The organism is Pseudoalteromonas sp. NCIMB 1079 (assembly GCF_040567695.1).
Classification (GTDB): Bacteria; Pseudomonadota; Gammaproteobacteria; order Enterobacterales; family Alteromonadaceae; genus Pseudoalteromonas; species Pseudoalteromonas distincta.
The window spans coordinates 2,595,214-2,825,899 of record NZ_JBEWZA010000001.1 but is presented as its reverse complement, the minus strand read 5'-3'; the positions used below and the strand labels follow the sequence as shown (position 1 = coordinate 2,825,899).

The window sequence follows — 230,686 nt, the reverse complement described above, 5'->3', positions numbered from 1 at the left end:
ACGTGCCACATAGCCAACTTTTAGAGCCGATTAATAACTTTTTAGTGTGTACCACCCCAGAGCAATGGGTGGAGCAAGCAATTAAAAAAGAAAACTTATCAGTCATTTTAATAGATCACTTAATTTGTGAATTAAAAGCAGCTCAAAGTGCGATGTTTTTAATACGTAAATACGCGGTAGATAAAGAGGGTAGTGATGCATTACTCGAGTGGCTAAAGCCATTTGAAACGCTTATTTACAAGCGAGAAGGGAATTGGCGCGATCTGGCTGCTAAAAATAAGCTCACTAAATCAATAATTCCTAAATCGAGTTCTCCATACGGGCAAGGTCTAATCGATAAAATGGTTTTGCTGATAAAAGAAGAGCTGCATCACTTTTATCAAGTGCTCGAAATTATGGACGAGTACGGTGTAGAGTACCAAAGCATTACACCATGTCGTTACGCAAAAGGCATGCTCCGTCATGTTAAAACGTTCGAGCCCGATGCATTAGTCGATAAGCTAATAGTAGGCGCTTATATTGAGGCGCGTTCGTGTGAGCGTTTTGCAAAGCTTGCACCGCATGTTGACAAACGTTTAGGTGATTTTTATATTTCGTTGTTACGTTCAGAAGCGCGTCATTACCAAGATTATTTAACTTTAGCGCAAGAAATTGCTGATTTTGATATTACCGAACGCGTAAACTTTTTTGGTGAAAAAGAAAAAGAGCTAATTTCTACAACCGATACTGATTTTAAATTTCACAGCGGTGTTCCAATAGCGCAAAGCTAATTTTCTTTTAAGAAATTAATATACTCTGCTATTTTCTGATTGCTGAAATTGTGTTTTTTCATGATTTCAGCAATGCTTCCGTTTTCAATTATTATATCAATCCCTCTATTAAATTTTTGTAAGTACTCTTTTGCTCTGTAATTTGATTTAGAGACAACTAAATATAGTTTATGAGAAGCAAGATCTGGCAATAAGTACTCAATTTTATTCTTATCTAAATCAACTTCGTTATTGTGCTCAAGCCAATACTTCCCTACTTCTTTAGTGCCTGCGACCAAATCAATACGACCTTGTTGTAGCAAGTATAAACTTGTAGGAAGGCTTTTAGTGGATGTTATTGCCAGCTCAGTATTTCTAGTAAACTCTTGGCTTACAAAGGCATTATCTTCTGTACCAATACTATAAGGTGTTAATGATTGGACTGTACCATCGAAATTAATAGCACTCTCTTTGCGTTTAAAAATTCCTGAATGAGCAACTGCAAGTGGGCGAGAGTAGTAAAAAACTTCATTTCTTTTTAATGAATAAAAAGCGCCTAAAATAGCTGTTTTTCTCTTTTTTTCTAATAGCTTTAGGGCGCGGTCCCATGTCGTAAACTCGGCTTCGCTATTAATGCCTTGAGTTTTAAGGGCTGATTGAGTGATTTCATATAACAAACCGTTATCAGGAAGCTTTTCGCTAAAATAGGGAGGGTAGTTTTCAGTAACAATTTGCCATGTTTGCTCGCTAAATACTTTGGTAGGAATGGCAATTACTACGATGAAAATTAACAGCTTAATCATTAAACCTCTCACTATTATTCAAATATATAGTTAAATAATAGTCAGGATTTTAAACTATGCGAAAGGCGTGCTAATTAATTCTTGTGATTGAGGGGTAACGACTAAATAAGAGCCTTGGGTATACCAGTCACCTAGCACTGTACGAGTAAGCGTTTGTTCATTAACTTTATAGGTATGAACATTAGGGCGGTGAGTATGACCATGAATCATATTAGTAACGTTATGTTTGGCAAAGGTGGCAAGCACGGCTTCATCTACAACGTCTAAAATTTCGATAGGTTTATCAGCTTGGCTCAACTTACTTTTTTCACGGGCATTACGCGCTATTTTTTTACGATACCAAAGTGGCATTGCAAGCATTAATTTTGGCCACCACCAACCACGGCTTTTTTTACGAAATTTTTGATACTCAGTATCTTGAGTACACATTTCGTCGCCATGTAAAATAACGGTAGGCGTACCATATAAATCAATGACTGTTTGTTCATCGAGTAAAGTCATTGCGGCCATGTCTGCATATTGCTTGCGCATGATGAAATCACGGTTGCCATGTATAAAATAAACAGGTGTCCCACCATCATTAACGGCGCTTAAATGCTTTGCTACATCGGCACTCAGCGCTGTAATGTAGTCATCTCCAACCCATACTTCAAAAAAATCACCCAAAATATAAAGTGCATCTACATCTTTATTTAGTATATGCGTATTTAAAAAGTCAAAAAATGCAGCGCTAATGTCGGGGCGGTTTTCGCTTAGGTGTAAATCTGCAATAAAGTAAGTTTGGCGAGTCATAGGTCAGTCTTTTCGATATAAATAAAGCGGGCGTATACACATTGCGTAAATGCCCGCTGATACTCCACATTACGTGGGTAAACTTACTATTAGCTAACAGTAACGCTTTCGATGATCACATCTTCAAGAGGCACGTCTTGGTGAAAACCAGTACTACCTGTTGCTACGCCTTTTATTTTATTTACTACGTCCATGCCTTCTACTACTTCAGCAAAAACACAGTAACCCCAGCCCTGCGATGTTTCGCTACTGTGGTTTAAAAAGTCGTTGTTGTTCACGTTAATGAAAAACTGTGCAGTTGCTGAATGAGGATCAGGCGTACGCGCCATTGCTAAAGTACCTATCTTGTTAGATAGGCCATTATTAGCTTCATTTTTAATTGGGTCGTTAACTTCTTTTTGTTCCATACCTGGTACAAAACCACCGCCTTGAACCATAAAACCATCGATTACACGATGAAAGATAGTGCCGTTGAAAAAATCAGCATTTGCATACTCTAAAAAGTTTTTAACAGTGTTTGGAGCTTCTTGCTCAAACATTTTAATGGTGATGTCACCAAAATTGGTGTGTAGAACAACCATGTGTTTTCCTATATCTGGTTTAAATATTGGCGCTATTTTATCGTAGTTGGCTAAGATTAACAAAGTAGATGTTTGGTTTGTTATAAAGCGCTAGAGCAGGGGCTTTTCAAGTGGTAACATAACTGTTCAAGTAAATAGTCAAGGACTCAAAGTAAATGGTAAATATATACAACACACTCACGCGACAAAAAGAGCAATTTAAACCTATGGTCGAAGGCAAAATCGACATGTATGTGTGTGGTATCACCATTTATGATTACTGCCATATTGGACACGCTCGTACTTTTGTTGGTTTTGACGTTATTGTGCGCTATTTACGTCATATTGGTTACGATTTAAAATATGTACGTAACATTACAGATATCGACGATAAAATAATTAAACGCGCAAATGAAAATGGTGAGTCAATAAACGATTTAACTGTGCGCATGACTAAAGCGATGCATGAAGATTTTGATAGCCTAAATATGCTACGCCCAGATATTGAACCAACAGTTACAAGCCATATGGATGAAATTATCGTTATGGTTAAGCGCTTGATTGAAAAGGGCCATGCCTATGTTGCAGCTGATGGCGATGTATTGTTTGATGTATCAACGTTTGAGCAATACGGTGCACTTTCTCAGCAAGATTTAACTATGCTGCAATCGGGCTCTCGCGTTGAAGTAGCGCAAGATAAAGACGATCCACTTGATTTTGTGTTATGGAAAAAAGCCAAAGCAGGTGAGCCATCATGGTCATCACCGTGGGGTGAAGGGCGTCCTGGTTGGCATATTGAATGTTCGGCAATGAGCTCAAAACACTTAGGTGAGCATTTTGATATTCACGGTGGCGGGTCTGATTTACAGTTTCCACATCATGAAAACGAAATTGCCCAGTCGTGCTGTGCAAACAACGGCAAGTATGTAAATACATGGATACATACTGGCATGGTGCAAGTAAATAAAGAAAAAATGTCTAAGTCGTTAGATAACTTTTTTACTGTGCGTGAAGTTTTAAAAGCATACGATGCCGAATCTGTTCGTTACTTTTTAATTTCAGGGCATTACCGCAGCCAATTAAATTACTCACAAGAAAATTTAGACCAAGCGCGTTCATCACTTGAACGCATTTATACAGCGCTTCGTGATGTCGTACCGGTAGAGTGCGACTTAGAAGGCGATGAGTTTGTTGCTAAGTTTAGAAAAGCAATGAATGACGACTTTAATACACCAGAAGCACTACCGGTGTTGTTCGAACTTGCTAAAGAATTAAACCGCGTAAAAGAAAGTGACGCAGGTCAAGCTGGCAAGTTAGCGTTTATACTGCGTAGCCTTGGTGAAGTGTTAGGCGTTGCTCAACAAGCACCGGAAGCCTTTTTACAAGGTGGGCAAGATGACGACGAAGTTGCGACAATTGAAGCATTAATTGTAAAACGTAACGAAGCACGTGCTAGTAAGGACTGGGCTGCTGCTGATGAAGCACGTGATGCGCTTAATGCGTTAGGTGTAATACTTGAAGATTCAGCCGGTAAAACAACGTGGCGTAAAGCGTAAGCGTTTAAAGTAATTCACGTTCAACTAAAAAAGGGTTGCCAAATGGCAACCCTTTTTTGATTTTTTAACAGCTTAGCTGTGATACTTTTCACACGCTTCAAGTGTGTTTTCAATTAAGCTCGCGACCGTCATCGGGCCAACGCCACCTGGTACAGGTGTAATAAAATGCGCTTTTTGTTCAGCCACACTGTATTGAACATCACCAACTAATTTACCCGTGTCTAAACGGTTAATGCCTACATCGATGACTATAGCGCCTTCTTTTATCCAATCTCCAGGTATAAATTCAGGTTTACCTACAGCCACAACTAATAAGTCAGCGCGGCGAACATGCGTTTCTAAGTCTTGAGTAAACTTATGGCATACAGTGGTAGTACAACCTGCTAATAAAAGCTCTAACGACATTGGACGACCAACGATATTTGACGCGCCAACGACAACTGCATGCATCCCTTTATAACGTACACCCGTTGAATCAAGTAATGTAATAATACCTTTAGGCGTACATGGACGAAGGGCAGGCATACGCTGTGCTAATCGACCAATGTTATATGGATGAAATCCATCAACATCTTTATGTGGAGTAATGCGTTCTAAAATCTTTTCAGCATCAAGACCTTTTGGCAGTGGTAACTGCACTAAAATTCCATCAACTTCGGCATCATTATTTAGCTCGTCAATTAAATCTAAAAGAGTTTGCTCTTGCGTGTCTGCTGGTAAATCAAATGATTTGGAGATAAAACCTACTTCTTCACAGGCTTTACGTTTTGAACCAACATAAACTTGGCTTGCTGGATCAAGTCCAACAAGTACTACTGCAAGTCCTGGTGCACGTAAACCATTTGCTACACGTTCACTTACGCGTTCTGCTACAGCGCTACGTACTTGTTTTGCGATTGCCTTACCATCAATGATGTTTGCCGTCATGGGTGACCTTTAATTGGGGTTAATTAACTAGATACCGATACTCTAAAAACGAATGCATAATAAAATAGGGGTAAAAATGCTAATAAAGAAAACATACTCTTTATTTAACTCGTTTTATAATGTGCCTACTATTTTCGCAGAAAAGCATAGCAGCGCCAAGTTGCTTTTAATGTATATAACATTTGAGTTATTAAATAGTTTAAATTTCAGCCTACTATTGTAATATTTAACCATTGTGCACTAAAAATGAGCACTTGATTGGTTTTATTAAAAAAACGTTTGACCTAACCCCGTCAAATCACTATTATGCACCCCGTTGTCAACGAGGTCACTCGCTAACAATAATAAGTTTCGGCGATTAGCGCAGTTTGGTAGCGCACTTGGTTTGGGTCCAAGGGGTCGCAGGTTCAAATCCTGCATCGCCGACCATTTTTTTATAATTTTTTATAATCGAATAGCTTATTGGTAAACTATGAAGTTTTCGATGCGCCCATAGCTCAGCTGGATAGAGCAACGCCCTTCTAAGGCGTCGGTCGAAGGTTCGAATCCTTCTGGGTGCACCATTTGAAAACATGTAAATATAGCGGTGATTGTAGCTCAGTTGGTAGAGCCCCGGATTGTGATTCCGGTTGTCGTGGGTTCGAGCCCCATCAGTCACCCCATTTACAACGAATATCGGCGATTAGCGCAGTTTGGTAGCGCACTTGGTTTGGGTCCAAGGGGTCGCAGGTTCAAATCCTGCATCGCCGACCATTTTCTTAAAATGGTCTTAAACTCTCAGTTTAAGTGTTCAGTATGAAAAAAGAAGTTAACTCTTCAATGTCGGCGATTAGCGCAGTTTGGTAGCGCACTTGGTTTGGGTCCAAGGGGTCGCAGGTTCAAATCCTGCATCGCCGACCATTTTCTTATCTAATAAGAACAATAAGTAAATTCCTCTAATTTATAAATCTAAATCTGTTAGCCTATAATTCTATTAAATAATTTCTATTTTATTTTATTTAGTCCGTAGTTAGCCTGTTTTTTATTCAGTTAGTCTTTATAGTCCCTTATCTAGTCCAAATAATTGCCCCCTATACTCGACTATCATAAATATTAGGTTATAATGCCGCGTCTATTGTTTAACATAGTGCCCGAAGGGCAAAGCAGCAATGGTGTCTCATGGTAGCGACGGATGCTTTTAAGTGTGAAAAACCGCTTAAACTTTATCAAGACTCATGCAGAACACTTTGTTTGTAAAGGAAGGCGAACAGTCGCCAAAATTGAATATTGAGGTAAATCATGCAAGTTTCTGTTGAGACGACCCAAGGCCTTGAGCGCCGTATAACTATCACCGTTCCTTCAGAGAACGTTGAGACCGAAGTAAAAAAACGCCTACAACAACTGTCAAAAACACAGCGTATAGATGGTTTCCGTGCTGGTAAAGTTCCAGTATCTGTAATTAACAAGCGTTTTGGCCCTGCAGTTCGTCAAGAAGTTGCTGGCGAAGTAATGCAACGTAATTACATTGAAGCAATCGTTTCTGAAAAAATCAACCCAGCTGGCGCGCCTACATTCGCTCCTAAATCACTTGAAGCAGGTAAAGATTTAGAATTCTCAGCAACGTTTGAAGTTTACCCTGAAGTTGAAGTTCAAGGTTTAGATAAAATTACTGTTGAAAAACCAGCAGTAACAGTAACTGACGAAGATTTAGCTAACATGCTAGAAACACTTCGTAAGCAACACGCAGCGTGGGCTGATGTTGATGCAGCTGCTGGCGAAAACGACCGTGTAACAGTTGATTTCGTAGGTACTATCGACGGTGAAGTATTTGAAGGCGGCAAAGCTGAAGACTTCCCATTAGAACTTGGCCAAGGTCGTATGATCCCAGGTTTTGAAGATAACATCGTAGGTAAAAAAGCAGGCGAAGAAGTAGTTGCTGATGTAACTTTCCCTGATGATTACCACGCTGAAAACTTAAAAGGTAAAGCGGCTCAATTCACTATCACAGTGAAAAAAGTTGAAGCGCAAGAATTACCAGAATTAAGCGAAGAGTTTGCAACTAAATTCGGTGTTACCGAAGGCGGAGTAGACGCGCTTAAAGAAGAAGTTAAAAAGAACATGACACGTGAGCTAGACCAAGCGGTTAAAGCAAGCGTTAAAGACCAAGCAATCAAAGGTCTTTTAGCTAACAACGAAATCGAAGTGCCTAAAGCACTTGTTGATCAAGAAGTTGATGCTCTGCGTCAGCAAGCAGCTCAACGTTTTGGCGGCGACGCTCAAAACATGCCAGAGCTTCCAGCTGAATTGTTCCACGAGCAAGCTGTAACACGTGTAAAAACTGGCCTTTTATTAGGTGAAGTGATTAAAGCTAACGACATCAAAGTTGATGATGCTAAAGTTGAAGCATTAATCGCAACAGTAGCTTCTGCATACGAAGATCCAACTGAAGTAGTAGAATACTACAAAGGTAATGATCAACTTATGCAGCAAATGCGTAATGTAGCAATGGAAGAGCAAGCTGTTGAAGCTATTTTAGCTAAAGCAGTTGTTACTGATGTTGAAAAAGCATTTGATGACATCATGAATCCACAGCAAGGTGCTTAATAAGTCATTGACTTAAGCTCTCGCTAACGATTAAATGGCTCGTGTTACACTGTTTATACAGCGTGCCCGGGCCATTTTAGTTTTTGGCTCTAAATTTGCGAAAAACGATAACTATGCTTCCTTATAATAAGGATAAGTATAAGCGCATAAGGAATTAAATAAGTATGAATACTGGTATTACAGATCCCCTAAATGCATTGGTCCCAATGGTTGTTGAACAAACACCAAAAGGCGAGCGCTCGTATGATATTTATTCGAGATTATTAAAAGAGCGTATTATCTTTTTAACAGGTCAAGTTGAAGACAACATGGCAAATCTGATCTTAGCGCAAATGCTATTTTTAGAATCAGAGAACCCTGATAAAGATATCTTTTTATATATCAACTCACCAGGTGGTTCAGTAACTGCGGGTATGGCTATTTACGACACAATGAACTTCATCAAACCAGATGTAAGTACAATATGTGTAGGTCAAGCTGCAAGCATGGGTGCTTTTTTGCTTACTGCTGGTGCTAAAGGTAAGCGTTTTTGCCTACCAAACTCACGTGTGATGATTCACCAACCATTAGGTGGTTTCCAAGGTCAAGCATCTGACTTTGAAATACACGCTAAAGAAATTCTGTCTATTAAAGATAAGCTTAACCGCTTAATGGCTGAGCATACAGGCCAACCATTGGATATTATCTCTAAAGACACAGATCGTGATAACTTCATGAGTGCTTCGCAAGCTGTAGATTACGGTTTGGTAGACTCTGTGTTTACAAATCGCGACAAAAAGTAAGCGCTTGGTAAGCAGGACTACCTGTTTGCCACTTTGAGTTACTATGCGAAAACCAATAAATTTTGGTATAGTTAAAGCGTATTGAAATAGCCGCCAATAGTTTTGGTGGCCAACGTAATAAAATGAGGTAGCTGAATGTCTGACACTCCTACAGACGGCGACAAAAGTAATAAATTGTTATACTGCTCTTTTTGTGGCAAAAGCCAACATGAAGTGCGTAAATTAATTGCAGGCCCTTCAGTATACGTTTGTGATGAATGTGTAGAGTTGTGTAACGATATTATCAGGGAAGAGATCAAAGACATTGCTCCTAAGCATGATACGTCTGACAAACTACCTGTACCAAAAGAAATTCGTAAACACTTAGACGATTATGTTATTGGTCAAGACCATGCTAAAAAAGTATTGTCTGTTGCCGTTTATAACCATTATAAACGCCTACGTAACCAATCGACTAAGCAAGACATTGAATTAAGTAAAAGTAATATTTTGCTTATCGGCCCAACAGGTAGTGGTAAAACATTACTTGCAGAAACATTAGCGCGCCTACTTGACGTGCCGTTTACTATGGCCGATGCCACTACATTAACCGAAGCAGGTTATGTAGGTGAAGATGTTGAAAACATCATTCAAAAGCTTTTACAAAAGTGCGATTACGATGTTGAAAAAGCACAGCGCGGTATTGTCTACATCGATGAAATTGACAAGATTTCTCGTAAATCAGATAATCCTTCAATTACGCGTGACGTATCAGGCGAGGGCGTTCAACAGGCGCTACTTAAACTGATTGAAGGCACCATAGCTTCGGTTCCACCACAAGGTGGCCGTAAGCACCCACAGCAAGAGTTTTTACAAGTAGATACGTCTAAAATCTTGTTTATTTGTGGTGGCGCATTCTCAGGTCTTGATAAAGTGATTGAGCAACGTAGCCATAAAAATACCGGTATTGGTTTTGGTGTTGATGTTAAAGAGTCTGCAGCGAGCCGTTCTTTAAGTGATACATTTAAAGACGTAGAGCCAGAGGATTTAGTTAAGTACGGCTTGATCCCTGAGTTTATCGGCCGTTTACCGGTAGTTGCTACATTAACTGAACTTGATGAAGCTGCACTAATACAAATTTTAAGTGAGCCTAAAAACGCCATTACTAAACAGTTTTCAGTATTGTTTGGTATGGAAGATGTTGAGCTTGAGTTTCGCGATGATGCCTTAGCTGCAATTGCCCACAAAGCAATGGAGCGTAAAACAGGTGCTCGTGGTTTGCGTTCAATCGTTGAAGGTGTATTACTTGATACTATGTATGAGCTACCTTCTATGGATAATGTAAGCAAAGTGGTTATAGATGAAACCGTAATTAAAGGTGAATCAGACCCAATTTTGATTTATGAAAATAATAATCAAGATAAAGCAGCATCTGAGTAGTTTTTAAGCTATTTGATTTAAAAAGGAGCCTAAGGCTCCTTTTTTTATAATTAATTTAATTGAGTACGGGAAAATCGTTGAACTTTAATTAGGTTATCCCCATATACTTGAGTAATCTTTAAAATAAATGAAGTGCAAAGAGAAATATAATGACGCTTGAGAGAACCGATCGAGTCGAAATCCCAGTATTAGCACTGCGCGATGTAGTGGTATATCCGCACATGGTGATCCCGCTTTTTGTAGGCCGTGAAAAATCAATAAAATGCCTTGAAGCGGCAATGGATAAAGACAAACAAATTTTCTTGGTTGCCCAAAAAGATGCAACCGTAGATGAGCCTGAGCAAGATGATATTTATCGTGTTGGTACTATTGCCACTGTACTTCAGTTATTAAAGTTACCAGACGGTACAGTAAAAGTTTTAGTAGAAGGTACGCAGCGCGCAAAAATTGAAGAATTTATTGATAGCGAAGAATTTTTTGTAGCTAATGCGCAGTTTATTGAATCAGAATCAATAGATGAGCATGAGCAAGATGTGTTTATTCGCAGCGCAATTAGCCAATTTGAAGGCTATGTAAAACTCAATAAAAAAATCCCACCAGAAGTACTTACTTCGGTTTCGGGGATTGACGATCCGGCGCGCCTTGCCGATACCATGGCAGCTCATATGCCATTAAAAGTGCCTGAAAAACAAAAAGTATTAGAAACCTCAAGTGTTACCGAACGCTTAGAATACTTAATGGCGCTAATGGAAGGCGAAATAGATTTACTGCAAGTTGAGAAAAAAATACGTAGCCGCGTTAAAAAGCAGATGGAAAAATCACAGCGCGAGTATTACCTCAATGAGCAAATGAAAGCTATTCAAAAAGAGCTCGGTGAACTTGATGATGTGCCAGATGAGTTTGAAGCGCTGAAAAAGCGTATTGAAGAGTCGGGCATGCCAACCGAAGCAAAAGAAAAAGCGACGGCTGAGTTAAGTAAGCTTAAAATGATGTCGCCAATGTCTGCAGAAGCAACTGTAGTGCGTTCATACATAGATACATTAATTAATGTGCCATGGAAAAAACGCTCTAAAGTGAAAAAAGACTTAGCAGGCGCACAAAAAATTCTTGATAGCGATCACCACGGCTTAGATAAAGTAAAAGAACGCATTATTGAGTACCTCGCAGTACAACAGCGTACTAATAAGCTCAAGGGGCCAATTTTATGTTTAGTTGGACCACCAGGTGTTGGTAAAACATCACTTGGTCAATCTATTGCACGTTCTACTGGTCGTAAGTATGTTCGTATGGCACTTGGCGGCGTACGTGATGAAGCCGAGATTCGCGGTCATCGTCGTACATACATTGGTTCAATGCCAGGTAAGCTAATTCAAAACATGACAAAAGTGGGCGTTAAAAACCCATTATTCTTATTAGATGAAATCGATAAGATGTCATCAGATATGCGCGGCGACCCAGCATCAGCATTGTTAGAGGTGCTTGATCCGGAACAAAACAGTCATTTTGCCGATCACTATCTTGAAGTCGATTACGATTTATCTGACGTTATGTTTGTAGCAACATCAAACAGCTTTAACATTCCTGGTCCATTATTGGACCGTATGGAAGTTATTCGCTTGTCGGGTTACACCGAAGATGAAAAGCTAAACATTGCAAAAGAGCACTTAATTACTAAACAAGTAAAACGTAACGGCTTAAAAGAGTCTGAAATAGTTATCGAAGACAGCGCAATTATTGGCATTATTCGTTATTACACACGTGAAGCGGGTGTACGTAACTTAGAGCGCGAAATTTCGAAACTATGTCGTAAAGCAGTTAAAAATATCTTGCTTGAAAAAGACACTAAGATAGTGACCATCAATCAAGATAACCTAGAAGACTTTTTAGGTGTGCAGCGCTTTGACTATGGCAAAGCTGAAGATGGCGACCGTATTGGTCAAGTTACAGGCTTAGCATGGACAGAAGTTGGCGGTGATTTGCTAACAATTGAATGTGCGGCAGTGCCAGGTAAAGGCAAGTTAAGTTACACCGGTTCTCTTGGCGATGTAATGCAAGAGTCGATTCAAGCGGCAATGACGGTTGTGCGTAATCGAGCAGATACTTTCCGTATTAACAGCGACTTTTACGAAAAACGTGATATTCACGTACACGTTCCTGAAGGCGCAACACCAAAAGATGGTCCTAGTGCGGGCGCAGCAATGGTAACGGGTCTTGTATCTAGCTTAACGGGTAATCCTGTGCGAGCAGATGTTGCTATGACTGGTGAAATTACGCTACGCGGTGAAGTACTTCCTATTGGTGGTTTAAAAGAGAAGTTATTAGCGGCGCATCGTGGTGGAATTAAAACAGTGATCATTCCAAAAATTAACGAACGTGACTTAAAAGAGATACCAGACAACGTGCTGGCAGGTCTTGATATTCACCCAGTTACTTGGATTGACGAGGTGTTAAAGCTTGCTTTAGTGCATCCTGTTGAGAGTTTTTCGGTCGAAACACCTAAAAACCAAGAAAAAACATAAAAAAAGTGCTTTTTAGGGCTTTTCAAATCTAAACGGTATGATAAGTTAAGCACTGGTTTTCAAGCCTAGCCCTTACTGGGCCTAGGCTTAAGAAAAATATAATCATGTGGGCATTAAAAGTTTGCTCTAAAATTTTCAAAAAAGTGATGTTAGTTTAAAAAACCATCGCTCTTGATAATAACAATGAAAGAGGATGATATTGTGAATAAATCTCAATTAATCGATCAAATCGCAGCTGATGCTGACATTTCTAAAGCGGCTGCAGGTCGTGCACTAGATTCATTCATCGAATCTGTATCTGGCGCGCTAAAAGATGGCGACTCAGTTGCACTTGTAGGTTTTGGTACTTTCTCAGTACGTGAACGTGCTGCACGTTCAGGCCGTAACCCGCAAACTGGTGAAACTATCCAAATTGCTGCTGCAACTATTCCAGCTTTCAAAGCCGGTAAAGCGCTTAAAGACGCAGTAAACTAATCACTGTTTTAAACACATTAGTTATGGCGAGTGTAAAGTTACTGATTCACCACAACAGATGAGTTAAGTAACTTTTCCGCCAGTTACTTCAAGTGAAAAAGCGTATCTGGTAAGATACGCTTTTTTTACATGTGACAAGGTAAAATACCTTGATCAAAAAGAGATAAACAAATGCTTGAGAAAATCAGAGAAGGTTCGCAAGGACCTGTAGCCAAAATAATTTTAGGCGCGGTGATTTTATCTTTTGCCTTAGCAGGGATCGGTAGTTACTTAGGTCAAACCACAGAACAACCCGTTGCTGAAGTAAATGGAATTAAAATTAGTCAAACCGATTTTAACCGTGCTTACCAAAATGAACGTAGCCGTTTAGAGCAACAATTTGGTGAATACTTTACACAAATTGCAGCTGATCCAAATTACATGGCACAAATTCGTCAAGGTGTAGTTGACCGCTTAGTACAACAAGAATTGCAATCACAGCTAGCGGCTGATTTAGGCCTTCGCGTAAGCGACGAAAGTGTACGTAAAACAATTTTAGAATTACCATATTTTCAAATTGGTGAAAAATTTAATAACGACCGTTACCTACAAGTAATTCGTCAAATGAATTTTCAACCAGATGCTTTTCGTGAATATTTACGTAAAGATATGACACGAAGCCAGGTAGTATCTGCTGTTGCAGGTACAGACTTTGCCCTAGAGAGCGAGCTGAAAAGCGCAATTGCTCTTCAGCAGCAAACTCGTAGTATTGATTACGTAGTTGTAAACAAAGAGGCACTTGCCGCGAATGTTGAAGTATCAGATCAAGAAGTATCTGATTACTACGACTTAAACGCATCTCAATTTTTATCTCCAGAGCTTATCTCAGTAAGTTACATTGAGCTTAAAGCAGCAGATATCAATGTTGAATCGGTAACCGAGGATGACGTTAAAGCGTATTATGAGCAAAACAAAGCACAATACGTTGAGCCAGAAAAGCGTCGCGTATCACATATCTTAATTGATAACAGTGAAGACGATGATGCAGCAAAAGAAAAAGCCAATGCTCTTCATGCACAGCTAGAGCAAGGTGCAGACTTTGCTGAGTTAGCACAATCATCGTCTGACGATATCGTTAGTGGCGAAATGGGCGGCGATCTTGAGTGGATTGAGCGTGACGTAATGGACCCTGCATTTGAAGACGCGGCTTTCGCGCTTGAAAATAAAGGTGATATTTCTGACGTTGTTACTTCTGAGTTTGGTTATCACATAATTAAACTTACTGATATTCAACCACAACAAGTTAAAGCGTATGACGATGTTAAAGCTGACTTACGTGCTGAATTAGAACAAGCTGAAAAAATAGATGCATTTTACGAAAAGCAAACTGAAATGGGTGCACTTGCATTTGAAATTTCAGACCGCTTAGATGATGCTGCAGAAGTTGCTGAAGTGGAAGTTAAATCTACACCTCTTTTAGCACTTACTGCTCTACCAGAGCCGTTAAACAGCCCTGCAGTTGTTACAGCATTAACATCAATTGATTTACTTGAAGATAAAGTAAATTCTGAAGTTATTGAGCTTGGTGATGAGCATGCAATCATTGTTCGTATTAACGAGCACAAAGCTGCTGCTACTAAGCCGCTGGATGAAGTAAGCGAGGAAATTAAAGCGCGTTTAGTTAATGAAAAATCATCTGAGCTTGCTAAAGAAAAGGCACGTAGCTTATTTGCAGAAGTACAAGCAGGTAAGAGCTTAAACGATGTTGCTAACGAGCAAAGCTTAACACTTCGCCAAGAAGCGCAGTTAACACGTCAAAGCTACACTGTTTCACCTGCTATTGTGACTCAAGCTTTTAAAATGGCTCACCCAGCGGATTCTGCGGTAGTCGATCTCGTTAATTTAAATAATGGTGATGCAGCAATTGTTGCGCTTAAGTCGGTAACAGATGCACAAGTTGCAGCTAATATTGACCCTCAAGCAAAACAAAGCATTACTATGGCGCAAGCAAATAAAAACTACATGGTATTTATTGAAGCGCTTAAAGCCAATGCTGAGCTTAACTTACCAACGGCTACACAAACTGTTGAGTAATTAATTTTAGCTCATAAAGAAAGGCGCTTTTAAAGCTGTCTCTTGATCACAAGTCTGACTCAAGAGATTTTGCTAAATCGTAGCCTTCCAGGATGGCTTGTAACTTAAGCCATCCTTTCCATAACACTTTCACAGATGCACGCCCTGTGCGCTTGGTATCTTTCCAGCCTCCTAACTTTGCCAGTTCCTGATACGCCCATGACATATTTGGAGCAGTTTCAGGCAATGGTGTTTTTATTCTCTTTAACCACAATAACTTCCATGCTTTGGGAGATAACAGTTGTTCACAACTTGGAGAATCAGGCTGCTCATTGGTGAACTTTAGTTGCAATATTCGCGTCGCAATAAAGCCATTAATCGTCACCAATCTTTCCATGTTATCTTGGCTTTGAAGGCGTAAACTTTCGATATCCGTACCATCACTTTTCCAGACTTTATGGTATTCCTCTACAAGCCAACGGTGCTCATAGTAGGTGATGATAGCTAAGGCGTCTTCTTTGCTGGTGACTGGTTCACTGGTTAATAGGTGCCAGCTTAAGCCGTTCTTAGCGTTTCCTCGCTCTGTACAGCCGACATAGTAAACTGGGAGGGAGTGTCCTTTCTTATTGTAAGGCGCTTTGAGTGTCACTGGCGCATAGGTGATATCCAGTGTTGCGCTTCGGGCTTTTCTTCCTCCTTTTTGTGCAATGTGGATGTGTTTGGTGCCTGCACTCATCAGCTCGCTTGCAAACGCATAGAGCTTATCCTCACCTTCTTCAATATGACGACTTTGCATCGAGCGTACGACGAATCGTTGCTGCTCGGTCAGTTTATACTGCAAGTATTCGTAGATGTCCGCTTCGCGGTCACACACCGATATCACGTTCGCCATTTGTCCTTGCAGCCGCTCTGCCATCGCTCGTGACGCTGACTCCCACTTGTAACTTTCTTTTTCTTCGTAAGAAGTCGTCGCGTGTTTTTCTCTTTTTCCAATCGTGTTGATATCACGACTCCAGCGAGACTGTTCAATTAATCCCACAACTTGCTTTGTGTCTGGCGCAAACAGTAATACGCTATGAGCTAACAAGCCTCGTTGTTTTGCTCCTCGTCCGACATGACCCAAATCATCTCGAATGGAGGAATGCTTATAAATTAGTGTGGTCGTGTCTTCTAATGCGAGCAATAAGTTATGACTTTTTGCTTGTTCAACCGTGGCTTTAAAGCCTGACTCTGCTATAGCCGTTGCGTCAATATTCTCGTTGCGAATAAAGCGGTAGGCACCTTCCATATCGGCGGGGGATTGAGTGATGTTCACAAGTGGTTTTCCTGGTTCATTTGCAAGCGTTGATGCTAACTTTACCAGACGCGCTGTTCTTCTTGGATCACCTAAGTCCGATTTACCGAATTGTTGTTTTGCCCAATGAGTATGTTCGTTAATCATAATGTGCCCTCAAACAAGATTTGAAGATCTGATCATGACATTGAGATTTAGTTCAAAAAAATCCCCGCTAATTTCTTAGCAGGGATTTGTGTATAAGAGACAGCTTTTAAAGCGCCTTTTTTATTGTCTTTTAATTACCTCTGGCAATAAACTCAATCCGATTGCCGCTAGGCTCTCTTATCATCATATGTTGGGTTGGGCCGTTACCTAAGTTTTCGGGTGCAAACTCTATAATAATATTATTTTGCATTTTTAAGTGTTCATGTAGCTCGCTTAACTTTTTGAAACTTTCAACACTGAGTGCTAAATGGTGTAAGCCCACATTTTCTGCTCGATTAAACTCCACACGTTTTGCATCGTTTTTCACGCGCCATAATGTAATGGTTATTTTATTGTTTGATAAAAATTAAGCAGGATAGGCTGGGTCATTTCCTAGCGTTTTAAAGCCAAGTACATCAGTAAAAAATGCTTCGGATGCATCTAAGTTTGATACGGTTAAACCTAAATGATCAACCCCACCAACCCAATTTGTATCAGCAATAGCTGAGACTGATAGTAGGAGTAATGGGGAAAGGCTAAGTAGTAACTTTTGTTTAAGCATGAGATCTCTTGTTAATTAAATACAATTAACAAGAAGACCTAGTTAAATACGGTTACCTTACAATAAAGTTAGGTATTTATAATCTGCTTTAGCAGCTTAATAAACGCTGCGTTACTTTTGATTGAGGGTTTTGAAAAACATCTTCAGTAGGACCGTATTCAACCACTTCGCCTTTATCAAGTACAACTACAAAATCACTAATGTGACGTACTAAACTTAAATGATGAGTGATCATCACATACGTAAGGCCTGTATCGCGCTGCAGCTTAAGTAACAAGTTTACTATTTGCGCCCGTATAGAGGGATCTAAAGACGAAACAGCTTCATCAAGTACAATCACCTTAGGATCTAAAATTAATGCACGAGAAAACGCTACACGCTGTAACTGCCCCACGCTAAACATATGCGGGTAGTAGTGTTTATGATCGATTAACAAACCCACCTTAGAAAGCGTTGCATCAATCTTTTCAGTGCGTTCACTAGCATCAAGCTCAGTATTATATTGCAAGCAATCATCAAGCATTTCGCCAATGGTTAAGCCCGGGTTGAGCGATGCAGCTGAATCTTGAAAAATCATACGAATATGGCGACATTGATTATCGCGTACGCCATTATCTTCGATAATATTATTCTCGAGCAAAATTTGCCCGCTATCAGCGCTATCAGCTCCTGAAAGTAGTTTTGCCAACGTACTTTTACCTGCGCCTGTTTCGCCAATTATGGCAATGCTTTCACCTTTACCTACGCAAAATGAAATGTTTTTAAGGACTTCAAACTTTTTACGTGAAAAAAGCCCAGCTCGTACATTAAAGGTTTTACAAAGCGCTTGTACTTTTAACAGTGGCTGCATTACTTCATGTCCTTAATTAACGGAAAGTGACACGCATAACTATGCCCATGATGCTTAGTCAGGGCTGGCGTAACAACACAGGCTTTTTGTGCTTGTGGGCAACGCGGCCCAAGGCGACAGCCAATAGGCAAATGTTGCAAAGTAGGGATAGTCCCTTTGAGCGCATAAAAAGGTTCTTTATGTGCTAAGCCTTGCTCGTAGTCTGGCAAGCTTTTTAGTAATGCTTGCGTGTATGGATGGCGAGGCTGTTTGAATATTTCATGGGTTGGGCCTGCTTCAACCATTTGCCCGCAATATAAAACATGAATGCCATGCGACCAATGTGCAATCTCTTCAAGTTCATGAGAGATCATTAAAATAGACATATTTTTAAGTTGGTTTAAGCTTTTTAGTAATCTAAATACTTGTGCGCGAGTTGTGCTCTCAAGCGCTGTAGTTGGCTCATCTGCTATCAATAGCTTTGGAGTGCGGGCAATGGCCATTGCAATCATTACTTTTTGACATACGCCTTCTGAGAGCTCATGAGGGTAACTACTTAGTACTGCTTCGTGGTTTTTAATGCCCACTTTATGAATAAGCGCTTTTACTCTGTCTTTTCTCTCGCGGTTGCGCTTTAAAAAGAAACCTTTAGTTGCGACCTCTGGGAGTGTTTCGGCAATTTGGTCAAATATTTTAGCGGTTGGGTCAAGGCAGCGACTTGGATCTTGATAGATCATCGCTATATCTTGGCTTACTATTTTACGGCGTTTCTCTGGGCTTAAACGCATTAAGTCTACGCCGCGCCAATGAATGCGATCTGCTGTTATATCCCAGCGCTCGTTTAATACACCAATAATCGCTTTTGCTATTAGGCTTTTACCAGAGCCAGACTCGCCTACAAGCGCATGTACTTCGCCTTCTTTTAAGCTAAAGCTCACTCTGTCTACGGCTCTAATTACAGTTTCAGAGGTACGTAGTTCAATTGTTAAGTTACGAACATCGAGTAATTGCATTTAATCAGCCTTACGTGCTTTTAGCACTTGTCGCAGGCCATCGCCTACTAAATTAGTAGATAACACGGCTAAAAATAACAGTACACCAGGTAGTGCTACAGTCCACGGCGCTAAATAAATAAGGCCCAGATTTTCGGCTAATATTGCGCCCCATTCGGTCGTTGGTGGTTGAGCCCCTAATTTTAAAAATCCCAGTGCTGAAATATCTAATATCGCGGTAGAAAGCGCCATCGTGAATATAACCACAATATGCTCATAAATATTAGGGAAAATACCGCGCGATATTATATGCCAATTAGATGCGCCATCGAGTCTAAACGCAGTAATGTAATCTTTACTTAATTCATCAACAATTAGGTTGCGCACCGAGTGAATAAACTGCGGTAGTAACGCTAAAATAATTGCCCATACGGTATTCATTAAACCAGGACCGAGTATGGCGATTATTATTATGGCTAATAACAAAGAAGGAATAGAAAGTGTTATATCAAGCAAATGATTTAAAAAGCTTGAACGCAACCCTTTACTAATCCCTGCAAAAGTCCCCACTAATACACCAAACAGGGTCGTGATTAGGGCAGCTACAACAGAAAGTCCAAATGTATATGTTGCACCATTCATTAAGCGCGAAAGTACATCACGGCCTAAATCATCGGTGCCTAAAATAAAGCGTACATCGCCCATTTCTCGCCATGAGGGCGGTATGAGTAGTGCATCACTATGCTGTTGGTTTACGCCATAGGGCGCTAAAAAAGGAGCTGTGGCGGCCAATAATGCAAACGCCATAAATATCCATAAACCAACCAAAGCTGGGTGATTGTTTTTAAATTTGCGCCAAAATCGCGCAAGTGGCGATTTATTCGACTCTTCAGAAAATAAATTAAACTTTGCCATGGGCCTGATTCCGCGAGAGTGGATCGAATAAAGTGTAAGTAAGCTCAGCAGTAATAGAGGCTAAAATAACAAATAAAGACACCGCCATTAATCCACCTTGAATAGCTGGAAAGTCACGCTGATAAATACTATCGATTAACCATCGGCCAATACCCGGCCAAGAAAAAATAACTTCAGTAATCATCGCAAGTGTTATCAAGGTGCTAAATTGCAAACCAATTTGCTTAATTACTGGTAGTAGTGCATTACGCAGTGCATGGTGCATGATAAGTTGACGGCGGTTTAGGCCTTTTGCCCTAGCTGTTTTAATAAAGTTTTGATCCATTACTTTAAGCATAGACTCGCGTGTAAAGCGCACTAATACCGTGGTTGGATACATGGCCAGTACAATAGTAGGAAGTGTTAAATGGCGCAGTGCATCAACAAAGGCCATCCCTTTATATGGAAATCCAGCGAGAGCAATATCAATTAATATAAACCCTGTACTGGCGGGTATTTCGTAAAGGAGGCCCATTCTGCCCGACATTGGAAACCAGCCAAGTTTTAATGAAAAAACCATTATTAACAACAATGCGAGCCAAAACACAGGCATTGAATAACCTACCATAGTGACAGAGTTTATAAGTTTGTCGGGCCAGCGTTTATGATAGCCAGAGCCTAAAATGCCAGTAGGTACACCAATAACAACCGATACAATTAATGCATATACGCTTAGCTCTAAAGTAGCCGGTAGTAAGTCAATAATATGGCTAAACACGCTGTTACCAGAGGCAAATGAAAGCCCCCAATCGCCTTGAAATATTCTCCCTAAAAAGGCAATGTATTGCATAAAGTAATTGCTGTTGTATAAATATTTATCCTCAAGCTCACTATGCTGTGCAAAGTTACCACTTGGTATGCCACTTAAATTACTTAGCGGATCACCGGGAAATAAATACGCCAGTGAAAACGTAAATACGCTGAGCATTAGTATCATAAAAAAGAACAAACCAAGGCGACGTAAAATATAATCTAAGATCATTATTTTTTCCTCGCATTAGCAAGCGAAATAGCACCAAACGGGCCAAGTGTTATGCCTTCCACATCAGCGCTACTTGCTTGAAAGCGCAGGCCATGAGCAATAGGTAATAACGGCAACTCTTTAATAATTAAGCTTTGTGCATCTTCGTAGTATTTTTTACGTTTGTTTAAATCAGTGGTGTCTAGTGCTTTAGTAAGCAATAAATCAAATTGGGGATTACACCAGTTTGCAGGGTTTTTACCACTAAAAGTAGCGGTGCAACTCAGCAGCGGGCTAAAAAAGTTATCAGGGTCGGGTGTATCTGCGGCCCAACCAAGTAATACACTGTCGTGCCTATGCTCGCCAATACGTTGAATAAACGTATTCCACTCATATTCTACAATACTGACGTTAACGCCTACTTTGCGTAAATCACTTTGCATAAGCTCAGCCATTTTACGTGCGTTGGGGTTATAAATACGACTCACAGGCATAGCCCATATCGTCATATCAAAGCCATTAGGCAACCCTGCTTCAATAAGTAATTTTTTAGCAAGTTCTGGATCAAACGTAGGTATATCTTCTTGTGGCTCAAATGCCCAAGAGGTTGGCGGCAAAATAGATTGTGCGCGAGTACCGTTACCGTAATAAACCGCCTGCATTATTTTATCTACATCTATTGCGTGCGCAAGCGCTTGGCGTACGCGTAAGTCGTCAAACGGGGCACGCTCTGTATTAAATGCCCAATAACCTATGTTTAAGTTTGTTTCTTTTTCGACGTTTATATCATCGCGTTGCGCTAAAATGCTCAATTGTGCACTACTTGGATGAGCCGTTACATCGCACTCTTTAGTCAGCATTTTTGCTATGCGCGTAGTGCCGTTAGGGGTTATATCGTAAACCAATTGCTCAAGTGCAACGTCATGCTTCCAATAAAGTGGGTTACGGTAAAAGCGCACAAGATGATCTCGGCGGTATTCTTTATAAATATATGGGCCGGTGCCAATAGGGTACTGATCAAATAAGTTCTTTTGATTATTATTCTTAAGTTTCATGGCGTATTCTTCTGAAAGCACCACGGCAAAGTCGGTAGCCATATTAGCTAAAAAACTACTTTCAGGATTAAACAATTCAAAACGGACTTGGTAGTCAGACACGCGCACAATTTTGCGAATAAGTTGATCAATTCCTACACTTTGAAAATACGGGTAATCGGCATCGCCCACAAAGTGATATGGATTATATACATCGAATAATCGGCTAAAGGTGAATATAACGTCGTCGGCGTTAAAATCCCGCGATGGGGTAAAATAAGAAGTTGTATGAAACTTTACATCTTTACGCAGGGTAAAGGTAACCGATTTACCATCTTTGCTAATTTTCCAATCGGTCGCCAGCTCACTTTGAAACTCTGCCGTAACAGGGTCAATACTAATTAAGCGGTCGTATAATTGGTTAGCAATTATATCAATAGTTGAACCGGTGGTCGTGACTTGCGGATTAAACGACACAGGGTTAGCTTCAGCGCAATAAACTAAGCCTTGGTTTTTTTCTTCTATGATTTCTTCTTTGCTATCAAGGCAACCAACTAAAGTGGTGGTAAGCAAAACAAGTAATAATTTATGCACCCGCATAACCTCTGACTATTGTTGATCCAACAAGTTGTATTTTTTTAGATAACCACGTAATTGATGATACGTTAAACCAAGTACTTCTGCAGTTTTCTTTTGATTAAATTGGCTATGTTCGAGTGCTTTATTAATCATGTTTATTTCAAAGTCGTTTGAACGCTCTTTTAAGCTGCACGGAAATTGAATATCAACGGCTGAATCATTGCTTGTTTGAGTAATCGGCGGCGCAACAACAATAGGCTCTGCATTAACCGTTTGAGCCGCTACAGGTGCTTTAATACGCGCTTTTGGTCTAAATGGGCTATCGAATGGGTCTAAAATAATCTGGTGAACGGGAATATGTTCACTACCGTGGCGATACAAACTGCGTTCAACCACATTTTTAAGTTCACGAATATTACCAGGCCAGTCATAACTAAGCAGTGTTTCTGTTGCGCTTCGGGTAAAACCGCTAAACAGTTCCCACTCTAAATCGCGCGCCATGTTCATCGCAAACTGCTCAGCAAGAAGCATAATATCGTCTTGGCGTTCGCGCAGTGGTGGCAGGGTAATTACATCAAAGGCAAGGCGATCGAGTAAATCACTTCTAAATTCACCTTGCTCGGCCAAATAAGGAAGATCTTCGTTTGTCGCACACACTAAACGTGTATCTACTTTTACAGTTTGTTTGCCGCCAACACGTTCAAACTCACCGTATTCTATAACGCGCAGTAGTTTTTCTTGTACCATAGCTGAGGTATTAGCTAATTCATCTAAAAACAGTGTGCCGCTGTTAGCGCGTTCAAAACGACCTTCGTGGCGTTTGCTTGCCCCCGTAAAAGCACCGCTTTCGTGGCCAAACAATTCACTTTCGAGTAGGTTTTCGTTAAGCGCTGCACAGTTGAGTTTTACGTAGTTTTGATCCCAGCGTTTTGATAAAAAGTGTAAGCGTGCTGCTATTAGCTCTTTACCTGTGCCGCGTTCACCAATAATAAGTACCGGTTTATCTAAATTAGCCAGTTGCGATACCTGATCTAATACAGACAGAAAGCTATCTGATTGGCCGAGTAAATTATCCTGTTGGCGATATTGGCTCATATTTCCTAACTCTTGGTCATTTTTACTAACAGTTAGTGTATTTCATAAGTAGGGATAACTAAAGAAATTTGTATATTTAGTTTAACGTAATGAAAATAAAGTGTATTTTAACTTTTAAAAAGTTGGCAAGCATATTGATACTAGTTATAGCAGACTAACTAAGTTTTAATTACAGAGGTAAATGTTATGGGAATTTTTTCACGTTTTGCAGATATTGTTAATTCTAATATCAACGCCATTTTAGATAAAGCAGAAGACCCAGAAAAAATGGTTCGTCTGATTATTCAAGAAATGGAAGACACGCTTGTTGAAGTACGTTCTACATCAGCTAAAACATTGGCTGGGAAAAAAGAAATTGTACGCCGCTTAGATACGCTTAAAGCACAGGTAAGCGATTGGCAAGATAAAGCCGAACTGGCTTTAAGTAAAGACCGAGATGATTTAGCGCGTTCAGCCCTACTTGAAAAGCAAAAGTCGGCAGATGCCGTTGCTTCAGTCGCGAGTGAACTTGAACATGTAGAGTCTCATATTGAGAAATTACAGCAAGAAGTAACGACACTACAAGAAAAGCTAGCTGATGCGAAATCTCGTCAAAAAGCAATTATACTTCGCCAACGTTCGGCTGAGTCGCGCCTTGAAGTGAAAAAGACACTTGATAGCTCAAAAGTAGAAGAAGCACTTAACCGCTTTGAACGTTACGAAACCAAAATTGATGGGCTAGAATCTCAAATTGAGTCTTACGATTTAGGCAAAAAGACGTTAGCGGACGAAATTGCTAACTTACAAAAAAATGAAAAGATAGATGATGAGCTAGCCGAACTTAAAAAGAAGCTAGCTGATAAATAATTACATATAAAAATATATGGGGCCCATGTGCCCCAGCTTAAAAACATCAAAACGGATTGTCAGGAGAGGATTATGTTTGATTCAAACGTAATAATTGTACCATTTGTTATATTTATGATTTTTGTTGCTCCGCTGTGGCTAATTTTGCACTACCGTAGCAAAAAACAAGTAAGCCAAGGTTTAAGTGAACACGAGCATCGCCAATTACTTGAGCTTGCACAAAAGGCAGAAAAAATGGCGGATCGATTAGAAACACTTGAAGCATTGCTTGATCAAGAGTCACCACAATGGAGACGCAAAGTATGAGTGCCAAACGCGAATTATTAAGAGACCCACAACGCGGTAAAATAGCTGGTGTATGTGCGGGATTAAGTGACTACTTTAATATGGAGTTATGGTTAGTTCGCATTATATTTGTTAGTGCGGTACTGCTAACGGGTGGCCCATTATTTGTGGTAGCGTATATTGCAGCCTGGTTCATTTTAGATAAAAAAGAGCCTGCAACAGCGCAAACTAATAGCTCAACTAAAACTGACGATCCGCTAGAAGTAAAATTTAAAGTATGGCAAAAGGGCGAGCCGCCGCGCCGCGCATTGCAAGATTTAAAAGAGCGTTTAACGCGTGTAAATACTCGCCTTCAAGATATGGAGCGCCATGTAACTTCAAGCGAGTTTACGGTGAGCCGTGAAATTAACAAACTTTAAAGGATTTAATAGCACCTTATTTGCAGCGTGATAAATTACGGCAAATTAGGTGCAAGACACTTTATGAGCCAATCATTTGCAAAAAAGACCTTTAAAAGCATTAAAGGCAAAGCACAAAAAGCCCTTCATCGCAGTTTAGACCAACACGTAAAGCTTGCTGTAACTGGCCTAAGTGGTAGTGGTAAAACAGCCTTTATTACCGCGCTTGTTAAACACTTAACAACCCAAGCAGACGATAAAAACTTGCCTTTTTTTGATGTAATGCGCGAGCACCGCCATGTGGCCACTAAAGTTGTGCCGCAAGAGGCGTTAAAAGTCCCTACGTTTAATTATACCCGCGCGCTAAATTCATTATTACCAAGCGATGGGGTGCCTACATGGCCTGCATCTACCGAGCGTATTAATACGCTGCGCTTGGCAATAAAGTATCAAAGTAATGCAGGGCTGCGCGGCCACTTTTCGCCGCAATCAACGCTTTATTTAGATATTATTGACTACCCGGGTGAATGGCTCCTTGATTTACCTATGCTTGAGCAAAGCTATGCTCAATGGTGCGAGCAGCAATATCCGTTATTAACTCAGCCTTCGCGCGTAAACACATCAACTGATTTTTTAATGGCCGTTGAGCAACTTGACTTAAACGCTCCCGTTGATGAAAACGCACTTGCTCATATTGCTCAGCTTTATCAAAGCATGTTGGTAGGGCTTAAAAAAGACACCAAACTCGCCATGTTACAACCTGGGCGCATGCTAATGCCTGGCGACTTACAAGGCGCGCCATTGTTATTGTTTTTTCCGGTATCGGGTAAAATAAACAGTGACGATGTCGTTGCGGGTTCTAATTTAGCGCATTTAATTAAGCGTTTTAACGCCTATATAAAAGAAGTTGTAAAACCATTTTATAATGAGCATTTTAGACACTTCGATCGCCAAATCGTACTTGTAGATGTACTTAGTGCTTTAAACGAAGGGCACGAAACACTTCAAGAGCAAAGCAGTGTAATAAACCAATTACTCGCACACTTTAACTATGGTGAGTCAGGCTTTTTTAAACGTTTATTTAAGCCCAACATAGACAAAATATTATTTGCAGCTAATAAATCAGATCATATAAGTGCAAAACACCATAAAGATTTAGCACTACTGCTTGATTCGCTCGTGCATGAGCAAAGTAATCATTTAAAGTTTGATGGTGTAAAAATAGAAACCATGGCTATGTCGTCAATTACAGCAACGCAACCGCGCCAAATTACCGACAAAGGCCAAACGCTTGATTGCATTTACGGTAAACCATTACACGAGCCTGATTGGCTTACGTATTTACCGCCGCAACCTCCCTCGCGGATGCTTAATAAAAATGAGTGGCCAGCACAGGGATTTGAGTTTTTATCGTTCTCCCCAATGCCGAGCCCCGATAAACAACTAAAACATATTCGATTAGATCATGTCATGCAGTACCTGCTAGGAGACAAATTAACATGAGTGAGTCAAACCAACCATTTCAAGCAGGGCGTCGCATAGATACGCAAAGCATTGAGAAAAACGAACCCGTTTTAGCATCTGCAAAAATTATTCAGCACGGGCAAAGTGATTACGAAGAACTTGAAGATGAAGCACTAGAGCCAGAAATAGATCTGGAGCCTGTTTATAAAAAGTCAAAGTGGCAAACGCTCAAAGGTGTTTTTGCCATTAGTTTTATAGTACTGGTGCTTTTAGAGTTTGCATATTCGTTATTATTTGCTTTCGAGCAGTCAATTATTTTAGGCAGTGTTTATTTAACAGCAGTTGTAAGTGGCGTGCTGCTAATAGGGCGCTTATTGTGGCGAGAGTACCGAATGTTGCGCAGTTTAAAGCGTAACCAACTGCACCGAGTTGAAGCCGACAGGCTTTTAAACAGCGAGCAAGTAGGCGGTGCATTACCTTGGCTCGAAAAACTCAATAAACATCAGGAGCTTGATAACTTTGAAACCTTTAAAAATCAAGTAGCGATGCATCACAGCGACAAAGAAATAATGACGCTGTACGCCAACAGTTTATTAATAACCCAAGACACCAAAGCTAAAAAGCTTATAAATCGTTTTGCGACTGAATCAGCTCTACTAGTTGCCCTAAGCCCACTTGCGCTGGTGGATATGATGGCTGTGCTTTGGCGCGGTACTAAATTAATAGAACAAATTGGTAAAATTTACGGCATTGGTTTTGGTTACGCGAGCCGCATAAAGTTATACCGTATGCTGATAAAACAAGTAATGTTTGTTGGCAGTGCAGAGCTTGTATCTGACCTTGCTGCAACTGCACTAAGTGCTGAGCTTTTAGGTAAGCTTTCGGGGCGGGCAGCGCAAGGGGTCAGTGCTGGTATTTTTACAGCGCGTATTGGTTACAAAGCAATGGAGCTTAGTCGCCCATTACCACGGCTTGAAAACAAACGCAGCTTACTAAAAGGCACTGTGCAAAGCATCGCAGGTAAAATTATGAGCCGTAAAAAGGCTGATTCAACGTAGTAAAGGTAGTGGCAATATTTGTGTACAAACGTGCGCTGCACGGTTTTTACACAAATAGCCATCTGAGCATCCGGCATGCTTGCTGTTTGTAAGCGCATACGTTTTGATTGTTGAATCGCAAAAACATAATAATCAAAAAATGAGCCTACAATGAGCAAGCATCATATAAACACCCAGTGTATTCACGGACCACAAAAAGCAAACGACCCGCACGGCGCACTCACTTCTCCTTTGTATCAAACCTCTACCTTTCATTTTGAAAATGCCGCACAAGGTGCTGCGCGTTTTGCAGGCGACGAACCTGGCTATATTTATACGCGCTTAGGAAATCCCACAACTACAGAGCTTGAGCAAAAAGTTGCTCAACTAGAGAGCTGTGAAGCAGCTGCTGCTACCGCAACAGGTATGGGGGCTGTATCTGCCTCAGTACTGAGCTTTTTATCGCAGGGAGATCATCTTGTTGCCTCAAGTGCTTTATATGGTTGTACCTTTGCGTTTTTCTCGCATATGTTGCCGCGCTGGGGAATCGAAGTCACTTTTGTTGATATGACCAACGAGGACGAACTACGCGCTGCCATCAAACCTAATTCAAAAATGATATTTGTAGAAACGCCAATCAACCCCACTATGGCGGTTATTGATTTGGCACTGATTGGCGCAGTTGCTAAAGAACACAATTTAATTAGTGTGGTCGACAACACCTTTTTAACGCCGCTACTGCAATCGCCTAAAAAATACGGCATCGACATTATAATGCACAGTGCGACCAAGTACTTAAACGGCCACGGAGACGTAGTAGCGGGTATTGTATGTGGATCGCTTGAGCACATAACACACATTAAAATGACCGTATTAAAAGATATTGGTGCAACCATAAGCCCACACGATGCATGGCTAATTAATCGAGGCCTAAAAACACTCGCTATTAGAATAGAACGCCATTGTCAAAGCGCACAAACAATAGCGCAATATCTAGAAGCTCACCCACAAGTAAGCACCGTATATTACCCGGGGCTTAAATCGCACCCAGGTTATAAGTTTATTGGTAATCAAATGAAAGCCGCTGGTGGTGTTATTGCGTTTGAAATAAAAGGCACGCTACAAGATGGCGCTCAATTTATTGATAGTATGAAACTTTGTACACTTGCAGTAAGCCTCGGCGACGCTGAAACACTAATTCAGCATCCTGCATCTATGACTCACTCGCCTTATACGCCAGAGGAGCGAGCTGCCGCTGGAATAAGTGATGGGCTGATCAGACTCTCGGTTGGGCTTGAAGATGTTAACGACATTATTAGTGATTTAGACCAAGCCTTTACTAAAATTGGTTAGATGTATTTAATTGTGTACACATAAAAATAACCTGCAGGCCTTTATTTAAGGGGCTGTATTTTTAATGTGCCACAACTGTAATTTTAACTTTACGGTCCAGGTGATCGCGCTAAATACTGATGTTAGCCTATCTATTAAACTTTTCTTCACTTTTGCATAGTATGGGGTCATTCGATATTCATTAGGTTTGAGTATCACACTGACACCGATTTAGGGCTCACACCCAAGAAGGTACTTATGGCTAAAGCAAGTAAATACACATCCAAAACACCAGACGAAAATGGTGTTATACATTGGAGTGATGAAGAAAATAAAATTTGGTCTGAGCTTGTAGCGCGCCAACTTGCATGCATTGAAGGCAAAGCCTGCAACGAGTACATGCAAGGGTTAAAAAAGATTAACCTGCCGCACGACCGTATTCCGCAGTTAAGCGAACTAAACGAAGTGTTGCTGGCCACTACCGGTTGGCAAGTTGCGCCAGTACCTGCGCTTATCGACTTTGATGAGTTTTTTAGATTACTGGCAAACAAGCAGTTTCCGGTAGCTACATTTATTCGTAGCCGCGAAGAATTTGATTACCTACAAGAGCCTGATATTTTTCATGAAATATTTGGCCATTGCGCCATGCTAACTAATCCTGACTTTGCCGAGTTTACACACAAGTACGGGCAATTAGGTTACGCAGCGCAGAAAAAGGACCGCGTATACCTTGCGCGTATATACTGGTTTACGGTTGAATTTGGTTTAATGCAAACCGAAGATGGCCTGCGTATTTACGGCGGCGGCATTTTATCAAGCCCAGGGGAGACTCAGTACGTATACTCAAATACGCCAGAAATCAGCCCAATGAATGTGCTTGATGTACTGCGTACGCCGTACCGTATTGATATTATGCAACCACAGTACTACACCATAAATTCGATTCATGATCTGTTTGATATATCACAAATGGATATTATGACTTTGGTTGAGCGAGCTAAAGAGCTTGGTTTGCACGACCCAAAATTTCCACCAAAAGAAAAATTAGCCAGTTAAATATTAATGCTAAAAAAGCTAAAAGTAAGGATTTAGAATGTCTTCATTAAGTGCACAAAAATGCGAAGCCTGTCATGTAGATGCGCCAAAAGTATCTGACGAAGAGTTAGCACAATTAATTACTAAAATCCCAGACTGGGTACCAGAAGTACGCGACGGCATTATGCAGCTTGAGCGTGTTTATAAATTTAAAAACTTCAAACAGGCTATCGCGTTTACTAACAAAGTAGGCGACATGGCAGAAGACGAAGGCCATCACCCAGGTCTACTAACCGAGTGGGGCAAAGTAACCGTCACATGGTGGAGCCATTCAATTAAAGGCCTACACAAAAACGACTTTATTTGCGCAGCTAAAACAGACGACGTATTTAACGCGCTGTAAACCATACTAATTGAGCAAACCAACAAAAGCACTTACTTTATAAGTGCTTTTTTGGTTTTGGGAGGTTATTAGCGTAGGTTGGGTAGAGTGAAACGAAACCCAACGAATCTTTAATGAACTTATTTACCTCGGTGCTTTTTTTACCACCAATACTTTCTTTCGACCTAGATTAAAAAATTCCTTTTTTCTTTATACGTTTGTATTTTTAGTGATATTTTAGAGCTAATAACTAGCTTCAGAGTAAAAGTTAATGGAAAAGGCGATCAAGGATGACAAGATTTCTGACTTTAGAGATCTAGTAAATTCCAATTCAAGTTTTGTTTATAACACTTATCATAATAAAAATGGCAAAAACCAATGGAATCTAATTTGTTCTTGTATGGATTGGATCACTGTATCTATTAGGTATTTACAACATACCCCAGGGTTTGAGGAAAATATTGATGTGCGTGTAATGCAGATGTTTTCTTTAATTTCTGCAATAGATCTCGTTTCAGAAGCAATAACCCAACTACACCGAGTGTTTATAAACCCGAGGACTCTGCCTTTCTTCGGCGAAAAGGAGTGTTTTACAAATCGTTTATTTGATGAGGACGACAACAGCTACTTCAAATCAATAAGAGCGTCATTTGGTGCTCACCCTGTAAATTTGAATCATTCAGACTGTAAAAGGTTTGCTAGTTGGCCTTATGATGACCACATGGATAATGATGAGCTTACTGTTAACTTATACAGCAATAAAGTGGGTGAGAGTGATTTAGTTATGGTTCTTAACTCTAACGAGCTGTTTTGCTTTCTTCTTAAGAGGTATGACTATCTAGATGTTTTATCTCAAGCAATAACAAAATTATTTAACGATTTTAAGCTGAATTTAACTAGGCAACCTATAGAAACTAAAGCATCCTATTTAGAGCAGTTATATATTTTAAAAAATGAGTCTGAGATAAGATTAAACAATGATTATTATAATGATGTTATTGATAATTTAATTATGGTTTACGAAGCCGAGCCTTTAGAGCCAGATCTTGAAATTAAGGCTGCTAATTACAGAAGGTCGTTAGAGTTATTAATTGATGAACTAAAAATAAACCTCCAATTGATGAATATTATAGATTTAGATAATGACGGACTTCTTGAGCCTAAATCAGATTTAAGTCGAAAGCTAAGTTATGAGTTAGGGAAGTTTTACAGTTGGCTGCATGAGAGTCGCTATGATCCTTTAGCTAATTATTACCTAAAAAGATTTAATGAAGAAACAGACTACATATATGACTTTAAGATAGAAGATCCAGTTAATACGTTATTCATTAAGGCAAAAATAATGCTGCTTGATTGAGAGTTTATTGCCATAAACAAAAAAGCTCTAAACCCAAAGGGCTTAGAGCTTTTCTATGTACAATTAAAGTTTAGCAAAAACACTTTAATTCAACGTATCGTTGGGTTTCGTTTCACTCAACTAACCTACGTGTTACTCATCAATTGAGCGTAGTAGGTCGTTTATGCCTACTTTTTCACGTGTTTGCTTATCTACTTTTTTCACGATAATTGCAGCGTATAGACTGTGGGTGCCATCTTTTGACGGTAGTGCGCCAGGTACAACTACTGCGCCTGCTGGTACGCGGCCGTAGTGAATTTCGCCAGTTTCGCGGTCATAAATACGGGTGCTTTGGCTGATGTAAACGCCCATTGAAATTACCGCGCCTTCTTCAACAATTACGCCTTCAACAATTTCAGAACGTGCGCCAATAAAGCAGTTGTCTTCAATGATAGTTGGGTTAGCTTGTAGAGGCTCTAAAACGCCGCCTATGCCTACGCCACCTGATAAATGTACGTTCTTACCAATTTGTGCACATGAGCCTACAGTCGCCCATGTATCAACCATGGTGCCGTCGTCAACATATGCGCCAATGTTTACGTACGATGGCATAAGTACGACGTTTTTACCTACAAAGCTGCCTTTACGCGCTACTGCGTTTGGTACTACGCGCATACCACCTTGCTGAAATTGCTCTGGCGTGTAGTCGCTAAATTTAAGTGGTACTTTGTCGTAAAATTGGTTTACGCCGTCGTTCATTGGTTGGTTGTCGCGAATACGAAACGACAGTAATACTGCTTTTTTAAGCCACTGGTGTACAACCCATTCACCTGATATTTTTTCGGCAACGCGTGCTGCGCCGCTATCAAGTAAATCAAGTGCGTCGATAATGGCTTGCTTTACGTCGCTAGATACTGTGCTTGGGCTAATGCTATCACGGTTGTCCCATGCGTTTTCGATCATCGTTTTTAAATCTGACATGTGTGTCCTCTATTCTGTTTCGGCGTTGAATTTTTTACGTAATGCCTGATGAATTTTTGCTTGCTCTTCATCAGTCAGCGCTTGGTATTCGTTATTAGATACAACAAAGAAATCCTCGGCACGTTCACCTACCGTTGTAATACGGGCAGCGTGAATGTGTAGTAAATGCGCTTGGAAAACTTCGGCTATTTTGGTTAGTAAACCTTGTATATCGACGGCTTGAATTTCTATTAAGCTACGGTCTTTGCGTGCATGTGGGCGCAACACAATTTTAGGTTTAATATTAAAATCTTTAAAGCGTTGAGAGCGGCTCTTTTTAAAGCGAATTTTTTTGCGTGGATCGCTAAGTGCTTGCTCAAGCCCGCGTTTAATTGATTGCGCTCGACCGCTCGCTATAGGGTCGCCACTTACTTCAAGTATTACAAAGCTAAACAGGACGTAACCGTCTTTTGTGGTCAGTACTTGCGCGTGTTGTATTTGTGCTTTTTTAGAGCCAATTACACTCACTAATCTCGCAAATAGCGCACCAGAGTAGGGGCTGTATACAAATACTTGTGTACCCCCATGCATTGCTTTGTTAGATACAATTACACTGGGTTGGCTTAAATCGGTGCTGCTTAATAAATGCTCACTTTGCCACGATATTTGTTGTTCGCTAAAGGCGGTAAAGTAGTTGGCTTTAAAGCGACTCCAAATTAAATCAATTTTATTCTCAGGGTAACCTAAGTTGAGTAGACGTTGTTTAGCTTGGTGCTTTTTATCGCGAATTTGGTCGCGTTGATCCATTGGGTTTTCAAGCCCTAGGCGTAATGCGCGCTGCGTGTGCAAGTACAATTCACGCAGTAGGGTGTTTTTCCAATCGTTCCATAAGTTGTCGTTGGTTGCACGTATGTCGGCAACGGTTAAACAATATAAATAGTCGAGTTGGCGCTCTGTTTTAATACGTGTTGCAAAGTCTTTTATTACAGCAGGGTCGTTAATATCTTTACGCTGCGCGGTAACCGACATAAGTAAATGGTTACTTACAAGCCATGCTACTAATTTCGAATCAGAGGATGAAAAACCATGTAATTTAGCAAAGGCTATAGCATCAACAGCGCCAAGTTCTGAGTGATCTCCCCCTCGGCCTTTAGCAATGTCGTGAAATATACCGGCTAAATAAAGTAGCTCTGGTTTGTCCATTCGAGTGACTATTTCACTACAAATAGGAAACTCGCTAATGCCTGTTTTATCAAAGTATTCGTAAATATTTTTGATTAATTTGTGAGTATGCTCATCTACGGTGTAGGCGTGAAACAAATCGAACTGCATTTGTCCAAATATATTACGCCACTGCGGTAAGTAGGCGGCAAGCATGCCGTGCTTGTGCATAAGCGTAAATGCGCGGCCCATACCATTAGGGTGTTTAACTAAGCGTAAAAAGGCTTCACGACAGGCTGCATAATCTTGTAAATCCCCCAATAAACGACGGCGTACTTGGCGAATTGTACGAATAGTGCTTGGGTAAATATGCGTTATTGTAGGGTTGTCTGCTATGTGCTCAAACAATACAAAAAGTTGGTCACGTCTAAAAAATACAGATGGATCTTTTACGCGTATTTGATGACCCACTTGCTCAAAGTTTCTGTCGAGTACTATCACCGTTTTTTCACTACTTTCGGGCATGATACTTTGCTCAAAGTATGAAAGTAGCATTTGGTTAAGTTCACGAACGCGGCTCATTATTCTAAATAAGCGCTTCATCATACGCTCAACAGAGGCTTTACCGTCGCTACCAAAACCTAAAATTTCGGCGGCTTGTGGTTGATGATCAAACAATAAGCGGTTTTCAGCCCGACCTGCGGCTAGATGCAGTGCAAAGCGAATATTCCATAGGTTCTCAAGGCACTCTGAAAGCTCTTGAAACTCTTCATGGGTTAAGTAGCCGTGACTTATTAACTCTTGCAGAGTTTCGGTTCTAAAGTGCTTTTTTGCAACCCAAATAATGGTTTGCAAGTCGCGCAGGCCACCGGGGTTTTCTTTAATGTTTGGCTCAAGATTATACGCGGTGCCGTGGCACTTTTTGTGACGTAAGTTTTGTTCTTGAACTTTGGCAGTAAAAAACTCACCGGAGCGCCATACGGGTGTTTCTAGAATATGCGTTTTGAGTTTTTCAAACTCAATATGATTACCAAAAATAAGGCGGCTTTCAAGTAAGCTGGTGGCAAAAGTAACGTCTTCACGTTTTTGATCAATGGCTTGTTCTATAGTGCGCACGCTGTGACCAATCTCTAAGTTGAGATCCCATAGCATGGTGACAAACTGGCCTATTTTTTCGCATATTTCTTCGCTTGGCGGTTTAGTTACAAGCAATAAAAAGTCGATGTCGGAGTAGGGATGTAGCTCCCCTCGTCCGTATCCGCCTACTGCTATTAATGCTAAATCAGGTTCGCACGCTAAGTCGTAAACATGAAAAAGCTTAATTAGTAGGCGGTCAATAAACTCAGCCCGGGCATTAATTAAATTCCCAACCGGTTGTTTAGAAAATTCGTTATGTAACCATTTATAAAAATAGCTAGAACAATCGCGATAATCACTAAGTTGCTCAGCATCGCTGAGCAACTTTTTTACTTTGTTGGGTAATGCCACGTGGGCTGGCTCCTAATTTCTTATTTATTATTAGTGTTCTATGATCCTGTCGATAGTATCATCTGATCGTAGCGTTAAAATTTCAACACCATTTTCAGTCACTAATAAAGTATGTTCCCACTGTGCAGACAAGCTGCGGTCGCGAGTTACTACAGTCCAATCATCTTTAAGTAGCTTACATTGGCGTTTACCCGCATTAACCATTGGTTCAATTGTTAAGCACATGCCCGCTTTTAGAGTTTCGCCAGTACCCGCTTTACCGTAGTGCATTACTTGTGGTTCTTCGTGAAATCCTGCGCCAATACCGTGGCCGCAATATTCACGAACAATAGAGTAATTAAAACTTTCGGCATATTTTTGAATAGCAGAGCCAATATCACCTAAGCGCACACCTGGTTTTACCATTTTAATAGCAAGGTATAAGCTTTCTTGTGTTACTTCTGAAAGACGCTTAGCTTGGATGTTTGGTGTTCCAACCTGGAACATTTTAGAAGTATCGCCGTGGTAGCCATCTTTAATGACTGTTACGTCAATATTTACGCTGTCGCCTTCTTTTAATGCTTTGTCATTTGGAATTCCGTGACAAATAACATGATTAACTGACGTACAAACTGATTTTGGAAAGCCATGATAATTTAACGGAGCAGGGATTGCTTGTTGCACATTAACAATATAATCATGACAAAGTGTATTTAGCTCATCGGTGGTAACACCCGGCACTACATGAGGTCCGATCATTTCAAGTACATCGGCCGCTAAGCGCCCAGCTACGCGCATTTTCTCTATTTCTTCAGGGGTCTTGATAATAGCGCTCATTGAGGCTCCAAAGTTGAGTTTCTAACATTTATCGCCGAACAAATTTTGCACGCGACGTTGAGTATTTAATTTTAATATGGTATAAAGCGCGCCGTCTTTTTACAAATAAATTCTTAAATGATTTTTTGTATTTAAGGCAAACACAATTTTATTTTAACACACACACGTATCGTCACATACACTTGGGTGCATTTGAAGTTTAATTACTTCGGTGTTGGTGCTATGGGATATGTGGAGGCCTAACCCTAAACAACTATAGAGGATCTATAAAATGGCAAACGTTTCAATGCGCGATATGCTTCAAGCTGGTGTTCACTTTGGTCACCAAGCACGTTACTGGAACCCTAAGATGAAGCCTTTCATCTTCGGCACACGTAACCGTGTACATATCATCAACCTTGAGCAAACTGTACCAATGTTCAACGACGCACTTAAGTTTTTATCAAGTGCTGCAGCAAACAAAGGTAAAGTTCTTTTCGTTGGTACTAAGCGCGCAGCAAGCGACGCAGTTAAAGCAGCTGCTTTAGAAAGCGATCAGTTCTTCGTAAATCACCGTTGGTTAGGTGGTATGTTGACTAACTGGAAAACTGTACGTCAATCAATCAAGCGTCTTAAAGACCTTGAAGCACAAAGCCAAGACGGTACTTTCGAGAAATTAACTAAGAAAGAAACGTTAATGCTTAACCGCGAAATGGAAAAGCTTGAAAAGAGCCTTGGTGGTATCAAAAACATGGGCGGTCTTCCAGACGCACTTTTCGTTATCGATGCTGACCACGAGCACATTGCTATCCGTGAAGCAAACAACCTAGGTATCCCTGTTGTTGCAATCGTTGATACTAACTCTAACCCAGACGGCGTTGATTACATCGTTCCTGGTAACGATGATGCTATCCGTGCTGTAAGCCTTTACACTAGCGCTGTTGCAGCTGCTATCACTGAAGGTCGCGAGAATAACATCGTTGCTCAAGCTGAGAAAGACGATTTCGTTGAAGCTGAGTAATTAGCTATCATCAAGTCTTCATCTTTTTAAGGTGAAGACTTGTTATTCTTGTAGAGCGGGTAACCCGCTTATCTAAACCAGATTTCAGATTTGAGGATTTACTAATGGCTGTAACTACTGCCCTAGTTAAAGAATTACGCGAGCGCACAGGCGCTGGCATGATGGATTGTAAAAAAGCGTTAACTGAGACTGATGGCGACATCGAGTTAGCGATTGAAAACATGCGTAAAAGTGGCGCTGCTAAAGCTGCTAAAAAAGCAGGTAACATTGCTGCTGAAGGTACTATCATCATCAAGCAAAACGCTGGTGTTGCAGTACTAGTAGAAGTTAACTGTCAAACAGATTTCGTTGCAAAAGACGTAAGCTTTTTAGCATTTGCTGATAAAGTTGCTGAAGCTGCAATTGCTGACACTCTTACTATCGAAGACTTACAAGCTAAGTTTGAAGAAGACCGTGTTGAGCTAGTAACTAAAATTGGCGAAAACATCAACGTACGTCGTCTGCAGTACATCGCTGGTGAAAACCTAGTTGAGTACCGTCATGGCGACCGTATCGGTGTTGTTGTTGCAGGTGTTGCTGATGAAGAAACACTTAAGCACGTTGCAATGCACGTTGCTGCTTCACGTCCAGAGTACTTAACTCCTTCAGACGTACCAGCTGACGTTGTAGAAAAAGAAAAGCAAGTACAAATCGAAATCGCGATGAATGAAGGCAAGCCTGCTGAAATCGCTGAGAAGATGGTTGTTGGTCGCATGAAAAAATTCACTGGTGAGGTTTCTCTTACTGGTCAAGCTTTCATCATGGAACCTAAAAAATCTGTTGGCGATATTCTTAAAGAGAAAAACGCAACAGTTACTGGCTTTGTACGTGTAGAAGTTGGTGAAGGTATCGAGAAGAAAGAAGAAGATTTTGCTGCTGAAGTTGCTGCTCAAATTGCAGCTGCTAAAGGTCAGTAAGATTAACTATTTGTGATGCAAAAGGAAATTAGATGCAATTAAAGTACTATTTGGTTTTGCTTCACAGCTAGAAATTCTTTAAAATAACCGCGCTTTTATGTTTAACATAAGCGCGGTTATTTTTTATCCATAATTCAATAAAAGTTGGCCCCTATACTATGACTATCAATCGCAAACCTATTTTTAGACGTGTTCTTCTCAAATTAAGTGGTGAAGCTTTAATGGGAGACGAAGGCTTCGGCATCGACCCTAAAGTTTTAGACCGTATGGCACAAGAAATTAAAGAGCTAGTAGAGCTTGACGTAGAAGTGGGTTTAGTTATTGGTGGAGGTAACTTTTTACGCGGTGGTTCACTTGCAGAAGCTGGTATGAACCGCGTAGTAGGCGACCACATGGGTATGCTTGCAACGGTTATGAATGGCCTTGCAATGCGTGATGCGCTACACCGTGCATTTGTAAACTGTCGTTTAATGTCGGCTATTCCGCTAAATGGTGTATGTGACGCTTATAACTGGGCTGAAGCAATTAGTTTATTGAAAACTGGCCGCGTTGTTATTTTTGCAGCGGGCACCGGTAACCCATTTTTTACTACCGATTCTGCAGCGTGTTTACGCGGTATCGAAATTGAAGCGGATACAGTAATTAAAGCGACTAAAGTGGATGGCGTGTACAGTGATGATCCTGTTAAAAACCCAGAAGCGACGCTTTACAGCCACTTAAGCTACAATGAAATCATTGAAAAAGAATTAAAAGTTATGGATTTAGCGGCATTTACTCTAGCCCGCGATCACAATATGCCATTGAGCGTATTTAATATGAATAAATCAGGCGCGCTAAAACGCGTAATTATGGGTGAAGAAGAAGGAACACTTATTTCTTCACAAGCCTCAGATGAAATAATCAAATAATTAGGATTAAACCGTGATTAACGATATTCAAAAAGACGCGCAAGCGCGCATGCAAAAAAGTGTAACTGCACTAGGTAGCCAATTATCTAAAATTCGTACTGGCCGTGCACATCCTGCAATCCTAGATGGCATTATGGTGTCGTACTACGGTGCACCAACGCCTTTAAACCAAGTTGCTAACGTAACAATTGAAGATTCTCGTACACTTGCTATTGGTGTATTTGATAAGTCTTTAGCGCAAGCTGTTGAAAAAGCAATTATGGCGTCTGACTTAGGTTTAAACCCTATGTCGGCAGGTACTGTTATTCGTGTACCACTTCCTCCACTTACAGAAGAGCGTCGTAAAGACCTAATCAAAATTGTACGTGGCGAAGTTGAAGGCGGTCGTGTTGCTATTCGTAACATTCGTCGTGATGCTAATGGTGATGTAAAAGGTTTATTAAAAGATAAAGAAATATCTGAAGATGAAGCGCGTCAATCAGATGATGCGATTCAAAAACTTACAGATAAGTTTATCAAAGAAATGGATACTCTATTAGCTGCTAAAGAAGCAGAGTTAATGGAAATCTAAGTAGGGCCTGTTTATCTTTTAAGGTAGAGTTTGCAGTAGTGTGTTTGGTTTTAAGGCAAGGCAGAGCCTACGTAGTGAGGTTATTCCCCATTATTAGGCGATAGCAATGCATAAAATCTAATAACGCGCTGCCCAAAGGGTTCTGCCTAGATTGAATAAATTACAATCCTGAAAGGTCGACAGGACCTATTAAAATTATTAGTTTTGAAACGCCGTCTAGGGTATACTAGGCGGCGTTTTTTTATGGAATACTCGATATTTATGGTTCTAGATGCTGACACAATTTCACAGCAATGTTTACCTAAACATGTTGCTATCATCATGGATGGGAACGGACGTTGGGCACAAGCTAGAAATAGACCTCGTGTGTATGGGCATAAAAAAGGAGTAGACGCAGTTCGTCAATCTGTTCAGTTTTGTACTAAATTAGGGATACAATCGTTAACCTTATTTGCTTTTAGTAGTGAAAACTGGCGCCGCCCTGAAGACGAAGTAAACACTTTAATGGAGCTTTTCTTATTTGTTTTAACAAAGGAAGTTAAAAAGCTTCATAAAAACAATGTAAAACTGACCATTATTGGAGATTTATCACGATTTTCTGAAGGATTACGTAGCAAGGTAGACGCTGCGCATAAGCTGACTGAAAATAATGCCGGATTGCGCTTAAATGTTGCAGCTAATTACGGTGGTCGTTGGGATATGGCTAACGCGGCTAAACAACTTGCTTTGCAAGTTGCGCAAGGCACACTCAACGCAGAAGATATTACAGAAGAGCGCTTAGCACAGCATATGAGCATGGCAGATCAGGCTGAACCTGATTTACTTATTCGCACTGGTGGCGATGTTCGTATTAGTAATTTTTTACTATGGCAAGTTGCTTATGCAGAACTTTACTTTACCGAGACACTTTGGCCTGATTTTAATGAAGCAGCATTTGCTGAGGCTATAGCGTGTTACGTTGCCAGAGAGCGACGTTTTGGTTGTACGGGCGAACAAATAAAACAATTACTCGCTCAAACCTAAATAGAATAAGGGTCACATTTTGTTAAAACAACGAATTTTAACCTCACTTGTGCTTGCACCATCGGCATTAGCTTTGGTTTTTTATACACCGCTTACGTTATTTAGTTACTTTGCCGGTGCAATAGTATTATTAGGCGCATGGGAATGGTCTGCGTTTATGGGTTTATGCGATAAGCTCAAACGTGGTGCTTTTGTTGTATTGATTGCAGCCTTACTTGGCCTGCTTAATTTACATTGGCCTATTGAATCACTATGGGAAAATGGCAAGCTAGTAGGTGATGCAAATTACGTATTTACGCTTTCGTTTGCTTGGTGGATTGTTGCTAGTTATTTAATTTGGCGCTATCCAGAAATCGCTAAAGCGTGGAATGAAGGTTTAGTAATGCGCGGCATTGCAGGTTTATTAACACTTGTGCCGTTATGGCTTGCACTAAATACGCTGCGCAGTGCGCAATATGCTGAATCAACACATTTTGGCTCGGTACTGATTTTAGTCGTATTGGGTATTGTGTGGAGTGCAGACGTTGGTGCTTATTTTTCAGGTAAGAGCTTTGGTAAGCATAAACTTATGCCAAAAGTGAGCCCTAATAAAACAATTGAAGGGTTAGCAGGCGGTGTAGTCGCTTCTATCATTTTTGTTTTAGCATTTTGTCACTTTACCGATGTTGATTTAGGTGTTTGGCCTATCTACGCGATAATGACTGCATTTATTGCATTGTTCTCTGCGGTAGGTGATTTACTGGAAAGCATGTTTAAACGTGAAGCCGGTTTAAAAGATAGCGGCCGTTGTTTACCTGGGCACGGCGGTATTTTAGATCGCATTGACAGCTTAACGGCTGCAGCTCCAATGTTTGTAATGTGCTATGCGTGGACTCTTAGTTTATGAGCCAAAAGCAATTGCTGGTTATTTTAGGCGCAACAGGTTCAATTGGTTTAAGTACACTAGATGTTGTATCGCGCAATAAAGAGTTATTTGATGTTTTTGTTTTAGCTGCAGGGCAAAACGCAAAAAAAATGGCTGAGCTGTGTATTGAACACGAACCACTTTATGCGATTATGGCTACCCAGCAAGCCGCTGAGCAGCTATCTGCTTATTTAGCTAATACACAATGCCAAACGCTTGTTATGCACGACGAGCAAGCAATGTGCGACTTATGTGCTCACTCAGATGTTGATGTCGTGATGTCGGCAATTGTAGGTGCAGCTGGTTTACTGCCAACATTAAGTGCAGTAGAAGCAGGTAAAAAAGTACTCCTTGCTAATAAAGAATCGTTAGTTATGTCAGGTCAGTTGTTTATTGATAAAGTTAAACAACATAAAGCGACCTTGCTGCCAATTGATAGCGAACATAATGCTATTTTTCAATGTCTACCTTCTTCGTTACAAAATGCCAAAGGCGATCAAAATTTACAGCAACATGGCGTAAGTAAAATTTTGCTAACCGGTTCTGGTGGCCCGTTTTTAACGCGCGATATAAACACACTAAAAGATGTAACTGTAAGTGAAGCCGTGGCGCATCCTAACTGGTCGATGGGTCAAAAAATATCAGTAGACTCGGCCACTATGATGAATAAAGGCTTAGAGTTTATTGAAGCTAAGTGGTTATTCAATTGCGACACCAGTGATATAGACGTAGTGATTCATCCACAAAGTATTATTCACTCAATGGTGCAATATCATGACGGTTCTATTTTAGCGCAAATGGGTAACCCTGATATGCGCACGCCAATTGCCCATGCACTTGCATACCCGGAGCGAATTAATGCAGGCGTTAAACCGTTAAACTTCTCTGATATATGTGATTTCTCATTCACCAAGCCTGACTTTTCTCGCTATCCAAATTTACAATTAGCGATTGATGCGTGTAGTGCAGGGCAGGGCGCGACTACAACGGTTAATGCTGCAAATGAGATAGCAGTAAGTGCATTCTTAAACGGTAAAATTGGTTTTACTGATATATACAAAATAAATGCACAAACGCTTGAAGCTGCAACGTATACCAATGTACAAAGCTTAGATGAAATTTTAGAGTGCGATAAATTAGCGCGTATTAGCGCTTCAGAATTTATAACAAAAGTGGCGCATTAATATGTTTGATTTTTTTTGGAATCTTGGCTCATTTATTTTAGCGCTTGGTATTTTAGTGGCCATACATGAATATGGCCATTTTTGGGTTGCACGAAAAATGGGCGTTAAAGTGCTGCGTTTTTCAATTGGCTTTGGTAAGCCATTGTTAAAATGGCACGATAAATATAATACCGAATATGTGATTGCGGCTATTCCATTAGGCGGTTATGTAAAAATGCTTGATGAGCGTGTTGATGACGTGCCGGCAAACCAACGTCACTTGTCGTTTAACGCTAAATCTGTACATGCACGTATTGCCATAGTTGCAGCGGGTCCAATGGCCAACTTTTTGTTTGCCATTTTTGCTCTTGCTGTAATGTATATGGTGGGTGTGCAGTCGGTAAAGCCTGTGGTAGGTAGCATTACCGAGGGTAGCCGGGCAGAGCAAGCGGGCATTATGCCTTCTCAACATATTATAAAAATTGGTGATGATGATATAACGACATGGCAAGATGCCACGTTTGCACTTATGTCTAATTTAGGTGAAGAAAGCGTTGAAGTGATAGTGCGCGATAAAAACCTTCAACCACGTGTTAAAACGCTTAATTTAGAGGGGTGGAAACTAGATCAGCAAGACGTGCCACCACTAAGCTCGTTAGGTATTGTACCGTTTAGACCTCAAGCCACTTTAACAATTGCCGCGGTGACTAAAGATTCAGCTGCAGAACACGCTAATTTACAAGTTAATGACAAAATTTTGGCTGTAAATGGTGAAACAATAAGCAATTGGCAGCAATTAGTTAATCTTATTACGCAATCAGCTAACAAATCTTTACAATTTAGTGTAAAAAGACAAGATACTATAAAAGCCATTACAGTAACCCCTAAAGGGCGCATTGATAATAACGGTATTGAGCAAGGCTTTTTAGGCGTTGCTCCTGTTGTACAGCAATGGCCTGATGGTTATGTAGAGACTAGACATTACGGCCCGCTCGATAGTATCGTGCGAGGCACAAAAGAAACGTGGCGCTTAATTACACTCAGTTTTGATATGATTGGTAATTTAATTACAGGCCAGGTTTCGGTTAAGAATTTAAGTGGCCCCGTGGGCATTGCAGTAGGCGCTGGAACTAGCGTAAGCTATGGGTTAGTGGCCTTTTTAAGCTTTTTAGCCTTAATAAGCGTTAACTTGGGTGTATTTAATTTATTACCCTTACCAGTGCTTGATGGTGGACACTTAATGTATTACATAATTGAACTTTTTCGTAAAAAGCCGGTCTCTGAAAAGACACAAGAGTTTGGTTTTAAAGTGGGCGCCTTGTTGCTCATTTTTCTAACATGTTTCGCTTTGTTCAATGATGTATCGCGTTTGTAGTTTTACAGCGTGGCAAATTACTAATTAGAACACGATTGTAAAGCACCACTTTAGTAGGGTGTTATGCGGTAATACAGTTGTAAAGGATAAAGATAATAAAATGGCTATAAAAAAACATTTGGCAGTAACAAGTTTATTGGGTGCAAGTTTTGCAGCCCTAGGCCAAAACTCCTTTATTGTTGAAGACCTGAAAGTTGAAGGTTTACAGCGTGTAGCACTTGGTGCAGCGCTAACACATATTCCTATTAACGTAGGCGATAATGTTGATGACTATACGATTTCAAAAACAATAAAGTCACTTTATCGTTCTGGGCACTTTGATAACATAAAAGCCCTTCGTGATGGCAACAACGTTATTTTTAAAGTAACGGAACGTCCTACCATCAGCTTCATTGAGTTTGAAGGCAATAAAGACATTAAAGACGAGCAGCTTAATGAGTCTCTTGATCAGCAAGATATTCGCCAAGGTGAACCACTTGATAAAACCGTTATCGATAGTATCGAAAAAGGTTTAGTTGAGTTTTTCCACAGTATTGGTAAATACAACGCTAAAGTAGATATCAGTATTACTAAGTTGCCACGTAACCGCGTTAAACTTAAGTTAGAGTTTGATGAAGGTGATGCTGCTTCTATCCGCCAAATTAACTTAGTGGGTAATGAACTTTTTTCTAATGAAGAGCTTCTTAAGCTTGCTGAATCTCAGCAAGATTTACCTTGGTGGCAGTTTATGGGTAGCGACCGTTACCAAAAGCAAACCATTGAAGGCGATTTAGAAAAAATTCGTAGTTATTATTTAGACCGTGGTTACCTACGTTTTAATATCGACTCAACGCAAGTTTCAGTGAGCCCTGAACGTGAATCAGTTTACGTTACAGCTAACTTAACTGAAGGCGTAAAATATAAAGTTAAAGGTTTTGACTTTATTGGTGACTTGCTTGGCCGTGAAGACTTAATTAAAAGTGTTATCCCACTTAGAGCGGGTGAGCTTTATAACGGTTCTGTAGTTACTTCATCTGAAGAGTTTATTAAAAGCTACTTAGCACGTTTTGGTTACGCTAATGCTGAAGTGCGTACAATTCCAGAAATTGACGACGAAAAGCAAGAAGTACAATTAACACTATCGGTTAATCCAGGTAAGCGTGTATACGTTCGTCGTATTATTGTTGGCGGTAACCAAAATACGGCAGATGAAGTACTTCGTCGTGAAATGACACAACTTGAAGGCGCATGGTTATCTAATCAAAACCTTGAGCGTTCAAAACTGCAAATTCAACGTTTGCCTTATATGGAAACTGTTGATTTTAACGTAGTGCCTGTACCGGGTGTGGATGACCAAGTAGATGTAGACTTTACTGTAAAAGAGCAATCTGCAGGTAGCTTTAATGCTGGTCTTGCTTATGGTTCTTACTTAGGTCTGCAGTTTAATATTGGTGTAACAGAATCTAACTTTTTAGGTACAGGTAACCAAATTGGTTTAAACCTTAATACGTCTACAGGTTCTGAAAGCTTAAGCTTATCGTACACAGACCCATACTTTACGCCAGATGGTGTATCGCAAGGCAGTAGCATCTTTTACAGAAACTACGATGCAAGTAAATTTAGCCTTGTTGAATATAAATCGAAAAGTTATGGTTTAGGCACAAATATTGGTTTTCCAATTGATGCTGTAAATCGTGTTAACTTTGGCGCCCGTTGGATTAAAGAAGAGCTTTCGGATATTGCAGAGTACGAGCAAACGCGTGTACTTCGTGAAACATTCTTAGATCCAGATAACCCAGATGCAGGCTTTGACTTTACTAAGTATGAGCTGAGTGTTGGTTGGTCGCGTATCACCGTTAACCGTGGTTTATTCCCAACAGCGGGTTCGCGTCAAACTCTAAACTTAACAGCAACAACGCCTAACTCAGATCTTCAGTACTTTAAACTGAATTACGATTCGCGTTTTTACTGGCCTATATCAAATGACCACCGTTGGGTATTCTCGACGCGTGCAGCACTTGGTTATGGTAATGGTTATGGTTCTACAAACGGGTATGAGCAAACACTTCCATTCCAAGAGTACTTCCGTATAACGGAAATGGAACTACGTGGCTTTGACCGTAATACAATATTACCACGTGCTGTATCGCGTATACCGCAGTCTATTCCAGGTACGCCAGGTGCAGACGGTACTACAACCGGTAGCATTGGTGGCGCATCAGAATTTGATATTCTAGTGCCACAAGGCCGTATTGGTGGTAATGCTAAAGCAGTGGCAGGTATGGAGCTAATTGTTCCTACGCCATTCTTAGATGAAGAAAATACCAGCTCTGTACGTACGAGCTTCTTTGTTGATGCTGCTAACGTATGGGATACAGAGTTTAATGTAGACCGTTTCCAAAACCTAGCACCAGATGAGCGTGCTAAATTAGATGACTATTCAGACCCTATGCGCTTTAGGGTGTCAACCGGTCTTTCATTACAATGGATCTCTCCAATGGGTCCAATGCTGATCAGTTTTGCGTATCCATTGCAAAAAGAAGAAGATGACGATACGAAAACCATCAGCTTTAACATTAGTAACACTTTTTAAAGGAGTTTTTTATGACTAAATTATTTAAATCAACAGCTGTAGCAGTTTTAGCAACTTTAATGATGGGTACTTCTGCGAGTGCACTTGCACATAAAGTAGGTATTGTTGACATGCAAGAAATCTACAAGCAAATTCCTCAAATGGCTAAAATTGAACAGTCTTTACAAACTGAGTTTGCTGAGCGCCGTCAAGAGCTTGAAAAGCTACAAGGCGATATTCGTTTTGAAGCTGAAAAATTTAAACGTGAAAGTACAACTATGAGCCAAGCTCAAAAAGATACATTACGTGAAAAAATTCAGGGCATGCAAAAAAATCTTGCTGAACAAGGGCGTCCTTTAGAGCAAGAAATTAAAGCACGTCAAAACCAAGAGCTTGCTAAAGTTCAAGGTGTAATCATCAAAACAATTGAAGAGATTGCTAAAGATGGTGACTTCGACGAAGTTAAAGTAAAAGACACAACAATTTACTTTAACCCTAAAGAAGTGACTGATCTTTCATCTAAAGTTGTAGCCGCTGTTAGTAAGAAATAATCACTCTATGCAAAATTATACGCTTTCGCAAATTGCGGAACTTCTAGGCGCCGAACTTCAGGGTGATGGCGCTTTAGAAATAAAAAAAATAGCGACACTTGCAAATGCCCATTCTGGGCATATTGCATTTTTAGCGAACTCAAAATATCGCACGCAACTTGAGACCACTCAAGCTAGCGCTGTAATAGTAAGCCAAGCCGATGCAGAGTACTTTAGTGGTAGCAAAGTTATTGTTGCTAATCCGTATGTAAGTTACGCAAAATTAGCGCAATTTATGGATACGACGCCACGATCAGCATCTACAGGTATTCATCCAAGTGCAACTGTTCATTCAACAGCTATTGTTAGTGACAGCGCCGCAATTGGTGCTAACGCAGTCATTGAAGCTAATGCAGTGATTGGTGACAACGCGCAAATTGGTCCGAACAGTTTTATCGGCGAATGTGTTAAAATAGGCTCTGGCACTAAGCTTTGGCCTAGTGTGACTATTTATCACGATGTTGAAATTGGTTCAGATTGTTTGTTTCAAGCAAATAGTGTTGTAGGTAGTGATGGGTTTGGTTATGCGAACGAACGCGGGCAGTGGGTAAAAATACCTCAGCTTGGCTCTGTGATCATAGGTAATAAAGTTGAAATAGGTGCAAGTACCACAATCGATCGTGGCGCACTGGACAATACCATCATTCATAGCAATGTTATTATCGATAATCAGTGTCAAATAGCGCACAACGTTGAAGTTAATTCAGGCACCGCAATCGCGGGCTGCACCGTACTTGCAGGAAGCGTTACCATTGGTAAAAACTGTCAAATTGGTGGCATGGTTGCAATTAATGGTCACATGTCTGTATGTGATGGTGTTATAATTACCGGCATGAGTATGGTGACAAAATCAATCACCGAACCAGGTATTTACTCATCTGGTATGCCCCATACAACAAACAAAGAATGGCGTAAATCAATAGCTCACTTGCGTAACCTTTCAGACATGAAATCTCGTCTTAAAGCGCTGGAAGCATTGGCTAAGTCATAACGTTGAACACTAATAAGGATGCTATTTTGGCAAACGAATTAAATAGCCTTGATATTCAAGAAATTTTAAGTTTATTACCGCACCGTTACCCGATGCTATTAATTGATCGTGTTATTGATTTTACACCTGGCAAGTCTTTACATGCTATTAAAAATGTTTCTATAAATGAACCAATTTTTACTGGGCACTTTCCAAATCAGCCAATTTTTCCTGGTGTGCTAATATTAGAATCAATGGCGCAAGCAACGGGTTTATTAGGTTTTAAAACAGTAGAAAATCGTAGCGAAAACGAATTGTATTTGTTTGCTGCTGTTGATAACGCACGTTTTAAACAACCTGTAATTCCTGGTGATACAATGCATCTTCATGTTGAGTTTTTAAAAGAACGTCGCAACATTTGGAAGTTTGCTGCAGAAGCTAGAGTCGACGGCAAAGTTGTATGTAGTGCCGAAATTATGTGTGCGAGAAGAGAGTTTTAATAGTGATCCATTCTACAGCAATAATCGAACCTGGCGCTAAACTAGGCAACAATGTCTCAGTTGGTCCGTATAGTTATATTGGCAATGATGTTGTTATCGGTGATAACTGTATTATTGAGTCTCATGTTGTTGTTAAAGGGCCATCAACTATTGGCTCTGGCAATCATATTTTTCAGTTTGCGTCTGTGGGCGAAGCCTGCCAAGACAAAAAATACAACAACGAGCCAACCACATTAATCATGGGTGATAACAATGTTATCCGTGAATGTGCCACTATTCACCGTGGTACAATTCAAGACCAAGGCGTTACTAAAATTGGTAGTAATAACTTATTTATGGCTTATACACACGTTGCACATGATGCAGTAATTGGCGATAACGTAATTTTTGCTAACAATGCAAGTGTGGCCGGCCATGTACATGTAGGCGACTGGGTTATCTTAGGTGGTAATTCGGGAGTTCATCAGTTTTGTAAAATTGGTGCACATGCCTTTATTGGTATGTATTCAGGTGTTAACAAAGATGTACCACCTTTTGTTACTACCATTGGTATGCCAGCAGGTCCTGCCGCTATCAATAAAGAAGGCATGAAACGTCGTGGTTTCGAAAGTGATGAAATTATGGCTGTACGCCGTGCATACAAAGCATTTTATCGTAAAAGCTTCGGTGCAGACGAAGCGATTGAATCGCTTAGTGAAGATGCTGCAAAGTACCCTGCTGTGAAATTGATGGTCGACTTTGTTAAAGGTTCTGAGCGCGGTATTGTAAGATAACGGCTTCTTAATTAAAAAAACCACCTTAGAGAAATCGAAGGTGGTTTTTTATTATTAAAGTTTACTGTCGCGTTAGTTCAAACATTTGATTTTCAGATCCAGCGCTGCAAGTCCATTGCAATAGATTTGCTCCGTCATTTGCTTTATTTCCCTCAATATCAAAACAAAGTTCACTATTACGATTTATTATCCGCCATTTTCCTGTACCTGCGGCTTGGAATCTAAATTGTTGATTATAACTACCGGTATATGTGTACAGAGCAATGTTTGCACCATTAACCGTTGAGTTAGCGGCTACATCAAGGCCCTTCGATGGAGCATTAACTGGTGAAATTCTATGCCAAATACCATCGACCGTTGATATATTGAATTTTTGACAATCGTTATTTAACCATGACCATTGCGATATGTTAGCACCATTGCTATTTGCACAATTAGCTACATCAAGTGATTTAGCACTGTGCTTAGGTGTAACCCTGTATACGCCATTAACTAGGGTATTAGTGACTGAACTACCTGAGTCGTTATAGCCATTGTAAACCTCAAATTCAGCAACTCTCGGTGTTGAGTTTGAAGAGTTAATAACAAAACTGACTTTTGACAAATTTACACTCGAAAAGGTGATTACATTAGGTACAGCCCCGCCATTAGCGAGCGTTGTGCCTGTATCGTAATTAACCAGCGACCATGAAGTAATATTTCCTTGAGCACCTGACGCTTCAATAATCTTTACAGCATTAATTGTCGTATTTAAGTTTTTAATATTTATTGTGCCAGTAGATGAATTTGGCGACCAGTAAGTGGATGTATCTCCATCTTTAACATTACCATAACTTGTACCGCTGGCTTTAGAGCTGCCATCTACACCTGCAGCCAAAGCAAGATTTTCCCCTGAAGGAGTCGGCTCAGGTGGATTTGTTGGTTCAGTAGGCTCAGTTGGATCTGTGGGCTCAGTCGTACCACATTCACCATTGGACTCTTTTAAGCCCTTATTTGCACCTGCGGTTGCTGCAATAATTGCAGGAACACACTGAGTATTATCCAGTTGATAGTTATAAGGTATGCTAATAGAAGTAGTTGATGAAGGATTTGGGCCTGCTGGGTGAAGCTTACTTTCATCTTCAGACCAATCAATATTGTCCCAGATATTACCGCTTACTTGCCAATATCCCATATCGTTAGTGTAAAAAGTACCTAGTGGGTCTTTAGAGTCTTGAAAGTAGTTATTTTCTGCACGTATTTTACCACCTATGCGTGGATTCATCCCAGATGACTGTATGCCACTATAGTAGTTATTATAAGCATGGGCTGTTGCATGTCTGAGTAAGGGGGTTCGTGAATTTATATTTTGATAGTAGTTATGATGGAATGTTACAGGGCCATTAGCATCATCGCTGTCGCTCGAGCCAACCAAACCACCTCGACCTGAATTACGCAAAATGCTATAAGATAAAGTTACGTATTTTGTATTATTTTTCATATCAAAAAGTGCATCATAGCCACTGCTTTCACCACCACTTGCTTCAAGTGTTACATGGTCAACCCATACATTTCGAACATTAGATTCCATACCAATTGCATCACCTCCGTTTGAGATTGGTGAGCCTGATTTTTTTACATTTCGTACATGAACATTTTGAATAATAATGTTTGACGAAGAACGAATATGGATACCGAGTTGGTCAAATAAAGCACCACTGCCAACACCAATAATAGAAACGTTACTAATTTCTTTTAGTTCAATTAAGTCAGGACCAGTGTTACAGCTATCACCAGATACCTTGCTTGTATTACCATGATTAATTGTGCCTTCAACTTGAATGATAATTGGTGTATCACTCGATGCACGATTACATAAAGCTTGGTGTATTTGGGTTCCTGTTGTTGCATATACTACATCACCACCGGCACCACCTGTTGTATTACCGTTTGTTGAAGCATATCCAGATGCATTTGCAGCTAGGGCACTGCCGCCATAAATTGCGGCTAATATTGCAGTTGTGTGTAAAGAGTATTTTAAAATATTAGTTTTTTTCATTTTAACTCCAATTAAAATGGTTTTCAGTGTAAAAACTTTTGTATTTAAGACTGCAGTGATCATTAACAAGTTTTATTCTTGAACTACAAATGCCACCGGTGGCATATTCACTTTAAATAATAATAATAACAATAAGTAAAAAGGATTAGATGAATCGATCTTTTTTGTAATAATTAATTAACAATAAAATAACGTATAAATATCATGCATTTAAGAAAGTGTGTATATTTGTAATCACAGTATTTTTTTGTAATCGATTAAGAAATACTTCATTTTGGGCCTGTTTATCTTTCGAGGCTGAACTTACAGCAGTAAGCTTGGTGTTTAGACAAGACAGGGCCTATGTAGTATGGTTATTCTCCATAAATAGGCGATAACGTAGAATAAATGGTAAACATGCGCTGCTCGTACGGTTTTGCCCAGGGGCAATTTAATTTGTTAAATTGCTCAAAAATTTATGCAGGTTGGTTTAAGCAGTACTGTTTAACTGAAAAAACTAAAAATGGAATTGTTACTTAATCTGAACCCTGGTTAAGAAGTTTACTAACGTATTGAGTTATGGTGATATTTAAATTTATTATCCAGAGTTCAGGTTACTTAGTGAAATTGCCTTTTATTTTCTGATGTTAAAATAGTGCAGATGTAGGGATTTATTCAACCTGAACCCTGGTTAAAGGATTTATTATCCAAAGTTCAGGTGACTTTAACTAAAACCGAGTAGTGAGCGCAACATAGTTGGGATAAGTGCCAATGAGCTCTTTATGAGAGCCTTGTGCGACTACTTTACCGCCTTCCAACCATACAACATTATCCATTTGAGCAAGTAGAGCGGGATCGTGCGTAATTGTGAGCACGCTCGCGTTATTCATAACATGCATTATTGCTTGCATTACCCCTTGCTTAGACTGATTATCAAGACCTTCTGTTGGTTCATCAAGAACTAAAATAGCCGGACTTTTAAGTAATGCTTGTGCAATAGCTATACGTCTAGACTGACCTTGCGACACATTACGCCCGCCAGTGCCTAATCGTGTTTTTAAACCTTCTTTTAGTTCATTAAACCATGGGCTTAATTGCGCTAATGAGAGCGCTTCAATCATTTGCTCTTTAGTTGCATTTGGCGCGGCATAACGTAAGTTTTCACTTAATGTTCCATCAAAAATATGGTGCTGCTGAGCTAATATATTTATCACACTTGCGCGTATATCATTATTTAACGAATGTAAGTCAACAACGCTATTTTGATTGTTTAGCGTTATGCTGCCTTGTTGCAAAGGCCATAAACCAGTAAGTAAATTTACAAGCGTCGTTTTACCGCTGCCGCTTCTACCTACAATTGCTACCTTTTGCTGAGGCATTAGTTCAAAACTGATATTAGTTAGCGCTGTTTGTTCACCATATTGGTAGCTAATATTGTTAAGTACTAACGTGTGATTTTGCGCGCTAAAGTTTTCATCAATGTCTACATGTTTACTTTCAATTTGCGAACTAGCTGCTTTATCTTCAAGTGTAAACAATCGCTCTGCTGCTTTTAAAACACTTGGAAGCTCTATAAACGCGTTGGGTAGTAGTAATACGCTTTCAAAGCTTGCCAGTACAAACAAACTTAACATAGCAAGTTCTACATTTACCATACTGCTTGCGTAAACCAGTGGGACAATGGTTACTATGCTAGCAAGCATGGCTAATTGAACAACCAACAAGCTTAATCCATCTGAGTTTGCCAGTGCTTTGTGGCGAATAAATAATTGCTGATTGTACTGCTCGCTTAATTCGTCGCACTTATTAAGTTGCTGCGAACGGGCTTGATAAATACTAAGCTCTCTAAGGCCTGTAAGTGTATCTGAAAGCTCAGAGCGAAGTTGTGCACTCAGTTGTGTTTCTTTATGGCTGTTTTTAGTGAGCTTTGCGCTGAGTAGGGCAGGTATAACCACACCAATAAGTATAATGCCAGTAAAGCAAATAAGGGCGACGTTGCCATTATAGGCCGACATAAACAGCATGATGATTGGCACACTTAAAAGAGCGACCAGCATAGGAAGTAAAACGTTTAAATAAAATTTATCGAGTGCGTCTACATCGTTTTGTAATCGGTTAACTAAATCAGCGCTGCGGCTCATTGCTAAATCAACATTGTTAAGCTTACTTAACGTTGCAAAGACATTGGTACGTATTTCACTTAGTAATAAAAACGTGGCGTTATGAGTAACTAGGCGTTCGCCATAGCGCGATGCTGTTCGCACAATTGCTAAAAAACGAATCGTGCCGGCAGGAGTAAAATAATTCATTTGTACGCCCGCAATACCAGCAGCGGCCATTGATGCTAAAAACCAGCCAGATATAGCCAACAGGCCCACATTAGCTAATACCGTAATCGTTGCTAAAAATGTACCCAATAGCATAGCTTTGTAATGAGGAGCACAAAGCTTTAATAAGCGAATAAAATTACGCATGCGCCACCCCTTGTTCAGCCGTTTTTAGTAAGTCAGCAAATGCACCATTTTGCGCTGCAAGTGTTTCAAAGTGACCTTGCTCAGCTATTTTTCCATCGTGCATCACAATGATATTGTTGGCATGTTTAACGGTAATTAATCTATGGGCAATAACTAACACTAAGTTGTTTTTAGCATATTCATTAATAGCATCTTGAATAAGCAGCTCTGTTTGGCTATCAAGGTGCGCAGTGGGCTCATCAAGCACTAAGACTGGTGCTTGTTTTATAAATGCGCGAGCCAGTGCAATACGTTGTTTTTGACCGCCAGAAAGCCCTTCGCCTTGCTCACCTATCAGCGTGTTAAAACCATCGGGTAGGGTATTAATAAATTCAAGCACACCAGCTTGTTTTGCCGCGTGTTCAAGCTCTTGCTGTGTGGCAGTGGGTTTGGCCAATTTAATGTTGGCAGCAATGGTGTCGTAAAATAGCGTCGCTTGTTGTGGTATCCATGCAATATTATTTTGCAAGTAAGTAATATCGGTTGTACTTAAACTCTGATCATTAATAGATAGGTTGTTAATCACCTCAGGGTGAAACCCTAATAGACAATCAAACAACGTACTTTTACCTGAGCCACTACTGCCCACAACTGCAATTAAGCCTTTATTTGGCAATGTTAAATTTATATTTTTAATCCCTTCGTTACTACCAGGGTATATAAAATTAAGGTCGGTAATACTTATTGAATTAATTGTATTTAAAGTTAAATTGTTTTCAGGTGCGCTTGTAGTTACTGACGCATTTTCGTCACTTGGCAGTGGGGCATTTAAAATCGCAACCATATCGGCCGCCGCACTAATACCTTGTAAACGTGCATGGTAATGGCTACCTAGCTGGCGCAGTGGTAAATAAAATTCAGGCGCTAAAAGTAGCACCACAAAGCCAGTAGCAAAATCAAGAGTGCCAAAAAACAGTCTAAAACCAATAATTACTGCGACTAATGCCACGCTAATGGTGGCTAAAAACTCAAGTGCAAATGATGATAAAAACGCGATTTTTAAAACATCGAGTGTAGCGTGTCTAAAATCATCTGAAATTTTAGCTATTTGTTTAAGCTCGGTACGTGTTGCATTAAATAGCTTGAGTTGAGTTAAACCTTGTACGCGGTCAAAAAAGTAATTGCCCAGTACAGCAAGTTGCTTCCAGCGTTTTTGGTTTAAAGCTTCGGCTTTTGAGCCTACTAAAATCATGAAAAAAGGAATGAGCGGGGCGGTTAATAAAAATATCAGCCCAGCTTTATAATCTGTCGGAAAAATAACAACTAATATTGCCAGCGGAATAAGCGCGCTGTAAGCAGCACCAGGTAGGTATTTAGCATAATAGTCGTGGAGTGCTTCTACGCCATTATGTAGGGTATTTAATGTAGCGCCTTGGCCGTGTTGTTCTATATAGCTTGGCCCAAGTAAGCTGAGCTTATTTAGAAGTGTTTGGCGCATAGCCGATTTTATTTTAAGTGCAGCATATGCACTCAAGCGTTCGCTTAACGCTAAAAACACCGCGCGCAATAAAATAATGCCTGCTAAGGGCCATAATAAATGAGTAACTTGGGCTAAATTATTACCTTCAAACATAACGTTGTGAATAGTTTGCGCAAGTAAATAAGCACCTGCAATCATCAGTAATGCGTTAAAGGTACCCAGTGCTATGCTTAACTTTAACCACACTGCAGCGGGTTTACTTTGACGCTTTAAAAAAGCGCGCAGTGATTGCTGCTGCGCGCGATCTGGTCGGGGGTTAGTCGTCATCTTTTGTGTTGTTAGCATCGTTTAATAAATCGTGCATGGCTTGTTCATCATCAGCAATGCTGTTTTTATTTTGATGAAATTCGTACCACATTACATTTATTACACCTAAGGTACAGGCCAAAAGTACACCTAAAATCCAAGCGAAATACCACATAGTTTAGTCTCCTTAGTAGCTACCGTGAGTGTTGTTTTCAATTTCTTCAACCGTTACTCTGCGCCACATTTTTACATAACACCAAGTGGTGTAAGTTAAAATAAGTGGAACAAAAATACACACTGCAACAAACATTACATTGAGCGTTTTATGGCTCGATACCGCATCCCAAATTGTTAAGCTAATATTTGGATTGTTGCTTGATGGCATAATAAATGGGAACAGTGAAACACCGGCCGTCATAATCACGCCAATTAACATTAAGCTTGTTGAAATAAGTCCAAGTGCTGGTTTGTTCGATTTAGAAAACAATAGCGCACTTAGTGCCATTACAAACGCTAAAATAGGAAAGGTCATAGTCCATGGGCGTTCACTGTAATTGCTAAGCCACGCGCCTTGGGCTGTTGTTACTACTTTAGCTAATGGATCTGCATGACTTTGTGTATCAGGCATAGATACAATTTGGTAACCCGTTAAATTAGCAACCCAAAAACCAGCGCCTGCAAACAGTATAATAAACACAATCAGTGAATAACGACCATATTGCCCTGAGCGTTCTGCTACTGCATCAGCTGTACGAAGCTGTAACCACATACCAGCATGAGCAATTAGCATAGTGATACTCACTAAACCAGCAAGCAAACCAAACGGGTTAAGTAAACCAAAAAATGAACCTTGGTAGCTAACACGCATTAAGTTATCAATATTAAATGGTACGCCTAAAAATAAGTTACCAAAAGCTACACCAAAAACTAATGCTGGAATTGCGCTGCCTGCAAGCAGACCCCAATCCCAGTTATTACGCCAGCGTTTTGAGTCTACTTTACTGCGGTAATCAAACCCTAGTGGTCTAAAAAACAAAGCAAATAGTACTAGCATCATGGCAAAGTAAAAGCCCGAAAATGCAGCTGCATAAACCATAGGCCACGCCGCAAATAACGCGCCGCCTGCCGTTATAAACCATACTTGGTTACCATCCCAATGTGGGCCAATTGTGTTTATTACTGTGCGGCGCTCTGAATCTGTTTTACCAACTAGGCGAAGCAACATAGCAACGCCCATATCCATACCATCGGTAATAGCAAAACCAATAAGCAGCACACCAATGATCAACCACCAAAGCATTTTTAATGTTTCATAATCAAAAATCATGATTGCTCTCCTTCAGTTTTATCCGCTTTGTTTGGTAATTCAAAATGATACTTACCAGTATGTAGCGAGCTTGGCCCTTGCTTAACAAAGCGGATCATCAGCCAGCCTTCCACAATGGCTAAACCAGTATAGAAAACAATAAACCCAGTTAAGCTAATTAAAATATCGTTTACTGTTAGTGACGACGTGGCTAAAAAGGTCGGCAGTATTTCAGATATAGCCCAAGGTTGACGACCATACTCGGCAACAATCCAGCCAAACTCAATCGCTATCCAAGGTAGTGGAATACTCAATACGGCAGCCCATAACAACCAGCGTTTTTGCTCAATAACGCGGTGTGCGTTGTAGTAAAATGCCAATATAAATACACCTAGCATGGCCACACCACAGGCAACCATAATCCTAAATGACCAAAACATAGGGCCTACTTTAGGAAAAGAGTCTTTAACAGCTTTTTGAATTTGTTCTTCAGTAGCATCTACAACATCAGGTGTGTAGCGCTTAAGTAGCAAGCCATAACCTAAATCATCTTTTAGAGTATTAAATTTGGCAATATTATCTGGCGTATCTTCACCGCTTCTGAGTTTTGTAAGGTATTCATAAGCAATCATACCGTTGCGAATACGTACTTCATGTTGTTTTTCTAGGTCGTTAATACCCGTTACTTGCTCATCTAGTGAGCGCGTAGCAATTAACCCAAGTGCGTAAGGTATTTTAACCGCCGCATGTGTTACTTGCTCTTCTGAATCAGGAAAACCAAATGCGGTAAACGCAGCCGGAGCTTCTTCTGTGTGCCATTCGGCTTCAATTGTGGCAAGTTTCACTTTTTGGACTTCGCCTACTTCGTAGCCTGATTCGTCACCGAGTAAAATTACACATAAAATTGACGCTAAACCAAAGCCCGAAGCGACTGAAAAAGAGCGTTTAGCAAATGCTAAATCACGGCCTTTTAATATATACCAACTGCTTATACCCAATACAAACATAGAGGCAGCTACATAACCTGCCGATACAGTATGAATAAACTTAACTTGGGCTACAGGGTTAAACACAAGCTCTGCAAAACTAGTCATTTCCATGCGCATGGTTTGATAGTTAAATTCAGCGCCTACTGGGTTTTGCATCCAACCGTTGGCAATTAAAATCCACAGCGCCGACATGTTAGTACCAATGGCCATTAAAAAGGTCGCGCCTAAATGTTGGCGTTTAGAAAGCCTGTCCCAGCCTAAAAAGAACATACCCACAAAGGTCGATTCTAAAAAGAATGCCATTAAACCTTCAATAGCCAGGGGAGCCCCAAAAACATCACCTACGTAATGGGAGTAATAAGACCAGTTAGTACCAAACTCAAATTCCATGGTAAGGCCTGTTGCCACACCAATTGCAAAGTTAATACCAAACAATTTTCCCCAAAACTTAGTCATATCACGATAAATTTCGCGACCGGTCATAACATAAACCGATTCCATAATAACTAAAATCCAGGTCATACCTATTGTTAACGGTACGAATAAGAAATGAAAGAGAGCGGTAACAGCAAACTGTAATCGCGATAGATCCACAAAGGTTTCATCTATCATTATTGACTCCTTGAGAGTGACGGATTAACAGGGCAACATTTTATTGGCAAAGTTAAGGTTTAATAAACTTTCAGTAATTACTGAAAGTTTATAATAGTATTTACGTTTGTGCGATCTTTGTCAACATACATATTAGTAAAGCGTAATATATATTTCCTATGCTACATCAGTATTAAAAACAAACAACATAAAGCCTTAACTTAGGTAATAAAAAACCAGTTATTTAAAGCGTTTAACCAAACAGTAAAACACGGTAAACTAACAAGCATGAACGCCTGGTTTACTTGTGAAATAAAATCAAATGAATAAAGATAAAAAACAACTACGAATTGGTATTGTGGCAGGTGAACTGTCGGGCGATATTTTAGGTGAAGGTTTAATTAAAGCCCTTAAAAAACATTTTCCGGACGCTATTTTTGAAGGAATAGCAGGACCTAAAATGCAAGCGCAGGGCTGTAAAACACTTTACGACATGGATGAGCTTTCGGTAATGGGGCTTGTTGAGGTGCTAGGGCGTTTGCCGCGTTTGCTTAAAATACGTAAACAACTCGTGCAGCATTTTGTAGATAACCCACCTGATGTATTTATTGGTATAGATGCACCCGATTTTAACTTACGTGTTGAAAAGCCACTTAAAGATGCGGGCATTAAAACAGTACAGTATGTAAGTCCGTCTGTTTGGGCGTGGCGCGAAAAGCGTATACATACAATAAGTGCAGCCACTAACTTAGTGTTAGCATTATTACCATTTGAAAAAGAATTTTACGATAAGCACCAAGTGCCATGTACATTTGTGGGGCATACCTTGGCTGACGACATTGCACTTGAGCACGACGATACTAAAGCACGTGAAGAACTCGGCTTAAGCCTTGATGACAAAGTCCTGGCGCTACTACCCGGTAGTCGAGGCTCTGAAGTTGGTTTGCTAAGCGAGACTTACATTAAAACAGCCGCAGAGCTGCAAGCTAAAAACCCCAATCTTAAAATTGTGGTGCCACTGGTTAACGAAAAACGCAAAGCGCAGTTTACTGATATATTAAACGCTACCGCGCCAAACCTTAATGTTAACCTGCTTGATGGACAATCAAAATTAGCGATGCAAGCTGCTGATGCTATTTTATTAGCGTCGGGCACTGCAACACTTGAAGGTATGCTTTATAAAAAGCCAATGGTAGTCGGTTATAAAATAAAGCCGTTGAGCTATTGGATTTTTAAAACCTTATTTACGTTTAATATTAAGTATTTTTCGTTGCCTAATTTATTAGCCGACGAAGAGTTAGTGCCTGAGTTTTTACAAAGTGAGTGTAATGTGGCTAATTTAACCAATGCGCTTACTCCTATGCTTAATACAGATAACAAAGAGCTAAAAGCACGCTTTTTAGCTATTCACGAAAAAATTAGATTAAATGCCAGCGAACAAGCAGCCAATGCTGTGGCGGAGTTAATAAATGCAAATTGATAGACCCAATGTATCCTTAATTGCTGGTGTAGATGAAGTAGGGCGCGGCCCGCTTGTTGGTGATGTAGTCACTGCCGCCGTCATTTTAGATCCCACTAAACCAATTGCAGGCTTAGCAGATTCTAAAAAACTAACGGATAAAAAACGCCAAGCACTTGCAATTGAAATAAAAGAAAAAGCATTGTGCTACGCGTATGGACGCTGCAGTCCAACAGAAATTGATGAGTTAAATATTTTGCACGCAACGATGCTTGCCATGAGTCGCGCAGTGGAGGCATTAAGCACACAACCTGAATTTGTATTTATAGATGGTAATCGTTTGCCAAAACTCACTATGCCAGCACAAGCTGTTGTTAAAGGTGATAGCTTAGTGGCCGAAATTTCAGCAGCGTCTATTTTAGCTAAAGTAGCGCGCGATGACGAAATGCTTGAGCTTGATAAACGCCACCCAGAATATGGTTTTGCAGGGCACAAAGGGTATCCCACTAAAGCGCACTTTGCAGCGCTTGAACAGTACGGTGCAATTGACGAGCATCGTAAAAGCTTTAAACCTGTGCAGCGCGTTTTGGCGCAAGCCAATGGTGAGGGCTAAGCATGGCTGCTCCTGATTTTGTTCATTTAAGAGTTCATTCAGACTTTTCGATGGTTGATGGCCTTGCTAAAACAAAGCCAATAGTCGCAAAAGCGCAAGAGCTGCAAATGCCAGCCATTGCAATTACTGATCAAATGAACTTTTGTGGTTTAGTGCGTTTTTATGGCGCCACGCATAACGCAGGTATTAAACCTATAGTGGGTGCTGACTTTTGGGTTCGTAGCCCAGAGTTTCCTGATGAGCCAAGCCGCTTAACCATATTAGCCAAAGACAACGACGGCTATAAAAATATTACCTTGCTGATATCTAAAGCGTATCAGCGTGGGCATGTATTTCATCGCCCTGTGATTGACCGCGAGTGGTTAGTTGAGCTAAAAGCAGGCTTAATTATTCTCTCAGGCGCTAAAGACGGTGACTTAGGTAAAGCGTTATTAAAAAATAATCCGACTGTAATTGAATCGGTTGTTAGTTTTTATAAGCAGCATTTTAGCGATAACTACTACCTAGAGCTTGTTCGCACCAACCGACCGCTTGAAGAAGATTACTTACACATGGCGGTAGAGCTTGCTGCTAAAGAGCAGCTACCGGTTGTAGCCACCAACGAAGTGGTGTTTTTAAAGCCCGAAAACTTTGAAGCGCACGAAATTCGTGTTGCTATTTTTGACGGTTACACGCTCGATGATAAGCGCCGCCCTAAACGGTTCTCTGAAGAACAATATCTAAAAACACCTGAGCAAATGGCTGAGTTGTTTAGCGATATTCCAGAAGCCCTACAAAATACCGTAGAAATCGCTAAGCGTTGTAATGTAACTGTGCAATTAGGTACTTACTTTTTACCTGATTACCCAACCGGCTCGCTTAAAATTGAAGACTTTTTAGTTAAAGTGTCACAAGACGGCCTAGAAGAGCGACTACAGTTTTTATTCCCCGACGAAGAAGATAGAAAAGTAAAACGTGTTGAATACGATGAGCGTCTTGCAATTGAGCTCGGTGTAATCAACCAAATGGGATTCCCAGGTTACTTCTTAATCGTAATGGAGTTTATTCAGTGGAGTAAAGATAATAATATTCCAGTTGGACCTGGTCGTGGTTCAGGTGCGGGTTCGTTAGTTGCGTACGCGCTTAAAATTACCGACCTTGATCCACTTGAGTTTGACTTACTCTTTGAGCGATTCTTAAACCCTGAACGTGTATCAATGCCCGATTTCGACGTCGATTTTTGTATGGATAGACGAGACGAAGTAATTGATCACGTGTCGGCTTTGTATGGTCGAGATGCGGTTTCGCAAATTATTACCTTTGGTACCATGGCTGCAAAGGCGGTAATACGTGATGTAGGGCGAGTGCTTGGCCATCCTTACGGGTTTGTTGATCGAATTTCAAAATTGATTCCGGGTGACCCCGGGATGACACTTGCCAAAGCATTTGATGTAGAACCGCGCTTGCAAGAAGCCTACGATGGCGACAATGAGGTAAAAGACTTAATCGACATGTGTCGCATCCTTGAAGGGTGTACACGTAATGCCGGTAAACATGCGGGTGGCGTAGTAATATCGCCAACCACTATTACCGATTTCGCTGCGCTTTATTGCGATGACGAAGGTAAGTTTCCAGTAACACAGTTTGATAAAAACGATGTAGAAACAGCCGGCTTAGTTAAGTTCGATTTCTTGGGTTTACGTACACTGACTATATTGCAGTGGGCGGTCGATATGACCAATGTGCGCATGAAGCGCCAAGGTAAAGACCCCGTTGATATAAACACCATTCCACTGGATGATAAAAAAAGTATTGAGTTGTTACTTCGCGCTGAAACGACCGCTGTATTCCAGCTAGAGTCGCGTGGTATGAAAGACTTAGTACGCCGCCTTAAGCCCGACTGCTTTGAAGATATGATTGCACTTGTGGCTTTGTTCCGACCAGGTCCACTGCAATCAGGCATGGTAGATAACTTTATCGACCGAAAACTGGGCCGCGAAGAAATCTCATACCCAGATGCGCAGTATCAGCACGAAAGCTTAAAACCAATACTTGATCCAACCTACGGCATTATTTTGTATCAAGAACAAGTAATGCAAATTGCGCAAGTACTGGCAGGTTACACGCTAGGTGGCGCCGACATGCTGCGTCGTGCTATGGGTAAGAAAAAACCCGAAGAAATGGCAAAGCAGCGTTCAACATTTGAAGATGGCGCAAGAAATAACGGCATTGACGGCGAGCTTGCGATAAAAATCTTCGACTTGGTAGAAAAGTTCGCAGGTTACGGTTTTAACAAATCTCACTCAGCAGCTTACGCACTCGTATCGTATCAAACATTGTGGATGAAAACGCATCATCCTGCAGAGTTTATGGCTGCTGTAATGTCGGCCGATATGGATAACACCGACAAAATAGTTATTTTGGTGGATGAATGTGAAAACATGAAGCTCACCTTATTACCACCAGACGTAAATGCAGGTGAGTTTAAGTTTACAGTAAACCTTGAAGGTGAAATTGTTTACGGCATTGGCGCGATAAAAGGCGTAGGTGAGGCTCCGGTTGAAGCAATTTTAGAAGCGCGTGCAAAAGGCGGCCCATTTAAAGATTTATTTGATTTTTGTGCCCGTGTTGATTTAAAACGCTTAAATAAACGTGTTACTGAAAAATTAATTTACGCAGGTGCTTTGGATCAATTAGGACCAGAGAAAACCCAATCTGGGCGTGCTACATTACTAGCCAGTTTAAAAGATGCTATGCGTGCGGCCGATCAACACAACAAAGCTGAGCAATTAGGACAAAGTGACTTATTTGGTTTATTAGCCACTGAGCCTGATGAAGTTGAACAAGCTTTTATTAAAGCCACAGGGCTTACTGATAACGAGTGGTTAGATGGCGAAAAAGAGACGCTAGGCCTTTATTTAACTGGGCATCCAATAAATCAGTACCGCCGTGAGCTTAGGCATTACACTAGCGGAAAAATAGTTGATTTACAGCCAACTAATCGTGATGTGTTTGCAACGGCAGCTGGTTTAGTTATTGCTTCTAGAGTATTAATTAATAAAAAAGGAAATCGTTGGGCCTTAGTAACTTTAGATGACAAGAGTGCACGGATTGATGTACGCTTGTATTCAGACGAGTTTGAAAAGTACCAAGATATGCTCCAAGTTAACAATATCTTGGTAATATCTGGACAGGTCAGCTTTGATAACTTCTCCGGTGGTATTACAATGACCGCCAGAGAAATAAACACCATTGCTCAAGCGCGTGAAAAGCGTATTAAAGCGATTAAAATGACGCTGAACATGGTGCAAATCGAGGCAGGTTTCTTCGATAAATTACAAAAAGTACTCGAACCCTATAAAATGGGAACGTGTCCGATCAAGGTTTATTACCAACGTCCAGATGCGTTGGCGCAATTAACTCTTGGGATCGAATGGTGTGTTACGCCAAGTGACGACTTAATCCATAAGTTATCACTAATGGCTGCGCAAGATGTAGAACTAGAATTTAACTAATTAGGTAGTTTAGAGCATGAGCCTCAATTATCTTGATTTTGAGCTTCCAATTGCAGAATTAGAAGCAAAAATTGAAGAATTACAAAGTATCAGCCGCGCTGGCGAATTAGACCTTGAGTTAGAAGAGGAAGTCAGCAAATTAAAAGAAAAAAGTGCCAAACAAAAACAGGAGATTTTTTCTAATTTAGGCGCTTGGCAAGTATCACAGTTAGCACGTCATCCGTTGCGTCCTTACACTCGAGATTATATCGAGCGCATTTTCACGGAATTTGACGAGTTTGCTGGCGATCGTACTTTTGCTAACGATCCAGCTATTTTAGGTGGCATTGCGCGTTTAGATGGCGAACCGGTAATGGTTATTGGCCAACAAAAAGGTCGTGATACTGCTGAAAAAATTAAACGTAACTTTGGTATGCCAAAGCCAGAAGGTTACCGTAAAGCATTACGCTTAATGGAAATGGCTGAGCGTTTTAAAATGCCAATCATGACCTTTATTGACACACCAGGTGCATACCCAGGTGTTGGCGCTGAAGAGCGTGGTCAATCTGAAGCAATCGCACGTAACTTAAAAGTAATGGCGTCACTTAAAGTGCCGACAATATGTACGGTTATTGGTGAAGGCGGTTCAGGTGGTGCATTAGCGATTGGTGTTGGCGACAGAGTTAACATGTTGCAGTACAGCACTTATTCTGTAATTTCGCCTGAAGGTTGTGCGTCTATTCTTTGGAAAAGCGCTGACAAAGCACCGCTTGCAGCAGAAGCAATGGGTGTAACCGCAGAGCGCGTTAAAGAGCTAGACTTAATCAACAACTTAGTTGATGAGCCACTAGGTGGTGCACACCGTAATTACGATGCAATGGCACGTAACTTAAAAGTACGCCTTAAGCGTGACCTAGCAGACTTACAAGCGCTTACGCTTGAAGAAATGCTTGATCAACGTTACAAACGTTTAATGTCGTTTGGTTATTGCTAAATACATTAATTGTTAAAAAAAAGCCGCTTATGCGGCTTTTTTGCTTTAAAATGTTCAGAGTTTTTATATAAAAGTGCGGCCATATGCATACAACAGCAATTTATCAGCAATTAAAAAAATCACTAAATAGCTATATTGAGCAAGGTAACACTGTTTTTACTGTGGCGCTTTCTGGTGGTGTTGATTCTGTGGTGTTGCTGCATTTAATGTGTACTTTAAGAGCCGATAACCCTGCAATTGATGTATCGGCTATTTATGTTCACCATGGCTTGAGCCAGTATGCCGATGACTGGCAACGCTTTTGCAAAAACGTATGTATTGAGCTTGATGTGCCTTTTAAAGCCGCAAAAGTTGTAATTGAGCAGCAGTCGCGTACGAGCCTTGAAGCCCAAGCTCGCGATGCACGTTACAAAGCACTTGATGAGCTAAGCCCACAAGGCAGCATTGTTTTATTGGGCCAACATTTAAACGACCAAGTAGAAACGTTTTTACTGCGCTTAAAGCGTGGCTCGGGTTTAAAAGGGCTTGGCGCCATGCACCAAGCGCGTTTGCTGCAAAGTGGCCGTGTATGTTTTAGGCCATTGTTAAACGTAAAGCGAAGCGATATAGAAGCGTTTGCAGCGCGCTTTAGTATTAACCACATAACTGATGACTCAAATACAGATGAAAGTTTTGACCGTAACTTTTTACGCTCAAAAATAGTACCTGTGTTAGCCGAGCGCTTTACTGGGTTTGAACAATGTACAGTACGAAGTATTGAGCTACTACAACAACAGCAAACATTACTTGATGAATATACTCAGCTTGATTTAAATAAGTGTATTAACGAGCACCAAGCACTGTGCATTAGCCAAATAAACGAATACAGCGCAGCGCGTATTGCAAATATAGTACGTGCGTGGCTTACATTATTTACACAAGTCATGCCATCGCAAAAGCAGCTTGAGCAAATTATTAATCAAGCAATGTGCGCAAAAAACGACGCACAAATGCGTATTGATTTGCTCGATGGGCAAATACGTCGTCATCAAGGTTATTTGTATTTTGTAACACCAAATGAAGTATTAACTGATATTGAGCTGAATCATTCGCAGCTAAAACTTGCAGACGGGCGCTTATTAATTAAAAGCATTGGTTTTGGAGTAAGGCCTCCACACTCAAATGAGCAAGTAATAGTGCGCTTTAATTGCAATAGCGCACGTATTAAACCACTTAAAAAGCCTGGAAGTAATACAGTTAAGCATTGGTTTAAAGATGCAAAAATAGCGCCGTGGCTACGCGCCAGTGTGCCACTTATTTTTTATAATGATGAATTAGTTCAAGTGGTTGGTTGTTTTATAAGCGCTAAGCATGTTGATGAAAATGGTATTTTTTGGGAGTGTAAATAAATGAGTAAACAGCCGCATGTTGGCTTATCGTTAGTAACAAAAGCGCCAATGGGTATGCTAATAACAGCGCTTATTGCTGTTATCGCTAATGTTTTACTTGAGTTAAATATAGTCACGTTAGGTTATGCAGTCGCTGGTGGGATTGCATCTGCAGTACTTTTATTAGCTTATTGGTTAGGTAAAGGTGGATTGTTTTTTATTTTAGGCGTGAGCCTGCCACTGCTTTTAGTATTATTTACACCGCTTGCTACTATTACTGCATTACTTAATTTAATTAGCGGATTCTTTTTTGGATTCTGTGCTGCGTTGTTTATTTATAAATTGGTAAGTGCAAAGCCTAGCGGGGGAAGCTAGGCTTTTTTATTTAATGCAGTTAAGTAAAGGCTAATATGCTTTTGCGCAGTTTCTACCTGATGCCTTTGCTTTGTATAAACCTTTATCTGCTCGAGCAAATATCTCAGTTTCGCAATCTTGGCTGTTAGCTAAAGTAAAACCAATACTGGTTGTTACTTTATACTTAGACATTAATGGCGATTTTCTTACTAAGCACATTATCCGCTCAGCAATCACTTTATTAGTTGTAAACTCAGGGTCTTCAATAAGCAAAGCAAACTCATCACCACCAAATCTAAATACCGAATCAGTGCCGCGTATACTACTACACAGTACTTTTGAAAATTCTTTAAGTGTATCGTCACCAATTTTATGGCCGAAGTTGTCGTTAACTTGTTTAAAGTTATCTAAATCAAGCAACATTAAACTAAATGGACGTTGATAACGGCGACAGTTTTCAAGCTTTTGAAGTAAAAAGTCATTAAATTGACTACGATTATTTAAACCGGTTAACGCATCCTTTGTGGCAAGCTTTAGTACGCGGCTATACATCATCGCATTACGAAGTGGATAAACCAGCGCAGTATGTAATGTATGTAGCTTTTTCTCAATGGCTTGACCAAGTGGGAATTTACTAAAATAAATTAGCTGCCCTAAGTGGTCTTTATTAATCGCTAAATCAAAAATATAGGGTGTACTATTTGTATCACTTTGTGATGTTTGAGCAGTACCTAAAGTTGATTGAAATTGCAATCCAGAAAAATTGAGCAATTGTTTTGCAAATTTAGCGTAAATAGCCAGAACATCCTCGATCACTAAGCTTGTTTGTAGCTCTGCGACGAGTTCATGCGTTTCAGTTATTTCATTTGTAGGTGAGTGTTCAGCCGAAAACGGCAAAAAATCACCGCGACCAGACACACGCTGCGTCAAAATATGGACGTTTTCCATTAAATTCTCCCCCGAGGGTGTTACTTTGCAATAACCAAGCTATTTTTGTGCCATATTTTAAAATTGCATGAAAAACATATGGTTGTTATATTTACTTACAAGCTACTAGTTTAATTTAAACGCGAGGCTGCATTTGCAAAGTATTAATGCTCAAATTTTTGGCTTATTAGTCGCGGCAGTTCTTTTTGTGTGGTTTTTTAAGCGCATTGGCTTGCCGCCTATTTTAGCGTACCTAGCAACGGGGGTTTTAGCCGGTAGTCATGGTATTGGCTGGCTTGCACATTCTCACGAAATAGAGTTTGTAGCTGAACTGGGTATTGTGTTTTTGTTATTTAGTTTAGGGCTAGAATTTTCTATTTCTCGGCTAATGGCAATGCGCAACCTAGTATTTGGTTTGGGCTCATTACAAGTAGGTATAACCAGTTTACTCTTCATTATTATTCTATATTGCTTAAATTTTTCATTACTCACCAGTTTTACCATCGGCACAATTATGGCGCTTTCTTCAACCGCCGTAGTTGTTAAGTTATTAAAAGAAACGGGGGAGCTTAATCAACGCCGTGGGCAATTAGCCGTTGGTGTACTGCTTTTTCAAGATATTGCTGTCGTTCCTCTATTAATAATACTTCCTTTATTTGCATCAAGTGACTCTCAAAGTATTGGCTGGGCTTTAGCGTTTGCCCTAAGTAAAGGTGCATTTGTATGTGTGCTGCTTTGGGCAATTGGTAAATGGGTATTGCCCATTGTGTTTAAAGAAATAGCGCAAGTACGAACCGATGAGTTATTTGTGCTTACCACCATATTAGTCGCGTTGTTTGCAGGCTTTTTAACGTATATGTTTGGCTTGTCTATGGCGCTAGGTGCTTTTTTAGCCGGAATGATGTTAGGTGAGAGCCATTACAGGCATCAGTTAGAGGCCGATATACGCCCATTTCGCGATATTTTAATGGGGCTATTTTTTGTTACTGTTGGTATGCAGCTAGATATTTTATTTGTACTAGGGCATATCATAATAATTATTGGTGCCTTGCTGGGTTTACTGGTATTAAAAATTGCAGTGGTAGCCTTTAGCGCGCGGCTAATGCATGAGCGAAACCAAGATTCACTCGCCTGTGGCATTATGCTGTGGCAAATGGGGGAGTTTGGCTTTGTACTTATTGCACTTGCTGGCCAGCATCAATTATTAAACTCAGAGCAAGCTTCATTTTTAATTGCCCTTGGTGTGCTTTCAATGGCATTTACCCCATTTTTGATTGATAAAACGCCATTTATTTTAAAGCGTTTAGGCATACTCGATCGCCCAAGTTTGGCGCTCGAGAGTGAGCCACAAAGTAGTACGCTCTATAGCGACCATGTTGTTATTTGTGGTTTTTCGCGAGTTGGGCAAACTATAGCGCGTTTTTTAAAGCCCGAAGCAATTGACTATGTTGCGATTGAAAGTAACCCAATTATAGTACAAGAAGGCAAAGCGGCGGGTGAACCTGTCATATTTGGCTATGTTAAACAAAAAGATATTTTAAAGTGCGCAGGAGTAGAGCGGGCTCGCTTGGTTATTATTACTTTTACAGAGTTTGATCATGCACAGGTTGTTATTGATGCCATAAAGCAAATAGCACCCAATGTTAAAATACTCATTCGTACCCGTGACGATAGCCAGCTAGATTATTTAAAAGCGCTAGGTGTAACCGAAGTAGTACCAGAGTCGTTAGAGGCAAGCTTAATGCTCGTGTCGCATGTGTTGTCTATGTCGGGAGTACCGATGACGCGTATTGTAAGAAGAGTAAGTAAAGAGCGTCGTAATCGTTATCCGTTAATGCAAAGCTTTTACGCAGGCTATTTTAAAGATAGCGAAGATACATCAAGTGACCGGTTAGAGTACTTACATGTGGTTGCTCTGCCTGATAAAGCCTATGCAGTTAATAAAACAATCGAAAATCTAAATTTAGAAAAACGTCGGGTACTGGTAAAAGCACTGCGCAGAGAAGGGGCCGAAATAGACACGCCATCGGCACAAACAATCTTATTGGCTAATGACGTTTTAGTGTTACAAGGTAAACCAAGGCGTGTTGAGCGGGTAGAGCACTACCTGCTCGACGGAATAGAATAACGTTTCTGTTTGGGCTTAATCTAGTTCTAAAAACTTGCGTATCTCCGGTAATTTTTTCATACCGTCTTCATAGCCAATTTGCATTAAATGCTGGGTGTAGCGTTTTTCAAACAATAGATAACTGGTTAAGCTCGATTGCGAATGTTTTTTAACACCTATGGTACGTAGCAATACTTTAATAGCCCATGGCATATCGTCGTAATACTGCGCTGCAATTGCGTTAAAGTTTTGCGATGGGTTAATTACAAAGGTATCTATTTGTTTAAGTTCTTGATGTTTATCACGAGCGGGTAATAGCCCTAATGTTCGGTTAACACGAGCCAAACGCTCTAAATCCGATTGCATAGTGTCGGTAAATACACTGTCTAGTAAATGCCCCGCAACAGCAGAGAGTCCAGGATAATGTGGCGAATAACCCGGCGGGTGTAATTCTTTAGGTTGGTCTACCCCAATAATAAATATTTTTTCAGCGCCTAAATGAATCGACGGACTCAGCGGAGAAAGTTGATGTATAGAGCCATCACCAAAGTAATGGTTATAAATATTTACACTTGGAAACACCATAGGAATGGCACTTGATGCCATTAAGTGCTCAACATTAATACGAGTTGCGCGGCCTTCGCGTTTAGCACGTTGCCAAGATGTTTGTGTATTAGATTGAAAAAATGCAACCGAGTCACCCGTTGTATAACTTGAGGCTGTAATAGACAGCGCATCTAAATAATTACGGTGTAAATTGCGCTCAATGCGGTGTAAATCTAAAATCTCGTTTAATAAACTACGCAGAGGGCGGTTATTTAGCAGACTCGCTGGCGGGTGGTTAATATGCTCTGACTGAAAGCTCGTTAAGATATTGCGAGCAATATGACCAAACACGCTTAAAAAGTCACTTTTATAGACCATAGAGGTTGAAAAGTTTTTCCAAACTGATTCGAGCTTTCGTACAGCCAAATGCGCACAAGAAGCGTAACATGCCAATGCAGCTGAGTTAATAGCGCCAGCGGAGGTGCCATTTATTACTCTAAATGGCAATGGAGCAGTACGAGGCATACTATGAGCTAGCGCTTTTAGCACACCGACTTGATAAGCTGCTCGTGCGCCACCACCTGTAAGTAATAAGGCGGTTTTAGGTTTTTGTGGATCAACTTGCTTGATTTTCATATTGGTGGTTAAACTGTTCTACATCTTTACTTTATTTATTAACTGTAAGTCTTTAAGCTAGAAGAATCAAAGGATAACTGCCCTAATGCTTATTATATTATTTAATCACCCAATTTAGTAGGTAACTTACTTTGCTATAATTGCCGTATTATAAAATGTCATAGTATTTGTGTAAGAATGAATTTAATCCACTTAGCGTACTCTAAGTGATATCGCATTTTAATTTTTATGGAGTTCGTATGTCAGATAAACCAGAAGCATCAGATGTTCAAAAACGTCCACCTAATAACAATATTCTTTTCGCCGTTATTATTTTAATAGTCGTAGCATGTGCGGCCGCCTTCGTATTGCTCACACCAAGTGACGAGCAAGAAACACGCACTGAGGTAGAGCCCGTAGTTAAAGAGCAACCTATGATGGAGCTTAAACCCGAGAACGACCCAGTGGTAGACGCGCCATCTGTAATGCCAGAAAAACCAGCCGAGCTTGAAGTACCAGTACAAAGCCCGAGTGAGCCGGAGCCTGAAGTAGAGCCACTACCAACACTTAACGAAAGTGATGCAGTTGTGGTTGCTAAAATGGATGAGTACCTAAGCGACTCAGTAATGAGCCTAATGGTGACTGACGATGTAATTCGCCGTGGTGTTGTATTTGTAGATAACCTAGCTAAAGGTAAGGTAGCTAAAAAGCACACGCCTGTTGTACAGCCAGAAGATAAATTTAGCGTTAATGAAGGGGATATCCTCACAATTAACCCTAACAGCTACGAGCGTTATACCCCGTATGTGAAAATATTTACTAGTATGAGTGCAGCGCAAGCCGTTCGCATGTACGAAGAGTACAAGCCACTTATAAATAATGCATACAGTGAAATTGGTTACGGCGATGACGAGTTTAATCAAACGCTAACCGATGCAATCGATTTATTACTTGATACGCCAGAGCCTGAAGGTGACTTGCCGTTACTTCGCGATTCAGTGACGTATCAGTATGCGTTTTCGGAGTGGGAGCAATTACCTGCTGCGCAAAAACAGCTTTTACGTATGGGTCCAGAAAACATGAAAAAAGTAAAAGCAGCACTTCGTAATATAAAAGCGCAGTTAGAGAACAATTAATACGCACTAAAACAGCTAAATACGTCGCGATTGTATATGAAGTATGCAATCGCACTTTCTTTTTAGATTATCCCTTGAATAACAGAGCAAAAGTAGAGATAATCTTTCCCGCGCCAACCAAGGCCCTCAATGGTAGTCTTATTGGTCCTCTCGCAACACTAGCAGGCGAACCTGGTCAGGCCCGGAAGGGAGCAGCCACAGTTTGTGACGTGTGTGCCGAGATGTGGCTGGTAAGACTGCCACCCAAATTCCTCATTTGGGTGTTTAAACTAATAAATTTATCTCTTCAAAATAATTCATCTTATTTAATAATACGATTTGTTCATAGATTACTTTATAAATTTCCTTATAGATTTTTGTGTCGTTTTTGTAAAAATTATTACTAATAACCACATTATAGTGTTTACTAAAAGTAAAATAACCTCCCTTTTAAACATTTTGTTCATCCTCGATTCGTAAATACGACTTAAGTCTAGATTGTGTAGTACGAAGTTAGGATTAGAATAATGCCAAATTTAGAAAGGGGCTCAAAATGAACTTGGAACGTATTCGCAATAGTAATCTGCATAATAAAGTTATGTCTGCTGAGCAGGCAAGTCTGTTTATTAAAGATGGAATGACTGTAGGGATGAGTGGCTTCACTCGTGCCGGAGAAGCTAAAGCAGTACCCAGAGCATTAATTGAGCAAGTCAAAAAAAATCCTATCAAAATAAATTTAATGACGGGCGCATCATTAGGTAATGATCTCGATAAGCTATTAACGGAAGCGGGCATTTTAGCGCGTCGTATGCCTTTTCAAGTAGATAGTACTTTGCGTAAAGCGATTAATAACGGCGAAGTTATGTTTATTGATCAGCATTTATCTGAAACGGTTGAGCATCTACGAAATCATCAATTAACCATGCCTGATGTAGCTGTTATTGAAGCCGTCGCTATTACCGAAGAAGGGCATATTGTGCCTACTACATCGGTCGGTAACTCAGCCAGTTTTGCTATTTTTGCCAAACAAGTCATCGTTGAAATTAATATGCTGCATAACCCGAATCTTGAAGGTTTGCACGATATATACATTCCTTCGTATCGTCCTACTCGCCAACCAATGCCGTTAGTTAAAGTAGATGATAGAATTGGTAGTACTGCTATTCCTATCGATCCTGCAAAAATTGTTGGTATTGTTTTTACTAACCAAAGCGACTCGTTTTCTACCGTTACCGACCCAGATGAAGACACCGCATCTATCGCGCGCCATTTAGTTAACTTTTTTAAAGATGAGGTGGCTCAAAATAAATTGCCAGCTAATTTAGGTCCGCTACAAGCAGGCATTGGCAACATTGCAAATGCGGTAATGATGGGATTACTCGACTCTGACTTTAAAGACCTAACAATGTACTCTGAAGTACTACAAGATTCGACGTTTGACTTAATTGACGCAGGTAAGATGAGCTTTGCATCGGGCAGTTCAATTGTGTTGTCTGAGCGTTGTAACGCACAAGTATTTAATAATTTAGAAAAATACAAACACAAGCTAGTGTTACGCCCTCAAGAAATTTCGAACCACCCTGAAATAGTGCGCCGTTTAGGTATTATTGCAATAAACACTGCACTTGAGTTTGATATGTATGGCAACGTAAATTCAACGCATGTTTGTGGTACACGAATGATGAATGGTATTGGCGGCTCTGGTGATTTTGCTCGTAATGCTCATTTAGCAATATTTGTGACTAAATCGATTGCTAAAAATGGCGCTATTTCAAGCGTAGTGCCTATGGCGAGCCACGTTGATCATAACGAGCATGATGTTGATATATTAGTAACTGAGCAAGGTTTAGCTGATTTACGCGGTTTAGCACCACGTGAGCGTGCTGTACAAGTTATTAAGCATTGTGTGCACCCAGAATATCGCGAAGCGATGTTAGACTATTATGAGCGCGCTTGTGAGCGTGGCGGGCATACCCCTCATTTACTAGAAGAAGCGTTTAGCTGGCATATTCGTCTTGAACAACAAGGCAGCATGAAAAAAGTATCTGTAACCGATGCTCAAGTGCAACTGTCTGCATGAGCATTTTGGTTTATTAATATTGAATTAGTAAGTTTTATACTTACTTTTGAACCGCACTAGTGTCAGCTCAATCAGCTTTGATTAGTGCGGTTTAATAAAAACTTTAAGCCCAAAATAATTTTATACCTACTCTTTGCATACCTTTCCCAGCCACCTTTTATTATTTTATTTACTTAGGTTTAGGTGCTATTACCGTTATTAAGTGTGTAATGTGTTTATTAAAAAATAGAGATGCTTAAATGGCGTTTGACAGAGGGTTAGAAGAGCGACCTTACAGTAAAACTAGTTAAGGGCTTGGTTTATATTTTGCCTGAAGGTTTTGAGTCTGATTCTGATTTAGCATATTGGGTAAATACGTGCGTTAACTTTGTAGAGTCTTTACCGCCCAAACCTTTTAAAAAACGACCCGCACTTAAGTAAATTAGCGAAGTATCACCTTAATTAAAATAAGCACTGCAATCAAATTACTGGCGCTATGAGTATGAATACTGCATAATTGAGCGACTGCTCACTTATGCGTTTTTTACTTATGTATGATTCATACTGTTTCAAAAGACGCTTTAAATTTTTTAGTAAATAAAAGAGAGAATGTAATGATTAAAGTAAGCGTATTATACCCAAATAATGAAAGTGCTACTTTCGATATGGACTACTACTGTAAAACACATTTACCCCTAGTTGCAGAGTTAGTTGGTAAAGCGCTTATATCAAGTAGTGCAGATGCAGGTTTAGCAGGTGGCGCACCGGGCGAAGCGCCAACTTATATTGCTATGGGGCATTTAGTGTTTGAATCGGTAGAATCTTTTCAGCAAGCCTTTGCACCTCATCAAGAAGTAATAGCGGCTGATTTAGTTAATTTTACTAACGTGTCTCCAGTAATTCAAATTAGCAATATTGCTGGGTAAATTACACGCTAAAACTAATTTAAGAATTACTTAATAACCCCTACTGTATTTAATACAGTAGGGGTTTTATTTTAACTGCAATAAAAGGGCTAGCGCTCTGTTTTAAGTAATATTAGTTCTAATATTTAGATGTATTAAACCCGCCCTTGTGTTGATTATGAAAATGATAAAAGTTATCATTTAGATTGTTGGATATCTACACTTCTCCCAGGAATTATCATGTTTAACCCTAATTATTTGGCATTAAGTATTGCTGCGTCTTTATCTGTTTTTTCTAATATAGCTTTTTCACAACAAAACGACGATATTGAAAAAATAGAAGTAACTGGCCGTGCCCAGCAATTTTACCTAGAAACCGAAAGTAAAATTGGTACTAAAACGGATTTAGATCTTATTAAATTACCGCAATCTGCGCAGGTATTAACCGAGCAACTTATTATTGACCAAGCCGCGCGCGACATTACCGATTTATACCGCTCTATTGCGGGAGTGAGCGAATATAGCTACTCAGGCGTAACTTTTCGTGGTTTTAGAGATGACGCAAATGTATTTTACGATGGTGTGCGTGGCGACCCATATTCGGGCTTTGGTGTACCGCAGTTATTTAATGTTGAACGTGTTGAAGTATTAAAAGGGCCTGCCTCTGCTTTGTATGGCGGTGGCGAACCTGGTGGGATGATTAATTACGTAACCAAAAAGCCAAGCTACACACAAAAACGCGAACTAAAGCTTACTTTGGGTAACTACAACACCCGTGGTGCATCACTCGATATGACCGGTGGTTTAAGCGATACAATGGCTTATAGGTTGGGTGGTTTTTATGAAGAGCAAGACAGCTTTCGTAACAATGCAGACTCAAAAAACACCGAGCTAACAGGTGGATTGTTATTTGATTTAAGTGATTCAACAACCCTAACCACAAGTGTTGACTACATTAAACAAGACCTAGGCGGTAACCGCTTACGGGGCGTACCGGTAGATGACAACGGTAACTTTTTAGTTGACCCAAGTTATAACGCTAATGAAGCGGTTGATTATCAAGATATGGAAGCGTTGGTGCTTCAAGCAGAACTTAGCCATTACTTTAGTGATGATTTTTCTGTAAGTAGCACACTGCGTTACATGGATAACGAACGCGATCAAGGCTACCATGAGTCGCAAAGTTGGGTAGATGTAAATGGTGATGGCGAAGCAAACATTGATGACGAAACCATCAAACGAGAATACCGTAAGCAATTTCGTGCCAATAAAGAAGCAAGTATAACCACCGACTTTGTTTATAACTTTGGAAAAGGACAATTAACCCATCAGTTTTTATTTGGTGGTGATTACCACACCGTTGATACCGAATATGACTACTTTCGTGCCCGATATGAGGCCGATGGCGTCGCTAATTTAAATATTTTTAATTTAAACTACGGTGAAACCGACCCAAGCACTTATAACCTCACCGACATGAACCGCGATGGCGTTGATACCGACCGATTTGGTGTATATGCACAAGACGTAATTAGCATAGGCGAGCAGTGGACAATAATTGCAGGTTTACGCTATGACCATTTTAAAGAGTTTAATCAAGAAACTGGTTTTAGTTACTCAGATAACGATATAACGCCGCGCGTTGCTGTTACTTATCAGCCAGTAGAAAACACATCGGTATATATTAACTACTCAGAGAGCTTTAACCCTACATCGTCAGCCGACCAAGAAGATGTAGAAGGCGAAGGTAATTTAGAACCAGAAACCGGCAAGCAAACAGAGCTGGGTATGAAAAACCAATGGCTCGACGGCAAAATTATGAGCACCTTTGCAATTTATCAAATTAATAAAGAAAACGTGGTAATGAGCAACCCTGACGATACGGGAGCTGGAGATGGCATTGCTGCACTTTTAAATATAGGTGAAGTAGAAAGCCGAGGGTTTGAAACAACTTTAGTCGGCGATTTATCAGCGCACTGGACCGTAACGGCTAACTACGCATACAACGATACGCAAGTGGTAGACGGCGTAACGGGTGATACGCTTTCAAATACATTTGGAGATGGTTCGCGCTTTGCTAATGCACCACGCCACCAGGCAGGTTTATGGACTCGCTACGCTATTGATTCAATTGACTCATCAATTGCCTTTGGTGCAAATTACGTAAGTGAGCAACTGAGTACCGGTGGTCAAAAAGTAAAACCATTTACCGTATTTGATATGAGCTGGACGAGTCGCTTTGACAACGTATTGCTGAGTGTAAATATTAATAACCTGTTTGATAAAGAATACGCGGTTAGTGGCTTTACTGAGCGAAACGGCCACTTTCCCGGCAGCCCTCGCGAAATTATTGGGCAAATAACCTACAAGTTTTAATACTTATTAGCGCGAGAGTTACTCGCGCTTTGCTTTAAGTATCGCCTTGCACCTTTTTATCACTATTAAATTTAGCGGCCTCTTGAGTCGTGTTAATAGCCGTAATAGGGAAGGGAATTACAATACCTTCTTTTTTATAGCGTTTATGCAAGGCTTTTATAAAAGCAGATTTAACCCAAAAGCGATTAAAGTATTCTTTAGCTCTAAGCATTACCGTAAAGTTAATGCTTGATCTATCAAAGGTATTGTAATCATCAACGCCCCATTCGTGTGAAATAAGTATTTCACGAGCCACTTCAAGTGTTACTTGCTCAACAAATTCTAAATCTGAATCGTAATGCACACTTATATCAACAGGCATGCTTAGCTCTTTTTCAGGGTAAAAGTAATTAATAATACGCGATTTAGATAATTGGCTATTAGGTATAATAATCATATTGTTGGGTAGCATTTTAACCCATGTAGAGCGCCAGCCTATATGATCAACAAAGCCTTGCTCCTTAGATTCAAGCTCAATAAAATCACCCACCCTTATAGGTTTATCTATTACTAGCTGCACGCCAGAAAAAAGTTTTCAAGGGTAGGTTGCAAAGCAAGAGCAACAGCCAGTGACGTAATACCTAATGAGGCAATAATTGGCGTAATAGAAATACCTAACGTGCCCATTAATACCACTGACGATAATGTAACGCGTATCACGCCTTTAATTATGCTTTTTGAATTAAAAACCACGGCAGATTGTTTACCATAGTAATTAATAGTGCCAATAATAAAGCGGTCTAAAAACATAATAAGTGCAAGCAGCGCTAATACAATATTAATGCTATTAAAAGGGATCTGCTGAGAAATAGAAGTACTAATAATGAAGGTGTCGTGCTCTAAAATGGTGAGTAGCACAATAATTGTGCACAGTGTTAGCGGCTTAGATATTGACTCTATTAGTAAAGTATCGAATATAAATTTGGTTTTTGAAGTCCATTTTTTTAGCCAGTACATTACAAAAAACGAATTAAAAACAGTAGTATAGCTATAAGTAAAAGAGAGGATGCTGCGCTTAACCAAGGTGTGCTGTTAGAAAATTCCAGCGCTTTATTTAGCATAACTTAAACCTGTTCAATATAGTTTTATATATATTGCAGCAAGTTATGTACCTTTGTTTGGGTAAAGTAGCTGCCGAGTTTAGTCGGCAGTAAGTATCATACTTTTTTGGCTAACCACATACCGCCTAGCACGGCTGCAAAAAATAATAAAAACTCCATTTTAAGAGACACCAATTGAACCAAACCAGGCCCTGGGCATATACCACTTAAACCCCAGCCTAAACCAAAAAGTACTGAGCCGATAATTAAGCGCGCATCAATATTTTTTAAATTACTTAAATTAAACGTTCCTGAAATAAGTGGCTTCTCTTTTTTTGCAACCCATAACCATGTAAGCATCATTATTAGCATGGCAACAGCCATCACTATAATTAAGCTTGGGTCCCATTGGTTTCCATAGGTAAGAAAGTTAATCACTTTAGCAGGGTTTGTCATCCCGCTAATAATAAGTCCTAAGCCAAATATAAAGCCTATAACAACCATCATAATTGCTTTCATTATTTATCCTACAAGGTTTGCTGTAATGAAGGCAACAAGCATAAATGTACATGTTGCAACCCAAGAGCGAGTAGAAAAGCGCGACATGCCACACACACCATGGCCACTTGTACACCCATTAGCTAACGTTGTACCAGCACCAACTAAAAGCCCTGAAACAACAATAAGCCAAGGCGGCAACTGCAATTCGCCCTCTAATAAAGAAGGGGCAAATACTCTTACAGCTATACCTGCCAACAACAATCCTAAAATAAAGTATAACTGCCAACGCGAGCCCGAATTTGCTTTAGCAAATACAGACTTAACAATGCCCGATATGCCTGCAATTTTTCCGTATAAAACCAGTAATAACGTACACGCTATACCTATTAATGCACCGCCTATTGCAGCCGATACGGGGGTGAATTCTGTTACCATTTTTTAAATTTCCCAAACAATAGAAACACCTAAACCGGTTTGTTTCATTTCGATTGATAATTGTTGATTAGGTGCTAAGTAGTTAGCACCCGTTACTTTTTTAGCTGGCGAATAAAAAGCCATAGCGTTTAATTGTACCTTGTTGGTAAAAGAATGGCTAAAGCCCGTTGTAAAATGCCACTCTTGAACGCCCGGCGCTAAAATATTTAATATAACTTGTGACGAAGGAATAGGTTGCTCGGTGTAAGACACCCCAAAACGAATTTTTTGTTGCGATGTACGCTGCCACTGATAGCCAAGCTTATAAATAGTCATATCGTTCCAGCCAAACCCAGCACCTGCGTTAGCTCCTAAAGGCGCTGACATCAAGTTATCGACTGGGTTTGAAATACTTTTTACTTCGCTGTAATTTATTTTTTGCCAATCAAATACTACCTGATTACTAGGTGTAAGTTTATAAGCTGCACCAATTTGAAACGAACTTGGCAGATCAAATCCGCCTTGCTCTGCAAACAAACCTTTATAGCTATCAAACTCTTCCATAGACACTGATGAGCGGTAACTTGCGCCTAAACTAAGCGATGAGTTAATTGCATGGCTTATCCCTAATTGAACACCAAACCCCGTACTTGTATCAGTACCATTATTTGTAAGCGCTTCTGGTGATTGCGAAAAAGGAGCAAAGTTTCCAAGCCCTTGCGCTTCAAATTGTTGCACTACGTAAATCGGGGATACACCAAGGCGTGTTTGTTCATTCAACTTATAGCTTACTGTTGGGCTAATAAAGAGCTGCTTTAAATCAACGCCAGCCGTTCCACCATAAAAAGTCCCTTCAGGAGCGGACTCTGCGTCGTACTCAGAATTCATACCGCCATTGCCATACACTAATAAGCCAATATTTACTTTTTCATTTAATTGGTGGCCAATAGCAAATTCTGGAATGGCGAATACGGAGTTGTCGCTTTTTTGTGTTTTTGCTTCAAGATAAAAAGCGTCAGGGTAAAAAGTATCTACTTTCGATGCCGTGTATTTTCGCTCAGGTGAAAAAAGCTCTAAGCCCAGTGATAGCTCTGTTCCTTTAGGTAAAAAAGTTGCTGGATTATTAGCGCCAGACATTAACTCTTCTGACAGCGCTACACCTGCACCAGCCATGCCTTTGTGGGTCATGCCATAGCCGTGAGTAAAATAACCATTAGTAGCAAATGCACTGAACGAACCTAACGCGCACGTTAAAGCTAAGCCTGAAATTAACTGTTTTTTCATTTTAGTAAATACATAAAGTTGGAATGGGCGGACAATAGCTAATTTTTGATATTCTAAAAAGGAATTTAAATAGATTAGTTATAATAAAAGGTAATACGGCAATGGTTATAAAGTTAAAATAAATGAGCGTAGATTGCCATTCAACCTTAGCTTAAGTTAAAAGGTTCGCTAACGTATTGAGCTGTAGTGATATTTAAGTATGCAATCGGTAGCTATACGCTTTGGTATTAAAAGTGTGCTGGTAAAAGGAGCGTTTACGTATTAACAGCAGTTTAAAATATATTTATTAATTAACGTTTAGCTCATCCAAACAATCACTCTTAAATAACGCCATTGTATGTAAAAGCAAAGCGGCGATTAATATCACCGCTTTTAAAAATTACATAGATTCGAGCGTTTTACCGCGTGTTTCTTTAATGTATTTAACAACAAAAAATATGCTTATAAGTGCCGATAACGCATAAAAGCCATAAGCACCGGCAAGGCCTATATTGGCAAGCATAATAGGGAAGGTCATGGTAATGGCAAAGTTAGCAATCCATTGTGCGCTAGCCGCAACAGCAAGCGCTGCACCGCGAATGCGGTTATTAAACATTTCGCCTAATAATACCCAAACTACAGGGCCCCAACTTAAGCCAAAAAATACCACAAATAAGTTAGCCATAATCAGCGCAAACGTACCCATGTTATCGCTAAGGGCAAGTTTGCCTGCTTCATCAAGGCCTGCACTGCCAAATATATAAGTAAGCGCGCTTAAGCTAATAAACATACCAATACTGCCTACAAGCAGCAGTGGTTTACGGCCAATTTTGTCAACTAGGGCAATGGCAATAAAGGTTGATACAATATTCGTTGTGCCTGCGAGTACATTTATAAATAACGATTGCGACTCGTCAAATCCAGCTGCTTGCCAAAGCTCAGAGCCGTAATAAAACACCACGTTAATACCCACAAATTGCTGAAACACACTCAGCGCCACACCCACCCAAACAATTGGGTGTACTTTTTTACTGTTATCAATAAATAAATCGCGAATACTTGGCTTTTTATCGCTATGCAATGAGCGTTTAACATCGCTTATTTGCGCATCAATGTTGTCGTTCGATATTTTACTAAATACCGTTTTTGCATTATCCACTTTACCTTGCGCCACTAAATAACGAGGCGACTCAGGAATAAACAACACACCCACTAAAAACAACACAGCAGGCACAAGCTCAGCCCAAAACATCCACCGCCAAGCGGCTATATCAAGCATTAAAATATTTTGCGCACTGCCTGCTGCATCAGCAATTAAGTAGTTACTTAAAAAAGCAGCAAATAAACCCAATACAATAGCGAGTTGTTGTAGTGTAGCTAAACGGCCACGTAGTGCTGGTGGCGCAACTTCTGCAATATAAGCAGGCGCTAATACTGATGCAGCACCAATACCTAAACCACCAAATAAACGGTAAAAAATAAACTCCGCAGAGCTTTCGCTAATGCCCGAACCAAATGCACTAATGGCAAAAATAATAGCGGTGATGATCATAATTGCACGGCGACCAAATTTATCAGCCAGCGGCCCCGCAGCAAGCGCACCTAAAGCACAGCCAAGTAACACAGACGCTACGTTAAACCCCGTAGCCACACTGCTTGAATTAAAAGCATTACCGAGTGCCGACACCGTGCCGTTAATAACGCCCGAGTCAAAACCAAATAAAAAGCCACCAATAGCAGCCACAGCCGATATAAAAATTACGTAAATAAGAGAGGTATTTTCAGCTGTGTTGGCTGAGTGGGAAGGCGGTGTGTGCGTTGTCATTATATGCCCTGAAAGTTAAATTGAATATAAAAAAGCATAATATCGTAAAGCGTTATGGTTGAATATGCTTGTGCGGGTATAAAGGGGTTGGTGAGTATAAATTGAGCCATTTTTAAAGGCTTTAGTTTAAGGGCTTTAATTTGAAGGTACTAGCTTAACGGCGTTAGACTCAATACTTTGAAATTAAGTAGCGAATTTTAAATAACAAAAACTAAATTTCAATAAATAATATGCACTTTATGGAAAGTGCCTGTTGGAACAATATTACTGATCTGTACCTTTAAGTGTGCTTTTGCAATTACATAAATTGATTGGAAGTTAGGTAATTGTTTACAAGTGATTATTTGGTGGTTAAGGTAAATGCATTGAATATAGGAACATTGTAGGTTTATAAAACGACAAATGTCGTCGATTAAGTTGTTAAGTGTAAAAATTGTGAATATAGGTATTAGTTTGCTTAGAAATAAAGAACATGTGGTAGCTAAGTCTATAGAGCTAAATGACTTCAAAATAGGTTTTGAATTCGAAATAGACTATTTAAAAAAGTATGTAGATCGTTTAGCAGAGCCAGTCAATGATATGTTGGATTCATTGGAATTTGAACTAGCAAGTAACCTTGACAGTAACCCTGATTTAGCAGAGCAAATAGATGAGTCTTATTTCATTGAAGCAGCAAAAATTAAAAGTTATTTTTATAACTCATTAATCGTTTTGACATATACAGTTTATGAAAGCTCATTACAAAAACTGAGTGAGCTTATTAAGTTACAAACGAGTAGTAAGCTCTGTTATACGCAATTAAAAAATAGTAATGTATCTGAAAAATCTCTCCTTTTTATCAAACTACTTACTGGTGTTTGTGGTAAAAGTGATAACGCTACTTACAGTAGATTACGAGAGTTTCAAAATTTGAGAAACAAAATAGCCCATCAAAACTCCCAAGTTCAAAATTTAAATGAAACAGAAAGGCACGCTCAATTAAATACTATGCGTATAGCATTCAATCGTGGGCTAAGGGATGGAGATGAGCCGAAGCTTATTGTTAATTTAGATTCAGGAGATTTTTCTATTAATTCTTCTGAGTTAATCTTTGAGTTTATAGGTTTAGTTGAAAATAATGTTTTGCGTATTACTTCTGAATTAAAAGACATTGTGTTCACGGTAGAGCAGCACACATAGCAAGCAATTTAAATGTAACAAAACAGTTGGTTATGTTTTGTTACTCTACAAGTTTAGCTAACAATGCGTGTCTGCTTAATGTGGGCGTTAGATTATTCGGTTTCGAATTAAGGATTGAGTTTATGTCACATAAGACATCGGACGTTTTTGGTGTGAAGAGCACATTAATTAAGTCGTATATAGAAAGAAATACAGTAGACGAAAAATTTAAAAATGCTATTCAAGATGGTAATGAAGTGATTGTTTATGGATCTTCAAAGCAAGGTAAAACTTCTCTAATTTTAAAACACCTCGATGAAGAGCAATACGTAAAAGTTGAGTGCTCACCTCAAACGCAACCGGTTGATATATATAAATCCATATTAAGACAGCTAAATATAGGTTATATAGAGTCTGAAACATCAGAAACCGCTAATGAACACGGGGGGAAAGTCGGTGCTGGTTTTAAAATAAAAATACCATTTATAGGTGATACAAGTGCATCAGCTGAAGTCTCAGATAAAATATCAAATAAGCGAAATGCAACAACGATGTTTGTTGAATATAATTTAGCACTTGCTCAAGATGTATCTGAGCTGTTGAAAAAATCAGGCGTTGATAAATTTATTGTTATTGAAAATTTTCATTATCTAGAGCTGTCAGTTCAGGAAACGTTAGCTTACGATCTTCGTGTGTTTCAAGATCATCATTTAATCTTTATTGTTCTTGGTATATGGCGAGAAGCAAACAGGCTAATTCAATTTAATGGCGATCTACTGGACAGGATCACTGAAGTACCTGTTGAGCCATGGGAATCTTTAGATTTTCAAAGAGTAATTGAAAAAGGAGAAAAATTACTCAATGTTGATTTCAGCGAAGTCAGAGAGCAATTGATATCTGATTCATTTGATAGTGTAGGTGTAATACAAGAAATTTGTAAGCATTGCTGCATCATTGCAGGTGTAACTAGTACAAGTGAAGACAAAGTAACTATTACACAAGATATTTTGAACGAAGCACTTGAAAGAAAGGCTCAAGATTATGGTATACGCCATATAAGAAACTTTGAAGCGTTTGTTGATATCGCTCGCAGAACTAGTAATCAAAGTGGTAAAAAGTCACTTGCCTTCCCATATTATTTTATCAAATTATTGCTTACGCATAGTTTTGAAAACATAGAAAAAGGTTTATCCAGAGCTGTTTTGCTCGAAGAAATACGAAAAATACACCATAGACCTGACGATGTTCGCTCCGGAGATCTTGGTGCATTTTTACATAACCTAACAGAGCACCAAATAGTGAAAAAAATTCAGCCTCCATTCGTTGATTATGACCGTGGTGGTAAAATGTTAAAAGTCATTGATTCATCTCTATATTTTTTCTTAAAACATTGTGATAGAGAAGAGATTCTAGAAGACATACCGAATCCGCTCGAAGATTAATAATTTAACAAGTGCACTAACCTCATTAGCGCTAACTCACAAACAGCATTAAAAATATTTATAGCACTATTCATAGTGCTAAATCCTCCCTAACCCCTGACTTACAACTCAAAGCTCTCAAAGTATTCTTTTTGCAATTCTATAGTGAGTGCCTTAGGGCGAATGCCTTGTACTAGGTTGTATACCTCTTCTTTTGTGTAACCTGCCGAATTTAAAATAAGTGCAGCGACCAACCTTGTGCGGCCAGTGCCGCCTTTGCAATGTATAGCAATGGTTTGTTTTTGTTGTATGGTTTGTAGTATGTCGGTTTTTAAATTCAGTGCTTATCGACTGTACATTATTTTTATATGTCTAATATAGCCATTACTGATTACAAGTTTAAGATTGAATAATAAGCGCAAATACTAGATACTGTTTTTATATACAGTTATGGCGATATTATGAAAAAAGAATTACCAGCAAAATACTATTTAGCGCATTTTAGAGAGCTTATTGAGTTTGTAACTAGTAAATGTATGCATTTACTTGAGCCCAAACACAGCGAATTTATTAGTAAAATTAACCAGCTAGATGAGCAAAGCCAGTGCATGTTGGCGCGGGTGTATTCACGAAAGCCTTATTTGGTGCAGGCGCAATCGCTTAATTATGAAGAAATAACATCGCCGCATCAGGCTATTTATACGCTAAAAAAAGCGGGTATTTTATTTGAGCCAAACGAGCAGCATTACCAGCAGCTTTTAGCGCACTTAACTAAGCCTTCTCTGGTTGAGTTGCTAAGTAATTACAGTGAGCAAATAAGCTTTAAAAAAAGCGCCGCTAAAGGCGCGCTGGTGGATATTGCGCGTGAGTTTTTTAAAGCATGCCCACAAAAGCTTGCGCCACTTTATAGCCAGTATGTAATTAATAACCGCAGTGATTACTACGAGTATTTTGAGTTTTTATTTGCAGGTAAACTAAGCAGTGGTGATGTGAATCATCAAAATCGTTTTGTAATGCGAGATTTAGGCTTAACCGCTACGCGCGAAGGGCACAGCGAGAGCTTGTCGCGCTTTGAAACACTTGACGAAGCACAATCAAACTATTTACTAAACCGTTACCGGTTAGCATTTAAAAATATTACAGATGAGAGTGATTACGTTGCTTTAGCGTCGCAGGTTTTAGTACAAGCTGCACATGGTGCGATAGCCGTTGCATTAAAAAATAGATTATTAGTTAGGCTTTATAGACAGCTAAAAGCAGTTGATAGCGAACTTGCTTTTAGTTTACTTGAAGGGTGCGTGGATGATAGTGAAGCACAAGAAATTCAAATAAGAGAGCAATACAGGCTTGGCAATAAAGAGTGGGTAAAAGCTCGATTAGAAGCCATTATCGAAAACCCCCTTACTGATGATTTACTGTATTTTGCTGACGATTTTTTAATGCGTAAGTTTAATAAAAAAACACGTTCGCGTTTAAGTGCCATGCTTGCCGATACTCAGTGCGTGCTAGAAATAGATGAACTGTACCGAGGTGAAGTAGAGCAGGGCGTAAACGATTATTATACTCGCCAAGGTATGCAGGTCTTTAATACCGAAAACACGCTTTGGCAAAGTTTGTTTGGTTTAGTATTTTGGCACGAGTTATTTGTGGAGTCGCCTTATCCGCCATGCAATGAGTTTGATATTTATCCGCAGGTGTTAAGGCTTGGTAATTTTTATGGAGCGCAGCAAACACAGATAAATGAGCGCTTAGCTCAGTGCCAAACGTCGCAAGCATTACTTAATTTAGTATGCAAAAATGCAGCGCAATACTTTGAGCAACCTAACGGTTTGTTTAGGTGGCGCAGCAATTTATTAGAGCCACTAGAAGCGCTTATTTTAAACAGCCCACTTGAGGCACTAATTGCGCACTTAACGGCTATGAGCAAACATTATTTACAGCTAAAAGACGGCTACCCCGACTTAATGGTGATAAATAATGGCCAAGTACATTTTGAAGAAGTAAAAGCACCGGGCGACAAACTTAGGCGCAACCAACTAACCACTATTGATAACTTAAAAAGCGTGGGCTTTACAGTGCATATTGCCGCCGTTAAATGGTTTGTAGATCCTAACCGTATTTACAGCGTGGTTGATATAGAAACCACGGGCGGCTTAAAAGGCGGCAACCGAATTACCGAAATTGGCATCGTTAAAGTGCAGCATGGTAAAGTAATAGATACTTGGACGAGCTTAGTTAACCCCGAGCGCCATATACCTGGCTTTATTACGTCACTAACTGGTATAAGCGATAGCATGGTTTACAACGCGCCTGTATTTGCAGAGGTTGTAAAGCCACTATTAGATAAACTCGCAGGCAGTATTTTTGTAGCCCATAACGTTAATTTTGACTACGGCTTTATTAAAAAAGAATGCGAGATGGCAGGGCACTTTTTTAAAATGCCAAAAATGTGCACCGTGGTTGAATCGCGCAAAGCGTTCAAAGGATTAAAGTCGTATTCGCTGGGTAATCTCTCATCGCATTTTAATTTAAATTTAACGAGCCATCACCGCGCACTTGCCGATGCAACGGCTACTGCTGAGCTATTGTTACTTATTCAGCAATCCCAAAGTAGTGAATAAACAGTAAATCTTAACTTAAGAAGTAGTATAAATTAAAAGCACTTAGCTTGTTTTAGCTAAGTGCTTTTTTCGTGGTAAAAAACCAGTAACCAACATAGTGCCTACAATTACAAATAGTGCGCCTAGTAATGTATTTGGCCCTATTTGCTCGTCTAAAAATAAATGCCCCCAAAATATGCCAAATAATGGAATTAAAAAGGTGACAGTGAGTGCTGAAGTTGGGCCTATATCGTCAATAAGTTTAAAAAATAATATATACGCAAGCGCGGTACATACTACGCCCAGTACTAATACACCTAGCATAACGTTGGTGCTTGGTATTTCTCGTATTGGCATAAATAAGATAAGTGGCAATACCATAAAACTCGATGCCCACATTGAGCCATGGGCGTTATCAAATGGGGCCAGTTTAGGCGCGTTTTTAGTGTAATGCGATGCAATGGCATAGCAAAGTGATGCACTTAATGCCGCTACTATGGCCAAAATTGATTGGCTATTTAATACAAAATGATTTTGCCCAACAAGTATTGCAACACCTATCAAACCCAGCAGTAAACCAAGCACCATACTTTTGGTCGGCTTTGTTTTTGTCCATAAAATTCCAACTACAACACCCCATATTGGTGTTGTAGAATTTAAAATTGAGAGTGTGGATGCGCTGATAGTTTGAGCTGCGTAAGCAAAAAATAAAAACGGCAGAGCTGAATTAAACGCGCCTATAATAAAAAAGTGTTTTTTGTGTTCAGTAAAGGCTAAGTGGCGCTTTAAGTACAACGCCACAATAAAGAGGGTAAGTGCGGCAAAGCCTACTCTAAACTCAATTAATACCGCAGGCCCTAAACTATTGGCGGCCATTCGCATAAATAAAAAAGAAGCGCCCCAAATAGCGGCCAGAAAAAATAATCGCAGTAAGCTTGCTAAGGTCATGATAGTATTTTAATTATGCTGATTGGTTTTTAGAATAACAGGGTTTATAAAAAGTGTAAGCCATATTCGGAACCGGCATATAAAAATAATAAATTAAGGATAAGAATGAAAAAGTTCTCAGTAGCTGCAGGTTCATTAAAGCAACAGTAGCAATTTGGTTAAATAGTTCCTTTATTAAACTGCATCGGGTTTAAAAGCACAAAATGTAAGTTGATTGTGAGAAATGCGAAGGGACTGTAACAACTTATCTAATTGAGTTGGTTGAATAAAACTAACTTTCGGTTTGCTTCTTTTCAAAGTCGCTTTTAACTATTTCAAGTGCTTTTAGTACTTCTTCTGGAGCAACATCGTGTTGCTCTAGTATCATAATTAAATCTACTGCAAGTTTAATATGTGTAGGGGCTTGATCAAGTGGACTTGTCATTTAACTCTTTCTTTTTTGATATTTGGCTAATGGCAACATTTATTGCTGTTTGTACACGTTGTTCCATATGTATGCGTTCTGATTGCGGTAAATAAAACGCCATATCTACATCGTAGCGAATATATCGTGGCGGGAGCTGATTTAGTACCGTACAACAAAAGTCAGCCATTACATCTTCATCATATTTTTCATCAAGTTTAAGTTTGATAACTTCCTCGACTACAATCTTTTCGTAATAGTTGTGTATGTCTTCGTGTAATCGCATATTCCCACCGCTTTAAAATAATCCGTTTAACTGAGTCTATACTATGGCTTGCTATAAATCGATAGCAGCTTTAAATAGTTGTTTATGAACATTAATTAGTGAACTCAAATTACGCTGATAACCGCCACCTAAAGCGCACATTAGTGGAATTTGTTGTTGCTTACAAAAGTTGAGAGTAAAAAAGTCGCGCTTATATACGCCATCTAGCGATACATCAAACAAGCCTAACTCGTCTTTTGTGTAAATATCAGCACCTGCATTATACAAAATAATATCAGGATTATGAATGCGCACGCAAAAATCGAGTGCTTGCTCTAATGTAGTGAGGTACTCAGTGTCGGTTGTTTTAGCGGGCAATGCAAAATCGTAAGTAGACTCTTGCTTATTACGAGGGAAATTTTGTTCACAATGAATTGAGCAGGTAATAATTTGGTCATGATTTTGAGTGATTTGTGCTGTGCCATCGCCTTGGTGTACGTCGCAATCAAAAATTAAAACAGTGTCGGCTTGCTCTGTATTTATTAAATGTGCTGCTGCAATAGCTAGATCGTTAAAAATACAAAAACCGCTGCCGTAATCACTGTATGCATGATGATAGCCACCACTTAAATTAGCCGAAAAACCATGTTTTAGCGCGTGTTCACTACTTTGGATGCTTGCCCCAACTGATAGTAATGTGCGCTCTACCAATTCATTTGAATAAGGAAAGCCCATTTTTTTAATGGCTTTATTGCTAAGAGTGCCGTTTAAAAAGTTATTTATGTAAGTTTGATTATGGCATAGCGAAAGCTGAGCAGGTGTTGCTTTTATAGGTGAAGTAAAATTATTGGGCGTTAAGCCTAAGCCTTCAATTTCTGCTTTAAGCTTTTGGTATTTTTGTATTGGAAAACGATGGCGCTCAGGAAGCGTTAAAGCAGAATATAGCGGGTGGTAAAAAAGCTGCATCAGCGTAACTGTTGTTTTTCGACTTGTTGAATTTTATCTTCGGTGGCAGAAATTGCTTTTCTGCAGCGGCCTAATCGAGCGTGTGTGCTTAATATTTCAAGGTTAAGCTTTTGTGCTTTAGCTGGCGAGGCTTTATCCATTTGCATTTTACGCTCTTCAATCATGAGCACTAAACGGCGTTCAAACTCATGGTTTTGTTTTAATTCGTCGTAAAGCTCGTGCGATGATTGCATTATTTTTTGTACCGCTTGCTTATAAACGGTTTGCTTAGGGCGTGGTTTATAATGGCTTTTGTTTTCTTTAACCCAAATAGGCGTTGATTTAATAACATTGAATACAGCTTGTATTTGAGCTGCAATACGCTCAAGCGCGTAGGTATAAGCATGGCGATGCTCGCTTGGCGGTAACCTCGAAACTTCGTCTTCTATTTCTATTACGTAATCGACTAGGTTCATGCTTTTGGTACTAAAAACTGCGCGGTCAAACAAGCTAGGTTGTGCTTGCATATAACGATTTTTAGAAAAAAGTTTAGCTTTATCAAATTGCTCAGCTTGTTGTTTTAGCGTTGCAACTTGTTGACGTAGTTTATCTAAAGCCATTGAGTGCATATTAAAAGTAAGCCTCGTAAATTAGTTTTAATGCTAAAAGTATAACCATAGTATTAAATACTGGGCGAATAAATTTGCTACCAAAACGTATTGCTGAATGCGCCCCAAACCATGCGCCTAGCATAATAAAAAAGCCCATTGTTATGCCAAGTAAAAAGTTTACATGGCCGAGTGCAACAAAGGTGATAAGCGATATAAAATTAGACACAAAGTTCATTGAACGCGCTAGGCCACAGTTGAGTAGCAGGTTCATTTTATAAAGCATGCCATTAGAAGCAGTCCAGAAAGTACCCGTACCTGGGCCTGCTAAACCATCAAAAAAACCTAATGTTAAACCTTGTAGCCATTGTTTTATTTTCATCGCTTTGTTTAGTTTAGGTAGTTCATCGCCTTCGGTAGTACTTAAATTACCAAATAAGCTATAGCCAGCAACTAAAATAATAATAATCGGGAGTAGTTTGTTTAAAAAATCGATACTTAAATGATCAACAATAACAGTACCTATCAATGCACCTATTGCGGTAGCAATAATAGAGGCTGCCCAAAACTTAGGACTAAATAAGTTCTTTTTATAATATGTATAGCTTGCCGTTAACGAGCCAAAGCTAGCTGCTAGTTTGTTAGTGCCTAATGTTAAATGTGGAGGTAAGCCAGCAGTTAATAAAGCGGGTACAGTTAACATGCCACCGCCACCGGCGATAGCGTCTATAAAACCTGCGGCAAGTGCAACAGCACATAAAACAGCCCAGGTTGTTGGATCGAGTGCGAGTTCAAACATTAATAATCTATTTGTCTTTTAAAAGGTGGTAGGGTGTCGAGCATGGCTTTACCGTATCGCTTAGTAACTAAGCGCCTATCGAGAATAGTAATACAGCCTTCATCACTCTCTTTTCGCAGCAGTCTACCACAGCTTTGTACCAATTTCTTTGCGGCGTCTGGCACGGTAATCGTTAAAAATGGGTTGCCGCCTTTGCTTTGCACAAATTCTGCTTGCGCTTCTTCTATTGGCGAAGTAGGGACCGCAAACGGGATTTTAGTAATTATTAGGTTCTCTAAATATTTACCAGGTAAATCAAGGCCTTCTGAAAGGCTTTGTGTTCCAAATAAAATACTGCCTTTGCCTTCGTCTACATTTTTGGTGTGTAACTTAAGTAAAGCTTCTCTAGACATCTCACCTTGTACTAATAAGTTAAAACCTTTTGTTCTAAGAAACTTTGTTACATGGTCCATTTGCCAGTAAGAAGCGAATAGTACAAGGTTCGCTTTTTTATCATTTAAGTACTCTGGTAAAGTTTTAGCTAAGTGATCACTAAAGTCTTTATCGGTTGGTTCTACCTTAGATACCGGAATACGTAAAGTCGCTTGTTTGGGGTAATCAAAAGGAGAAGGTACTTTAATAAATTTAACGCCTTCTTCTTTAGCAAGCCCTGTTTCGTAAGCAAAGTGATCAAATGAGCCCAGTGCACTTAATGTAGCAGAGCACAAAACAGCGCCCGCGCATTCGCGCCATAATTTATCTTTTAAGTAATAACCGACCTCGATAGGGCAGTCGCTTAATAAGTGATCGTGATGGCTTTTATATTCAAGGCGCTTTATCCATCGTGCATGAGGAGCACCTTCGCCTTTTTTTGCATAACTAAACCATAGTTTGTTTAGTTGTTCTAAGCGGTTTATGTATTGACCGCTTTCGCCTAGTATTGGGTCGGCAACGTAAGGTTTTATGTCGCCATCGCTAACATCTTGGGTTAGCGTGTCGTGCATTTTGTTTAAACAGCGCAGCGCATCTTGCGTGGCTTCGCTTATATCTTTTGCTTTACTGTGCAGCGATTCTGGAATTTCACCGTGTTCAAAGCGATAAGTATCGTCTTTTGAGTATTCAAAGTCGGCATTATCAAGAATATCGCGAACTACTTTTAAATCTTTATTCGCGTCATTAATACTGTCGCAAAGTTTAAAGTTTTGCCCTATTGCTTTTTGCCCCACTAAAACCTTCGCCATTTTCCCGCTAAACTTGGTGAGCTTATCAAGCCACTCTATTGTGCCTTTAATTGTTGCAGCAGCCGATGAAAAGTCGCGTGTTATATGTGCTAAATGATGCGCTTCATCAATAACGTAAATAGTATTGTCGGGCTCTGGTAAAATTTTACCACCGCCTAAGTCTAAATCAGCAAGTAATAAAGAGTGATTAATTACCAGCACATCCATTTGCATTAATTGATTACGCGCAAGCTGAAACGGGCACGTTTGGTGTGCTTTCATTTGGCGTTGGCACGAATGTTTATCGCAGGCTATTAAATTCCATACTCTGTCGGGTACGGTATCGGCCCAGCTGTCTCTATCGCCTTGCCATTTTTTATTTACATAAGCGTTATATAACTCATTCAAGCACTTGGTTTCCATTGCGCTCAATGGTGAAGTAAGCGTTGGCATAAAGTCCATTTGTGTTTGGCTATCGCCGTTTACAGCATTATGTAATTTGTGGGCACAAATATAACGATGGCGACCTTTTACTAAATCAAATTTAAAATCGAGGCCTGAATGCTTTTTAAAAAATGGGAGCTCTTTTGCTATTAATTGTTCTTGCAGTGCAACGGTTGCGGTAGAAATAACTAACTTCTTTTTTTGCGCTAAGGCAAGAGGCAACGCGCCTAAACAATAGGCAAGAGACTTACCGGTACCAGTGCCTGCTTCAATTACGCAAATGCGCTGCTTTTTATGGTATTCGCCAGCAAGTGTTTTTGCTATTTCGGCTACAAGATAATTTTGACTGCTACGAGGGCGATAATCTTTTAGGTTACTAGCCACATGCTGGTGTACTTGCCTAATTGTTTTTTTTAATGAGCTCGATAGCATGTGATGATTACCTAAAGTATGTATATAATTACAGTGTATATATTAAGTGGGATCGGACATTGACACAAGCAATCTATCAGGGCTTTATTTTATCAAGGCAACAATACTCGTCTAAAAACAGGCAGGACCTTACTTTGTGTTATTGGTTAAGCTCTGAGTATGGGCCTATAAAGGTGGTTGTTGAAAACCAGCAAGCCGTATTTTTTATTGCGCAACAACAGCAGCCTCTTGCACAAACGTTATTAGCCAAAGCCAAAATAAAGGTAAGTTTTAAAGCGGTTAATATGCGCCACTTTAGTGGTGTTGACTGCACAGCTTGCTATTTTAACGACAGTAGTAGCCTTTATAAAGCAAGAGCCCAGCTTGAGGAGCAAATAAATATATACGAAGGCGATATTCGCCACAGCGACCGATTTTTAATGGAGCGCTTTATTAAAGGCGGAGTGTGGGTAACTGGAGAGGCGCTACAAAAAAATGGCTTTATCGAAATTACTCAAGCAAAACTAAAAGCTAATCCAAACTATACGCCACAGCTTGCGTCGCTTTCATTAGATATAGAATGTAACGCAGAAGGCGTGTTGTTCTCGGTTGGATTAGTTGGTAATGGCCTAGATTGCGTATTAATGATTGGTGAGCCACAGCCTCACAGTAACGCATTTCATATTGACTGGTGCGTTGATGAAATAAATTTACTGCAAAAATTACAGAGCTACATTACTAGTAACGATCCGGATGTGATTGTGGGTTGGAATGTAATTGAATTTGATTTTAGCGTACTTAACGCCCGCGCAGAGGCATTAGGACTGGTGCTTAATTTAGGTAGAGATCAACAACCTTTAACAATTAGAACGGGTCATTACACCCGGCTTACTTTACCTGGGCGCAGCGTAATAGATGGTATAGATACACTAAAAAATGCCACTTATCATTTTGACAGTTATTCGTTAGCTAATATTTCTCATAAAGTGCTGGGCGAGTCTAAGTTAATTCAAGCAGATAATCGCCTTAGCGAAATTATTCGTCAATTTAATCACGACAAGCTCGCACTTGCCGCTTATAACCGCCAAGACTGTATATTAGTAAATAGGATTTTTGTTAAGTTAAAGCTATTTGAATTTGCCATAGTAAGAACGCAACTTACGGGGCTTGAACTAGAGCGTATGGGCGGCTCGGTATCTGCATTTACCAACCTATATTTACCCTTATTACATCGCAGTGGCTATGTTGCACCTAATTTAGGCGAGCATGGCTTATCGTTTGAAAGCCCAGGCGGTTATGTAATGGAGTCGACACCTGGTTTATATGAAAATGTATTAGTGCTCGACTTTAAAAGCTTGTACCCGTCAATTATGCGCACTTTTTGTATTGATCCATTAGGCCTTATAGAAGGGCTAAACTCTCCCGAAAGTGCGGTAGCAGGGTTTAACGATGCACTTTTTTCACGCGAGCTGCATCACTTACCTAAATTAATTAAGCACTTAACCCGTACTCGCCAAAAAGCCAAAGATACCAACCAGCCAATGCTTTCTCAGGCAATAAAAATAATAATGAACAGCTTGTATGGCGTATTAGGCTCTAAAGGTTGCCGATTTTACGATCCCAGGCTCTCAAGTTCAATTACACTTAGGGGGCACGAGATCATGCAAACCACCCGAAAATGGATTGAAGAGCTAGGTTATGAGGTTATTTATGGCGACACAGATTCAATATTTGTAAAAGTAAATGAGCGCTTAAATGCCACACAGTGTAATGAAATAGGTAATGATGTGATGCAAGTTATTAACAAACGCTGGTCTGATAGCATTAAAACTCGCTTTTCGTTGACCAGTTATTTAGAAATAGAGTTTGAAACCCATTACAGTCCATTTTTTATGCCAACCATAAGAGGAAAAAAAATAGGCTCAAAAAAACGTTACGTTGGCCAAATTGATAAAAACAACGCCAAGCAGCTCATTTTTAAAGGAATGGAAACCGTGCGCAGCGATTGGACCCAGTTTGCACAAGAGTTTCAAACCGAACTTTTTAAAACATTATTTGATCAACAATTTGAAATAGAGCAATTAAACGACATTATAAAAAGCTACACTAAAAAACTATACGCAGGGGAGTTTGATAAAAAACTTATATACCGTAAACGTTTAGGCCAAAATTTAAGTGACTATGTAAAAAATATTCCCCCGCATGTGCAAGCAGTAAAAAAATATAAAGCGAATAACCCCGACTTTGATGTAAAGCGCGGCCAAATAATAGAATATGTTTATGCTATTAATGGCGCTGAAATTTACAATGGAAACAACACCCTCAATTACCCTCTTTATATACAGCGTCAGCTAGAACCAGTTGCCGATATGATTCTAAGCGCACTTGGCGTACAGCCAAACTCAACCCAAAGTACTTTATTTTAAGCTTAATAATCAGTAAAAAATTAAAGTGTAAAGCTGATTAAAGAAGCTGTTTACAAACATTCACATGCCGAAAGTTAACAAGTATGATTTTAATTAAACTACAGCTAAAAATAACATCAAAGTAAATTACTTTCAAAACAACAGGTTATTTTATTAATGGTTATTACAGTATTAAAAAAGAAGTTGAGCCTCTTTTAGGTGACACTGACTTAGCTTATGATTGCTCTGGTGTTATTAGTACAGATTGTTTTGCATCACCTAAGTGGCGTCATACGTCTAACATAAATTATCTTCGTGATGATTGGCGTGTTGGTATGAAATGGCGTTATTACGGAGCGGTTGATTATGAAGGCGCCGCAGATGTTTCATTAATTGATAATGATGGTATTGGTTCATATAGTTTTATTGATGTATCAGGTAGCTACTCATTTACTGAGTACCTTACTTTCACTGGTGGTATAAACAATATTTTTGATAAAGAACCTCCAATGGTAGGTAATACAGTTGCATCGAATGCAAATAATGTAGCTGGCTTTTATGACACATTAGGTCGATTTGTTCATGTAAGCTTTAACTTGAAGTTCTAACATAAAATAAAATTAATTATTAAAAAGCCCATAGTTATACTATGGGCTTTTTTTATGTAGATGTATTTAATTGGTGTTTTTTTAGGTGGAATTTAGTAACACCGTTGTAAGTGAATGTGAACAAAAGGGCTTTTAAAGTTAAACAACTGTTGACCTTATGGTTCGATTGATACTATTATTCTATTCAAAATAGGTTACATAGCATTTACTGCTGTCCTATTTTTTATTAAAACAACGAAAAAATAAAATAGTATTCTTGGGAGAATCAAATGTTAAATAATCAAGTTTCAAAAGCTGTTCGCTTAGCGATTGCTTTTGGTGCAGCATCTACAGCTATCTTTTCTGCAAACTCGATGGCTGCTGACGAAGGTGTTGAAAAAGTAGAGCGTATTCAAGTTACCGGTTCACGCATAAAGCGAACTGATATTGAAACAACTGTACCAATTACATCAATTGGCCGAAGCGATATCATTCAAATGGGCGCATTGAATGTAGCCGATGTATTGAATCAGTCACCGGTTACTATTGCTGGCTCAAACCAATCAAATAGTGCATTTGGTACTACGGGTGTGGGCTTAAATACTACGTCGCTACGTAATTTAGGTTCTTCAAGAACATTAGTGTTAACGGTCGTCGCTTTGTATCAGGTGTTTCACCTTCAAGTGGTTACGCAGTTGATTTAAACGCAATTCCAGCATCAATGATTGAGAGAATTGATATTCTTAAAAGTGCTTCTTCAGCAGTTTATGGTTCAGATGCTGTTGCAGGTGTTGAGGTTAATGCTCAAACAGGTATTTCAGATGAATCCGATCGTGAAAAATACTCTTTAAACCTTACGGCTGGTAATACATGGGATTCAGGTAGTGTTACAATTGCGGCTGGATATGATGACGATAAAGGCCTTAAATCATCTGACCGTAATTTCTCTAAATATGACCAAGCTATATTTTTGAACGATGAAGGTGGTGAATATGTAGGTGTTCAAAACTCTTCATACCCACCTCAAGGCCGTGTAGGCTCATATAATGCAGATGGTACACCATATGTAGGTGATGAGAATTCATTCAATCGTGCTTCTTACAGACAGTTAGTGACTCCGCTTGAGCGTAAATACGCAGCAGTTAACTTTAAACAAGATATTTCAGATAGTGTTCACTCTTTCACTGAAGTAAACTGGAATTCATCTAAAACATACAACTCGACTATTGAACCTACTCCTTTTACTACGGATGATGTATATCTACCTTCACGTGGTGGCGTTGGTGGTATTAAGCTGGGAAGCCCTCTAGTTCCAGATCTTTTACGTCAAAATTTAATGTCTGATAATCCTGATTTGACAATGGATGATAATATTCCAACGTTAGTTCGCCGCATGGTTGAGTTTGGTGCTCGCTCAACAGATTTAGAGCGCGATACTATTCGTATTGCGACAGGTATAGATTGGGAAATTAATGATAACTGGCTTTTAAACTCATATATATCATGGGGTAAAACTGACCAGCGCCAAGAAAATGGTGGTCAAATAAATGTTGAACGTGCTGCAAATGCATTAGATGTATATACTAATGCAGAAGGTAACGTTCAATGTTCTAATGATTTAGCAGTACTTCAAGGGTGTGTGCCTTTAGATTTGTTCGGTGCAGGAACTTTGTCTGATGAAGCCGTTGCATATGTAAGATCACCTGCAAAATCTCAAGGTCAAGTTGAGCAATTTATATTTTCAACAACCCTTTCTGGTGAATTACCAATTGAGTTAGATGGTGGTATGGTTGGGCTAGCTGTTGGTGCAGAACATCGTCTTGAAAAAGGTTCATACTCTCCAGGTGATTTAGCGCAAACTGGTGCTTCAAGTACAAATAAATCTGATCCTACCAATGGTAGCTTCTACACTAACGATGTTTTTGTTGAGACTGTTTTACCAGTTTTAGAAAATGTTGAACTAGATTTAGCCGCGCGCTATTCAGATCATGAAATTGTTGGTGGACAAACAACATGGAATGCAGGTGTGCAATACTCTCCTACAGATACAGTAAAATTAAGAGCATCAGCAGCGAGAGCTATTAGAACTCCAAATATTGCTGACTTATTCGGTGGTAGAGGCGAAACATTTGCAGGTGTTGCAGATCCTTGTGATGCAATCACTGCATCATCAACAGGTAATGTAGCGGCTAACTGTCTTTCTATCGCTTCAGTAGCTAATAGAGTTGCTAGTGAAGGCGCATTCAATTTAACAACTATTGAACGTCAGAGCACTGGTGGTTATATTGGTGGCAATGAAGAGGTAAAAGAAGAAACATCTGATTCATTTAGTGTTGGCGCTATTTGGCAAGTAACGGATGAGTTCTCATTAACGCTTGACTACTATGATATAGCTGTAGATGACGCTATTGCTACCACTGGTAGAACAACTGTATTGAACCGATGCTACGGTGTTGATCCATCTGACTTCGATGCTACATGTGGTGGGGCAATACGTGATACAAGAGGTGCTTTGACAGAAGTTAGTTCTGGTACAAGTAATGAAAATGATTTAAGCACAAAAGGTTTAGATATAGAGTTAAGTTATAAGCAAGAATTTGCTTACGGGCAATTATCAGCTGACTTGATATGGAATCATTTGTATGAGTATGTTGAAACATCAATTGAATCTGGTGAAGAGATTGATTACAGGGGTGAGGTATTAACTCCTACTAATCGTGCAAATTTAAATTTAGGCTATGCAGTTGATGACTTTGCAGTATCATGGCGCATGAAGTACTGGGCTAGCTCAAATGATAGTAATATTGAAGGAAATCAAAACTTCTCAACGGGCGCTCCGTTAGATAAGTTTAATCGTTTCCCGACTGTTATTTATCATGACCTATCAGGTACTTATAACATCACAGATGGAACAGATGTTACTTTATCAGTTAGAAATGTTTTCGATAAGCAACCTCCTGTAGCAAACCAAAGTTCAGTAAGTGGAGCATCAGGTATAAACACTGTTGGTGAAGCTTATGACGTAACTGGTCGTTACTTCCAATTGAGTTTTACTACTAAATTCTAATTGTTATTTATATAAGAATGATAAAAACCGCGATTTTAATCGCGGTTTTTTTATGAATAAATTTTATATACTTTAATAAATTATGTGCCGTAGTTATTTTTGGAAAATACCCTTATACTTAAAAAGAATATTTAAATAAGTCCAATCATATAATTTAGCGAGATATAAATGAAAGAAGTCCGATCTTTTATTAAAACAGCATCATTAACAGAGCTTGAAAAAGCTCAACAGCTTATCAATGATGCAATTTCAAAATATACCCAGCAGCAAAAAGCGAAACAGGAAGTTTTGGATCTTTTAAAAGAAAAAGGACTTACGCTAGAAGATTTACAAGATGGAGCATCTGACAAGCGTACTAAAGTTAAGCCTAAGTACCGTATGGATCTTAATGGTGAAACTATAGAATGGACAGGCCGTGGCCGTCGTCCTAAAGCGTTTGAAGGTGTTGAGCTTGAAAAGTTTTTAGCTTAAAGCTAAATATAAGAGAAGCTTCGGCTTCTCTTTTTTGTTTACCTCTCAATAAAATATAATTAAAGTCTAAATGTCATAGCAGTAATTTGCTAAAATCCCCTTATTAAAATCTATTTGTTTTCCCATGAGCTATAAACTAAGACCTTACCAACAAGAAGCCGTAGAACGTACCGTTTTACACTTTAGAAAAACCAATGATCCCGCAGTGATAGTATTACCTACTGGTGCGGGTAAAAGTTTGGTAATTGCTGAGCTTGCGCGTATAGCTAAACAAAAAATATTAGTACTGGCGCATGTTAAAGAGTTAGTAGAGCAAAACTCACAAAAGTATAAAAGCTTTGGGCTTGAGGCGAGTATATTTTCCGCAGGACTCAAAGAGAAGTCGTTAATCCACCAAGTTACTTTTGCCAGTGTGCAGTCGTTATCGCGTAATCTAAATAAACTTAATGAGCACTACTCATTACTTATTATTGATGAGTGTCACAGAGTAAATGGCGAAAAGAAAAGCCAATACGGAAAAGTTATTAATGCACTTAAATCTCACAACCCTGAATTAAAAGTATTAGGTTTAACCGCGACGCCTTACCGATTAGGGCTAGGCTGGATTTATCAGCATCATTACCATGGCTTTGTGCGTGGCAATAAAGAGAGTCCATTTAAAAGCTGTATTTTTGAATTACCGCTGCGCTATATGATCAAACATAACTATTTAACGCCCCCTAAAGAGGTTGATGCTGCGATTAGCCATTATGACTTTTCATCTTTAACTAGCAATGCATTTGGACAATATAGCAATGAGGATATGAATGCGCTGTTAAAAAAATCGACCCGAGCAACTCAAACAATTTTACAACAGGTTATACAATACAGTGAAAATCGTTACGGCGTGATGATTTTTGCAGCTACGGTTATGCATGCACAAGAGATAATGACTTATCTACCAGAGGATCACAGTGCGCTGATCACGGGGGATACCCCGAATAGCGAACGCGATAAAATAATAAAGCAGTTCAAAGCTAAACAGTTAAAATATTTAGTAAATATATCAGTATTGACGACGGGCTTTGATGCTCCCCATGTTGATTTTATAGCTATTTTACGCCCAACGGAGTCAGTAAGTTTATACCAGCAAATTGTCGGTCGAGGCTTGAGGTTGGCAGAAGGTAAAAACGATTGTTTAGTGATTGACTATGCGGGTAATGGCTTTGACTTATTCTACCCAGAGGTTGGAGATAAAAAAGGCGATAGTGATAATGAACCTGTGCAGGTACTTTGCCCAGGTTGTGGGTTTGCGAATATATTTTGGGGTAAAACAGACTCCACTGGAAAAGTAATAGAGCACTTTGGCAGGCGTTGCCAAGGCCTGTTAGAAGATGATGAAGGTAGAAAAGAGCAGTGCGATTATCGTTTTAGGTTTAAAGAATGTGAGCAGTGCGGCGCCCAAAATGACATTGCGGCACGTAAATGCCATGATTGCGGCGCGGTAATGGCCGACCCTGATGATAAGTTACGTAATGCATTAAACTTAAAAGACGCACTTGTGCTTCGATGTAGTGGGTTATCGGTTACTCAAATTAAAGATGAACTTATTAAAGTAACGTATTTTGATGAAGATGGCGCAAGTTGCGATGAGGTATATAATCTCGCAAATAAAGGCGGGCAATTTATATTTAATAAGCAATTTGGTCTACGAGTAGGGCTTGGACAAACACCTATTAATTTTAAAACTGCAGCGCAAGTAGTAAGCGCACAATTTGAATTAGTACCACCAGATTTTGTTATTGCACGAAAAAGCAAAAAGTATGGTTGGAAAGTGGCTGATAAGCTATTTGACTATAAAGGTAACTTTAGAAAAGCAAATCAGTTAAGCCGCTAAGCTTAACTGACAGGATATTTTAAACGAAAGGTAATTAAGCTTCTTCACCGTCCATTAATCCCCAGCCGTCGCCGTAGCCATTAAAGCTATTAGCAATGCTTTCAATGTATTGCTCTGCTTGGCCTAGAAGGGTGTGCTCTGGCACCATTTGTACTTGAGTGATTACTTCCCAAACGCCAGTGTCTTTACATTTTTCAAGTTCGGCATTTTGAACTAATGCATCAGAGACTATTTCCTTAGCAAATTTTTCAGCATCGGCTTCTTGTTCAAATAAAATAAAAAAATCGACTTGGTGCATTTTATTTAAATCAATGCCAGCAGCGGCTATTTCGGCTAAAAGTTGGCCGTTATCATCATCAGGGAATTGCATTAAAAACTCATTTAAAATTAATTTTGTATTCGTAAGCACTATTGTAACTAAAATATTGTCTTAACGCGTACTAATTTTAATTATGCTGATACTTATTCAAAGTTAAATTTACGCGTTAGATTGCCAATAAGTTAATGTGTTGCTCATTATGGCTATGCTAGTATGCTTTTAATTCGTCAATTGTATATTTAAGATATTAAAAGTAAGGATATTTACTTGTTTATTAAGTTTTTACGTTGCATGTGTGTTGTGAGCGCTTTAATTGCGGCAAATAGCTATGCGGAAGAAAAAGTCATAGAAGATTACGAAATTGAAGGGTTAAGTGGCGATTTAGAAAATAACGTCGCACTTTACCTTAAGCAATTAATTGGTGAAAAACCCACTCGTACACTTCGCCGTTATGCTCAAAAACAAGTACAAAATAGCATCAAAGCACTTGGCTATTATAGCCCGACCGTCGAGGTTATTTATGATAAAGACGACAGCGAGCTAATTGTTAAAGTTGAACGGGGGCCTGCAACTCGCATAGAAGCAATTAATATTACGCTAAATGGAGAGGGTCAAAGCGATACTCAATTACAGGCATTGATTAAAAGCAATCACTTAAAGCAAGGTGATGTTTTAAATCATGGTAGATACGATTCTGCTCATAAAAAAATAGAATCTATGCTACTAGAGCTTGGTTATTTTGATGCTAAGTGGCCGGCGCGCAAATTAGAAGTGTCGCTTAAAAAAAATAGTGCAGTTATTACTTTTGTAATTGATACTGGGGTTAGATATCAGTTTGGTGATATAAAAATAGCTAGTAATACGCCTGCTGAAAAATACATACGCTCGCTTGCGCCTTTTACTCAGGGTCAACCTTATAAATCAACACATATTGCTGACTATAATTTGGATTTATCAAGCACCCCTTATTTTGCAAGCGTGCGCGTTTACGCCGATATTGCTGCGCGTAAAAATGGCCAAGTACCTATTAAGGTAGATGTGTTGCACAAGCCTGCAAATAGCTATGAAATTGGCGGCGGTTTTAGTACTGACTTAGGGCCCAAAGTGCGTTTTAAATGGAGTAAACCGTGGATAACAGAAGACGGCCATTATCTCGAAACTAATTTAAATGTGGCGCAAAAGCAGCAAGATATTTCCATGGCTTATACCATTCCAGTTGATGATCCGAATGATGATTTATGGCGTTTTTCTGTCGGATATAAATTAGAGGATGAACTAACAAACGATACCTACAGTGAAATACTCACGGGGCAAATTCAGCGCCAATGGTTAACCGAAAATAAGTGGGTGCGTACTGCATTTTTACGCCGCGACCAAGAAACCTACCGCATCGGTGATGAGGAGGAAGAAAGCACAGAAATGTTAATGCCGGGCATTAGCTACGCCCGCAAAAAATCAAAAGGCGGCACGACTCCATACTGGGGAGAGCAGTGGCTTATATCTGCTGAGTTTGGCTTAGATGATGTGCTTTCGAGTACTAATCTGATTAGGGTACAAATGCAACATGCGTGGTTACGTACTTACTTAGATAAGCATTTAGTGTTTTTAAAAGCAAATGTTGGTGCAATGCTTGTTGATGATATTGAAAACGTACCTTACTCACTGCGCTTTTATGCAGGTGGCGATCAAAGTGTTCGTGGTTTTGCGTATCAATCAATATCGCCAGAAAATGATGATGGCGACCTCATCGGTGGTAAATACTTACTAACCAGTACAATAGAGTACAACTATCAGTTTGCTCAAAACTGGCGCGCAGCTTTGTTTGTTGACGGTGGTACTGCGACGAATGATTTTTCTGATGATTTTGAAGTAGGCGCTGGTTTTGGTTTTCGCTATTTAACACCCGTTGGCCCAGTGCGTATAGACCACGCTTGGGGATTAACAAAAGAAAGTAAAAGCACACGTTTAAGTATTACCATAGGGCCAGAAATTTAATGTCAGTATTAAAAAAGATAACAGCCGCCGTAAGTGCTATTTTTGTCACGTTAGTTGTTGCACTATTTTGTTTGTTATTTACCGCACCCGGTAATCAATTTATTGCTTATAGTGCAAACAAAGCGGTAGATGGGCTACATATTGAAATTAAAGATGGCCGCTTTATTTATAATGATGCCTTTAATGTGCACTTTACTAACAATGGGCTGGATTTTAATGCTCAACAATTGAAAATTGATTTGTTTTGGTGGCAGTGCGATGGAATTTGTATAGATAACTTAAGTGCTAAATCTATAAATTTAACATTACCAAAAACTGCAGAGTCACAAGAAGAAGCCCCGATAGAGCCGCTTGAAAAAATCAGCTTACCTTTTAATATTGCTGTAAAAAACATTGCGATCAATAAATTTACTCTAGAGCACCCAAGTGCAAACGTAAGCGTTAATCACTTTAAACTCTCAGCAAAAGCAGAGGGTTCAAAGCTGACGGTTAAAAGCCTGAATATTCCCACCATACTTGTTGCTTTAAAAGAGCAAGAACAAGATGCGAAAACACAAACGGCGCAAAATACTCAAGCGCCTTTAACGCACCTACCCGCATTACCTAATATAGAATTTACTTCACCACTTGATTTAGTTGTTGAAGACTTTGAAATAGCTAACATTACGATTGAGCAAAACGAAGCCCAACATGTTATTGAAAACATCTCGCTGCAATTAAGTGTGGAAGATGCGGTTATTAATTTAGAGTCATTCTCAGCAAAGTATGAACAGTGGCAGCTTAATACGCATCTTAACGCTGAGCTTGCAGGGAATTTGCCCGTGAAAGGGGATGTTGTTTTACAAAGCGACGAGCACCAAGCCAATTTGCAGTTGAATGGTGACTTGTCAAATCTAAACTTAAATTTAGAAACGCAGGGGCAATATCCACTTAGTTTAACGGCAACGGCAGATTTAAAGCAAAAAAACTATCCGTTTGAGTTAAATGGCAAAATTAAACAGTGGCTTATTGATGCACAAAGTAATGAGCTTAAAGTGCGAAATGTAAGCCTCAATGCACAAGGTAATGCCGACGATTACCAGCTTAGCCTACAGGGGAATAGCCAATTAGGCGCGTACCCAGCTGTTGACTTAAATACCCAATTAAAAGGCAGTCTCACCAAAGCAACTTTACAAGCGCTAAGCATTAAAGCAAACGAAAGCAGTGCAACTATAAAAGCCAATGTTGATTGGCAAAAAGGCATACAGGCTAACTTTAATGGCACGCTTGCTAACTTAAAAGCGCAGTACTTAACTGATGCCGCTACCAGTGATATTTCGGGACAGTTTAAAGGCTCGTTTAATGCAGCTGACGACAAGTGGCAGCTGCAAATGAATAATACAAAGTTAAACGGATTACTTAACGACGTGCCACTAGAATTTGCCTCGAACTTTAAGCTCGACAACACGTTAAAAGCTAATATTGATAGTTTTTATTTAAGTAGCGGCACCAATAAATTAGCACTAAGCGGGCAAGTTGATGACACTTGGCAGGTTGATGGCAAAGTAACGCTAAAAAGTGATGAAAAAGCTAATATTCCATTTACTGCTGACGGCAACGCAAATTTAAAGGTAAGGGGGGAAAGGTTAACGCCCTCTGTTGATTTAGCGCTAATACTCGATCGCTTTATTTTTGATGAAATAAACATTAATAAATTATCAGTAAAGGGGCAGTTAGATACCGCAGCCGATTGGCAAACTGATGTTTCGGTAAGTGTTGGTTCGGCGCTTGTAGCCGAACAGCAAATTAATAGCGTTAAAATTGATATTAGCGGCGACAAAACAGATCATCAACTTACGGCATCTGTAGATGCTGAGCAAGGCAGTGTAGAGCTTGAAGTTAATGGCAAAATTAATAATACCACTTGGAATGGCGAGCTTAGTAATGTAATGCTCAGCGATAAAAAGCTTAGTTTTAGTAATACTAAAAATATTGCCATTATGGTTAATACGCAAAGTGGCGACTTTGATGTAAGTTCACATTGTTGGGCATCTGAGCAAAGTAAATTGTGCATAGACACCTTAGCGCAGTCAAAAAACCTCGGTCAGCTAAATGCTAAACTAAGCAATTTAGCTCTTGAGGAGCTTAAGCACTTTTTACCTAATAGCATTCGTACTCGCGGTAATATAGCGGGCGATGTTGCACTTAATTGGCAAAGCGGTGCGCTTAAAACATTACGCGCAAATATCGATTCTAGCGACTTAGAAGCGGTGCTTACCTCGGAAGAAGATCGTTTTAAATTACCAATCGAAACTCTAACTGTTAGTGCATTTTCAGACTCTCAAGTTGGCAAGCTTGAAGCTAATTTAGAATCAAGTGTGCTTGGTAAAATAATCACACAAATTGATATTGACGACATACAAAATACGCAAGCGCTTAACGGCACTATTAATATTGATAAAATACTCCTTTCAGACTTACAACCATTTCTTGAAACCCTCGAGCAGTTAAAAGGTGATATTAGCGGAAAAGTCGCGTTAGCAGGTACGTTAAAAGATCCATTATTAAATGGCGAGCTTAATGTGAGCGATATTAGTTTAGAGGGCGAGCAATTACCTATAGCGCTGCAAAAATCAAATATAAACGTATTGTTTGATAAAACAACAGCCACAATAAAAGGCAACTTAAACGACAATCAGGGCGGTAAAATAAATCTCACCGGTGACGTTGATTGGCAAGGTGCGCAACCTGCTGTAAATGTGGCGGTAGTTGGCGAGCAGTTTTATGTACGTGCGCAGCAAGGGGTTACTTTTAAAGTATCGCCGGATTTAAAAATAGGCTTGGCTAATAATGCACTCAAGCTTGCTGGTGAGGTAGTTGTGCCTTACGGTCGTATAATGATTGAAGAGCTCCCAGAGGGCGCAGTGCAAGTTAGCGATGATGAAATTATTGTTGATCAAAAAACCGAGGCCACCGAAACAGTTCCGTTTGATTACGACATAGATTTAAAAGTGATTGTTAAAAACGATGTAAAAGTAGAATCGTTTGGCTTGGAATCAAAAGTTGCGGGTGATTTAGCGATAAAAATAAGTCAAGGTGCACCAATTATAGCCACAGGTGAGCTTAACTTAATTGAAGGTACTTACTTAGCCTTTGGGCAAGATTTAATAATCAGCACCGGGCAAGTAGGTTTTAGCGGTTCAATTGAACAACCATTTTTAAATATTAAAGCAATACGTAACCCAGATACGACTGCAAATGGTGTCATTGCAGGGGTTACGCTTACGGGTAATGTTGAACAACCAACGCTTAAAATATTTTCTGAGCCTGCGATGGATCAAGCACAAGCACTCGCATATTTACTTAATGGCCAACCTTTAGGCGATGGAGAAAGTTCGTCAAGCGATGCTATGCTCACACAGTTATTACTTTCTCAAGGGGTTAGCCGCAGCGAAGGGGTTGTTTCTAAGGTAGGTGAAACCTTTGGGTTGTCAGATGTAAGTTTAAGCTCATCAGGTAGTGGTGATAGTACCAAAGTAGAAATATCAGGATACGTAGCACCCAGTTTGCAAGTTAAATATAGCGTGGGTGTATTTGATTCGCTCAGTGAAGTGGCTGTGCGTTATCAGTTACTTTCACAGTTATACATAGAAATAACAAGCGGCCTATATCAAAATGTTGATGTGCTATATAAGTTTGATTGGGAATAACCAAAACTATAATAATTATAAGGATATAAGCGATGAGGAAAATTATATTGCCAGCTCTGCTTAGTGTTTTATTGAGCGGTTGTGCTCAACAACTAGGTGATGATTTTGCTAAACAAGAGCTACCTTTATTGAGCGCGAGTGAGGTAATTGCTAGTGCAACAGATAATGACTGGCGAGTAGTGGATGCTCAAAATATTTTAAAGGTAACGCTGCCAACGGGCGATGCGTATATTGAACTTAATGAACAGCTTGCCCCAAAGCACGCTCAAAACATTAAAAAGTTAGCGCGAGAAGGGTTTTATAAAAACACCAGCGTTTATCGGTTTGTTGAGGGTTTTGTAGCGCAAGGTGGCGACAGTTCGGGTAAAAAGTTAATTAAAACTGCAGATAAAACAGTTCCAGCTGAGTTTTATTTAACAACAAACAAACCACTTTTAATTACTGAGCTAAATGGCGACGGATATGCACCAGTTACCGGCTTTTTAAACGGCTTTGCAGTAGCTCAAAACTCAGCACATACGCAAACATGGCAAGTGCATTGTAGTGGCGTGTTTGCCATGGCGCGCGACAACGATAAAAATAGTGCGAGTACGGAGTTTTTTGTAACAATAGGGCAAGGCCCGCGCTACCTTGATAAAAATATTACGGTGTTTGGTCGATTGCTCGAAGGTATAGAGCATTTTAACCGTTTAGCTCGCACACCAAGTGAAGGTAAAGCATTTAACCCAATTACCAATATACAAGTACTTGGTGATGTACAAAGCGATAAAAGTATATTTAAAGTGATGAAAACAAACTCACCGGTGTTTAAAAACTTAATAAATGCTCGTAAAAACCGTGTTGAACCATGGTTTGTTAAAGCACATAACTACGTTGATGTGTGTGGTATGCCCATACCCACTAAGCGCGAAGTTAATTAAAGAATGTAAAAAGGAGCCTAGGCTTAATGCCGATCAGTTAAGAAAATGACCGGTTGACCGATCCAAACGATCATGCAAAATCCGTAGTTAGGAAATTAACTACGGATTTTTTTTGTGAATATAGAACAAGCACTGCAAGCAACACTTGAAGAAAGCAGCCGATACCATACCTTTGAAAAATTATCAGAAATTCTTGACCCTGAAATCATTGAACAAGGCTTTCAACAAGCTGGGATTGCAACCGTTCGTAAGCGAAGGTTACCGCTTGAGGCTGTTTTGTGGTCAGTTATTGGCATGGCATTGTTTCGAAAAGAATCAGTTTGGAATATCGCTAATAAGCTAGATATCATGTTACCTGGCAAGAACCCACTCGTTGCTCCAAGTGCGATGGTACAGGCGAGACAAAGGTTAGGTGATGATTCCGTTAAACACGTTTTCAATAAATCTGCTCAATCAATGTATAAGCAACAGTCATTCGAAACATGGAATGGTTTGAACCTATTAGCTGTTGACGGTGTTGTGTGGCGAACAGCCGACACGCCTGATAACCGTAAAGCCTTCTCTTCTGGTAGCAACCAATACGGTGATACAGCCTTTCCTCAAATACGCATGGTCTGTCATATGGAATTGACCAGCCATCAACTTCTCAGTAGCGAGTTTGATAACTATAAAACCAACGAGATGAAATTAGCTGAGCGTTTAATTGAACGTACACCAGATAATTCACTGACTATGTTTGATAAAGGATATTATTCTTTAGGCCTGTTAAATCGTTGGCACCAAACTGGGAAGATGAGGCACTGGCTGATACCAGCAAGGCCCGACTTACAGTATGAAATCATCTCCAGCGCGGGTAAAAATGACCATATCATTGAATTGAAAACCACAAAGCATGCACAAAAAAACTTTCCCGATGTTCCTGAAACGATTAAAGCGAGATTAATCAGCAAAACAATAAAGGGCAAAAGCTACCGTATATTAACCTCGATGACGGATAGATTGCGTTATCCAGGTAATGAAATTGTTGAATTATATTGTCATCGTTGGGAGATAGAACTTGGGTTTAGAGAAATCAAACAAACCATGCTTGATAGCGCATACCATTTAAGAAGTAAGCGTCCAGACATGGTGCGTCAGGAGCTATGGGGCGTGTTACTCGCCTATAATTTAATACGAAGAATAATGACGATGGCGGCGACAGTTACAGGGATATGGCCTAACCAGCTTAGTTTCTCTAGCAGTTCGATGGCTGTCATTCAGTATTTCTCGTCAGTATCTATAATGAGCCCAGGGAACATTCCAATACACTGGCAGCACTTACTCAATACACTGGTCTTATTTAAGCTTCCAGCTAGACGAGAGGATAGAAGATATCCCCGATGGGCTGAGGGATCCCCACTTTATCCTGCGGCCTCTTTTTCGTAATTCAAAATAAAGTTTTTTAAACTTTTTTCTATATAGCTTTGTGTAATACGTCTCTTACATAGCTTTATGACTTGCTTGGCTAAGGTTAAAAATGAAAGAACTCGGCGATTCTTAACGCTATTTGCTTGAAATTTTATATGCCACTTTCTTTTTTCTGCTTCACACCCTATAAACCATAACGCAGTGCTCGCTATTGTGGCTATCAAGCATAATATTCCTATTCTATTTATGCCGGTGCTTTTACTAAAACGCCACGAAAAACCATATCTCAAACTTTTGTCATCGCGGAAATTTTGCTCTATTTGCATTCTTTTACTATATAAACCAACTACTCGCTTACTCGTCATTGTATTGTCTGATGTCGCGAGTAACCATGGCTCTTTAGCTAAGTTTTGATACATTTTTGTATCTTTCGTAAATCTGCTTTTTCCTTTTCTTCCTTTATTTTTTCCATGATATACGTGTAAAAATGCATCGCATGCTGTCGGGCTGGACTGAGTTAGTCGTGCTTGACCTAACGCCTTAGGTATATCGCTGGCACCAGTCCTAAGTTGTTTTAATGTATGCCATTGTGATTGCATGGCTAGTTTACACTTCATTGAGCCTCTTAATCGACCTATCATATGCCAACCAAGTTCGCGTACTTTACTATACCAAGGCGTAAGAAAGCCGCCGTCTGTTACAATATAGACACTAGGATGTCGTCCAAGCACTTCATAAAGTTCATCTAAAAACAGGCTGTTGGTTGCTGGGCTATCAAAATCCTTCTGCTCAACAATCATGTTATAAATCACGATAGAGCGCCCATCCACAAGTAAGCTTGCTCGCAGTAAGTGATAGTCGTGACCACAGGCACCGCTCCAGTCAACGGCAATTGCAAGCATGGGTAAAGAGTCAATAATAGGATGAGCTAATGCTTCATAGATAGCGACCCTTTCATTGTAGAGGTGAGTATTTTTTAAGAAGCGATCAACGCGTTTTATTTTATGTTTTACATCCACAGCGCCAGACAAATTTCTGCCGATTTCAGTTAAGGTAAGTTTATTGCCCGAAATTAATGCATTACTGCAGCTTAGTAATGTTTTTACTCTGGCATTATTGAATGGCGCTAATGCATGTTTAAAGTACTTATGGCAAACTGATGTCTCAGGCATAGCAGTTGTGACTTATGTGGGTTGTGGTGATTTACATAAGATCATAAATTGCTGTGCCTGTCACGTTTTGGGGATTCGTCAGCCCGATGGGTTAAGCCAAAACCATCTAAGTATCCCCATAAAAAGAAAGATGCCAGTCAGCTTAACTGACTGGCATTAGCCTCAAGGCTCCTTTTTTAATACGAGGGTCTGTTGAACTTTGCGGATTGAAATTTGTTCAATCTAGGAGCTATTTAATCGCGGCGCGAGGTTTGTAACCTAGTGGGCTAAGTAAAAACCGAGTAACAAAGAGTGAATAGCCCCTAGGCAGAACCCTTTGGGCAACTCCTGTTTGGCATTAATGCTACGTTATCGCCTATTTATGGGGAACAACCACACTACTTAGGCTCTGCCTTGCCTAAATACCAAACAGGCTGCTGCAAATTTAACCTTGAAAGGTCAACAGACCCTAATATTCCAGTTTAAAACAACCTACTGACGATTAATTTTAACTGCAAATGGCGTATCGTTATAATGCGTAGAGCGATACGGGTTTATATCAAGCCCACCGCGACGAGTGTAACGCGCGTAAACCTCTAACTCTTTAATATTAAGTTGTGTTGTTAAATCGCTATAAATACGCTCAACACACTGCTCATGAAATTCGTTATGCGTTCTGAACGAAATTAAATAACGCAGTAACGATTCGCGGCATATTTGCTCGCCTGTGTATCGTATAATCACACTTGCCCAGTCAGGCTGAGAGGTAATTAAACAGTTCGACTTAAGTAAATGGCTATAGAGCGTTTCTGTTACTACGTTATCACTTTTTGCTTTAAGTGAATTAGCATCAATATCGTAATTATTAATCTCAATATCTAAGTCATCAATACATTCACCTGGCAGCGCCGTACACGGTAAGCAATTGTAATCATCAGGATTATATAAAGTCACTTTGACAGTGCTGTTAACCGCGTTTGATAAATCATCAATTAAATGCTGTTTTACTATATCAATGCTTTCAAATCGGGTTTGGTTAAAGCTATTTAAATAAAGTTTAAACGACTTTGACTCAATAATATGGCTGCTTTGGCATTCAAAGGTAAATAAGGCTACGGCAACTTGCGGTTTACCTTTATTGTTTAGCCATGAAAGCTCGTAACCAGTCCAAATGTCTTGGCCTTTAAATGGAAGCTCTGCTTCGTCAATATTTAAAGCATCACGATTTAGTTTGCGCGCAATAGGGAAAAGCAAGCTTGGCGTGTACACATCTACATACTCAGTAGATTGGCCTAATACGCTACCTTTAAGGTCTGGAGAATTGCTGTAATCTGTCATGTTTGCTCTTAAATAGTTACAATAGGGACATTATATCTAATTTAAATGAGTTTCACAGTATGTCTGTTGCATTGCTTATAGAACAACTTCATCAAACATTTAGCGAAAATATCCTGAAAAACACTACAAAGTACCCACTTATTGCGCATGACGAGCAATGGCCAAGCCCATGTGAAGTTGGTGAGGTTGACGAGCAAGGAAACATTCAATGGCAGGGCGCGCGTCAGCAACCTGCAGGTTCGCTTAATGATTTAGCCAGCGCACTTGAGCTTGATTTCCCAAAAGAGCTTAGCGAGCTATACGGACATATGTACGGTGGAAGTATTTTAGCAAGTATTGATGGGCATCAGGTTGAATTACTACAAGCATGGAACGAAGAAGACTTTAATTTGCTACAGCAAAATATAACGGGCCACGTTTTAATGAAACGCAAGCTCAAGCAGCCAGAAACAGTATTTATTGGTTTAACAGATCAAGATGATTTACTAGTAAGTGTATTGGTGCACACTGGTGAAGTATGTTTAGAGTTTGTCGGCAAAAAAACACACCATGCACTAGCGCCTAACATTAATGTTTTTTTAAAGGCATTAGAGGTTTAGAGTCTATTCAACAATCAGCTCGGCGCAGCTAGCACCAAGCTATTGTTGCTCATTAATTTAGTGTAATTACTGAAAATCCCACGATATATTAGACACTAAGCCACATGGCTCACACCTAAAGTCGAATAACCCAAACCACGATTCAGGTAATTTCCAGTCGCCATTACAACTAGGGCATTTTCGTTCAAGTTCAGACGCTTTATCTACGCCGCCTACACGGTATAAATAATAATAGGTTGGCTTTTTAGTTAAAAAACTAATTCGCTTTGTTATGTCTTTTCCGCGTCTATATAGGTCGCTTTGAATACTCGATATTTCTTCAAGCGCCGGAAACTCACAACGGGTTGCGCCATTAATTTGAATTTGATCGCAGGCTTGCCAATCTTCTTGCCATTTTATAAGCGTTTTATAGTCACCATTAGCAATTGCCGGAATACGAAATAGCGGCACAGGCAAAAAGTCATCACCACAATAAAGCGGACTGCACGTATGCACATAGGTTGTATATAAAATATAACTTGATGGTTCTTTGCAGCAATCAGCGCCGTTGGAGTGAATATCTTGTCCAATCACTTTTACTTTTGGCGCAAGTAGCCCAGCACTATGTAATTTTTCGATACTGTGCTTAACAAACGGGCTGTTATTTAGCGGGTGCATTGCATCTTCAGTAGGGCACATTACGCGGGTAATAAAAAATCCATCTTTTAAAACGGTTGGAAATTCTTCCCCCATTATTTGACCATTAAAACGCAGTGCATTTACTAAGCGATTTATTGCTTGTTCGGCTTGTTCTAGGGTGGTGTCTTGGTAGCAATCAAAAGTTAAATCAACAACGAACATTTATAGTCTCAAATTATTTTTGTTCTAGCAGCGCAAGAAGTTTATCGAGTTTTTGCTCAATTCTATCTAATTGACTTGTTTTAAGCTCAGTACTATCTGACTGCTGTGGGTTTCTCATGAAGTTATTAATTGAATCAGGATTGTTTTTATATTGGCTTACTGCTGCAATAATCATCGGCATTGGAACCGGTTGCGCCAAACGGCTTTTAGTTAGTGCTACAGTAGGGGTTTTGCCTTCATCAAGAAGGGCTTTGATTGCATCAAATACAACTGAATTCATTAGATATATAACTCTTTAATAAAATAAATACGCAGCATATAAATGCTGCGCAGATGCTATGTTAGCAATAAATAAGGGAGGGTACATTAAATAAAATTACTTACTTTGACGAATGCGTACATCTAACTCGTCAATTACTTCACTCCAATCTCCGTCTTGTGCAAGGGATTCAGCTAAAAAGTGCTGTTGTGCCTCATCCCAAAAAGAAGCTTCTTGGAGTAATGTTGTGTCTTTTAATTCATGTGAGGCAATAAATGCATCTATTTGCTCATCACTATTTGGTAATCCAAGCTGTGCAAAAAGTGTGTTAATGTCGTGTTTTGTCGTATCCATGATATTGCTCCTTTAAATGAATGAAAATTCATACTAGTACCTAACTGTACCTCCTGCTAGTTAAACTCTCGCTGAATTTACGGTTAATAATTTTAGGTATATAGTTAGGTATAAAGTTAAACAGCCTATAGCTAAAATAATAGAGGAAATACAATGAGTGTAACCACACCAGCTGAGACGTTCAGCGTACAGTATTTAGCCGCAGAAGATATTAGCACTGCAGCGAGCCTAATTTATCAGGCTTATCATGACGATCCTGTATTACAAAACATGCTTAGCTACAATGACGAAAATAAATCAGTATATGAAAAAAAATTACGATCATTAATTCGCGAAGAGCTCAGTAGTTTTTGGCAAGAAAAACAGCCACTAATTGGTTTATACCGTAACGATAAATTAAAAGCAGTAGCGTGTGTATTTGAATCCAATAGCCAATTACAAGCGCAGCGTTATTGGCACTGGCGTTTAAAATTAATGCTGAGTGCTGGCTACTTACAAACAAATCAATTAATAGATAAAGAACAAACGATTAGAGATGCCCTTAAACAAAAGGGCAATTATTACTTTTTAGCTTTTATTGCCGTAGATCCGCATTTTCATGGGCAAGGCTTTGGTCGTTACTTGCTACGCGGGCTTGATGACTTAGTTAAATGTAACGCTGAGTCAACAGGGATGGCTGTATTTGTAACACGTAAAGAGCACATTGAATTTTTTAAAACTGAAAAGTTTGAAGCATTTAAACAGCTTACTTTTAACCAAGTAGAGGGCGAGTTACTGTTTAAATAAATACTTGAGCCAACTATTTAAAATTTTTATGTAAGCCAATGCGCCCAAACGGACATAAGACCGTGAGATATATCTCACATCATCGTGAGCATTGTCACTTAAAGGCTACTAATAAGTAGTCTTTTTTGTTCTAAGTTGTTGTTCTTAATTGCTTATTTTGTCTTTTCATTTTTGTGACGTTTATTTATTTAGTGTTAAGTCCTATTTCTCCCCCCTGATTGCTTTAAACTTCTCTTTGTCAAGACGACATAGCTCAATGATTGAGTTAATGCCAAGGATACGGAATAGGCAACATAGCGGACGCTAGTAGGAAGCAGAAAGGACAAGCTAAAACGGATACAAGGAAGAATAAGGAAGTGCATGAAGCACTTAGTAACTAGGAGTTACTTTAGGATAATCACGGATGACGCTACAGGAAGTAGCAGGAGCGTTAGTTTACGCAGGATAGCCAAGATGGCAAGTGGACATTGCAGGATGCAAAAGTGGCAGGAGCTACTTTAAAGGATTAACAGGGATGATGCTACGGGACGTAGCCAAACGATAGATTTCGTGGGTTTGCCAAGATGGCTATGGATATTGCAGGATGCAATGTGAGGGTAAACAAGGTTGTTTACTCGTTCAGGGGATGATAATACGGATTTAAGATAATGGATATCTAGCAGGATGCAGTCCAATTGGGGCGTAACTTTAGTTACGCCTTAGTTTTTTGTGTTGAATTAAATTTATTAATTTAAGACACACACTCTTAAAGTATATTAAGTTTATATTTTATGCGGTGGAACAACCACACTTTTCAAAAACTCATTCTCCATAATTAACACACCTTGATAAGCATTTTCACCGTCGCTTGAAAACTCAAATATAAATTCACTTTTAATGCCTGGCTTGCCGCTCTTTAAAAAACCAAAGCGGCGTTTTGTGCATGCAACACTCATCAACTGCACCTGCAATTGCTCACTTTGACGTTTAGCATGAACGTTCGCCGCTTCAGCAACCTTTCGGTTAAGCCAAAATAAGTAAATTACACTACCAATAAGTATGAACGTCCATAAACTTGCCATTTAAGAGAATAACCTTCCAATTGCACGCGCGAGGGTTTCGCTACGATTTTCTTTACGTAATAAGCCTAATAAATGCGGGCGAATAGTTGGTATTGCAACTAAGTCAGCAAAAATACTTGGAAACAATTCTTCAATTTTTTGATGATGCGCGCAATTATCCATAAATACATGTAAGCGTTCAGGGTTTTCTAATTGTTTAAAACACCGCCCAGCGATTGTTAGTAACACGTCAGAGTCGTGCTTCACTGGTGAGCTTAGTACAGTATCAACTAATTGAGCGCATAACCCTTGAGCTTGACCTTTTGAAGCTGATCTTAGTGCTGCGGTTATAGCTAATGTATCGTTATTACTAATTGCGGTCTGTGTGTAATCAACAAGTAACTCACTCATTGATGTTGGTATTTCAACGTGTTCAAGCATGGCACTGAGTGGTTGTAGTACTTCAATAGGTAAATGCGCCCATGCTTTTTGCAGATTACTTAAGTTTGTATCGCTGTCTAAGCGTAGTGCAAAATCGGCAATACCCTGTAGTGCAACACTTTGCCAATTATCCAAACCAATTTTACCGCTAAAGTACAATTGTGCATGCTCGTAATACTGCGATGCAGGCTGTTTTAATAGTACTTTTACTTGGGCGTTAAATGCCGCTAATTTATTTGCGTTTGGTGTAAAAACATAAGGGTTATTATCAAGCTTTCCATCGGCTTGCTCGCCTGTAATTTCAGTGCCTAGCGCTTGAATAACCATATCAGCAAAGTGATCGCGACTAGCACTTACCAGCATACTTTGCTCATCAAGGGGGAATTTTAAAAACCATACATACGGTTCTTTACTGGCTTTAGTATCCCAAAATTGAATAGCGAGCCATGCATGACCAGCAAGTGGATAAGGGTAAGGCACTTGAGCTTGTTCAATAGCTAAAAATTGGTTTTTATCAAGCTTAGTAATGTGCCTGCCAATATCAAAAGCACGCCACTGAGTACCCGCACCATCTAAAAGCTGACCTAATGTAGCTATTTGATCACTCATTGTTTTCTCAACTGTTTTTACTGCAAAATTACATTAATTATACGTCATAGCCGCTTGTGAGGGAACAGGGTATAATTGCATTACATATATAAAAGAGGGTGGTTATGTACCAGCAAACCCAAACTTATTTAGTGCAGCTAACGGCACTTTTACAAAAACACGCGCTTTGGCAAAGTGAGCCAATAGACGCTGAGGCACTGCTTTCAAAGACCCCTTTTTGTCACGATACAATGGCATTTGAGCAGTGGTTACAATTTGTATTTATTGAAAAAATACAGCAATTAATAACACATAGGCAACCACTGCCGCGTAACTTTGCTATTGCCCCTATGGCGCAAATGACACTTGTGAATAAAGCCGGAAGCGATGAAATTATTGAATTACTAACAGCCCTTGATACCTTTTTAGGAGAACCGAATGAGTGAGCGTCTAGCGCCTATTGAATATGGCGAGCTGACTATTTTGTATCAAGATGAAAACTATGTGGCAATAAATAAGCCTTCAGGTTTATTAGTGCATCGCTCGTTTTTAGATAAACACGAAACCCAGTTTGCTATGCAAATGTTGCGCGACCAGCTAGGTCAACATGTATTTCCAGTACATAGGCTCGATAGACCTACGTCGGGCGTATTACTGTTTGCATTGAGCTCGGAAGCTGCTCGCGATATAAACCAGCTATTTATTGAAGGTACTATTGCTAAGCGCTATTTGGCCTTAGTGCGCGGCTTTGCGCCAGAGTCAGTATTTTTAGATAAACCACTTAAAGAAGAACTTGATAAAATAGCCGATAAGTTTGCAGATCAAGGTAAAGCACCGCAAGAAGCGCAAACCCAGTTTAATTGCTTGCACCAAGCTGCATTGCCTATTCCTATAGGTAAGTATCCAACAGTGCGTTACTCGTTAGTTGAGTGTTTTCCAAAAACCGGGCGCAAGCATCAAATTCGTAGACACTTAAAGCACTTATCACTGCCTATCATTGGGGATGTAAATCACGGTGATAACCAGCATAATCAATTTTTTAGGGATCATTTTGAGCTAAGACGCTTAATGTTATTTGCAACAGAGCTTAGTTTTGTGCACCCTTATAGTAATGAATCAATAACAATTAAAGCGCCACTAGGTGAAGACATGCTTGAAATATGTAAGCAGCTAGGTTGGCCAGAGCAAGAAAAGGATTATTAATGGCACATATTAGTATTTTTGTAGGCAGCGTTAGTGGCGGTGCAGAGCGTTTAAGCGATGAAGTTGCAACCACAATAGAGCAAGCGGGTCATACTGCTACAGTAATTACTGAAGCATCACTTGATGATATAAAAAATGCATCGCATATTTTAATTGTTACTTCCACAACAGGCCAAGGTGATGTACCGAGTAATTTGGCCGGATTGTACTTTGCAATGAATAGCACTTTCCCAATACTTACAGATAAACCATTTGGTGTAATTGCAATGGGTGACAGATGTTACGGCGATACATTTTGTGGAGCAGGACGTAGCTTTGACGAGTTACTACGCGATTTACAAGCAAAGCCTGTGGGCAACCGCCTAGAAATAGATGCATGTGAAGATTTTGAACCATGGCCAGTAACCGAGCCTTGGTTGAAAGTATGGCTAGAAAAACTACCTGCTTAATTTTTATTATCCTGCCTGAGTATAGGGGAAAATAATTGAATAAAAACGTCTGAAATAATTTATTAGGCGTTTTTATTTTAAGAGCCAGTCTTCTTTGAGCATATAAAACCACTGACTCCAAACAATTTTTCACTCCATCTCTATTTTTATTTAAAACACACTTATGTGAAGTAGCATATTATCGAGTTTTCTAATAACGCTTAATCAGTTCTATCTTTAAGCTTACTAAATCTTCGATTATACAATTTCCAGACTTCGGTTTACGTGTCACTCAGATATAGGCCAATGTAGTATTAGCTAATGATGGATATTTATTAAATGCTTTTGGTATCAAGCTTTTGCTCAACGACCTCTATACATTTATACATGACCAAATTTAGTTGACCACCACACAAGGCAATTAGGGACATTAAAATGAAAGTGAATATTTAATTGGGGATTACTTGATTAGTCGATTTAATGAAGCAGCAATACAGCGGCAATGTCTTGTGATACTGCCGCCAGTAATCATTATTGAGATAGTATTAAGCGAATACTTTACTTATTAACCTTACCCTTAAGAACATAAATTTCACCATCGAAACTGCCTTGAATAGTCAGTCCTTGGCTTGCCAACTCTTGCAAATATTCAACATGATCATCAGTGATATGCTGGCCTGGGACTAAAAGCGGTATGCCCGGTGGGTATGGAGTAACTAAACCTGCACAAATACGGTTGTTACTTTTGCTAATAGGCACAGATTCGCGGTCGCCATAAAAAGCATCGCTTGGAATACACGCTAAGTCTATGGCTGGTAAATTTTCAGGTAAGCGAGCTCTACGCGTCGATTTCGATAGTTTTACTTTACCGCTGTCTAGCTTTTTCAATGCATTGTACAAACGAATTATTTTTGAGCGCGTGCCGCCAAGCGTCAGTAAAACCAAAATGGTGCTGTGTGTGTATTTTTCTATCTCTAGCCCAATTTCATCCAGTAAGTATTTATGAATATCTTTTAATGAGTATGGTAGCTCACTAATATCAATAAGGATTTTTAATGGGTCGTGACCCATATTATCACCACTAAAGTGCGGAAATATTTCCATAAAGTCTTGCTTAGCTAATACTTTAATTTGCTTAAGCGAGGCCATCTGTTGTTTAAACTCCTCAACATGATTTAGCAGCGCATTGAGCAGCTTATAGCCTTCCATCTCTAATTGCTTTTGGCATACGTCAAGCGATGCAATAAGCTGATATTTAGGCGATGTACTAGCGTAGATACTATAAATCTCTCGAAAGAAATCGGCATCAAAATCGGGGTCGTTAATATGAATATAAGACGCTTGAGAAAACGCCGATACTACTTTATGCGCCGAATGCGTAATGTAGTCAGCCCCTGCATGTATCGCAGAATAATGACGAAAGCTAGGATGAAACAAAGAGTATGCAAACCAGGCTTCATCTATAAACACCTTAATACCATATTGATGAGCATAATCTACCACTTGTTTCAGGTCGCTAAGTAGGCCGTCGTAAGTACAACCGGTAAGCACTAATAATTTAGCATCAGTATTGTTTTCAATTGCCAACTTGATGTCGGCCAACGATGGTGGTGCGAAAATGCCATATTTTGGATTTAAGATACTCGCCAAATAAATGGGGTAACTAGCTGATTGCAAGATGCCATAGTGTACGGACTTATGGCAATTACGGTCGACAATTACTTTATCTCCCTTACGCAGGAGCGTCTGCAAAATGATTTTATTTGAGGTAGATGAACCATTTGTAACAAAGTAGGTGTGCTTAACTTCAAACGTCGCCGCTGCTGATTCTTGAGCGCGACCAATAGTATTGGTGCTGTCTGACAATGAACCTAGCGAGTCTACCGAAACCGACAGGTCGCCAACAAATACATTGCGGCCGTAAAACTGATAAAAATCTTTGATGTAAGGTGAGTTTCTAAAGCTAGAACCCCCACTATGACCCGGTGTATGCCAAGAGTCGTTTGCTTCACCAACGTAACGACGATACGCCGTCCAAAATGGCGTTTCAGAGCGGTCGTCAAAATCGTTGATCATATAACCTAAAATCGCTTCTGGGTCAGAAATTACTTCATCTTTAAAAAAGAATGATTCGATTTCTTCTGATTCGTTTACGATCTCCAGCCCTTTAGTGTCGTCGCCAATAACATAAACCGGCAGCTCGAGACGAATTGCCTTTAAATCCTCGATAAAGCGGCTATACATCCGCTCACCCACTTTGTTGTGCATATCCCAGCTTAGAACTACGGCTTGAATATCACCATCTTCCTCTACATGTTCCAACGCGCGTTTAAGCTCGAGGCATTCAATAATATCGATATGAATATCGTCTCGCTCAAAGTTAGGAATGGTCTTTGACAGATTCGTTGAAAGCCCTTGTAAGGTGGCTGGGTCTTGTTCAATTATCAAGATACGAAGTAGAGGTAGCATAGAGGGTTTCGCAATATAATTTTATAATGTTCACTAGCATAACTAAAGGAGTGAGCGTTGTGAAATTAATACTTTGATAATGTTCTAATAATTGTTCTATTTCATTGACACGGCTGTTGAAATTTTAGGATTAAAATTAGTTCAATCTAGATGATATTTAATTGCGGTGTGGGGTTTGTAACTTGTAGTGGCCACATAAAGCGGCCAAGAGGTACTTTATGGTTGAAGAGGGATTTTAATACTTCTAAACCGTGTATCCATTAAAAATTTATTTATGTATTCATTCATATAAAAATGAGCATCTTTTTCAAAGTACCACTCATTACCATCATGAAGCTTTTGGAATTGCCCTAAATCATACTTAGAATGGTACGCTAAAGAAAATTCTGAACTGAAGTTAAATAATTCGGTTTTGTCATCACACTCATCTATTGTGTCACTACCATCGTTATTAATATAACCTTTTACAGTAATAAAATAAGATACTTCATATATTTCATCTTTGACCGCAGTAATTTTTGGTATAGAAAGCTCGATAGTTACAAAGCCATCACTGTTAGCTACGTTTAAACTTTCGATTTGCTCAGATTCTTTGAAAACAAAAGAGGATATTTTTTTTCCTGCAAGATTAATGGCTTCTAACATTATTTTCACCTTTCAACGTTGTGTGAGTAGACCTAAGCCAATCCATATCTGCATGAATAGGTAATCTAGTTAACTCTTTTACTTCAGCAGCTGAATTAATTGTTAAATTAATATTGGTAGTATTAGATAACCTATTTTCAATAGACTTTGATACGTATTGGTTTAATGTTTCTCCGCATGCTGTTGCGGCATATGCTGCTTCTTTATGAAGCAGGGGCGTAACTCGAATATTGAATGACCCTTTAAAAGGTTTATCAGGTTCTTTTCCTAGGATTTTACAAGTGTCTAGGTAATCATCAACAGAGTTATGAAACTCATTGATTAATTCAGGTAAAGTATCTGCACCAAAAACAATACTATCCCTGATATGCTCGATACGTCCTACAAGACACTCATCTTCAATTGAAAAATCAATTGAAGCTAAATAGCCTTTATATGATATGGATTTATTGCTCATTACGATAATCCTTTATTAACTGAATTGCTTCTTTAATGACATACTGTTTCACTTCATTTCCAGGATGAGGCTCATGCCAGCTGGCATAAAGGCTCATTTCTTTATTAATAAATTTTCTCCTAGAACCACTCCCTTCAAGAATTTCAAAGCCTAAACCTTCCATAATTGAGCACAAATCTTTCCAAATAAATGTTTTAGGCTTGGTTAATAATTTTGCGATTAACTTTTCTTGTTTACCCATAATATAGATGTCCATTCCTGAGGGTGCAACTATATATTAGTTGCAAAATATGTCAATTAGTTCATTTTTATTCAGTCTTATCTTTAAACTCACACAAGTCTTCAATAATACAGCTGCCACATTTAGGTTTACGTGCTACGCAGGTGTAACGCCCGTGCAGTATTAGCCAATGATGCACGTCCACTTTAAATTCTGCAGGTACTACTTTTTCAAGCTTTTGTTCAACAGCAACTACGTCTTTACCCATGGCCAGCTTGGTACGGTTAGATACACGAAATATGTGTGTATCTACGGCTATTACAGGCCAGCCAAAGGCTGTGTTGAGTACAACATTAGCGGTTTTACGGCCAACGCCTGGTAGGGCTTCTAATGCTTCACGATTTTCTGGCACGATGCTGTCATGTTCATCCACCAAAATTTGGCACATTTTGTACACGTTGGCAGCTTTAGAATTAAATAAGCCAATGGTTTTTATATAATCACGCAGTGTGTCGTGACCTAAGTCTAAAATGGCTTGTGGCGTATTAGCAACAGGGAACAACTTTCGAGTGGCTTTATTAACGCCTACATCGGTTGCTTGTGCTGAAAGAGTTACTGCTACGAGTAACTCAAATGGGCTTGAATATTCAAGCTCTGTAACTGGATGTGGATTATCGTCACGCAGGCGCGACAGTATTTGGTGACGTTTTTCTTTATTCATGCAACTTAAAACGTATTAGTGCTAATTGTCGCTCTAATACGTTCTCCCCTTAAGTTAAGCTAGTAACACGTGCTCGAGGTCCTTTTTCAGCCTCTGGCGGTGCAACTTGTTTTGATTTTATTTGTGCGTCAATTACGTTTTTTGCAGCAATAAGTAGCCCAAGCCCTAAAAAGGCACCTGGTGGTAAAATTGCCAGTAAAAATTGGTTATCAAAATTAAATACTTCTATGCGCATGCTCTGTGCCCATGGGCCAAGTAATAAGTCGGCTCCGTCAAACAGCGTACCTTGGCCAATTAATTCACGCATTGCGCCTAAAACAACGAGCACAATCATAAAGCCTAAGCCCATCATTAAGCCGTCAAATGCTGATAAATGAACAGGATTTTTAGAGGCGTATGCTTCGGCGCGGCCAATAATGGCGCAGTTAGTTACAATCAACGGAATAAAAATTCCCAATGATTGATATAAACCAAAGGTGTAAGCATTCATAAGTAATTGAACTATTGTTACAAAGCCCGCGATGATCATTACAAATACAGGTATACGAATATCTTTTGGCACCCAGTTACGCACAATTGATACGGTAACATTTGAGCCTATTAGTACGAGTAAAGTTGCTAAGCCTAAACCTAATGCATTTGTTACAGTTGAGGTAACGGCAAGCAGTGGACATAAACCTAAAAGCTGTACAAGGGCAGGGTTATTTACCCATACACCTTCTTTGTATAATGTTTTTAACTCACTCATTTAGCTACCTCCATACATTCGGCATTAGGTGCTGCAAAAATATCATCAAAATTAGTTTGTGCGAACAATACGGCATTTTTAACAGAGCCCACAACAGCACGTGGCGTTATGGTTGCGCCTGTAAATTGATCAAACTGGCCGCCATCTTTTTTTACAGCCCAGCGAGCGTCTTCTTCGCCTTCAACCGTTAAGCTTTTAAATATTGTGATCCAAAGTGATTTTTTAACTTCTACTTTGTCGCCTAAACCAGGAGTTTCTTCGTGTTTAGTCGTACGAACGCCAGCAATAGTGCCATCGCTTAATACCGCTGTTAATAAGTTAATATCGCCACTGTAGCCGTTTGGCGTAATATGCCTAATAACAACAGCGACTGGTTTATTGTTTTTACGAGCACGGTAAATTACTTGATTTGCGTATGGGCCTAGTTTTTCGTCAGTAATAACTACGCAATCTTGTGATAATTGATTGTCGTACGATTTTGGGTCGAGCACTTCTTGTAGTTGCGCAGTAAGTTGCAGTTGTTCTTGCTCTGCAATTTTATCGGCAGTAAGCGCGTTGATAGAGGCAACTAAGCCAGTTGTTGCTAATGCAAACGCAGTTAAAATAGCACCATTTTTAGCCATTGACGAAATGATCATTTTACTGCTCCATGGCCATAAGTACGTGGCTGTGTGTAGTAGTCTATTAGTGGCACTGCAATATTAATCAGTAATACGCTAAATGCGATGGCATCAGGAAAACCACCAAAGGTACGAATTAAATAAATTAGTAAGCCAATTAGTGCGCCATAAATTAAGCGCCCTTTGTTAGTTGTTGCTGCAGATACCGGATCGGTTGCTATAAAAAAGGCTCCCATCATAGTGGCACCACTTAATAAGTGAAATAGGGTGCCCGGCTCTGTACCTGGTGATGCGATATAACCAATAGCACTACATACAGCTAAAGTTGCGATAAAACTGACAGGAATATGCCAGTTAATTATTTTTGCTTTTAATAAGTATAAACCACCGGCTAAAAAGCCTAAGTTAACCCAGGCCCAACCAAGGCCAGCCCATTCGTTAAATATTGGCTTTTGCATGCTTTCGGTAACGGTTAAACCGTGTGCTATGTCTGTCTTAACAGTATCCAGCGGTGTTGCCATTGTTAGGCCATCAACCCCTGCACGTACTTGATCTAGACTAAACCCAGAGGCCGTAAAATCGGTAAATATTAGCCTTAGCTGATCAGCAAAGCCTATTGGCGTATTTATTAAATCGCTAACAGGCAACCATGCGGTCATTTGCACCGGAAAAGAAACTAACAGCAGTACATAAGCCGCCATTGCTGGATTGAATAAGTTAAACCCGAGGCCGCCATAAAGCTGTTTAACTATAACAATAGAAAATAAACAGCCAATCACGATTATCCACCAAGGGGCAAGTGGTGGAATACTCAATGCCAATAACACGGCAGTAAGCCACGCACTGCCATCACTTAATGCAGGCCAAACAGGGCGCTTTCGTATTAGCATTATTGCAGCTTCAAATATGCTTACAGCAACAAGCGCTAGTACTAGTTGAATAAGCACACCTGTACCAAAAAAGAAAACTTGAGCAATTAGCCCAGGAATACACGCAGCAATAACGCTAAGCATTAATCGCGTTAACGATTTGTGGCTGTGATTATGCGGTGAACTGGCCATGGTTAGTTTCATGACTGATTATTTCCTTCTTTTTGTAACTTTTTAGCTTTTGCTCTCGCAATTGCAGCAGCTACGGCGGCTTTTTTCTTATCGTCGGCTGATTTAGGTTTATCTGCGTTAATAAGATCTGATGAGTCATCGGTGTTACTTTCTGCACTCTTAGGTGCTGCGCTATCAACTTGTAGCTGAGTTTGCTCGGTATCTTCTAGTGCTTTAGCTGCTTTTTTAGCTTTAGCGCGGGCAATAGCCGCCGCTACCGCTGCTTTTTTGTCATCAACAGGGGCATCAGTTTGTGGTTCTTCACTTGTGGTTTGCTCGGCTTCTTCTAATGCTTTAGCTGCTTTTTTAGCTTTAGCACGAGCTATGGCCGCCGCTACCGCTGCTTTTTTATCATCAACAGGGGCATCGCTTTGTGGTGCTTCATTTGTTGATTGTTCAGCGTTATCTAATGCTTGTGCTGCCTTTTTGGCTTTAGCACGAGCAATGGCAGCAGCTACCGCTGACTTTTTATCATCAGCAGGGGCATCGTTTTGTGGCTCTTCATTTGCTTGTGCTGCCTTTTTGGCTTTAGCGCGAGCAATGGCTGCAGCAACTGCTGATTTTTTATCATCAACGGGTGCAGTCTCGGCCGATTCATCTGTTTGAGATTTTTGCTCTTTATATTTACGCGCTTGTTCTTTACGTAGTGCGCGTTCTTTTGCTACTTCGCTGTTATCTGGCTCTAGTTCTTCGCCTTGTTGCTTTTTAGCTTTAGCGCGTGCAATAGCGGCAGCAACAGCTGATTTTTCATCGCCGTTATCTGATTTATTTTTAACACGGGCTAGTGCCTCAGCTACTTTTTGTTTTTCGTCAGCAGATTTAGCCGCAGGTTTACGTTTATGGCGGTTTTGGCGTTCTTCTTGCTCACGCTCTAAACGTTCTTTTCGGGCGTCAAAACGCTCTTTTGCTCTGTCGGCTTTAATTTTTTCAGCTTGTTGTTCTTTAATTTCAACTTTGGCTATACGGTAGTACTGTACAAGAGGGATTTCGCTTGGGCACACATAGGCACAGGCACCACATTCAATACAGTCAAATAAATTGTGTTCTTGTAGTTTGTCGTACTCTTTTGATTTAGCAAACCACTGCAATTGTTGTGGTAATAAAGAAGCAGGGCAGGCATCGGCACAGGCGCTACAACGTATACAAGCTTTTTCAGGGCCGGGCTCCGCTAGCTCTTTATGATCAGGCGCTAAAATACAGTTAGTTGTTTTAACTATGCCAATACGTACGGTGGGTAGCGTAAAGCCCATCATTGGGCCGCCCATCACAACACTTTGCTGCGGTACAGGCGAGAAACCTTGGCAATCAAGTAAATGCTTTATTTCAGTACCAAGTAGTGTCCATACATTTCCAGGCTTATGAATAGTATTACCTGTTACTGTAACTATGCGCTCAATTAGCGGTTTGCCTTCATAAACGGCCTGTTGTACGGCAAACAAAGTCCCGGTGTTATGCACTAAAATACCAATATCGGCAGGAATACCAATGCTAGGAACTTCACGGTTAGTAAGTAATTTAATTAATTGCTTTTCACCACCCGATGGATAAATAGTTGGCACCGTTTGAATAATAATTTTTGAGTTATGCTCAGCTGCTTGCTTCATTGCTGCAATAGCTTCAGGCTTGTTATCTTCTATACCCACAATGCACAGTGTTGGGTTTAAAAGTTGCTGCATTATTTCAATGCCTTGGATAACTTCTTTAGCGTGTTCGCGCATTAAAACGTCATCGGCAGTAATATAAGGTTCGCACTCAACTGCATTTACAATCAAAAATTCGATAGGTTGCTTGGTATCTGCTTTTACATATGTAGGAAAACCAGCACCACCCATACCGCTAATACCGGCTTGATGAATAATATTTATAAGCTCGTCATGACTAAGCTCAGCAGGATTTTTATTTTTATTTAGAGCTACCCATTCGTCTTTGCCGTCTGGTTCAATAATAACACTTAGTTCAGGCAGGGCCGATGGATGTGCTGATGGCATAGGTGCAATATCAGTAACCACACCAGAGCTTGGCGCATGCACAGGTACCGACCAGTTAGCAGCAGGCTCTGTTAGTGGTTGGCCTTTTAATACGTGTTGGCCTTTTTCTACAAGTAACTTACCATTTGCGCCTATGTGCTGCTTAAGCGCAACAATGAGTTTGTCGGGCAAAGGTAGGCGAGTGATACTCGCACTATTAGAGAGTGATTTTTGTTGTGGTGGGTGTATGCCGCCAGGAAATGCCCACACGGTGCCTTTTTTTATTTGTTCAAGTAACTTGTCCACTCAAACCTCTAATCTATTTGTGTAACAGGAATAGCGTCTAGCTGCCATTTCCAGTTTTGTTTAGTTTCGGCTACAGGCAGCATATCAATGCAATCTACAGGGCAAGGCTCAACACATAAATCACAGCCAGTACATTCATCAATTAACACGGTATGCATTTGACGAGTTGCGCCTAAAATAGCGTCAACTGGGCAGGCTTGAATACATTTGGTACAGCCAATACATTCATCTTCGCGAATATAAGCCACTGTTTTTACAGGTTCTGCTTGCTCGCCACCGGCAAGTGGTTTTTCATCAACCCCCATTAAGCCGGCAAGCTTTTTCATGGTAGATTCGCCGCCTGGTGGGCATTTATTTATTTCATCGCCATTAGCTATGGCTTCGGCGTAAGGGCGACAACCCGGGTAGCCACATTGTCCGCATTGAGTTTGCGGTAAAATAGTATCAATTTGCTCAACAATAGGGTTACCTTCAACGCGAAAGCGAATTGCTGCAAACCCTAAAATAAGTCCAAAAATGAGTGCTAGCGAACCAATCGCTATCAAGGCATAAAACAAGGTCATATTAAAACTTCACTAATCCAGTAAAACCCATAAACGCCATCGACATTAAGCCTGCAGTGATCATTGCAATAGAGGCGCCTTTAAAAGGCGTAGGAACGTCAGCAGCTGCTAAACGCTCTCGTAGTGCTGCAAACAATACAAGCACTAAAGAAAAACCAACAGCAGCACCAAAACCATATACCGCAGATTGTAAAAACGAATGATCTTCTTTGATATTTAATAAAGCAACACCTAATACCGCACAGTTAGTGGTGATCAGCGGTAAAAATATGCCTAATAAACGATATAGAGTAGGGCTGGTTTTACGCACAACCATTTCGGTAAATTGCACTACAACAGCAATCACTAAAATAAAGCTCATGGTACGCAAAAATTCGATATCCAGAGGGATTAAAATATATTGATTAACTAAATAGCTAGTTACAGAGGCAAGCGTAAGCACAAACGTGGTTGCCAAAGACATACCAATCGCTGTATCAAGCTTACCTGATACGCCCATAAACGGACATAAGCCTAAAAATTGTACTAATACAAAGTTATTGACCAGAACGGTTCCAATCAATAACAAGACATATTCTGTCATGTGTGCCTCACGCTATTAAAGTCCTGCGTATTATCCTTTTTTCTGCCTCGATAAACAACATTTGCGAGCTGTTATCAGTTAAATAAACGTCAGGACAAACATATTGATCACAAGGCTGTAAAATTAATGTGATCTTGATGTAAGGATAAAATAGTAGAAACAAAAAAAGAGCAACGAATGCTCTTTTTTGTATTAATTGAAAACCTGATTAGATGTCTTTAGGTTTTTCTATGTAATAACCTTGCACACCATCTAAACACAAAGTTTCTATAATGTGCTTTTCTTCTTGGCTCTCAACGCCTTCAGCAAATACGCTAACACCAATACGGTGGGCTAAATCAACCATTAAGCGCATAAAGTACTGATTGTTTTTATCGTCTTCGAGGCCGCGAGTGTAACTTGCATCCATTTTAATAAAGTCAGGTTTTAAATCGCGGAAAAACTTAAATGAAGTTAAGCCAACACCAAAACGTTCAACTGTAACGCGTGCGCCAACACGGTGAACCATGTCGATAAAGCGTTTACTAGCTTTGATGTTTTGCTGTAAACCAAACTCGCTTACCTCAAATACTAGTTTAGATGCAATATGCGTATCTTTCAATAATCGGCGCTCTAGCCAAATTACAAACTGATCGTTGTGTGCACTTGAGGCTGTTACGTTTAAACCAAAAAACTTTTCAGATAAATTACGGCTTTTAACCTTTTCAAGAGAAGAGTCGATGATTAAGCGATCAATTTCTATTGCCATATCAAGCTTTTCGGCCATTGCTAAAAAAGAAGCGGTAGGCAGTACTTGATTGTCTTCTGTTTTAAATCGAACTTGTACTTCAGCGTAGGCTTTTATGCTTTTACCAAGCGGCATAATGTTTTGCATCACTAAATGCACACGCTTAGATTCAATAACTTCCTTAATAACCTTACGCCAGTTTTGATTACCAAACCCCGCACTTACGTTATTAACTAAATCGGTTTCGCGTTGTACGTGCCATGCATTAACTTGCTTTGACTGCGCCATGCTCATCGCGTTATCAACAACAGAAAGCAGTTCGCCTAACGGTTTACCTTTTTCGTAACCCACAATACCCGTATTAGCTACCGAGCTTAACTCTTGGTTTTGTTGGTACTGCGTGAAGCGCGATTGCAGGTTTTCACCAAAGCGCTCAGCTTCTTTTAAAGGAATGTGGGGGAGTACTACCGCAAAATCAGAGCTGTTTAATCTAAATACTTGGCTACCCGTGTAAGTGCCGCTTATGTGCTTAATAATATCAGCAACGCCTTTAACGTACTCGTCACCTTTTTGATAACCACGGCTTTGGTTTATAGCTTGTAGTTCGCTACAACGAACCATAGCTAAAGAGCCAAATGTACTTTGCTCAGTGTTTTCAATATTTTTTTCGTAGTACTCAACAAACATATTACGATTACCAAGCGAGGTAATTACATCTTTGTACGCTTCATGCTTGATAGTCATAGCAGCGCTTTGTATGTCTTCGTTTTTGTTTTTTAAAAAATGTGATAACCGATTAAAACTAGGTACTAAATCTTTTCCCATTTTTTTCAATCGAGTGCCATCTAATGCTGTTTCTAAATCATTATCAAGTTGGTTTTGATTGATATAAATATCGATAATGTCAGCAACTGTTGTACTTATATTTTTATTTAAATGATAAAAAATAGATTTCATTAGAATTATTGGAATAATAACTAAAATAGCAGAAATCAAAATAACAATAAAAAGGGAAGTTTGTAGCTGCGACGCTAAATGCTCAATGTTAAGTACAAATTCAACTTTTATATCTGCGGCATCGTTTACAGCAAACTGTGGGCGTACAGAGTTAAAGTTAGAGAGTACAAAATCAGCAAACATTGGTAATTGAGTAGGGGGGTTAATGCTAAATACTTCAGCACCTTGGTAATCTCTTAGAGTAAAGCTTGAAAACGTATTACCATCTGCAATTGATTGTTTTAAATTTTGAGCAGAAATATCGTCTAAAGAAAGGTCATTAATATACTTAGTAACAGTTGTTTGTGCATTTTTTTGTGCATCACTTACCGCAGTATCAAAGCTTATAGATATGAAGTAGCTTCCTGCTGCAACACACAATAACCAAGAGATAATTTGTATAAAAATAAGTTTTTTAAATCCAGCCATGTTTTCAGTCTTTTAATGATCAAAAGGTAAGGAATCAAGTCCTTGATTAATAAACTAAGTACAGCGCATTAAAGAATTAAACTAATGCTTTAGTTATATAAGGAAGAGTAGTGGAAATAGCTTTGAATGTCTATGAAATTCTTAGAATTGGCTCCCCCTCCCCGACTCGAACGGGGGACCTGCGGATTAACAGTCCGTCGCTCTAACCAACTGAGCTAAGGGGGAACTAAAGTACTGATATTATTATGATGATTTGGCTCCCCCTCCCCGACTCGAACGGGGGACCTGCGGATTAACAGTCCGTCGCTCTAACCAACTGAGCTAAGGGGGAACTACATCATAAACATAAACTTGGCTCCCCCTCCCCGACTCGAACGGGGGACCTGCGGATTAACAGTCCGTCGCTCTAACCAACTGAGCTAAGGGGGAATCGTTTATGGTTGAAAAACTTGGCTCCCCCTCCCCGACTCGAACGGGGGACCTGCGGATTAACAGTCCGTCGCTCTAACCAACTGAGCTAAGGGGGAAGCGTCTTGCCTTTCAACGGGGCGAAATATTAATGATGGAGCCGCAAAGTGTCAACATATAAAAGTCATAAATTGAAAAAAGAGGTTTATTCGTTGTTTTTGTGTTCGATCTGCGTGATTTATAGCTCTATTAAAGCTGTTTTTTTAAGAATTTAAGAATACTAATGCGAGTTTTATTATTGTTGAGTCTTTAAATTGGTTAAATTAAACACGCCATTAAAGCCACTTGTAATTAAAAAACAACTCAAAAACATAAAATTTCATTTTTTACTTTCGGGTATTCTTCGTATTTATTTACTTTTTTATTTTAATTTTCTAAAAATATACCTACACGAATAGTCATAAAAGTATTTTCCCTCTTAATAGTGATCCAATTTTGATCTATAAATTGAGTATTTATTATCTTCGCTAAAAAATAGAACAATCAATAACTTAACTTTGTATTAAACGTTTTTTATTTACTAACGTATAACTATGTTAAGAAGAAAAATTGGCAAGCTTGCTTTTTCAGTGTGAGTTTATATAAATGCCACAATTAGCAAATCAACAATTTGCTGGACCTCAGCGAAAATTGCGAGTCTCTCAAGGCCTTTATAAATGCGGCTTTGAATGAGTTATCCACGGTTTCTGTGGATAACTCTGTTTATGAAACTTTAAGAACATCATCGGCACCAATGTTTTAGGGTGCTACAACGATTTCAAGCTTTTAAATCACTATTTTTTATTCATTGTAAAACAGTAGGTTATGTTTTGGTGGCTAATAGATGTAACTCCATGAATGAATTTTTTCGTAACGATAAACCAAGTAGTTGCTTTGTGTAAAAAAGCATCAGATAACACAGGGTGTTTGTAATAAAAGTTATAAAAATGTGTTTTAATTGTTTTTTGGCGTGTTTAGGCTCTATTTTAACAAAAAGATGTAAAAATCAAGTTTTACTATTTTTTAGAATATTTACTTCCGTAATTACATCAATTGTAGTGATAAATCCGTGGCTTGAACTGCCTTGATGCTTTAAAATGATTCGTTCAGTAAAAAGAGGCCTATTTATTTCATGCGCGCAATTTCAAAATCTCAGACTCGCCCAGATTTACTAAACGATCCTATCTTGCCTACATTAAAGACGATGACCATACCGATGATATTCGGCATGATCACACTAATGATGTTCAATATTGTAGACACCTTTTTTATAAGCTTACTTGGCACCGAACCACTAGCTGCCGTGAGCTTTACATTTCCGGTTACTTTTACCGTTATCAGCTTAGCAATAGGGCTGGGGATCGGTACATCAGCAGTAATAGCGAAAGCGCTCGGCAGTAATAAAATTGATGAAGCACGTTTTGATGCCAGTATTTCTTTAATGGTTGGTGTGGTTCTGGTTATTGTGTTGTCATCTGTTGGATATTTACTGATTGACCCCATATTTACTTTGCTAGGAGCGGGCGCGCAAGTATTGCCGTTAATACACGAATACATGAATGTATGGTTTATCGGTAGCGTATTTTTAATAACCCCAATGATTGGTAATTCGGTACTGCGTGCCAGCGGTGATACCAAAACGCCAAGTATAGTAATGGGCGGAGCAGGGCTGATAAACGCCGTACTTGACCCAATACTTATATTTGGCTTTGGGCCGGTACCCGCGTTAGGAATTCAAGGCGCTGCCATAGCAAGTGTTGTTGCATGGTCGGTCGCTGTGGTTATTATTTTATATATATTAGCGGTTAAAAAACGTTTGTTGAGTCTCAAAGCGGGCAAGCAAACTGTAACTGGCGCTATTCGTAAAATATTAAAAATTGGTTTACCTGCTGCAGGTGCAAATATGCTTACACCCGTTGCAATGGCGGTAATGACCGCCTTAGTAGCGCATCATGGGCCAGAAGCCGTGGCCGCATTTGGAGTAGGAAGCCGGATAGAATCTATTGCAAGTATTTTAGTGCTTGCGCTATCGATGACATTACCGCCATTTGTGAGTCAAAACTTTGGGGCTGGCAAATTATGCCGTGTTAAAGAAGCGTATACCGGCACACTAAAATTTGTGATGGTATGGCAATTTGCCATTTACGTATTACTAATTGCATTTTCAGGTGTTATAAGCCAATTATTTGGTAAAGAACAAGCCGTAATAGATGTAATTAAGCTCTTTATTTATACCATCCCACTAAGCTATGGCTTACAAGGGGTGATCATATTATCAAACTCATCGTTTAATGCTTTACACAAACCAATGAACGCATTGGTACTGAGCGTTATTCGTTTATTCATATTTTATGTACCATTTGCTTATATCGGCAACGAAATAGCCGGATTATTAGGGTTATTTATAGGCGCTGCCATAGGTAATTTATTTACAGCAATAGTGGCATATAAATGGTTTATGAAAAAACTAGAAGCGCTGAGCGGCGAATCGTTACAGGAGTGCAATAATTGAGCGACCATTTTCAGTTAAAATCACATTTCAAACCAGCAGGCGATCAGCCTACCGCCATTAAACAGCTATGCGAAGGTTTAGAAGCGGGGCTTGCACACCAAACGTTATTAGGTGCCACCGGTACCGGTAAAACCTTCACCATGGCCAATATTATTAGCGATTTAAACCGTCCAACAATAATAATGGCGCACAATAAAACATTGGCTGCGCAGCTATACGGCGAGATGAAAGAGTTTTTTCCTAAAAACGCGGTTGAATACTTTGTATCGTATTACGATTACTACCAGCCAGAAGCCTATGTTGTATCTAGCGACACATTTATTGAAAAAGATGCTTCGATAAATGAGCACATAGAGCAAATGCGTTTAAGTGCGACCAAAGCATTGCTTGAGCGTCGCGACACCATTATTGTGGCATCGGTATCGGCTATTTATGGTTTGGGTGACCCTAAATCGTACATGAAAATGATGCTGCTTTTAAAAGTGGGCGAAAAAGTCGATCAACGCGATATGCTACGCCGCCTTGCTGAAATACAATATACCCGCAATGATATAGATTTTAGCCGAGGTACATACCGCGTACGTGGCGAAGTAGTTGATATATTCCCAGCTGAGTCAGACACTTTTGCTGTACGTGTAGAAATGTTTGATGATGAAATAGAACGCTTAAGTATTTTTGACCCGCTTACCGGTGCTATTGAAAAGCACATAGTGCGCGCTACTATTTATCCTAAAACGCACTATGTTACCCCGCGTGAAAAAATACTTGGCGCTATCGAAAAAATAAAAGAAGAACTAAAAGAGCGACGCGCCCAGTTACTCAGTGCAAACAAATTAGTAGAAGAGCAACGTGTAGCACAGCGAACGCAATACGATATAGAAATGATGACCGAGCTTGGTTATTGCTCGGGTATAGAAAACTACAGCCGCTATTTATCGGGGCGTACGCCAGGCGATCCGCCGCCAACATTGCTTGATTACCTACCTGATGACGCATTAATGATTATTGATGAATCGCATGTAACCGTATCGCAAATTGGCGCAATGTATAAAGGCGACAGAAGCCGTAAAGAAAACCTTGTTGAGTATGGTTTTAGAATGCCCTCAGCAATGGATAATAGGCCACTGCGTTTTGAAGAATTTGAAGCCATAGCACCACAAACTATTTATGTATCAGCAACGCCTGGCGACTTTGAGTTAGAGCGCTGCGCGGGTGAAATAGCAGAGCAAGTAATTCGCCCAACAGGGCTGCTCGACCCACTTATAGAAGTACGCCCTGTGGGCGATCAGGTTGATGATTTACTCTCAGAAATATACAAAAGTGTGGAGAAGGGCGAACGCGTACTGGTAACTACACTTACTAAACGTATGTCTGAGGATTTAACAGACTACCTAAGCGAGCATAATGTAAAAGTACGTTACTTACATTCAGACATTGATACCGTTGAGCGCGTAGAAATAATTCGTGACTTACGAGCTGGCGTGTTTGATGTGTTAGTGGGCATTAACTTACTGCGAGAAGGCCTTGATATGCCAGAGGTGGCACTTGTTGCCATACTTGATGCTGACAAAGAGGGTTTTTTACGCTCGGCTCGCTCGCTGATACAAACTATTGGCCGTGCTGCTCGTCACTTAGATGGCCGCGCTATTTTATATGGCGACAGAGTTACAAAATCAATGGCAAAAGCCATGGACGAAACAGCACGCAGGCGCGAAATTCAGCATGCATATAACGTTGAGCACGGCATAGAGCCTCATGCTCTGGCTAAAAAAATACTTGATGTAATGGATGTAGGCGAAGAAGCATCCCCTAAAGACAACCTTAAACTTATTCGTAAAGAGTCTAAAAAGGTTCTTAGTGCGAAAGAAATTGCCGTGCAAATTAAGCAGCTTGAAACCAAAATGCATGCATACGCAAGCGACCTAGAATTTGAAAAGGCGGGCTCTGTTCGCGATGAAATACATGAACTACAACAACAGTTGATTAATTAAAAATGACAGCAAACTTTACACCTCTTATTACTGCGCTTGAAGACGCGCCAATTTTAAAAAATGAACTGTGTCGTGTTTTTCATGGCCGAGGCCACAGCGTCGAAGCATTAAGCCATATTAATTTAGACTTTTACCCGCCAAGTTTATTTTTGGTTTCGTACGACGAAATTGACGAGCAAACACTAAGCGAGCTCACCAATGCTGTGTGGCAGTGGGCGCAACAAAATCAGCCTGAGCTTATTACGTCACTTGTGTACCAGCAACGTGCTGGCGTACAAAGCCAAAACACCGTGGTTTATGGGCAATTACCTAACCCACATGTTGTAACTGAAAACGGCATTCGTTTTTTGGTTGATTTACAGAGCCGTCAAAATACCGGAATATTTCCCGATATGCGCAGCGGCCGTGAATTTGTAATGGCTAATAGCAAGCATGGCAAAGTGCTTAATTTGTTTTCGTATACATGTGGGTTTTCGCTTGCTGCAATGCAAGGCGGGGCAGATCATGTGATGAATATGGATATGAGCAAAGGGGTACTTAAAATCGGTAAGCAAAACCATCAACTAAACGGTTTTGAGCGCGGCGTCAGTTTTTTACCTCACGATATTTTAAAATCGTTTGGAAAACTAAAAAAAGCAGCCCCGTTTGATTTAATAATAGTTGATCCGCCAAGCTTTCAAAAAGGCAGTTTTATATTAACTAAAGATTATCAAAAAGTGCTGCGCAGGTTGCCAGAGCTACTTTGCGATAGCACAAAATTATTATTGTGCGCTAATAGTCCAGAGCTTAGCGAAGAGGCGTTTAAAGCATTAATAAACGAGCACACCCAAGGCGCAATTGAATTTGTTGAGCGCCTAGCCCCCACCGAGCGTTTTATTGAAGTAGACAACGACAAAAGTTTAAAAGCGCTTGTCTATAAAACGTCACAAACACCTGCTTAAATGAAGCTCAGTAAACGCCTAACTGCCATTGATAAATTAATTTCGCAGGATCACGATATTATTTGGGATTGTTGCTGCGACCATGGTTATTTAGGCATGGCGCTATTAAAACGCGCAGCTGCAAACCAGGTTATTTTTGTAGATATAGTCGCCACTTTAATGAACGACTTAGAAGCGCAATTATCATCTATTAATAAATTACAAAAAACCTGTGATAAAAATCCGCAGTGGCAGGTCTTATGTCAGGATGTAGGCAAAATTGAAATAGCTCAAAGTAAAAGCCAAGTAGTTGTAATAGCGGGTGTTGGTGGTGAGCTGTTGTTAAGTTTAGTACAACAAATTATTGCTAATAACGCAGTGGAACGTTTAAATAATGTTCGGTTTATTTTATGCCCAGTGCATCACACTTATAAGTTGCGAGTGGGTTTAAAACAACTCGGTTTAGGGCTTATAAGTGAACAAATAGTTTACGACAACAAACGTTTTTATGAAGTGATTGAAGTGAGCTTTAATATCAATAATGAGATTAGCCATACAGGCAACAAAATGTGGGACTTTGCTAGTACAGAGCACGCTATGTACCAACGACAACTCATAAATCATTATAATAAAATGCTCAATAAAGATAAGCCATACTATCAAAAAGTTATAACAGACTATCAAGAACTCACCGATAGTTAAAAAAGCCCAAAAGTAGGGCGTACATGTGATCTAATTACGACATTGACGACGTAATGTGTTCATAGTTTATATCGCACAACGCGAGTTTATTTGGTTTATTTATGTCAGATAACAAGAGTCACATTAATCATTTGCTTAGCAATGAGCAAAAATGGCAACACAGTTACGAGCAACCTATTTCTTATGCACCCCTTGTGCAATTAGCTAATACTAGCTGGGTGGTGCCACAGCATTTTTTACGTTACAAGCACACGCTTCAAAGCGTAAACGAAATTCTTGAGAGTATTGAGTTTTCGGCTCACTTTAGAGTGCTCGCTGCACAAAAAGGTGAAGAAATTTACCTGCAAGTAGCAGTGCTGAGCCCCGATAACTACCAAAAAAGCGCATCTACTAATGAAGCCAAAGCTAAAAAACTATTATTTGGCAGACGCTGGATTGTAGAGGAAAACTTACCTACTTCAGAACTTATTCAAACCGCATTTTTAGCGTTAAAAGTAGCGCGAGAACATGAAGTAAGAGAACTTTTTCAGTTAATGCAAAGCGGCGCAACAAGCACGCCATTTAATAACCATCACGATTTACCTGTAATGGCGCAAAACCCTGAACTTGTTAAAAGCGAAACGGTTACAAGTAACGTTGATGAAGTGCTTAAACGTATTGTATTTGCAGGAAAAAGTATTGAGCTTAAAAGTCAGCAGCAAGTAGCCGAGCAACATTTATATACTGTTGAGCTGTTGTGTGAGGATTGCCAGCTTAGTGAGTTTAATAAAAAAACGATTGCGTTTTTAACAGCAGACTCATCCGCTAATAGTTTTTTACACGGCTTAATTGCGGCATTGGTGGCTACAAGTAACGACTACGTAAACGAGCAGTTTAAATACAAAGGTTTTGCCCGTTTTAGTAAGCACGTAGTGGTTGAACAAATAGGTAACCTAAGTATCGCCATGCGCTCGCCAAGCACCGTAGGGCTTTGCTCTATGGGTAAGCAACATGCTAATCAGTTAAACTTTGAGATAGACAGTGGGCGAGCACCACAGGGCTGCGGGCAAGCTATTGGTGGGTTTTTAGCTGCTCACGGCATTGAGCAGCCAGAAAATGCACATTTATATCCAAATTACCTATAACAACTTAAAGCTTATTAATTTCATCTTTAACGTTAAAGCTTGAATCAGTAACAATAGCCTCAAGTGTTTGTACACGCTCTTTTAATGCAAGCACTTGTGCGTTTGTTTCAGCTAATTGTTTATGGGCATCGCTGTTGTTGTTTTGCATTTTATGCTTAAACTCAAGATGCTTTTTATACATATCGTAAACTACTCCTGAGCCAACCGAAATTAGCACAATAAGTACAATCATCGTAGTTCCAGACATAACCTCATTCCTTATCATTTTATTATTCGTTTATGGTTAAAGTATAACCTTTAAGCGCTTTTGATAAAGCTGACAATTGTAACTTAATTTGTATACTTTATTTAATTCAACTTTGAGCGTGTTCATCATTTATACACTTCAGATATTGTTTAATGGCTAGGGCGTGTTAATCTTTGTGGATTGAAATTTGTTCAATCTAGGGGCGATTAAATCGCGGCGCGAGGTTTGTAACCTAGTGGGCTAAGTAAAAACCGAGCAACAAAGAGTTAATTGTCCCTAGAAAGAACCCAAAGGGCAGCGCATGTTTGGTCTTTATACTGCGTTATCGCCTATTTATGGGGGATAGCCACACTACATAGGCTCTGCCTTGCCTAATAACCAAACATACTGCTGCAAATTCAATCACCAAAGAACAACACGCCCTAATCACCACATAATAAACATAATTTAGTCAATACAGTGAGTTGCCATGTTAAATAATAAAATTCCACCGGTTATCGTTGTGCTGTTTTTTGCAGGCATAATGGCGCTTATTGCGCATTACAGTGTTATTGATTTCACCGCCTTTATTACCTACTTAGCAGCAAGTTTGGTCATTATTGGGTGTGTTTTTTGTATTGCAGGGGTGGCGAGCTTTAAAATAGCAAACACCACAGTAAACCCAAATAAACCTGAGCAAGCGTCAAAACTTATTACGAGCGGCATTTATAAAATTTCGCGTAACCCAATGTACGTGGGTTTTGCATTTATTTTAGCAGGGTGGGGTGTTTGGTTAAGTTCCTTGTGGGCGCTTTTATGTATTATCGGGTTTATTGCGTATTTAACGTTTTTTCAAATAATACCCGAGGAGCGTGCGCTCACTAAATTATTTGGTGAAGAGTTTACCGCCTATAAAGCGCGCGTAAAACGCTGGCTGTAATCAATACCATTGACTTAAAACCTGACAAACAAAAAAGGCTATCGATGATAGCCTTTTTTGTTTGCAGCAATTGTATTACTAATTAATTGCGGCTTATTCGTATTCTAACGGGTCTGTAATGTTATTTAGTGCAAATGCTTCAAGGCGTTCTTGGCAGGCGCCACATTTACCACAGGCCTTTTCACGGCCGTTATAACAGGTCCACGTTTGGCTGTAATCTAAACCCATTTCAATACCGTCGGTTAAAATACCAATTTTAGTATTATTTAAATACGGGCTAAAAATTTCTACCGCGTCGTAGTTCGCAATACGACACACATCATCCATTTTTTGCACAAATTCAGGACGGCAATCAGGGTAAATAGCATGATCCCCAGAGTGAGCGCCGTAATAAACTTGGCTAGCTTTAAGTGATACCGCGTAGCCAACAGCAAGCGAGAGCAAAATCATATTACGATTAGGTACAATCGTACTTTTCATGCTTTCTTCTTCGTAATGGCCTTCAGGCACATCAATATCATCAGTAAGTGATGAGCCACCAATAAGTTGGTTAATCGCCGAAATATCAACAATTTTATGTGGAACGTTTAATTTTTCACACACACTTGCCGCTACTTTAAGCTCTTTTACATGACGCTGACCATAGTCAAATGAAAGGGCATATACATCATGGCCTTGTTGCAGGGCTTTATTTAATACGGTAAATGAGTCCATACCGCCGGAATAAATAACAACTACTTTTTGCGTCATATCTGTTTTGCTCTTAGTTTTAATAGAGGTTTATACCAGGGCGCGATATACTACACGGCCGCAGCTTAAATAACAATTTTTGCACAGCGCTTTTTGGTTTTTTAATAGTAGCAATTTGGCTGCTAGGTAGTAAGTGAGATCTCTTTTGTACAAAATTAATGAAGTGTTTGAAACCATTCAAGGTGAAGCTAGCTTTACTGGCACACCCTCAATATTTTTACGTCTGCAAGGCTGCCCAGTAGGTTGCTCTTGGTGCGACACCAAGCAAACGTGGGATGTTGATAATGTATATAAAGTATCGCTGGATGAAACCGTAGAAAAAAAAGCCGACTCAGATCATTGGGCTAACGCCAGTGCAGAGCAAATTTTAGCTTTGTTTAAATCACGTGGTTACACCGCAAAGCATGTAGTAATTACCGGCGGCGAGCCATGCATGTTTGATTTAAATCCAGTATGTAACTTATTACACGAACACGGTTTTAGCACACAAATAGAAACCAGCGGCACGTTTGAAATACTCGCCCCAGAGCAAACATGGGTAACGGTATCGCCAAAAATCAATATGCGCGGTGGTTATGAAGTACTTACCAGCGCTATGAAGCGTGCCAACGAAATTAAACATCCCGTTGCCATGCAAAAGCATGTAGAAGAGTTAGAAGAATTATTTGCTAAAACAGGCGTTAATCCTAAGCTTGTTTATTTGCAGCCAATTAGCCAAAAAGTATCAGCAACAAAATTAGCAATCGACACCTGTATTGCCAAAAACTGGCGCCTATCAATACAAGTACATAAGTATTTAGGAATTAGTTAAAGCCAGCTTAAAGTTATATTACGTATGTTGGGTAGAGCGAAGCTAAACCCAACAAACCTCCACTTCCACACCATTTTCTAATAACGTTTATAGTATTTAAATACGTAGGTCGTGTACTTAGCTCGGATAACCGAAGCGCCATACGACAATTCTTAATTACATCGACTTTAAAGCTCATATCTTCTTCGCTAATAGCCATAACTAGTTTACTATGCGCGACTTAAAAATATTCTACTACTTACCACTAGGCTTATATGTCCGCAAATGCGCTTTACACCGACCTTTCTGATTACTACGACTTAATGTGTGCAGATATTAATTATCAAGCCCAAAGCAATTCTATTCACAGGCTGCACCAAATTTTTGGTAATGGCGCAAACACCCATCTCGATTTAGCGTGTGGCACCGGCCCGCATGTGCGCCACTTTATTGATAACGGTTATAAAAGTAGTGGGCTTGATTTAAACCAGCCAATGCTAGATAAAGCAAAAACGCGTTGCCCAGAAGCGCAATTTTCGTTGCAAAACATGAGTGAATTTAAGGTAACCGAGCACTTGGATTTAATTACCTGCTTTTTGTATTCAATCCATTACTGCGACGGCATTAATAAGCTAAAAGAATGCCTTGCCAGCGTACACAGCGCATTAAACGTAGGTGGAATATTTTGTTTTAACACGGTTGATAAAAACAAAATCGACAGCGATTCATTTGTAGAGCACACAGCAACAAGCGAAAATAGCTTCTTCACATTTCGCTCTGGCTGGCACTATAGTGGCAGCGGCAGTAAACAGTTATTAAAACTCAGCATCGAAAAAACCACCGCAGATAAAACACTCGTATGGCACGACGAGCACCCAATGGTCGCTTTTAGTTATACCGAGCTGAAAGAAGCCCTAAAGCCGTACTTCGAAATCCACATATTTGAACATGACTACGACAAAATAACCCCATGGGCAGAGCGCTCAGGCAACGCCATTTTCGTCTGCGTAAAAATTTAAGGCGAACATTCATCAAGAAGAGATAAAAGTTTGGGTAGAGCGCAGCGAAACCCAACGAACCTCCAATACCACGGCCCAATAACTCCGCATTATATATTTGAAAGCGTAGGTCGGATAAGCGGATCGACATCAGACACAGTAACCTATTTGAGTTTCGGCGCGTAAAATTCTGTATATTAATTTCAGTTTTATCGACTCTAAAATATATGCTACTTTCAAATAGTGGATTAAATAATGATAAAAGGAATTTAAAATGGAACTCTCTGCATCAATTCTTCTACTAATAATTACCATATTGATTTGTCTTGGTTGGTACAACCATACAAAAAATTTAAAAATACAGTTTAAAAAAAATATTAAGGCATTAACTGATTCTTTAGCTTTAGCGCGAGAAGAAGCTAAAAAGCAATCATTGAAAAATAAAGAACTAACTGAGAAATATAGCCCAATCATTCAAGCTGAAGCTTACTCTCAAACTTTATTAGATGAAGCGGAACTAAAAGCAAATGCTATAAAGCAAACTGCTGAAAATTTAGCTAATGAAGTTAAAAATGAATCTATTACTTTAAGTGAGTCATTAAAGGAACAAAGGTTAGAGGGGAGCTTAAGACTTAGAGAAGCGAAGGAAAAAGCAGAAAAAATTAGGTTGGATGCTAATCAAGAAGCTGACCGTATTACTTTATTCGCAGAGCAAAGGGCTAAAGAGATTGCGGGTGATGCTTATGAAGCGAAAGAAAAAGCTAATACCTACGAGCAAGCAATAAAAGCAATGCGAAATACCATCGAAGGCTATAAGGACGACTATATCATTCCTAATCACTCAGTTTTAGATGATTTAGCTGAGGATTTTGGTCATAAAGAAGCTGGAGCAGAGCTAAAGTCAATACGACAAAATATTAGACAAATGATAAAAGAAGGATTTGCTGGAGATTGTGACTATGTTGAACAACATAGAAAAACATATGCAATCCATTTTGTAGTAGATGCATTTAACGGTAAAGTAGATAGTGCTTTATCTAAAGTAAAACATGATAATTTTGGGAAAATAAACCAAGAAATACTAGATGCGTTCGCATTAGTTAACCACAATGGCGTTCCTTTTAGAAAAGCTAGAATTAATGAAAAATACCTTAATGCACGTTTAATCGAACTAAAGTGGGCTGTAGCTACAAGTGAATTAAAAAAAATCGAACGTGAAGAGCAAGCAGAAATTAAAGCTCAAATTAGGGAAGAAGAAAAGGCTCTAAGAGATATTGAGAAAGCAAAGAGAGAAGCCGAAAAAGAAGAACGCTTACTTCAGAAAGCTTTGAAAAAAGCACGAGAAGAACTTTCTACTGCAAATGATGAGCAGCGGGCCGATTATGAAGCGAAATTACTTGATCTAGAGAAACAATTAAAAGAAGCGGAAGATAAAGGTCAAAGAGCTATGTCGATGGCACAGCAAACCCGAAGAGGGCATGTATACGTAATAAGCAATGTAGGCAGTTTTGGTGAAGAGGTATTCAAAATTGGTATGACCCGAAGACTTGAGCCTATGGATCGTGTCAAAGAACTGGGCGATGCTTCTGTTCCTTTTTCCTTTGATGTTCATGCGATGATATTTAGTGAAGATGCGCCATCTTTAGAAAAAGAACTCCATCGCCGTTTTGATATTTACTCAGTGAATAAGATAAATTCAAGGAAAGAATTTTTCAAAACTACAATATCAGAAGTTAAGAAAGCTGTAGAGGGCAATGGGGTTAAAGACGTTCATTGGACTTTAAAAGCTGAAGCTTCTGAGTACCGTGAGAGTTTAGCAATAGAGAAAAACTTACAATGTAATGCGGTTGCTTAACTATTTCTTATTTAGTTTCATGTATTAATACAGAGTAGGTGAATTAGTTTTTCTCATCAATTTCTTTCCCGCAATTATAACAATTGTTAGTGGGAAGCTTATAACTAGAAATAGAGCGCATTACTTGGTTTTTCTTACAGGCAGGGCAGGCGTAATTAATTACAGAGATTATAAGCGCAATAGCAAAAACGAAACTACCGATATAAAACGGGTTTGAGTAAAATTGCATACTTGGCTCTGAAAAATTAAAACCGATAATACAGATGATTAAGGCAGTTAAATAAAGTTTAAATTTTAGTCTTTTATTTTATTCAAGGTTAAATATCCAATTGGCAAGGTGCTAATAATAAGTGCTTTGGCAGTTTTAACAAATTATCTACTCTATTGCTATTTAAGTTTTATATAGCGCAAATGTATAGACATAAAAAAAGCGTTGCCCTTGAGCAACGCTTTTCTGTATTTTTCTAGCAGCGAGTAACTTACTCTGCCGCTAACTTACTCAGCCACAAACTTATTCTGCTGCTAAATAATCCAAAACCACTTGGTGGTGATCTTTAGTTTTAAACTTATCAAATAGGTGTTTAATTTTACCGTCTTGGCCTACTAAAAACGTTAGGCGGTGAATACCATCGTACTCTTTACCCATAAACTTTTTGTAGCCCCATACACCAAATGCTTCAGCAATGGCGTGGTCTTCATCGGCTAATAGGTCAAAATTAAGCTCTTTTTTAGTTTCAAAGTTTTTAAGGCGCTTAATTGGATCTGGGCTAATACCTACAACGCGGGTGTTAAATTTAGCAAGCTGTGCTTGCTCATCGCGTAGGTTTTCGGCTTGTACAGTACAACCCGGCGTTGACGCTTTAGGGTAAAAGTACACAAGCACTTGCTGCTCTTTTAACAGCTCGCTTAATGTTACTGTTTCGTCGTTTTGGTTTTGTAGGCTAAAAGCGGGTGCAGTATCGCCAGCTTGTAATGGACTAATTGTGTTCATGTTTAGCATCCTTAACGAATTCGTTTAAAAATATAATCTACGTTTAGTGTATGAGAAAGGCTCTCAAAACTAATTTTAAATTGATCTATATCTACATCAACAGGTATGTTGAATTCAAGTTCACAACGCATCTTTATGTTGTCTTCTTGGGAATAAGTGTCTGACTTAAGTGAGCAAATACTAATATTATTGTCTGCAAAAAAGCGCGTTACTTTGCTCAATGTGCCAGGGGTGTCTATGCCAGTGTATTCTAGGGTGTAACCTGCACAAAATTCGCTAGGAGTATGACTCGCTGTGCGCTTCATCATGGTTAGCAGGCCAAGTTCCATGGCTTTAGTTGGCAGTACGTGCTCTATGCGGCTTATTGCCGACATGTCGCCGCTAAGTAGCATTATGAAGGTAAATTCGCAGCCTAAAATAGCAATACGGCTGTCAATAATGTTGCAGTGGCAATCGCTAACGAGTTGGGTTAGTTCACTTACAATACCGGGTCTGTCTTCGCCAATCGCTGTTAAAACAATTTGATGATTTGAAAATGCAGTCATGAGTTCAAATACCTTGTTACTTGGATTATATCAACCGAGTTGGCAACACCAAAAATACACACGAGAAGTTGCACGGCGGCGAAGTTTAACACAAAAAGGGCTCTAAACTACAGCACACGCTAATTAAGCGCTTTTAAAGTGCGGTGTTTCTTGTTTTTACTGGCACGGGAAAGTACCATAGCTAAAATTTGCTTATTTGCGCTTAGTTTTATTGCTAAGTTGAAGTGCTGAACTTTATTGCATTTAGGCAGCCAAATAATAAATGTAAAGTTAATATTGATTTTACACTGAACCAAATCGGCATTACCCACTCATATATTTGTTAAAACAATTAAAGGGTATGCTAAGGAGAAATATCTGTGCAGTATTGGATCCCAAAAGCACTTGCAGTAAGTGTATTGGTAAGTTTATCAGGGTGTAGTGTATTTATTAATAAGGCACATGACGAGCGTAACTATCGTACGCATGAGCCTGTAAAAGCACCAGCGTCGTTATCTCAACCAGCTCAAGACCCAGTTTATAAAATGGATGTAGGTCAATACGACAATAATCCTGAAGCTACAAATTACCGCCCACCGGCACAAGTATTAACAATTGCTAAAGGCAGTTGGGTAGAAGAGACAGATAAACAAGCGCGTATTTATTTTGATAAAAACGATGGCATTGCTGATTTAGATGAGTTTCTTTGGGATACGATTAAATCTGTCCTAGCTGATAATAATGCGGCAACTACTAAAGAAGACAAGCTACTAGGTACTATTGAAACTGATTGGTACTCAATCATTAAAACTGAAGAAGGTTTTTGGTGGTGGGGCGATGAAGTAAACGATGATTTAGAAAAGTTTAGATTCACTATTGAAGAAAAGTCTCATCAACGCACTGCGTCTTTACGTGTGGAGCTGATTGATTTTAAAGGTGATAAAACGCTAACAGACTTACTCAAGCAGCAGCTAGAAGTACGTGCACTTAACCAAGTAGTGAGCGAGTTTGATTACCGTTACCGTCAACTTGAAGTTGATATGCGTAAACGCCAAGGTATTATTTCTCTTGAAATGGGCTTTGATAATAAAGGTAATGCAGCACTTGTAACTGAGCAATCTTACGAAGCTGTGTTTGACCGTTTCTCTGGGTTTTTAGAGCGCTTGTCGTTCTCTATTGTTGAAATTAACCCAGATACGGGCTTAATTACTGCAGATTACACTAAACCAGAAACAAGCGTTTGGGATTCAATTTGGGGTGATGACGTAGCTCAACTACCTATTGATGAAGGCCAATATCAAATTTTAGTAAGTAAAACTAAAGAAGGCGGTACTAGCTTAACGTGGATGGATGATAAAGGCGAAACGCTTGAGCCAGGTACTATGAATGGTTTACAACAAGCATTAGAAGCAGCACTCATTCAGCGCGGCATTAAAATTTAAATAATAATAAGTTTTACCACAAAAAGAGCGCTATGCTCTTTTTGTGGTTTTTATAGGTTAAACAACATGTCTCAGCTACCTGAACGTTCACACTATACGTGGCGCACTTGGTTTACTTTTTTGGTTCCTTCGTTAATTGGTGTGTTTTTATTTATGACACCCATAAGTACCTCGCAAGGGATGACCATTCCTATTGCCGTTATGGCAAAAGCGGTTCAAGCAATGATGCTTGGCTCTGCTCAAGCAATTATTACCCTCATTATTTGTATTACAGGGGTTATTTCTGTAATTACTAAAGTGTTTAAACCCGCCGCTATATGTAACTCACCTTTGTTAAAGCATTTATTTGATGTGAGCTGGACATGGCTGGTGGTACGCTTATTTGGTATGGCGTTTGGTTTAATGACGTACTTAAGCCTAGGTAGCGAGATGATTACCTCGGCTAATACTGGCGCGCTGGTACTAAATGACTTATTGCCTGTGTTGTTTTCGGTATTTATTTTAGCGGGCTTATTACTGCCGCTATTAATTAACTTTGGTCTATTAGAGCTTGCTGGTACGTTAATGACCAAAGTAATGCGCCCTGTATTTGGTGTACCAGGTAGAAGCGCGGTTGACTGTACTGCATCGTGGTTAGGTGATGGCAGTGTGGGTATTTTGATGACTGCAAGGCAGTACGATCAAAAGCACTATACACAGCGCGAAGCGGCTATTATTGGTACTACGTTTTCAGCGGTTTCAATTACATTTAGTTTAGTGGTGCTTGGGCAAGTTAAACTTGAATACCTATTTGCACCGTTTTACGCAACGGTATGTTTAGCCGGTATTGTTGCCGCTATTATTGTGCCGCGATTACCGCCACTGCGCTTTAAAAAAGATTTACTTATTGATGGCACTGAGCCAGATAGAGACGCTGAAACAATTCCGGGTCATAAAACTTTATTTGGGCATTCGTTAGATGTTGCATTAGCAAAAGCTGATAACTCAACGGGTGTTAAAGGCACTATAAAAGAGGGCGTACATAATGCGCTTGATATGGTGTTTGGTGTATTGCCAGTAGTTATGGCGGTAGGTACATTTGCACTGATCATTGCTGAGCATACGCCTATATTTCAGTATTTAGGTATGCCGTTTGTGCCATTTTTAGAGTTATTACAAATACCCGAAGCAGCCGCAGCGTCGCAGACTATTATGGTTGGTTTTGCTGATATGTTTATTCCGTCAATATTAGCAGCAGGGACTATTGAAAGTGATGTAACGCGCTTTATTATTGCCGCAATGAGTGTAACTCAGCTTATTTATATGTCTGAGGTGGGTGCACTTTTACTTGGCAGTAAAATACCGGTAAACATTTTAGAGTTGTTTATTATATTTATTTTGCGAACGCTAATTACTTTACCTGTTATTGCGCTAATGGCGCATTGGCTCGTAGGCTAAATTAACGAAAATATAATTAAGCGGATTGGTATTATTAAAAAAGCCCTGATTAATCAGGGCTTTTTTGTGTCTGTTGTATTTTTTATATTGGCGTTGGATTTTATAAACTCCTGTTTTGCAGAGAGTCTAATTAGCGCAATATTACCAATGATAATGGCAAAAACAACAGCGACAATAATTACAATATGCCAAATTTGCATCGCAGTATCACCTAATCTTTGGTACGTTTAAGTGTGACCGCTTTGCGCTATAACAGCAATTAAATTACTCAAAATACAATCAATAACTTTAAACACAATCAATAACGTTAAAAACGTCTCGCTACCGAAAGCGTTAAAAAGTTCAGCCCAGGGTTTGGCTCTTTAAAGCCAGCGTTTGAATAGTGAATAACGCGAAGAGCAACATTGGTGCGGCCAAAATCGGCTACAAGCCCTATGCGGTCTTCAAACTGGTAGTGAGTACTTATGTTTTTACCGGCAAACTGCGTTTCATCAATCAGTGATACACCAATGCCTGCTTCTACATAAAATGGGGTGTTGTTAAAACTAAAAGCAGGAAATTGTAGTACAGGTGACATAGCAAGTACTAGGTTTGATTGTGTTTCATCGCCGTGGCGGTATTCCCACATGTTTACGCTGGTTTCAAAGTAAAAGCGTGCATCACCAATAATGTTTTGCATACCAGGTGCATGATACTGATACGCAAGCTTAACGCCGTTTACGTTACCTTCGCCTTTGAGAAAGTCAACGGCATAACCGTGGTCCGATTGAGCAAAAGCAAGCTTGCCAAAAAGTGAAACTACTAATACAAAAGAGATAATAAGTGTTTTAAGTGACGTTTTCATAGGTGCCAAATGTTTGTTTGATTTAAGTTGATAACTAAATGATAAGGGCGGCCTGTTAACAATTACAATGAGGACAAAATGCCGGTTGTATATGAGCTGTTAATAGAGCTTTCTAACTGCTTGAATTTATTTTAGTTATTCAATTGGTGCTAATTGGGCATTAATAAGTTGCTTATTTGTGCCTTTTTTATTGCGTATAGTTCGCGTAAATTACAGCCATCTTAATCACACAGACATATACAATTATGAAACTCTTTAAACTATTCGTTTTAGCCACTGCTTTTTTTAGCAGTTCGTTATTTGCACAAGCTCAGCAATCACCAGATCAGTTACTTGAATCGGTAGCCGACAAGCTTTTTGCAGATATTGGTCAAGTAAACTCAAAAGGTACAGCCAGCAAAGACGCGATGGCTGCCATTGTTGAAAAACGTTTAATGCCACATATTGACGTTAAGTTTGTGTCGTTTAAATTATTAGGTAAACACATTAAAGGTATTGAGCGCGAGCAAGCTGTTCAATTTATAAATGCAGTAGAGCATTACTTAACAGGCACATACGCTGGTGCACTAATGAAGTATACGGGTCAAAAAGTAGTATTTGAGCGTAATAACGCAAAAAGTGACTCTGAGTACGCAACAGTTAATACGCAAATTATTGAGCCAAATGCGCCTACTATCGACTTAAGCTTTAAGCTTCGTTTAGGTAAAAACAATGAGTGGAAAGTATACGATATTGTTGCTGAAGGCATTTCACTATTAAGTGCTAAACAAAAAGAGATTATTCAACGCATTTCTGATGTGGGTTTAGAGCAAGTTATTAGCGAGTTAAAAAGTAAATAGACTATTTGTCTGGCTCTGATTAAGCCCAACTCCAACCTCAAAAACGGCCAATTACTTATGTACTTGGCCGTTTTTATATTTTTGCTAAGGACAATACCAATCCACAGGAATACTTAATCATTTAGAACAACTAAATAACGAAATTTTTGCCTTGCTATCACACGGTTTTCTACCTCAAAATAAATCACTTAATTAAGCGAATTGGTATAATCCTAAAGGATTGTTGTTATTGCGTAATTTTGCGCTAGCAGCAAAACAAAGGTGTGCTAGAATATCGGCACTTTGATTAAGCGTGGTGTCAGCTTAAAACTGATATAACTTACCACCCCCAAGCCACACTGGAGTTGTGTTGTTTTAATGGAAAATGTACTGATTTGGCCAAAGGAATACCCATTACTTATTAAAGGACTGGTAGAACAAAACGGTGCCTTTATTTTAGATGCTTTGGAAGCTTGGCCTGCTTGTCGTTCTACAAATGAAGACGATGGTGTATGCACCACCGTGCTGCCACCTATTTATTATTTGGCATGGCTAACCCCGCTGGAGCCATTTGAAGAATGTTACTTTCAACATATCTCTGAATATGACGAAGACGCACAAGCGTATATTAGTGCGGTTAAAAGCCATTACTACGATAATGAATACACCCCTGAAAGCTTAGTGCTTATGCTGTGCCAGCGCCTTGAAAAATACGCAAGCGTGGCTGCACAAAATACCATAGATACGCCACTGTCTTTAGTTGATTTATTTTTTAGTAAACGCTACTTCACCTTAATTGAGCATGCGTTAAATAATAAAAGTAAACTCTCGGCAAAGGACACATTAGCGCTTTGGAAGGAAGTTGATTTTAGAGAGCGCCTAAGTGCGTTTATTCCAGAGTCTATTGCTGATTTAGATACTCTTTCTGAACTTGCCAGCGAAAAAGTAGCTGCGGGTAAAGACTATTTTACGCTGCTGACGCAGGTTTCTCCTGATGTTGACTCTGTTGTTCTCTTAGAAAAAGCTTTGCTTACTCATTTACGTAAAAAAACAGCTAAGCAAACAATGGCTATGCGTTTTATTGAGCAAGGCGCTACTGGTGTACTTGCTGATGAAAACAATAAAACAGCCTTTATGTGGGCCGCCGAAAAAGGCTTTGTAAATGTGGTTGAAACGCTACTTGCAAAGCAAGACAAAAAAGCGGTTGATAATTTAGGTAACACAGCACTTCATTACGCTGTATTTGCTAAAAATGAATCGTTAATGGTGCTGCTTATTAAAGCGGGCTATAACTTTAGAGCGCGCAATAAAGAAGGTTTAAGTTGTTACCGTTTAGCGGTAAGTATAAAAGCCAATAACTTAGTTAAATGCTTAGAGCGTGACTTTGGTATTAAAGAGCTTTCGCCAGAAGGGCAGTTCGATCGTATTAAAAAAGTACATGTGCTGCACGCTATCGTTACTATATTGCTGCCTTTGCAGTTGTTCTTCTTTTTTGATGAAACCCTCTCCATTAAAAGTGAGCTGACGCTGGGTTTAACTATGACTGCAGTGATTTGTTTTTTCTTTGCGACCACTTTAAAACGCTGTGCGCTATATCCACATATTAAACACCCTTGGGGTTTATTTGTGCTTAGGGGCTTTTCGTTTATTAGTTTAATTGCTCAAATAGGGTTGGCCAGTATTGTGGTGCTAGCTGCCTTGAGTGATTTAGTTTAGTCATTTTTAAATAGTTAATAAAAAACGCGCTTAAAGTAATTTAAGCGCGTTTTTTTGTATATAGCGTTTATGGTTAAACCTTATTTACCGTGCTCATTTGCTGCTTTTTCTTCAGCTAATTCTTCTTTAAGCTTACGGATTTTTAAACCTTGTTCTTGTCCGCGATGTCTTGCGTAGTAAGTACAGCCAATAAACATAAATGATGCAAATACCAGCTCTAACAACACCCAAATTAACTCATCTGGCGCAGCCCACAGCATGGTAAGACCGTGGATAAAATAAAGCATTACAATAAAGTTAGCCCACGCATAGGTGTATGTGTTGTCTTGAATTATGCCTCTTAGCGGCAGCAGTAAAGGAATGATAGGAAAAAACAATGACACCCAACTAGTATTACCGTCTAGAGGGGGTACAAAATACATCCACAAAGGGATCAGAATAAGTAAACCAACATAGCCAAATAGTGCTGCACGTTGAAATTTTACCGTAATCGGCTTTTTAGCTGGGTTGTCAGCTGTATTCATTTAAGTTTTCTCGCAATGTGAGTAAGGCGTTTACCAACGCTTTGGCATATTTTAATTTCGTCTTTACTTAGCTGTGCACTATTAGCGCTGCCAGCGACGTGTGTTGCACCATATGGTGTTCCACCGGTTTGTGTTGCAAGTAGTTCGGGCACATCGTATGGCACGCCCATAAGCATCATGCCGTGGTGTAATAGTGGTAAAGATAAGTTAAGTAAGGTTGCTTCATTTCCACCATGCATACTACTTGATGACGAAAATACACACGCTGGCTTATCGATTAATTGGCCTTTTAACCACAGGTCGCTGGTGGTTTCCCAAAAGCTTTTTGCTTGAGAGGCCATCATGCCAAATCGAGTTGGTGTACCAAACGCTAAACCATCGCAATTTATTAAATCATCTTTGGTGATCACGATATCGTGCGCATTTTTAGCTACAAAAGTACGCAGCAGGGCGGTTGCACTTTGTTGCTCTATCGACTCTGCTATCTCGTGAGCCATTGCTTCAACTGAGCCGTGGCTTGAGTGATAAAGCACCACTATGGTTGCACTCATTATAAAACGCTTAGTACGTTTTCTGGTGGACGACCAATCGCTGCTTTATTGTTATTAACTACGATAGGGCGTTCAATCAATTTTGGGTATTTAACCATAGCGTTAATAAGTGCGTCCTCATTTGTTTCATCTTTCAAATTAAGCGCTTTGTAGTCATCTTCTTTGGTGCGCATCATTTCACGTACGGATGAAAAACCAAGTTGGATTACAAGCGTTGAAATTTGCTCGTGAGTAAGAGGGGTTTTTAAATACTCTACAACACTTGGCTCTATCGCTTTACTTTGCAGTAGCGCTAGCGTTTCGCGTGATTTAGAACAACGTGGGTTGTGGTAAATAGTGACAGACATAAAATGATTCCAAAGTGTGAATTGCGTCTATTTTAGGGTAAGCGCTTGCAGACTTAAAGTCTTGCAAGCTCTTTTTGTAAAAGTCGATACTGGGTAAGTAGTGCTTTTAAACGTTGTTGCTTTACAAGTTCGGTTGGCTCTACGAAGTTAAGTGCTTTTTGTACTTCGTCTGCGGCTTTTAAATAAGCACCGTATTGAGCCAATACATCGGCGTTCGCTTCGTGATATGAGGCTAATTTATCTTGTTTTTTATACGCATCAGCAAGAAGTTGCTTGCCTAGGTTGTGATCTGGCTTTTCGAGTAAAAAACTCTTCAAAATATTTTCGGCTAGTTCATATTGCTCAGCTTCAAGTGCTGCGTTGGCATAGTTAAGCGTAATTACCTGATTATTAGGGCGATACTGATTTAAATCGGCTAAAAATTTTACGGCTTCATCTGCCTTTTTTTGCGCGATGAGTAAATCGGTATGGGTATCTATATAAAATAGGTTTTTAGGATCGTTTTTTAAAAGCTCATCTAGTATTGGGGCTGCTTCATCAAGCTTTTTTTGATCAAGTAAGCTAATAGCTAAACCGTACTTTAAAGCGGTGTTATCGTAGCTATTTTCGCGAAGTCGTTTTCTAAATAGGTCTTCGGCGTTTTCTGGTTTGTTGTCGTAGCGCGCAAGCACGCGGCTTTTAGCTAAATTAAACTCAAGACTGGCACTCATATGACGCACAGGAAATTGCTCTGCACGCAAACGCACATCTGATACTCGGCTCTCTGGTAATGGGTGAGTAAGTAAAAACGCAGGTGGTTTATATTTATAACGAATTTGCGCGGCAAGTTTAGTTAAAAATTCGCTCGATGCACGAGCATCAAAGCCTGCATTGTTAAGCGTTTGCATGCCTATGCGGTCAGCTTCTTGCTCGGCTGAGCGACTATGCGTTAACTGACTAAAAGCAGATTGTGTTTGGCTGGCAGATATAATGGCAATACCCGCATCTGGTGCAACAACGGTTGCTAATATTCCGGCTATCATACCGGCAATAGTCAGCGCGCTGTTATCTTGTTGTTGCTGTATTCTTCGGGCTAAGTGGCGCTGTGTTACGTGAGCAATTTCGTGACCAAGCACTGAGGCAAACTGACTCTCGTTATCGGCTTGGGCTATTAACCCTGTGTGCACACCAACGTGTCCGCCATAAAAGGCGAAGGCATTTATTTCCGAGTTGTTTATCCAAAAAAACGAAAACGGAAAGCGTACATCGTTAGCATTAGCAACAAGTTTACGGCCAATAGTCGTGAGGTATTCATCTAGCACTGGGTCATTTATTACTGGTGATGAGCCTCGTATTTGCATCATCATTACTTCGCCAATGGCTTGTTCTTTTTCGAGTGGCAGTGCTTGTAATGCAGAAGTTCCTAAATCAGGAAGCGTAAAGTTGGTTTGCGCTTTTAAAGGTTCGCTTATTAATAAGCTAAACGTAAGCGCAGCACTGCATAAAGTGATAAATGCTGATTTTAGCTGCATTTTATTCCTTGTTAATTTGTTCGCCAATTGCAATTTTGGCTATGTCTATTTCGTCACTGCTTGCACGGCTGTCTTTTTCGCACAATTGGTATAGTTCTTTTATTGTGACTCCATCAAGCTTTACAACGTTCAATTCTCGCTGCAAAAAAGTAATAATTTTATGTACTACCTTGTGAGCATGTAAAATAATGGCTTTATCTGCTTTGTCGCCTCGTTCGAAATAAAAGCCAATAAACTTATGTAACTGACTTATTCTGATCAAGTTTTTCATTGAATGTGGGTCCCACACTCTAAATTCCATAAAGCGATTGTTTTTTATGTATTGATCAACAATAACATCTTTAGCATAAGGCTGTGCCCATAACTCAAAGCCTCTGTCTGTAAATACTTGGTGCAGCGCAATACGTGGCTTATGTTTGGTATGTATTTCACCTAGGTTATCTTCATAGCCTTCTAGTAAATCTAAGTTCCAATTGCGTTTATCTAAAAGTTGTTTAACTGCATTGTCGAACCCATGATCTAAAATTCCTTCTGATTCGCTTATTGATGAGGCAACAAGGTGATAAAAAGGAGGTAGTTCGCCCCAATTAATCTGCTTTTTAAACCAATTAATCTCTTTGAGTGTTGGATTACTTGGTAGTTGCGCTTTATTATGCGTGCCAGGCATTAACTTATCCTTACTGCTAGTTATGTTATAAGGATAAACTATTGCAGGAATTGTTTTAACAAAAAGTTACAACGGTTTGAGTATATAAATACATAGACCGTAAATATGCGACTTATTATTCATTTACTATACGGATAAAGTAGTTATGGTAGAGCGCGATTTAAAAGAGTTTAAGTGTCCTCAGCAATTTGTGCAGTTTAAGCTTGCGCTTCGAAGTGCACAGTCATCAAAACAACGCATCACTTTTAGTCTTAATAGAGGTGAAAGTGCGAACGACATTGAACGTTTTTTGCAAAAAAATGCTTATAGTTACAATTTTGATAAACAACGTGGGTTGTTATTAGTGGAGCCATTACATGTTTGAATACGTAAAAACATGGTACGAAAGGAAGTTCTCGGATCCTCATTCGTCTACCTTATTATTTTTATTATTGGTATCAGTTGCCTTACTTTACTTTTTTGGCGCGTTAATTGTTCCTGTGCTTGTTGCACTGGTTATCGCTTATTTACTAGATTGGCCGGTTGTTCATTTAGAGCGTGTTGGCTTAAAACGTTTTACAGCAACAATTATTGTAATGTTGATATTTATTAGCATTATGCTCACCCTTATTTTAGTTATTGGCCCAGTGCTTTGGAAGCAAACCAGTAACTTAGTGCAAGAAACACCGCATATGCTAGAGCAGGGGAAGTCTTATTTAATGGCTTTACCTGAACAATACCCAAGTTTAATTAATATAGAACAAGTACAAGCAATTGTTGCAACCGTAGAAGCTAAAATTATTGAGTTTGGTCAAGCGGTATTATCGTTTTCACTTACGTCTTTAAAAGATGTTGTTGCTTGGCTTATATATTTGGTACTTGTGCCGTTACTGGTGTTTTTTATGCTTAAAGATAAGCTGGAGCTGACAGGCAGTATAGCTAAACTGATCCCGCAGCAACGACGCTTGATTTTACAAGTGTGGAACGAAATGAACCAACAAATTATGAATTACATTCGCGGTAAAGTATTCGAAATTTTAATTGTTGGTGGTGTGTCTTTCATCGCATTTACTGTTTTAGATTTGCGCTATGCAGCTTTACTTGGTGTGCTTGTTGGCTTTTCGGTATTAATTCCATTTATTGGCGCGGCACTCGTCACTATTCCGGTAGCGGCAGTTGCACTGTTTCAGTTTGGATTAGAAACGCAGTTTTGGACCATTTTAATTATTTATGGAATTATTCAGGCGCTTGATGGCAATGTACTTGTACCGCTGTTGTTTTCTGAGGCAGTTGATTTAAATCCGGTATTTATAATTGTCGCGGTATTATTTTTTGGTGGCTTATGGGGGTTTTGGGGCGTATTTTTTGCCATCCCGTTGGCCTCATTAGTAAAAGCGCTAATAACAGCTTGGTCGTCAACGCACGAAGAGATCAGCAAAGAGCTCAGTGAATAGTTAAGCAAACAGACTTTTAGTTTAAAAAAGCATAGTAAACGCACCTCTAGTGCTAATTGATTATTACTCATTACCTGTAAATTTATGTACTATTGGTAATAAGATATATTTTTTAGTAATAAGGTGCGTTTTTTAATGTCTGAGTTTTTATTGCACGATGAGCCAGTAAAACAAGTTTACCTTGATGCAAATGCAACGACCCCTGTGTTGCCTTGTATTGCTGATGTTGTTTCTCATACCATGCAAATATGTTTTGGTAATCCTTCAAGCCCGCACATCACAGGTATTCAAGCCAAGCATTTATTAGAACAAACACGTCAAAAGGCACGCACGGTTATTGGCGCAACTAATGGCGATATCCTATTTACCTCTGGTGCAACGGAGGGTATTCAAACTGCGGTGGTTTCTACATTAATTAATGCTAAAAAGCAGTCTATTAAAAACCCTGTATTATTATATGGCGCTACTGAGCATAAAGCGGTGCCAAATACACTCAAGCACTGGAATAGCGTACTTGACGTTAATGCTGAGGTGCTTGCTATTCCGGTTGATAGCAACGGTATTTTAGATTTAGATTTTATCGCAGAGCACATTAATAACGCTTTGATGATTTGCACCATGGCCGTTAATAACGAAACCGGTATATATCAAGATTTACCCGCTATTGAGCAGGTAATTCGTAGCCGTAACAAAAATGTATCGTGGATGGTGGATTGCGTACAAGCACTCGGTAAACAAGCGCTCGCACTGAGTAATACAACTATTGATTACGCTCCTTTTTCGGGGCATAAGCTTTACGCACCTAAAGGTATTGGCTTTTTATATATTCGTAGTGGCAGTGCGTATACACCTTTTATAGCGGGTGGCGGTCAAGAAAGTGGAATGCGTTCAGGCACCGAAAATCTACCCGGTATTGCAGGGTTAAATAAACTATTTAGTATGTTGCTTGATAAATCAGACGATACATTTAAACCAATTAGCATACTTAACTCTTATCGAAGCCAGTTACAAAGCGCGATAAAAGACACCTTTGGTGATATTACATTCAATCATGATTTTGCTTATAGCGTGCCTACCACACTTAACTTTGCGGTAAACGACTTAACGAGCAAAGAAGTGATTGATTTATTTGATGCTGCGGGCATTCGCGTAAGTGGTGGCTCGGCTTGTAGTACGGGCGCATCAACAAGTTTTGTTTTAGATGCAATGGGTGCAAGTAAGTGGCAAAGCGAAAACGCGATTAGGCTATCATTTGGACCTGCGGCAACACAACACGATATTGATGATGCTTGTGTGCGTATTCGAGCTCTTAAAGCAATACTACAGGCTAACTGTTTAATTGTATCTGATAGCACCACACCACAACAAGAAGTGTGCGCACTTGGCCTTACTCAGTTTAGGCACCAAGGAGCATGTAGTTGGCTTTATGTAAGCGATGATAAATACGCAGTTATAATAGACCCGATTATTGAGCTTATTCCGCGCTTTGAAAAAATAGCTAATACACAAAACTTAACTATATCAGCGGTGCTTAATACACATCTGCATCAAGAGCGAGAGTCAGCGACTAATTTATTAACCAGTGTTCTTGCATCAAGAGTTGTAAAAGGTGAGGTTGATGCTTTAGGTTGGCCACTAAATGCAGAAAGTATTAGCTTAGCAAATGACGTACTTGAAAAAGTAGCGACACCTGGGCACAGCAAAGATAGCGTAAGTTATTTATTAAAAAATAGTAATGGCGAAACGCGTTATTGTTTTTGTGGTGATTTAATTTTGCCTGCAGGGCTTGGCAATACATCGCTTATAGGTGGGGATGCAAAAGCAATGGCACGCTCTATTTTAGCAATAAGCGAGCAACTTAATGGCACCAGCATTATTTGCTCAGGGCACGACTACCAACAATGTTTTGCCATGAACTGGGCTGTACAACAAAACCAAACGCCATTACTCAATGCGTTAGTAAGCGGCAGTATTTCAGTTGATGAATTTACTATACAAAAGCAGCAGCACGACGCTTCAAAGCAAGTAAATAACACGCAATTGTGTGGTTATGTAAATGCATTGCCTGAGATTGATACACAGCAATTAAATTTTGATGACGCTAAAGCAATGTTAAACACCAGCGATGTGTATTTAATAGATACTCGGGAGCCGTATGAACATGGAGCAAATAATGTTGCTCAGTTATTTAATACGCTAGATGAAAAAACATTAAATATACCGCTTAGCAGAATGGCAAATGCGGTATTTGAAGGGCAGTTAAGTAAAAATAACAAATATATTTTATTATGCCGCAGTGGTAACCGCTCAAAGATTGCTGCGAGCAATTTAATGCAGCTAGGATACAAAACGGTTTATAACCTAAGTGGTGGGCTAGCGCTTAGTAATTAAGCAAAGATTTTAATTTATACAAAATCGGCTTTAGAGCCGATTTTTTGTTTTTAAGGTTTAATTGTTTGCAAGGCAAACAATTACAGTAATTAGTGAATAACTATGAAAAGTAATTAGCAGCGCTTATAAAAATTCATTAATATTTCATTTTGATTGATTAAGCTATGCCGTTGCCTTTAAAATTACAGGTAAATTAATTTATAAAATTTTTATGATACCGGTGTCAAAAGCTAAAAATTGCGTTATCATCTGCACATAAAATTATAAAAACAGCACTTTTTTTGCATTTTTAGTTATACTATTTGCGCTTTAATTTAGTGTGAATAAGTAGTAATAAGAGTTTTTCTTTTATAAAAAATATTTTTAAATCAATTGATTGAAAAAAATAGAGGATATTTCCATGTCTAACCGAACGCAACTAGCAAGTTGGCAAGCACTAGAACAAAGTGCAGCTAAGATGAAACAAACACATCTAAAAACGTTATTTGCACAAGATGACACGCGCTTTTCTCAGTTTTCTACTCAAGTACCAGGCGTATTATTCGACTATTCTAAGCAACTTATTGATAATGATGTTTTTGCTAACTTAATGTCGCTTGCTAAAGAATGCGATATTGCATCGTGGCGCGATAAAATGTTTAGCGGTGAAAAAATAAATATCACTGAGGATCGCTCAGTTTTGCATACGGCACTTCGTAATCGTGCTCACACTCCATTAATTGTTGATGGCGAAAACGTGACACAAGCCGTAGACAACGAGTTAGCTAAAATTAAAGTGTTTGTAGAAAAAGTTCGTAGCGGTAAATGGTTAGGCTATACCGGCAAAGCGGTAAAAGATGTTGTAAGTATTGGTGTTGGTGGTTCTAACCTTGGTCCACAAATGGCAACTGAGGCATTAAAAGCACTTGCTGATGATACGTTAAATGTTCACTACGTATCTAATGCTGACGGTGTACAGATTTCGTCTATATTAAAAGCCATTGACCCTGAAACAACATTATTTGTTATTTCGTCAAAAACATTTACTACGTCAGAAACCATGACAAACGCAAAAACGGCGGTTGACTGGTTTTTACAAACAACAAAAGATGAAAGTACAATTGCAAAGCATTTTGTTGCAGTAAGTACAAATTTAGAAAAAACGGCAGCCTTTGGTATTAGCGACGAAAACGTATTCACTATGTGGGATTGGGTTGGCGGTCGCTTTTCACTTTGGAGTGCGATAGGCTTACCAATTGCTTTATATTTAGGCTACGACGCCTTTGAAGCAATTTTAGAAGGTGCGTTTGAAATAGACGAGCACTTTAAATCTGCGCCGTTTGAGCAAAATATACCATTAATTATGGCATTGCTTAGTGTATGGAACACGAGCTTTTTAGGTTATACAGCGCAAGCTATATTACCGTACGATCAAGCACTGCATATGTTGCCTGCGTATTTACAGCAAGGCGAAATGGAAAGTAACGGTAAACACGTTAACTTTGCAGGCGAAACGGTACCTTATACTACGGTTCCAATTATTTGGGGCATGACGGGTATTAATGGTCAGCATGCCTTTTATCAGTGTTTACACCAAGGTAATGTAATTGTACCTGCAGATTTTATTGCATCAGTTAAGCCACAAGTGAATGTTGATAAGCATCACGATATTTTATTATCGAACTTCTTTGCACAAACAGAAGCGATGATGAGTGGTGTAGATGCAGCGCAAGTTACAGCTGATTTAACCGCTAAGGGTAAATCGCAAGCAGAGATTGATGAGTTATTAAATCATAAAATTCATCAAGGCAATCGTCCTACAACGTCTATGCTATTAGATACAGTAGATGCTAAAACAGTGGGCCGTTTAATTGCACTGTATGAGCATAAGATATTTTGCCAAGGCATTATTTTAGAAATATGCTCGTTTGACCAATGGGGTGTAGAGCTGGGTAAAGGTTTAGCATCTAAAATTGAGAGTGAACTCACTGATGATAGCGTGAAACACGCTCATGATAGTTCTACAAACGGCTTAATGGCGTACTATAAACAAAACCGTACGCAGTAAAAAATTCGCTTACGCAAGTAAGTAAACCGAGTACCTTTGAACGGGTAGCGCTGGAGTGCTTAGGGTCTGTATTTTTGTGAGAGGAGATACAGGGCCCCTAAGGCTCATTTAATAAGCGCAATGATAAACAATAATAAATCATCGATACAGAACAATTCAGCAGGCTTTTATTTAAATACAGCTATAAAAGCCATCTAATCTAGCAATAAATAGGCATACCCGCGCATTTACAAAATGTACTGGGTATCACAACGTAGAGAGTAACTATGCTTAATCCTTTTGATATTATAATTTTTGGGGGCGGTGGTGATCTTGCGTTACGCAAATTGCTACCTGCAATGTACAGAGCATATCAAGAAGGTAATTTACCTGAAGGCTCACGTATCCTACCAACAGTGCGCGAAGAATCGAAACGTGCTGAATACATAGAAACAGCGCATAAAGCATTACAAGAATTTTTAAGCAAAGGTGAGTTTAACGCTAAAGATTGGAAAGCGTTTTCTACTTTTTTAGTGCCAGTGGTAAGTAATGTTACAGAAGCAGACGACAACTGGGATGTGCTAAAAGGCATTTTAGATGAGCACGAAAGCACTAAGTCTCGCGTGTTTTACTTATCACTTCCGCCTGCTGTTTACGGCACGTGTTGTGAAATATTATCGACTAAAGGTTTAATTACACCTACATCACGCGTTGTTGTTGAAAAGCCAATTGGTTATTGCGGTGATTCTGCTGAAGCAATTAATGGAAAAATTGCAGAGTTTTTTAATGAAGAACAAATTTTCCGTATTGACCATTACTTAGGTAAAGAAACAGTACAAAACTTAATGGCGCTGCGTTTTTCAAACTCATTGTTTGAAAATATGTGGGATGCTAAATCTATTGATAATATTCAAATTAGCTTATCAGAAACGGTTGGCCTTGAAAGCCGCGCTGGTTTTTATGATAAAGCCGGTGCACTTCGTGACATGGTTCAAAACCACTTATTACAACTACTTTGCTTAGTTGCAATGGAGTCGCCTAATAAGCTTAACGCTAACAGCATTCGTAACGAAAAACTAAAAGTATTAGAAGCACTTCGCCCGCTTGTAGATGGTGATGTTGATGAAAATATTGTTCGTGGTCAATACGTACCAGGTGACTTAAACGGTAAAATTGTACCGGGTTACTTAGAAGAGCTAAATGAAGGTTCTAGTAAAACAGAAACGTTTGTAGCTATTCGCGCGCATATCGATAACTGGCGCTGGGCAGGTGTTCCATTTTACCTTCGTACGGGTAAACGTATGGCTAAGCGCTGTGCAGAAATTGTGGTTGAATACAAAAAAGTATCTCACAATATCTACGAAGATAACGTGGGTAATATCGAGCCAAATCGTCTTGTTATTCGTTTGCAGCCAGAGGAAACAATTCAACTAACGCTTATGTCTAAGCGCCTTGATAATCTTCAAATGCAACTTGAGCCAGTAACAATGAATATTGAGCTTTCACAAGCTTACAGCAATGGTTTCCACTCAGATGCGTACAAACGTTTAATGCTTGATGCCGCTGCTGATAACCCGTCGTTATTTATTCACCGTGATGAAGTTCGTCAAGCGTGGAAGTGGATTGATCCAATCATCGACCGTTGGCAAGACAAAGGTAAGCCTGCGCTTTACCGTGCTGGTAGCTGGGGACCTGATGATGCTGATGAATTATTGGCAGAAAACAATCATGTATGGTTTAACACAGGCGATAAGGTATAAGCATGGCAACACTAGTTGAAAAGTTTTTTGATGATAAAGACGCGTTAACAGCTGAGCTTTCTGCAACGCTTGAGCAATCATTACGTGATGGCATTAAAAACGATGGCCGTGCTGTATTAATGGTGTCGGGCGGCTCGTCTCCTGCGCCCGCTTATAAGCATTTATCAACACTTGATTTAGATTGGCAACATGTTGATGTTGCTATGGTTGATGAGCGTTGGGTAGACCCAAGCCATGAAAAAAGTAATGAAGCATTTATTAAAAGTACTTTATTACAAAATCATGGTAGTGCTGCAAACTTTATTACTATGAAGAACGCTGCAGCAACGGCTCAACAGGGCGCACAAGAGTGTGAAGCGGCTTATAGCGAGTTAAAAAGCCCATATGATGTAACTATTTTAGGTATGGGCCCAGATGGCCATACAGCGTCGTTATTCCCAAATGCAGACGGTTTAGAGCATGGTTTAACAACTGAGCAAACAGTATGTGCAATTAATGCGATACAAAGTGATGTGACGGGTAGTATTACTGAGCGAATGACGCTTACGTTAAATGCCATTGCGCAATCTAAAGTGGTTAAGCTTTTAATTAGCGGTGAAGAAAAACTCGCTGTTTATAAGCAAGCAAAAGCGGGCGGCGATGTTAATGACATGCCACTTCGCGCTGTGCTTAATCACCCAAGTATAAATATTGAAGTATATTGGGCGCCTTAATTTAGATGCCAATTTAACTTTTAAAGGCCGCTTATATAAGCGGCCTTTTTTATTTGCTTAAATTTAAGCCCAAACACTGCAAAAAAATAGCTTTGAACTGTTAACCAATGTTAATGAATAGCTTTGATTTGTATTAAAATCAACCACGAAGTGTGTTGTTTTTGAACAAAATTTATGAGTTTGAGCTGTATGTTTTTTAGCAACGTTCAGATTTAGTTAAATTTTATTTTTTCATGGTTGTTGTCATAAAAGTTTCCCTTCCTTTTTTAGCTCAAAAGCATTAGCCTAAAGGCATTAACAATGAAACATATAAATTAAAATAAACGGAGCAGTAACATGGCGGAGCAACAAGTACAGCCTTTACACAACGAAAAACATGCCAACACTAAAATTCAAAACGGCATCAATGTAGAATTCATGAAAACTCAACACTTAGTGCCAGTAGTTGCACATGAATTTGCACGTGTAGCAAACGAGTTTCCAATGTCATTCGTTAAAAATAACGAAACCGGCACTTTTCAAGCAGTTGCTATGTTTGGCTTAGAGCCAGGCGAAAACCTTTTTGTAGAAGATGGTAAATGGACTGCAGCATTTGCACCTATGGCATCTACTCGTTACCCACTGGGTTTAGTTAAACACCCAGATCAAGATCAATACGGTATCGTAATTGACGAAGCAAGTGCGCTTGTTGGTGAAGACGAAGGTAATGCATTATTTGAAAACGGCGAAGAAACAGATTACCTAAAACGTCGTAAAGAAGCGCTAGTATCATTTATTGAGTTTTCTCAAGTAACTGAAGCGTTCACTAAATTCCTTGCTGATAAAGAGCTGCTAATTGCGCAAACGCTAACAGTAGACATTAAAGGCGAGAAAAAAGACATCAACGGTATTTACCTTATCGATGAGAAAAAACTAAACGAGTTAAGCGATGCTGATTTCTTAGAGCTTCGTAAACGTGGTTACTTAGCACCAATTTACTCGTTCTTAACGTCTACTCACCAAGTAGCACGTTTAGCGCGTTTAAAAGCTAAACAAGCTTAATTACAAACACGTAAAGTTTTAAAAAGCGCCTTAAGGCGCTTTTTTTATGCCATTAAACTCACTTTAGTTGAAATTAAGTCCGTAACCATTCACATTAGTTTATAACTTCCCCATAAAAGAACTCATTATGAAAACACCATTATTAGCGATTTTTGCGAGCAGCTTTGTTGCTTTAAGTAATAGCGCAGTAGCTGCAGAGACTCCTTTTGCCATTGCGATTCATGGTGGGGCAGGGACAATTGAAAAAGCACGATTTACACCCGCTCAAGAAAAAGAGTATCGTGCAAAATTAACGCAAGCAGTAGAGACAGGTTATAAAGTATTACACCAAGGCGGCGAAAGCTTAGATGCGGTAATTGCAGCAATTGCAGTATTAGAGCAATCCCCTTATTTTAATGCAGGGCGTGGAGCGGTATACACCTACGATGGCGAGCATGAGCTTGATGCATCCATAATGGATGGTCGAAACCGTGAAGCAGGCGCAGTTGCGGGTGTAAAGCATATTGAGAGCCCAATTAACTTAGCACGTTTGGTAATGGATAACTCTGTACATGTAATGCTTAGTGGGCAAGGCGCTGAAGAGTTTGCTAAAGAGCAAGGTGTTGAGCTTGTCGAAAATAACTTATTTGATACCGAGCCTCGTTACAAAGCGCTTTTAAAAGCAAAACAAAAATTAGATAAAGCCAAAGCAACCAGTAAAGAGTACCAAGCCGCGCACAAAGCATTACCTAACTCTTACAAAATGGGCACGGTTGGCGCAGTGGCGCTTGATAAAAATGGTAATTTAGCGGCAGGTACATCAACAGGTGGTATGACCGCAAAACGTTATGGTCGTGTGGGGGATGCACCGGTAATTGGGGCCGGAACATTTGCTGAAAATGAATCGTGCGCGGTATCGGCAACAGGGCATGGTGAATACTTTATTCGCTATAACGTAGCAAGCGATATATGTGCGCGAGTTAAGTACCAAGGTAAAACCATTGCTGAGGCAGGGGATGAAGTTATAAACGGTGTGCTTAAGCCTATTGGTGGCACAGGCGGCGTAATTATTATTGATACAAAAGGTAATATTAGCTTACCGTTTAATACCTCTGGCATGTATCGGGCAAGTAAATCGAATACTCAAGCGACCTACGTAGGCATTTTTAGTGACGAATAAGCCAACGTCATTTAATTTATTCAATGTAGTTAGCCCTGAAAATAATTGTTTAAAATAAATTTATTATTTACAGTTTAGTTCAATAGCAGCGTTTATATAACAAACAACCCCGCGTTATGCATTTTGTAGGATTAACCCCAGCCGTTTAATTTGATACAATTACGGCTCTTTAACTAATTTTATAAGGTATGCGGGTGGTAAACCTAGGTCAGTTGTTTGGCGAGCTAAAAACGTGCTTAAAAAAAGATCAATTCATTTTCAAGAAACGCTTACATGGCGTAAAAAAAATAACGGATGAAAACAAGCATGCCAACGCGCTTGAAAAAATAGCGGCTGATATAACCCGTAGCCAAGAATTACGCGATAAACGCTTAGCTGGCCTCCCTAAAGTGACTTACCCTGAGCAATTGCCGGTAAGTCAAAAAAAGGAATTAATTAAAGACGCCATTGCAAATAACCAAGTGGTTATTATTGCCGGTGAGACGGGCTCAGGTAAAACAACGCAAATACCTAAAATGTGTTTAGAGCTTGGTCGCGGTGTTGATGGTTTAATTGGTCATACGCAACCACGTCGATTAGCAGCGCGTACTGTGGCTAATCGTATTGCTGAAGAAATGAAGTGTGAACTTGGTCAGCAAGTTGGCTTTAAAATTCGTTTTAGCGATCAGGTATCTAATAATACGTATATTAAATTAATGACCGACGGTATTTTGCTGGCTGAAATTCAGCAAGACCGTTTTTTAAATCAATACGACACGATTATTATTGATGAAGCGCATGAGCGTAGTTTAAATATTGATTTTATTTTAGGTTACTTAAAAAACCTGCTTCCAAAACGCCCTGATTTAAAAATAATAATTACCTCAGCGACTATCGATCCTGAGCGTTTTTCAAAGCACTTTGATGATGCGCCCATTATAGAAGTATCGGGTCGTACTTTCCCTGTTGATGTGCGCTACAACCCTATTACTGATATTAATAAAGATGATATGGAAGCGGAGGGCGATCAGCTACAAGGTATTTTTGATGCCGTTGATGAGCTGTGCGCTGAAGGCCCTGGCGATATTCTCATATTTTTAAATGGTGAGCGTGAAATACGCGATACCGCAGATGCACTTAGCAAGCGTAATTTAAAACACACCGATGTATTGCCACTTTACTCGCGTTTATCTAACGCAGAGCAAAACCGTATATTTGCGCCGCATTCTCGTCGTCATATTATTTTATCGACTAACGTAGCCGAAACGTCACTCACCGTGCCGGGTATTCGTTATGTAATAGACCCAGGTACTGCGCGTATAAGTCGCTACAGCTATCGTACAAAAGTACAGCGCCTACCAATAGAGCCTATATCGCAAGCAAGCGCTAATCAGCGTATGGGTCGTTGTGGACGTGTTGAAGCGGGTATTTGTATTAGGTTGTACTCTGAGGATGATTTTTTATCGCGCCCAGAGTTTACCGACCCTGAAATACTGCGTACTAACCTTGCGTCTGTTATTTTACAAATGTTGGCGCTAGGGCTTGGTGATATGGCGCAATTTCCGTTTGTACAAGCACCAGATAGCCGCAATATTAATGATGGCCTAACATTGCTTGAAGAGCTACAAGCGGTCAAACCAGCTAAACGCGATAGTAAAACCAGCCTAACGCAATCGGGCAGAGAGCTTAGTCGATTACCCGTTGATCCACGTTTAGCAAAAATGGTGCTAACAGCCCATAAACTTGGCGCATTGCGTGAAGTGATTATTATTGTGGCGGCGTTGTCTATTCAAGACCCACGTGAACGCCCACAGGAAAAACGTGCTGCTGCCAATGAAAAACACGGTCGTTTTGATGATCCAGATTCTGATTTTATCGCTTTTTTAAACTTATGGAATTACCTAGAAGAGCAGCAAAGCGAGCTGACTAATAGCCAATTTAGAAAGTTGTGTCAAAAAGACTTCTTAGCCTATATGCGCCTGCGTGAATGGCAAGATATTGTTTATCAAATAAGTACTGTGTGTAACGAAATGGGCATGAAAGCAACCAGCCAAGCGGCTGATGGCGAACTTGTTCACAAAGCGTTGTTAAGCGGGATGCTAAGCCATATTGGCTTTAAAGATGAAAAACAAATATACAAAGGCGCACGTAATAGTCAGTTTCATATTTTTCCGGGTTCAGGTTTATTTAAAAAGAGCCCTAAATGGATCATGTCAGCGGAGTTGGTAGAGACCAGTAAGTTATATGCCCGCACAAATGCAAAAATAGACATTAACTGGGTAGAACCATTAGCACAGCACTTAGTTAAACGCAGTTACACAGAACCTCATTGGGAGAAAAAGCCTGGTGCGGTAATCGCGTTTGAACAGCAAACTTTATACGGCTTACTTGTTGTAAATAAACGCCGCTGTGTTTATAGCAACATAGACCCTAAAGTGAGTCGAGAGCTTTTTGTGCGCACTGCATTAGTTGAGCAAGAACTGGGCTTAAACGAGGGCTTTTTAGCGTTTAACCGTGAGCTAATAGAAGATATTCAAGTTCTGGAAAATAAGTCACGTCGTCGTGATATTTTAGTTAATGAGCAAACGTTATTTGAGTTTTACGATAAAAAAATACCCAAAGAAATTAACAACCGCGCTGCATTTTTAAAATGGTATAAAACACAAAAACAACAAAATAAGCATTACCTACACATGACTCGTGAAGAGCTAATGCAGCATGGTGCAAGTAATATCACTGAGTTTGACTACCCTGACACATGGCAGCAAGACAATATTATATTGCCGCTTGCTTATCATTTCGACCCAGGCCAAGCAGTTGATGGCGTTGCGGTACAAATACCAGTAGCGCTTTTAAATCAAGTACAAGAAAGTGGTTTTGACTGGCACATACCTGCATTTAGGCATGAGCTAATAAGTGGGCTTATAAAGTCATTGCCTAAATCGCTTCGTCGTAATTTTGTGCCAGCACCAAATTATGCTGATGCAGTGCTGGCAGCTATTGAGCCAATGCAAGGTAGCTTAATAGATGCTTTAGCCACGCGTTTATTAAGAATGACAGGTGTGAGAGTTGATCCTGAGGCGTGGGATTTAACCGCGCTTGCACCGCATTTACGATTACAGTTTGAAGTACGTGATGAGAGCGATAAGTTACTTGCACGAGGACTTGATTTAGCCAAGCTCAAAGCAGAGCTGCAAGGTGAAGTAACCGAAACACTGTCTAAAGTAGCCGATAAAGGCATTGAAAAATCAGACCTAACACAATGGGATTTTGGTGAGTTACCCGCTTCATACGTTAAAAAGCAAGGTCAATATGAGATAAAAGCATACCCTGCGCTGGTGGATAAAAAATCAGCCGCTGCAGTGGAGCTTTTTGATAGCGAAGCAAAAGCGCAGCAAGCACATCAACAAGGTTTGCGCCGTTTAGTACTATTAAATGTGCCATCGCCAATTAAGTACTTACAACAAAACTTACCGAATAAGGCAAAGCTAGGTTTGTACTTTAACCCATTTGGTAAAATAGCTGATTTAATTGATGACTGTATTGCCGCAGGTGTTGATAGCTTATTAGTAAAACACGGTGATATACGCGACGAAAAAGCATTTGAAACAGTAAAAGAGCAAATACGTGGTGAGCTGGGCGATGCCGTTGTATTGATTGCAACGCAAGTTGAGCAAGTATTAAGTATTGCTCATGCGCTGCATAAAAAAATGAAAGGGCGCGTTGATTTAACCATGATAACCGCGCACGGCGATATTAAGTCACAGCTTGAGTCACTTATATTTAAAGGTTTTGTGAGCGCGCATGGCGCAGATAAAATAGCGGATTTAATTCGTTATTTAAAAGCGATTCAAAAACGTTTAGAAAAGCTGCCTGTGGATCCAAATCGTGATAGGTTATGCGTACTAGAGCTAGATAAAGTTGCGCAAGAGTATAAAAAAGTAGTTAATAAAACGCCTAAAGGGTTGCCTATACCACAAGAGGTAACCGCTATTTTTTGGATGCAACAGGAGCTTAGAGTGTCGTTATTTGCTCAAACACTAGGAACGCCTTACCCAATTTCAGCCAAGCGGGTACTTAATGCGATAAAAGAGATAGAATAAAACTTGCATTTTCTATTAAGCTTAGTACCTTAATAGAAGGATTTATTTTTGTTTTGAAAAGGAAGCGACATAGTTATGTCCTCATCGATTGAACATAAAACAAAGCGACTTTTAGTGGTAGATGACGAGTATTTTAATTTTGAAATGCTCAAAGCCGCACTAGCGTCGAAATTTGATGTTAGTTACGCAGATTCAGGGCAAAGCTGCCTTGCGTCAGCAATTGCGAGTCCGCCAGATATAATTTTGCTTGATGTTTGTATGCCTGGTCTTGATGGTTATGATACATGCCGAATGCTAAAGCACACACCTGAAACAAAAAATATTCCTGTTGTTATGGTATCGGGCCTAGAGTCCCCATCTGAAAAACAAGCAGGGTTTGATGCTGGTTGTAACGCGTATGTTGTAAAGCCATTTTCAGTGGGTGCTTTGTTGGAAGAAATTAACACGGTTGTTTAGAGGTAACATATGTTTACTGATGATAAGCGAAATTTTAGACGCATGCAGATTAACACTCCTGCAAATTTAACAACGATAGAACCAATAGCGGGTTTAAGTTTTGCCGCAGAGTGCGTGGATTTAAGTGCAACAGGTTTATCAATTCATTTAGATGAATTGCTTGAACCTAATACCTTACTGACGGTGAACATTGATTCGACTCATCCAAGTATTGCGCCTTTAAATGCAACAGCAAAAGTAATACGTGCCAGCAAAGAAGATGATGGCACGGTAACAGCAGGTCTTGAAATCATTCAGTTTAACTAAATCGAATTCAGTTAAACTAAATCGAATTCAGTTAAACTCAATAGTAGATATTAAAAAACCTTACAGATTAAGCCTTTTAAGTAAAAGCCTTCAGGGTAGCTGCCAGCAATTGGGTGATCGGCTGCCTGGTTTAATCGCTCCATTATCAGTAGGTCTTTACCTGCATCAAGTGCTGCATCGGCTACTACTTTTTGAAACAGGTTTTGTTCCATTAAACCAGAGCATGAGAATGTTAATAGTGTTCCGCCTGGTTTTAGTATTTGCATGGCAATCATGTTGATATCTTTATAGCCACGACACGCGCCCGTTAGCTGCGCTTTATTATCAGCAAATTTTGGTGGGTCCATTACGATGGTATCAAACTGTCTACCTTCGTCGCGGTATTGGCGTAATAATTTAAATACATCCTGCTTAACAAAGCTCACTTTGTTTAAATCTAAGTTATTATGCTCAACATTACGTTTTGCTGTATCTAAAGCGGGTTGCGATACATCTACGTTAGTTACATGCTCACATCCACCACGCAGGGCATACAACGAGAATGTACCTGTGTAACTAAAGCAGTTAAGGACCGTTTTACCTTTTGAGAAGCGCTCAAGTGCAGCACGGCTGTCACGCTGATCTAAGTAAAATCCTGTTTTGTGACCTTCAATTATATCAACTTCGATTTTTAAGCCGTTTTCTTCAATAAGCACAGGCTCTTTTGGTTCATTCCCCCAAAGTGCGCCTTTAATTGGTTCTAAGCCTTCTTTAGTACGTACATCTACGTCAGAACGCTCATATATGCTAGAGCCGGGGAAAATAGACATCAATGCGCCTACAATCTCGCCTTTATGGCGCTCGGCACCGGCGCTTAATAGCTGGCACACTAATACGTTGTCAAATTTATCTATTGTAACGCCTGGTAAGTAATCAGACTCAGCAGCACATAAGCGGAACCCCGTTAATCCGCCTTCTTCAATAACTTGACTACGGGCTTCTAATGAGCGACGTAAACGGCGTTCAAAAAAGTGTTGATCGATGACTTCTTTTTCGTCAAAGCTCCAAACACGTGCACGAATTTGTGAGTGAGGGCTATATGCAGCAGTTGCTAAAAACTTACCTTCGCTGTCGTGAATCGTTACTGTGTCGCCTAATCCAGGTTTACCTTTAATTTTTTTGATGGCTTTTGAAAATAACCAAGGGTGTTTTCTTTTTAATGATTTATCGCGACCAGCTTGTAGGTAAACGGCAGATGACATAAGGCTTCTCAGTAGTAATAAATAAGCGCTGTATTTTAGTCAAGCAAGGAGCAACATACAATGAATGTTTTGCAAGGGGGGCATAAAGCACGGTAAAGTACGGATAATTCATTGATTAATTAGCTTTTTGGAACCTAACTTTGCCTGACGTCGCTTTAAGCCCTGATTTAGAAATACTTAACTCACAATGTAGAGGGTTTATCGCCTCTTTAGTGCATGCCGATGTTGCTCATGACATTACTCATATAGAGCGAGTGGTGCGCGTTGCAATACAGTTATGTAATGCGGAGCAGGCAAACATGTCAGTAGTATTACCTGCAGCGTGGATGCACGACTGTGTGGCGGTGGCTAAAAACCACCCTGATCGTACAAAAGCCTCTACTATGGCAGCTGATAAGGCATTGGAATTTTTAAAATCGATTAATTATGACGAGTCACTTTTTGATGAGATTCATCATGCAATTGCAGCACATAGCTTCAGCGCAAATATAAAAATTAAAACAGTTGAAGCGCAAATAGTACAAGATGCCGACAGAATGGATGCATTGGGCGCTATTGGCGTTAGCCGGTGCATGAAGGTTGGTGGCTCAATTTCTCGGTTATTATATAACCCAAATGACCCTTTTTGTGTTGAACGCGTGGCTGATGATAAAACATACACGCTTGATCACTTTTTCATAAAGTTATTACATGTTGCCGATAGTATGAATACCCCATCAGCTAAAGCAGAGGCGAATAGACGAACAAGGTATATGCATGAGTTTTTAGAGCAATTAAAGTCAGAAATTGGTGAGTAACGTGAATAATACAAGCATACCGAAATTATCAGGCATTGATCATTGCCATTTAAATGTTGATAACTTATTGAGTGCCGTTAATTGGTATGAACAGGTTTTAGGTTTTAGCGTAGTGCCAGAGCTTACCTTTTGGAATGAGCATGGGCTAGGCCCTTTAACGCTTGAAGATGCTTGTTCAACCACTCGTTTAGCATTGTTTGAAGGAGAGGGGCGCAGTAAAGGGATTGCATTTTTGGCCTCAGGGGATCAATTTATTCAATGGCGTATTCATCTTGAGAGTTTAAATATAAAAGTAGTTTTAGCAGATCATGGTGTAACGTTTTCTATGTACTTTAAAGACGAAAGTGGCAATAGCCATGAAATTACGTCACATGACTATCGTTATATAAAATCTTGTTACCCAAATGTTGAGCTTGGCTCTCACAGTGCTAAAAAGAATTAGCTTTCTTGATTTGCATTTTTTATAGCAATAATATCGTATAAGTTTTTTACTAATAGCTCGATTAGAGCGGGATCGAAATGAGTTCCTGCTTGCTCTTGCATATGCAAAACTGTTTTCTCTACGCTCCAAGCCTCTTTGTAAGGGCGTTTTGAGGTAAGTGCATCAAATACGTCAGCTATAGCAACAATTCTACCTTCAACTGATATTTCCTCGCCTTTGATCCCGTTAGGATAGCCTGAGCCATCCCATTTTTCGTGGTGTTCAATTGCAAGTGTATGTGCAAGTTGTAGTAAAGGAGATGATGAGTTTGCTAAAATTTGCGCGCCAATGGTGGCGTGTTCTTTCATATGATCAAACTCTTCAGAGGTTAACTTTCCAGGTTTGAGTAGGATAGCGTCAGGAATACCTATTTTTCCTACATCGTGCATTGGGGCGGCTTGACGTAGAAGTTCTGCACGTTGTTCATCCATACCTAGCGCTAACGCTAATACTTTACTGTATTGGCTCATGCGCACTATGTGTTCACCCGTGTCGGTGTCTTTATATTCCGCTGCACGGCCTAGACGTTCTACTAAATCTACATGAGCTTGCTTTAATTGCTCTGCTTGTACTAGCGACAAGTGAGTATTAACCCTTGCTCTTACAATGGCAGGGCTTATTGGTTTAGTAATATAATCTACTGCGCCTAACTCAAAACCTTTGTATTCATCGCTTTCATCGCTAAGCGTAGTTACAAAAATAATTGGGATGTGTGATGTTTTAGGATTTCTCTTAACTATTTGGCACACTTCAAAGCCATTCATATCTGGCATCATTATGTCGAGCAAAATTAGCTTTGGTAGTTCTTTTTCAAGTAGTGCTAGTGCGGCATCACCCGATTTAGCAAACGACATACGATATTGATTACCTAACACTTCGCGCATTACTTTTAGATTTGCAGGCTCATCGTCAACAATTAATACCCGTGGCCTATCTGTCGTAAAATCCATTAATTAATACTCATCGTTTGTTAGTTTTTCAAGTAAGGTTTCAAGTATTACGTGTGCTTTATCAAAATCAAATTCATCAAAGGCTTCGGCTATATCATCAACTTCATTTTGAAAGGTAGAAGGTGCGCCGCGTTGCAACTTTGCGAGTAGTTCATCATTTAATTCTGCGTTTTGCGCATCTTGATGAAGTGTTTCACACAATTGCTTAATCTCATCTATTGATAGAGTGTCTGAGCTATTATCTTCAGGCTTGCTATTTGGCTCATCGCAAGTATTTGATGACAGCAGTTGCGTTATAATAAGTAGTTCGCTTTTGATATCGTCTAAAAGACTAATAACTTTAGCATCACTTTGCTTGTGCTCTAAATCGGTTAATAACTTCATTAACGTTGTTAGCCCTAAGTTACCAGCAACACCTTTGAGTGTGTGAATGAGGCTATCGACATCTTTTATGTTTGATAATTTATCATTAAATAATCTCTCAAACCGCTTATCACTAACAAACTTAGTAATCTCTGTAAGTTGCTTACACTTAGAACCCCAAAGTGCTAATCCTTTTTCAAAATCTATATGCTGCGCTTTAGGATCGCTTTGCGATATAACCATTTCTTTGGCAATACCAAGCCCCAGCACTTGCGCTATTTCTTGGTTAAGCTGATTTATATCGACGGGTTTGTTTGCAAAGCCATTCATGCCTGCTTTTTTAGCCGTAAGCTTATCTTGCTGTAATACGCTTGCTGTGAGCGCGATAATTGGCGTGTACTTAAGCTGCCTTTGGTTTTCTATTGCTCTTATTTTTTGTGCTGCTTGTATGCCATCACACAAGGGCATATGTATATCCATTAATATGACATCAAAGTCTTGCTCTTCAAATACTTTAATCGCTTCAAGTCCGTTTGACGCTTTGGTAACTGAATGCTGATCGCGTGACAGAAGCAAAGACAGTAGTTCTGTATTTTGCTCTATATCATCAACTACTAGCACTCTAAGTGCAGGCAGTTGGGTGTGTAGACCATCAAAATAATCTATTTTAGATTCGTCACCTAAAGTAAGCGGCAATGAAAAGTAAAAACAGGTGCCTTTACCTAGCTCACTTACTAAGTTTATTGTTCCGCCCATAAGCTCTACAAGTTGTTTACTTATGGTTGTACCAAGGCCTGTACCACCAAAGCGGCGAGTAGTAGTGCCATCGGCTTGTTCAAAAGGTTGAAATACAGCTTGAATACGATCTTTTGCAATACCAATTCCGGTATCTTGCACTTCAAAAAACAGATGCTGATTTTGTGTCATGCCAACGGTGACCGTAACAGAGCCTTCTTCGGTGAACTTAATCGCGTTACCAATTAGATTAGTGAGTACTTGTCTGAGTCGATCTGGGTCGCCGTAGTACGTAGAACTTACTGATTCTTTAATATGGAGTTTAAGTTCTAAATCTTTCTTTTTAGCCTCTAACCAAAAAGTAGAAATAATACTGTCTATCACTGGTTTTAAGCTAAAGTGGACTGGCTCAATGGTGAGTTTACCGCGTTCTAGTTTTGCAGAGTCAAGAATTTCATTTAACAATCTTAGCAATGAACGCGCTGCATTATTTACGGTAACCAAGTGCTTTTGTTGTTCTTGATCAAGTGGGGTATCCATTAATAGATCGCTAAAACCTATTATAGAATTCATTGGGGTGCGTATTTCATGGCTCATATTAGCCATAAAAGATTGCTTTGCATGAGCAGCTTCTTCAGCTTTAAATTTAGCTTGCTCTAGTTTTTCTTCATATTCTTTGCGTTCAGTAATATCGACTAAAACACCATCAATCCACTTTGGGTTGCCTTGAGCATCAAAGTTGATACTCCCTTTATCTAACAACCACAAAATTTTACCATTTCTATGTCTAATTCGGTATTCAATAGAATATTGAGATTTTGCATCAACAGCTTTAGTGACTTCATCAACTATTTGTTTTTGTTCTGATTTCAAGACCAAGTCATTAAACTCGATACAATGCTCTGTAAACTCATTTGGGTTATACCCTGTAAGCTCAATTATATTTGGACTAATAAATAACATAGTCCAGTTGTCATCAAACTTGCATCTAAACGCTACTCCGGGCATGTTATCGATAAGAGAGCGGTATTTTTGTTCTTTCTCTTCTAAACTTTGCTGCAAAGCGCGTTGTTCGGTCAAGTCGGTGATAAAGCCAACATATAAAGGGTTATGGCCCGGCTGATTTACTTCGCCTATACCTAAGCGAATAGGAAAAACATGTCCGTTCATGTGTTTTGCATATACATCACGGTTTATGCCTATTATTTTACCTAGATCAACATTGTGAGCATTTAAGAGGTATTCGTCGTGGTGCTTGGCAATGTTATCGTCCATTAGCATTTTTACGTTTTTGCCTTGAACTTGGTTTTCTTGCCAGCCAAAAATTTTACTTGCGGCTTCATTAAAACTTAAAATAATACCAGTATGGTCAATGGTAACAATGCCATCTATAGCGGTGCCTAAAATAGCATTTAGACGGGATTCTTTTGCCGACTTATCCTCAAGTAGCATGCGATAGCGAACCATACCATTTATTACACCAACCACACTTGTAATCGCGATAGTTGCTGTGGCGACTGCAATGGCGATAAAAGTTAGTCCTGCGGTTGCGTTAGCATCATCATAGATTAGTGGCGATGTAGCTACAAAACGTGTAGCGGCCATACCCATATAGTGCATACCAGCAACAGCACACCCTAAAATAACAGCGCTAATTGAGTTATTTTGAAGAGGTGATAAAGAGGGTAAAAAACGCTCAAGATTAAAGCGACTGTAAAGGGCTATAAAGGACAGGGCTACAGCAACAATGATTGATAACGCAAATATCAATGGATCATATCTAAGTAAAGGAGCAAGATCCATTGCAGCCATGCCGCTATAATGCATAGTGCCAATGCCGGCTCCTAGTAACACGGAGCAAATCGACAATACTTTTAGATTCCCTTTACTATTTACTAGCATTGATACAGCGTACTGACATGCTATAAATGCTGGTATAAAAGAAAGGAGAGTGATTGTTGGATCATAATCAATATTAGTACACAGTGAAAAGGCAAGCATACCAATAAAGTGCATACTCCAAATACCAGCCGAAAAAACAGTAGCAGCGGTCACATTTGCTAAACGTTGGTAGCTAGGAAATTGAGTTTCTTTTGCGAGATCTATAAGTCGAATGGTGAAAAAGGCTGCAAAAATAGCAATTAGCAATGACATTGTAACTAATAGAGGATCGAAAACGCCATTAATGATTAAGCTAGGATCTTGGTCTGTGATAAAAAAAGCTGATAACATAACGGCTCAAAATATAATCTTTATTTATCAAGTTTAATCTAATTAATTAATAAATAAACCGTTAATTCAATGAAGTGAATAAAGTAACGAATTTATTACTTTTCGTTTTCTTTTATTTATCAGGGATTAGTTTTTTAGTTGGTGTTTTTTATTCTAATGTATTGCCTTTAACGGGGCTAAGTTAGATTTATATGATCATATTTAAGTTTCTATCGAGCAACATTAAGAAAGCTAATGAATTGGCTTAACTAAGCGAAAATTACACTTTATTTGGTTTTATTAGTTGCTGGTGAATTTTCTCGTAGCAATATCATTAATGAGTATGAAAGTGTTTGAATATCAGTTAAAGAAAAGTATAAAACGTAAAACGGTTGCCATTAAAGTACATAACAAAAAGGTGACTGTATATGCCCCTCAGTTTGTTAGTAATAAACACATCCAAGAATGGCTTTTTGATAAGCAGGTGTGGGTAAATGCTCAATTAACTAAACAGCACAATATTGCTGATAGCAGACAGAACCCGCTCAAAGACAAACAAATTTTAATCTTTGATAGTATTGAAAACATAGAGTTTAAGCAAGGTACTAAGTCCGAAGTAATAAACAGTAACGACAGCTTGCTTATTACGCACTCTTCGCGCGTTAAAAATACTTCGCAAAAATATCAGCAACTTCTTGAAGAATATTTAAAAGAGCAACTAACTGCATATATAGAAATGCGTTTAGCGTACTTCTGCGCACAAATGGGTGAAGAATTACCTACGAGTCTAAAAGTAGCTATTTATAAGCGAAAGTGGGGAAGTTGTAATAGTAAGCGAGAGCTAACATTTAATTTGCATTTAATCGGAGCGCCTTATCATGCTATTGATTATGTGATTGTCCACGAGTTAGCGCATTTACGTCACTTAAACCACAGTAAAGCTTTTTGGCAACACGTTGAGTGTTTTTTTCCTAATTATAAAGCGTCATCAACATGGCTAAAGAAAAACAGTATGAGTTTACAATGGGTATTTTGAAGTTAACCTGAATATAGGAATATAGGAATATAGGAATATAGGAATATAGGAATATAGGAATATAGGAATATAGGAATATAGGAATATAGGAATATAGGAATATAGGAATAGTAGAGAAGTGGTGGAGGGAGCTGGATTCGAACCAGCGAAGGCTGAGCCGTCAGATTTACAGTCTGATCCCTTTGGCCGCTCGGGAACCCCTCCACACTAATTTTATTGCATTTGGCCCCACTTAACTTAGCGGTAAGAAAAGTGGTGGAGGGAGCTGGATTCGAACCAGCGAAGGCTGAGCCGTCAGATTTACAGTCTGATCCCTTTGGCCGCTCGGGAACCCCTCCAATGCAACGGCGCTGATAATAGCAAATTGCGTATTTAAGTAAAGAAAAAAGCTAAAGAAAATTGAAATAAAGCCGATAAATATCTATCAGTTACCACAATCGACTAAAGACTATGCAAATAGATGATTTGTTAATCACAGAGAGTCAGTTAAACAGTAGGCTCAATAATAGTGTGCATGAAAATCGTCGTGGCGAATTTTCTCTATTATTAGCGATGCTGTCACATGACGCACTCGACTTTAGCCAATTTCATTTACCAAAAACTGAAATAGATAATTTAGTTATAGAAGAAGAGGCATTAAGAAAGCAATTTGGCGCAGGTCCAAAGCAACTTTTAGCCCCTGATGAATACAATATGTTGGTTGGACAGTTTAATGCATCATTAATATCTCAAGAAGGGGAGCGCTGCGGTATGACAAGTATTAAGCTAAGACAGTGCTTAAAGCCTGAACCACTTGCGATTAGAAATGATGATAAGCATATTCCACTTAATATAATAGATAACTGTGAGCTTGCTGTCAGAAGAAGAATTAAAAGCGAACAAACACAACTTGCTAATCCTCCTATAGATGCAGCTGCTTTTTACGACAGCCTTAATAATGATGCAATACATCAACCACTTCAGCTTATTGCGGTGTGATATATGATTGTAATAATCATCAGTTAATATATGCTTTATAACGGGTCTGCTTTATATATTTGCTAATAATTGATTTAATGAAAAAAAAGCATCCAAAAATTAAATGCAATTGCTATAATGGCGTCAAATGGTATGACATGAAATGCCATTATCATTAAACCAAGGTAATTAGGAACGTAATGAAGAAAACATTCACGCTAAATCACGAGAAAATCAAATACCCTCGTATGGTTGATGCTGCAAAGCACGAAGTGAAAAAATATTTGAAAAGAGAGCGTAATAAAACGCTACCTGAAGATGCTGACTATTGGGCATTTGACTGTAAGTTTGGTAACACAGCTGAAGATGCGCAAGTTGTGCACGTTGCTGAATTAAGTAACCAAATTGGCGAAATTGAAAAGCAAGGTTTGACCTCTTTCTACGTAGAGATTTTAGCTCGACCTGCTCAACGTCAGCAATTAGATTTAGATGATGACGAATAATACTTAACTAAATTAAGTATTCAAAGTTATAAAATGAGTCCAAGTGGCTCATTTTTTGTTTTTATGCAGTAAAGATTTACTAAAAAGTATTTTTATTAGTAACCAATAAGTAGAACCCCTCTTAATTAACATTTGCATAACAAAATGTGATGCTATAGGCTGTTTTTAATTAAAAAAACAAAACATTTTTACTATGCCAATAAATTACTCTGGCCATCAATTAAAACTAAGTTTAAAGAATTCTAAAGTACTTATAGTTGACGATCAGTTATTAAGCTTAATCGTATTAAAAAAAATATTATCTGAGCATTTTAATGTGACAACAGCTGGAAGTGGTGAAGAAGCAATTGAAATTTGTAATGTAAATGTACCTGATATAGTCCTACTCGATATTAATATGGGTGGAATGAGTGGTATTGATACATGTTTAAAATTAAAAAATAATACTAAAACACAGGATATACCCGTTATTTTTGTTACATCCTTTGAAAACGAAGAAGAAGAGTGTTGGGAAGCCGGAGCTGTTGATTTTATTAAAAAGCCGATTATAAAAGAAACACTATTTAGAAGGGTTCGTGCCCATATAACGTTAAAATTACAACACGACTTACTCAATCAAAAAGTATTTTTAGATGATTTAACTAAAGTATTCAATCGCCGTTATTTTGATGCACATTTTTCTAAAATGGAACGAAGCGCCTTACGAGAAAAAGTTGACTATGCACTATTACTCATCGATATAGATTACTTTAAGCAATACAATGATATCTATGGTCATGTGCAGGGGGATACGGTGTTAAACCTAGTAGCACAAACTATTACTAATAGTTTGCAAAGGCCAACCGATTTTGTTGCGCGTTATGGCGGCGAAGAGTTTGTAGTTGTTTTACCGCATACAAGCACCGAAGGTGCAATTTGTGTTGCTGGTAAAATTAAACAAAATGTGGTCGATTTAGGAATATTACACAAATATTCAGAATATAACTTTGTGACTATTAGTATTGGCGGTGCAACCCTACAACCATACGTAAATAACAAAAACACGTTGCAGATCGCAGATGAAAAAATGTATGAGTCTAAAATGCAAGGGCGTAACAAAGTGTGTTTTTAAGTTTAGTTAGCTAATAAATTGCTCTGCCGCTTAAAAACACCTTTTAGGTGATAAATACTAAATAAGATTATTTATTACATGCTATGACATTTTTTGTACTTTTTATTACTACCGCATGGGCAGTCATCATTTCTGCCTACTTTAATATCTTCAACAGGATATATAGTGCCATCTAAATAACGCCATTGAGTGTTTTCTTTAATAAACTGCGATTTTTCGTGAAGCTCACAAAATAAGTTTTGATAAAAATATTGGGCTTTAAATTCTACAGTTCCAGTATCGCCATCATGGCTTGAGTCAATTAAATCAAGATTTATAAATCGACAGCTGTTAGCAAAATCATTGATTTCTTTAACCGGATTCTCAGCTTGTTTTTCTTTTGCGTAGGTTTGATAAACATATTTTGCATTTTTAATAACATAAGCGCTGAATCGTGAGCGCATAAGTTGTTCAGGAGTGTCAGTTTGCATAACAGATAAGTGAAGCGGCTCGCAGCAATCGGCATAATTGTGCCCACTGCTGCAAAAACATAAAGTGGTATTGAGTGAAGTCATAATAATAGTACAAAGTCTAAAACATTAGTTTAACAAGCTTATTGAGCGAGTGGTATCTCTGTTGTTTGTGCGTTTTTAGTAAAACAGTATAGTTTTGTATTCGTTTTACTTAAATCGAACGATAGATTTGTAAGTAGTTGGTTATTAACTATATCGGTCCAGGTGATTACCGCTGCAAAGTTTCCATTATGTAATGCAGAATTTAATACATACTCTAGATTTACTAGGTGCTTCTGTCTAATAACAAGTAATTTACTTGTATCAATAGAGCATGAGTCAAGTAAAGCTTTGCTCGGTACATGATCTGGCGCAATTAATAACGTCCATGCATTAGAGCTATTGTATTGGTGTAATACTTTTAAAAGCTCAAAGGTCGCTGAAATTTCATCTTCAATTTGGATCAAATTTACGCAATCGCTTTGCTCGTCTTGTTGGTAACTTTTAACTGTTCTTACGGTAATAGGCTGTAACATAATTTCACTCACTGGGTTTTTATACAGTATTCATATACAGTAGTTTATACAGTGCTTTCGTGCAAGCATTTTATGCTATTTATTTGTACAGTTATTCAGCTTTTGATCATTGTTTTTTGTTTTTAAATCTATAATTCTTTATTAATCAACTTGTTATAGGCTTGTTTTTGAGGGGGTATTTTTAAAATAAATTTTTGAGTCATGTTTTCATTTGTGGGTTTTATACTGTGTAGGAGTATCTTTGTAACTATATACAGTATTTTTCAACACTGTATACAGTACTTATAACTTAGTTAGCTTATGTGTTTTCACTCGTGCGAGGGATCATATGACAAAACTGGAGTTGGTGAATTTGTTCGTACAAACTTGCTGCATAACATTGAGCATCTTTAAATCGCTTAGTTTCGATATGTTTGCGTATATCTGTAACCGCTGCAGTGGCAGGTGCGTACCCTTGGCTACTCGCTAAGCTCAACCACGCTACAGCATGAAATACACTTTGTGGCACGCCTTCACCTTTTACAAAAAATAAACCTAAATAAAACTGTGCTCTATGGTTTCCTGCCATTGCAGCAAGGCGCATCCATTTTGCAGCCAATGGAGCTTGATTATTTTTTAAATAATATAGGGCTTTATTAATAGTACTTTGCTCATCTTTTTTATTATCAATGGGCGCGGGGCTGCTTTCTGGTTGAGTAACAAAACCTAAAATGTTGTCTAGCTGTTGCTCTAAGTCTTGCTCACAAGGTGTTGTTTTAAGCATATTGGTTCATTTATTATTTTAACTACTTTAACAGTTTAGTATATAGCAAGGTAAAATGTCCTGTAAAAGATAATTTTTATGTTAAAATCTCGTCACTTTTTACTATCACAAGTTTATTATGTTTGAAGCCTTATTTAAACTCAGCGAAAATAATTCAACAGTTAAACGCGAATGCGTTGCTGGCCTAACTACCTTTATTACTATGGTATACATTGTATTTGTAAACCCGGCTATGCTTGCTGAGGCAGGGATGGACCAAGGGGCTGCATTTGTAGCTACCTGTATAGCAGCTGCGATAGGCTGTTTTATAATGGGTTTATGGGCTAATTATCCATTAGCATTAGCGCCTGGCATGGGACTAAATGCTTTTTTTACGTATGGCGTCGTATTAGGAATGGGTTATACCTGGCAAGCCGCATTAGGGGCTGTTTTTATGTCGGGTTGTATATTTTTATTTTTAAGTTTATTTAAAGTCAGAGAATGGATTATTAATGCCATACCTCTGGTGCTCAAGCGAGCTATCGCAACAGGTATTGGTGCTTTTTTAGCCTTAATTGCCCTTAAAAATGCAGGCATTATTGTCTCAAGCCCAGCAACACTAGTGCAATTGGGCGACATTACTTCCCCAGGCCCATTATTAGCTATATTAAGCTTTTTTGTAATTGCAGCGCTTTTATACCGCGATTTTAAAAGCGGTGTACTTATTAGTATTTTATTAGTGACAGGCATTGCACTAAGTTTAGGGCTTGTTGAATATCACGGTGTTATGGCTATGCCACCATCAATAATGCCTACTTTTATGCAACTAGATTTTGCCGCCGCTTTTGATATATCAATGATGAGTGTTATTTTTGCATTCTTGTTTGTCGATCTTTTTGATACTTCGGGTACATTAGTTGCGGTCACTCAAAAAGCTGGTTTAGCTGATGAAAAAGGTAACATGCCTCGTTTAGGGCGTGCACTAAGTGCTGACAGCTCTGCAACAATTGCAGGTGCGATGCTAGGCACGTCTACGACTACATCGTATATAGAATCGGTTGCTGGTGTTTCTGTTGGCGGACGTACTGGTTTAACGGCTGTAGTTGTAGGTATTTGCTTTTTACTAATGATGTTTTTTGCACCGCTTGCACAAATGGTACCGGCTTATGCTACGGCAGGTGCTATTTTATATGTCGCTGTACTGATGCTACAAAATTTAAAGTTTGTAAATTGGGATGATATGACCGATGCAATTCCTGTTACTGTGGTATTACTAATGACACCATTAACGTTTTCGATTGCGCACGGTATTGCACTTGGCTTTATATCTTATACAGCGGTAAAAGTATTGTGTGGTAAGCAAGATCAAATCAGTATTAGTGTTTGGATATTAACAGCCTTGTTTGTTTTCAAGTTTGCATTTTTGTCTTAATGACTAACAAAGAGACAAAAAAGCCTGCACAAATTTAATTTGTGCAGGCTTTTTTAATACTTATTTTTAGTATAAAAACGCTACCATTTCTTTTTAGGAGCAAACAATATATCTAAGTCGTCTTGCTCTTCTTCTGTTTTCTTTTTAAGTGCGCTTGCATTAGAAGCTCTTAGTTCAACACTAATTGCTTCTAAGTAACCTTCAACTTCTTGGCGTTTTGTTGTTACATATTCATCGGTGTATGTAACTGCATTGAGCGTTGCCTGTGCTTTTTCAAAATACTGCCTTGCAGAGCCAACCATACTCGCTGAGCGGGCAGATAAGCCACGTTTTATTTGGCTTTCGATATTAATACGCAGTTGTAGTTTTTCAAGACGTTTATCTTCTAAAACAAAAACTTGGCTATCAATACGACCTTTATTATGTTCAGAGCGTAAAATTGAGCGTAATTTTTTAATACCTTGAATTAGGCCAACAAGCTGCTTGTCATTACTCGGTAGCGTTAGGGCTTCACTGCTGTTGTCTAGAACTGCATTGGTGAGGTGCGTTTTAGCCTCACCTAAGCGGCTTTTGAGTGCTTTGGATGTTGGCGAACTAGTAACCATCGTGTTTAATGCTTCGTAAATACGGCGTTGCAATACACGGATTATATTTTCAGAAAGAGGTATATTGGCACTATTCATTAGTGCTTCTTCTGTTTCTTCTATTATAGCTTTTTGTTTTGTTAGCTCTTTGCGGCGTTCCGCTTCTTGTTTTTCTTTGTGTTGTTGTACAGCACTTACCCAAAGTGCAATCACAATCAATGCAACTATAAGCACTATTATAATAGAAACGATCATGGTGTAATTCTCGGACATATAACCTAATTATTTAATCTTACATTAAATATACGTTAACAGGGTAGCTTTGCGCCGATTAACTTAAAAAATACACCAAAAAATTGATAGGTTGAGCTCTTTATAAACCGTAGTCACCCTAAGGGCTTATAAACTAAAGCTGAATAAACATCGCTACCTCAAGCATATTTATTATGCTAGCCTTGAGCTCTAATCAGATAATTGCACACCTAAAGACCTAAAGTGATATTTTACGCAAATAACACTTGGTTTTAAGCGGTATTGCCTTTATAAATAATATGAATAATAACGTTAAAATTTGCAGCCATGAAATTACAACAACTCAGATACATCGTAGAAGTACAAAATCATAAATTAAATGTTTCAGCGACTGCTGAGAGTTTATTTACCTCGCAGCCAGGAATTTCTAAACAAGTACGCATGTTAGAAGATGAGTTGGGTGTACAAATTTTTGGTCGCAGTGGTAAACATTTAACGCATGTAACCGGTGCTGGCGAAGATATAATTAATATTTCTCGTGAAATACTCTCCAAAGTAGAAGGTATTAAAGCCGTTGCTAATGAGCATACGTTACCTGATCAAGGTAAGTTAAATATTGCCACAACACATACCCAAGCCCGTTATGCTTTGCCTAACGTTATTCAAGGGTTTATGAAAAAATACCCTGCGGTATCGCTTCATATGCACCAAGGCACTCCACAGCAAATATCGGATGCTGCAGCACGCGGTGATGCCGACTTTGCTATTGCAACAGAAGCACTGCATTTGTATTCAGATTTAGTTATGTTGCCTTGTTATCATTGGAATCGCAGTATTGTTGTTGCTAAAGACCATCCGCTCGCTAAAAAGGCAAATAGTTTAACTGTTGCTGACATTGCCCAATATCCACTCATTACATATGTATTTGGTTTTACGGGCCGCTCAGAGTTAGATAAAGCATTTAGCGCACACGGACTTGAGCCACACATTGTATTTACTGCAACCGATGCTGATGTTATAAAAACATACGTACGACTGGGTTTAGGAGTTGGTGTTGTCGCTTCAATGGCGATAGATCAAGTGAGCGATACCGATTTAGTGTGTATTGATGCAAGCCACTTATTTGAAGCAAGCACGACCAAAATTGGTTTTAGAAAGGGCAGCTTTTTACGTACTTATATGTATGATTTTATTGAACGTTTTGCACCGCACTTAACTAAAGAGCGCGTAGAGCGAGCAAGTTTAATGCGTAACCAAGACGATGTAGATAAATTATTTGCAGATATAGAGTTACCGGTTAAATAAGGTGATTACATTGAACGAACAATAAAAAAGCTGCCTATTTTAAATAGGCAGCTTTTTCTTTTTATAGCGAGCTGATTAACATTCGATAATATTAACTGCTAATCCACCGCGAGCGGTTTCTTTGTATTTGGTTTTCATATCGTTGCCGGTTTCAAGCATGGTTTTAATCACTTTATCAAGTGATACCTTTTGCTCGCCACTGCCACGAATAGCTAAACGTGAGGCATTAATTGCTTTAATCGCGCCCATTGCATTACGTTCAATGCACGGTACTTGTACTAAGCCACCAACAGGGTCGCACGTGAGGCCTAAATTATGTTCCATACCAATTTCTGCTGCGTTCTCTACTTGCACAACATTGCCACCAACAATTTCTGTTAATGCGCCTGCAGCCATAGAGCACGCAACGCCAACTTCACCTTGGCAACCTACTTCAGCACCCGATATAGAGGCATTCTTTTTATATAAAATACCAATAGCAGCAGCCGTTAATAAATAACGTGTGGCTATATCGCGGTCTACTTCTTTCACAAATGTGTGATAGTACATAAGCACAGCCGGTAAAATACCCGCAGCACCATTAGTTGGTGCGGTAACTACACGGCCACCTGCCGCATTTTCTTCGTTTACGGCAAGGGCAAATAAATCAACCCAATCCATTGCACGAAGTGGGTCGTTACTGACCTCTATATTTAGTTTTAAGTATAGGCTTGGCGCACGGCGCTTTACTTTTAAGCCGCCAGGTAAAATACCTTCGGTACGCATACCACGCTCAATACAGGCCATCATTACTTTCCAAATATGAAACAGCGTGTCTTTTATTTCATCTTCAGTGCGCAGTGTTTTTTCGTTCTTCATCATCAAGCTTGAAACACTAAGCCCTGACTCTTTACACATCTCTAGTAGCTCTTTTGCGCTACTGAAAGGGAAAGGAGCTGGGTTTTCTTCTCTAATATCAAGGGCTGCTTGTTTTTCGTTTTCAAACTCTTCATCAGTAACAATAAAGCCACCGCCAATAGAGTAATATACTTTGCTGTAAACTTTTTCGCCGTTGTTTGAGGCGATAATTTCCATTGCATTAGAGTGCTTAGGCAGCGTTTTGCGACGATGAAAAACAATAGCGCCTTGTTTTGGAAACTTAGCTTTGTGTGTTTTGTTTAAATAAATAACCTGATCTTGTTCGATAGTGGCTAAAATGTCGTCGACTAAATCGGCATCTATAGTTTCAGGGTCATAACCGGCTAAACCAAGAATTACGGCTTTACCCGAGCCATGGCCAACACCTGTTTGTCCCAAAGAGCCATAAAGCTCTACTTTAATATCGGTAACATTTGCTAATAATTGTTGTTCTTGTAGGTCATTAACAAATAAGCGTGATGCGCGCATTGGGCCAACGGTGTGTGATGACGAAGGGCCAATACCAATGCTAAACATATCAAATGCACTGATCATAATGTGTGTCTCTACTTTGTTTTATCAGCTCGAAGCTGCTCTTTGAACGGTCGAGCATGATAACGTGGAATTGTGATTGTGTAACTACTAATAACGAAGATTTAAACTGGTAAGGCGAGTTGTTTTGTAAAGTTTTTTATAATGTTTGCCGTCGCACCCCAAAGTAAACCATGCGGCGTTTTAAAACCTTGCAAAATAACCGTTTTCCCAAATCGTTGAAAAGGTAAGGGTTGCCAGTTAGCTTCGTTATTTAATTCAGTGACCGAGAGCAAAAAGCTCGCTTGTACTTCATTATAGTCATTTTCCCAGGTGGTGTCTTTTTTGAGTAAACCTACATAGGGGCTAATACTAAAACCCGTTAAGGTTGAATACTCAGGTAAGTGACCTAATACATTAACGTTGCTTTGGGCAATATTTAGCTCTTCTTTTAGTTCGCGAAGGGCTGTGGTGCGAAGGGTAATGTCGCTTACTTCAAACTTGCCTCCGGGCAAACAAATCTCCCCAGGGTGATGGTGTAAATAAGTAGGGCGTTTACACAGTAAAATATGTGCATGATTATCTATATCAATAATTGGCAGCATAACAGCGCTAGCACGTTTTTTACGCGTGTCTTTTAACTGGTTTGGCGCAGCTGTAGGGCTTAACAGAAACCGCGCCATAATGTGTTCACTATTCAAAGCGACCTACTGTTTTAATAAAGGGAGGATTTTATTTACTTTATCGTAAGTTTCTTGATATTCCAATTCGACTTTAGAATCAGCGACTATTCCGCCACCTGCCCAGCAGTAAATTTGCGCTTTGTGGCACACCAAGGTGCGAATAGTGATACTGGTGTCCATGTTTCCACACGCACTTAAATAACCAATTGAACCACAATAAATGCTGCGGCGATGTGGTTCTAATTCTTCAATTATTTCCATTGCTCTAATTTTGGGCGCACCGGTGATTGAGCCTCCCGGAAAAGCCGCTTTTAGCTGATCGACGGCTGTTTTACCTTCATCAAGTTCAGAGGTTACCGTGCTTACTAAATGATGCACTGCCGGAAAGCTTTCAATAGCAAAAAGGGAAGGGACGTGAACGCTGCCAGGTTTTGCCACTTTGCCTAAGTCGTTACGCAGTAAATCAACAATCATTACGTTTTCAGCGCGATCTTTAGCTGATGCTGCGAGTATTTGGGCTTGGCGTTGATCCTCCAGCGCATCCGCTTTTCGCGGCAGTGTGCCTTTAATAGGTTTGGTTTCTACAACGTTATTATTTACAGATATAAAGCGCTCAGGGGAAATTGATAAAATTGCCCCTTGAGGGTGATTTATAAAGCTCGAAAATGGCGCTTTATTTGCCTCACGCAGTTTAATATAAGCCGCCCAAGGGGAGCCTTCAAACTGAGCGTTAAAGCGCTGCGCTAAATTAATTTGGTAACAATCGCCACTTTTTAGATACTCCTCAATTTGGGCAAACTTTGCAGCGTATTCGGTTTCGCTCATATTTGATTGCCAGTCGCTGTTTAGGGCAAAGGACTGCGTATTAACTTGGGAGTTAGCGTGCGTATTTAAGTATTGCTCATAAAGCGCTAATCTATCGGTGTTTGGCTGCGATACATAAAACCAGCTTTGTTGCTGTTTGTCGTAAATAAGGGCATCTAAGTAAAGGCCAATAGCCATTTGGGGAAGATTAATGTCTTCAATAGCACGAGTGGGGATGTTTTCAATTGTACGCCCTAAGTCGTAGCCAAAGTAGCCAAGCCAGCCGCCGTTAAAGGGTAAATCGTAATCGGCTTTTGTTTTAGCAAGATGCGAAAGCTCATTATTCATAATTTCAAAGCAGTTATCACTACTTTCTATATTATTTAAAAAGCTTTTATTATTTTTTACTTCAAGGGTACTTTGCGGCTCAATAGCAACAATATCAAAACGACTGTTTATATGATTACTATTTGCAGAATCTAATAGAATTGCATAAGGCAAATGTGAAAAATGCGCAAAAACGTCAATGCAGTTTTGTGTTATGCCTAATTTAATACAATTTTTTTTATTGTTTAGCATTTACTGCCCCTTTAAGAACTGGCTCGAAACGGGCTGGGAGGGTATCATAAGTCAAATTTTTTGGCAGCACTAAGCTGCAAAAAACAGTGCAAACCACCGTCACCGGTTTGATTTAGATTACGCGACAACGCGTAACGGTAACTTAAGGAACCACTATGAGTACAATTTGTCAGCAAGACTTTATTGATAGCATTGAAGATGCATTGCAATATATTTCGTTCTATCACCCACTTGATTTTGTTCAAGCACTCGAAAAAGCGTACAACAAAGAACAAAGTAAAGCGGCTAAAGACGCCATTGCACAAATTTTAATTAACTCACGCATGTCGGCTGAAGGCAAGCGTCCACTTTGCCAAGACACCGGTATTATTACCTGTTTTGTTAAAGTAGGTATGGATGTTAAGTGGGATAAAACAGATTTAACCGTTCAACAAATGGTTGATGAAGGTACTCGTCGTGCATATTTGAATCCAGATAACCCTTTACGTGCATCTATTGTAGCAGACCCTGCTGGTACGCGTAAAAATACTAAAGATAATACGCCTTCGGTTGTGCATATTGATTTAGTAGCGGGTGGAAAAGTAGAAGTAATGGTTGCGGCTAAAGGCGGCGGCTCTGAAAACAAAAGTAAAATGGTTATGTTAAACCCGTCAGATGATGTTGCTGCATGGGTAGAAAAAACACTACCAACAATGGGTGCTGGTTGGTGTCCGCCAGGCATGCTAGGTATAGGTATTGGTGGTACGGCTGAAAAAGCAGCAGTAATGGCTAAAGAGTCGTTAATGGATCCGGTTGATATCCATGAATTAATGGAACGCGGCGCAGAGACAACTGAAGAAAAACTGCGTTTAGAAATTTTTGACCGTGCTAATAAATTAGGTATTGGCGCACAAGGTTTAGGCGGTTTAACAACGGTTGTTGATGTTAAAATTAAAACAGCACCAACGCATGCAGCTTCAAAACCTGTAGTAATGATCCCAAATTGTGCGGCAACTCGCCATGTACATTTTACGCTTGACGGTTCTGGCCCTGCTAATTTAAAAGCACCTAAACTAGAAGATTGGCCACAAGTAACATTTGAAGTGGGCGAAGGCACACGTCGTGTTGATTTAAATACACTGACTAAAAAAGATGTTCAAGAATGGAAAATGGGTGAAACCGTTTTACTTTCGGGCACTATTTTAACAGGTCGTGATGCAGCGCATAAACGTTTGCAAGATATGATCAACTCAGGTGAAGGTTTACCTGAGGGCGTAGACTTTGATAATAAATTTATTTATTACGTAGGCCCAGTGGATGCGGTACGCGATGAAGCAGTAGGTCCTGCTGGCCCTACAACAGCCACTCGCATGGATAAATTTACCGATATGATGCTAGAAAAAACAGGCATTGTAGGCATGATTGGTAAAGCTGAACGTGGCCCTGCAACGGTTGAGTCTATTAAAGAGCATAAATCTGTTTATTTAATGGCTGTAGGCGGCGCAGCTTACTTAGTATCTAAAGCGATTAAAAAAGCACGCGTAGTTGCTTTTGAAGATTTAGGTATGGAAGCTATTTACGAATTTGAAGTTGAAGATATGCCAGTGACCGTTGCAGTAGACAGTGAAGGCGCCAATGCGCATACACAAGGCCCTGCTATCTGGAAAGCTAAAATTGAAGAGCTTGATAGCAAGCTAAAATAACGTACGTTTTGTATTTTTAAAAAGCGAGCCTAGTGCTCGCTTTTTTGTTTTTTTAAATAGAGTTATTAGTAAGTTTACAGCTCTGACCAGTTTGCGAAAAAGCTCACTTTTTACTGGAAACCTATAGGCAGCGGTACGTAGCGGCCATGTAGCACTTGTATATTAAACTTTACATGCAACAATTGTATTACGTTCACGTAAACGTAAGTCGGTGTGGTTCTTATATTTATAGTATTTAAAACTTAAAAATGACGGTTTTGTAAATTTTTTATCTATATAAAAGTTTTAATTGGGTTATTTAATTTAAGCTTAATGTTTTCATTGGTTTTATCATCTGTGAGTATAGCGAACACGCATATGAAGTGATAAAGTCTCGGCAATTTCCAGCGCGCATACCCTCTCAGGGGTTAACTATTTCGGAGTATTTTAAGTGGCTGTGTTTAATCGAGTTGAATTTGATAACCATGAACAAGTGGTTTTTTGTTCTGATGAAGAGTCGGGTTTAAAAGCAATTATTGCTGTACATAATACCAACCTAGGTCCTGCAGTTGGCGGATGTAGAATGTGGGATTATGCAAACGACGAAGATGCTGTTTATGACGTGCTACGTTTATCAAAGGGCATGACTTATAAAAATGCAGTTGCGCGCTTACCCTTTGGTGGCGGTAAATCTGTAATTATAGGTAATGCGAAAGAAATTAAATCTGAGCAATTATTCCGTGCATTTGGTCGTCAATTAGAGCGATTAAATGGCAGCTATTACTCAGCAGAAGATGTAAACATCACATGTGCTGATGTAGCTATTATGAATAAAGAAACTAATTACGTACTGGGCCTTGAAGGTAAAAGCGGTAACCCATCGCCATTTACAGCATACGGTACTTTTTTAGGAATTAAAGCAGCGCTACAGCATCAACGTGGCCATCAAAATTTTGCAGGTGTGAAAGTGGCTGTGCAAGGTCTAGGTGCTGTTGCTTATGGCTTATGTAAACATTTACATGATGCGGGCGCTGAGTTGTTTGTAACTGATATTAACCAAGCCGCCATTGATCGTGTAGTAAGTGATTTTGGCGCAACTGCGGTTGGCATTGATGACATTTACGACTTAGATGTTGATGTTTATGCACCGTGTGCACTAGGCGCAACTATTAACGATTTAACTATACCGCGTTTAAAAGCGACTATTATTGCAGGCTGTGCTAATAATCAGCTGGCAGAATCTCGCCATGGTGAAGTTATTCGTGAAAAAGGCATTTTATATGCACCAGATTACGTAATTAACGCCGGTGGTATTATTAATGTTTATTACGAAACAGCGCCAGATGGTTACAGTGCAGCAGCGTCTAATAAACATGTTGAAGGTATTTTTAATACGTTAACTGAAATCTTTGCCCGTAGCGAAAAAGAGCAAAAATCAACGCATTTAATTGCTGACGAATTAGCGCAAGAGATCATTAAAAACGGTCTGTGATCTAAGTTCTAATTTATATAAGGGTGTGCAATTGCACACCTTTTGTTTATCTGTAAGTTAATGCAATTGTTACTGAACAGCGGTACACTTTATTTTTAATTTTGTGCGGCAAATTATGACTCCCTCAACTTCTCTCATGCAGCCTATCGATTTAGATAATTGGCCTAGAAAGCAACACTTTGAATTATTTAAACACTTTTCTCAGCCTTATTTTAATGTGTGTGTGCGTTTAGATGCTCAAGCACTTTACGACTATTGCAAAACCAATCAATTTTCTTTTTTTCAAGCATATGTATATTGCACCTTAAAAGCGTGCCATGAGTACGATTCAATAATGCTACGTATAATAGATAGTAAGCCATGGCTACTTAACAGTGTTCGCGCAAGTGTGGTTGAGTTGTCTGAAAACGATACGTTTGTTTTTAGTTATTTTAACAGCGCAAGCGATTTTAAAGAGTTTGCAAATCATGCAAGTGACGTAAGCAAAAAAGCGAAATTACAGCCGTTATTTTCTGATGCATTTGCTCAAACAGAAGGGCAGGCCGACTTAATTCATATATCTGTTTTGCCGTGGCTGAATTTTAGTGCGTTTTCGCATGCATTTAGTGAAGGGGAGAGTTTAGGCATTCCTAAATTTGTATTTGGTCAGTTTGATAAACACACAGGTACAATACCTTTAGCTATCGATGTACACCACTCATTAATGGATGGTTTGCACGTAGCGAAATTTATAAACACATTGCAGGGTACATTTGACTCCTTTTGCAAAGGTTAACTTTAAACACGTCATTTAACGGTAGTGCAAAGCAGTAATTAACCTGAACTCTGGATAATAAATCTATCTCAAGCAGCTATTTTTAGCGCTAACTGCGTTGAATTTACTTGCAATAGGCCCGCTATTGACGCGTAAATTCGCCTTGTTTCCACTGAAAATCTCTGGCTAGAGAAAATAAATTTAAATATCAACATGATCCAATACATTAGTAAATCTCTTAACCAAAGTTCAGGTTAAGTAATCTATAAGCAATGCGATGTGAATTACTTTATATTCAAATACATAACCTTATATGCTTGAAAAGCACGTGTGCTGGACATATTTATATACCATACCTTAGCTCAGGAAATCCCCATGATAAATGGACTGTTAATTGTTGTTTTAATTCTTTTTGTGGTGATTTTCTGGCGTTGGCCATCAATTCAAAACCGATTATGGCGCAGTAAATATAAAGACTTTGCTTTAAATTCGCAGCAAAAAGATATTTTACTGCGTTGCATGCCCATCTATAAAAAAATGACCGATGCCGACAGAGAAAAGTTAGAGCGACACATAACGTGGTTTTTAAATGAAAAACGATTTGTCGGTTGTGATGGCTTAAAGTTAACGTCTGCAATGAAGTTAATTGTTGCCGCCGATGCGTGTGTATTAGTGCTTAATAAACCGTGGCCGTTATATAGAAATGTAAAAGAAATTTTATTATACCCCAGTGCTTATTATGCTCCGCAATCAACTCGCGATAGTGCAGGACTTGTGAGTTACCATAATACGGTAAGACTAGGCGAGTCATGGCCTGGCGGCACACTAGTACTCAGTTGGCATGACGTGCTTGAAGGTAACCGCTTGCCAAGTGATGGACATAATTTAGTTTTTCATGAGTTTGCGCATCAACTCGATCAAGAAACAGGTAAAACAACGGGCACACCCATTTTAAAAAGCTCAGCAGATTACAAAGAGTGGGGCCGAGTATTTAGCCGTGCTTTCACCCAGTTAAAAAGCCATGTTGCTTATAGCATGCCACACGTTATTCACAGCTATGGCGCAACTAATGAAGCTGAGTTTTTTGCTGTACTCACCGAAACTTTTCTCGAAAAACCCGCAGAGCTTCGCCGATACGATCCTGAAATTTACAGTATGTTAGTTAATTACTATCAATTTGACCCTATTGTTTGGCATTAAACCTACATAAACCGCGCTTTATCATATAACGCTGGCAAGTTGCGTTTGTTTTTGTTGCAATCATGTGAAATAGTTTTTACTGCAACAATAACAAGCGAGAAACGCATGAAAAAAATGCTTCATACAGTATTGGCGCTGTCGGTGTCATTAGCGATAGGGCAGGTAAATGCCGCTGAAAAAGACGAACAAAAATGGCAAGTAGATTCACCAAAAGGGCAATTTGTTGACGCTGCAATTAGCGTTGAGCAAGGCACATGGATGAATATAGATATTAGCCCTGATGGTAAAACTGTGGTGTTTGACTTACTTGGCGATATTTACACTATGCCAATGAGTGGTGGTACAGCTACAAAGCTCACCTCTGATATTGCATGGCAAATGCAACCACGCTTTAGTCCTAACGGCAAAAGTATTGCGTTTACCTCCGACCAAGGTGGCGGCGATAACATTTGGATAATGGACTTAAATGGCGAAAATCAACACGCTGTTACCGATGAAACCTTTAGGTTATTAAATAGTCCTGCATGGAGTCCTGATGGCGACTACTTAGTTGCGCGTAAACACTTTACAGCTAGCCGCTCATTGGGAGCAGGTGAAGTGTGGTTGTATCACAAAGCGGGTGGCAAGGGCGTACAGCTTACAAAACGCGAGAACGATCAAAAAGATTTAGGTGAGCCAATGTTTTCACCGGATGGTCGTTATGTATACTTTTCGCATGATGCAACACCCGGTAAAACCTTTCATTATTCAAAAGATTCTGTAGCGGGTATTTATAAAATTAAGCGCTACGACCGTGAAACGGGTGAAATTGAAACCATAATCGATACGATGGGCGGTGCTATTAGGCCTACACCGTCACCTGATGGAAAAAAACTGGCGTATATAAAGCGTGATGATTTTCAAACTAGTCTTTATTTATATGACTTAACCAGCGGTGAGCACACTAAGCTTTACGATAAGCTTGAGCGAGATATGCAAGAAACATGGGCTATTCATGGTGTATACCCAACTATTGCATGGACACCCGATAATGAAGAACTGGTATTTTGGGCTGGTGGCACAATTCACAAGCTAGATGTTGCAGACAGATCTGTAAAAACCATTCCTTTTAAAGTGCAAACAAGTAAAAAAATTCAAAAAGCGGTGCGCTTTACACAAAACTTAGATACTGATGAGTTTGATGTAAAAATGCTGCGTAATGTGCAAGTAAGCCCAGATGGCGAAACGGCAATTTTTGAAGCGCTTGGGCATATTTATAAACGTGATTTAGAGTCGGGTAAAATTAAGCGTTTAACAAAGCAAACTGATCATTACGAATTATTTCCACAGTACTCTCGCGATGGTAAAAAAATAGTTTACACCACATGGGATGATAACAAACAAGGGTCTGTAAGAGTGGTGTCTGCGCGCAGTGGCCGTGGCGATACAATAACTAAAGAGCCTGGTAAATATGTAGAGCCAACGTTTAGCCCAGATGGTAAAACGGTTGTTTATCGAAAAGCTACTGGCGGCAATATTTTAAACCCTAAGTGGTCACTTAATCCGGGGGTTTATAGCGTAAGCGCTAAAGGCGGTAAAAGTGAACTTATTTCAAAAAGTGGTTATCAACCACAATTTGGAGATGCAAGCGATCGCGTTTTTATAATGAGTCCTTGGCCAAAACCAACGCTTAGCGTAGTTGAGCTTGAAAGTAAAAAAGTTCGCAAACTGTACGAGTCAGAACATGCGACAGAATTTAGAGTATCACCAGATGGGCAATACCTCGCTTTTGCTGAGCGATTTAAAGTATTTGTAACGCCGTTTGTTCAAAGTGGTAAAACAATTAATATTGGGCCTAAAGACAGTCAATTCCCAATAGAGCAGTTATCGGTACGTGCTGGTGAAAACATTAGCTGGAGTGCTAAGAGCAACAAACTTTACTGGACATTAGGGCCTGAGCTTTATCATGCAAGCCTTGAAGGGATGTTTGCCATTAACAAAGCTGAGGATGCCGACTTTAAAGTGAAAAGTGGCGATAATATCGGTTTCAGTAAAAAAATGGCAGAGCCTAAAGGCATGATTGCGCTCACGGGTGCAAAAATTATTACTATGGATGACGAAAAGGTTATTGAAAATGGTGTAATTATCACTGATGGCAAGCATATTAAAGTAATTGGTACAGCCAGTGAGATAAGCATCCCTAAAGGTGCTGAGGTTATTGATGTAACAGGCAAAACAATTATGCCTGGTATTGTTGATGCTCATGCACATGGCTCGCAAGCAAGCGGTGAAATTATACCTGAGCAAAACTGGAAAAACTTTGCAGGTTTAGCGCTGGGTGTAACTACAATTCACGATCCATCAAACGATACCTCAGAAATATTTACCGCAAGCGAAATGCAAAAGGCAGGCATGATTGTTGGTCCGCGTATTTTCTCAACGGGTACTATTTTATATGGCGCAAATATGCCAGGTTATACGTCGCATATTGACTCGTTAGACGATGCTAAATTTCATTTAGAGCGCCTTAAAAAAGTAGGGGCGTTTAGTGTTAAATCGTATAACCAGCCACGCCGAGAGCAGCGCCAACAAGTTATTGAAGCAGGCCGTGAACTTGAAATGATGGTTGTCCCTGAAGGTGGCTCATTATTACAACATAACTTAAGTATGATTGTAGATGGACACACAGGTATTGAGCATTCAATCCCTGTAGAGAACATATATGACGATATAAAGCAGTTATGGTCGCAAAGTGATGTTGGTTACACACCAACACTTGTAGTGGCTTATGGTGGCATTTGGGGTGAGAACTACTGGTACGATAAAACTGATGTGTGGAATCATCCACGTTTAAGTAAATTTGTGCCAAAAAATCAATTATTACCACGCTCTATGCGCCGCATTAAAGCGCCCGATCATCACTATAATCACTTTAATAACGCACGCGTTGCTGCTGAGCTGCAAGACCTAGGTGTATTAGTTAACTTAGGTGCGCACGGTCAGCGTGAAGGCTTAGGTGCACACTGGGAGATGTGGATGTTTGCACAAGGCGGAATGACACCGCTTGAGGCAATACGTGCATCAACACTCGATCCGGCTAAGTATTTAGGACTTGATAAAAACGTAGGCTCGCTTGAAGTGGGCAAACTGGCTGATTTAATGGTTATAGATGGCGATCCGCTTAAAAATATTCGAGATTCGGATAAAGTAGATTACACCATGATCAATGGTCGACTATTCAATGCAGAGACAATGAATGAAGTGGGTAAAAAAGAACGCGAACCATTTTATTTTGAAGAACTGTAATTTATTTTAAACTTTTTAAAGCGGCTACATAGCCGCTTTTTTTAGCCTTACACAACTTATAAAGCTTTATGTTTTTGGCAAATAACGGATATAAAAAAACCGCTTAACGCGGTTTCTTTTAAAAATCATAAATGTTGATTAAACAACACCGCGCGGTAAGCGACAGTCATGATCTTTACGAGCTAAAATTACAATCCAAAGTTCTTCCGCTGTGTAACCTTCTTCATTTTCGGTAACAACAGTGAATGGCGCTTTTTTCTGTGCTTTAACAGGAGCAGCTGCTTTTGGTTTTTTCGTTTTAGTTGTTTTACCAGAGTTTAATTTTTTAGTAAGCTCTGCTACGTCAGCTAGGCGTAAATTTTTACCGCCATCAATGCTGTACCAACCAGGTTTGGTTGTGATTTCAGGTTTTTTACCATTGGCAGTTTCGTACGCTGCTTCAAAGGCAGATAACACTTCTGTTTTGTCTAGTTTGCTCATCAGAGACCCTATACGTTGTGAACACAGATAAAGAAGAGGTATTTATACCTATTTTAAAACAGTTTTTCAATTTTTTGCGATTTTCCTTCCATTTTAGGCCTATAAACGCCAAAATTTGCACAAAATTCAGTGCTAAGTAAGGTAAGTTGTATGCAACGTAGAGAATTTAACCAACTCCTAAATGACATTTTGAAACCTCATTTAATAAAAGATTTTTGCCCAAATGGTTTACAGGTCGAAGGTAAAAACGAAATTAAAAAAATTGTGACGGGTGTAACCGCAAGTCAAGCTTTAATAGAAGCTGCCATTGAGCAACAAGCAGATGCTATTTTGGTTCATCATGGTTTTTTTTGGAAAGGGGAGTCTCAACCAATAACGGGTATGAAAAAGCGTCGCATAGGCGCGCTACTAGCAAACGATATTAATTTATTCGGCTATCACTTACCACTCGATATTCACCCAGCAGTTGGCAATAACGCACAACTTGCAAAGTTATTAGATATTGAAATTGAAACAGGGCTAGAGCCAACTTCAAATAGCGTAGCAATGAAAGGGCGTTTAAAAACACCATTAAGTGGTGAAGATTTTGCAGATAAAATTGCAAAAGTGCTTAATCGAACCCCGCTCACAAGCTTAGTACGCTCAGCTAAAATAGAAACCATTGCACTGTGTACTGGTGGTGGGCAAGGATATATTGACTTAGCAGCAGAGCAAGGCATTGATGCTTATTTAACGGGTGAAGCATCGGAGCAGACAATTCATAGTTCTCGTGAGCAAAACATTGATTTTTTTGCAGCCGGGCATCATGCAACAGAGCGCTATGGTGTAAAAGCACTAGGTGAGTTACTTGCTCAAGAGCATGGTTTTGATGTGACATTTATAGACATAGATAACCCAGTTTAATTAGGCTATATAAGTTACAGCGCCTCTGGATCTATCCAGCGGCGCAAACTTATCCATATATTTCCTACTACTTCGTGACTGTATTGCGTAACCACAAGTAAGGCATGAGCATTGGGAATAAACTGCTTGCTCCATGGAAGTGCAGCAAAATTATGATAATCAGTGGCTGCGGTTATGACTTCAATACCTTGAGCATTAAATAAGTCTTTTGCGCGTGGCATATGCAGTACAGATGTTACTAGTGCAACTTTAAAGTCGACTAATTTTGATGCCAGTAATTTAGCTTCTTCACCTGTGTCCATTGCTTTTGGATTTTGGAAAATACGGCTCTTATTAACGCCTAAACTAATTGCCGTTTGATACATAAGCCCGCTATTAGTGGTATTTTTATAACCCCCGCCTGAAACTATAAGCTCTGCGTTAGGGTAGTGCTTTGCCAGTTTTACACCTTCTACCAAGCGCGTTAGCGCACAATTACCTAATTGATTATTAGCACTGAGTGCAGGATTTGGGTTTATATCGCAACCTAGTACAACTATTTTGTCTATTTTTGGATGCTTTAGAGTATTAAATGCAAGCGACGCAGGTTCATTATTTTGGATAATTAAATTGGCGATAAAGGGTGTGCTCAATGCAAGTAATACAATTAAACTTAAAGTAGACAAAAAGAGAGCTGATTTGCGGCCTTTAAATGCCAGTAGGAGCATCAGACACGCAAATAAACCAAATAGAGGCAGTGGCATAAGTAAACCACCAATCATTTTTTTAATAACAAACATAAGAGTTAAACGCTGTAGAGTTAATTACAGCGATATTACTTATTATATTGATGATTATCGACCGTTATTTAGCTTACAGGTATTTAAAAAGTGACGATAAACAGGGTTATCTTTCATGTCTTTTTTCATCGCTAAATACATAGGGCGAGTAAGACCAAGAGCGCCCAAAGGAATTGATTTAATTAAGCCTTGGCTTTCATAAGGTGTAACTAGCCAATCAGGTAAAGCGGCAACGCCCATTCCAGCACTTACTAGTTGAAAAATAAGTAGTCCTTGGTCAACCGTTTTTAATGTACCGTCAAAACGAGCATTTTGAATGAAATGCTTAAATATATCTTGGCGTTCACGCGGGATAGGGTATGAAATAATAGTTTCGTTTTTTAAATCAAGCGCTGTTACATACGCTTTTTTAGCAAGTTCATGATCCGGCGCCACAATAAGCTTCAATTTAAAATCAAATAAGTGCGCGTATTCTAATGTGTCGGGTTCGCGTATGTCAGACGTTAAAACTAAATCGAGCTCATCGCTTAGTAAGTCAGGAATAGCGTCGTAACTAAAGCCACGTTCATAATCAATTTTTATATCAGGCCAAAAGTTATTAAATTCTTTAATAGTAGGTAATAACCAATGAAAACATGCATGGCATTCCACGCTCAAACGTAGTTGAGAAATAGGCTGGTTTAAGCTTTCTTTTAAACGACATTTAGTCGCTTCCATTTTTGGCAATATTTCGTGAGCTAATTCAAGTAATAGCATTCCTTGAGGGGTAAAGCGGACTGGTTGAGTTTTACGCTCAAATAATTGGCAATCCAATTTATTCTCTAAATCTTTGATTTGATGAGATAAAGCAGACTGTGTCAAAAATAACTCTCGTGCTGTATTAACCAAAGATCCTGTTTCTTTTAGGGTTGCTATGGTTTTTAAATGTTTAATACCAATCATCTTTAAAAATTCTCATGGGAAAAGTGAGTTCAGCTCAGATTAATTACATACTACGCCTATATAAAAAACGTTTCAACGTCTAGATGGCTAAAACTATGCGTTTTATTGCAGTTTATCGCTATGAATCGTGAAAATATTAGAGTTAGTAATGATAAAAGTCATTTGAAAACTGGTTTGATGAGTTTTAGATGAGTTTGCTTCATGTTGTATTTTAAATATAACGATTGCTGTGCGTTTTAGCTCAGCGTGAGTTTTAACCATGCTGATAACGGTATGAGGTGAGGTTTGTTGAATGCTTACTTTAGATTGTGCTTTAAAAAATAGAGTCGTTTTGCCTTATAGCTTAAGTTTAGCTCAATGGGAGAGTATATGCGTAATACCTAAGCCAGCGACCTACTCGCTGGCTCTTTTTATAAGGGTTTATTAATTAGTAATATGGCTTTTTTGGCAGTAACAGGTTTTGATTTTAAAAAGCCTTGGCCATAGTCGCACGCGGTCGATTGCAAAATAGTTAATTGCTCAACTGTTTCTATTCCTTCAGCTACAACTTCAAGTTTTAATGATTGCGCAAGTGATAAAATGGCTTCAACAAGTGGGTTAGTAGAATCCTGTAGATGGTCAATAAAGCTTTTATCTATTTTTAAAATATGAATAGGCAGTTGGTGCAAGTAGCCTAGTGCTGAATAACCTGTTCCAAAATCATCAAGACATAATTTTACTTTTAAAGGTGAGAGACCTTCAATTATTTGAGTGGCGAGTTCTAGATTTTCTATTAAGCCAGATTCGGTAATTTCTAAGCATAAAGAACCTAGAGGTAATTGGTACTTATTATAAATGGAATGTATTTGCGCTACAAAATCGAGGCTTGCAAAGTGTCGTGACGATACGTTAACGGTGACTTTTAAAAAGCGATGGCCTTGTTGGTGCCAATTTGAAATATGCTGGGCCGCCAAATCAAGTAAATGTAAATCAAGATTTATAATTTGCCCTGTAGTTTCAGCTATCGGTATAAAGTCATTAGGGGGTACAAACCCTTTTGTAGGGTGGTGCCAACGAACAAGTGCTTCAAAGCCGATAACTTCACTGGTATTAATTGTGAAAATTGGCTGAAAATAGAGTTCAAACTCGTTGTGTTCAATACCGTGTTGTAAGTCGTTTTCGATATCGGCATGGGTTTTAAGTTTTTTACGCATCATGTTATTAAAAAACTTAACCTGGCCACGTCCGGTTGATTTAGCTTCGTACATAGCAGCATCAGCTTGTTGTAATAATATATAGGCTTTATCGTCAATATTATCGCTGTAAGCTATGCCAATACTTGTTGAAGCTTGTAATAAATGACCATCTACACTTAAGGGTTTAGAAAGTGCCGTTTGTATGCGTTTTAATGCTTCACTGACCTGATTTTTATGGGTGATATTTTCCATGAATATAGCAAATTCGTCACCCCCTAAACGTGCAAAAGTATCGGTATTACGGACGGTGTTTTTAATGAGTTCACAAATTTTAATTAAAAAGTGGTCACCTACCTCGTGGCCTAAAGCGTCATTTATACTTTTAAATCGATCAAAATCTAAATATAAAAGTGCATGGCTTGTGCTTTTTTTAGCACGGGATAAACGTAAGATAGCGTGTTGTATCCGCTCAATAAGTAAAGAGCGGTTAGCAAGGCCTGTTAGTTCATCATGAAGTGCTTTATGCTCTAGCTCTTGACGGGCTAATTGCCTGTCTATTGCCATGCTTATTTGGCGGCTAACATAGGTTAATAGAGCGCTATCGTGTTCGTTATATTGCAAATTTTTATCATAGCTTTGAACAACAATTACACCACTTATTCTTTCATTTGTTTTAAATGGAACGCCAAGCCAGGATTGAGATAACCTACCAACAAGTTTAAAGTCGCCAGCATTAATGTGTTGCTGATATTGTGATTGGTTAAGTAATAAAACACGATCTGATTTTAATAAATAGTAAGAAGCCGTATCTTTTAGCTGCTCTTTTGAGATTTTTTTATGGGCATGACTTTGAATCCCTTCTTCAACTATATAAACCAGATCAAGAATATCAACTTGTTTATCGTACAAAGCGATAAAGAAGTTATCAGCAGGGAGTAAGCTGTTTATGATGTTATGGAGTGCTTCAAAAAAAGTGTCTAAATCACTGGCTTTGTAGGTAAGGTTAGCTATTTGTAATAGGCTATTTTCTAACTTTTGAGCATTGTTAAGCTGCTCAACTGTTTGCTGTAAGTTATTTACCGTATTTACTTGGTTTATTTTTGCACTAAGTAAATGAGCAACCGTTGTTAGTATTTCAAGGTGAGCATTAGTAAAGTAATTTTTGACTGGATGCTCACAATCGATAACACCTAAAACTTGCTCCTTATATATAAGAGGAACACAGAGTTCTGATTGAGCAGGGCGATTATCTGCAATATAGCGACTGTCTTTAGTTACATCATCAATAATGACTGCTTTACTTGTACTTGCAACTGCACCCGTAATGCCCTCACTAAAGCGAATTATTTTACGCCCAGCTTGGTATTTATCCCGTGCATGAGCAATACCCATAGAGGCGACTTGATTTAATGTATTAGTGTCTCGATCTGCAAGGTAAATAACGCAATCAACAAATCCTAAGCGGTTGACTACATGTGTTGTAACGTACTCAAATAGCTCATCGAGTGTGTCGAGTTGTAATAAGCTAGATGAAAACTGATTTATAATACTCAGTTGATCTGTTTTTATCTCAAGCGCTCTAGTAGCATCAGTTTTATAAGACATAGGCAATTTATATTGTTCTTTTTATTTTTAAATTCGCAGTTAAGTTAACCTAATTTTGGGTTTTTGTACAAATTAAAGCGATGAGTGGTTTCATACACTGTAAAGTTTTAATATAGCGAGTTTTAATTAATCATAAATCATTACAATAAGCTAATAACATTGAATTTGCTCATTGTGCTTTAAATAGTACCTCAGTAATTTTATCCATATAAAAACTTTATTTTTAATAAAATCTTTACTCGAAAACATCATATGCCTATGATCGGATAAATTCAGCCGTGGAACAAAGTAATGACAAGTAATAATACAAACTCTGTAACAACCCTTACTATCACTCGCCCTGATGACTGGCATGTACATTTACGTGATGGTGACCAGTTAAAAGACACTGTACGCGATATTAGCAGATACATGGGCCGCGCTATTGTTATGCCAAACCTTGTTCCGCCAGCAACGTGCACAGATACGGCATTGTCGTACAGAGAACGCATTATGTCTGCAAATCCACAAGGCAACTTTGAGCCATTAATGGTTTTGTATCTCACGGATAAAACTACACCAGATGAAATAATAAAAGCTAAAGCGACAGGTAAAATAGTAGCAGCTAAGCTTTACCCTGCTGGCGCTACCACTAATTCTGACTCGGGTGTTACATCAGTAAAAAATATTTATCCAGTTTTAAAAGCAATGCAAGAAGTAGGCATGTTGCTGTTAGTGCATGGGGAAGTGACAGATTCGTCGATTGATATTTTTGACCGTGAAAAAGTATTTCTGGATACAATTTTAGGAGATGTAGTAAATGACTTTCCTGAGCTTAAAATTGTACTCGAGCATATTACGACTAAAGATGCAGTAGAGTTTGTTGTTAATGCACCTAGCAATGTAGCGGCAACAATTACAGCGCATCATTTGCTTTATAACCGCAATCATATGTTAGCGGGTGGAATTCGCCCACATTATTACTGTTTACCAATTCTCAAGCGTAACATTCACCAGCAAGCATTAATGGCTGCAGCAATAAGTGGAAATAAAAAATTCTTTTTAGGAACTGACTCTGCACCACATTATAAAGATAAAAAAGAAGCTGCTTGTGGGTGTGCTGGTGCATACACGGCTCATGCCGCTATTGAATTATATGCTGAAGCATTTGAGGATGCAGGAGCTTTGGACATGCTTGAAGGGTTTGCAAGCCACTTTGGCCCTGATTTTTACGAATTGCCGCGTAATACAGATACAATTACATTACAAAGAAAGCCGTGGAAAGTACCTGCAAGTTATACATTGGGCGACTCTGAAGTTGTGCCTATAAAAGCTGAAAATACAATGGATTGGTCTGTCGAATAACCAATAATATATTTAAATCTAAAGCCGCTTAATTTTTAATGCGGCTTTTTTGTTTGTGCTTTTGATATTATTGAGGCGTAATTCGATGACAGGGTGGTTGTAGGTGGCTTTTGATCTCGCTTACAGCAATAAATATTACAATAACACTTATAGTTTTTGCTTGTAAATTAGTCAGTTAAAGGCGATTTAAAACAAATTTATATTTTTAAGAAATAATTCCTAATTAATAGAGCGAAAAAAAATATAATGTGTTAATCTTACCTTGCTTTGAGTTTTTATGTATTGAATTTACGGATATTGTGCTGCGTTTAAGGTTACCGGTTAGGTTATTACTTGTTCCTGTACTGTACCTCCATATTTTTGAGCATTGACTCAGGGAGGATATTGCCATAATAATATGGCTGAATTTTAATTATTGACTTACAGGAAAATTTAGTATGTCGGTTACTGGTAAAGTAAAGTTTTTCAACGAAGCTAAAGGCTTTGGTTTCATTGAACAAGAAAATGGTCCTGACGTGTTTGTACATTTCAGCGCAATCACTGGTTCTGGTTTTCGCACTCTTAGCGAAGGTCAAGCAGTGACATTCAGCATCAAACAAGGTCAAAAAGGCCCTGAAGCTGAGAACGTAGAAGCAGCATAATTTATTATGTGAACTCTAGTTCATCTTGGTGAAGCAGGTTTCTGTTTCACCATAATTCCCCTTCCTTAAATCTATTTATTTCATACCTCAAATTCTCCTTTTTTTAAACTTAAAAAACTACTCAAACATTCTATCTTTGCAAAGCTAAACAACTAATAATCTAACGGACAAAACAATCCTCTAATACTTTTAAAAACCATTCATAAGAATTTATTCAATGGGCCTGATACCAGCTTAAATAAAATCGATGCTCAATATCAATCCATGCAAATTCTGTTTCAAGCTTACTCTGTGTGACGAAGGCTACTCATTGATAAGGGCTTCTAGGTGCTTCTATTACTTTATTATGTGAACGTAAAGCTTCATTTATAGTGTATTACTAATAAAGTAGGGTAACTCTTCATGATTAACTTAATTACTGAATTAACCTTAACGTTAAAATAGTATTAAAGAATACTTTAAAGCGGTAAATACAACCTGTTTAATTATCAAAAGCTTTTATGCTGCTAAAAGAAATGCATTGTTGAGTTTATTATTACTATTTATGGAAAAACATGTTTTAAAATAGTTTTAAAAGTAACGTATATAAAGCGTGAGTATCCGATATTAAATATTATCCAGTGTTGTTTTTTTGTGCGACAAATGGTTTGTTTTTTCAGATGAAGTGTAACTGAGGTGATAAAACACGATAAAATCGTGTAAAAAATAACTTTTGTTATATCAATTTATATTTTTTTTAGTTTTTTTTCAGTGCGAATTCAGCTTTAGCTAAATGTTGCAATAATGTTGTTTTATGTCAGTGCAATGCGAATAAATACACCCCTTAAAAGGCTTTAATAGAAATATTAAGAAAAAGCTTCGTTGCAATAATGTTAACTGTTGTGGGCTGGTACTTTCGTTTAAGCATTAACTTAGCTATTTATTTACTGAGATTAGTAAACATCAAGTTGACAGCGCTAATTGCATTTAGCATTATTGAAAGGTTGATATCTATTAAAAGATATCAGGGTTGTTCTCCTCGGAGGATAATTAAATTATAAAAGTAACATTACTTAATTGGTTGGGAACTATGTCTGTTAAAATCAGAAAGAGTCTTGTAGCAACTGCGTTGGTTGGCGCATTTGCATTTGCAAGCAGCAATGTGATTGCAGATCCTTTGAATGACGTGCAAAAAGCAGGTCAACAAATTCAAAAGGCTGCGGTTAAGTCTCAAACTAAAATTGACAATGTATATGGTCAAACTCAGGAGCTAATCGCTGAGTACCGTAGCGTTGTTGATGAGACTGAACTTATGAAAGTGTATAACGATCACGTGTCGCGCTTGGTTGATAGCCAAAACGCTTCAATTGAATCGTTTGATCGTCAAATCGCGACTATTGATAACACTAAACAAAACGTTGTGCCTTTGATGTATCGCATGATCGATACGCTTGAGCAATTCATCAAAGCGGACGTTCCATTTAATCTTGAAACGCGTTTAGGACGTGTTGAAAGACTACGTGAGATCATGGTTTCTGCGTCTGTAACGACGTCTGAAAAATTCCGTCAAGTACTTGAAGCTTACACTATTGAAACAGCATACAGCTCTCTTGTATCTGCTTCACAAGGTACTCTAGAAGTTGATGGTAAAAGCATTAACGTTGATATCGGTCAGTTAGGTCGTATCACTTACGTTGCTCAGTCTTTTGACTTGAAACATGCTTGGGTGTGGGATAACAACACTAAACAGTGGAAAGAATTAGGCGAAGAATACCTAAAACCTGTTAAAGAAGTTATTCGTATGGCGCGTAAGCAAGCGACATTAGAACTTGTTAAACTACCTATCTTTGGCGCGGAGTAATCAATAATGAAGAAACTATTTAAAGGTTTTGCTGTTGCAGCAGTACTAACTGTTTCTGCAGGTACCGCGCTTAATGCACATGCAAATACTGGAGCTCTAGATAAAATTCTTGAGCAAGTAAAGCAAGAGCGTATCTCTGAAGGTAAAATCAATAAGCAACGTGAGCAAGAGTTCTTATCAGAACGTGCTGACAAGCAAGCATTACTTAACAAAGCTAAAAGCCAACTTGCTTCTGAGAAGTCTCGTGGTGAAAGCTTAACTAAGCAATATGCACAAAATGAAAACACGTTAGCTGAAAAAGAAGCAGCTCTTCAAAGTGCTCAAGGTACTTTGGGTGAGATGTTTGGTGTTGTACGTCGTGCAGCTCAAGACGCTATCGGTTCTATCGAAGCATCACTAGTTAGTGCTGAGAAACCTGGCCGTGCAGAAATCTTACGTTCGTTAGCAGCTGCTAAAGAACTTCCAACTGTTCGTGAACTTGAAGAACTTTGGATTTCACTTCAAACAGAAATGACTGAATCAGCTAAAGTTTCAACTTTTGAAACTGAAGTTGCTGGTCTTGACGGTAACCCGTCAATGAAGAAAGTAACGCGTATCGGTAACTTTAACTTAGTTACAGACGATGGTTACTTAATTTATTCACCAGAAACTAAGTCTATTCAGCCTCTAGGTAAACAGCCTGATAGCTATATTTTAGACGGTATCACTGATCTTGAAAATACATCACCAGATAACTACGCTGGTGTTTATATCGATCCGACTCGTGGTGCTATCTTACGTATCAACACTCAAAAAGCGACACTTATGGAATACTTCCATCAAGGTGGCGTAGTTGGTTATATCATTACAGCTTTACTAGCTTTAGGTATGCTAATTACTCTAATTCGCTTTGTTGACCTTACACTTACTACTAGTAAGATTAAGAGCCAGCTTAAAAATGTTGCTACACCGAATACAAATAACCCACTGGGTCGTATTCTTAAAGTGTACCATGACAACAAGAACCAAGATGTTGAAAACCTTGAGCTTAAACTTGATGAAGCGATTCTACGTGAAACGCCGCGCATCGAAGCTGGTATCAACATAATTAAGATTCTTGCTGCAATCGCACCGTTACTAGGTCTACTAGGTACAGTAATCGGTATGATCTTAACGTTCCAAACAATCACATTGTTCGGTACGGGTGATCCGAAGATCATGGCAGGTAACATCTCTCTAGCACTTGTAACTACAGCGCTAGGTCTAATTGCTGCATTACCACTAATTCTACTTCATGCTCTTGTAGCTGGTCGTAGTAAGTCGGTATTACACATCCTTGATGAGCAAAGCGCGGGTATCGTTGCTACTCACGCGGAGAAGGAGAAAGCCTAATGCTAGTCCTGATGGAGATATGGGAATCTATCAGGGATTTTGTTGGCACAGGCGGCCAGGTTTTATACGTGGTCGCGATAGCACTCTTTCTTATGTGGGTTTTAATGATTGAGCGCTATTGGTTCCTACTTGCAGAATTTCCTCGCACAGCGAAAGAAATTGTAGCAAAGTGGGATGCCCGCCAAGACACTACGTCTTGGTACGCACACAGAATCCGTGAAGCATGGATTTCTGAAGCGTCTGAAAAATTAGATCAGCGTATGTTGTTGATTAAGACATTAGTAGCTGTTTGTCCTTTAATAGGCTTACTTGGTACTGTTACTGGTATGATCTCGGTTTTTGAAACCATGGCCAACCAGGGCACAGGTAACGCACGTTTAATGGCATCAGGTATTTCAATGGCAACAATCCCAACAATGGCTGGAATGGTTGCGGCACTATCTGGAGTATTTTTTAGCTCACGTCTTGAGACAAAAGCTAAAATGGTGAAAGCCAAACTTATTGATAGTATGCCTCATCACTAGAGAGAGAATTAAATATGGCACGTAAACAACGTTTTCGTGAAGAAGAAGAAGCAGCGGTTGATATGACGCCAATGCTTGACATCGTATTTATCATGCTTATTTTCTTTATCGTAACTACATCGTTCGTTAAAGAGGCTGGTATCGAGGTCAATAAACCAAAAGCTGCCCAAGCTACTAAGCAAAAAAATGCTAACATTTTTATTGCTATTCGTAGTAACGGCGAAATCTGGGTTGATAAACAACAAATTGATGTTGAACGTATTTCAGCAAAAATCGAAAGTTTATTAGCAGAACAACCTACTGAAGTTGTAATTTTGCAAGCTGATAAAGAAGCAAAACACGGCGTAGTGGTTAAAGTTATGGACCAGATTAAAGCGACGGGTGATAACCTGAGAATTTCAATAGCTGGAGATCAGTAATGATTCGTTTTCTGTTTTCACTGATTGCAGGTGGGGCAGTTACTTTCGGCTTGTTCTACTTCATGGCATTCCTCATCTCTGGTGGGGCTGACCGTAATACGGAACAAAAAGAGCAGATCATAGTCGAAATAATGACGAATCCGCCTGAATCTAAGGTGCAGGAGAGGAAGCGTGTACCGCCTCCTCCTCCGCCACCGCCAAAGCAGCCGCCTAAACCGCAGCCGCCACAGCCGGAAAATAATAATCCAAATCCTGGTGCTATGTCATTTAATATGGGAAGCATTGATGTTGGTAGTTCGGCAGGTGGACTAAGTGGTCCTGGTGCATTTGGACGAGATGGTGATGCGACACCTATCGTTCGTATAGAACCAAAATATCCAACGCAAGCAGCACGTGATGGTAAAGAAGGTTGGGTTCAACTTTCATTCACAATTGATGAGCTAGGTGGAGTAACTGACGTTGAAGTAATTGACGCAGATCCGAAACGTATCTTTGACCGTGAAGCTAAACGTGCACTGCGTAAGTGGAAGTACCGTCCTAAGATCATTGACGGAAAACCACAGAAACAACCAGGTTTACAAGTTCAATTAGACTTTAAACTTAACCAAGGCAATTAAGGAGGCGAGTAATGAGAAATTTTTCTAAAGTAACTGCTCTTGCAATTCTTATGTCTGTGTCGGGTGCTACTTTAAGTGCATCTGTTTTAGCAGCGCCGGATTACGCAAAGATTGAAGAGCGTAAAAAAGCAAAAACTAAAATCATGGGCGAGCGTACTGGTAAAAAAGTAATTAAAGCATTTGATTTGTACAACGAAGAAAAAGTTGATGAAGCAATTGTTTTGCTTAGAGAAATCGAGCCTTCGAATGACTTTGATAAAGCGACCGTAAATCGTTACTTAGGTAGCATGTACGCTCAAAAAGAAAAGTATGACGAAGCGATCAAGTACTCTAAGCAAGCCGTTGCACCTGATGTTTTAAACTTTGCTGATCAAGAACAAACTCTTAAGTTGTTAGGTGACTTATACGCTGGTACAGAAAAGTTCCAAGAAGCTAAAAAAGCATATGTAGCTTGGATGGACTTTACCGGTGAAGAGGACCCTACGGTTTATACACGTATTGCTCAAGCTAACTATCAGTTAGAGCAATACCGTGATGTTTTTGAACCAGCAGATAAGGCAATAAAACTTCAAAAAGAGCCTAACAAAGGCCCTTACCAATTAAAACTTGGCGCATACTTTGAGCTTAAAGATTATGCAAACATGGTTAAAATTGGCGAAGAAATTGTTCGTGTATGGCCTGATGATAAAAAAGCTTGGGTTAGCTTAGGTAAGTATTACCTACAAACTGAAGATTATTCTAAAGGTTTAGCAACTATGGAAGTTGCATACAAGAATGGTTACTTTGAAAATGAAGTTGAGTATAAAGTCTTATCTAACTTTTACTCTCTAAATGAGATCCCTTATAAAGCAGCTGTAACGCTAGAAAAGGCCATTAAGAGTGAAAAAGTAAAACGTACAAAGCAGAATGTTAGCGCGATTGCGAGTAATTACCATCGTTCTAAAGATTTAGAAAAAGCTGCTAAGTACTACGAAGATGCTGCTAAATTTGATGACGACGCTGAGCTTTACCGCAAAGCTGGTTCATTACTTTTACAATCTGAAAAATTCAGTGCTGCTATTGTTCGCTTGAACAAAGCATTAGAGCTTGGCTCTGACAAAAAAGGCACAATTTATTCAGATTTAGCTGAAGCGTATTACTACCAAGGTAAGTATAAGCAAGCATATGCTGCAATTACTAAAGCTATGGATGACCCTCGCACACGTAAGTTTGCAAAAGGTTGGTCTACATATATTAAAGATAAAGCCGCTCGCAACGGTGTTAAAATTTAATTTTAATTAGCTTAAGCAACTTATAAAAAGCCCCTCTGGGGCTTTTTTTATTGGAACTACTATGTATAAAAAGCTCTTTTTATCATCACTACTGTGCCTATTTTTAGCTGCATGTTCAAAGCAGCCTCAACCTTATGAGTCGTTTGAGGACGCACAAGTCGCTTTAAAAGCTTTAAACATGGCGCTTGTACAAACAGGTGCTACTAAAGGCAATAACATTGAAAAAGATCAATTGGTTTTCTCTGATGCTTACTTAACAAAACGCCATACTATTTATCAGAGCCTAATGGGTATGGAGCTTAATCTAAATCAAATTGCGCAAGTAAACTATTTGGTAATTGCAGAGCGTTTCCCTGAACGCTACTTTAATTGGCCAGCCCAAGTAAATGTTTTAGAAAACATGCTCGCTTTTGAAGGCTCAAAAAACACACCGGATAATGTTATTACTTGGCTCAAGTTAACCCAAGATACCCTAGACAGTGCTCAACAAAGCAATTTAAAGCTGAACAAGGTTGAACTTACATTGTTACAAAGCTATGTATTAAGTGCGATAGCAAGTAACCATGTTCAACCAGCGCTTAAAAGCCATATAAGAGCTTTTAGCGATTATTTAGCTAGTTATAAACCAAGAGGAAGTGTGGGTCTAAGAGGTCTGCCAAATGGCACTCAGTGGTATCAGAGCAAACTTAATTACTTTAGTGGCGAAGTACATTCACCGTTAGAATGGGTTACTCTTTTAAACGAAAAAATAAAAGTATTAGATCGTGTTACATTCGACAATAAGCTGCCAACTTCTCACCAAAAATCGTTTTTAGTTCAGTATTTATCTGATGAAAAATTAATAGAAGGCTTAGATTGGCAGGCTAACTATCAAGACTTACCTGTAATGGCGAGCGCTATGGATATGTCTAATAAAGATAAAACATTGATGCTTGCGATGATGGAATCAGATATAGGTATTCACTACCATGCGTGGACTTTGCCTCAAGCAAAGGTAAACCTTATAAAGCGCCTACAAATGAGTCCAGAAGAGGCCCAGTACTTGGTTGAAGATATAATTCTCTACCCAGGGCAATCATTTAGCTTTATACAACACATTATATAATGATTTGAAAGTGCGCTTATTGTGCGCACTTTGTACATCGTTGAGTTGCGGGGTCTAGTTCAAGTGACTTAGCTGATATTTTTTCTTCACAATCACAGCAGTAGCCATACTGGCCAATTTCTATTTGACTTAGTGCGGCTTCTAGTTTGGTCATGCGACTGATCAAAAGTGCATACTCAGGGCCTAACTTCTCTGCTGCGCAGTCTAACCATTCATTATTTGCTGTATCAGCTAAAATTTGTATTAAATGGTGATGTGCAGGGTAAGCTGATTTAGAAAGCATGGTTAATATATTTAATTTAACTTGTGCTATTTCATCGTTAAGTCTTTTTTGATGATGCATTATCAGTACAACCTTATTAAATGGGCTTTACGTTATACTGATATTATCTAGAGTCTTTAAGTTAGTCGTTATGATTTGAATCAAGTTGAGGTGCTTTGGCATATTTATTTAATACGCTCGCCACATCTTCTTTACTTTTTAAACGTCTGATTTCGTCAAACAAATCGATAGCTTGCGGGTACTGGCGTTTTAGATAACCAAGCCATTGTTTAGTACGTGAAGCAAAGTATTTTTCATCCTTCGCGGGGTCTTGATGAATAGCTGAGTGAATTAAGTGATAAATAATATGCTCCCACTCAAGGCTATCATATTGCTCATTATTTACATGAGCTTTAATTTTTTTTGCTAAATCAGGGTGCGAAAGGGCGCCACGACCAAGCATTAAATCAGTGCACCCACTTCGTTTTTGACAAAGCATTGCGTCCTCTACTTGCCAAATTTCACCATTGGCAACAACGGCAATATTCTTACCTTTTATTATTGGTGGAATTTTTTCCCAATAAGCTGGCGGGTTATAACCATCTCGTTTGGTTCTGGCGTGAATAGCTACACTATTTACACCTGCACTTACCACAGCATCAACAATTTCTTGGCTGTTACTGTCATCATCAAAGCCTAAGCGAATTTTTGCACTTACTTCATGTTCATCATCTACAGCATCTCGGACTGCTTTAATAATCGTATACATATGGTCAGGGTCTTTAAGCAGTACAGCCCCCCCTCGGCTACGATTAACTGTTTTTGCTGGGCAACCAAAATTTAGGTCGACCCCATGGGACCCTAATGCGATTGCTCTTATTGCATTTTCGGCTAACGGATTTGCTTCTTGACCGAGTAATTGAACACGCACAGGAGTACCTGCTCGCGTAAATCCATTATTATGTAGTTCAGGGCAAAATCGATGAAAAACTTTATCAGGTAAGCATGTTTCAACCACTCTTACAAACTCGGTAACGCACAAATCGAACCCACCAATGTCTGTGAGTAATTGGCGCATTTTAAAATCAACGACACCTTCCATAGGTGCTAAAACAAGTTTCATAAGGTGATTAATTTTGATAAAAAACTGGACGCATAGTTTACCTGTAAATCACACATTGATAAATCTGTAATTACCAACCATATTTAATGTAGAAACCGCAAAAGTAAATATTATGAAAATAAATGAAAGTTTTTATTTTTGTACGGGTCTACTAAGCATACAAGCAATTTAAAATACATTTTTATTGCTGAGATTTACAATACTTGATTAAAGAGAGTCACAAAATGAATACAGTTAAAAAAAATACAATCGCGTTAACTTTAGGTGCAGTAGTTGTTGGCTCTGGAAGCTTTGTATCTGCAGATGTACAAGCCAACCCATTTGAGTTTCAACAATTAGTGACAGGTTGCCAACTAGACGCTAAAGAAGGTAAGTGTGGTGAAGGTAAATGTGGCGGCGATGCTAAAGATGCAAAAGCTAAAGCAGAAGGTAAGTGCGGCGAAGGTAAATGTGGCGGCGATGCAAAAGATGCAAAAGCTAAAACAGAAGGTAAGTGTGGCGAAGGTAAATGTGGCGGTGATGCAAAAGATGCAAAAGCTAAAACAGAAGGCAAGTGTGGTGAAGGTAAATGTGGCGGTGATGCAAAAGATGCAAAAGCTAAAACAGAAGGCAAGTGTGGTGAAGGTAAATGTGGCGGCGACGCAAAAGATGCAAAAGCTAAAACAGAAGGTAAGTGTGGTGAAGGTAAATGCGGCGGCGATGCTAAAAAAACTAAAAAAGAAGGTAAGTGCGGCGAAGGTAAATGTGGCGGTCGTTAATATCTTATTCTAAATAAGTTATGCTAAAAGGGCCTTAAGGCCCTTTTTGATAAGTTAGAGGTAGTTATGACACAAACTCAAAGTAAAGATTTTGGGATGGTGGGCCTTGGCCTACGACGAGAAATGCTTGATGAACTGCTTGAACACGTACCTAATCAAGTAGATTTTTTGGAAGTTGCGCCAGAGAACTGGTTAAAACTAGGTGGACGCTTTAAAAAGCAATTTAGAACATTAACAGATGCAAATAATTTTGTGTGTCATGGATTATCACTGTCTATCGGTTCTCCCGAACCTCTTGATGTTGAATTTGTTAAGTCTTTAAAAGTGTTTTTTGAAGAGCACAATATAAAAATTTTTAGTGAGCACTTAAGTTACTGTTCGGGTACAGGGCATATGTATGACTTAATGCCCATTCCATTTACACAAGATGCTATAGCACATGTTGTTCCTCGTATTAAACAAGTTCAAGACATACTAGAGCAGCAAATTGCGATAGAAAATGTTTCCTATTATGGCGCGCCTGGACAGCAATTATCAGAACTTGAATTTACGAATATTATTTTAGAGCAAGCTGACTGCAAACTTTTACTTGATGTGAATAACATTTATGTTAATTCGATAAATCATGGCTACAACGCGCAAGCATTTTTAACTGGGTTACCTTCTAATCGTATAGCCTATGGGCATGTTGCTGGCCATTATAATGAGGCTGATGACTTAATTGTTGATACACATGGCGCTGATGTGATTGATCCTGTTTGGGAGCTACTCGATAAAGCATACGAAGTGCATGGCGTATTTCCAACCTTGCTTGAGCGCGATTTTAATATTCCTACCATGAATGTTTTAACCAAAGAGTTAGATATAATTCATGATCTACAGGCTAAACACTTTGATTCAACTGTTTCAAAACAACGAGCTTAATATAAGCCTTTATCAACATTAAAAGAGTGCCTAGTTATGAGCTTTATTGAAATACAAAACGAATTTATGGCGCATATTCGCGAGCCTCAAAAAAATAAAAAGCCCAGCGGTATCGAAGACAGGCGTATGGCTATTTATCGCGACCTATTTTTTAATAACATTGAAGGTTTTATATCATCAGGTTTTCCGGTATTAAAAACGTTATATACCCAGAAGCAATGGCAAGCCCTCGTACGCCAGTTTTTTAGCGAATATGATTGTCATTCGCCGTACTTTTTAGACATAGCAGGGGAGTTTATTAATTACTTATCAAGTGATTATAAAATGAAAAAATACGATCCCGTGTTTATGCTAGAGCTTGCCCATTATGAATGGGTAGAGCTAGATGTATCCATTGCACACGAAGATGAGCAAGAGAAAAAATTACAAACAACAGCGCTCACTAGTTCAGCTTTATATTTATCGAAAACGGCAAGAAATTTAAGTTATCAATTTCCGGTTCAAAATATTAGCAATCGCTTTAAACCAAAAGAGCCATCACCTCAGCTTAATTATTTTGTTGTATATAGAGATGAAGATGATGACGTTCAATTTCTGGCTACGAATGCGATGACAGCTTTGCTATTGTCAATCATAGAGGCAAGCGAAGGCGCGACATTTGACAACGTCTGCCAACAGGTATTAGCTCATGCACCACAATTTAATGCAGAGCAAATTACTCAAGGTGCACTGGTTACTCTTAATGCTATGGTTGAACGAGGGGTAATTGTGACAAAAAATCAAGACTAAGGTCTTTATTGATGATTTTACATCGTCTATTATGGCAGCCTTATTTGCCGTGCTTAATAAAAGGTTGTACCAATGTCAGATGATAAAGACTTTAAAGATCCGTTCAACGCTACTTACTTTCTTGCTTTTTTAGCTGTATTTGCAGGGATTGGTTGTTTAAATGCAATATTAGGCTGGATCACTAGCTTAACGTAAAATGTATAGCGTGTATTAAGGCTGTTGCTAACTTCAGCCTTGAACCACTTTATTTTAATTACCCCGTCCATATTTAATACTTCTTTTATAATAACGCCAAACTCGCAATTAAAGGTTAGTTAAGGTTATAATCACCTGCTTTGTAATATAAACAATTGAGCAGTTAAAATTATGACTCAAGTAACACCAGCAATTATCAAAAACAGCATAACTACAATTGCTGATTATCCAAAAGCGGGCATTATGTTTCGCGATGTAACCACTTTAATGGCAAATCCAGAAGCCTTTAAAGCAACTATTGACGCGTTTATCGCAGAATATAAAGATCAGGGCTTTACTAAAATCATAGGCACAGAATCACGTGGTTTTATTTTTGGTGCGCCATTGTCTTACGCGTTAGGCATTCCGTTTATTCCAGTACGTAAACCAGGTAAGTTACCACGCGAAGTTATTCGCCAAGATTACTTACTTGAGTACGGTGAAGACACGCTAGAACTGCATGTAGATGCAATTGTACCTGGCGACAAAGTATTACTAGTTGATGACTTATTAGCAACTGGTGGCACAATTGAAGCCACTGCTAAGTTAGTTAATAAACTAGGTGGCGAAGCCACAGATGCAGCATTTGTTGTATCACTACCAGAACTTGGTGGCGAGCAGCGCATCAAAAAAATGGGTATTAAAATCCTAAAATTGGTTGAATTCGAAGGCGAGTAATCGATGAGTTATCAGGTTCTAGCGAGAAAATGGCGTCCTCAAACCTTTCATGAATTGGTTGGGCAGTCTCATGTTAAGCAAGCGCTTGTAAATGCGCTTACGCAAAATAGACTGCATCACGCTTATTTATTCACTGGAACCCGCGGTGTAGGTAAAACCACCATTGCACGTATTTTTGCTAAAAGCTTAAATTGCGATGAAGGTATATCTGCAAATCCGTGTGGACAATGTAGCAGCTGTTTGGATATAGAAGCAGGGCGCTACATTGACCTACTCGAAATAGATGCGGCTTCTCGTACAAAAGTAGAAGACACTCGCGAAATACTTGATAACGTTCAATATGCACCAACTCGTGGACGTTATAAAGTATACCTAATCGATGAAGTTCACATGCTTTCTAAGCACAGCTTTAATGCGCTTTTAAAAACGCTTGAAGAGCCACCAGAGCATGTGAAATTTTTATTGGCGACCACCGATCCTCAAAAATTACCAGTTACTATTTTATCTCGCTGTCTACAATTTAACTTAAATGCCTTGTCGCAAAGTGAAATTAAAACACAGCTTGAACACGTACTTACTCAAGAGCAGCTTAGCTTTGATACCGATGCACTTAGCATTATTTCAAAAGCCGCTGATGGCAGTATGCGTGATGCACTTAGCTTAACCGACCAAGCTATTGCGCAAACAAATGGTGATATTAATAATCAAGCAGTACAAACAATGCTTGGTTTAATGGATACTCATTATAGCCAAAGCTTGCTTGCAGCATTACTTGCACAAGATGGCGCTGCGTTAATGGATGAGATTGCGCAGGTGGCAAGTCGTAATCCTAATTATGTGGCATTGCTTGATGATTTAATTGCACTTACGCATTTGACACAACTAACCCAGTTAGTACCTGAAGCGGCAGGGCTAGATGAAAAAAATGTAGATTATATTGCTCATGTTGCACAACATACGAGCCCACAACAAATTCAAATTTATTATCAGTTACTGTTAAATGGTAAAAAAGATTTACAATGGGCACCAGAGCCTCGCTTAGGTTTTGAAATGATAATGCTAAGATTATTAGCATTTAAGCCTTCAGATGTGCAACAAACTGTACACACAGCAAACGAAGTGCCGGCCCCAAATAAACAAGGCCGCGCAAATGCACTGCGAGATATATTAAATAAAAATAAAACATCGCAAAACACCGTAGCTGGCCAAAGCAGTGCTCCAGTAAATAATATTAAGCCAGTTAGCAATGCAGAGCAGCCTAAAACCGTTGAGATAGAGCCTTCAGCTAACCCTGCCGCTCAGTCATCAAATAATGAAGTCGTGCAAAGTAATAATGAGCCTGTCCAAGTTGCAGTAGAGCAACCAGTTCAACAAAGTGAAAACGCTTCAAAGCAACAGGCTTTAGCTAAAGAGCAACCACAAACCAATGTTGTTTCAGATGCTCAAGCCCAGCGACAAAGTGAAGATGAAGCTTATATGCTCCATAGTGATGCTGAACAAACGCTGGCCTCGCAATTTGACGATATAATGAGTAGCGCTGTAGATCAGGGTTTTAACCCTGCACCTACTGCAAACTCAGAGTTTTCACCAGAGCCCTTAACAAATCACAATGCAAGTACGCCAATAGCTGAACAAGAAGCGCAGGCGCAATCTGCCATTGCTCGTATTTTACGTGACAGAAACATATCCGGTGCGGGTAGGTTATCAAGCAAGAGTACAAGCACCTCTGCAAATAATGTAGCAGCGCAGCCAAACCAAGCGCCCGCTAAAAAGCCTGAACACCAGCCAAGAATGCCTAAAGCTCAAAGTGTTAACCAAGATAGCACCGCTGAAAATACAAACGAGCTCAACAGCGTTACAAACGTAGCACCTAGCGATCCCCCACCTTGGGTAAATGATAGTGCAGGTGCAAGTGAAAAAAAGCATGAGCTCCCACTAACAGGGAGCGAAAGCCAGGCACATGGTCACGCTAATACAAAACCAGCACGAAAAGTTGATTTTAAAGAAAAGCATCAAACAATTACCGAAAATCTAGCGCCAGAGCTACTTGAGCAAATAAACCCTCAAAAAGTACCTGAAGCAGCGCCCGAGGAAATTAGCATTCCCGTGCCTGATGATTTTCAAAGTCCAATTAGTGAAATTAGATTTGCACATCAACAAGATGAATGGGCTTATTTAATTAAACGTATGGGACTGGGTGGTCGTATGCGCCAATTTGCGTTGCATTCAATATTTACCAAGCAAGGCAACAGCTTACATATAGACGTTGATGAATCACAAAAGCATTTAGATACACCGATGCTTCGCCAAAGATTAGATGCCGCATTGTCGAGTATTTATGAGCATAACGTGTCGTTAAGTATTAATTTTGCTAAGGGAGTTATTGATTCTCCTTATCTTATTCAGCAAAAAATAGATGCAGGACGTCATCAACAAGCAATCGATGTGATCACATCGGATGAAAACATAGTACAATTTCAGCAAGTATTTAGCGCCGAAATTGACGAAAACAGTATTCAGGCATTGTAATTACTTACAATCGCCCTTATGTTCATGTTAATTAATGTATTAAAAGAAAGAGAGAAAGTTATGTTTAAAGGTGGAATGGGCAACATGATGAAGCAAGCGCAGCAAATGCAAGATCGCATGCAAAAAGCCCAAGACGAAATCGCAACTCTTGAAGTTGTTGGTGAAGCCGGTGCAGGTTTAGTTAAAGTAACTATGCTTGGTAACCACAATGTACGTCGTGTTCAGCTTGATGAAAGCTTGATGGAAGACGACAAAGACATGATTGAAGACTTACTTGCAGCAGCATGTAACGATGCTGTTCGCCGTGTTGCAGAAGAAACACAAGAGCGTATGGGTAAAGTAACTGGCGGTATGCAATTACCACCAGGTATGAAAATGCCGTTTTAAGTCAATAATGCAACTTTCAGATAGTTTAAATCAGCTTATAGAAGCACTGCGCTGTCAACCGGGCATTGGTCCAAAGTCAGCGCAACGTATTGCTTTTCACCTGCTTGAGCGCGACCGAAAGGGAGGCACTCAGCTGGGCAATGCACTCACTAAAGCAATGACCGCCATAGGGCACTGTCAGTCTTGTCGTACTTTTTGCGAACAAGCTCAGTGCGATATTTGTTTAAGTACAAAACGCCAAGACAGCGGTATATTATGTGTTGTTGAATCGCCTACTGACGTACTTGCCATCGAGCAAACAGGTCAGTATTTAGGTCTATACTTCGTATTAATGGGTCACTTATCGCCAATTGACGGTATTGGTCCTAAAGAGATTGGCTTAGATGTTTTAGAGCAAAAGCTTGCTCAAGGCGATATTAATGAGGTTATTTTAGCGACTAACCCTACCGTTGAAGGCGATACTACCGCACATTATATTGCTCAGCTTTGTCATAAATACAAAGTAGGCGCTTCACGTATTGCCCATGGTATTCCTGTGGGAGGTGAGCTTGATTTAGTAGATGGTAGAACACTTATGCATGCCTTTAGCGGCAGGCGCCTAGTTACTCAAGACTAGCTCTAAGTCACTATTTGAAAACAAATTACCAAAGCCTACATGATTAAATCATGTAGGCTTTTTCGTTTTTAAGGTAAGCTTAAAAACAATCTAATTTATTTTTGGGCTATGTCTCTAATTAGTAAGGAATACAATGAAAGATAACCAACCCTATCAAGGTGCATTACTCGGTAGTAAGCGTTTTTTACCGCTTTTTATTACGCAGTTTTTCTCAGCGATAAACGATAACGTGTATAAGCAATCAGTGCTTATTCTATTGATATTTCAGGCTGCAACGCTTGCAGATGGCGCACTTTATTCAAATATTGCTGCTGGGTTATTTATTCTTCCGTTCTTTTTATTTTCAGGGATGGCAGGGCAGCTTGCAGAAAAAACAGAAAAATCCAAACTAATCAGAATCGTAAAACTATGTGAAATCCCTATTATGGTTGTTGGGGCAGTTTCTATTTTAACGCAGTATGTGTGGCTAATGTTAGCCACCGTATTTTTAATGGGCGTGCAAAGTGCGTTTTTTGGTCCATTAAAATATTCTATTTTACCGCAGCACGTAGCACCTAATGAATTAACAAAAGCGAATGGTTTGGTTGAATCAGGCACGTTTGTGGCGATACTAATGGGTACAATTTTTGGCACTTATTATATTACTCAATCAGTAGGGCCTACGCTTATAAGTATTGCAGTATTAGTCTTGGCCGTGATGGGTTATGTGAGCAGTCGCTTTATACCCACTAGTGAAGCAAACGAGCCTAACTTAAAATTTACCTATAATATATTTTCATCGACAAAAAACGTATTTTCAGCACTTAATTCGCAAACAGAATCGGTTGGTAAATCAGTCCTCGGGATCAGTTGGTTTTGGTTAATTGGCGCCATCGTTTTAACGTCCCTACCAAATTATGTAAAACACACAATGGGTGGCGATGAACTGGTTGTAACTAGCGCACTTGTTGTGTTTTCACTAAGTATTGCTATTGGTTCGTTACTGTGTGAAAAGCTTTCCCGCTCTCGAATAGAATTAGGAATTGTGCCTTTTGGCGCTATCTTAATTACCTTGTTTTTATACTTACTGAGCCAAGAGCCAGCCATTAGCTCTTATTTACCTCAACACCCTGAGTTAATGACGCTTCAGGAGCTATTAAAAACAGGCGATATGGTGTGGCACTTTGTATGGATGGCAGGCATTGGTATTGGCTCTGGTTTTTACACTGTACCGCTGTATGCGCTTATTCAACAGCGTACTGAAGAGTCGAGTCGCTCACGAGTTATAGCGGCTAACAATGTATTAAATGCACTGTTTATGGTGGGCAGTGCTGTTTTAAGTATTGTAACGCTGTCTGTTTTTCAGTGGAGTATTTCAGAGTTGCTACTGTTACTTGCTGGGCTAAACTTACTTATCTCTGTTTATATTTATACCAAAGTACCAGAGTTCTTTTTACGATTTATTATATATATTTTAGCTATTTGTATGTACAGAGTGCGTACAAAAGGTGAAAGTAATATACCTGATGCAGGCGCTGCGGTTGTCGTGTGTAATCATGTCAGCTTTGTTGATTGGATGTTTATTTTAGCCGCATCACCAAGGCCTATCCGGTTTATGGTATTTGCCCCTATTTATTATTCGCCGGCCCTACATTGGTTATTTAAAATGGCTAAGGCTATTCCCATTAACAGTGAAAAAACCAATCCAGAAGCGTTTAAAAAAGCCTTTGACGAAGTAGCTGCTGCGCTTAATAAAGGCGAACTTGTTGGTATTTTCCCTGAAGGAAAACTAACCAGTGACGGAACAGTGGATATTTTTCGCCGTGGAATCGAGCGCATTATTGAGCGCTCACCTGTGCCCGTTATTCCTGTGCACTTAGGTGGTTTATGGGGCAGCATGTTTAGCCGTAAAGCTAAATGGCAATTACCTCGATTAAAATGGTCTTTGGTGTCGGTTGCAGTCGGTGCCCCGATTGCTGCTGATAAAGTAGTAGCAGATGATTTACGTGAAAAAGTATTGGCTTTAAAAGCGCTTCATTCAAAAGATAGTGACTAATTTAATGATTAACTTAATGGCTAACTCAACATCGCAAACACCTTCAGAACAACCCCTTATAATTGATGATTTTGTAGCCCCTAAGTGCGACGGGTTTATTGAAATATTATATCAAGATGACGATATTTTACTGATCAATAAACCCAGTGGACTATTAAGCTTATCAGGTAAAAATCCGCTTAATTGGGACTCAGTGCATTACCGCTTAGTAAATGGTCAAAAGGGCTTAACAGCTGCATTCGCAGAGGCTAAGTTACCGCATCGGCTAGATTTGGGCACATCGGGCATTATGATTGTTGGATTAAACGCGATTGCGTCAAAGCACCTTAATAAGCAATTTCAGGCACGCACTATTCAAAAGCGTTATGTTGCCATGTTAGAGGGATGCTTGGCTGTTGATGAAGGGCAAATTACTGCGCCAATTGCAAAAGATAAACTGCTTTTTCCGCGTGTTAAAATTTGCCAATCGACAGGTAAAACAGCGGTGAGTGAATATAAAGTACTTGAGCGGCTCAGGCAGCCGTGCAGAACCTTAGTGCAATTTACACCTATTACTGGGCGTACTCACCAATTAAGGATACACAGCCAGTTTATAGGGCATCCAATTTTAGGCTGTGATTTATATAAAAGTGCGCAAAGTGAACATATGGCAGGGCGGTTACAATTACATGCAAGCGATTTATATTTTGAGCACCCCAGCAGCGGCGAGAGAATCCATATTAACTGCCCGCATTCGTTTTAAACAAATTAATGGTTCTTTGTTTTCGTTTCACCTTTTTTAAATTTTTCCCTTGAAGTTCTAACACCTCACCCCATATTAAGTGCATAACGCAGACACTTTGCAAATTGGAGATATATAAATGACTGCAGCACAAAAAGAAACATTAGGCTTTCAAACAGAAGTAAAACAATTATTAAACTTAATGATTCATTGCCTTTAGTTATATTCCGCTATATATTTTTATCCTCCTATAACGACCTTTATCATCTAAAAAACAACAACTTACACCGTTTTTAATGCCCTCTATCTACCGCTAACAACCTTTGTAAGCCGCTATTATTGGTGACTTTTGTGTCCTAAGTTGTGTACCATTTTAAAGTTGACCCTTTTTTTGGTCACATTTGGTACTCAGAGTCGGAGCCTCAATGAACATTACAGCAGCTAAACTAAAGAGCTTAAACGGTAAAGAGTATACCGGTAAGCCTGAAATAACAGACGGCGATAACCTATCGCTTAGGATCTCCCCAAGGGGAAAGATCTCATTTCAAATACGCTATCGAATTAACGGTAAGCAAGTTAGGTATAAATTAGGCACCTACCCAGCAATGACACTTGCACAAGCACGCGAAGAATGCGCAGCACAAATGTCGTTAGTAGATAAAAATTTAGATCCTAGAAACATGGCGGCAATAAAATCGGTTGAAGCTGAATTTATCGAAAACCCAACTATTTATAATTGCTTTGATTATTGGTTTGAAAACTATTGTCTGCCTAAGCGAGATAACCCGGAAGGTATAAGCACAAGAATAAGATCATGTATAAATGACACTTGGGGCAATCAATATGTATCACTAATGGATAAAACGCATTTTACAGCGTTCTTTAAGTCGATGAGTGATGTATCAATCGAAAAGGGTAGAGGTAAGGGCTTTGCTTTTACTGCGATTATTGAGATTAGATCGATATTTCGTTTTTGCATTCGCCAGGGCTTTATTAGTAACTCGCAATTTGAAGCATTAAGGCCAAGCGACTTCGCTAGCGATTATGCTTCGCGTGAGCACTTTTTATCACTTAAAGAGTGTCAATTAATTTGGTCAAACATAGATTTACTAAATATAACTGATAGAAACAAAGTTCTTTTACGTTGTGCAATGGTGTTTGGTTGTCGTATAAGCGAGCTATGCAGCGCGAAAAAAACAGACTTTGATTTAGATAATAAACTTTTCACTACGCAAAGAGAAAACACCAAAGGGGCTTTGCACTCTATTATTAGGCCCATACCGGATGATCTTATTAAAGACCTGGAATATTTAAAAGCTCAGTCGCCGGCGTTCGTTTATATGTTTCCTAACCGTGATGGGGATCATCCCGCTAGCGGTTCAAGCGTGAGCCAAATATCTAAGCCTTGTTACGAGTCTATTGAAGGTGTTGCGCCGTTCAGAATGCACGATTTAAGGCGGACTATATCAACACACTTAACTGATGCGGGATGCCCTTTGCAGTTCACTGAGAAACTACTAGGGCATAAGATGAAAGGGGTATTGGCGATATATAACAAATCGCCAATGTTAGAAGGTTTAACGGAGTGGGTTAACCGTTGGGTTGTCATGCTGAAAGGCGGGTAGTTTGATCTCTAAGCGCTTGGCGATGCTGCTCAACTATTTCAGTGTCCCAGCGCTTAGGCTTTCCAATGATTGTTGCCGGCGGGAATTTACCGTCTTTTTCCCATTCTAAAATAGTTTTAGATTTAACACCGAACAGCGCGGCTACGTCTTTTGTTGCTAGGTACTGGCTTGTTGGTAAACTCATAAATCACCTTCTTGAGAGTTGAAATTAACTGGTAGCATATCTGCATCTGTTATATTGCCGCTTTGCACTGTGTTTACTTGTGTTAGCCAATTGCTAGCAAACTCAAGTGTTGCTTTGTTTGGCCTTAACCCGCCTTTTGGTGCTGAACATAAGTGCGCGTTCATATCTGAGTCTTGCGCGATCAGTCCGCCTCTACCGCTTTGGTGCAAGTAGAGAAGTGTGCGACCTTCAAAGTGTGAGCCATCTTCACGCTCTATTTTTATAGCTTGTGGCCATATAGTTAAATGGTGTTCGCCATTGTGGTAAAGGCCAGTGCCGCAACTGCGATCTAGGTCATTCCTTAGCTCGACAACAGTGCTAACAGCCTTAGCTAGCGCAATCTCAAGCTTTTGATTTTCATTGCGATATTTCTTATTGTCAACCTCCAGTTTTTTAGCGCGTGTTTGCGCTTTTTCGTTTGCTTCTTTTTGGCGCTTGCTTTGCTCTTTTAGCTTTTTAGGGTTGAGCTGGTTTAATTCGGCAACTTTCTTTTGTGCCGCTTTAAGTTGTTCGTGCAATCTGGCGTTCTTAATTTCCAGCGATTCGACTTCTTTTTTTAGCGCAGTTTGTTTTTTTGCAATGACAAGACCATCTTCCACCGCTTTAGCTGCTTTGTTAAGATCGATATTGTTTTGATTAATATCTTCTTTCAACTTAGTTGTTAAACGCTTTTCAGCTTCTAATTTAGATTTAAGTAAAGCTATTTCATCTTGCACGTTAGCTTTGTATATCGCGTGGATTTGCTCTTGTTGCTCAATTTCTTTCTGTTCTTCATTGTAAGAGTGGATAAAGCTAGTTAGTAACTCGCTTGAATGTAGTGATGCTTGCATTTTATCTGTCCTCATAATTTTTTAGACGCTGGCTTTCTTTACTAGCCACTTCAATGCGTGGTTTTAAAAGCGCTTGATTTGCTTTACCTATAACGCTATCTGTTAGATCAAGGCCTTTAAAGATCTTGGTTTTGCTGTGTTCTTCTTGAATTATTTGGTTGCGCTCAAAGTCCCGCATTTCAATAACTTCATCAAAGTGTTCTTCACAAGAAATAGCGCCTCGATATTCGTATGCTTCATTTGCTCTTAGCTTAGCTTTGCATTTTCTGCATGTGTAATTGCTCATAAATCACCTATCTAGCCGGAGCAAGGGAGTCGGTAGTTAAGTCCCATTGCATTTTACAATTTCTTATTTCACTTGCTCGCTTGCGTATGTTTTTTGCTTCATGCCCCGTTCCGTAGTTTAAAAGCCAAGAATTTCTACCTTCATGATCTTTTGGAAGCTGTAAAATTAAGCCCTCAGCATGCTTAACACGGCTACATTTAGATTGCTTTTCAGCAGAAGTAAGTATTATTTTACCTTTAGTCATAAATCACCTATGCTAATTTTTTATCAAAGTCAGGGTTCATAGCTCTATAACAAGCCGACTTCATACAGCCTTTGGCATTGTTAAGGGCTTTGTTTAATTCTTCGCGTGTGTCCGGTATGCGACACTCAAAATTGCTACGCTCAACACCGTTGAAAAAATCCCACTGAAAACGTGGTTCATCTGCGCTTACATCATTAGCGTAAATAGTCACACGGTAACCTACGCTTTTTTCCGGCACACAATTAGCGGCATCCTTTAACAAATCAGCCAAGTAGTCTTTATGCGATACGTTAGGCTTACCGCTTTGAAGTAGAGCCCAGGCGAATGAATAAACGTATTCGTTTAAATCCATTTCACCGCCTTTTTGCTCTTTTAATTTAAAGCCATGCTGTAGGGCTAGGGCTTTGATTTTTGCATTGTTCATGCTGTCGTCACCTTGCTTTCATTTGTTGCCACTTTATGCACGCACTTGGTATTGCCATGCGCGCCACAGCCGCCTTTTATTTTGTGTTTACCGCAAAGCGCTATTGCCTTACCCGCTTTACCAAGAACACCATTCACATTGCACTGATAAATAACTTTGCTCTTATTGCTCATGCTCGCTAGCTCCGATTTAGGTTTAAGCGCATACCAGGTATGCGCTCTGCGTTTAACTTGTGGTTTCATTAGGCTGCTTTTGCCTTTTTATTAAGCTTGCCTACTTCATTACCCCAAACAGCCCAGCCTTTAACGCGCTTGCGAGAAAATAACTCGATGCGTGGCACATCACCGGCCAATTCAACGCAAGCTTCTCTAAACTCGTTTGGCTTTTCACTGTGCTGACCTATTTTAAAAGTGCCGCTAAAAATGGTGTGCTTTAAAATTTCATCTAAACTTTCCGGCTCGTAAAATCCAACCGCACGCACTGAACGGCTTGCTACTTTCGGCTTGCCCTTAACTGCGATAATGGCCGACTCGCTACCGGCGCGAGTCCAAAAGCCCATACCAAAAAACGGGTTGTTATTTACAGTTAGCTTGTTCCATACAAAGCCATTCATATTTTTAAGCGTAAAGCCCCATGCCTTAACAACGTCCAGGGCTTCTTGTGGCATTGAACCTACGTACCACATAACCAATATGCAATCGTCCGCCGCAATATCATCAATAGGCATAGCTTTTAGCTCGTCTACGCTCATTGTTGACTTGTAGTGGTGTGCTGCGCCGCTTGTCATGCTTCCGCCTGTTTTTTTATTGCCAAACTGCCAAGCAGGATCTGCGTAAATCAAATTAAACTTTCGGCCCTTTAGTTGTTCAAACATGGTTACTTCCTTACATGCACATTAATAAAGCGGGGTATTGCAAGCCGATTGGCGCGAACGGAATATCGTCGTCATCAAAGTTAGCACCTGGACCCATAGGGTTAGATGCGCCGCCTTGTTGACCGCCGCTCATGTATTGGCTATTGCTAACACCTTGATTCTGCTTTGGGGCAAAACCACCTTGTTGCTGTTTGTTTTGACCTTGGTTGTTGCCTTGGTAATTATTATTACTATTGTTGTAAGAATTATTACTTTGGCTGTTTTGCTGGCCTTGATTGTTGTTAGCTTGGCCTTGCTGTCTTTGTCCAAGCATTTGCATTTGGCCT

Annotated in this window: 205 protein-coding genes, 11 tRNA genes, 1 other RNA gene and 3 pseudogenes (1 of these 220 cut by a window edge); 123 read left to right on the top strand and 97 right to left on the bottom strand. The window is 39.4% G+C overall.

Annotation, left to right across the window (positions count from 1 at the left end; all coding sequences use genetic code 11):
- Window positions 1-2: 2 nt before the first annotated feature.
- Window positions 3-770 carry a tRNA isopentenyl-2-thiomethyl-A-37 hydroxylase MiaE gene (miaE, locus tag ABX891_RS13055; RefSeq protein WP_354629696.1) on the top strand — a complete coding sequence of 256 codons (768 nt, stop codon included), beginning with the start codon at window positions 3-5 and terminating at the stop codon, window positions 768-770.
- On the opposite strand, the gene ABX891_RS13050 is transcribed toward miaE, so the two are convergent.
- The 3 genes from ABX891_RS13050 to ABX891_RS13040 form a co-directional block, all read right to left on the bottom strand.
- Window positions 767-1,552, bottom strand: coding sequence for a transporter substrate-binding domain-containing protein (locus tag ABX891_RS13050; RefSeq protein ID WP_354629695.1), 786 nt, complete (start codon window positions 1,550-1,552; stop codon window positions 767-769). The genes miaE and ABX891_RS13050 overlap by 4 nt on opposite strands.
- Before the next feature lie 54 nt (window positions 1,553-1,606).
- Complete coding sequence (locus ABX891_RS13045; protein WP_002958351.1) at window positions 1,607-2,344, bottom strand: UDP-2,3-diacylglucosamine diphosphatase; 738 nt, start codon at window positions 2,342-2,344, stop codon at window positions 1,607-1,609.
- Window positions 2,345-2,433: 89 nt separating this feature from the next.
- Window positions 2,434-2,925, bottom strand: coding sequence for a peptidylprolyl isomerase (locus tag ABX891_RS13040; RefSeq protein WP_002958350.1), 492 nt, complete (start codon window positions 2,923-2,925; stop codon window positions 2,434-2,436).
- A gap of 155 nt (window positions 2,926-3,080) precedes the next feature.
- On the opposite strand from ABX891_RS13040, the gene cysS reads away from it, so the two are divergent.
- A complete protein-coding gene (gene cysS / locus ABX891_RS13035) occupies window positions 3,081-4,460 on the top strand; it encodes a cysteine--tRNA ligase (protein ID WP_354629694.1) in 1,380 nt (459 codons plus the stop codon).
- Window positions 4,461-4,532: 72 nt separating this feature from the next.
- On the opposite strand, the gene folD is transcribed toward cysS, so the two are convergent.
- Entirely contained in the window at window positions 4,533-5,387 is an 855-nt protein-coding gene (folD, locus tag ABX891_RS13030; protein ID WP_002958348.1) for a bifunctional methylenetetrahydrofolate dehydrogenase/methenyltetrahydrofolate cyclohydrolase FolD, read from the bottom strand.
- Window positions 5,388-5,739: 352 nt separating this feature from the next.
- Between folD and ABX891_RS13025 the strand changes: the two genes are divergently transcribed.
- The 11 genes from ABX891_RS13025 (at window position 5,740) to ABX891_RS12975 (ending at window position 15,237) form a co-directional block, all read left to right on the top strand.
- A tRNA-Pro gene (locus tag ABX891_RS13025) sits at window positions 5,740-5,816 on the top strand.
- A gap of 57 nt (window positions 5,817-5,873) precedes the next feature.
- Window positions 5,874-5,950, top strand: a tRNA-Arg gene (locus ABX891_RS13020).
- 23 nt (window positions 5,951-5,973) lie between these two features.
- Window positions 5,974-6,049, top strand: a tRNA-His gene (locus ABX891_RS13015).
- A 14-nt stretch (window positions 6,050-6,063) separates the two neighbouring features.
- Window positions 6,064-6,140: transfer RNA gene (locus ABX891_RS13010), tRNA-Pro, on the top strand.
- 70 nt (window positions 6,141-6,210) lie between these two features.
- A tRNA-Pro gene (locus ABX891_RS13005) sits at window positions 6,211-6,287 on the top strand.
- Between the two features lie 378 nt (window positions 6,288-6,665).
- Window positions 6,666-7,970, top strand: a complete 1,305-nt coding sequence (gene tig, locus ABX891_RS13000; protein WP_002958347.1) for a trigger factor — start codon at window positions 6,666-6,668, stop codon at window positions 7,968-7,970.
- Window positions 7,971-8,134: 164 nt separating this feature from the next.
- A complete protein-coding gene (gene clpP, locus ABX891_RS12995; protein WP_002958346.1) occupies window positions 8,135-8,752 on the top strand; it encodes an ATP-dependent Clp endopeptidase proteolytic subunit ClpP in 618 nt (205 codons plus the stop codon).
- A gap of 135 nt (window positions 8,753-8,887) precedes the next feature.
- Window positions 8,888-10,171: an ATP-dependent protease ATP-binding subunit ClpX gene (gene clpX, locus ABX891_RS12990; RefSeq protein ID WP_354629693.1), complete on the top strand. Its 1,284-nt coding sequence runs from the start codon at window positions 8,888-8,890 to the stop codon at window positions 10,169-10,171.
- Window positions 10,172-10,320: 149 nt separating this feature from the next.
- On the top strand, window positions 10,321-12,690 hold the full coding sequence (lon, locus tag ABX891_RS12985; protein WP_354629692.1) for an endopeptidase La: 2,370 nt from the start codon (window positions 10,321-10,323) through the stop codon (window positions 12,688-12,690).
- Between the two features lie 177 nt (window positions 12,691-12,867).
- Window positions 12,868-13,164: an HU family DNA-binding protein gene (locus ABX891_RS12980; protein WP_290173982.1), complete on the top strand. Its 297-nt coding sequence runs from the start codon at window positions 12,868-12,870 to the stop codon at window positions 13,162-13,164.
- Window positions 13,165-13,335: 171 nt separating this feature from the next.
- Entirely contained in the window at window positions 13,336-15,237 is a 1,902-nt protein-coding gene (locus ABX891_RS12975) for a SurA N-terminal domain-containing protein (RefSeq protein WP_354629691.1), read from the top strand.
- A gap of 46 nt (window positions 15,238-15,283) precedes the next feature.
- Here ABX891_RS12975 and ABX891_RS12970 read toward each other — a convergent pair whose 3' ends face one another.
- From ABX891_RS12970 to pspF, 8 genes and pseudogenes are all read right to left on the bottom strand, one after another.
- Window positions 15,284-16,657, bottom strand: a complete 1,374-nt coding sequence (locus ABX891_RS12970) for an IS4 family transposase (RefSeq protein WP_024598303.1) — start codon at window positions 16,655-16,657, stop codon at window positions 15,284-15,286.
- Window positions 16,658-16,787: 130 nt separating this feature from the next.
- Window positions 16,788-17,258 (bottom strand): annotated as a pseudogene (locus tag ABX891_RS12965) (VOC family protein).
- A gap of 88 nt (window positions 17,259-17,346) precedes the next feature.
- Window positions 17,347-18,108 (bottom strand): ATP-binding cassette domain-containing protein, encoded by a 762-nt coding sequence (locus ABX891_RS12960; protein ID WP_002958339.1) that lies wholly within the window; start codon window positions 18,106-18,108, stop codon window positions 17,347-17,349.
- Entirely contained in the window at window positions 18,108-19,100 is a 993-nt protein-coding gene (locus ABX891_RS12955; protein ID WP_002958338.1) for a peptide ABC transporter ATP-binding protein, read from the bottom strand. The genes ABX891_RS12960 and ABX891_RS12955 overlap by 1 nt, the downstream gene beginning before the upstream one ends.
- On the bottom strand, window positions 19,101-19,994 hold the full coding sequence (locus ABX891_RS12950; protein ID WP_002958337.1) for an ABC transporter permease subunit: 894 nt from the start codon (window positions 19,992-19,994) through the stop codon (window positions 19,101-19,103).
- A complete protein-coding gene (locus ABX891_RS12945) occupies window positions 19,981-21,015 on the bottom strand; it encodes an ABC transporter permease (RefSeq protein WP_002958336.1) in 1,035 nt (344 codons plus the stop codon). The genes ABX891_RS12950 and ABX891_RS12945 overlap by 14 nt, the downstream gene beginning before the upstream one ends.
- Window positions 21,015-22,622, bottom strand: coding sequence for an ABC transporter substrate-binding protein (locus ABX891_RS12940; protein ID WP_354629690.1), 1,608 nt, complete (start codon window positions 22,620-22,622; stop codon window positions 21,015-21,017). Before ABX891_RS12940 ends, ABX891_RS12945 begins: the two co-directional genes overlap by 1 nt.
- A 15-nt stretch (window positions 22,623-22,637) precedes the next feature.
- The gene (gene pspF, locus ABX891_RS12935; RefSeq protein ID WP_138488751.1) at window positions 22,638-23,702 is read right to left on the bottom strand and encodes a phage shock protein operon transcriptional activator; all 1,065 of its coding nucleotides are present in this window, start codon (window positions 23,700-23,702) and stop codon (window positions 22,638-22,640) included.
- Window positions 23,703-23,888: 186 nt separating this feature from the next.
- On the opposite strand from pspF, the gene pspA reads away from it, so the two are divergent.
- The 9 genes from pspA (at window position 23,889) to ABX891_RS12890 (ending at window position 31,838) form a co-directional block, all read left to right on the top strand.
- The gene (gene pspA / locus ABX891_RS12930) at window positions 23,889-24,548 is read left to right on the top strand and encodes a phage shock protein PspA (RefSeq protein ID WP_354629689.1); all 660 of its coding nucleotides are present in this window, start codon (window positions 23,889-23,891) and stop codon (window positions 24,546-24,548) included.
- 72 nt (window positions 24,549-24,620) lie between these two features.
- Window positions 24,621-24,854 (top strand): envelope stress response membrane protein PspB, encoded by a 234-nt coding sequence (pspB, locus tag ABX891_RS12925; protein ID WP_354629688.1) that lies wholly within the window; start codon window positions 24,621-24,623, stop codon window positions 24,852-24,854.
- Window positions 24,851-25,252 carry an envelope stress response membrane protein PspC gene (gene pspC / locus ABX891_RS12920; RefSeq protein WP_354629687.1) on the top strand — a complete coding sequence of 134 codons (402 nt, stop codon included), beginning with the start codon at window positions 24,851-24,853 and terminating at the stop codon, window positions 25,250-25,252. Before pspB ends, pspC begins: the two co-directional genes overlap by 4 nt.
- Window positions 25,253-25,315: 63 nt before the next feature.
- On the top strand, window positions 25,316-26,734 hold the full coding sequence (locus ABX891_RS12915; RefSeq protein ID WP_354629686.1) for a YcjX family GTP-binding protein: 1,419 nt from the start codon (window positions 25,316-25,318) through the stop codon (window positions 26,732-26,734).
- A complete protein-coding gene (locus ABX891_RS12910; protein ID WP_354629685.1) occupies window positions 26,731-27,753 on the top strand; it encodes a TIGR01620 family protein in 1,023 nt (340 codons plus the stop codon). The genes ABX891_RS12915 and ABX891_RS12910 overlap by 4 nt, the downstream gene beginning before the upstream one ends.
- 150 nt (window positions 27,754-27,903) lie before the next feature.
- Window positions 27,904-29,085, top strand: coding sequence for a methionine gamma-lyase (megL, locus tag ABX891_RS12905; RefSeq protein ID WP_138488753.1), 1,182 nt, complete (start codon window positions 27,904-27,906; stop codon window positions 29,083-29,085).
- Between the two features lie 237 nt (window positions 29,086-29,322).
- On the top strand, window positions 29,323-30,120 hold the full coding sequence (phhA, locus tag ABX891_RS12900; RefSeq protein ID WP_002958327.1) for a phenylalanine 4-monooxygenase: 798 nt from the start codon (window positions 29,323-29,325) through the stop codon (window positions 30,118-30,120).
- A gap of 37 nt (window positions 30,121-30,157) precedes the next feature.
- Complete coding sequence (locus ABX891_RS12895) at window positions 30,158-30,502, top strand: 4a-hydroxytetrahydrobiopterin dehydratase (protein ID WP_002958326.1); 345 nt, start codon at window positions 30,158-30,160, stop codon at window positions 30,500-30,502.
- 250 nt (window positions 30,503-30,752) lie between these two features.
- The gene (locus ABX891_RS12890; protein WP_354629684.1) at window positions 30,753-31,838 is read left to right on the top strand and encodes a hypothetical protein; all 1,086 of its coding nucleotides are present in this window, start codon (window positions 30,753-30,755) and stop codon (window positions 31,836-31,838) included.
- Window positions 31,839-31,970: 132 nt separating this feature from the next.
- Here ABX891_RS12890 and dapD read toward each other — a convergent pair whose 3' ends face one another.
- Genes dapD through map form a run of 3 tightly spaced genes read right to left on the bottom strand, consistent with a single transcriptional unit; the run spans window position 31,971 to window position 36,242 of the window.
- Window positions 31,971-32,798 carry a 2,3,4,5-tetrahydropyridine-2,6-dicarboxylate N-succinyltransferase gene (dapD, locus tag ABX891_RS12885; protein ID WP_354629683.1) on the bottom strand — a complete coding sequence of 276 codons (828 nt, stop codon included), beginning with the start codon at window positions 32,796-32,798 and terminating at the stop codon, window positions 31,971-31,973.
- Between the two features lie 9 nt (window positions 32,799-32,807).
- Window positions 32,808-35,426 carry a [protein-PII] uridylyltransferase gene (glnD, locus tag ABX891_RS12880; RefSeq protein ID WP_354629682.1) on the bottom strand — a complete coding sequence of 873 codons (2,619 nt, stop codon included), beginning with the start codon at window positions 35,424-35,426 and terminating at the stop codon, window positions 32,808-32,810.
- Window positions 35,427-35,456: 30 nt separating this feature from the next.
- On the bottom strand, window positions 35,457-36,242 hold the full coding sequence (map, locus tag ABX891_RS12875) for a type I methionyl aminopeptidase (protein WP_309166967.1): 786 nt from the start codon (window positions 36,240-36,242) through the stop codon (window positions 35,457-35,459).
- A 271-nt stretch (window positions 36,243-36,513) separates the two neighbouring features.
- Here map and rpsB point away from each other — a divergent pair, with 271 nt between their 5' ends.
- From rpsB to lpxA, 13 genes are all read left to right on the top strand, one after another.
- Window positions 36,514-37,242 carry a 30S ribosomal protein S2 gene (rpsB, locus tag ABX891_RS12870; RefSeq protein WP_002958321.1) on the top strand — a complete coding sequence of 243 codons (729 nt, stop codon included), beginning with the start codon at window positions 36,514-36,516 and terminating at the stop codon, window positions 37,240-37,242.
- A gap of 104 nt (window positions 37,243-37,346) precedes the next feature.
- Window positions 37,347-38,198: a translation elongation factor Ts gene (tsf, locus tag ABX891_RS12865; protein ID WP_002958320.1), complete on the top strand. Its 852-nt coding sequence runs from the start codon at window positions 37,347-37,349 to the stop codon at window positions 38,196-38,198.
- 158 nt (window positions 38,199-38,356) lie between these two features.
- Window positions 38,357-39,106, top strand: a complete 750-nt coding sequence (pyrH, locus tag ABX891_RS12860) for a UMP kinase (protein WP_024596498.1) — start codon at window positions 38,357-38,359, stop codon at window positions 39,104-39,106.
- Between the two features lie 49 nt (window positions 39,107-39,155).
- Window positions 39,156-39,677 carry a ribosome recycling factor gene (gene frr, locus ABX891_RS12855; RefSeq protein WP_206013162.1) on the top strand — a complete coding sequence of 174 codons (522 nt, stop codon included), beginning with the start codon at window positions 39,156-39,158 and terminating at the stop codon, window positions 39,675-39,677.
- Window positions 39,678-39,920: 243 nt separating this feature from the next.
- The gene (gene uppS / locus ABX891_RS12850; RefSeq protein ID WP_354629681.1) at window positions 39,921-40,700 is read left to right on the top strand and encodes an undecaprenyl pyrophosphate synthase; all 780 of its coding nucleotides are present in this window, start codon (window positions 39,921-39,923) and stop codon (window positions 40,698-40,700) included.
- Between the two features lie 19 nt (window positions 40,701-40,719).
- Window positions 40,720-41,586, top strand: coding sequence for a phosphatidate cytidylyltransferase (locus ABX891_RS12845; RefSeq protein ID WP_354629680.1), 867 nt, complete (start codon window positions 40,720-40,722; stop codon window positions 41,584-41,586).
- Window positions 41,583-42,788: a 1-deoxy-D-xylulose-5-phosphate reductoisomerase gene (ispC, locus tag ABX891_RS12840; protein ID WP_354629679.1), complete on the top strand. Its 1,206-nt coding sequence runs from the start codon at window positions 41,583-41,585 to the stop codon at window positions 42,786-42,788. Before ABX891_RS12845 ends, ispC begins: the two co-directional genes overlap by 4 nt.
- A gap of 1 nt (window position 42,789) precedes the next feature.
- Window positions 42,790-44,142: a sigma E protease regulator RseP gene (gene rseP, locus ABX891_RS12835; RefSeq protein WP_165742986.1), complete on the top strand. Its 1,353-nt coding sequence runs from the start codon at window positions 42,790-42,792 to the stop codon at window positions 44,140-44,142.
- Between the two features lie 100 nt (window positions 44,143-44,242).
- Window positions 44,243-46,714, top strand: coding sequence for an outer membrane protein assembly factor BamA (gene bamA, locus ABX891_RS12830; RefSeq protein WP_354629678.1), 2,472 nt, complete (start codon window positions 44,243-44,245; stop codon window positions 46,712-46,714).
- An 11-nt stretch (window positions 46,715-46,725) separates the two neighbouring features.
- Window positions 46,726-47,244 carry an OmpH/Skp family outer membrane protein gene (locus tag ABX891_RS12825; RefSeq protein WP_165742987.1) on the top strand — a complete coding sequence of 173 codons (519 nt, stop codon included), beginning with the start codon at window positions 46,726-46,728 and terminating at the stop codon, window positions 47,242-47,244.
- Between the two features lie 7 nt (window positions 47,245-47,251).
- Window positions 47,252-48,274, top strand: a complete 1,023-nt coding sequence (lpxD, locus tag ABX891_RS12820; RefSeq protein WP_354629677.1) for a UDP-3-O-(3-hydroxymyristoyl)glucosamine N-acyltransferase — start codon at window positions 47,252-47,254, stop codon at window positions 48,272-48,274.
- A 26-nt stretch (window positions 48,275-48,300) separates the two neighbouring features.
- Window positions 48,301-48,753 carry a 3-hydroxyacyl-ACP dehydratase FabZ gene (gene fabZ / locus ABX891_RS12815; protein WP_002958310.1) on the top strand — a complete coding sequence of 151 codons (453 nt, stop codon included), beginning with the start codon at window positions 48,301-48,303 and terminating at the stop codon, window positions 48,751-48,753.
- Between the two features lie 2 nt (window positions 48,754-48,755).
- Window positions 48,756-49,526, top strand: a complete 771-nt coding sequence (gene lpxA, locus ABX891_RS12810) for an acyl-ACP--UDP-N-acetylglucosamine O-acyltransferase (protein WP_354629676.1) — start codon at window positions 48,756-48,758, stop codon at window positions 49,524-49,526.
- 61 nt (window positions 49,527-49,587) lie between these two features.
- On the opposite strand, the gene ABX891_RS12805 is transcribed toward lpxA, so the two are convergent.
- The 6 genes from ABX891_RS12805 to ABX891_RS12780 form a co-directional block, all read right to left on the bottom strand.
- Window positions 49,588-51,564 carry a pectate lyase family protein gene (locus ABX891_RS12805; protein ID WP_354629675.1) on the bottom strand — a complete coding sequence of 659 codons (1,977 nt, stop codon included), beginning with the start codon at window positions 51,562-51,564 and terminating at the stop codon, window positions 49,588-49,590.
- Between the two features lie 707 nt (window positions 51,565-52,271).
- Complete coding sequence (gene cydC, locus ABX891_RS12800) at window positions 52,272-54,017, bottom strand: thiol reductant ABC exporter subunit CydC (RefSeq protein ID WP_354629674.1); 1,746 nt, start codon at window positions 54,015-54,017, stop codon at window positions 52,272-52,274.
- A complete protein-coding gene (gene cydD, locus ABX891_RS12795) occupies window positions 54,010-55,803 on the bottom strand; it encodes a thiol reductant ABC exporter subunit CydD (RefSeq protein ID WP_354629673.1) in 1,794 nt (597 codons plus the stop codon). The genes cydC and cydD overlap by 8 nt, the downstream gene beginning before the upstream one ends.
- Window positions 55,793-55,957 carry a cytochrome bd-I oxidase subunit CydX gene (gene cydX / locus ABX891_RS12790; protein ID WP_002958303.1) on the bottom strand — a complete coding sequence of 55 codons (165 nt, stop codon included), beginning with the start codon at window positions 55,955-55,957 and terminating at the stop codon, window positions 55,793-55,795. The genes cydD and cydX overlap by 11 nt, the downstream gene beginning before the upstream one ends.
- A 12-nt stretch (window positions 55,958-55,969) precedes the next feature.
- Window positions 55,970-57,109: a cytochrome d ubiquinol oxidase subunit II gene (cydB, locus tag ABX891_RS12785; RefSeq protein ID WP_165742992.1), complete on the bottom strand. Its 1,140-nt coding sequence runs from the start codon at window positions 57,107-57,109 to the stop codon at window positions 55,970-55,972.
- Window positions 57,106-58,689, bottom strand: a complete 1,584-nt coding sequence (locus ABX891_RS12780; RefSeq protein ID WP_354629672.1) for a cytochrome ubiquinol oxidase subunit I — start codon at window positions 58,687-58,689, stop codon at window positions 57,106-57,108. The genes cydB and ABX891_RS12780 overlap by 4 nt, the downstream gene beginning before the upstream one ends.
- Window positions 58,690-58,990: 301 nt before the next feature.
- Between ABX891_RS12780 and lpxB the strand changes: the two genes are divergently transcribed.
- The 6 genes from lpxB (at window position 58,991) to ABX891_RS12750 (ending at window position 66,949) form a co-directional block, all read left to right on the top strand.
- Window positions 58,991-60,148 (top strand): lipid-A-disaccharide synthase, encoded by a 1,158-nt coding sequence (lpxB, locus tag ABX891_RS12775; protein ID WP_197116721.1) that lies wholly within the window; start codon window positions 58,991-58,993, stop codon window positions 60,146-60,148.
- Entirely contained in the window at window positions 60,138-60,740 is a 603-nt protein-coding gene (rnhB, locus tag ABX891_RS12770; protein ID WP_165742995.1) for a ribonuclease HII, read from the top strand. Before lpxB ends, rnhB begins: the two co-directional genes overlap by 11 nt.
- Before the next feature lie 2 nt (window positions 60,741-60,742).
- Window positions 60,743-64,234 carry a DNA polymerase III subunit alpha gene (gene dnaE, locus ABX891_RS12765; protein ID WP_138488763.1) on the top strand — a complete coding sequence of 1,164 codons (3,492 nt, stop codon included), beginning with the start codon at window positions 60,743-60,745 and terminating at the stop codon, window positions 64,232-64,234.
- A 16-nt stretch (window positions 64,235-64,250) separates the two neighbouring features.
- Window positions 64,251-65,207, top strand: coding sequence for an acetyl-CoA carboxylase carboxyl transferase subunit alpha (gene accA, locus ABX891_RS12760; RefSeq protein WP_002958297.1), 957 nt, complete (start codon window positions 64,251-64,253; stop codon window positions 65,205-65,207).
- 83 nt (window positions 65,208-65,290) lie between these two features.
- Window positions 65,291-66,595 carry a tRNA lysidine(34) synthetase TilS gene (gene tilS, locus ABX891_RS12755; RefSeq protein ID WP_354629671.1) on the top strand — a complete coding sequence of 435 codons (1,305 nt, stop codon included), beginning with the start codon at window positions 65,291-65,293 and terminating at the stop codon, window positions 66,593-66,595.
- Window positions 66,596-66,949 (top strand): hypothetical protein, encoded by a 354-nt coding sequence (locus tag ABX891_RS12750; RefSeq protein WP_024606283.1) that lies wholly within the window; start codon window positions 66,596-66,598, stop codon window positions 66,947-66,949. It begins immediately after the preceding gene.
- 30 nt (window positions 66,950-66,979) lie between these two features.
- On the opposite strand, the gene ABX891_RS12745 is transcribed toward ABX891_RS12750, so the two are convergent.
- A complete protein-coding gene (locus ABX891_RS12745; RefSeq protein ID WP_002958294.1) occupies window positions 66,980-67,876 on the bottom strand; it encodes a GGDEF domain-containing protein in 897 nt (298 codons plus the stop codon).
- 133 nt (window positions 67,877-68,009) lie between these two features.
- On the opposite strand from ABX891_RS12745, the gene ABX891_RS12740 reads away from it, so the two are divergent.
- Window positions 68,010-69,983 carry a monovalent cation:proton antiporter family protein gene (locus tag ABX891_RS12740; protein WP_354629670.1) on the top strand — a complete coding sequence of 658 codons (1,974 nt, stop codon included), beginning with the start codon at window positions 68,010-68,012 and terminating at the stop codon, window positions 69,981-69,983.
- Window positions 69,984-69,998: 15 nt separating this feature from the next.
- On the opposite strand, the gene ABX891_RS12735 is transcribed toward ABX891_RS12740, so the two are convergent.
- Window positions 69,999-71,144: a patatin-like phospholipase family protein gene (locus ABX891_RS12735; RefSeq protein WP_002958292.1), complete on the bottom strand. Its 1,146-nt coding sequence runs from the start codon at window positions 71,142-71,144 to the stop codon at window positions 69,999-70,001.
- A gap of 239 nt (window positions 71,145-71,383) precedes the next feature.
- Between ABX891_RS12735 and ABX891_RS12730 the strand changes: the two genes are divergently transcribed.
- From ABX891_RS12730 to ABX891_RS12710, 5 genes are all read left to right on the top strand, one after another.
- Window positions 71,384-72,259, top strand: a complete 876-nt coding sequence (locus ABX891_RS12730; protein ID WP_354629669.1) for a DUF3014 domain-containing protein — start codon at window positions 71,384-71,386, stop codon at window positions 72,257-72,259.
- A gap of 139 nt (window positions 72,260-72,398) precedes the next feature.
- Window positions 72,399-72,495: signal recognition particle sRNA small type (gene ffs, locus ABX891_RS12725), an RNA gene on the top strand.
- A gap of 296 nt (window positions 72,496-72,791) precedes the next feature.
- Window positions 72,792-74,318, top strand: coding sequence for a succinyl-CoA:acetate CoA-transferase ScpC (gene scpC / locus ABX891_RS12720; RefSeq protein ID WP_354629668.1), 1,527 nt, complete (start codon window positions 72,792-72,794; stop codon window positions 74,316-74,318).
- Window positions 74,319-74,911: 593 nt separating this feature from the next.
- Window positions 74,912-75,223, top strand: a complete 312-nt coding sequence (locus ABX891_RS12715; protein ID WP_002958288.1) for an EthD family reductase — start codon at window positions 74,912-74,914, stop codon at window positions 75,221-75,223.
- Between the two features lie 219 nt (window positions 75,224-75,442).
- Window positions 75,443-77,578 carry a TonB-dependent siderophore receptor gene (locus ABX891_RS12710; RefSeq protein WP_354629667.1) on the top strand — a complete coding sequence of 712 codons (2,136 nt, stop codon included), beginning with the start codon at window positions 75,443-75,445 and terminating at the stop codon, window positions 77,576-77,578.
- Between the two features lie 34 nt (window positions 77,579-77,612).
- Here the strand turns inward: ABX891_RS12710 and ABX891_RS12705 are convergent.
- From ABX891_RS12705 to ABX891_RS12685, 5 genes and pseudogenes are all read right to left on the bottom strand, one after another.
- Window positions 77,613-78,678, bottom strand: a pseudogene (locus ABX891_RS12705) (mechanosensitive ion channel family protein).
- 96 nt (window positions 78,679-78,774) lie between these two features.
- Window positions 78,775-79,176 (bottom strand): DUF6691 family protein, encoded by a 402-nt coding sequence (locus ABX891_RS12700; RefSeq protein ID WP_149591874.1) that lies wholly within the window; start codon window positions 79,174-79,176, stop codon window positions 78,775-78,777.
- Window positions 79,177-79,179: 3 nt separating this feature from the next.
- On the bottom strand, window positions 79,180-79,593 hold the full coding sequence (locus ABX891_RS12695) for a YeeE/YedE family protein (RefSeq protein WP_354629666.1): 414 nt from the start codon (window positions 79,591-79,593) through the stop codon (window positions 79,180-79,182).
- Window positions 79,594-79,596: 3 nt separating this feature from the next.
- Window positions 79,597-80,856: an OmpP1/FadL family transporter gene (locus ABX891_RS12690; RefSeq protein ID WP_354629665.1), complete on the bottom strand. Its 1,260-nt coding sequence runs from the start codon at window positions 80,854-80,856 to the stop codon at window positions 79,597-79,599.
- 379 nt (window positions 80,857-81,235) lie between these two features.
- Window positions 81,236-82,660 (bottom strand): sugar porter family MFS transporter, encoded by a 1,425-nt coding sequence (locus ABX891_RS12685; RefSeq protein WP_354629664.1) that lies wholly within the window; start codon window positions 82,658-82,660, stop codon window positions 81,236-81,238.
- Between the two features lie 435 nt (window positions 82,661-83,095).
- Here ABX891_RS12685 and ABX891_RS12680 point away from each other — a divergent pair, with 435 nt between their 5' ends.
- Together ABX891_RS12680 and ABX891_RS12675 are read left to right on the top strand one after the other, a co-directional pair.
- Window positions 83,096-83,839 carry a hypothetical protein gene (locus tag ABX891_RS12680; RefSeq protein ID WP_354629663.1) on the top strand — a complete coding sequence of 248 codons (744 nt, stop codon included), beginning with the start codon at window positions 83,096-83,098 and terminating at the stop codon, window positions 83,837-83,839.
- Window positions 83,840-83,961: 122 nt separating this feature from the next.
- Window positions 83,962-85,260, top strand: coding sequence for an AAA family ATPase (locus tag ABX891_RS12675; protein ID WP_354629662.1), 1,299 nt, complete (start codon window positions 83,962-83,964; stop codon window positions 85,258-85,260).
- Window positions 85,261-85,361: 101 nt separating this feature from the next.
- On the opposite strand, the pseudogene ABX891_RS12670 reads toward ABX891_RS12675, so the two are convergent.
- Window positions 85,362-85,571 (bottom strand): annotated as a pseudogene (locus tag ABX891_RS12670) (protein-tyrosine phosphatase family protein); the annotation flags it as partial.
- Between the two features lie 129 nt (window positions 85,572-85,700).
- Here ABX891_RS12670 and ABX891_RS12665 point away from each other — a divergent pair.
- Window positions 85,701-87,860, top strand: coding sequence for an exonuclease domain-containing protein (locus ABX891_RS12665; protein ID WP_354629661.1), 2,160 nt, complete (start codon window positions 85,701-85,703; stop codon window positions 87,858-87,860).
- A 42-nt stretch (window positions 87,861-87,902) separates the two neighbouring features.
- On the opposite strand, the gene ABX891_RS12660 is transcribed toward ABX891_RS12665, so the two are convergent.
- From ABX891_RS12660 to dinG, 7 genes are all read right to left on the bottom strand, one after another.
- Window positions 87,903-88,787, bottom strand: coding sequence for a DMT family transporter (locus ABX891_RS12660; RefSeq protein ID WP_354629660.1), 885 nt, complete (start codon window positions 88,785-88,787; stop codon window positions 87,903-87,905).
- Between the two features lie 271 nt (window positions 88,788-89,058).
- Window positions 89,059-89,211, bottom strand: coding sequence for a YbaM family protein (locus tag ABX891_RS12655; RefSeq protein ID WP_149591893.1), 153 nt, complete (start codon window positions 89,209-89,211; stop codon window positions 89,059-89,061).
- A complete protein-coding gene (locus ABX891_RS12650; RefSeq protein WP_002958257.1) occupies window positions 89,195-89,476 on the bottom strand; it encodes a late competence development ComFB family protein in 282 nt (93 codons plus the stop codon). Before ABX891_RS12650 ends, ABX891_RS12655 begins: the two co-directional genes overlap by 17 nt.
- Window positions 89,477-89,527: 51 nt before the next feature.
- Complete coding sequence (locus ABX891_RS12645) at window positions 89,528-90,421, bottom strand: histone deacetylase family protein (protein WP_354629659.1); 894 nt, start codon at window positions 90,419-90,421, stop codon at window positions 89,528-89,530.
- Entirely contained in the window at window positions 90,421-91,029 is a 609-nt protein-coding gene (locus ABX891_RS12640) for a primosomal replication protein (protein ID WP_002958255.1), read from the bottom strand. The genes ABX891_RS12645 and ABX891_RS12640 overlap by 1 nt, the downstream gene beginning before the upstream one ends.
- Window position 91,030: 1 nt before the next feature.
- Window positions 91,031-91,807: a sulfite exporter TauE/SafE family protein gene (locus ABX891_RS12635; RefSeq protein WP_354629658.1), complete on the bottom strand. Its 777-nt coding sequence runs from the start codon at window positions 91,805-91,807 to the stop codon at window positions 91,031-91,033.
- Complete coding sequence (dinG, locus tag ABX891_RS12630; protein ID WP_354629657.1) at window positions 91,807-93,882, bottom strand: ATP-dependent DNA helicase DinG; 2,076 nt, start codon at window positions 93,880-93,882, stop codon at window positions 91,807-91,809. The genes ABX891_RS12635 and dinG overlap by 1 nt, the downstream gene beginning before the upstream one ends.
- A 59-nt stretch (window positions 93,883-93,941) precedes the next feature.
- Between dinG and ABX891_RS12625 the strand changes: the two genes are divergently transcribed.
- From ABX891_RS12625 to radD, 6 genes are all read left to right on the top strand, one after another.
- Window positions 93,942-96,287 (top strand): DNA polymerase II, encoded by a 2,346-nt coding sequence (locus ABX891_RS12625; protein ID WP_354629656.1) that lies wholly within the window; start codon window positions 93,942-93,944, stop codon window positions 96,285-96,287.
- Window positions 96,288-96,412: 125 nt separating this feature from the next.
- Window positions 96,413-96,874, top strand: a complete 462-nt coding sequence (locus ABX891_RS12620; protein WP_354630140.1) for a TonB-dependent receptor domain-containing protein — start codon at window positions 96,413-96,415, stop codon at window positions 96,872-96,874.
- A 269-nt stretch (window positions 96,875-97,143) separates the two neighbouring features.
- Window positions 97,144-97,557 carry a hypothetical protein gene (locus ABX891_RS12615; protein ID WP_354629655.1) on the top strand — a complete coding sequence of 138 codons (414 nt, stop codon included), beginning with the start codon at window positions 97,144-97,146 and terminating at the stop codon, window positions 97,555-97,557.
- A complete protein-coding gene (locus tag ABX891_RS12610) occupies window positions 97,491-99,920 on the top strand; it encodes a TonB-dependent receptor domain-containing protein (RefSeq protein WP_354630139.1) in 2,430 nt (809 codons plus the stop codon). The genes ABX891_RS12615 and ABX891_RS12610 overlap by 67 nt, the downstream gene beginning before the upstream one ends.
- A gap of 168 nt (window positions 99,921-100,088) precedes the next feature.
- Window positions 100,089-100,391 carry an H-NS histone family protein gene (locus ABX891_RS12605; protein WP_354629654.1) on the top strand — a complete coding sequence of 101 codons (303 nt, stop codon included), beginning with the start codon at window positions 100,089-100,091 and terminating at the stop codon, window positions 100,389-100,391.
- Window positions 100,392-100,515: 124 nt separating this feature from the next.
- Complete coding sequence (gene radD, locus ABX891_RS12600; RefSeq protein WP_354629653.1) at window positions 100,516-102,267, top strand: DNA repair helicase RadD; 1,752 nt, start codon at window positions 100,516-100,518, stop codon at window positions 102,265-102,267.
- Between the two features lie 34 nt (window positions 102,268-102,301).
- On the opposite strand, the gene ABX891_RS12595 is transcribed toward radD, so the two are convergent.
- Window positions 102,302-102,637, bottom strand: coding sequence for a ribonuclease E inhibitor RraB (locus tag ABX891_RS12595; protein WP_165725436.1), 336 nt, complete (start codon window positions 102,635-102,637; stop codon window positions 102,302-102,304).
- A gap of 216 nt (window positions 102,638-102,853) precedes the next feature.
- Between ABX891_RS12595 and ABX891_RS12590 the strand changes: the two genes are divergently transcribed.
- The 4 genes from ABX891_RS12590 (at window position 102,854) to ABX891_RS12575 (ending at window position 110,615) form a co-directional block, all read left to right on the top strand.
- Complete coding sequence (locus ABX891_RS12590; RefSeq protein WP_354629652.1) at window positions 102,854-104,581, top strand: autotransporter assembly complex protein TamA; 1,728 nt, start codon at window positions 102,854-102,856, stop codon at window positions 104,579-104,581.
- The gene (tamB, locus tag ABX891_RS12585) at window positions 104,581-108,270 is read left to right on the top strand and encodes an autotransporter assembly complex protein TamB (RefSeq protein ID WP_354629651.1); all 3,690 of its coding nucleotides are present in this window, start codon (window positions 104,581-104,583) and stop codon (window positions 108,268-108,270) included. Before ABX891_RS12590 ends, tamB begins: the two co-directional genes overlap by 1 nt.
- Window positions 108,271-108,302: 32 nt before the next feature.
- Window positions 108,303-109,190, top strand: a complete 888-nt coding sequence (locus ABX891_RS12580) for a peptidylprolyl isomerase (RefSeq protein WP_354629650.1) — start codon at window positions 108,303-108,305, stop codon at window positions 109,188-109,190.
- Between the two features lie 114 nt (window positions 109,191-109,304).
- A complete protein-coding gene (locus ABX891_RS12575; protein ID WP_354629160.1) occupies window positions 109,305-110,615 on the top strand; it encodes an IS4 family transposase in 1,311 nt (436 codons plus the stop codon).
- Here the strand turns inward: ABX891_RS12575 and ABX891_RS12570 are convergent.
- Both ABX891_RS12570 and queF read right to left on the bottom strand, forming a co-directional pair.
- A complete protein-coding gene (locus tag ABX891_RS12570) occupies window positions 110,591-111,769 on the bottom strand; it encodes an IS4 family transposase (protein ID WP_354629161.1) in 1,179 nt (392 codons plus the stop codon). The two genes, ABX891_RS12575 and ABX891_RS12570, sit on opposite strands and share 25 nt — an antisense overlap.
- Window positions 111,770-112,240: 471 nt before the next feature.
- Window positions 112,241-113,086 (bottom strand): NADPH-dependent 7-cyano-7-deazaguanine reductase QueF, encoded by an 846-nt coding sequence (gene queF / locus ABX891_RS12565; RefSeq protein WP_010553687.1) that lies wholly within the window; start codon window positions 113,084-113,086, stop codon window positions 112,241-112,243.
- 59 nt (window positions 113,087-113,145) lie between these two features.
- On the opposite strand from queF, the gene syd reads away from it, so the two are divergent.
- Window positions 113,146-113,685 (top strand): SecY-interacting protein, encoded by a 540-nt coding sequence (syd, locus tag ABX891_RS12560; protein WP_354629649.1) that lies wholly within the window; start codon window positions 113,146-113,148, stop codon window positions 113,683-113,685.
- Window positions 113,686-113,751: 66 nt separating this feature from the next.
- On the opposite strand, the gene ABX891_RS12555 is transcribed toward syd, so the two are convergent.
- The 3 genes from ABX891_RS12555 to ABX891_RS12545 form a co-directional block, all read right to left on the bottom strand.
- Window positions 113,752-114,525 (bottom strand): Zn-ribbon-containing protein, encoded by a 774-nt coding sequence (locus ABX891_RS12555; protein ID WP_002958242.1) that lies wholly within the window; start codon window positions 114,523-114,525, stop codon window positions 113,752-113,754.
- A 13-nt stretch (window positions 114,526-114,538) separates the two neighbouring features.
- On the bottom strand, window positions 114,539-114,805 hold the full coding sequence (locus tag ABX891_RS12550) for a hypothetical protein (protein ID WP_010553684.1): 267 nt from the start codon (window positions 114,803-114,805) through the stop codon (window positions 114,539-114,541).
- A 96-nt stretch (window positions 114,806-114,901) separates the two neighbouring features.
- Entirely contained in the window at window positions 114,902-115,138 is a 237-nt protein-coding gene (locus ABX891_RS12545) for a DUF2789 domain-containing protein (protein ID WP_149591909.1), read from the bottom strand.
- A gap of 153 nt (window positions 115,139-115,291) precedes the next feature.
- Here ABX891_RS12545 and ABX891_RS12540 point away from each other — a divergent pair, with 153 nt between their 5' ends.
- A complete protein-coding gene (locus ABX891_RS12540) occupies window positions 115,292-115,924 on the top strand; it encodes a GNAT family N-acetyltransferase (protein WP_354629648.1) in 633 nt (210 codons plus the stop codon).
- Window positions 115,925-116,685: 761 nt separating this feature from the next.
- Here ABX891_RS12540 and ABX891_RS12535 read toward each other — a convergent pair.
- The gene (locus ABX891_RS12535) at window positions 116,686-116,985 is read right to left on the bottom strand and encodes a DUF3301 domain-containing protein (RefSeq protein ID WP_007378202.1); all 300 of its coding nucleotides are present in this window, start codon (window positions 116,983-116,985) and stop codon (window positions 116,686-116,688) included.
- Window positions 116,986-118,014 (bottom strand): DUF3549 family protein, encoded by a 1,029-nt coding sequence (locus tag ABX891_RS12530; protein ID WP_354629647.1) that lies wholly within the window; start codon window positions 118,012-118,014, stop codon window positions 116,986-116,988.
- 104 nt (window positions 118,015-118,118) lie between these two features.
- On the opposite strand from ABX891_RS12530, the gene ABX891_RS12525 reads away from it, so the two are divergent.
- The 3 genes from ABX891_RS12525 to ABX891_RS12515 are packed head-to-tail and all read left to right on the top strand — an operon-like array spanning window position 118,119 to window position 119,645.
- Window positions 118,119-118,439, top strand: a complete 321-nt coding sequence (locus ABX891_RS12525) for a YqcC family protein (protein WP_024604125.1) — start codon at window positions 118,119-118,121, stop codon at window positions 118,437-118,439.
- Entirely contained in the window at window positions 118,432-119,196 is a 765-nt protein-coding gene (truC, locus tag ABX891_RS12520) for a tRNA pseudouridine(65) synthase TruC (RefSeq protein ID WP_309166844.1), read from the top strand. Before ABX891_RS12525 ends, truC begins: the two co-directional genes overlap by 8 nt.
- Entirely contained in the window at window positions 119,196-119,645 is a 450-nt protein-coding gene (locus ABX891_RS12515; protein ID WP_354629646.1) for a flavodoxin, read from the top strand. The genes truC and ABX891_RS12515 overlap by 1 nt, the downstream gene beginning before the upstream one ends.
- Window positions 119,646-120,182: 537 nt before the next feature.
- On the opposite strand, the gene ABX891_RS12510 is transcribed toward ABX891_RS12515, so the two are convergent.
- The 16 genes from ABX891_RS12510 to ABX891_RS12435 form a co-directional block, all read right to left on the bottom strand.
- Window positions 120,183-122,093, bottom strand: coding sequence for an aminotransferase class I/II-fold pyridoxal phosphate-dependent enzyme (locus tag ABX891_RS12510; protein WP_354629645.1), 1,911 nt, complete (start codon window positions 122,091-122,093; stop codon window positions 120,183-120,185).
- Between the two features lie 216 nt (window positions 122,094-122,309).
- Window positions 122,310-122,738, bottom strand: a complete 429-nt coding sequence (locus ABX891_RS12505; protein ID WP_182682106.1) for a hypothetical protein — start codon at window positions 122,736-122,738, stop codon at window positions 122,310-122,312.
- The gene (locus ABX891_RS12500) at window positions 122,722-123,195 is read right to left on the bottom strand and encodes a type II toxin-antitoxin system HicB family antitoxin (RefSeq protein ID WP_182682107.1); all 474 of its coding nucleotides are present in this window, start codon (window positions 123,193-123,195) and stop codon (window positions 122,722-122,724) included. Before ABX891_RS12500 ends, ABX891_RS12505 begins: the two co-directional genes overlap by 17 nt.
- Window positions 123,185-123,436, bottom strand: coding sequence for a type II toxin-antitoxin system HicA family toxin (locus ABX891_RS12495; RefSeq protein WP_182682108.1), 252 nt, complete (start codon window positions 123,434-123,436; stop codon window positions 123,185-123,187). Before ABX891_RS12495 ends, ABX891_RS12500 begins: the two co-directional genes overlap by 11 nt.
- 67 nt (window positions 123,437-123,503) lie before the next feature.
- Window positions 123,504-124,136, bottom strand: a complete 633-nt coding sequence (nth, locus tag ABX891_RS12490; RefSeq protein WP_182756246.1) for an endonuclease III — start codon at window positions 124,134-124,136, stop codon at window positions 123,504-123,506.
- Window positions 124,137-124,185: 49 nt separating this feature from the next.
- Window positions 124,186-124,884 (bottom strand): electron transport complex subunit E, encoded by a 699-nt coding sequence (locus ABX891_RS12485; protein ID WP_341604021.1) that lies wholly within the window; start codon window positions 124,882-124,884, stop codon window positions 124,186-124,188.
- Window positions 124,881-125,522: an electron transport complex subunit RsxG gene (gene rsxG, locus ABX891_RS12480; RefSeq protein WP_354629644.1), complete on the bottom strand. Its 642-nt coding sequence runs from the start codon at window positions 125,520-125,522 to the stop codon at window positions 124,881-124,883. Before rsxG ends, ABX891_RS12485 begins: the two co-directional genes overlap by 4 nt.
- Window positions 125,519-126,577, bottom strand: coding sequence for an electron transport complex subunit RsxD (gene rsxD / locus ABX891_RS12475; RefSeq protein ID WP_165744042.1), 1,059 nt, complete (start codon window positions 126,575-126,577; stop codon window positions 125,519-125,521). The genes rsxG and rsxD overlap by 4 nt, the downstream gene beginning before the upstream one ends.
- The gene (rsxC, locus tag ABX891_RS12470; RefSeq protein ID WP_354629643.1) at window positions 126,574-128,877 is read right to left on the bottom strand and encodes an electron transport complex subunit RsxC; all 2,304 of its coding nucleotides are present in this window, start codon (window positions 128,875-128,877) and stop codon (window positions 126,574-126,576) included. Before rsxC ends, rsxD begins: the two co-directional genes overlap by 4 nt.
- Window positions 128,878-128,885: 8 nt before the next feature.
- Window positions 128,886-129,440, bottom strand: coding sequence for an electron transport complex subunit RsxB (rsxB, locus tag ABX891_RS12465; protein ID WP_154903411.1), 555 nt, complete (start codon window positions 129,438-129,440; stop codon window positions 128,886-128,888).
- 1 nt (window position 129,441) lies between these two features.
- Window positions 129,442-130,023 (bottom strand): electron transport complex subunit RsxA, encoded by a 582-nt coding sequence (gene rsxA, locus ABX891_RS12460; RefSeq protein ID WP_008134172.1) that lies wholly within the window; start codon window positions 130,021-130,023, stop codon window positions 129,442-129,444.
- Between the two features lie 208 nt (window positions 130,024-130,231).
- Window positions 130,232-132,175, bottom strand: coding sequence for an EAL domain-containing protein (locus tag ABX891_RS12455; RefSeq protein ID WP_039487283.1), 1,944 nt, complete (start codon window positions 132,173-132,175; stop codon window positions 130,232-130,234).
- Window positions 132,176-132,323: 148 nt separating this feature from the next.
- Window positions 132,324-132,400: transfer RNA gene (locus ABX891_RS12450), tRNA-Asn, on the bottom strand.
- Window positions 132,401-132,429: 29 nt separating this feature from the next.
- Window positions 132,430-132,506: transfer RNA gene (locus ABX891_RS12445), tRNA-Asn, on the bottom strand.
- Between the two features lie 21 nt (window positions 132,507-132,527).
- A tRNA-Asn gene (locus tag ABX891_RS12440) sits at window positions 132,528-132,604 on the bottom strand.
- A 21-nt stretch (window positions 132,605-132,625) separates the two neighbouring features.
- Window positions 132,626-132,702: transfer RNA gene (locus ABX891_RS12435), tRNA-Asn, on the bottom strand.
- Between the two features lie 1,052 nt (window positions 132,703-133,754).
- On the opposite strand from ABX891_RS12435, the gene ABX891_RS12430 reads away from it, so the two are divergent.
- From ABX891_RS12430 to ABX891_RS12410, 5 genes are all read left to right on the top strand, one after another.
- Window positions 133,755-135,134: an MATE family efflux transporter gene (locus tag ABX891_RS12430; protein WP_138489356.1), complete on the top strand. Its 1,380-nt coding sequence runs from the start codon at window positions 133,755-133,757 to the stop codon at window positions 135,132-135,134.
- The gene (gene uvrB / locus ABX891_RS12425; protein ID WP_354629642.1) at window positions 135,131-137,125 is read left to right on the top strand and encodes an excinuclease ABC subunit UvrB; all 1,995 of its coding nucleotides are present in this window, start codon (window positions 135,131-135,133) and stop codon (window positions 137,123-137,125) included. Before ABX891_RS12430 ends, uvrB begins: the two co-directional genes overlap by 4 nt.
- 2 nt (window positions 137,126-137,127) lie before the next feature.
- On the top strand, window positions 137,128-138,066 hold the full coding sequence (locus tag ABX891_RS12420) for a class I SAM-dependent methyltransferase (protein WP_354629641.1): 939 nt from the start codon (window positions 137,128-137,130) through the stop codon (window positions 138,064-138,066).
- Complete coding sequence (locus ABX891_RS12415; RefSeq protein ID WP_354629640.1) at window positions 138,067-138,747, top strand: tRNA (adenine(22)-N(1))-methyltransferase; 681 nt, start codon at window positions 138,067-138,069, stop codon at window positions 138,745-138,747.
- Window positions 138,748-138,848: 101 nt separating this feature from the next.
- Window positions 138,849-139,871 (top strand): hypothetical protein, encoded by a 1,023-nt coding sequence (locus tag ABX891_RS12410; RefSeq protein WP_354629639.1) that lies wholly within the window; start codon window positions 138,849-138,851, stop codon window positions 139,869-139,871.
- A gap of 4 nt (window positions 139,872-139,875) precedes the next feature.
- Here the strand turns inward: ABX891_RS12410 and ABX891_RS12405 are convergent, their stop codons facing one another.
- Window positions 139,876-140,118, bottom strand: coding sequence for a hypothetical protein (locus ABX891_RS12405; protein WP_010553668.1), 243 nt, complete (start codon window positions 140,116-140,118; stop codon window positions 139,876-139,878).
- A gap of 469 nt (window positions 140,119-140,587) precedes the next feature.
- On the opposite strand from ABX891_RS12405, the gene ABX891_RS12400 reads away from it, so the two are divergent.
- Window positions 140,588-141,037 carry a methyltransferase family protein gene (locus tag ABX891_RS12400; RefSeq protein WP_007378935.1) on the top strand — a complete coding sequence of 150 codons (450 nt, stop codon included), beginning with the start codon at window positions 140,588-140,590 and terminating at the stop codon, window positions 141,035-141,037.
- Between the two features lie 93 nt (window positions 141,038-141,130).
- Here the strand turns inward: ABX891_RS12400 and queC are convergent, their stop codons facing one another.
- Window positions 141,131-141,787 (bottom strand): 7-cyano-7-deazaguanine synthase QueC, encoded by a 657-nt coding sequence (queC, locus tag ABX891_RS12395; RefSeq protein ID WP_002960416.1) that lies wholly within the window; start codon window positions 141,785-141,787, stop codon window positions 141,131-141,133.
- A 145-nt stretch (window positions 141,788-141,932) separates the two neighbouring features.
- Between queC and queE the strand changes: the two genes are divergently transcribed.
- From queE to ABX891_RS12380, 3 genes are all read left to right on the top strand, one after another.
- Window positions 141,933-142,598: a 7-carboxy-7-deazaguanine synthase QueE gene (gene queE, locus ABX891_RS12390; protein WP_354630138.1), complete on the top strand. Its 666-nt coding sequence runs from the start codon at window positions 141,933-141,935 to the stop codon at window positions 142,596-142,598.
- Window positions 142,599-142,852: 254 nt separating this feature from the next.
- Complete coding sequence (locus ABX891_RS12385) at window positions 142,853-143,596, top strand: class I SAM-dependent DNA methyltransferase (protein ID WP_024604945.1); 744 nt, start codon at window positions 142,853-142,855, stop codon at window positions 143,594-143,596.
- Window positions 143,597-143,849: 253 nt separating this feature from the next.
- Window positions 143,850-145,430: an SNIPE associated domain-containing protein gene (locus ABX891_RS12380; RefSeq protein ID WP_354629638.1), complete on the top strand. Its 1,581-nt coding sequence runs from the start codon at window positions 143,850-143,852 to the stop codon at window positions 145,428-145,430.
- Window positions 145,431-145,941: 511 nt separating this feature from the next.
- Here the strand turns inward: ABX891_RS12380 and bcp are convergent.
- Window positions 145,942-146,421, bottom strand: coding sequence for a thioredoxin-dependent thiol peroxidase (bcp, locus tag ABX891_RS12375; protein ID WP_002963124.1), 480 nt, complete (start codon window positions 146,419-146,421; stop codon window positions 145,942-145,944).
- Between the two features lie 11 nt (window positions 146,422-146,432).
- A complete protein-coding gene (locus ABX891_RS12370; protein ID WP_007583906.1) occupies window positions 146,433-146,966 on the bottom strand; it encodes a glycine cleavage system transcriptional repressor in 534 nt (177 codons plus the stop codon).
- A 359-nt stretch (window positions 146,967-147,325) separates the two neighbouring features.
- Here ABX891_RS12370 and bamC point away from each other — a divergent pair, with 359 nt between their 5' ends.
- Together bamC and ABX891_RS12360 are read left to right on the top strand one after the other, a co-directional pair.
- Window positions 147,326-148,387, top strand: a complete 1,062-nt coding sequence (gene bamC, locus ABX891_RS12365) for an NlpB/DapX family lipoprotein (RefSeq protein ID WP_354629637.1) — start codon at window positions 147,326-147,328, stop codon at window positions 148,385-148,387.
- 66 nt (window positions 148,388-148,453) lie between these two features.
- Window positions 148,454-149,824: a YjiH family protein gene (locus ABX891_RS12360; protein ID WP_354629636.1), complete on the top strand. Its 1,371-nt coding sequence runs from the start codon at window positions 148,454-148,456 to the stop codon at window positions 149,822-149,824.
- A 53-nt stretch (window positions 149,825-149,877) separates the two neighbouring features.
- Here the strand turns inward: ABX891_RS12360 and ABX891_RS12355 are convergent, their stop codons facing one another.
- Together ABX891_RS12355 and ABX891_RS12350 are read right to left on the bottom strand one after the other, a co-directional pair.
- Window positions 149,878-150,024 (bottom strand): DUF2897 family protein, encoded by a 147-nt coding sequence (locus ABX891_RS12355; protein ID WP_354629635.1) that lies wholly within the window; start codon window positions 150,022-150,024, stop codon window positions 149,878-149,880.
- Between the two features lie 107 nt (window positions 150,025-150,131).
- Complete coding sequence (locus ABX891_RS12350; protein WP_354629634.1) at window positions 150,132-150,668, bottom strand: acyloxyacyl hydrolase; 537 nt, start codon at window positions 150,666-150,668, stop codon at window positions 150,132-150,134.
- A 245-nt stretch (window positions 150,669-150,913) separates the two neighbouring features.
- Here ABX891_RS12350 and ABX891_RS12345 point away from each other — a divergent pair, with 245 nt between their 5' ends.
- Window positions 150,914-151,507 (top strand): MlaC/ttg2D family ABC transporter substrate-binding protein, encoded by a 594-nt coding sequence (locus ABX891_RS12345; RefSeq protein ID WP_354629633.1) that lies wholly within the window; start codon window positions 150,914-150,916, stop codon window positions 151,505-151,507.
- Between the two features lie 357 nt (window positions 151,508-151,864).
- On the top strand, window positions 151,865-153,202 hold the full coding sequence (locus ABX891_RS12340; RefSeq protein WP_354629632.1) for an ankyrin repeat domain-containing protein: 1,338 nt from the start codon (window positions 151,865-151,867) through the stop codon (window positions 153,200-153,202).
- A gap of 80 nt (window positions 153,203-153,282) precedes the next feature.
- On the opposite strand, the gene ABX891_RS12335 is transcribed toward ABX891_RS12340, so the two are convergent.
- Genes ABX891_RS12335 through ABX891_RS12315 form a run of 5 tightly spaced genes read right to left on the bottom strand, consistent with a single transcriptional unit; the run spans window position 153,283 to window position 156,802 of the window.
- Window positions 153,283-153,726: a DUF2069 domain-containing protein gene (locus ABX891_RS12335; protein WP_354629631.1), complete on the bottom strand. Its 444-nt coding sequence runs from the start codon at window positions 153,724-153,726 to the stop codon at window positions 153,283-153,285.
- Window positions 153,723-154,277, bottom strand: coding sequence for an NAD(P)H:quinone oxidoreductase (gene wrbA / locus ABX891_RS12330; protein ID WP_354629630.1), 555 nt, complete (start codon window positions 154,275-154,277; stop codon window positions 153,723-153,725). Before wrbA ends, ABX891_RS12335 begins: the two co-directional genes overlap by 4 nt.
- A complete protein-coding gene (arsC, locus tag ABX891_RS12325) occupies window positions 154,277-154,624 on the bottom strand; it encodes an arsenate reductase (glutaredoxin) (RefSeq protein WP_024595681.1) in 348 nt (115 codons plus the stop codon). Before arsC ends, wrbA begins: the two co-directional genes overlap by 1 nt.
- Before the next feature lie 53 nt (window positions 154,625-154,677).
- Window positions 154,678-156,135, bottom strand: coding sequence for a beta-barrel assembly-enhancing protease (bepA, locus tag ABX891_RS12320; RefSeq protein ID WP_039487326.1), 1,458 nt, complete (start codon window positions 156,133-156,135; stop codon window positions 154,678-154,680).
- A 1-nt stretch (window position 156,136) separates the two neighbouring features.
- The gene (locus ABX891_RS12315) at window positions 156,137-156,802 is read right to left on the bottom strand and encodes a hypothetical protein (RefSeq protein ID WP_024597628.1); all 666 of its coding nucleotides are present in this window, start codon (window positions 156,800-156,802) and stop codon (window positions 156,137-156,139) included.
- A 145-nt stretch (window positions 156,803-156,947) separates the two neighbouring features.
- On the opposite strand from ABX891_RS12315, the gene ABX891_RS12310 reads away from it, so the two are divergent.
- The 11 genes from ABX891_RS12310 (at window position 156,948) to ABX891_RS12260 (ending at window position 172,169) form a co-directional block, all read left to right on the top strand.
- The gene (locus ABX891_RS12310) at window positions 156,948-157,166 is read left to right on the top strand and encodes a hypothetical protein (protein ID WP_149602402.1); all 219 of its coding nucleotides are present in this window, start codon (window positions 156,948-156,950) and stop codon (window positions 157,164-157,166) included.
- On the top strand, window positions 157,159-158,235 hold the full coding sequence (locus ABX891_RS12305; protein ID WP_024606584.1) for an AI-2E family transporter: 1,077 nt from the start codon (window positions 157,159-157,161) through the stop codon (window positions 158,233-158,235). The genes ABX891_RS12310 and ABX891_RS12305 overlap by 8 nt, the downstream gene beginning before the upstream one ends.
- Window positions 158,236-158,370: 135 nt before the next feature.
- Window positions 158,371-160,626 (top strand): aminotransferase class V-fold PLP-dependent enzyme, encoded by a 2,256-nt coding sequence (locus tag ABX891_RS12300; protein ID WP_354629629.1) that lies wholly within the window; start codon window positions 158,371-158,373, stop codon window positions 160,624-160,626.
- Window positions 160,627-161,026: 400 nt separating this feature from the next.
- A complete protein-coding gene (pgi, locus tag ABX891_RS12295; RefSeq protein WP_039487336.1) occupies window positions 161,027-162,673 on the top strand; it encodes a glucose-6-phosphate isomerase in 1,647 nt (548 codons plus the stop codon).
- 266 nt (window positions 162,674-162,939) lie between these two features.
- A complete protein-coding gene (gene zwf / locus ABX891_RS12290) occupies window positions 162,940-164,412 on the top strand; it encodes a glucose-6-phosphate dehydrogenase (protein ID WP_024597624.1) in 1,473 nt (490 codons plus the stop codon).
- A 2-nt stretch (window positions 164,413-164,414) separates the two neighbouring features.
- Window positions 164,415-165,125: a 6-phosphogluconolactonase gene (gene pgl / locus ABX891_RS12285; RefSeq protein WP_024606581.1), complete on the top strand. Its 711-nt coding sequence runs from the start codon at window positions 164,415-164,417 to the stop codon at window positions 165,123-165,125.
- A 336-nt stretch (window positions 165,126-165,461) separates the two neighbouring features.
- The gene (locus ABX891_RS12280) at window positions 165,462-166,166 is read left to right on the top strand and encodes a SapC family protein (RefSeq protein WP_024597622.1); all 705 of its coding nucleotides are present in this window, start codon (window positions 165,462-165,464) and stop codon (window positions 166,164-166,166) included.
- 127 nt (window positions 166,167-166,293) lie between these two features.
- Window positions 166,294-167,325 (top strand): isoaspartyl peptidase/L-asparaginase family protein, encoded by a 1,032-nt coding sequence (locus ABX891_RS12275; protein ID WP_354629628.1) that lies wholly within the window; start codon window positions 166,294-166,296, stop codon window positions 167,323-167,325.
- A 194-nt stretch (window positions 167,326-167,519) separates the two neighbouring features.
- The gene (gene hrpA / locus ABX891_RS12270) at window positions 167,520-171,407 is read left to right on the top strand and encodes an ATP-dependent RNA helicase HrpA (RefSeq protein ID WP_354629627.1); all 3,888 of its coding nucleotides are present in this window, start codon (window positions 167,520-167,522) and stop codon (window positions 171,405-171,407) included.
- A 75-nt stretch (window positions 171,408-171,482) separates the two neighbouring features.
- Window positions 171,483-171,863: a response regulator gene (locus tag ABX891_RS12265; protein ID WP_024597850.1), complete on the top strand. Its 381-nt coding sequence runs from the start codon at window positions 171,483-171,485 to the stop codon at window positions 171,861-171,863.
- A 9-nt stretch (window positions 171,864-171,872) separates the two neighbouring features.
- Entirely contained in the window at window positions 171,873-172,169 is a 297-nt protein-coding gene (locus ABX891_RS12260) for a PilZ domain-containing protein (protein ID WP_007581065.1), read from the top strand.
- 50 nt (window positions 172,170-172,219) lie between these two features.
- Here ABX891_RS12260 and ABX891_RS12255 read toward each other — a convergent pair whose 3' ends face one another.
- Window positions 172,220-173,410, bottom strand: coding sequence for a class I SAM-dependent methyltransferase (locus ABX891_RS12255; RefSeq protein WP_002961441.1), 1,191 nt, complete (start codon window positions 173,408-173,410; stop codon window positions 172,220-172,222).
- Between the two features lie 140 nt (window positions 173,411-173,550).
- Here ABX891_RS12255 and ABX891_RS12250 point away from each other — a divergent pair, with 140 nt between their 5' ends.
- Both ABX891_RS12250 and ABX891_RS12245 read left to right on the top strand, forming a co-directional pair.
- The gene (locus ABX891_RS12250) at window positions 173,551-174,207 is read left to right on the top strand and encodes an HD domain-containing protein (protein ID WP_354629626.1); all 657 of its coding nucleotides are present in this window, start codon (window positions 173,551-173,553) and stop codon (window positions 174,205-174,207) included.
- A 1-nt stretch (window position 174,208) separates the two neighbouring features.
- A complete protein-coding gene (locus ABX891_RS12245; protein ID WP_354629625.1) occupies window positions 174,209-174,649 on the top strand; it encodes a VOC family protein in 441 nt (146 codons plus the stop codon).
- Here the strand turns inward: ABX891_RS12245 and ABX891_RS12240 are convergent.
- Both ABX891_RS12240 and ABX891_RS12235 read right to left on the bottom strand, forming a co-directional pair.
- Window positions 174,646-175,638 (bottom strand): response regulator, encoded by a 993-nt coding sequence (locus ABX891_RS12240; RefSeq protein ID WP_354629624.1) that lies wholly within the window; start codon window positions 175,636-175,638, stop codon window positions 174,646-174,648. The two genes, ABX891_RS12245 and ABX891_RS12240, sit on opposite strands and share 4 nt — an antisense overlap.
- A gap of 3 nt (window positions 175,639-175,641) precedes the next feature.
- Window positions 175,642-178,968, bottom strand: coding sequence for an MHYT domain-containing protein (locus ABX891_RS12235; RefSeq protein WP_354629623.1), 3,327 nt, complete (start codon window positions 178,966-178,968; stop codon window positions 175,642-175,644).
- Window positions 178,969-179,284: 316 nt separating this feature from the next.
- On the opposite strand from ABX891_RS12235, the gene ABX891_RS12230 reads away from it, so the two are divergent.
- A complete protein-coding gene (locus tag ABX891_RS12230) occupies window positions 179,285-179,983 on the top strand; it encodes a M48 family metallopeptidase (protein WP_354629622.1) in 699 nt (232 codons plus the stop codon).
- Window positions 179,984-180,102: 119 nt separating this feature from the next.
- On the opposite strand, the gene ABX891_RS12225 is transcribed toward ABX891_RS12230, so the two are convergent.
- Both ABX891_RS12225 and ABX891_RS12220 read right to left on the bottom strand, forming a co-directional pair.
- Window positions 180,103-180,187, bottom strand: a tRNA-Tyr gene (locus ABX891_RS12225).
- Between the two features lie 49 nt (window positions 180,188-180,236).
- Window positions 180,237-180,321: transfer RNA gene (locus ABX891_RS12220), tRNA-Tyr, on the bottom strand.
- 112 nt (window positions 180,322-180,433) lie between these two features.
- On the opposite strand from ABX891_RS12220, the gene ABX891_RS12215 reads away from it, so the two are divergent.
- The 3 genes from ABX891_RS12215 to ABX891_RS12205 all read left to right on the top strand — a co-directional run bounded on the left by ABX891_RS12215 (window position 180,434) and on the right by ABX891_RS12205 (window position 182,554).
- Entirely contained in the window at window positions 180,434-180,961 is a 528-nt protein-coding gene (locus ABX891_RS12215) for a VC2046/SO_2500 family protein (RefSeq protein WP_165742754.1), read from the top strand.
- A gap of 179 nt (window positions 180,962-181,140) precedes the next feature.
- Complete coding sequence (locus ABX891_RS12210) at window positions 181,141-181,443, top strand: DUF6172 family protein (RefSeq protein ID WP_002961433.1); 303 nt, start codon at window positions 181,141-181,143, stop codon at window positions 181,441-181,443.
- A 193-nt stretch (window positions 181,444-181,636) separates the two neighbouring features.
- The gene (locus ABX891_RS12205) at window positions 181,637-182,554 is read left to right on the top strand and encodes a GGDEF domain-containing response regulator (protein ID WP_354629621.1); all 918 of its coding nucleotides are present in this window, start codon (window positions 181,637-181,639) and stop codon (window positions 182,552-182,554) included.
- Window positions 182,555-182,628: 74 nt separating this feature from the next.
- Here ABX891_RS12205 and ABX891_RS12200 read toward each other — a convergent pair whose 3' ends face one another.
- From ABX891_RS12200 to ABX891_RS12190, 3 genes are all read right to left on the bottom strand, one after another.
- Complete coding sequence (locus tag ABX891_RS12200; RefSeq protein ID WP_354629620.1) at window positions 182,629-183,108, bottom strand: YchJ family protein; 480 nt, start codon at window positions 183,106-183,108, stop codon at window positions 182,629-182,631.
- A gap of 38 nt (window positions 183,109-183,146) precedes the next feature.
- Window positions 183,147-183,581 carry a SulA-like leucine-rich domain-containing protein gene (locus ABX891_RS12195; RefSeq protein WP_002961428.1) on the bottom strand — a complete coding sequence of 145 codons (435 nt, stop codon included), beginning with the start codon at window positions 183,579-183,581 and terminating at the stop codon, window positions 183,147-183,149.
- Window positions 183,582-183,879: 298 nt separating this feature from the next.
- Window positions 183,880-184,344, bottom strand: coding sequence for a tetratricopeptide repeat protein (locus ABX891_RS12190; protein WP_024606570.1), 465 nt, complete (start codon window positions 184,342-184,344; stop codon window positions 183,880-183,882).
- A 118-nt stretch (window positions 184,345-184,462) separates the two neighbouring features.
- Between ABX891_RS12190 and ABX891_RS12185 the strand changes: the two genes are divergently transcribed.
- Window positions 184,463-185,755 carry an NCS2 family permease gene (locus ABX891_RS12185; protein WP_002961426.1) on the top strand — a complete coding sequence of 431 codons (1,293 nt, stop codon included), beginning with the start codon at window positions 184,463-184,465 and terminating at the stop codon, window positions 185,753-185,755.
- 80 nt (window positions 185,756-185,835) lie between these two features.
- Here the strand turns inward: ABX891_RS12185 and ABX891_RS12180 are convergent, their stop codons facing one another.
- A complete protein-coding gene (locus ABX891_RS12180; RefSeq protein WP_024594743.1) occupies window positions 185,836-186,594 on the bottom strand; it encodes a hypothetical protein in 759 nt (252 codons plus the stop codon).
- A 324-nt stretch (window positions 186,595-186,918) separates the two neighbouring features.
- On the opposite strand from ABX891_RS12180, the gene cysB reads away from it, so the two are divergent.
- Window positions 186,919-187,896 (top strand): HTH-type transcriptional regulator CysB, encoded by a 978-nt coding sequence (gene cysB, locus ABX891_RS12175; RefSeq protein WP_024606543.1) that lies wholly within the window; start codon window positions 186,919-186,921, stop codon window positions 187,894-187,896.
- Between the two features lie 75 nt (window positions 187,897-187,971).
- Here the strand turns inward: cysB and ABX891_RS12170 are convergent, their stop codons facing one another.
- From ABX891_RS12170 to pabB, 3 genes are all read right to left on the bottom strand, one after another.
- Window positions 187,972-189,348 carry an L-serine ammonia-lyase gene (locus ABX891_RS12170; RefSeq protein WP_024606542.1) on the bottom strand — a complete coding sequence of 459 codons (1,377 nt, stop codon included), beginning with the start codon at window positions 189,346-189,348 and terminating at the stop codon, window positions 187,972-187,974.
- Window positions 189,349-189,449: 101 nt separating this feature from the next.
- Complete coding sequence (locus ABX891_RS12165) at window positions 189,450-190,025, bottom strand: NUDIX hydrolase (RefSeq protein ID WP_024606541.1); 576 nt, start codon at window positions 190,023-190,025, stop codon at window positions 189,450-189,452.
- 6 nt (window positions 190,026-190,031) lie between these two features.
- Window positions 190,032-191,390, bottom strand: a complete 1,359-nt coding sequence (pabB, locus tag ABX891_RS12160) for an aminodeoxychorismate synthase component I (protein ID WP_024594771.1) — start codon at window positions 191,388-191,390, stop codon at window positions 190,032-190,034.
- A gap of 155 nt (window positions 191,391-191,545) precedes the next feature.
- Between pabB and ABX891_RS12155 the strand changes: the two genes are divergently transcribed.
- The 5 genes from ABX891_RS12155 (at window position 191,546) to ABX891_RS12135 (ending at window position 199,782) form a co-directional block, all read left to right on the top strand.
- On the top strand, window positions 191,546-193,072 hold the full coding sequence (locus tag ABX891_RS12155; RefSeq protein WP_007375888.1) for a fumarate hydratase: 1,527 nt from the start codon (window positions 191,546-191,548) through the stop codon (window positions 193,070-193,072).
- Window positions 193,073-193,502: 430 nt separating this feature from the next.
- On the top strand, window positions 193,503-194,543 hold the full coding sequence (locus ABX891_RS12150; RefSeq protein ID WP_002961676.1) for a Leu/Phe/Val dehydrogenase: 1,041 nt from the start codon (window positions 193,503-193,505) through the stop codon (window positions 194,541-194,543).
- 136 nt (window positions 194,544-194,679) lie between these two features.
- Window positions 194,680-195,318, top strand: a complete 639-nt coding sequence (locus tag ABX891_RS12145; RefSeq protein ID WP_182715838.1) for a chloramphenicol acetyltransferase — start codon at window positions 194,680-194,682, stop codon at window positions 195,316-195,318.
- Window positions 195,319-195,672: 354 nt separating this feature from the next.
- On the top strand, window positions 195,673-196,497 hold the full coding sequence (locus tag ABX891_RS12140; RefSeq protein ID WP_024595522.1) for a M90 family metallopeptidase: 825 nt from the start codon (window positions 195,673-195,675) through the stop codon (window positions 196,495-196,497).
- Window positions 196,498-196,602: 105 nt separating this feature from the next.
- Window positions 196,603-199,782 (top strand): amidohydrolase family protein, encoded by a 3,180-nt coding sequence (locus tag ABX891_RS12135; protein ID WP_354629619.1) that lies wholly within the window; start codon window positions 196,603-196,605, stop codon window positions 199,780-199,782.
- A gap of 138 nt (window positions 199,783-199,920) precedes the next feature.
- Here ABX891_RS12135 and ABX891_RS12130 read toward each other — a convergent pair whose 3' ends face one another.
- Window positions 199,921-200,262, bottom strand: a complete 342-nt coding sequence (locus tag ABX891_RS12130) for a hypothetical protein (protein WP_002961684.1) — start codon at window positions 200,260-200,262, stop codon at window positions 199,921-199,923.
- Between the two features lie 150 nt (window positions 200,263-200,412).
- Between ABX891_RS12130 and ABX891_RS12125 the strand changes: the two genes are divergently transcribed.
- The gene (locus ABX891_RS12125) at window positions 200,413-201,165 is read left to right on the top strand and encodes a Nif3-like dinuclear metal center hexameric protein (RefSeq protein WP_182198005.1); all 753 of its coding nucleotides are present in this window, start codon (window positions 200,413-200,415) and stop codon (window positions 201,163-201,165) included.
- A 14-nt stretch (window positions 201,166-201,179) separates the two neighbouring features.
- On the opposite strand, the gene ABX891_RS12120 is transcribed toward ABX891_RS12125, so the two are convergent.
- From ABX891_RS12120 to ABX891_RS12110, 3 genes are all read right to left on the bottom strand, one after another.
- The gene (locus tag ABX891_RS12120) at window positions 201,180-201,944 is read right to left on the bottom strand and encodes a YdcF family protein (protein WP_188161574.1); all 765 of its coding nucleotides are present in this window, start codon (window positions 201,942-201,944) and stop codon (window positions 201,180-201,182) included.
- A gap of 54 nt (window positions 201,945-201,998) precedes the next feature.
- Entirely contained in the window at window positions 201,999-202,886 is an 888-nt protein-coding gene (locus tag ABX891_RS12115) for a LysR family transcriptional regulator (RefSeq protein WP_002961689.1), read from the bottom strand.
- Between the two features lie 410 nt (window positions 202,887-203,296).
- On the bottom strand, window positions 203,297-205,666 hold the full coding sequence (locus tag ABX891_RS12110) for an EAL domain-containing protein (protein WP_354629618.1): 2,370 nt from the start codon (window positions 205,664-205,666) through the stop codon (window positions 203,297-203,299).
- Between the two features lie 291 nt (window positions 205,667-205,957).
- On the opposite strand from ABX891_RS12110, the gene pyrC reads away from it, so the two are divergent.
- The 9 genes from pyrC to ABX891_RS12065 all read left to right on the top strand — a co-directional run bounded on the left by pyrC (window position 205,958) and on the right by ABX891_RS12065 (window position 214,798).
- Window positions 205,958-207,010 (top strand): dihydroorotase, encoded by a 1,053-nt coding sequence (gene pyrC / locus ABX891_RS12105; RefSeq protein WP_024595527.1) that lies wholly within the window; start codon window positions 205,958-205,960, stop codon window positions 207,008-207,010.
- Window positions 207,011-207,447: 437 nt separating this feature from the next.
- Entirely contained in the window at window positions 207,448-207,651 is a 204-nt protein-coding gene (locus tag ABX891_RS12100; protein ID WP_002961702.1) for a cold-shock protein, read from the top strand.
- A gap of 1,069 nt (window positions 207,652-208,720) precedes the next feature.
- Complete coding sequence (locus ABX891_RS12095) at window positions 208,721-209,491, top strand: DUF3450 domain-containing protein (RefSeq protein ID WP_024590812.1); 771 nt, start codon at window positions 208,721-208,723, stop codon at window positions 209,489-209,491.
- A gap of 6 nt (window positions 209,492-209,497) precedes the next feature.
- Complete coding sequence (locus tag ABX891_RS12090; protein ID WP_024606112.1) at window positions 209,498-210,862, top strand: MotA/TolQ/ExbB proton channel family protein; 1,365 nt, start codon at window positions 209,498-209,500, stop codon at window positions 210,860-210,862.
- On the top strand, window positions 210,862-211,386 hold the full coding sequence (locus ABX891_RS12085) for a MotA/TolQ/ExbB proton channel family protein (RefSeq protein WP_002961709.1): 525 nt from the start codon (window positions 210,862-210,864) through the stop codon (window positions 211,384-211,386). Before ABX891_RS12090 ends, ABX891_RS12085 begins: the two co-directional genes overlap by 1 nt.
- Window positions 211,387-211,400: 14 nt before the next feature.
- Window positions 211,401-211,805, top strand: coding sequence for an ExbD/TolR family protein (locus ABX891_RS12080; protein WP_354629617.1), 405 nt, complete (start codon window positions 211,401-211,403; stop codon window positions 211,803-211,805).
- Window positions 211,805-212,422 carry an energy transducer TonB gene (locus tag ABX891_RS12075; RefSeq protein ID WP_007583869.1) on the top strand — a complete coding sequence of 206 codons (618 nt, stop codon included), beginning with the start codon at window positions 211,805-211,807 and terminating at the stop codon, window positions 212,420-212,422. Before ABX891_RS12080 ends, ABX891_RS12075 begins: the two co-directional genes overlap by 1 nt.
- A gap of 11 nt (window positions 212,423-212,433) precedes the next feature.
- Entirely contained in the window at window positions 212,434-213,693 is a 1,260-nt protein-coding gene (locus tag ABX891_RS12070) for a tetratricopeptide repeat protein (RefSeq protein WP_165742765.1), read from the top strand.
- Between the two features lie 61 nt (window positions 213,694-213,754).
- A complete protein-coding gene (locus tag ABX891_RS12065; RefSeq protein WP_354629616.1) occupies window positions 213,755-214,798 on the top strand; it encodes a DUF885 domain-containing protein in 1,044 nt (347 codons plus the stop codon).
- Window positions 214,799-214,814: 16 nt separating this feature from the next.
- Here the strand turns inward: ABX891_RS12065 and ABX891_RS12060 are convergent, their stop codons facing one another.
- Entirely contained in the window at window positions 214,815-215,141 is a 327-nt protein-coding gene (locus ABX891_RS12060) for a TraR/DksA family transcriptional regulator (RefSeq protein ID WP_024603666.1), read from the bottom strand.
- Between the two features lie 61 nt (window positions 215,142-215,202).
- Window positions 215,203-216,183 carry a tRNA-dihydrouridine synthase gene (locus ABX891_RS12055; protein WP_354629615.1) on the bottom strand — a complete coding sequence of 327 codons (981 nt, stop codon included), beginning with the start codon at window positions 216,181-216,183 and terminating at the stop codon, window positions 215,203-215,205.
- Between the two features lie 224 nt (window positions 216,184-216,407).
- On the opposite strand from ABX891_RS12055, the gene ABX891_RS12050 reads away from it, so the two are divergent.
- The 11 genes from ABX891_RS12050 (at window position 216,408) to ABX891_RS12000 (ending at window position 227,479) form a co-directional block, all read left to right on the top strand.
- Window positions 216,408-216,941, top strand: coding sequence for an HvfA family oxazolone/thioamide-modified RiPP metallophore (locus tag ABX891_RS12050; RefSeq protein ID WP_354629614.1), 534 nt, complete (start codon window positions 216,408-216,410; stop codon window positions 216,939-216,941).
- Between the two features lie 66 nt (window positions 216,942-217,007).
- The gene (locus tag ABX891_RS12045) at window positions 217,008-217,865 is read left to right on the top strand and encodes an HvfB family MNIO-type RiPP peptide maturase (RefSeq protein ID WP_354629613.1); all 858 of its coding nucleotides are present in this window, start codon (window positions 217,008-217,010) and stop codon (window positions 217,863-217,865) included.
- 36 nt (window positions 217,866-217,901) lie between these two features.
- Window positions 217,902-218,654, top strand: coding sequence for an HvfC family RiPP maturation protein (locus ABX891_RS12040; protein WP_354629612.1), 753 nt, complete (start codon window positions 217,902-217,904; stop codon window positions 218,652-218,654).
- Window positions 218,655-218,726: 72 nt separating this feature from the next.
- Entirely contained in the window at window positions 218,727-218,849 is a 123-nt protein-coding gene (locus ABX891_RS12035; protein WP_002962301.1) for a hypothetical protein, read from the top strand.
- Window positions 218,850-219,020: 171 nt separating this feature from the next.
- Complete coding sequence (apt, locus tag ABX891_RS12030) at window positions 219,021-219,566, top strand: adenine phosphoribosyltransferase (protein WP_002962303.1); 546 nt, start codon at window positions 219,021-219,023, stop codon at window positions 219,564-219,566.
- A 3-nt stretch (window positions 219,567-219,569) separates the two neighbouring features.
- The gene (gene dnaX / locus ABX891_RS12025; RefSeq protein WP_354629611.1) at window positions 219,570-222,095 is read left to right on the top strand and encodes a DNA polymerase III subunit gamma/tau; all 2,526 of its coding nucleotides are present in this window, start codon (window positions 219,570-219,572) and stop codon (window positions 222,093-222,095) included.
- 60 nt (window positions 222,096-222,155) lie between these two features.
- The gene (locus ABX891_RS12020; RefSeq protein WP_002962306.1) at window positions 222,156-222,482 is read left to right on the top strand and encodes a YbaB/EbfC family nucleoid-associated protein; all 327 of its coding nucleotides are present in this window, start codon (window positions 222,156-222,158) and stop codon (window positions 222,480-222,482) included.
- Window positions 222,483-222,489: 7 nt separating this feature from the next.
- A complete protein-coding gene (recR, locus tag ABX891_RS12015; protein WP_002962308.1) occupies window positions 222,490-223,098 on the top strand; it encodes a recombination mediator RecR in 609 nt (202 codons plus the stop codon).
- A gap of 133 nt (window positions 223,099-223,231) precedes the next feature.
- A complete protein-coding gene (locus tag ABX891_RS12010; protein WP_354629610.1) occupies window positions 223,232-225,133 on the top strand; it encodes an MFS transporter in 1,902 nt (633 codons plus the stop codon).
- Window positions 225,134-225,137: 4 nt separating this feature from the next.
- Window positions 225,138-225,875 carry an RluA family pseudouridine synthase gene (locus ABX891_RS12005; RefSeq protein WP_354629609.1) on the top strand — a complete coding sequence of 246 codons (738 nt, stop codon included), beginning with the start codon at window positions 225,138-225,140 and terminating at the stop codon, window positions 225,873-225,875.
- Between the two features lie 404 nt (window positions 225,876-226,279).
- Complete coding sequence (locus tag ABX891_RS12000; RefSeq protein ID WP_354629608.1) at window positions 226,280-227,479, top strand: tyrosine-type recombinase/integrase; 1,200 nt, start codon at window positions 226,280-226,282, stop codon at window positions 227,477-227,479.
- On the opposite strand, the gene ABX891_RS11995 is transcribed toward ABX891_RS12000, so the two are convergent.
- The 8 genes in view from ABX891_RS11995 to ssb are tightly spaced (at most 10 nt apart) and all read right to left on the bottom strand, a layout consistent with a single transcriptional unit that may run on beyond the window.
- Window positions 227,460-227,663, bottom strand: coding sequence for a helix-turn-helix transcriptional regulator (locus ABX891_RS11995; RefSeq protein ID WP_290192456.1), 204 nt, complete (start codon window positions 227,661-227,663; stop codon window positions 227,460-227,462). The two genes, ABX891_RS12000 and ABX891_RS11995, sit on opposite strands and share 20 nt — an antisense overlap.
- A complete protein-coding gene (locus tag ABX891_RS11990; RefSeq protein WP_290192455.1) occupies window positions 227,660-228,532 on the bottom strand; it encodes a hypothetical protein in 873 nt (290 codons plus the stop codon). The genes ABX891_RS11995 and ABX891_RS11990 overlap by 4 nt, the downstream gene beginning before the upstream one ends.
- 1 nt (window position 228,533) lies before the next feature.
- Entirely contained in the window at window positions 228,534-228,818 is a 285-nt protein-coding gene (locus ABX891_RS11985; protein ID WP_354629607.1) for a hypothetical protein, read from the bottom strand.
- A gap of 7 nt (window positions 228,819-228,825) precedes the next feature.
- Window positions 228,826-229,062 carry a hypothetical protein gene (locus tag ABX891_RS11980; RefSeq protein ID WP_354629606.1) on the bottom strand — a complete coding sequence of 79 codons (237 nt, stop codon included), beginning with the start codon at window positions 229,060-229,062 and terminating at the stop codon, window positions 228,826-228,828.
- A 7-nt stretch (window positions 229,063-229,069) separates the two neighbouring features.
- Window positions 229,070-229,486, bottom strand: a complete 417-nt coding sequence (locus ABX891_RS11975; protein WP_354629605.1) for a hypothetical protein — start codon at window positions 229,484-229,486, stop codon at window positions 229,070-229,072.
- A complete protein-coding gene (locus ABX891_RS11970) occupies window positions 229,483-229,728 on the bottom strand; it encodes a hypothetical protein (protein WP_354629604.1) in 246 nt (81 codons plus the stop codon). The genes ABX891_RS11975 and ABX891_RS11970 overlap by 4 nt, the downstream gene beginning before the upstream one ends.
- Window positions 229,728-230,360 carry an MT-A70 family methyltransferase gene (locus ABX891_RS11965; RefSeq protein WP_354629603.1) on the bottom strand — a complete coding sequence of 211 codons (633 nt, stop codon included), beginning with the start codon at window positions 230,358-230,360 and terminating at the stop codon, window positions 229,728-229,730. The genes ABX891_RS11970 and ABX891_RS11965 overlap by 1 nt, the downstream gene beginning before the upstream one ends.
- Window positions 230,361-230,370: 10 nt before the next feature.
- A protein-coding gene (gene ssb / locus ABX891_RS11960; RefSeq protein ID WP_354629602.1) for a single-stranded DNA-binding protein crosses the window boundary here: on the bottom strand, window positions 230,371-230,686 show its final stretch. 320 nt of this gene lie beyond the right edge of the window; the window shows 316 of its 636 coding nt (coding positions 321-636); the start codon falls outside the window, past its right edge; it ends in the stop codon at window positions 230,371-230,373.

Excerpts from the sequence above, each read along its gene's own strand:
- ABX891_RS13050 (WP_354629695.1), bottom strand. The coding sequence starts at position 1,552 with ATGATTAAGCTGTTAATTTTCATCGTAGTAATTGCCATTCCTACCAAA.
- ABX891_RS13045 (WP_002958351.1), bottom strand. The coding sequence starts at position 2,344 with ATGACTCGCCAAACTTACTTTATTGCAGATTTACACCTAAGCGAAAAC.
- ABX891_RS13040 (WP_002958350.1), bottom strand. The coding sequence starts at position 2,925 with ATGGTTGTTCTACACACCAATTTTGGTGACATCACCATTAAAATGTTT.
- cysS (WP_354629694.1), top strand. The coding sequence starts at position 3,081 with ATGGTAAATATATACAACACACTCACGCGACAAAAAGAGCAATTTAAA.
- folD (WP_002958348.1), bottom strand. The coding sequence starts at position 5,387 with ATGACGGCAAACATCATTGATGGTAAGGCAATCGCAAAACAAGTACGT.
- tig (WP_002958347.1), top strand. The coding sequence starts at position 6,666 with ATGCAAGTTTCTGTTGAGACGACCCAAGGCCTTGAGCGCCGTATAACT.
- clpP (WP_002958346.1), top strand. The coding sequence starts at position 8,135 with ATGAATACTGGTATTACAGATCCCCTAAATGCATTGGTCCCAATGGTT.
- clpX (WP_354629693.1), top strand. The coding sequence starts at position 8,888 with ATGTCTGACACTCCTACAGACGGCGACAAAAGTAATAAATTGTTATAC.
- lon (WP_354629692.1), top strand. The coding sequence starts at position 10,321 with ATGACGCTTGAGAGAACCGATCGAGTCGAAATCCCAGTATTAGCACTG.
- ABX891_RS12975 (WP_354629691.1), top strand. The coding sequence starts at position 13,336 with ATGCTTGAGAAAATCAGAGAAGGTTCGCAAGGACCTGTAGCCAAAATA.
- ABX891_RS12970 (WP_024598303.1), bottom strand. The coding sequence starts at position 16,657 with ATGATTAACGAACATACTCATTGGGCAAAACAACAATTCGGTAAATCG.
- ABX891_RS12960 (WP_002958339.1), bottom strand. The coding sequence starts at position 18,108 with ATGCAGCCACTGTTAAAAGTACAAGCGCTTTGTAAAACCTTTAATGTA.
- ABX891_RS12955 (WP_002958338.1), bottom strand. The coding sequence starts at position 19,100 with ATGCAATTACTCGATGTTCGTAACTTAACAATTGAACTACGTACCTCT.
- ABX891_RS12950 (WP_002958337.1), bottom strand. The coding sequence starts at position 19,994 with ATGGCAAAGTTTAATTTATTTTCTGAAGAGTCGAATAAATCGCCACTT.
- ABX891_RS12945 (WP_002958336.1), bottom strand. The coding sequence starts at position 21,015 with ATGATCTTAGATTATATTTTACGTCGCCTTGGTTTGTTCTTTTTTATG.
- pspF (WP_138488751.1), bottom strand. The coding sequence starts at position 23,702 with ATGAGCCAATATCGCCAACAGGATAATTTACTCGGCCAATCAGATAGC.
- pspA (WP_354629689.1), top strand. The coding sequence starts at position 23,889 with ATGGGAATTTTTTCACGTTTTGCAGATATTGTTAATTCTAATATCAAC.
- pspB (WP_354629688.1), top strand. The coding sequence starts at position 24,621 with ATGTTTGATTCAAACGTAATAATTGTACCATTTGTTATATTTATGATT.
- pspC (WP_354629687.1), top strand. The coding sequence starts at position 24,851 with ATGAGTGCCAAACGCGAATTATTAAGAGACCCACAACGCGGTAAAATA.
- ABX891_RS12915 (WP_354629686.1), top strand. The coding sequence starts at position 25,316 with ATGAGCCAATCATTTGCAAAAAAGACCTTTAAAAGCATTAAAGGCAAA.
- ABX891_RS12910 (WP_354629685.1), top strand. The coding sequence starts at position 26,731 with ATGAGTGAGTCAAACCAACCATTTCAAGCAGGGCGTCGCATAGATACG.
- megL (WP_138488753.1), top strand. The coding sequence starts at position 27,904 with ATGAGCAAGCATCATATAAACACCCAGTGTATTCACGGACCACAAAAA.
- phhA (WP_002958327.1), top strand. The coding sequence starts at position 29,323 with ATGGCTAAAGCAAGTAAATACACATCCAAAACACCAGACGAAAATGGT.
- ABX891_RS12895 (WP_002958326.1), top strand. The coding sequence starts at position 30,158 with ATGTCTTCATTAAGTGCACAAAAATGCGAAGCCTGTCATGTAGATGCG.
- ABX891_RS12890 (WP_354629684.1), top strand. The coding sequence starts at position 30,753 with ATGGAAAAGGCGATCAAGGATGACAAGATTTCTGACTTTAGAGATCTA.
- dapD (WP_354629683.1), bottom strand. The coding sequence starts at position 32,798 with ATGTCAGATTTAAAAACGATGATCGAAAACGCATGGGACAACCGTGAT.
- map (WP_309166967.1), bottom strand. The coding sequence starts at position 36,242 with ATGAGCGCTATTATCAAGACCCCTGAAGAAATAGAGAAAATGCGCGTA.
- rpsB (WP_002958321.1), top strand. The coding sequence starts at position 36,514 with ATGGCAAACGTTTCAATGCGCGATATGCTTCAAGCTGGTGTTCACTTT.
- tsf (WP_002958320.1), top strand. The coding sequence starts at position 37,347 with ATGGCTGTAACTACTGCCCTAGTTAAAGAATTACGCGAGCGCACAGGC.
- pyrH (WP_024596498.1), top strand. The coding sequence starts at position 38,357 with ATGACTATCAATCGCAAACCTATTTTTAGACGTGTTCTTCTCAAATTA.
- frr (WP_206013162.1), top strand. The coding sequence starts at position 39,156 with ATGCAAAAAAGTGTAACTGCACTAGGTAGCCAATTATCTAAAATTCGT.
- uppS (WP_354629681.1), top strand. The coding sequence starts at position 39,921 with ATGGAATACTCGATATTTATGGTTCTAGATGCTGACACAATTTCACAG.
- ispC (WP_354629679.1), top strand. The coding sequence starts at position 41,583 with ATGAGCCAAAAGCAATTGCTGGTTATTTTAGGCGCAACAGGTTCAATT.
- rseP (WP_165742986.1), top strand. The coding sequence starts at position 42,790 with ATGTTTGATTTTTTTTGGAATCTTGGCTCATTTATTTTAGCGCTTGGT.
- bamA (WP_354629678.1), top strand. The coding sequence starts at position 44,243 with ATGGCTATAAAAAAACATTTGGCAGTAACAAGTTTATTGGGTGCAAGT.
- ABX891_RS12825 (WP_165742987.1), top strand. The coding sequence starts at position 46,726 with ATGACTAAATTATTTAAATCAACAGCTGTAGCAGTTTTAGCAACTTTA.
- lpxD (WP_354629677.1), top strand. The coding sequence starts at position 47,252 with ATGCAAAATTATACGCTTTCGCAAATTGCGGAACTTCTAGGCGCCGAA.
- ABX891_RS12805 (WP_354629675.1), bottom strand. The coding sequence starts at position 51,564 with ATGAAAAAAACTAATATTTTAAAATACTCTTTACACACAACTGCAATA.
- cydC (WP_354629674.1), bottom strand. The coding sequence starts at position 54,017 with ATGCGTAATTTTATTCGCTTATTAAAGCTTTGTGCTCCTCATTACAAA.
- cydD (WP_354629673.1), bottom strand. The coding sequence starts at position 55,803 with ATGACGACTAACCCCCGACCAGATCGCGCGCAGCAGCAATCACTGCGC.
- cydX (WP_002958303.1), bottom strand. The coding sequence starts at position 55,957 with ATGTGGTATTTCGCTTGGATTTTAGGTGTACTTTTGGCCTGTACCTTA.
- cydB (WP_165742992.1), bottom strand. The coding sequence starts at position 57,109 with ATGATTTTTGATTATGAAACATTAAAAATGCTTTGGTGGTTGATCATT.
- ABX891_RS12780 (WP_354629672.1), bottom strand. The coding sequence starts at position 58,689 with ATGATAGATGAAACCTTTGTGGATCTATCGCGATTACAGTTTGCTGTT.
- lpxB (WP_197116721.1), top strand. The coding sequence starts at position 58,991 with ATGAATAAAGATAAAAAACAACTACGAATTGGTATTGTGGCAGGTGAA.
- rnhB (WP_165742995.1), top strand. The coding sequence starts at position 60,138 with ATGCAAATTGATAGACCCAATGTATCCTTAATTGCTGGTGTAGATGAA.
- dnaE (WP_138488763.1), top strand. The coding sequence starts at position 60,743 with ATGGCTGCTCCTGATTTTGTTCATTTAAGAGTTCATTCAGACTTTTCG.
- accA (WP_002958297.1), top strand. The coding sequence starts at position 64,251 with ATGAGCCTCAATTATCTTGATTTTGAGCTTCCAATTGCAGAATTAGAA.
- tilS (WP_354629671.1), top strand. The coding sequence starts at position 65,291 with ATGCATACAACAGCAATTTATCAGCAATTAAAAAAATCACTAAATAGC.
- ABX891_RS12750 (WP_024606283.1), top strand. The coding sequence starts at position 66,596 with ATGAGTAAACAGCCGCATGTTGGCTTATCGTTAGTAACAAAAGCGCCA.
- ABX891_RS12745 (WP_002958294.1), bottom strand. The coding sequence starts at position 67,876 with ATGGAAAACGTCCATATTTTGACGCAGCGTGTGTCTGGTCGCGGTGAT.
- ABX891_RS12735 (WP_002958292.1), bottom strand. The coding sequence starts at position 71,144 with ATGAAAATCAAGCAAGTTGATCCACAAAAACCTAAAACCGCCTTATTA.
- ABX891_RS12730 (WP_354629669.1), top strand. The coding sequence starts at position 71,384 with ATGTCAGATAAACCAGAAGCATCAGATGTTCAAAAACGTCCACCTAAT.
- scpC (WP_354629668.1), top strand. The coding sequence starts at position 72,792 with ATGAACTTGGAACGTATTCGCAATAGTAATCTGCATAATAAAGTTATG.
- ABX891_RS12715 (WP_002958288.1), top strand. The coding sequence starts at position 74,912 with ATGATTAAAGTAAGCGTATTATACCCAAATAATGAAAGTGCTACTTTC.
- ABX891_RS12710 (WP_354629667.1), top strand. The coding sequence starts at position 75,443 with ATGTTTAACCCTAATTATTTGGCATTAAGTATTGCTGCGTCTTTATCT.
- ABX891_RS12700 (WP_149591874.1), bottom strand. The coding sequence starts at position 79,176 with ATGAAAGCAATTATGATGGTTGTTATAGGCTTTATATTTGGCTTAGGA.
- ABX891_RS12695 (WP_354629666.1), bottom strand. The coding sequence starts at position 79,593 with ATGGTAACAGAATTCACCCCCGTATCGGCTGCAATAGGCGGTGCATTA.
- ABX891_RS12690 (WP_354629665.1), bottom strand. The coding sequence starts at position 80,856 with ATGAAAAAACAGTTAATTTCAGGCTTAGCTTTAACGTGCGCGTTAGGT.
- ABX891_RS12685 (WP_354629664.1), bottom strand. The coding sequence starts at position 82,660 with ATGACAACGCACACACCGCCTTCCCACTCAGCCAACACAGCTGAAAAT.
- ABX891_RS12675 (WP_354629662.1), top strand. The coding sequence starts at position 83,962 with ATGTCACATAAGACATCGGACGTTTTTGGTGTGAAGAGCACATTAATT.
- ABX891_RS12665 (WP_354629661.1), top strand. The coding sequence starts at position 85,701 with ATGAAAAAAGAATTACCAGCAAAATACTATTTAGCGCATTTTAGAGAG.
- ABX891_RS12660 (WP_354629660.1), bottom strand. The coding sequence starts at position 88,787 with ATGACCTTAGCAAGCTTACTGCGATTATTTTTTCTGGCCGCTATTTGG.
- ABX891_RS12655 (WP_149591893.1), bottom strand. The coding sequence starts at position 89,211 with ATGACAAGTCCACTTGATCAAGCCCCTACACATATTAAACTTGCAGTA.
- ABX891_RS12650 (WP_002958257.1), bottom strand. The coding sequence starts at position 89,476 with ATGCGATTACACGAAGACATACACAACTATTACGAAAAGATTGTAGTC.
- ABX891_RS12645 (WP_354629659.1), bottom strand. The coding sequence starts at position 90,421 with ATGCAGCTTTTTTACCACCCGCTATATTCTGCTTTAACGCTTCCTGAG.
- ABX891_RS12640 (WP_002958255.1), bottom strand. The coding sequence starts at position 91,029 with ATGCACTCAATGGCTTTAGATAAACTACGTCAACAAGTTGCAACGCTA.
- ABX891_RS12635 (WP_354629658.1), bottom strand. The coding sequence starts at position 91,807 with ATGTTTGAACTCGCACTCGATCCAACAACCTGGGCTGTTTTATGTGCT.
- dinG (WP_354629657.1), bottom strand. The coding sequence starts at position 93,882 with ATGCTATCGAGCTCATTAAAAAAAACAATTAGGCAAGTACACCAGCAT.
- ABX891_RS12615 (WP_354629655.1), top strand. The coding sequence starts at position 97,144 with ATGTTAAATAATCAAGTTTCAAAAGCTGTTCGCTTAGCGATTGCTTTT.
- ABX891_RS12605 (WP_354629654.1), top strand. The coding sequence starts at position 100,089 with ATGAAAGAAGTCCGATCTTTTATTAAAACAGCATCATTAACAGAGCTT.
- radD (WP_354629653.1), top strand. The coding sequence starts at position 100,516 with ATGAGCTATAAACTAAGACCTTACCAACAAGAAGCCGTAGAACGTACC.
- ABX891_RS12595 (WP_165725436.1), bottom strand. The coding sequence starts at position 102,637 with ATGCAATTCCCTGATGATGATAACGGCCAACTTTTAGCCGAAATAGCC.
- tamB (WP_354629651.1), top strand. The coding sequence starts at position 104,581 with ATGTCAGTATTAAAAAAGATAACAGCCGCCGTAAGTGCTATTTTTGTC.
- ABX891_RS12580 (WP_354629650.1), top strand. The coding sequence starts at position 108,303 with ATGAGGAAAATTATATTGCCAGCTCTGCTTAGTGTTTTATTGAGCGGT.
- ABX891_RS12570 (WP_354629161.1), bottom strand. The coding sequence starts at position 111,769 with ATGCCTGAGACATCAGTTTGCCATAAGTACTTTAAACATGCATTAGCG.
- queF (WP_010553687.1), bottom strand. The coding sequence starts at position 113,086 with ATGACAGATTACAGCAATTCTCCAGACCTTAAAGGTAGCGTATTAGGC.
- syd (WP_354629649.1), top strand. The coding sequence starts at position 113,146 with ATGTCTGTTGCATTGCTTATAGAACAACTTCATCAAACATTTAGCGAA.
- ABX891_RS12555 (WP_002958242.1), bottom strand. The coding sequence starts at position 114,525 with ATGTTCGTTGTTGATTTAACTTTTGATTGCTACCAAGACACCACCCTA.
- ABX891_RS12550 (WP_010553684.1), bottom strand. The coding sequence starts at position 114,805 with ATGAATTCAGTTGTATTTGATGCAATCAAAGCCCTTCTTGATGAAGGC.
- ABX891_RS12545 (WP_149591909.1), bottom strand. The coding sequence starts at position 115,138 with ATGGATACGACAAAACACGACATTAACACACTTTTTGCACAGCTTGGA.
- ABX891_RS12540 (WP_354629648.1), top strand. The coding sequence starts at position 115,292 with ATGAGTGTAACCACACCAGCTGAGACGTTCAGCGTACAGTATTTAGCC.
- ABX891_RS12535 (WP_007378202.1), bottom strand. The coding sequence starts at position 116,985 with ATGGCAAGTTTATGGACGTTCATACTTATTGGTAGTGTAATTTACTTA.
- ABX891_RS12530 (WP_354629647.1), bottom strand. The coding sequence starts at position 118,014 with ATGAGTGATCAAATAGCTACATTAGGTCAGCTTTTAGATGGTGCGGGT.
- ABX891_RS12525 (WP_024604125.1), top strand. The coding sequence starts at position 118,119 with ATGTACCAGCAAACCCAAACTTATTTAGTGCAGCTAACGGCACTTTTA.
- truC (WP_309166844.1), top strand. The coding sequence starts at position 118,432 with ATGAGTGAGCGTCTAGCGCCTATTGAATATGGCGAGCTGACTATTTTG.
- ABX891_RS12515 (WP_354629646.1), top strand. The coding sequence starts at position 119,196 with ATGGCACATATTAGTATTTTTGTAGGCAGCGTTAGTGGCGGTGCAGAG.
- ABX891_RS12510 (WP_354629645.1), bottom strand. The coding sequence starts at position 122,093 with ATGCTACCTCTACTTCGTATCTTGATAATTGAACAAGACCCAGCCACC.
- ABX891_RS12505 (WP_182682106.1), bottom strand. The coding sequence starts at position 122,738 with ATGTTAGAAGCCATTAATCTTGCAGGAAAAAAAATATCCTCTTTTGTT.
- ABX891_RS12500 (WP_182682107.1), bottom strand. The coding sequence starts at position 123,195 with ATGAGCAATAAATCCATATCATATAAAGGCTATTTAGCTTCAATTGAT.
- ABX891_RS12495 (WP_182682108.1), bottom strand. The coding sequence starts at position 123,436 with ATGGGTAAACAAGAAAAGTTAATCGCAAAATTATTAACCAAGCCTAAA.
- nth (WP_182756246.1), bottom strand. The coding sequence starts at position 124,136 with ATGAATAAAGAAAAACGTCACCAAATACTGTCGCGCCTGCGTGACGAT.
- ABX891_RS12485 (WP_341604021.1), bottom strand. The coding sequence starts at position 124,884 with ATGAGTGAGTTAAAAACATTATACAAAGAAGGTGTATGGGTAAATAAC.
- rsxG (WP_354629644.1), bottom strand. The coding sequence starts at position 125,522 with ATGATCATTTCGTCAATGGCTAAAAATGGTGCTATTTTAACTGCGTTT.
- rsxD (WP_165744042.1), bottom strand. The coding sequence starts at position 126,577 with ATGAAACTAACCATGGCCAGTTCACCGCATAATCACAGCCACAAATCG.
- rsxB (WP_154903411.1), bottom strand. The coding sequence starts at position 129,440 with ATGACCTTGTTTTATGCCTTGATAGCGATTGGTTCGCTAGCACTCATT.
- rsxA (WP_008134172.1), bottom strand. The coding sequence starts at position 130,023 with ATGACAGAATATGTCTTGTTATTGATTGGAACCGTTCTGGTCAATAAC.
- ABX891_RS12455 (WP_039487283.1), bottom strand. The coding sequence starts at position 132,175 with ATGGCTGGATTTAAAAAACTTATTTTTATACAAATTATCTCTTGGTTA.
- ABX891_RS12430 (WP_138489356.1), top strand. The coding sequence starts at position 133,755 with ATGCGCGCAATTTCAAAATCTCAGACTCGCCCAGATTTACTAAACGAT.
- ABX891_RS12420 (WP_354629641.1), top strand. The coding sequence starts at position 137,128 with ATGACAGCAAACTTTACACCTCTTATTACTGCGCTTGAAGACGCGCCA.
- ABX891_RS12415 (WP_354629640.1), top strand. The coding sequence starts at position 138,067 with ATGAAGCTCAGTAAACGCCTAACTGCCATTGATAAATTAATTTCGCAG.
- ABX891_RS12410 (WP_354629639.1), top strand. The coding sequence starts at position 138,849 with ATGTCAGATAACAAGAGTCACATTAATCATTTGCTTAGCAATGAGCAA.
- ABX891_RS12405 (WP_010553668.1), bottom strand. The coding sequence starts at position 140,118 with ATGTCTGGAACTACGATGATTGTACTTATTGTGCTAATTTCGGTTGGC.
- ABX891_RS12400 (WP_007378935.1), top strand. The coding sequence starts at position 140,588 with ATGTTAAATAATAAAATTCCACCGGTTATCGTTGTGCTGTTTTTTGCA.
- queC (WP_002960416.1), bottom strand. The coding sequence starts at position 141,787 with ATGACGCAAAAAGTAGTTGTTATTTATTCCGGCGGTATGGACTCATTT.
- ABX891_RS12385 (WP_024604945.1), top strand. The coding sequence starts at position 142,853 with ATGTCCGCAAATGCGCTTTACACCGACCTTTCTGATTACTACGACTTA.
- ABX891_RS12380 (WP_354629638.1), top strand. The coding sequence starts at position 143,850 with ATGGAACTCTCTGCATCAATTCTTCTACTAATAATTACCATATTGATT.
- bcp (WP_002963124.1), bottom strand. The coding sequence starts at position 146,421 with ATGAACACAATTAGTCCATTACAAGCTGGCGATACTGCACCCGCTTTT.
- ABX891_RS12370 (WP_007583906.1), bottom strand. The coding sequence starts at position 146,966 with ATGACTGCATTTTCAAATCATCAAATTGTTTTAACAGCGATTGGCGAA.
- ABX891_RS12360 (WP_354629636.1), top strand. The coding sequence starts at position 148,454 with ATGTCTCAGCTACCTGAACGTTCACACTATACGTGGCGCACTTGGTTT.
- ABX891_RS12355 (WP_354629635.1), bottom strand. The coding sequence starts at position 150,024 with ATGCAAATTTGGCATATTGTAATTATTGTCGCTGTTGTTTTTGCCATT.
- ABX891_RS12350 (WP_354629634.1), bottom strand. The coding sequence starts at position 150,668 with ATGAAAACGTCACTTAAAACACTTATTATCTCTTTTGTATTAGTAGTT.
- ABX891_RS12345 (WP_354629633.1), top strand. The coding sequence starts at position 150,914 with ATGAAACTCTTTAAACTATTCGTTTTAGCCACTGCTTTTTTTAGCAGT.
- ABX891_RS12340 (WP_354629632.1), top strand. The coding sequence starts at position 151,865 with ATGGAAAATGTACTGATTTGGCCAAAGGAATACCCATTACTTATTAAA.
- ABX891_RS12335 (WP_354629631.1), bottom strand. The coding sequence starts at position 153,726 with ATGAATACAGCTGACAACCCAGCTAAAAAGCCGATTACGGTAAAATTT.
- wrbA (WP_354629630.1), bottom strand. The coding sequence starts at position 154,277 with ATGAGTGCAACCATAGTGGTGCTTTATCACTCAAGCCACGGCTCAGTT.
- arsC (WP_024595681.1), bottom strand. The coding sequence starts at position 154,624 with ATGTCTGTCACTATTTACCACAACCCACGTTGTTCTAAATCACGCGAA.
- bepA (WP_039487326.1), bottom strand. The coding sequence starts at position 156,135 with ATGCAGCTAAAATCAGCATTTATCACTTTATGCAGTGCTGCGCTTACG.
- ABX891_RS12315 (WP_024597628.1), bottom strand. The coding sequence starts at position 156,802 with ATGCCTGGCACGCATAATAAAGCGCAACTACCAAGTAATCCAACACTC.
- ABX891_RS12310 (WP_149602402.1), top strand. The coding sequence starts at position 156,948 with ATGGTAGAGCGCGATTTAAAAGAGTTTAAGTGTCCTCAGCAATTTGTG.
- ABX891_RS12305 (WP_024606584.1), top strand. The coding sequence starts at position 157,159 with ATGTTTGAATACGTAAAAACATGGTACGAAAGGAAGTTCTCGGATCCT.
- ABX891_RS12300 (WP_354629629.1), top strand. The coding sequence starts at position 158,371 with ATGTCTGAGTTTTTATTGCACGATGAGCCAGTAAAACAAGTTTACCTT.
- pgi (WP_039487336.1), top strand. The coding sequence starts at position 161,027 with ATGTCTAACCGAACGCAACTAGCAAGTTGGCAAGCACTAGAACAAAGT.
- zwf (WP_024597624.1), top strand. The coding sequence starts at position 162,940 with ATGCTTAATCCTTTTGATATTATAATTTTTGGGGGCGGTGGTGATCTT.
- pgl (WP_024606581.1), top strand. The coding sequence starts at position 164,415 with ATGGCAACACTAGTTGAAAAGTTTTTTGATGATAAAGACGCGTTAACA.
- ABX891_RS12280 (WP_024597622.1), top strand. The coding sequence starts at position 165,462 with ATGGCGGAGCAACAAGTACAGCCTTTACACAACGAAAAACATGCCAAC.
- ABX891_RS12275 (WP_354629628.1), top strand. The coding sequence starts at position 166,294 with ATGAAAACACCATTATTAGCGATTTTTGCGAGCAGCTTTGTTGCTTTA.
- ABX891_RS12265 (WP_024597850.1), top strand. The coding sequence starts at position 171,483 with ATGTCCTCATCGATTGAACATAAAACAAAGCGACTTTTAGTGGTAGAT.
- ABX891_RS12260 (WP_007581065.1), top strand. The coding sequence starts at position 171,873 with ATGTTTACTGATGATAAGCGAAATTTTAGACGCATGCAGATTAACACT.
- ABX891_RS12255 (WP_002961441.1), bottom strand. The coding sequence starts at position 173,410 with ATGTCATCTGCCGTTTACCTACAAGCTGGTCGCGATAAATCATTAAAA.
- ABX891_RS12240 (WP_354629624.1), bottom strand. The coding sequence starts at position 175,638 with ATGGATTTTACGACAGATAGGCCACGGGTATTAATTGTTGACGATGAG.
- ABX891_RS12235 (WP_354629623.1), bottom strand. The coding sequence starts at position 178,968 with ATGTTATCAGCTTTTTTTATCACAGACCAAGATCCTAGCTTAATCATT.
- ABX891_RS12230 (WP_354629622.1), top strand. The coding sequence starts at position 179,285 with ATGAGTATGAAAGTGTTTGAATATCAGTTAAAGAAAAGTATAAAACGT.
- ABX891_RS12215 (WP_165742754.1), top strand. The coding sequence starts at position 180,434 with ATGCAAATAGATGATTTGTTAATCACAGAGAGTCAGTTAAACAGTAGG.
- ABX891_RS12210 (WP_002961433.1), top strand. The coding sequence starts at position 181,141 with ATGAAGAAAACATTCACGCTAAATCACGAGAAAATCAAATACCCTCGT.
- ABX891_RS12205 (WP_354629621.1), top strand. The coding sequence starts at position 181,637 with ATGCCAATAAATTACTCTGGCCATCAATTAAAACTAAGTTTAAAGAAT.
- ABX891_RS12200 (WP_354629620.1), bottom strand. The coding sequence starts at position 183,108 with ATGACTTCACTCAATACCACTTTATGTTTTTGCAGCAGTGGGCACAAT.
- ABX891_RS12195 (WP_002961428.1), bottom strand. The coding sequence starts at position 183,581 with ATGTTACAGCCTATTACCGTAAGAACAGTTAAAAGTTACCAACAAGAC.
- ABX891_RS12190 (WP_024606570.1), bottom strand. The coding sequence starts at position 184,344 with ATGCTTAAAACAACACCTTGTGAGCAAGACTTAGAGCAACAGCTAGAC.
- ABX891_RS12185 (WP_002961426.1), top strand. The coding sequence starts at position 184,463 with ATGTTTGAAGCCTTATTTAAACTCAGCGAAAATAATTCAACAGTTAAA.
- ABX891_RS12180 (WP_024594743.1), bottom strand. The coding sequence starts at position 186,594 with ATGATCGTTTCTATTATAATAGTGCTTATAGTTGCATTGATTGTGATT.
- cysB (WP_024606543.1), top strand. The coding sequence starts at position 186,919 with ATGAAATTACAACAACTCAGATACATCGTAGAAGTACAAAATCATAAA.
- ABX891_RS12170 (WP_024606542.1), bottom strand. The coding sequence starts at position 189,348 with ATGATCAGTGCATTTGATATGTTTAGCATTGGTATTGGCCCTTCGTCA.
- pabB (WP_024594771.1), bottom strand. The coding sequence starts at position 191,390 with ATGCTAAACAATAAAAAAAATTGTATTAAATTAGGCATAACACAAAAC.
- ABX891_RS12155 (WP_007375888.1), top strand. The coding sequence starts at position 191,546 with ATGAGTACAATTTGTCAGCAAGACTTTATTGATAGCATTGAAGATGCA.
- ABX891_RS12145 (WP_182715838.1), top strand. The coding sequence starts at position 194,680 with ATGCAGCCTATCGATTTAGATAATTGGCCTAGAAAGCAACACTTTGAA.
- ABX891_RS12140 (WP_024595522.1), top strand. The coding sequence starts at position 195,673 with ATGATAAATGGACTGTTAATTGTTGTTTTAATTCTTTTTGTGGTGATT.
- ABX891_RS12135 (WP_354629619.1), top strand. The coding sequence starts at position 196,603 with ATGAAAAAAATGCTTCATACAGTATTGGCGCTGTCGGTGTCATTAGCG.
- ABX891_RS12130 (WP_002961684.1), bottom strand. The coding sequence starts at position 200,262 with ATGAGCAAACTAGACAAAACAGAAGTGTTATCTGCCTTTGAAGCAGCG.
- ABX891_RS12125 (WP_182198005.1), top strand. The coding sequence starts at position 200,413 with ATGCAACGTAGAGAATTTAACCAACTCCTAAATGACATTTTGAAACCT.
- ABX891_RS12120 (WP_188161574.1), bottom strand. The coding sequence starts at position 201,944 with ATGTTTGTTATTAAAAAAATGATTGGTGGTTTACTTATGCCACTGCCT.
- ABX891_RS12115 (WP_002961689.1), bottom strand. The coding sequence starts at position 202,886 with ATGATTGGTATTAAACATTTAAAAACCATAGCAACCCTAAAAGAAACA.
- ABX891_RS12110 (WP_354629618.1), bottom strand. The coding sequence starts at position 205,666 with ATGTCTTATAAAACTGATGCTACTAGAGCGCTTGAGATAAAAACAGAT.
- pyrC (WP_024595527.1), top strand. The coding sequence starts at position 205,958 with ATGACAAGTAATAATACAAACTCTGTAACAACCCTTACTATCACTCGC.
- ABX891_RS12100 (WP_002961702.1), top strand. The coding sequence starts at position 207,448 with ATGTCGGTTACTGGTAAAGTAAAGTTTTTCAACGAAGCTAAAGGCTTT.
- ABX891_RS12095 (WP_024590812.1), top strand. The coding sequence starts at position 208,721 with ATGTCTGTTAAAATCAGAAAGAGTCTTGTAGCAACTGCGTTGGTTGGC.
- ABX891_RS12090 (WP_024606112.1), top strand. The coding sequence starts at position 209,498 with ATGAAGAAACTATTTAAAGGTTTTGCTGTTGCAGCAGTACTAACTGTT.
- ABX891_RS12085 (WP_002961709.1), top strand. The coding sequence starts at position 210,862 with ATGCTAGTCCTGATGGAGATATGGGAATCTATCAGGGATTTTGTTGGC.
- ABX891_RS12080 (WP_354629617.1), top strand. The coding sequence starts at position 211,401 with ATGGCACGTAAACAACGTTTTCGTGAAGAAGAAGAAGCAGCGGTTGAT.
- ABX891_RS12075 (WP_007583869.1), top strand. The coding sequence starts at position 211,805 with ATGATTCGTTTTCTGTTTTCACTGATTGCAGGTGGGGCAGTTACTTTC.
- ABX891_RS12070 (WP_165742765.1), top strand. The coding sequence starts at position 212,434 with ATGAGAAATTTTTCTAAAGTAACTGCTCTTGCAATTCTTATGTCTGTG.
- ABX891_RS12065 (WP_354629616.1), top strand. The coding sequence starts at position 213,755 with ATGTATAAAAAGCTCTTTTTATCATCACTACTGTGCCTATTTTTAGCT.
- ABX891_RS12060 (WP_024603666.1), bottom strand. The coding sequence starts at position 215,141 with ATGCATCATCAAAAAAGACTTAACGATGAAATAGCACAAGTTAAATTA.
- ABX891_RS12055 (WP_354629615.1), bottom strand. The coding sequence starts at position 216,183 with ATGAAACTTGTTTTAGCACCTATGGAAGGTGTCGTTGATTTTAAAATG.
- ABX891_RS12050 (WP_354629614.1), top strand. The coding sequence starts at position 216,408 with ATGAATACAGTTAAAAAAAATACAATCGCGTTAACTTTAGGTGCAGTA.
- ABX891_RS12045 (WP_354629613.1), top strand. The coding sequence starts at position 217,008 with ATGACACAAACTCAAAGTAAAGATTTTGGGATGGTGGGCCTTGGCCTA.
- ABX891_RS12040 (WP_354629612.1), top strand. The coding sequence starts at position 217,902 with ATGAGCTTTATTGAAATACAAAACGAATTTATGGCGCATATTCGCGAG.
- ABX891_RS12035 (WP_002962301.1), top strand. The coding sequence starts at position 218,727 with ATGTCAGATGATAAAGACTTTAAAGATCCGTTCAACGCTACTTACTTT.
- apt (WP_002962303.1), top strand. The coding sequence starts at position 219,021 with ATGACTCAAGTAACACCAGCAATTATCAAAAACAGCATAACTACAATT.
- dnaX (WP_354629611.1), top strand. The coding sequence starts at position 219,570 with ATGAGTTATCAGGTTCTAGCGAGAAAATGGCGTCCTCAAACCTTTCAT.
- ABX891_RS12020 (WP_002962306.1), top strand. The coding sequence starts at position 222,156 with ATGTTTAAAGGTGGAATGGGCAACATGATGAAGCAAGCGCAGCAAATG.
- recR (WP_002962308.1), top strand. The coding sequence starts at position 222,490 with ATGCAACTTTCAGATAGTTTAAATCAGCTTATAGAAGCACTGCGCTGT.
- ABX891_RS12010 (WP_354629610.1), top strand. The coding sequence starts at position 223,232 with ATGAAAGATAACCAACCCTATCAAGGTGCATTACTCGGTAGTAAGCGT.
- ABX891_RS12005 (WP_354629609.1), top strand. The coding sequence starts at position 225,138 with ATGATTAACTTAATGGCTAACTCAACATCGCAAACACCTTCAGAACAA.
- ABX891_RS12000 (WP_354629608.1), top strand. The coding sequence starts at position 226,280 with ATGAACATTACAGCAGCTAAACTAAAGAGCTTAAACGGTAAAGAGTAT.
- ABX891_RS11995 (WP_290192456.1), bottom strand. The coding sequence starts at position 227,663 with ATGAGTTTACCAACAAGCCAGTACCTAGCAACAAAAGACGTAGCCGCG.
- ABX891_RS11990 (WP_290192455.1), bottom strand. The coding sequence starts at position 228,532 with ATGCAAGCATCACTACATTCAAGCGAGTTACTAACTAGCTTTATCCAC.
- ABX891_RS11985 (WP_354629607.1), bottom strand. The coding sequence starts at position 228,818 with ATGAGCAATTACACATGCAGAAAATGCAAAGCTAAGCTAAGAGCAAAT.
- ABX891_RS11980 (WP_354629606.1), bottom strand. The coding sequence starts at position 229,062 with ATGACTAAAGGTAAAATAATACTTACTTCTGCTGAAAAGCAATCTAAA.
- ABX891_RS11975 (WP_354629605.1), bottom strand. The coding sequence starts at position 229,486 with ATGAACAATGCAAAAATCAAAGCCCTAGCCCTACAGCATGGCTTTAAA.
- ABX891_RS11970 (WP_354629604.1), bottom strand. The coding sequence starts at position 229,728 with ATGAAACCACAAGTTAAACGCAGAGCGCATACCTGGTATGCGCTTAAA.
- ABX891_RS11965 (WP_354629603.1), bottom strand. The coding sequence starts at position 230,360 with ATGTTTGAACAACTAAAGGGCCGAAAGTTTAATTTGATTTACGCAGAT.